The following is a 230686-nucleotide window of genomic DNA, read 5'->3' on the forward strand; positions in this document are numbered from 1 at the left end:
CCATCGAGAGCCGGCACCTTGCACCAAATGCTTTTGACGACTTCACCCTGGCTGACGGCTCTGTTACCGGAAACCAAATCGCTGAAGGGACCATCGAGAGAAGACATCTTAGACCGGACGCTTTTGATACCTTTACCCTCGCTGACGGAAGCATTGACGGCGACAAATTAGGCAAGTCGGCTGTCGCTAGCGTTCATATTTCCAACGGGGCTGTTACCGGCCAGCAATTGGCTGAATCAGCAGTCACTGCACAGCATCTGGCCTTCACGCCGGTGCGCAGCTCAAGCGGGAAGCCGAAACTTCAGCAATTTGGAATGACCCCCTTTGTATTGACAGGGGCCGACACTCAGACCGAGGTGACCGTCCTATTCGATGAACCTTATGCCGGCATTAACTATGTTATCGTGGGGATGAGCAACAACCAGGGCTTTCAGATTTCACTGAAGTCCCAGCGCGAAGATGCAGCAGTTCTGGAAGTGATCCGCCAACCGAATTGCAACCTTTCCTACGGCTTCGTGTCCTGGATTGCCCTTGGCCCTTCACTGTAACCAGAATATCAAGCCCAAAAGCGGCTCTCCTATAGCGATAGGAGAGCCGCTTACACGTTATTCATGCCATCGTCATTCTAATGAATCGTATGCTCTGCCAGCCTATGTTTCCGCAGGAAAAGGGCATGGATTGTTTCAATACGGCTCACGAAATTAAAGCCTTGCATAAGGATATGGATGAAACGCCTGCTCATAACGCGAGTCCCCGTAGTATTCAAAAATAAAAAAGGCGAGCTTCACGCTCGCCTTTTTTTATTTTGAAATCGCCTGCATGTATGAAACTTGCAGTCATCAAGTCCGGCGGGAGGATGAACCTATATGCCGATTAATCCGCGCATCCTTCCCCCTGGGCTGCCCTCTCCCCTGCCTCCAGCCACCTCGTTCGTATGATTGCAGCGTAACAGCCCGAGATGAACAACACCGCAGCTGCAATGATATACGTAGTCCGGACGCCGTATTCGTCGGTGATGAACCCGAACAGCAGCGTGGATAGGCCAAATACCAGCGAAACCATCGCGCTTTGAGCCGCATACACCTTCGGCAACAGATGAACGGATACGCTCCGCTGCAGCGTGGTCTGCAGCGAGACGGATTTCAGCTGTTCAAAAACGCCGAAGCCTGCCGAGAACATAAGGGCCAGCCAAGGCACCGAGGTCAATCCAAAACCGAGCGTCATCAGACTGATGCCGAAGGAAGAGCAGATGACGAACTTGCGAATATTGCGGTCGATCAGCCCCGCGCCTCTCATTCCAAACAGTCCGCCCAGCATGAGTCCCAGGAAAAAGCTTGCGTTGATGTATCCCCACCACGCCTCCTCCCTGTGCAGCACATCAGCCACGTACACGTAGATGATCGCTGCAATCCAGATCACGCCCGCCATCGTCTCCAATATATAAATCACATGAATCGCCCGAAGGGAAGGCTGCTTCCAAATGAGTGCCCAGCCTTCTTGAATGGAGCGCCCTTTCGAAACGCGCGTCTTCTCTTTCGATTCCGGGGCGGCTTCATGCCGATCCTCTATAAGTTTCATGAAGACTGCCCCTACCAGGGATAGGGCAAAGGTCAGTCCTATCACGCTGCTTCCGCCCAGGACTGCGACCAGCAGTCCCCCAACGGCCCAGCCACCCAGTTGGATCATCTGATCCACGATGGCAACAAAGCTGTTTGCTTTCGTTAACTCGGCGGCATCCACCAAACGCGGCAGCATGGCATGGCTGGCAGGTGCAGCCCAGCCATCGAGCAAGGAGATGAGAAATACGAATCCGAGAATCGCATAAACCGTCGCCTCCTGCTCTCCCAGTGCATAGCAGGTTACCATCAACAGGAACAACACGGCGGTTTTTCCGGTCTGAGACGAAACAAGCAGCGACTTGAGGCTGTACTTGTCCATTAAAACGGGCGCAAAGCTCCCGCTTATAAACCGTGCCGTCGTCGTAATGAAAGGGATCATGGCCATCAACATGGCGGATCCCGTAATCCCATGGATCATAGCCATCAGGCCGACAATGTAAAATAAATCGCCGCTATTGGCGAGCGCCTGGCCTATCCAGAGATATCGAAAGGATTTCCGTTTCATCTTTTCTACCCCAATTCTGTATTTAGTTGTGCGGGTTGGGTAGAAAAACCTACATGTTCTGGCCTCCGTTCATTTCATATGACTCATATAGTAGCATCCTTCATGTCTTTTGTTAAGCTGCTCGGTATTTTTCAATCCCTCCTTATTTCAGCCTTGGATTCGCACATACGGCGTAATCGGCCTGGTATATCCCTCCATTCGTCTATTTTTTATCCCGTGCTAAAACTATTTGGCCCTCTCCACGGTCTAATGATCAGTCAAGCGCACTCAAGTACTTGAGTTGATCCCATCATTCCGGCCAATGAATGAACAGATCAACGAATTCGTGCCATGACATGTATACTAGTGCTAGTAGTTAGGAGTGAGTGAACTGAGAGCGAAAGAATCGAAGCAACAACAGTTCAGCGAACATATCCAGAAATGCAAGAACAAGTTGTACCGGGTGGCCTTTTGCTATGTCAAAAACGAGCAGGAGGCACTGGACATCGTCTCGGAAGCGACCTATAAGGGATACCTCGCTTATGAGCGGATGAACGCGCCGCAGTATTTTGATTCTTGGATGACCCGGATCGTCATTAACGCTGCCATCGACCATCTCGGTCGCAAGAAGCGGTTTACCTATATGGAAGACCAGGATCAGGACTACGCGGCCGCAGAGCATGCAGTCCCGCTGGAGGAGAAAATGGATCTGTACGATGCGCTGGACAAACTGCCGCCGGAGGAGAAGACCTACATGATTTTGAAGTTTTTTGAGGACCTGCGCTTTAGGGAAATGGCGGATGTGCTGTCCTTGTCCGAGAACACCGTCAAGACCAGGTTTTATCGCATTATCGGAAAATTGAAATCTTATTTAATCGAGGGAGAGGTCGATAGCCTATGACAGGAAAAGAACGCTACGAACACATTGAAATTCCCGCTCAGTTAACAGGCGTCATAGATGCTGCGCAGAAAAAGGCGGCCGCCCGTAAACGATCCAAACGCATGATGAGGTATTCTTCCGTTGTTGCAGCGGCCGCTGCCCTGCTCTTCGTGGTCAATATCCCAACGGTAGCCAATGCCTTATCCAAAGTACCCGTGGTGGGCAGCATCGTTCAGGTGCTGCAATTCGGGGGCGGCGGCGAGCGGACCGACGGCGTTACCGTAGGAACGGAAGCTTCAGAGGATGTATTCAAGATTCATTTTGATCAGGAAGGCGAGTCCGTTTCCAGCGTGCCTGCCTATACCGTCGACCATAGAGATGCCCCGAACCGCCTTATTTTCACGTTTAACGGGGTTCGAAATTTTGACTATGATACCATCAAGAAAGACATGCTGGCGCTTCCGCTGGTGAAGGATGTTTATGAAAATGTGATTCTGGACGATTCGGCCATGCGTTTTGTCGTTGAGCTGAAGGACGGCGTGAAGCATTCCGTATCGGAATATAAAGATCCCGGCTATTTGGAGCTGAAGCTTACTTCCACCGGCGAGCCGGTAACTCCGCACGAAGTCTTCTATATCCGCAGTGAGACGATGCCGCAAGGGGAATCCCTTGCCATTCTTGAAGAGATTTACTTGGAAGACGAGGTGACCTTCATTAAGGCGGCCGGCGGGGACTTTATCGCGGTCATCGGCGGATTCGATACCCGCGAAGCTGCCGAGCAGAAGCTCGGCGAAATTTCGTCGCGCGAGACCTACGGCGATGATCTTCGCATCGACAGCTGGATGAGCAATGAGCGCCCGGACTAACCGGTAACACATGAAAAAAGCACCGCTCCAACAAGTGTTGGGGCGGTGCTTTTTGATGATCACATTATTCAGGTTCGATTGTACCGCCAGCTCCGGAGCAGCTCTTCCTGCCGCAAAGAACGTTATGCGTTCTGATGAGGATAGATCATGACTTTGACGCTGGTATCCTTTTGCGTGCGGGCAAGCTCCACGGCCTCCTCGATCTGATCCAAAGAATACTGGTGGGTGATGATGTCCCGTATGCGGCTGCCCTTGTTCTGCAGCATCTGAATAGCGGCCGGATACGTATTTGCATAGCGGAACACGCCGTATACATCCAACTCGGCGTCAACCAAAGCGCCGATATCCACCGGAGTGGCATCCTTTGCAGGCAAGCCTACAAACACGATGCGCCCCCCGCGGTTCACATAACCGATGGAATCCGCGATGGCCCTTGCGTTGCCCGATGTTTCGATGATGAGATCGATTCCCAAGCCGCCCGTAAGTTGCTCCAATCGCTGCGGAACGGATTCGTCCATGGGATTGATCACGCCGGAGGCTCCCATCTGAAGGGCCAGATGGCGCCGGTATTCCACGACGTCGCTGCCGAATACCTGTGAGGCTCCGGACATTTTGGCTGCCTCCATGGCAAGCAGGCCAATCGGGCCCAAACCGAGCACCAGCACCCTGTCCTCCGGCCGGATACGACCGCGGCGTACGGCATGAAGGCCAACGGACAGCGGCTCAAGCAATGCGCCCTCCTCGAAGGACATGTCATCCGGCAGCCGGAACAGGAAGTCGCTGCGAACCGCAACGTATTCGGCCCAGGCACCGTCAACCGGAGGAGTCGCCATGAACACCACGTCCGGGCACAGGTTGTAGCGTCCGCTTTTGCAATAGGCACATCGCCCGCACGTAACGCCTGGTTCCACGGCCACGCGGTCACCGACGGAGACATTCGTTACCTTCTCCCCCGTTTTCACAACGACTCCAGCCAGCTCATGTCCCAGTATCAACGGCTCCTTCACCTCATACCTTCCGATCCGTCCATGCTCATAATAATGCACGTCCGAACCGCAGATGCCGATGCAATACACCTGAATCAAGGCTTCATCCGGCTTCGGCTCCGGAATGGGCACCTGCTTCACTCCAATGGATAAAGGACGATCAAGAACGGCGGCAGACATCATATTAGGCTGCGACAAGCTGCATTCACCTCTCATCTCAAGAAATCGCTTACCCACTTAGTTTACACGATAAACTATCGCTTCATAAGGGTTTAAGGTAAATTGGCCGAAACTCCGGTCCGACCGCTCGTAATTGGTGAGCACCACTTCCGGATGACGGCCGCTCCATTCCGCGGGAAACTGAAATTCCGGCGTCCTGCCGTAAAAGTTCAATACGATCAGATATACCTCGTTCCCTAATGTCCTGGAATAAGCGAAGATTTCCGGATGCTCCTCCAGCACGGCTTCGTATTTTCCGTAGATCAGCACCTCGGTGGACTTGCGCAGACGGATCAAGGCCTTATAGTAATTCAGAATGGAATCCGGATCGGCCAGCTGATGCTCCACGTTGATCTCATGATAATTCGGATTGGACCGAATCCATGGCACGACGGATGAGAAACCGCCATAAAGCGTGTCATCCCACTGCATCGGCGTTCTTGCATTGTCCCGGGCCCGGTACGCGATTCTGCGCATCGTCTCGGGCACGTCTTTTCCGTCCAACAGACGCTCGCGGTAATAATTGTAGATCTCCACGTCCCGATAATCGCTCAGCTCCGGAAACTCGACATTCGTCATCCCGATTTCCTGCCCCTGATAAATAAACGGCGTCCCTTGCATCAGCATAAAAAAAGTAGCCAGCATCTTAGCCGATTCCTTATGATAGTGGACCGGATCGCCAAAACGGGATACGGAGCGCGGCTGATCATGGTTCTCCATATAGAGAGCGTTCCAGCCTGTCCCTTCCAGGCCCGTCTGCCATTTATACATGATCTGCTTCAATTCGGCCAAGTCCCAGACGGCGTAATCCCAGCGCCCTTCGAGTCCGAAATCGAGATTGACGTGCTCAAATTGAAAAATCATGTTCAGCGTCCCGTTCTCCTCCCCGATCCAGCGGTCTGCTTCGGCGATCGGAATGCCGCTGGCTTCGCCCACCGTCATAATGTCATAATCGGCGAACGCTTCGCGTTTGAATTGCTGAAGAAATTCATGGATTCCCTCGATATTCCGGTGACCGGGATTTGAATCGACATATCGAAGGTTGTTTGGATTCGGCATGTCGGGCAAACCCGGCAGCTTCTTAATATGGGTGATCGCGTCCACGCGAAAGCCGTCGATCCCTTTATCCAGCCACCAGCGGATCATCCGCACCAGCTCTTCCCGGACCGCCGGATTCTCCATATTTAGATCAGGCTGCTTTTTTGAATAGAGATGAAGATAATACTGACCCGTTAACTCGTCGTACTCCCAAGCGGAACCGGTGAACACCGATTCCCAATTGTTCGGCTCGGCCCCGTCCCTCGGGTCCCGCCAGATGTAATAATCCCGCTTCGGATTCGTTCGGGAGGAGCGGGCTTCCATAAACCACGGGTGTTCATCCGAGGTATGATTAAGCACCAGATCCATGATAAGGCGCATGCCGCGCTTATGGATTTCGGCCAGCAGCCGGTCGAAGTCGGCCATCGAGCCGAATTCCGTCATAATATCCTGATAATCGCTGATATCATAGCCGTTGTCGTTATTGGACGATCGATAGATAGGGCATACCCATATAACGTCAATCCCGAGATCCTTCAAATAATCCAGACGGGATATCACCCCTTGCAGATCCCCGATGCCGTCTTCATTCGAATCCATGAAACTGCGCGGATAGATCTCATACGCAACGGCTTCTTTCCACCATGCTTTCCGCATTGCCTGATCCCCCGTTTACAATCAAAATGCCGCCCATCGCGGTATGCGGACATTAGTCGTTTATACATTCTTATTAACCGACTCCTGCCGAAGCCGCAGTCTGTGGCAGCATACAGTATTGCCGTTTAAACGATCATATAAGCCTGATAACCATAGAATGGCCATGCCGCGGAGATATGCGGCACAGCCATTCTAAGTCTATCCTCTCACGTATTTACCGGTCAGGGAGTGATCCGCCGCGATCAGTTCGGCGGGCGTTCCTTCGAATATGACACTCCCTCCCCTGCTGCCGCCTTCGGGCCCGAGATCGATGATCCAGTCCGCCTGACGAATCACGTCCAGATTGTGCTCGATCACGATCACCGAGCTGCCGTTATCGACGAGCCGATTCATCATGTCCAGCAGATGCCCGACATCCGACATATGCAGCCCCGTCGTCGGCTCGTCCATGACGTAAATCTGCCCCTGCTTGTGCAGCTCGCTGGCCAGCTTGATGCGCTGGCTCTCGCCCCCGGACAGGGTGCTCAGCGGCTGTCCGAGAGTCAGATAGTGCAGACCCACGTCATGCAATGCTTCCAGCCGCCGCCTGATTTCTTTTTTCTCGAAAAAATCCAGCGCCTGCAGCACCGTCATGTCCAGCACCTCGGTGATCATTTTTCCCTGGAGCTTGTACTGGAGCACATCATCCTTAAAACGTCTGCCGTCACAGGTATCACACGGCGACTTGATGCCTTCCATGAAAGCCAGGTCCGTATAGATGAAACCGAGCCCATGGCAGTCGGGGCAGGCCCCTTTGGAATTGAAGCTGAACAGGGAGGGACTCTGATCGTTCGCCTTGGCGAACATGCTCCGGATGTCATCCATGATCCCCGTGTAGGTGGCAGGATTGGAACGGATCGAGGCGCTGACAGCGGACTGGTCGATGACAACAGCCTCGGGATGCCGGGACAGGAAGGCATGGTGAATGAGCGAGCTCTTTCCTGATCCCGCTACGCCCGTGACCACGGTCAATACGCCTACCGGGATATCCACCGTCACATTGTTCAGGTTATGATCATTCGCATTGGCGATGCGCATATGCCCTGTAGGTACGCGAAACCGTTCCTTCATCGGCATCCACCGCTTCATATACTGACCTGTTAAGGTGGAAGCTTGGTCGCACAGCTGCTCGACCGTCCCTTCAAAGACAATTTCCCCTCCCCGGGTACCGGCATTCGGGCCCACATCCACCACATGGTCGGCAATTTCAATCACGTCACGGTCATGCTCCACGACCAGCACGGTGTTGCCCTTGTCGCGAAGCTTCCTCAGCATGCCGTTCAGACGGTGAATATCCCGCGGATGCAAGCCCACGCTCGGCTCATCAAAAACATACATCATGTCCGTCAGGCTGCTGCCCAGATGCCGAACCATCTTGACCCGCTGCGACTCGCCTCCTGAAAGCGTGGTCGTCTCCCGGTTCAGCGTCAGGTAATCCAGTCCCATATCCATCAAATGCTGCAGCCGCTCCGCTAAGCTGGCTACCATGCCGGCAGCGATCGGCTCCTTGATATTCAGGATGAACGCTCTTAGGTCCCCGATCTCCATGGCCGCACACTCGGCGATGTTATATCCGTTGATCCTGCAGCTTAACGCAGCTTGGCTGAGCCGTGTTCCCTCGCATAACGGGCATGTGCCGTGCGTAATGAAATTTTTCACGTGATTGAAGGTTCGTTCGGACAATTCGCTGCTGTCTCGCTGAATATACAGCCGGTTGAACTTCAGCACGAGGCCTTCAAAGTCGGACTGCACCGGTCCGCCTTTGGACGGGAACGTCACTTTTCCCTCCTTGCCGTACAGGAAGAGATTCCATTCCGCTTCGGAATAATCGGCCAGCTTCTTGTCGTTATCAAAGAAACCGGACATGGTGTAGTTCTTCATATACCAGCTGTCCACCGAGAAAATCGGAAACCGGACCGCTCCCTCATTCAAGGATTTGGTCGTATCCAGCAGCTTTGTCAGATCGAGCTCCACCTTCTTCCCGATTCCCTGGCATTCGGGGCACATGCCCTGCGGATCGTTAAAAGAAAACGCATTGGAGTAACCCACGAATGGCTGCCCCACCCTCGAAAACAGCAGTCGCAGAACGGCGTACAGATCGGTGATCGTGCCGAGCGTGGAACGCGAGTTCCCTCCCAGCCGCTTCTGGTCGATGACGATGGCGGTCGACAAATTCTCGAGCGAGTCCACGTCCGGGCGGCTATGCCGGGGAAGCCGGTTCCGGACAAAAGCGGTGAACGTTTCGTTCAGCAATCGCTGGGCTTCGGAACTGATGGTATCAAACACGATGGACGATTTGCCCGAGCCGGATACGCCGGTAAAGACGGTGATTTTTCGTTTTGGAATTTGGAGCGAAACATTCTTTAGATTATTCTCCCTGGCACCGCGAATGCGGATATATTCTTGCGGCATGGCCGTTCCTCCTTTGTGCCCTGTAGTGCTCCTATTATAAAAGGGCATTCATGACATGTACTGTCATAATGAAGGAAATCTGCTGTGATTCCGGTAGAACCCGCGCCGGGAAAATATCAGAAGGGTTGCTGGCCTATTAATGTTATACTTAGTTTATAATGAGTCAGGGGAAAGAAATGCAACATCCTTCCATTTTTGATTTCGGTTTGCCAATATGCATCCTGTCCATTACAATTTACGGAACATCATCTTTCGAAGATTTCATGATTACAGGAGAGTAATGACGATATGAGCAAAAAAATAGTCGCCATCGATATGGATGATACGATCTGCCATCTGATTCCCAAAGCCATCCATTATCACAATTTGCAGTACAAGGATCCCCAGCTTACGCTCGATCAGATTACCGATTACAACCTGCACCAAATCTGGCATCCTGAATGCTCGGAAGAATTTTTCTTCGGAAAGCCCGGTTTGTATGAAGAGCTCGAACTATTTGACGAATATACGATTGACGAGGTTCACAGAATGACACATGATTATGATGTCATTGTCGTTACCGCAGCCCGCCCATCCTCGGTGCCCGAGAAATGGAGATGGCTGCAGAGGCATATGCCTTTTATTCCGTTCGAGAATTTTTTCGTGGCCAAGCGCAAGGATTTGGTGGAGTTTGACCTTCTGATTGACGATGGTCCCCATAATGCGATTGCTGCGAGAAAAGCCGGAAAACAGACCATCCTGATTCCGCGCCCATGGAATGCGCATATTCAGCATGAATTTATTCTGAAGGATTCCTGGAAGGGAATGAACGAGTTAGTAGACCGCATGTTATCCGATTCTAATCATCAAGGGGAAATGAAATGAATATAGACCGCAATAGCCGGTACCTATCGCAAGACATCCATTTTTTCGCTGCCGCGCTGTCGGAAACGCTGGTTTCCGTGTGGGAGGAAGACCCCGCAAGCGTATACGTGGAGATCGAGCGAGGTTACATTGAATGCTACACGCCGGATGTCGTCCGCATCCGCAACGAAGAAACAGGTTATTTGACGCACTACAGCCGTGATACCGCGATGTTTCAGCGGATGTAAAATACGATAAGAGCCGCTTCCCTTGCCGGGAGGCGGCTCTTTTTATTGCCCGATTTACCTTTTTTGCCAAGTTCACCTTTTAGCTGACAAGACAAGAAACAGGGTTGCGAGCGGGCCTAACAACAGTGACAACAGAAACCAGTTTAATCCCGTTCTGTTCTTTCCTTGGGCCAGCCCGGCATTGATCAGTGCCAGCGTTCCCCATCCCACGTAAAATTCGTTATTCATCGTATCCCCTCCGAACCGCATTCTATCTGGCTTAATACGTATGGCGGAATGAATCGTTGCAGGATATGCGCAAAAAGAACAAGGAATGCTCCCTGCCCTGCGTGGTTATAAATATTATAGGCACATTCGCTTAAAATGCCGCGATGCGCGGCTCCGGGAAGAAGCCGAAGCTTCCCAGCGTCGGGACGATGCTCACGCTTGCTCCAATTCCCTTAACAGCTGAAACATCTGTCCCCTGTGATGGGACTCATGCTCAATCAGATGATAGATGACCCATTCGGGCGTCACATCGTACGCCTCCAGTCGTCTGGGTCTTCTCCAGTCCGAAAGGTCCATGCCTCGGAAATGGGCAACCAATTCCTGACGAACCATGTGCATACGGTGGAGATGCTCAGCGAGCGGCTGATCCGGCACTTCGGAAAGACGGTTATCCTCCGTACGGTGATCCCAGGGGAAACATGCCTTTATTTTTGGATTCCAATCGGATTCAAGCACCTCGACGTACAGCCAGTCCGCTTCGATTAAGGCAATATGGTATAGCAGTGAACCGATGGATTGCCGGCCGGCCGCCTTATGATTCAGATGCTCATATGGGATCCCGGCCAGCCGTTTCAATATCGTCCGCCGCACGTCCTCAAGTCCCCATATCCAGCGGCCGATCTCCGGCTCAAACCCAGGCAGCGCCGCAACGGTCAACGTTTTCCTTTGCAAGTCTTTCACGCTCCCTCTCATGATCTCATGAACTTTAGGATAACAGGCGGGAGTCGCAGGCTACAAGGTAACGTTCGGTTTAGACCAAAATGATCCTGGGACCCATTGCAGCCGTTCTTACTTCTTTCTGGTCGCAATCGCCTCTGCCGTTTGTTTAACGGCCTGATGCCCGAATACGGCGAACGCCCCCGCAAGGATGCCTTGGATGATATTCTCCACGCTCCAGCCGATCAATCCGGTTGTCAACAGGATGGATACGACCATAACCACATATACGATGCTCCAATTCGGAACCTTAGGCGTTTGCTTCAGCACGTATCCGATCACCCAACAAGCGGCAACGACCATGAACAGCCGTGGATCGATCAGTTGAAAAATGACGCTCCATTCCATGACAAACCCACCCTTCCCATTCATTTTCTACATCCTATTCCTAGAGCCTATCGATCGGCTTGTACTTATATCCTTATTCCCGCAGGCAAAATAATAGAATCTGCCGATGGAATTCATGATAGGTTCATGGAAGGGCAGACGAAGACGGGAAAGGCGATCTGACACCAGATCATCCATGTTGCTATGGTCCAGGTGATGACCGAAAGTAATCAAGAACTTGCGATTCTTCATGCAGAACTTTCCCTTATATAACCGATACAACCCCAGTATATTCCACCTATTATTATACAAAACAAGGCAGCCTCCTTTACCAACGGAAGCTGCCTTGCTCTTAAACCTGTTCAAACATCCCCAATTTCCAAACCACATGTTATACCTTGCTGACCTCGGTTTCATCCGCTACGGCGGCCTCCGTCTCGGTCGTGGACTCGCCCTGCCATAACAACTGCATCTCTTCGCTCGTGGCGAGCAGCTCCGCCAAGCTTCCCTCCGCTTCGATCCGTCCATCCTTCATGACGATGATATGATCGGCCTTGGACAGAGCCGCCCTGCGGTGCGATACCGCAATGCAGGTGACGTCACGCTCCTTGAACAGTCCCTCCCATACCAGCTGCTCCGTCTCCACGTCCAGCGCGCTGGACAGATCGTCGAAGATGTACAGATCCGCGCCGGTCATCAGCATGCGCGCCGTGGCCGCGCGCTGGATCTGTCCCCCCGACAGCATGACGCCTCTCGGGCCGACAAACGTCTCCAGCCCTTGATCCAGATTCTCGATATCCTTCTCCATGACGGCCAGCCGGACGGCCCGTTCCAGCGCTTCCTCGGCCCGATCTTTCTTCCCTTGCACGATGTTCTCTCTCAAAGGATCGCTGAACAGCCTTGGAACCTGCGGGGTATAAGCCGCCCGAGGGGGCATCAGGAAGGTAGCCGGATCGACTTCTTCCCCGTTCCAGCGAATCGTGCCCGCCTGCTTGGGCAGCAGCCCCAGCAGGGTCCGGACAAGCGTCGATTTCCCGGCCCCGATTCGGCCGGTCACCACCAGAAACTTGCCACGCTCCAGGCGGAGGTTGATATTCGATATCCCATTCTCCGAATTCGGATAATGATAGGATAAATTCTTTACTTCCAGCTCCTTGAGCTTCTCCCCCGGCTCCCTCCGAATGAGAGGCAGTTCCGGAGGATCTTCGTTCAGATACGTTTCCCTCGCTTCAATAATCCGGTCCTCCTCGCCGGGGCGGAACAGCGAGCGCATACGGTCAAAGGAAACCTTCAGCCGTTTGTGCTGGAACACCATATATCCGAACAAGGAAATGCTGAACCCGATATTGGCCAGGTACGTCGTAAACAACGCAAAATCCCCGACGGTGAAATGCCCGGCCTGCATTTCGGCTGCGCACATCAACAGGATCAGCCCCGTACAAATGCTCAGCACATGCTGGTTCAGAGACCGCATCCATTGTTTGAACAGATTATCCTTCAGCGCTGCCTGCCGGCGGTCCTCATTCAGCTTTGTGAAGCGTTCATGGACATGATCCTCGGCCTGCCCGAGCTTCAAGGCTTGAACCGCGCCGAAGGTTTCGGCAATGAAGCTGGTGATGCGCCCCGTAGCTTCCCGGTTCTTCAGGCCGTAACGCCGCGCGCGGTTGCCGGATAAATTGTTCAACAGCGTGACCACTACGAGCGGCAGCACGGCCACCAGCATGATTTTCCAGTTGATGCTTGCCATGATGACAACGGATACGAGCGCAAAAACAAGGCGTCCCCAAAAATCCACCCAGGATTCCACGTATTCCACAACTTCATCCACGTCATCGCGGAAGCGGCTCATCGCCTCCCCTGGAGAAGCCGGTAAATTCCGTCCCGGCCAGCGCATGATCCCCGCCAGCATGTTGGTGCGCAAGATAGCCTGGATATGATAAATATACGTTACCCATTGATAGAAAGCCGCAAAAAACGTCCCTACTCGCACGACCCTTACAACGGCAATAAAAATCAAAGGAACGGCCAGCCATACATAATCCGTGGAATTCGATGTGGCCCGGTCGAAAAACCACTGCATCCCGAGCCCGATCAATAACGGCAGCGAATGAAAGATGCACCACAACAAACCGTTGATTAAAAACAATGAGGGCCTGAATCGAAACAGCCGCCCTATAAAACCTGTGATGGTCACGCCAGCTCCTCCTCTCTGCCTGTGCTAAGCAGTCTCGCATAATGCGATACCGGATCTAACGCAAGCGCTTCTCGTGCGCCGAATTCCAGAATTCGCCCGTCACCCAGCACCATGATTTTATCCACCTGCTCCAGAGTAGCCAGCCGATGCGCGATGATGATGCCCGTACAACTGCTCATCAGCTGATCGACGGCTGCCTGCAGCATGGTCTCCGTAGCGGCGTCCAATCGTGAAGACGGTTCATCCAGAATCACCAAGCTCGGCTGCGTCAAAAATACCCGGGTTAACGCAAACAGCTGCGCTTCCCCGGCGGACAACGAGGCCCCGCCTGTGGTCAAATGCGTATCCAGACCTTCCGGCTGCGCATCGATCCACTGCCGAAGCCCGAGACGCTCCGTCGTTTCCAGGATGAATTCATCCGACACGCCGTGATCGAACAGCGTGAGGTTGTCGCGCAGCGAGCCGTCGAACAGCTGCACATCCTGCGTAACCATCCCCACCCGGCGGTAAAGCGCGGGCAGCTTCAGCTTCGTGATATCCGTGCCTCCGACGCGGATGACCCCGCTGTCGATGTTATACAGCCGAAGCAGAATGCGGCTGAGACTCGACTTCCCGCTGCCGGTACGTCCGATGATCCCCAGGCGTTCTCCCGGCTTCACTTCAAAGTTAATGTCCTTTAATACCGGTTTATCCGCGTTGTAACTGAAGTTGACGCCCTCAAACTCCAAGCCGAGCGCGCCTTCGGGCAGCTCTTCCTGCTCTCCGTCCACGATCTCGCTCTTGTTGGACAGCAGCTCTCTGGAACGCAGCATGCCGGATTTCGCTTTCTGGAACTCCTGCACCTGGTCGCCCAGCATCTCGATCGGATCGTTTAACATCTGCGTATATTGATAGATCAGGAACAGGGTTCCCAGCGTAATTTCATCGATCAAATAATAGCGTACCCCCAGTAACAGGACTGCGGTAACCGCCAGGGCAAACAGGATCACCGTGGTGTTCCAGGGTACGACTCGGAGCATCCAGGCTTTTCTTCCCTTCAGGAACACGCTGCGCATCATGCGGTGAAACCGGTTCATGACGTACGGCACGTTGCCGTTCGCCTGAACATCCTCGATGCCGGCGATGCGTTCCTCAATCAATCCGAACAGCGAAGCACTGGCTTCCCGTTCGTTCTTGGAGGAATTGACGCCCATATTCCGGATGAACACCATGAACAGAATGGACAGCAGCGTGAACACCGTCATCACGATCGCGATGGGCAAATTGACCGTAAACATGAATCCCAATATGCCGGCAAGCAGCACGAAGCTGCCGATCACCTGCACGATGAACATCGCAAAGAAATTCGAGATATTCGTCACGTCTCCGTCAATCCGCTCAATCATCTCGCCGGGCGTTTTCACATTATGAAACCGCATATCCAGCCGTAAGCAATGCTTCAAGAGATCGCCGCGGAGCCGGTTCGTCGCGCGCCATGAAATATCGTTCCCCAGATAACTGACAGCTACGGTAATTAGCTGGTTCAGCACAGCCACGACCAGGAATAATCCCGCAAGCTGGATCAGCGTGGCTATCACGCCTCCGCCGGCTGCCGTGTCGATAAAGCGTTTGACAATCTGCGGATTCAGCAGCTGCAAGCCGGTCGACGTCAGCAGCATGGCCAGCAGCAGGATCAGCCGTCCTTTTACCGGTTTCAAATACCGCAGCAGCCATGACATGGATACCTTTTCTTTTTTGGGCACAGTGCCCACCCCCATATGCAAGCAAGTATGTACGGACCGTCATCCCCCAAACACAGGCATGCCCGGCAGTAAATCATAACCAGTCTACATGAAAACCACGATCATTCCTAGGTAAAGAATAATTATAATGTGATGATCGTTTATGACTCTGTAGCTTTGAATTGTTCATCTCAAGATGCTTTCACTATAAGTAATAATTAATAAAAAACGAACGCTTAGCTTCTGCATCCATGATGCAGAGCGGCGTTCGTTGTTAGTCCTGATTATGAGTACTGTCGTTATCTCGTTGTTACCGTAATGTGATTTGGGCCTTGTCCTTATCTTCAAGCTTGACTACCAAGCTTTCTTTAGAGTCAGCAACGCTATCGGGTACTTCTATGACAACGAATCCAGATTTTGTAGCCAAAGGTTTGATGCTGCCCGTTCCCAGATCACCATCGATCATGGTTACCGTGTAATTATATTCATATTCCTCTTTAAATATGGCTTTCATACTAACGCCGCCAATTATTGAAGTGAAGTCCTTTGCCTCTTTACCATTATTCGTAACAGTGTAATTTAGTATAAGGAACTTATTCCCTTCATCAGCGCTTGACGAAAACATATCCGCGCTTACTTTTTGGTCAAACTCAAACGAGTCAAGCACAACTTCCCAATCCCCTAATGTAAACTTTTCTCCAGGTTTGTTGGAAACCTCTTTTGGCTCTTCTTTGGTTGGTTCTGTTGCAGCTTCTTTGCTTGGCTCTTCTTTAACGGTTTCCCCTGCTGCGTCCACACTTTGCTCATTTTGTTGTGGAGTGTCACTGCTTGTAGTATTATTTCCGCATGCCGAAATAACTAAAAATGCACAAATCATCAAAATCAAACCAAACTTTGTTCTCATTTACTGACCTCCGTGTAGGTAATATATACCACATTATCATACCATATATTATTTTTCTATTATTTTCTTAACTTTTTGATATTTTTCCCCAATTTATAAAATTGAATTAAAAAGTGCCTAAAGAATCGCATCAGTTAGAGAAATGATTCATGTTCCTTTCTGCAATTCCGTCTCTTCTTCCTATATAAATCTTGCGAGTCAATACCCGCTTCAAAAAAAAGCGAATCCGATAATTCAGCATACTCGTATATGTATAATAGAGTGACGTGCAACTTTTTGGAGGTGGGCATAATGAATACTGGGATCAGTGGATTAGACGGACTGGATGAAGAGAAGCTATCAGAAATTCGCGAAAATGCCGCAAGGCTCTCGGACATGAAACAAGAGGTGCCCGTGGAAGAACTGTTCTCGGAATCATTTATTCAAAGACATACGAAGTTCTCTTCCATCGATCACTTGCTGAAGGCCGCTGGATACGAGGGAAGCACCGATGAAGATTTTGACGAGTTCATACAAGGTCGCACGATTAACCCGTTTATCGTTGAGCATACCCCATTTCGCAGCTGGCAGGATTTTCAGGAATTAGCCGTATCCGCTTATATTACGAAATGGCTGGGATTGTAAATATTCCATCAGTACCTTGCCTTGGGTCTTTCCTCCAATAAGGGAAGACAACCAAAGAAGCCCCTCTAACCGATGTTAGAGGGGCTTCTGATATATTTTTTTAAAAGGGGTGCTTTTATCTTATGCCCGAAATATTAAGGGGAGCTTAAATTACGATTAAAGAGACATAAATTGTTCATCATGAACGCATCCTTGTGCATCTGCATCAAGGATCGGCTCCATTCGTTTGTGGGAGACACGTCATTCTAAAATCCCCGGACCATAGCCTATTCGGTCGTCACCGTAGCCGTCTTGGTCTTGTTATCCCATCCCACCTTGGCGCCTAATGCCTCACCGATGGCCCGGAGCGGTACATAGGTCACGCCATTCTCCAGCTTGCCATCTTCGATCTGCTTACCGTTTACAATGACATTGACTTTATCGCTCACCGCAGCAGCCCCCTCTTTCTTCTGAAGCCCCAGGTATTTGGCAATGCCGTTGACATGGCCACTCGCCAGAGCGTCCATCACGTCCTGCCATTTCAGCTTGGCTGCATCCGCTGCCACATCGATAAACAGGTTCTCGGTCAACACCGCAGGCATTTTAGATTCACGGACCATATGCAGGTTAGCCGCCTTCTGTCCTCGATCGCTTGCTCCGTAGGATGCAATCGCGCTCATGACCTCCGAATGAATAACATTCTGGAGTTTTACCGAACCCGAGCTTGGGGAGGTATATCGATATGACTCGAAGCCCCCTGCACCGCCGCCTGCGTTACAGTGGATGCTTACCAGGATATCGGCACCGGCGGCGTTTGCCTTATGGGTCCGTTCCGCCAATTCCAGAAACACGTCGGAAGAGCGGGAGAGGTATACCTGAACGCCGTCGTATTCGGCTTCCAATCGTTTTTTAACGGCCAAGGACAGCGCTAATACGATATCCTTTTCCTGCAGCCCGTTTCCGGTGGCTCCGGCATCCTTTCCGCCATGTCCTGCGTCAATCCAAACCTTTTTCACGATCATTCACCGCCTTTGTAGGTTGTTGAATAGCCTGGTGGCTAAATACAGCGAAGTAGGCCGCATCCCTTCCTTCCGCTCATGCTTCCACGTTTACTAGGCAAGCAACTATAGATCCTACTGCAAGGACGAGTATAATATATAAGATACTCCAATGGGGTGCGTTCGGTGTTTGCTGGAGCCTATATCGAATGGCCCGGTTACGGTTATGAGTTGACCTCTTGTGCTCAGTCCCAAGCTTCATTTCATCCGGAGTCCCTGATATTATGCATACAATGGAACTTTCCCGGAGATTGCCGTCATGTTAGGCAAGGCGGTGATTTCATCTGTGTTACTTCTATTCTAACCGATCGGAGACGGGTTATATGTCTGGATTCGTACTTATCGTGTTCGCTGCAGCTCTTATCATTCGTGGTGTCATGAGGATATGCAAACCCACATGGGGGTCCTTATATAAAATGTGGAACATAAAGTATGGGTCGGAGCCTGATTCCGACTACATTCGCTATATAAAATCCAGCGGGATTCTTCTTGTGGTTCTGGGATCGATCGTTCTCGTATCCGGGGTTCTGATGGTTATATTTTGAGCCCCGATACTTTCATCCCTTTAGGATTTAAAAAGCCCTGCCGACATGAGTCGGCAGGGCTTTTTGTTACGCGAAAGAAACGAAATTATACCCAGAAAGAAGCAGTAATGATGACCAACAAGATGAAGAGAACAAGAATCGCTCCGACAGAGTTATAGCCGCCGTATCCAACTTCGCCCATGAGATTCCCTCCTTTGCTTACGATACGATATAACGTATTCAAAATTTCATGAAGTGTCAGGGCGCATGGACTGTTCATAGACAAAAAATACCTTCGCCAGCCTCTGCCAGCGATCCGAATATCACCGGACGACGATATTTCCCGTTCAGTCAGGCGGTCATTTATTTTCGATTCGGTAAATCAAATTTGGCACGACACGTATATAAACAAGCTCGGCGATTAGCTCGATCACGGTTTGAGTGACGATTACAGCTGCTGCAATCGTAGCCATTTCCTCAGGCAGAGTAAGTGCTAAAGGAAGAACGACTAATGAATTCCGTGTCCCTGCACTAAATATAAGCGCTCTCCCATCCTTGGGTCCGATTCGAAAAAACGCCGAAGTCGCTCGTGAAATAAATGGCGTCATGATATGGAATAGAACATAGATGGGAATAACCGCTATGATAACGCTAAGGTCTTCATACACCCTACCGATTTGTGAAGCAATGACTACAAAAAGAACGATTGCCATAAAGGGTACGGGGAGCCATGCGGTTAATTGCAACGATTTTGAACCCTTGGCACTTTTCTTAGCCCAGAACTGTACCGCTAAAGCAAGAAGCAACGGGACGATAATCAAGAAGATAAATGCCTCGACAAATGGGCCGACCTTGACCATTTCTGCTGCTTCCGAGCCAAGGAAAAGCCACAAGTAAAACGGAAGCATAATGATTTGTACTACAAAAAGGATCGGTGTGGACGCAAGAATCAATCGCTCATTCCCTTTCCCTAACTGTGTAAAAACAATAACATAATCAATGCATGGCGTCAGAAGCACAAGGCAAACACCAAGTAAAACGGGAGCCGGTTGAGGAAATACCAAGGTTAGAATATAGACGAGAACCGGTGTTAGAACAAAATTCACAAGCAATAAAGCTCCTATAAAACGCCCGTTGGATAAAGCCTCCCTCAGCTTAAGGAACGGAATTTGACAAAACATGCTGAAAAGAAGAATGGCAATCATGAATGATATGGCAGGCTCAACAAACATGCCTGTGGTGGGACTTAATAAGCCAATTACCGCGCCTAATATCAAGGCTGCCGCATAAACGCCTATTTGATTCTTCTCTACACTCTCCAGTCTAAGCATTTGTTCACGCTCCACTTTTTACCCGAATTATATCACGGGATCAGCATATTTCTGTTTCCATTTCAGGCGCAAGGTAACTCAAAATCTGAAAGCGGCAGTCCAAGACGATATCCATGTCTTAGCTTACCGCTTGTCTTAAGTTATAGGCCCTAGCCCATTTTCGAATCGTTTAATTAGGCGGCAGCATAGGATAACCAGAAAATGATGAAATGATAAAAGGAGAATGAACATGTACCGCAATCCATACTACCCTTATCAAGTGTTTGATCCAAGATATCAATACTGGAACGATTACAACCGGCTTCATAACTTGAATCCTCATTATTTCAGTTGGTATGATGCCAGTCGAAATCATGATCATGAAAATATTCAAATAACGGATTATGGACGAAGACCACTTGTACTGAATATTGATCAAGCTGCGAAACAAAACAATACGTACCGAACCGCTTTATGGACAGGGAAACATTTACAAGTGACCCTAATGAGCATTCATGTTGGTGATGACATTGGACTAGAGGTTCACCCCACAACCGACCAATTCATACACATTGAACAAGGTCAGGGGCTTGTTCAAATGGGCGATAGCAAAAACAATTTAGATTTTCAACAAATGGCCTATGATGGTTATGCCATCATGATACCCGCAGGAAAATGGCACAATGTAACCAATACGGGCAGCGTACCGCTAAAAATATACGTGATATATGCCCCTCCTGAGCATCCATTTGGCACGGTCCATGAAACCAAAGCAGAAGCCATGTCTGCTGATTAGATCAAGATAAGGGGTAAATGAACGGATTACACAATAACGCCCCGGCGATTTGTTACTCTTAGAATTTTATAAATATTTATATGCCGTTAGAAAACCGAAGCCCGTCAGCTTATTGCTGGCGGGCTAAAGTGTAATACTAAAAATATATAGCGAGACTAAAAAAACATAAACAACACGAAATGATGGACAAGAACAGTTTGTTATCTTCACTTTCCCCTCTTTTCACTCCTACAATGTGTATTAGGTATCCGGCACTGACGGACAGCGTTACAAACCCTTAATATAACGTTTTGTGAGAACTGAACCAAACGCATATAACAAAAATAAAGGCTATCCACGTGAATATATATCTCAAAGCTTTACATGGTTTATCGCCCCAAAATATCACCTCAAGGAAATGTTGCATTTCACCTTCTGTAGTAGACAGTTTAATTTCACGTCTGGACATATCGATCAGACAGCAGTGCCTGTAAACTCTATACTCTTTATACTCATCAAACAGCCTTAAGGTAACGGCACAGTGCTCATGAAAAGACTTAGCTATAGCTTGTTAGATTAACTTACAGATAGCTACTTGCAAATTATTTTGAATATTCTACTTCTTAAGGGATCTATAAATACCAATGATCAAAGCAATTAATGAAAGCCCAGAAACAAGAAAATAGAGAGAGGAAGAACAAGATCATTTTAACAAGGTTGGGCAGATTATGACATAAGGTGACGTATTTGAGGTCTATACTGGATGGTAGATTAACGTAACGAAAGGAGCAATAAAGCATGACACGAAGAATAATTTTAGATTTAGCGGTTACTTTGGATGGTTTTATTGAAGGAAAGCATGGTGAAGTTGATTGGTGCATTATGGACCCTGAGATGGGGTTTAATCATTTTTTAAATCAAATCGATACCATTCTATATGGAAGAAAAAGCTACGATTTATGGGGACAATTCACTCCGGAAATTGGACATACGGATTCAGAAAAAGAATTTTGGGAAATGGTTCACAGCAAAGAAAAGTATGTATTTTCCAGGACACAAAAGAGGACTGATCATAACGCAATATTCATAAATGATAGCATTTTTGAAGAAGTAAATAAATTAAAGAATAAGCCCGGTAAAGACATCTGGCTGTACGGTGGAGCAAGTCTTATTACGACTTTTATCAATTTGGGACTTGTTGATGAATATCGATTATCCGTTCACCCTGTCGTTTTGGGAGAAGGGAAACCGCTGTTTGTGGATATAAAACAAAGGCTGAATTTAAAAATGGTGGATACAAGAACGTTCTCCTCAGGCGTTGTACAACTTATCTATCATTTTGATGGGAACGAATAATATTGCATATTCGCCAACACAAACAAATAACGGCTCGGTTCCCGATTGACGGAAAACCGTGCCGTTATTGACGTTATGAAGATGCTGGTGAAGGGAATTGAACCCTTAGAAGAGTATTTATCATTAATGACAAAAAATAAAGACATCTAACACCGCTCGGTTTGAATTTAGCCAACATACTCTTCAGCTTCTCCATAGCCAAACCTTGCTTGTGTGTTTAGAGCTATGTCACATGATATTCAACTTCTTAATTGTGGGTGACTTAAAACTCCCCCGCCAGCCTAAACCAGCGGAGTGCAAGAAGCTGAAGAATGTCCTCTGTGTCGGAAGGAGCACATTCCTGGATTCATTATATTGTCCTCCTTACGTTCAAGAACAAATTAAATAACTTAAATTTTGTTCATGTGAAGAGACCCCACCTAAATTTGCAGGCAGGGTCTTTGTCATTCGGGGAGTATTAAACGAAGGCACTTGTAATGATTACCAATAAAATAAAAAGAACGAGAATTGCCCCGACTGAATTATTAACTCCATATCCCCCAGCTCTTTCATAACCGACTTCGCTCATAGTAATATCCTCCTTCTTGTCAGATACGATACAAGGTATTCAAATAATCATGAAATGTCAGGGCGGAAATGCTTTATAAATAAAAAAAGAACCCCGCCAGCCTTGTTGGTCAAGACCCCATTTAGTGGACATTGAAAAAACACCTAGGCCGCAAACTGGCGTCGGTACTCTACCGGCGTCAGTTTATTTAATTTGCGCTGTAGTCGTCCTCGATTATAAAATTGTATGTATTTCTCAATTCGGCTTTGTGCCTCCGTTAGATTTCGGATATTATAAGGATAGAGCCCTTCCGTTTTGAGATGCGAGAAGAAGCTCTCCATGGAGGCGTTGTCTAGGCAATTGCCCCGTCGAGACATGCTGATTTGGGCGCTAACCTTTGGCAGCATGTCGTGATAAGCATGAGACGTGTACTGGAACCCCTGGTCGCTGTGAACGACCAATCCGGTCACGTCTTTTTGTTTGGCAAACGCTTTGGTAAATGTCTGCAAAACCAGTTCATTGTCGTTACGCTCGCTGAGCTGGTAGGCCACAATCTCGTTGTTAAATAAGTCTTTCACGGCCGAGAGATACAGCCAACGCTCACCCACCCGGTATTGGGTTACATCCGTTACCCATTTTTGGTTTGGTTTTTCCGCCGTGAAATTACGCTTAAGCAGATTCTCAGCCACACGTTCCGCGGCCTTGTAGACCATGTTGAATTGGCGCTTCTTGCGAATTCTACCTTGGAGTCCAAGTTCTTGCATGAGACATAGTACCTTTTTGTGATTCATCCACACACCCTGATCCTGCCACAGGAACAATTGGGTTTGTCGGTAACCGTACTTCCCTTCGTAGCGTTTGTACACTCTGCGGATCAGCCGTCACGTAGTAACTTCCTTTGGGGACCAAATTAGATGTGTTGTTCCGGAACTTTATTTTCTATACATCTTGGCCGTTCACTTTCACTGGACAATCTTGCTATTCACATTTTCTTCAAGAGGCAGAGTAAGAGTGAATTTAAATATATTGTTTTTATAATTGAGGATTAAAGTTCCTCCATGCAATTCAACAATATTTCTGGCTATTGAAAGACCAAGGCCGGCTCCCGTTTGAATGCCTTCACTACTCCGTGAATGATCAACTTTATAAAAACGATCAAAGAGTTTATTTTGTTGTTCTTGCGTCAAGGAATTTCCTTTATTTTCGATCTCTATTTTTATTTGCTTATTATCCGATTTCATTAAAATACAAACGGCTCCCGGTTTTACAGAGTACTTAAGAGCGTTCATCAGCAGATTGTCAATTGCTCTAGCAATTTTTTCACTGTCAATGAGGGATATAACAGGAGAGTCCCCTATCTCTTTCACAATATGGATACTGTTCTCTTGGGCGATCGGTTCAAATTCAAAAAGTAATTGATTGAGGAGTTGGAATACATCGATCTTCTTTAGGTCCAAGCGCGTTTCGATTGAAGTAAGTCGGGTATATTCAAACAAATCATCAAGCAATTTTTTTAAGTGAATAGCTTTGTTATAAGTGTTTTGAACAAATCGAATATATTCATCTTGATTTTGAAATGAATTTGTTCTTAAAAGTTCTATATAACCAATAATGCTTGTAAGAGGTGTACGTAAGTCGTGCGAAATTCCGGTGATCATTTCCATCTTGGAGTTTTCTAGTTCACGTTCCTTTTCAATCTGCCGCTGTAAACGTTCCGCCATCAGATTGATGTTATATGCAACTCTCCCGAGTTCATCCTTTCGATGAACATCCACTCGGTGTGTTAAATTCCCTTCAGAAATGATTTGCAACCCATTTTCCAAATTGATTAAGTCTTTAACGATTCGTCTAGTCAACCCCAGGAATGTAAAAATAAATATTCCTATGAACAGAGGGGTCATGAAATAGGGATAAACATTTCGCAATACATCCCATTCCCATGCGTTTGAGATTTCCACAAGAAAAATAAGCGAGTTGTTAATTGTGACAGCAATAATCAAACTGATCATCATTCTAATTAAAATGTTGACCTGGATTTTTTTTTGCCTTTTTGGCTTTTGTACATCAGTCAATTTTATAGCCCACTCCCCAAACCGTTTTGATATACTGGGGTTCTCTTGGTGACTCTTCAATTTTTTCTCGCAAATTACGAATATGAACCATTACGGTATTATCAGCATTTCCGTACGGATCTTTCCATACACTTTCATAGATCTTATTAGAGCTAAAAACTTGACCTGGGCGGCTTGCAAGCAACTCTAGAATCGAAAACTCAAGAGGGGTTAGCGAAATATTGTTCCCTTTTAACGTAACGGAATGTTTAGCCTTATCAATAGCAAGATCTTTTATGAGTATTAGCGAACTAAATTCTTCTTTTCCTATTAATGATTGTCGCCGCAGTTGAGCTTTTACTCGAGCGAGCAACTCTAAAGGATTAAAGGGTTTTATCATGTAATCGTCCGCTCCAGTAATAAGACCCGTAATTTTATCAATATCTTCTTCTTTGGCTGAAAGCATAATAATGGGAGTGTTCGATATTTCCCTTATTTTAATACAGGCACTAATACCATCCATTCGAGGCATCATAACATCCAGGATGATCAACTGGATTGATGTTGTTTTAATTACATCCAGCGCTTCCAGACCATCGACAGCTTCAATTACACGATATCCTTCATTTCGCAAATATACGTGAATGACATCTCGAATTTCTGAATCGTCATCTACAACAAGTACTGTATTCATATAAGTGCTCCTTTTTTAGTGATTAAAGCTACTACAATCGCAAATTAAAGTAACCCTGTAAATATATTAAGTGAGTTTCATATTCAATTACAGAGTCTCCCTTTTGCGACAGATGTATACGAAAGCTGGTGGGAAATTGAATGGCACGAACTCAATTTTTTCGATTACAAATTCTTCAGCTAATTTTTTTTTCATTTGAAGAGAGTACTGAAACGCAACAAAAATCCCTCCTGGTTTAAGTGCCTCAATAATCTGATTTAGTAAAGTTTCTCTCATTTCACTTGTGAAATTAAAAAATGGTAGCCCGCTTATAATGCAGTCTAGCTGATTAATCCCATCTTGATTCATTTTTTTTACTAATTGGCATGCATTAGAATGACATACGAAATCCGGGTAATCTATTTTTAAATTATTTCTCATTTTCTTATCTCGTTCAAACAATAACACCTTTGTTGATTCATTTAATTGATTCTTCATGGAACGTGTGATAGCACCTGTACCTGCCCCAAGCTCAGCAACCGCCGTTACCTCATTCCATGGTACAGACTGAATCATTTTAGCAGCTAAAAATCGAGAACTAGGTATAACACTCCCTACTCGTTGTGGATTCTTGAAAAAGCCTTGCAAAAAAAGTAAAGACTCATTGATATTCAACTGTTTTCCCCCCATTATTTTATCCTTATTAATCACAAGAGCATTAAAGATTAAAGTGTACATTCACTTCTCTTCTAGAAAGCTGAACATTGGATTAATTAAAATACGATCTCCCCCAAATATCTGCCGGCAGTAAAAAACAATACTGTCCATACAAAAACACTAGAGAAAGATATAAGGGCAAATTTTTTGAATTGAACCCCTTTTAGTCCAACAACTAAAGGAATAATATACCGAACAAGTGGAATGAATGCTCCTAGACACATTGCCAAATCTCCTCGTTGCTTAAATATCTTTTCTGCTTTCTGAAAGTGACGATTATTTTGAAATCTAATACTAATATTCTTTCCAAGAATTCTGCCTGCAAAATAAGATATTGTAATGGCTGTTAATAAGCCAATGAAGATGAAAATATAGGTTATCCAGGGATCTAAAACACCAGTGTTACTTAGTATGCCACCTGTTAATATCGTTACTTCATTTGGAACCGGAATTCCAAATGGCCCTAGGGAGAAAGCTAGGAAAAATGCCAGATAACCGTATTGCTCAACTAGTTGTATGATGGTATCACTTATCATGTTTTAGCTCCTCGCAATGTTTTCGACATGAACATAATAACGAAAAAGTCTAAGGATTTACTGTGGTTATATCTAAAGAAAATCTGAAGATTTCGCTGAATGCGAAATTTTCAGATTTTTTAATGAAAAACGTCTATTTTACAAAAAGCGGCAACCTAAGATTTAATCGAATCTTAAGGTTGCCGCTCTTTGTATACTTTCAAAAATCCTCAATATCTTGCTCAAAAAATCCCATGAGCTTAAGCGTGTTGGCCATGCTCTCTGTATTCGCCGAATTGTACTGTCACTAAGACCATGCCGGAAGAAAAACAGCGTCTCCTTGTAAGAGTAGCCCTGCATGTACCTGTAACCGACAGCTTCCTTTCATCCTCGTCTTGAATCAATCCAAATGCCCTCTGAAGCTGTTGCGTGTAAAACTTGTACTGCTTATACACCCAGCGCTGCTTTTCTATCAGAATCGTAGCGTTGGCCGTCTTATCAGCATGCAGATCCTCCTGATCGATGCGACGAGCTGCTTCGCCATCAATGGCCACTTGTTTAAGGTCCTGTTGAAATTTCTCAAAATCCTGCATGAGCATAGTCATCTCTTTATATTTTCCGAGCAGGAATTTTGTGCGCTGGATCTCCGCTTTATTTGCTTTTGGAAAGAGCTCTCCTTGTCCCCATGTCATCGCCATTCCCCTCAATCCCCTTTGTGTTATAATCATTGAGAGGAATATATTACCGATCGACCCCCGCCCCTGCCACGGATGAGGGGGTCTTTTCATTTAATTTAATATAATTTCCTATATATCAGATCGCTGCCTACTTACTCTTTTCGAGGTGAAAATGATGAATGGTAAGATATTTGTTATTGTCATGGTTTTTATTTTGCTGGTAATTGGAGCTTGCGCTTTATTTTTAGCACAACTCCTTAATTCTCTTTAAAGAATGTGTACCCCGGTCGGCTTCGACCGGGGCTGAAATACAATTTTCTTTTAAGCAACTCCGTTACGCCAGGTCGCTTCCTCCGTACGCTTACGTTTTAGCAATTCTGGGAAATCAAGCGGATGGTCAGGGAGTGATGGTCGCTGAGCAAGAATGTACTCTTCCAACTCTTCCTTGCTAATCTCTTCATCGCTGGAAGCCCGGCTTTCCTCAGTTTCAGAGTTCTCGTTCGCTGCAGGCTCTTGATCAGCATCCTCGAAGGTCATCTCGTGTCCATCCGGTTCATCCGCTTGCTGCTGTTCTTGCATCCATTCAGGAAGATCAGAACCTTCTTGCTTCGAACCCTCACCCATGATTTCCTTTTCGTAATCATTCAGCTCGTCCTCTTCTACTTCCGGCGGAGGGTCTCCTGCAGGATCCTTAACTTGTCCACCACTGTGTTCAGCGAACCCCTCTGAGCCAGACTCATCGAGGTCAAGCTCAGCCTGATTTTCATCCTTTTGCTCATCCGGTTGTTCAACCGTTGTCACCACACCAGAGGCATCTGCAGTTACGCGACGGCCACCTTGGTAAAGTTTGTAGGCTTCGTCTTCATCCTCTTCGAAGTCGAATGCCATTTGCGGATATCCAAGGAATACATTGAGCTCGTCCCCTTGGTTGTTACTTAAGTACACCAAATGCGGTAATGCTGCTTTAAGCGGAAAAGTCAGTTTAATCTCAACCGTCGCCTCCCCGAATTTGATACCTTTTGTCAATTCTCCAGTAAGCTTCGCAAAATCTTTCCCTATATCGATCACTTTCCCTTCTTCTTTTTAGACGGCCCTTCAATCGAATTGAGGACAACCGATTAGAAGCATTTGTAGATAGTAAACCTATACAGTTTAATGATTTGGACTACACGATTGACTGACTATCAGTTTGAGACTCAGTCACCTCGCCAGTAGGTACTATAACTCCGCCTACCGGTTTGTTATTCAAAAAAAGGATATCGAGGAACTTCTAAGATTTCATGGAGATGAGTTTTAAGCCGGGATTAGCATTGAGAGAACATGTGGCTCAGAAAGGAAACAAGTATTATATTGTCGTTGACATGCGTGATGAAGTCACTAATAAAAGACGAAGAAAATGGATATCTGGTCCGAATGGTGGGTTCGATAAAAAGAGAGATGCCGAGCGTGGTTTGCCTGAGATCCTTAATTCGCTTAATAACGAGACTTTTGGTCGGACCTACGAAGAAATCTTTTGGGGAGATCATGGAGACTTGGCTTCAAGATAAAAAAACATCCGTCAAACATGGGACATGGAAATCCTACGAGTGGCTTGTGTATACTCACATAATCCCAAAAACTTGGGTTTAATAAAAGCCACGAAACTAAAACCACAACACTTCCATGACTTGTATCACAAAACCCTACTTGCCAAGCTTACAGTTGGATCAATAAAAAAAGTTCATGTCATCATACTGGACGCTTAACCGAGCAGTTATTTGGGGCCTGGTATCACAGAATGTAGCTCAATATGTAACCCTTCCCCAAGGGAAAAAGGAGAAATTTGAAGTGTGGAACGAGCAGCAGCCTGAAAACGTTCCTTGATGCAGTAAAAGATGACCAGTATTACACGGATTTTGAATTGGCAGCTTCAACCGGCATGAGACAAAGTGAGATCTTGGTATAAGCAGAGTAGATGTTGATCTTATGAGGAGAATGGCTTCAGTCCGCCAATCTTACACTCTTGCAGAGAAAGGACACGACTTTGACGATACCAAAAATGATAGTAGCATTCGATCAATCGCTCTATTTGCTAACACTGTACAAATTCTCCGAGTGTCTAGGCCATTCTTCTATTAATGTAACCTTAGATACCTATTCCCACGTACTACCCAACTTGCAAAAAGCTGTTCTAAATACAATTGGTGACTCGATCTTAGGGAACCAAATCGAGGACGAAAAACCCACTTTACTCGACTAAAGGTTAGAAAAATGTTAGAAGCGTAGGTTATTAAACAAAAACGGCGCGATTCCGAAAACTCGGAAAACCGCGCCGTTATTGACTTTATGAAGATGCTGGTGAAGGGAATTGAACCCCCGACCTACGCATTACGAGTGCGTTGCTCTACCCCTGAGCTACACCAGCACATGTGGTTTGATGATCCTTCCTCACGAAACAACAAAAATTATTATAATACTTCGACAGCAAAATGCAAGTCCTAATCTAACGGGAATATCCACCGGATTTGGCGGCATTACCCGCCTAACTTCTCCTGCACGGATTGGATCTTCTGTTTGCTCGAGGAGACCTGGTCCCTGCGGTCGTCAATTTTAACGGAAGTCGATACGCGCTTGGCCCCGGACAGAAAAGGCGCTTCATGCAAAGCCTCAATCGCCCGCCAGATCATGTTTAGCTCTCCCTCGATGATCGTGCTCATCGAAGTCAGCTCATAGGAAATCCCGTCCTGCTGTTTCAATATTCGCTGCATCTCGGCGACATAAGCGCTTAAACTCGTGGTTGCGGTTCCGATCGGAATCACCGTTACTTCTGCTATTGCCATCTGAACAACCTCCCTCGTCATATCTCAATCATGCGATACTCTTCCATTTTCCAATTCCAATTCCGGATATGGATATCATACCAATTTCGGTCCGCCATATCAAAGCCCTTCAATTTTAGCCTCACACAAGATATAGTGTATCCTGCCCGCCTCATCCATACGGTAATATCCTATTTTGTCAAAACGAGAATATACGCGGTATCTGTGCAGAAAAGGTCGCATTTGGTCACAATCCAGGAAATCTTATCGCCTTTTGACAGTTTCTTAACTGGCACAATGACCGCTCGTTTGCTATAATTCTTTTTGCGTTCAATTTTAAGAATATGGTTTACAAACACAATATATTGGGTTAAATTAGATTAACAACAACCAAATATAGTGTATATAGGTGCCGGATCAACCCATAAGGCAGTCCGGCTTAATAGGGAAGCATGGTGTAAATCCATCACGGTCCCGCCACTGTAAGGGCTCTTAGGCTGTTCATCATTTTTTCAGCCCTTCCTCTTACGGCATAGCCACCGAAGAATCGGATCAAGGTTTTCGGGAGGCACCGCCGGGAGGCAGATGCCCGAGTCAGAGACCTGCCTATATGCAGCAGACACCAACCTACGGGGCTTTAGGTAAGTGTTCGTTAAACTTGCGTCTGTACATAACATCATGCCCGTTCAAGGGCTTATGTCAAACGTCATTTCCGATCACAGCGCACGGACATTTTCAAGCCTGCCCGCGGGTTTTAGAAAATGTTTTTTTGATGTCCTTTTTCATATTTCCCCCGAAGAAAGCGAGGAATTTATTCATGCCCCAGCTCGTAGTTAAACCGAACAACCGTCAGCTCGCCTTTGATGAAATTCGCCTCTCCGTCTATGCCGACCGGACTCTGAAAGGATTGGACATGCTCGATAAGGAGCGTCTGCTTCGCGGCGTCAATGCCAAATTGCGCGGTGAGCAAGTTACCGGCGAAGAAATCAGCAGCGCCTTCACGATGTCCGCCCTTGAGCTTGTAACCAAAGAGGAGCCGAATTGGAAGTTTGCAGCTGCGCGTTCGTTTCTGACCTCTTTATATAAAAAAGCGGCCACCAACCGCCGATACAAAGCATATCCGGAAGAGCCGTACGGTGCCTTCTACCCGCTCATTACGGAGCTTGTACAGAAAGGCATCTATCGCGAGGATCTTCTGACCAGCTACACGAAGGAGCAAATCGAAGAGCTCGGCGAATGCATCGATCCAAGCCGCGATCTGCTGTTTGACTACATCGGTCTGTTGACGCTCGCTGAGCGTTACCTGGCAACCGATTTTGACGGTCGCGTCATGGAGCTGCCGCAGGAGCGCTACATGGTGATTGCCATGTTCCTCATGCACAACGAGCCTGCCGACAAGCGTCTGGACCTTGTCAAAGAAGCCTACTGGGCCATGAGTAATCTGTACATGACCGCCGCTACGCCGACGATGTCGAATGCAGGCAAAAAAGTAGCCGGCCAGCTGTCCAGCTGCTTCATCGATACCGTGGACGACTCCCTGGAAGGAATCTTCGATTCCAATACGGACATTGCCCGTCTCAGCAAAATGGGCGGAGGCATCGGGGTGTACCTCGGCAAAGTCCGTGCACGCGGCTCCGATATCCGCGGACACAAGAACACCAGTTCCGGCGTTATCCCTTGGATTCGCCAGCTGAACAACACCGCTGTTAGCGTGGACCAATTGGGAACCCGTAAAGGCGCCATCGCGGTGTACCTGGACGTGTTCCATAAAGACATTCTGTCCTTCCTGGATCTGAAGCTGAACAACGGAGACGAGCGCATGAGAGCGCATGACGTGTTCCACGGCGTATGCCTGCCCGACCTCTTCATGGAGGCCGTCGAAGCGCGTGAAGAGTGGAGCCTGTTCTGTCCGCATGAAGTGAAGAAAATCATGGGCTGGAAAGACGAGAACGGCCGTCCGCTAGGCCTGGAGGACTTCTATGACCATACTCAAGGCGAAGGCGAATTCCGCCAAAAATACGCGGAAGCCGTAGCGAACCCGCTGCTGCCGCGCATTACCGTACAAGCCATCGACATTATGAAGCGCATCATGAAGTCCCAGCTTGAAACGGGTACGCCGTACATGTTCTACCGCGACACGGTCAACCGTGCGAACCCGAACTCGGCTCATGGCATGATCTACTCTTCCAACCTGTGCACGGAGATCATGCAGAACCAATCTCCGACGGTCGTTGAGCAAGAGGAGCTGGTTACGAAAGACGGCCAAACCCGGATCGTGATTTCCAAGATCCCTGGCGATTTCGTTGTCTGCAACCTGAACTCCATCCACTTGGCTCGTGCCGTACCGGCCGGTGTGCTGGAGCGTCTCGTTCCGATCCAGGTTCGCATGCTGGATAACGTCATCGACATTAACAATATTGAAGTTCTGCAAGCTCAATACACCAACAGCCAATATCGCGCGGTCGGTCTCGGCACCTTCGGTTTGCACCACTTGCTGGCGCTGGAAGGCATCCGCTGGGAATCCGACGAAGCCGTTGCCTATAATGACAATCTGTACGAACACATCAACTACCTGCTCGTCAAATCCAGCATGGAGCTGGCCAAGGAAAAAGGCCACTATCCGAAATTCAAAGGCTCCGATTGGGAGAGCGGCGAATACTTCACGTTCCGCGGTTACACCGACGGCGAGCATGAAGGCAAGTTCGTGACCACCGAGCAATGGCGTGAATTGCAGCAGGAAGTGCAAGCGAACGGCGTTCGTAACGCATGGCTGTTTGCCATCGCGCCGAACGGCTCCACTTCGATTATCGCGGGTTCCACGGCGAGCATCGATCCATTGTACGAACTTCTGTCTTATGAAGAAAAAACCACGTATAAAGTGGCGAACCCTGCTCCGGATCTGTCCGAGAAAACGATCTGGTACTATAAAACGGCTTTCTTGATCGACCAGCATTGGTCCATCAAAATGGCTGCCGCCCGTCAGCGTCACGTTGACCAAGCGCAAAGCTTTAACCTGTATGTCCGCCCTGATATCCGGGCTTCGGAATTCCTGGAGCTGCATCTGCATGCCTGGAAAGCCGGCATCAAATCCACGTACTATGTACGCAGCCGCGCGCTGACGATTGAAGAGTGTGAGTCGTGCGCAAGCTAAGAGTTTAGATTAACCTTTTTCGAACCCACCCAAACCCTCCCTTCCAAGGGAGGGCCCCAAGGGCTCTGCCCTCTGGACACCCGCAAGGTGGGTAGGGTGTGAATGAGGCGCTTCTTAAGTTGCTTTAGTGGCTAGGAGCGCTTTCTCCCTGCGGGAACGCTGGAATGCGGCGCGGAGACGAATGCGCTGCTTCGCGCGATTTGTTGAGCTACTGCCTGCTGGGATCGTCTCCCCTCGGGAATCGCTTCTCATACGGTGCGGGGACCATTGAGTTACTTCGCGCGATTTGTTGAGTTGCTGTCTGCTGGGATCGCTCTCCCCTTGGGAATCGCTTCTCATACGGGTGCGGGGACCATTGAGTTACTTCGCGCGATTTGTTGAGTTGCTGTCTGCTGGGATCGCTCTCCCCTTGGGAATCGCTTCTCATACGGGTGCGGGGACCATTGAGTTACTTCGCGCGATTTGTTGAGTTACTGTCTGCTGGGATCGCTCTCCCCTTGGGAATCGCTTCTCATACGGTGCGGGGACCATTGAGTTACTTCGCGCGATTGTTGAGTTACATCCCCCTCGGAGCGCTTTCCCTTCGGGAATCGCTGCATGTTTGGCTCATATCGAACGGCTGTAAGCAATGTTGAATATGCTTTCTAATAAAAGACTACAAGGGTAAGGGTATCCAATCGGAAGAGTTTACGTCCGCCTTTGGGAGCCCTTTGCAACCTTTAAAATACATTCAGGCAAAGGGCGGACAACAGCGGCTGGAGATGGATACCCGTCCCATGAATCCGCTAGTTTCCCTTCAACACTTCTGCCCTATTATGAAATACAAGGAGAGAAAATCGGCATGCAAATGCAAAAGATATTTAACACCGAGGCACCCAACCGCTCCACTCGCGTCATTGAAGGTGAATGCTCCGGGATCCTGAACTGGAACGATATTCGGATGCCGCATATGTATAAATTGTATAAGGTTCTGCTGCTGAACCACTGGATCGCGGATGAAATCCCGATGTCCAAGGATGCGCAGCAGTTCCCGCGCCTGGACCCTGAAGAGCAGCGCACCTTCAAAATCAACATCTCCCTGCTGGCTGTGCTCGATTCCATGCAGACGATGTTTGTCGGCGACGTGAAGCGTTACTTCACCGACTCGTCGCTCGAAGCCATCTCGGCCATCATCGGTCAGCAAGAGGTGGTTCACAACCAATCCTATTCCTACGTGCTATCCTCCATCGTATCGGAGCAGGAGCAGAAGGAAATCTTCGAATACTGGAAGCATGATCCGGTTCTTCTGGAGCGCAACCAGTTCATCTCGAACATTTACCAGAATTTCCGCGACAATCCGTCGCCGCAATCCTTCTTCGAAGCCATGGTTGCCGACCTGATCCTGGAGGGGATTTTCTTCTACAGCACGTTTGCCTTCTTCTACAACCTGGCCCGTGACCAGAAGATGATGGCAACCAGCCAGATGATCTCCTATATTCAGCGTGACGAGAACCAGCACTGCTACTTCTTCGCCGAAGTGTTCAAGCAGCTGCTCAAGGATTTCCCTGAGCTGAACACCAAAGAGAACATCGACTACCTGTACCGCACCATTGACCGTGCCGTTGAGCTCGAAACCAATTGGGCCCACTACACGCTCAGCAATGTGCGCGGCATCGATCTGAACGAGTTGAGCGATTACATCAAGTACATCGCGAACCGTCGCATCACCATGATGGGTCTGGAAAAAGCTTACGAAGGCGTGGACGTCAACTGCATGCCATGGATCAAGCCTTTCTCCGACGAAGCCCTCAACGCAACGAAAACCGACTTCTTCGAAGCCAAATCCCGTAACTACGGCAAAGTTGGCGACGACAACGGCTTTGACGATCTATAAGTTTACGATCTATAAGTTTCCTTCCATATACACAAAACCTCCGAGGTCCCCTAAACAGGGATCACGGAGGTTTTTTTATGCCTTTATATGACGGCTGCAATCCGTTCCTCTACATCAAGCGTTACCCTCTCGCTGCCCATACCTCGATCTCCACCAGAAGGGACGGCATCGCCAACGCCGGCACGTAGGCCATCGTCATGGACGGCGCCTTTCCCCCGTGGAATTTCTCCCATACCCGGTGGAAATGATCCCAGTCGACCTCCTGAACCGCCCAAATGTTGATTTTGACGATATGATCCGCCGACATGGCTTCCGCGGCCAATACCCGCTGAGTATTAGCCAAGGTGTTCTCTACTTGCTCCTTCATATCGGTCGGCAGCTTCCCCTCCCTGTCGGTCCCCACCTGGCCGGAGAATACCAACAGCTCAGCTCCTCTCGCAACCTTGGTTACATGGGTATACGGACCGATCGGCGGGGCGATGACGGACGGATTGTACCGCTGAATCGGGGACGAGACCTCCTCATCGGCTTCATTCAACAAAGCCAGTGTCTGATGGTCCTCCCACTTCCCGTTAATCTTCACGTTTTTCCTGGCGATGCCTTCTTTATGGAAGCCGGATTTCAGGAGCACTCGGATCGAGCCTAAATTATGCGGCATCACGCCCGCTTCAATCCGGTGAAACTTCAATTCCTGAAAGGCAAACCTCACCACCATTTGAACGGCCTCGGTCATGTACCCCTTTCCGTTACGGTCCCGGTCCAGAAAATAACCGATCCAGCAGCTCTGCAAATTCCCCCGCACCACTTCCGTCAGCATGATCTCGCCGATGATCGTTTCGGTATCCCGCAGTCCAATCATATAGAGATACGCCTGATCCGCCTTGCTGGATTCCCGGGCCTTTCGAATCCGTTCGAGTTGTCCCTCAAGGGTATAGAATTCGTCGTCCCTTAAGCCCGTGAACCGTTGGAAAAAATCCCGGTTATCCACCTCGAGCTTCCATAGCGCTTCCGCATCCGATTCCTCTACCGACTTGACATAGATCTGTTTTCCTTGCATGAACATGGTCTACCTCTCCTTTGCTCGTATCATTAGAAACGCAAAAAAACACCACAGCGCACCTGTGGTGTACATGCCGATCTATGCAACCACAAGCCAGCGACCTGTGGTGTTTTTAATTCCACTGCTCCCTCATTTTAGTCAATAGCATGAAGGATCCTTGATCGCCGAATATCCGATTTTGGACAGACTTCTCCCGTCATCGGACCGATCAAAGAAAACAGCGGTGGAGTATCCCATGCCTTTGGACAACGACGCCAATGATCTTTTTTTCATGTGAATACTCCTCCCTGCCAAAATTCCAACCATCTATGTTCATGACAAGTATTTTGCCTTATGGCTCGCTAATTCCATCGTTTCGAATACCCATAGGATACATGATTCTGAATGAAGGATCAAATCCGCTAAGCTACATTCACATGACCGTTCCCTTTGGATTGTCTTTGGACGGTCCTCTGCCCTGCTTCAGATGCTTCAGCTGAGCCACAATAATGACGCTGATGACCACCAGCAGGAACCACGAGCTGATTTTTCCGATATGCACCAGACTCCATGTCCGTTCCTGTCCCGGATAGGTCCAGGCCCCGAGAAACGTGGAGATATTCTCAGCGATCCAGATAAAAAAACCAATCAGCAGGAACGACAGCACCAACGGCATGCGCAAGGTTTTTCCGTCAACGTCGAAATACACCATGGTTCTGCCGAACACCACGAACAACAATGCCGTGAGGAGCCAGCGCGCATCCCATACGTAGTGATGGGTAAAGAAATTGGCGTAGATCGCCGCGCTGATCAGCACGGTCAGTACAGGCAGCGGCCAGCCGGTGATGCGCAAATTCATTCGCCGCCAAGCCTGGCAGATATAACTGGCTACGCTCGCATACATGAAGCCGCTGTACAGCGGAACGCCGCCGATTTTGCTCCAGCCCTCCTCCGGGTAAGACCATGAGCCCATATGCACTTTATACAGCTCCAGCATCAATCCGATGACGTGAAAGACGCAGATAACCTTCAGTTCATCCCATGTCTCCAGCTTGCTCACCAGCATCCCGATTTGCGCCAAGACGCAGATGAGAAGAATGAGATCATACCGCGGCAAACCCGGAATCTCAACCACCTTGGTCAGTCCCAGCGCGCCGAAGATAATCACCGGAAATAGGCAGGACAAGGCCTGCTGATAACCGAAAATCCACAGCTTCCGTATAAATTCCATAAGCTCCTCCTAGCGCCTGCATTCGTATACTTCACCCTACCACAGACCGCGAATTGAATAAAAGAACAGCTTTGTCATATTTCATCCAGGCCATGGAGCGCAAAAACAAAATGAGAGAGCAGCCCCTGCAGCTGCTCTCTCATCGGTTAACGGCCTATCCGACGATCCTTAAGGTTATACCTGCGACATGCAAGCTCTTAGGTCCAACCTTGTTCAATCGCTTGATGATATTCGGGTTCCCGGCGTCTTGCGCAGGTCTCAACAGCCCGAAGGAACCTCCTCTTCATACAGGCGGGGCATGCCCGGTTAGAGCGCGACATGGCGAGTCGATTTTTTCTTTTTGACCCGTAACAAAAATGTAAGAGGTATGGCTACCACTGCCACCATCGTGCCGATCATGAACACGTCATCAATGCCCATGGTCGTTGCCGCACGCGGAGTCACAATTCCGGCGCCCATGTAATAGGATGTTCTGGTTACCACCAGCGCGCTGAAAATGCCGATGGATAACGAAGCCAGCCCTTGGCGCGCCCAGTTCGTAATCGACGATGCATGGCCTGAGTACTCGCTGGACACCGCGCTCATCGCGGCGTTCGTTAGCGGCATGTTGCACAGCGCGATGCCGAGGCAGCGAACCAGCTGCAGCATGGAAATGTACAGAACCGACGTATTCGTGCCGATCCCGCTGAAAGCCAGCGTAGCAGCCACAATGATAAGGACACCCGTGATGACCAGCCGGAACGGACCGATCCGGTCATAAAATTTGCCGATAATCGGTGATGCCGCCGCCATGACGATTGCGCCCGGCAGCATGATCAATCCGGTATCCATCGGAGACAGCTTCAGCACGGTCTGCAAATAGAGCGGCACCAGCAAGGTTCCCGTATAGAGGGAGATCGTCACGATGCAGTTCAAGATCAAACTGTACCGGAATCGGGGAAATTTGAAGACCTTCAGCTGCAATAGCGGGGACGGGATGCGCAGTTCCCACTTAATGAAGAACAGCAACAGCAAAATACCGGCGACGAGCAAGGAGATCGTCTTCCAGGACCCCCAGCCCCAATCGTTCCCATGGCTGAAGGAGAGCAGCAAACAGGAGCTGCCCGCCACCACCGTCAAGAATCCGAGGAGATCGAAGGTCTTCTTCCCGGTCAGTCGATAAAATGGAATGAATTTGCTTACGATGACGATCGATATCAGGCCGATAGGGACATTCAGAATGAATATCGATTTCCACCCAAAGTATTGCACCAGCCACCCGCCCAGCGTCGGTCCTATCACCGGTGCCAGCATGGAAGCCAGGCTCCAGAGGCCCATGGCGTAGGCCTGCCGCTCGCGCGGGAATACCTGGTAAATGATCGTCATCGTAATCGGAATGATCATCCCGCCGAAGACGCCTTGCGTGATCCGGAACGCGATTAATGTTTCGATGTTCCAGGCGACAACGCATAGCAGCGACGAGAGGGTAAAACCCGTCAATGCCAGTACGAACAGCCTCTTATAACTTAGCTGGTCCCCCATGTAGCCTACGATGGGGGCCACGATCCCCGTTGCCAGCAAATACCCGGCCATCAGCCATTGGGTTGTGCTCAGCGTGGCATGAAACTGCTCCATCACCACCGGAAAGGCGACGTTGATGGTGGTAATGCTCAGCACCGCGAGAAAATTGCCGAAAAACACGGCGCTCATGATTAGCCAAAATGAAGATTTTTCGTCTGTATTCACAAGAAGCCTCCTAAACAAAGTAACCCCGCCCGGGTCTGATAACAGAACTGGAGGCAGGATTACTTCAGCATTCATATCGTTTACTCTGTTGGAAATAGCTTTCGGCCAAGCAATCGCAGCAAAATATACAGGTTATCCGCCTCGTCCTCATCCAGCTGCTTGAAGGATTCCATGACGGCATAATCCCCCTCGCTGCGCGCGTCGAGCACCAACTGCCGGCCTTCTGCCGTAAAATTGACATAGTGGCTGCGTCCGTCACTCGGATTCGGCGTTCGAATCACCAATCCCCGTTGTTCCAACGCATCCACCAAATAAGTAATCGTTGCAGCTTTAAGCTCCATGTGCTCAGCCAACCGGTTGGGAAGCCACGGTCCCTGCTGCTCGATCAAACTTAGGATTTTATACTGATTCATCGTCAAATCGTTCTTTCTTAAATGACTCAAGAAAGACACGACCCGATGCCTCGTCATTTTATCCGATAACTCACGATACATGTCCATGAGTCTCTCCACGCTTGCTTCTCTTCCGTTCTCCAGAGTTTTTCACCTCGGTCTTATTTTAGTTCAATGATTCTAACTTGTAAACACTATTTTCATGATTTTCATTCTAGTTCATCCCAATTATAGAGGTATAATGGACTAATTACTTAAATTATTCAAAGTTTATTTCAAGACATTGAACCATTCTAATTCTTAAAATCAGAAGCATCTACGAAGAGAAATTTCTTATTCATGCCTGGGCAGGAAACGTTCAGTACAATAACACGCCCCCAATGTAAAAAGGACTCGCAAGATCCGGCGATCCACGAGCCCTTATCTTCCCCTTTTATTCCTCATCGTCTGCAAACAATTCATGAAGCATCGCTTCCCGGCGATTCACGAATTCCTTCGTAATCATGTAATGATCCGTTTCCTCCAGGCTCGTCTCTTCCACGCCTTCGGATGTCAGCTTGTAGATGATCGAATCCGGATAAGCCATGACAATCGGCGAATGCGTGGAAATAATAAACTGCGAGTCTTCATGAACCAGGTCATGGATGCGTCTCAGCAGCGCCATTTGGCGAAATGGCGACAAGGCCGCTTCCGGCTCGTCCATGATGTACAGCCCGTTCCCCCAGAACCGATGCAAAAAGGTGGCGAAAAAGGATTCTCCATGCGACTGCTGATGAAGCGATTTGCCGCCATAGGAATCATAAAGTCCAGGACGCTCCCGCTCCAGTGCATCCACCTCGCTGGCGACGTTATAATAGCTCTCCGCCCGGAAGAAAAACCCGTCCCGCGGTTTGCGTACGCCCCGGACGGTTCGAATATATTCATACAGCCTGGAATGGGTCTCCTCCGTCGAGAAGGAGAAATTGAGCGTCCCTCCTTCCGGATTGAACCCGAGGGCGGCAGCAATGGCTTCCAGCAGCGTGGATTTGCCCATTCCGTTCTCGCCCACGATATAAGTGACCTTCGGATGAAAGCGAAGTCCGTCCATAGCCGCTACGGCCGGCAAATTAAAGGGGTATTCGTTAAATGACGGGATGCGATCCCTCATTAACACAACGCTTCGAAGATAGGCAAGCATAGCCGAGTTATCCAACCGCTTTCCCTCCTTGAAATCTACGTTAACCGATCATGACAAGTCTACTATATAACATTCCGGCTTCGGTTCCAATTCAGGATCATCGCCCGATGCAGGCTGCACACTCTCATAAAAGGCATTCCTGGACATCCAACGAATCCAAGCAGCCGGCAGTTTGCTGCGGTAGCAGCCTTGAAGCAATTGAAGATGCCCCGATAATCAAAAAAATGCGCCATCACAGGGCTTGCCGGCACCTGGAATGACGCACTTTTTCATCCGATATTAATTCTGTTGGTACGATATGCTATTCGCTTACGATAAATTGATAGAGCTCCTCGACCTTCTCTTCCGTCAGATCGCCGCTGTTATCAAACACCTTGATGGACGTTTGCGGAATATCCCAGTTCACTTCAGGAACGAAATCGACGCGCTTCTTGAAGTCGTCCCAATGATCCAGCTTCCACTGATCCCGCTCGGTCTGTCTGTCAATGATCCGCTCCTTCTGCAAATCCATGTCCTTGAGCGCAACCACGATGACCTTCACGTCAACGTCGTTCTTCGTTAATCCCGCGGATGCGATGACCTCATCAATCCATTCGCGGTTCTTGAGCTCCGCCGTGAACGGCGAGATCATAAAGACATTTTGTCCGGCACCCAGGTTCTCGATGCAAATATCCTTGGTCGTATCATATTCCAGATCGCGCAGATTCTCTTTATAGAAGGAAGAATCGCGGTCGTTCGGATCCAGTCCGTTGCTCTCCAGGAACTTCTCGACAAACCGTCCCCCCACCGTATCACGGTCGAGAAATGCAGCCGGTATGCGGACTGCAAGCTTCTTCGCTACGGTTGTCTTGCCTGTACCGGCCACGCCGACAAAAAACACTAGCTTTTGCAAATGGTACCCCTCCATATGATCTATATCGCTAGAACACCCCTGCCGTCACTCACGCCATCCCTATGCGCGTTCTGTCCGGTAACGGGTTTCTTCAATCAATTCCTCCATCGCGGAGGCCAAACGCTCCTGAAGCACTTCCGCTACGTCAAACCCGCCATCCTCGGTACGTGCCACCTGGGCATCCACGGCGTACACGCCGCCCAGAATATGCCGGGCCCCGATCGAGGACAGCACGGGCTTGAGCGAATAATCAATCGCCAGCAAATGCGCGAGACTGCCGCCAATGAACATCGGAAGCACGATTTTGCCAGCCAAGCCTTTTTGCGGAATCAGGTCCAAAAATGTCTTAAGCACGCCGGTAAACGAAGCTTTATAAACCGGACTTGCCACAATCACGGCATCGGCCTCGGCCACAAGCCCGTTGGCTTTGACGATATGCTCGCTCTCAAACTTCGTATGAATCAAATCCTCGGGCGGCAGCCCGGCCACATCGATCCGGCTCACTTCGAAATTGGCCGCAGCCAGTGCCTGCTCCGCAAAATCCATAACCGCATTCAGTCGGGATCCGGCTGTAGGGCTCCCGTTAATAATAACAGCTTTCGCCATAATCATTATTCACCTCAGCTTATCTTATAATGTCACGATTTCATGCATGCATCAGATCGCTATGTAGGGTCCTCTCGATATAGAGTCAGACCGCCGTAGCCTGTATTTCAGAAAAAAAGACTTTACAGGATACGGCAAAGTCTTCCGGTCAGCAGTCGCTCTTGCATCCGACATCAACCGGCATAAATCAGAGCAAACTTGTCAGAATTAGTATCATCGTATCAATGTGTCCGCGCTTTTGTCAATCCGGCAGAATGCGTCAAACCGATGTTCTCCTTTGCCCGTTTCATTTAACCGATCACGAACAGGGCTCCCCATGCGAATACGGTTTAAGATCGGCTCCTAACCCCTCCCTTGATCAGGGCGTCACGCTTCCTTGTTCGGCAAGCAGCGGCGAGTACATCATGAGCGCATGGTTCTCGGTAATCCACTCATCCCGAATCCGTTCGCCTTCCCTGTTGAACACTTTGCGGCCAATGACGTTATGCCTCGCATATCCTCCCCAAACTTCCTGGGTAATGCGATGCTCCCGCTCATATACTTCATAGCGATGCAGCGGAGCAGCGCTGGATCGCCATTCCCCGATCAAATCCTCCTCTGATACATATACCGACAGCTGGTATGTATCGTTCGTCGGATTATAAATCTGAAGGTCCAAATAATTATAGGCGCACGTAGCGCCGCTCCCGAACGGCTGGGTCCGGTTCGCATCCGGAAATACGTCATAGCTGTGCCGATGCCGTTCTTTTACTTCCAGGGGGGTGTGCAGCGTCATCCAGTATATGAGGTTGGACAGCTGGCACAGCCCTCCGCCCACGCCGGCCTTAAAGCCTCCATAGAACAGGACCATGCCGTCGACATACCCTTTCCTGCGGGTCGGGCGTCCAATGCTCCTCCAATAGGACAGCGTCTCTCCAGGACGAATCAGGAGTCCATCCAGATGGCACACAGCCAGACGCAAGTTGATCACCTTATGATGCTGATACCACATATCAACGTCCTTGAGCTGGCGTTTCAGCGGGGTTTGGTGTGTGAACACCGAATATCGCAGCGGCTCAGGACTTAGCGTGCGGGCGATGCCGCCCCTCTTCTTCATCCATGCCCAATAACGCCGGTACGTAAAATACTGCTTGCCTGCCCACAGGCGGAATTTTGAACGCTTGACGGGTTTCATTCGTGACCGTTCCCCCTTGGCCGTATTGATGAATTTGGAAATATTTTACCACAATAGCCCAAAGGACATCGTAAAAAAATCCGTAACCCGCGTGTTTGCGCACGACCTTTCACCTATTCTGCTCACAACCGGCACCTCGGACTGGGCGAATGCATAGAGATAAAGCATTGACGTGCAATGAATAACATCCCGTATACCAAAGGAGGAATGAAATGAATCCCCAACAGCCCATTCCATACGTAGGCTCCAAAACCGAATGCAAGGAACAGCCCATCGCTTTCCCTCCCCAGCATCAAAACTGCCAGCCGGGCCTTGAAAGCCTGATGTCGCCGCGTCCGATCAGCGAAGATCCCGCCTACCGGGGCAGCGGTAAACTGGATGGCAAAATCGCCATTGTGACCGGGGGGGACAGCGGTATCGGCAAAGCCGCCGCCATTGCCTTCGCCAAGGAAGGTGCCGATCTGGTCATCCCATACTTATATGAGACTTCGGATGCGGAAGTGACGAAGCAGCGGATTGAATCGCTTGGCAGACGATGCCTCTTAATGAAAATCGATCTGCGCTACAAAAAAAACTGTGAAGCCGTGGTTAACGAGACGATCGCCTGCTTCGGCAGAGTGGATGTTCTCGTGAACAACCATGCCGTCCAGTATGTGCAGCGCAGCATTCTGGACATTACGGAAGAACAGCTGCATCACACCTATCAGACGAATATCTTTCCGTTCTTCTTCATGATCCAGGCTGCGCTGCCCCATATGAAATCCGGGGCGTCGATCATCAATACGGCCTCCATTACGGCCTATGACGGTTTAAAGGAGCTCATCGACTATTCCTCAACCAAAGGCGCCATCGTTTCCCTTACCCGATCCCTGGCCCTTTCGCTGGTCGATCAGGGCATCCGCGTCAACTCCGTCGCGCCAGGCTCGGTCTGGACGCCGCTCATCCCTTCCAGCTTCTCCGCCGATGAGGTTGCCGTATTCGGAACGAATTCGCCGATGAAGCGAGCCGCACAGCCTTATGAGCTGGCACCTGCTTATGTTTACCTGGCATCGTCCATCACTTCTTCTTATGTCACGGGTCAGGCTATTCACGTCAACGGAGGGCAGATGGTAACCAGCTAGCATGGATGCCGCTAGCATCCGAGGATTCCACGAATAACGTGCAGAGGATGTGTACAATGAACACCGGAATTCCCAAACGGTCCGCCCGGATGGACATGGGGTTTTATGCATTAAACAAGCTGGCCAGCGCCGGTATCGTCGTGCTGCTGCTGAGTCTGCTGGACTGGGCGTGGCCGTCCGGCGCGGATCAGGCCTCGGAGTGGTTAGGCCTTTACATGCCGCAAGAACACTGGGTGTACGGTTACGCGCTGACGGCCTCTCTCGCGGCCGATGCCATACTCGCGTTCCTGCCTTCGCTGCATAAGGGGAAACAGGCTGCCGTGTATGGAGCGGTCGGTTTCCTGTTTTTCGCCTTGTTCACCGGCGGTCATCCGGAGCATCTCTGGCTCCGTGCCGCTGCCGGAACCCTGACGCTGCTTCTGTTCTTGTGGGGAAAGCATGCCTTCTCCAGCAATTCGCTGGCCACCCCGTTCTTTGCCCTGGCCGTTCCCTTGCTGTGCTGGTTGATCTGATTCAAGAGCCTATAGCCTCTTTCCCATGGAAAAAGGGCCCTCTGATGAGGGCCCTTGGCTCTTTGTTTCAAAGCGCTTCGATGACATCCCCGGCGATGACCGAGGCGGGATGCCCCCGATGCCGCGCGGCCCGCTCGCCGGCACGGCCGTGCAGCCACACGCCAAGCGCGGCTGCAGACGGACCGGCATGCCCTTGCGCCAGCAGGCCGGCAATGATGCCGGTCAGCACGTCTCCGGTGCCTCCGGTCGCCATGCCGGAGGTGCCGGTTGTATTGATGTAGGTTTGTCCGTCCGGCGAAGCCACGACGGTATGCGCCCCCTTGAGCACGAGGGTAACCCCGTGCCCGGTCGCGAACCCTGCGGCGGCACCGATCCGGTCCCGCTGCAGCTCGGCAGTAGGAATGCCCAGCAGCCGGGACATTTCCCCGGGATGCGGGGTCAGCACCGTGGCCGCGGCACGCGGCTTCCAGGCGCCGAAATCGCCAGCCGCAGACAGCATATTCAGCGCGTCGGCATCCACCACCAGCGGCCCTTCCCATTCTTCCCACAGCCGGCGGAGCCACCTGGCGTCTCCTTCAAAGCGGCCAAGTCCCGGACCTACGGCCAGCACATCGCGGGACTTGGCGAGGGCCAGGACCTGCTCCGCGGAGGCCTCATTCCAGTAGCCGCCGCTCTCCTCCTCAGTCGCAGGGGCGAGCATCACCTCGGGCGAGGCTCCGGTCAGCGGCAGCACCAGGCTGGCAGGGAGCGCCCAGGTCACAAGGCCGCAGCCCGCGCGGAGCGCCGCCCGGGAAGCGAGCAGGCCTGCGCCGCTCATCGTGCGGCTGCCTCCTACGGTCAGGACGTGGCCGTAGGTGCCCTTATGCCCGTCCGGCGCGCGGCGGCGCGACACGTCGGCGCCCAGCTCTGTCCGAAGGACATGCGGGGTAAGCAGATGCGTGCTGACGCCTTGCTCCCGGCACAGCGATGCCGGAATGCCGATGGAGCGGACCACCACCCGGCCCGCCGCCTCGGCGCCGGGGTACTGCACCAAGCCTCGCTTCAGGAAAGCGAGGCATACCGTCACCGCGGCCGAAATGCACGGCTCGTGCCGCGCGCCGGTATCGGCGTCCAGTCCGCTCGGAATATCGGCGGACACAATCGGCAGGCCGCTGTCGTTTGCGGCCTGGATCAGCGCGGCGTAAGCGCCGCGGGGCGCGCCCGTCGCGCCCGTCCCGAGCAGCGCGTCCACGATGCCGGTGTACGCGCCGTAGTCCAGTCCACGGCGGCACGGCCGTGGACCAGAGCCGGGATGCCGAGCGCTGCTGCGGCATCCCGCTGCACCGCCGCCTCGCCGGCCAGCGCGGACGGCTCGGCGGCGTAGAGCAGCGTGACGCTTATGCCGGCGTCACGCAAATGCCGTGCGGCGACCACGCCGTCGCCGCCGTTATTGCCTTTGCCCACCAGAATGAGCCAGTGCTCCTGCGCCGCCAGCGCGGTGGGCAATCGCGCGTCTCCGTCGATGACAGGCGACGGGCGGCTCATCTCGATAACCCGCTCATTTCCGGTGAAAGGGCCCTCTGCCGCTGCCGAATAACCCGATAAGGAAGCCCTCCGGTTGCACCTCTCTTCCTCCGGCAAGCAGGCTGGATCGCTCCCGGATGTCCGAGCGGCCGCCGTGGACGGTAACTGGCTCGCGACATGACGCTCCAGGCATAATTTCAGGACTTCCTCGGCAATCGCTTTACCCGCATTTTCCATAAGCGCGATGGCCGGAATGCCGATGCGGCGAATCGTGTAGTTATCGAGTGCCCTCATCTGTTCGGACGTCATAACATACATCCAAGCTCTCCCCTTTGCTTCGATATATCCTACCCAAGCGCTCTGACGACTTCGCTTGATGCCTGTCGATTAATAAGCAACGGTAAAACGGGACTGAATGAACTGCGGATCGTCCAGCTCATCAATCACGGCTACCGCAAAATCTTCAACCGAGATCCGGCTGCTTCCGCTCTCATCCGTCACCAGGCGGTCCATGCCGATCCGGAATTGTCCGGTACGTTTCCCCGGCTCGATGATGGCCGCCGGACTGATATACGTCCATTCCAGATCGCTTTCCTTATAAAGATCGTAAGCATCCGCATGCGCACGGGCAAGCGGTCTGATCTCTTCCGGAAATTCCGGGGTTTCCATAAGCGGTACGCCGCTGTCGGCGATCAGGCTGCCTGCGCCGCCAACGATCAACAGGCGGGTTACGCCGCCGCGTCTCGTTCCCTCCACAATGGTCCGTGCGGCTGCTACAAGCTCCTCTTCTTGGCCGAACTTCGGACCGAAAGCGCTGATCACGGCATCATGTCCCTGAACAGCCTCTTCCAATGACGAAGGATCCATCACATCCGCTTTGACTTTCTGTAATCGCTCATGCTCCGCTTCAAGGCGATCCGGATTACGCAGCACCGCCGTTACCTCGTGTCCCCGGCGCAGCGCTTCTTCCATAATGCGTTTCCCGATCGTCCCGCTTGCTCCAATCAATGCTACCTTCATGTTCATCGCTCCTTCGTTTAAAAATTATACTACATCACCCAGGATGGTGAATGGTTCTCTTATATCTTAAGTAGTAGTATGAACACCCGGTGCCGCGTATAGCCGCACTTGGTCGATCACACCTCCTATTTACTTATCCCCTTGCAGACCTCTTCAAACTCCATTTATTCATTTTCCCTCAAAACATTAGATCTTTAGACCTATGAATTGCGATATTGTTTTCACCGATAGAATACATAAGTGCACATTTATGAAAATATATATTTGGCGTAATGACTTCTAACGCAATACTAATGGTATACGCTTGTCGAAGATTGTCCTATTGCATATGTTGTAAATCGTAATGAAAAGGAGATCATCATCCTATGAAAAAACAATATGTCCGCTTGCTGGCTCTCTGTCTCGCTGGCGGCCTGCTGCTGCTAAGCAGTTTGTCCCTTCATCCTGATGCCGCGGAAGCGAAACCCAGCCAGAAGGCAACCTGGTTCTGGGATACCCCGCAAATCAAAGACTCCGCCGATGACATTCTGAGCTTTGCCGGCAGCCAGGGAGTGAACGTGCTCTATCTGCAGATGAACCGCGACGTCCGTCCCGAGTATTACCGCAGCTTTATCCGCCAGGCAGGAGTGCAAGGGATCGAGGTCCACGTCCTCGGCGGGGCGCCGAACTGGGCGCTGGAATCGGAACGTCACCGGCTGGAGACGTTTATTCAATGGACCGCCGAATATCAAGCGTCCGCTGCCCCGAATGAGCGCTTCACCGGCATCCATGTCGATATCGAGCCGCATGTGCTGGCCGAATGGAAAACGAACCAGTCCTCGGTCGTTAAGCAGTGGCAAGCGAGCGTCCGTTATCTGGTCGATGAAGCGCACAAGCTGAATCTGCCGATCGGCTCCGACATGACCTTCTGGCTGCATACCTACCAGCTGCCGGATCAGTCGATGTCGATCAGCCGCTGGATGATCAAGCAGTTCGACCAGATCGTCATTATGGCCTATCGCGATCAAGCGGATAACATATACAACCTCGCCGCGAGCGAGCTAAAGGAAGCCGACGAGCTCGGCAAGGAGGCCCTGATTGCCGTGGAGACCAAGTCCAGCAATGAGGGAGCTTACATTACCTTTTTCGAGGAAGGCACGTCCTATATGGAGGAACAGCTGAGCAAGGTATGCACCAAGGCGGAAAAGCACCCTTCCTTCTCCGGGTTCGCCATTCACGACTACAGGTACTGGAAAGAACTTCATGACTCCGATCGATAACGTTGCGATCCTTACACTATGGCATTAAAAAAAGATGGCTTTTCAAGAGGGTGTGTCCTCTGGCGCCATCTTTTATGTTTAGATGAAGGAACTTATCCTCTCCTTCGGGTAAAAGGCCTGATCGCCTTCAAACCGTCAACATGAGAAGCAGTACATAACCGACCGTCATTTTCGCGCGTTGAAGCGGCGCTTTTTTCACCTGCACTTCCATCACCCCGGTCCCTTCCTCTCTTCGATGTCTTATTCATATACTATATGCGGCTCGGCCCCTTTTGTTACCTCGAGGAAACATTGTTTGCCAAGAGAAAAACCGATCCGTCATATGAACAGCAGCATACGATCAAGCTTCCTGCACTGGAAGCGAACCCGGGCAGCATGCGGCTCATTTACGATCAGCATAGCGCTCTATGACGTCCTGCAAATATTGTTCTGCTTCCATTACAAGCTGACGCTCTCCAGCGTTCCATTGATCCCGATTGTTATCGACCGCTAAAAAAGCAGCATGAATCCGTTCGTCGCCATGGGTCACACGTTGAACCATCTGTTGCCATTCTTGGGCTAAGGCCCTGGCTAAACGGGACTTGATGGGGACGTTTGAGGCCTTATAAGCTGCAGCTTGCAGCGATATTTTTCTGAACGTATTGTAAAAATCCAATACCGCCTGCTCAGAGTCAAATACTTTTTGAAACAGCCGCGCGTCTTCCTCCGAAAATTCGTATTCTTTCCAAGCCGACATATCGACCTCATTCAACGAACGCATAAGATGGGCTAACAGCTCCCAAGGTACGTTGTATCCTTCTTTCATCATTTCCTTAGCCACATGCAATCCGTCAAGCTTGGCTTGGATGCTCTCTTTCTGTGAATAAAGGACCGATGCCTGGTAATCTAGAATGTTCTCGATATCCTGCTCCTCGGTGCCCACAATCAATTGCTCTTTGATCTTTTTTAAAGAGAAACCGATGGATCTATAGAACATAATCTGTTCAAGTACGTACAGCTGTTTATCATCATATACTCTATGCCCCAGCGCATCTCGCTCCGCCTTAAGAATTCCTTCATTATCGTAATACTGAATGGTTCGCGGAGTTATTCCCGACAATTGGCTGATTTCTTTTACGGAATATTTTTTTCCCATGAACCCATCCCTTCCTGTCCCTTACTCGATTTTCGCTAAAAAAGCTTCTATCGTTTCCAGTAACTCTTCAGGATATTCCCCGTTAATCGCATGCGAGGCATCTTCAAATAAGACCATCTCGCTATCAGGGTCTTTCAAGGCATCCATCCCCGTTTGATACGACTTTTCAGCATGGTGCATCGTCGATTGTCCAGCTAAAATACCGAGCACCGGTATCGTCAGCTCAGCTAATTGTTCCGGCTGGATGGCTTCCGGCATGGGCAGCTTGCTCTTGAATGTCCGCATACCGGTTTCGATTAATTTGGCGGTCGGGTCGCTGTCATCGACTTCAGCCCCGCCGGATATATAGCTGAGCATTTTCTCCCGGATCGGTTTGGGCACCATCGGCACAGTCGCCGGAATGGAGGCCAGTATCATTTTCAATGGAATGGGGCCGAACACATAGACAGGGTCCAGCAATATGAGCGAGTGAATCTTCTCCGGGTGCTTGAGCGCCAGATTCGCCGCACTCCACCCGCCGAACGACAGCCCTAATAGGTGGATCTCTGATTCCGGCAGCTGATCCAATACTTGCCCCAACCATGCTGCTTGGTCGGCAGCGGTTTCAATCCGTCTGGTTTCCGTGCTTAAACCCGGTTCTCCTATCAAATCAACGGTGTATACAGGCCGGTGTTCTAAAAAGCCGTTAAGATTGGCCTCCCACATGGGTGTAGCAGATCCCTTTCCGGGAAGCAGCAACATAGGCGTTTTATGCGATGTATCGCTCCCCTGGAACTTGTAGAGCTGAACCACGCCAAAATCGGTATGAACCTTGACCGACTCAACCGGTTCTGGCAAGTGACTCATCACCTCCTCATAAGCCGCTGCATATTCCTTCTGCCCATCCTCTGTAACAAAACCGCTTAACGACCCGTCATCTCTGAATAGAAAGCCTACTACCGTCAGTATAGCTAGTATCGCGATGAGAATGCTACCCAAGATAAACCATCCTTTTCTTCGTTTCACTTCAATCCCCTCCTAAGGCGACTATAAGCTATGACGTAACGTTATACGCAACCCCCATGCGCTCTATAGCTGCCTGTTACCGAATCAGCTTGAAATCCCTTCCTTCTTGTGCAATAGTGAAAGGTAGAATATTGAAGGAGGGATCCGCTTGTCCCTTACGGAATGGATGGTTGATATCTTTGGCTCGCTGGACGGGCTCGTGGCCGCGCTTCTTGCCACTGCGGTATTTGCGGGCCTGTACATATACAGTGCGTCCCGGCTGCTCGGTGCACGAAAGGATTCGCTCGCTCGCATTCGTCAGACCTTGACGGTCTACGCCAGGCTGGCAGGGCTTCTTGGCACGCTTATCCATCGACCGACCCGGACGGCCGTCCCCGAGGATCTGCTGATCCGGCTTCTGCAGGAATGCAAATCCGCTGACCTGTTGACGCGTGAGCTTCACGAACAAATGGATATCTTTCTAAGCGATCGCGATGAATCCCGATTGACGACGCTTCACAAGCTGCTGGACCGCGAGATCAACAGACTCATGAAGGAGCGCGACGAGCTGGTGGGACGGCTGGAGAAGCCCGGCTGGGGGATGGGCTTGTGGCTGCTCCTAAAACCTGCCGTACCTGCCCTTTCACTGGGTGCCGCACTCCTATGGACGGCGGTCCTTGCGGAGGAACTCAGGCAAACCTCGGCCTGGGCAAGCCCCGAGGTTTGGTGTTTATGGCTCTCCAATATCATTGCCACGATCTCTTTCTATCGTTTATTGATGGATTCCAGAAGAAAAACGCATGGCATGATTTATACCGTGCTGCACCTGCTGATTGTGGCTTCGGCCTTATTTAATCTGATCGGCGGCGAAGCCTCGCCTTACGTTCTGGCTACCCAATGCTTGCTCTATCTGGCGGGTTTCCGGGTAACGGCCACCCGTAAGCGGCGTGAGCGGCCCTACGCCGGCCATCCGGAGCTGATGGAGCAGTTCCTTCATCCTGCTGGGGATCACGATCCTCTAGGCGAAACAACAGGCGCAGGCGAGCCGGAGATCGGCAGCAGCCCGCTCCGGTCGCGATAAGATGCCTGATACATAAAAGCGATTGACAAACAGCCCGGCCGATACAACGGCCGGGCTGTTTGCATTATTCGTATACTCTATCTCTAATAGAAAAGAACTTCCGCTATGATTACCGAAGCGCGTTCCCCTGTCCACTTGGTCAACACTCCTGGTGTCTTTTCCATGTCGACTGGACAGGCTGCACTTCACGTTATCTGGCGGAAGTTCTTTTTACGGTACTTGACAGCTTTTGCTTGGTCATCTTGTATTCGTTCTTCGCTGTTGGCCGGATGCCCGGGACGATCCTGACGTCTTGACCGCTCCGGAGGCCGTATTCTCGAAACGCTTGCGCTCCGTTCGTTCCATCTGAACGATTTGACCCTCATGCACTACGATTTGCAGCGAACCGAATTCCATGTCGTTCAGCAGGCTTGCTATGCGCTCGAGCCACATTTCATCCACTTTTAATGGTTTAGCCATGGATACGCCTCCTCACCGGGCAAAGCCCTCATTTATTCACTCATCTTCATCAGCCGAAGTGACATTCACAATGTAAACGACCATTCATTATTCATTCTTTTCCAACCTATATAGTATGAATTAACCTTAGCATGGGTTGGAAACGACTGTCAATGGGCATTTTTTCGCGTAAACCAATTTTTAAGCAGCAGCGTAATCACGGCTAACAACAGCAATAAGGAGGCCACCGCGAACGATGCCGAAAACTGATACTCATTGTACAAAATCTCGACATGAAGGGGCAGCGTATTGGTCTCTCCGCGGATATGGCCGGATACGACGGACACGGCCCCAAACTCGCCCATGGCCCTGGCATTGCACAGAATGATGCCGTACAGCAGTCCCCATTTGATATTGGGCAGGGTGACCCGCCAGAAGATTTGCCAGCCCTTGGCGCCGAGCGTTACAGCCGCCTCTTCTTCCTTCGTCCCTTGGTCCTCCATCAGCGGGATCAGCTCCTTGGCCACAAAAGGAAACGTGACGAATAACGTAGCCAGAACGATGCCGGGCACGGCAAATATGATCTTGATATCATGGCTTTCGAGCCAAGGGCCAAACCAACCCTGACGGCCGAAAATTAGCACGAAGATGAGGCCTCCGATAACCGGCGATACCGCGAACGGTAAATCCAACAGCGTAATCAGCAGATTTTTGCCTTTAAAGCGGAACTTCGTTATGGTCCAAGCCGCGATGACGCCGAATATCGAATTCAGCGGTACCGCAATCGCCGCCACCAGTAAGGTCAACCGCAGCGCGGACAAGGCATCGGGATCGGACAAGGCTGCGATATAAACCTCCCATCCCTTCTTAAGCGCTTCGGACAGCACCGTAATGAGCGGCAGCACAATAAGCCACAGAAGCACAAGGCCAGCCAAACTAATGAAGGTCCATTTCACCCAGGTTTTCTCCGCTGCAGCCGGAGAGGGCGATGTGCCTCGTTTCCCTGCCGGGACGGCAGCGGGTACGGTTCCAGCCATATAGATCCCCCTCCCTAGCGCGCGGTTTTCCGCGTCCAGTGTTGTAATAGATTGATTCCGAGCAGCAGCGCGAAAGAGATGAGCAGCAGAATCAAGGCAACCGCCGTAGCGCCGGCATAGTCAAACTGCTCCAGCTTCGTCATGATCAACAGCGGCGCAATCTCCGTCTTCATCGGCATATTCCCCGATATGAAGACAACGGAGCCGTATTCTCCGATCCCCCGGGCAAAAGCGAGCGCAAACCCGGTCAGCAGCGGCGGGATCAGAGTCGGCAGAATGATGGTGCGGAACGTGCGCCACCGGCCTGCCCCGAGCGTGGCTGCCGCCTCTTCCGTGTCCCGCTCCGCATCTTCCAGCACCGGCTGTACCGTCCGCACCACGAACGGTATGCCGATGAACATCAGGGCCAGCGTGATGCCCAAGGAAGAGAACGCCGCCTTGATGCCAAGCGGCTCCAGCAGTGATCCGATCCAGCCATTCGCGGAATAGATCGCCGTTAAGGCTACCCCCGCCACGGCCGTTGGCAGGGCGAAGGGCAAATCGATCAGGGCGTCCCACCATTTTTTCCCGGGGAAATCATACCGCACCAGCACCCAAGCCAGCAGCAGTCCCAGTATCATATCCGCGAATGCGGCCAGCGCCGCCGTCGTCAGACTGACCCGGTAGGATGCCAGCACCCTCGGATCGGTTGCAACCGACCAGAACTTCTCCCAGGTCAATCCGGTTTGATTAAGTAGCAGCGCCGATAGCGGCACGAGCACAACCAAACTCATATAAAGGACAGTCAGCCCCATGCCGACTCCAAAACCCGGGAGCACCCTGCGATGATTTCTGCCTTGCTTCCGTACGGGGAGTACCGTCATATCCACTCATCCTTTCCTGCCTTCGGCGGTTATGCCGATCAGCTTCCTGGCACGTAAATCTGATTAAAGATGCCGCCGTCATTAAAATGCTTGGTTTGCGTCTCTTCCCATGTTCCAAACACATCCTTGAGCGTAAACAATTCGATGGCCGGGAATTTCTCCTTGTATTTGTCGGCTACGCTGGCAAGCGTCGGACGGTAGTAGTTCTCCGCCGCAATCGTCTGCCCCTCTTCGCTGTACAGGTATTCCAGATAGGCTTCGGCCACCTCCCGGGTGCCGCGCTTGTCAACGTTCTTATCCACGACGGCAACCGGCGGTTCTGCCAAAATGCTGACGGACGGGTTCACGATTTCGAATTTATCCGGTCCCAGCTCGTTAATCGAGAGATAGGCTTCATTCTCCCAAGCCAGCAGCACGTCACCGATTCCGCGTTCCACAAAGGTGGTTGTCGCTCCCCGTGCGCCGCTGTCCAGCACCGGTACATGGGTGAACAGCTCTTTCACGAATTCCTGCGCTTTCGCTTCGTCGTTGTTATTAACCTTGAGTGCATAACCCCATGCCGCCAGGTAGTTCCACCGTGCACCCCCGGAGGTCTGGGGGTTCGGCGTGATGACCTCCACGCCCTCCTTAATCAGATCCGGCCAATCCTGGATGCCTTTCGGGTTTCCTTTGCGGACGAGGAAAACGATGGTCGAGGTGTAAGGCGCGCTGTTATGCTCAAACTTGCTCTCCCAGCCTTCATTGATCAATCCGGCCTGGCGGATCGCATCGATATCGTATCCGAGGGCCAGTGTCACCACATCCGCCTCCAAACCGTCGATAACCGAACGGCTTTGCTTGCCCGAACCTCCGTGCGATTGCTTAAAGGTCACCTTCTGGCCTTGTTCCTTCTCCCAATGCGCCGCGAATGCCTTGTTGTACTGATCGTATAACTCCCGGGTCGGATCGTAAGAAACATTAAGCAGTTCCACGCTCGGCTTGCTTGAACCCGAAGCAGGCGTTGCTTCGCCGGCGGTTGCGGCCGTTTCTGTTTTCTGTGAGCCGCAAGCCGTCAGCGCCGCCGTCAGCATGAATGTTAATCCGATGAGAACCCCTTGCTTCAACACCTTTTTCATATGGATCACTCCCCCTATTCTTCTCTACTAAACAGGCCCCATGGCAAAAAAAGACGGAGGAAGGCTCGTCGGAACAGAGTCAAGCCGGTTGCAACCGTGCCTGCCCTGGTTCTTCGAGCGTTCCTCCGTCGATACGGTGAGAACAATATATTATAATTCCTACCTGTTTAGTATGTTATGTTGCTATTGTAATAAGTCCCCCTTCTGCTGTCAAACCTTTTTTTCAAAAAATTTCAAGTTTAGGGCCATTCGGTCCATAGAACCATTTTTGGTGCAACAAACGCAGTCACGGCGCGGATTTCCATTTACTGATGGTTGTATGAACCCGTTTCCAGCCTTATAATTCTACCCCAAAGGAGTTGATCACGATAAGAAAGCCAATACGGAAAATCATATCTGCTTTTTTTCTTAGTGTTCTTCTGATCCTGCCGACATTCGCCCAAACGACGGAGGCCGCTCCGCTGTTAAAGCCCGGCAGTGAAAACGGGGATGTCTGGGACCTTCAATATCGCCTGAAAACGCTGGACTTCTACACGCATCCGCTGGATGGCAAATATGGCGCAAACACGAAAGCAGCCGTTAGCCGTTTTCAAAAAGAATACGGCGTGCCCGCCGATGGTATTACCGGTGCGCAAACATGGAGACAGCTGAAAAAATATACGTTGAATCAATCTGAAATGGACGTCATGGCCAAAGTCATTTACAGCGAAGCCCGCGGTGAGCCTTACAAAGGGCAGGTTGCGGTCGGGGCCGTTGTCATGAACCGCATTCAATCCAGCGAATTTCCGAATGACATTCGGGGCGTCGTCTTTCAAAAAGGGGCTTTTACGGCCGTGGATGACGGACAATACTGGCTGACGCCGAACCGTTCCGCTTATCTTGCCGCATTGGATGCCGTTCGCGGCTGGGATCCGACTTACGAATCCCTGTATTATTTCAATCCTAAAACCGCAACCAGCGACTGGATTTGGTCCAGGCCGCAAGTGCTGCAGATCGGCAATCATATTTTTGCTCATTAAGGATTCATTCAGTTAATCTTTCATTAGCTGAAACACACGAAAACAGAGTATTCGACGCCTTGTTCCTTGTCCGTCGCTGGAGCAAGGAGACGCGAATAAAAGAAGCAGCTTGATTCCCTTTCCGGGTGTTCAAGCTGCTTCTTCTTCCATATAAGTTAACGTTGGTTTGCTTTTGCCTTCTCCACGGGACAAATGCACACCGGGCGCGTGACTTCCAACGTATAGCCCGTAGAAACCAGATTCCCCGTATCCGGGTCGATCCGGAAGCTTGCGATCAATCCGTTATCCTGATTCGCCGTAAGCAGGAAGCCATCCGGCAGTATATTGAAGTGGCGCGGCGTTTTGCCGCCGGAAGACACCCAGTTGACGGCACGGAGCGTACCGGATTCCTGGTCGATTACATATTGGACGATGCTGTCATGCCCCCGATTCGAGGCATACAGGTAACGGCCGCAAGGAGAAACCAGCAGATGGGCCGATGTATTGCTATCCATCACGACGTCCTCCGGCAAGGTCGAGATGTGCTGCAATATTTTCAGATCCCCGAACGTTGCGTCGTTCGCGTATGCCGTTACCGTGCTGTTCAGCTCGTTCGTGCCGTATACCCACTTGCCTGACGGATGAAAAGCCACATGCCTCGGGCCGGAGCCTGGCGGCAGGCTGATCTCGCGGTGGGTCACCAGCTTTCCGTCTTCCAGCCGATACACAATCACGTCATCCATCCCCAGGTCACTGACCAGGATATACTTGTTGACCGGGTCTTGGAATATCGAATGGGGATGCGCCTCCGATTGACGGTCATCACGAAGGCCGCGTCCGCTGTGCTTGATCTTGGAGGCCAGCTCGCCGACCCGTCCGTCCTGCTCCAATGCCAGCACCGAAATCTGTCCATCGCCGTACCCTGTCGTAAGCAGATGCTTCCCGTCCGTTGTGCGGGATACATGACACGCGCCGGACGAGCCGGTAGACTGAACATTCAGCAGCGTCAATTCGCCGGTGACCAGATTGGCCGAATAAGCCGACACATCGCTTTCGCCCTTCTCGCTCGCTGCATACAATACGGAAATCGAGTCATCGAAATCCAGATAGGTCGGGTTCTCGATGCCTGCCGTACCGCCTAACAGGCGCAGCTCGCCGGTAGCCCGATCCATCGCCCCCCAATGAATGCGATTCTCTTCTTCCGAACCATAGGTTCCTATGTAAAATATCAGTTCCTGTCCTGCTGTCATGTGATCCACTCCTTTGTCTGATGAATGATCCGGTTGGCCCGGCCTGATTCTTACTATGTATTACCCATCGGAGCCCCATGCCTACCGCCTTTTTACAAGTCGTTCCGGCAAGCCGTCACCGCGCTGCCACTACCAATCATTGCCTCTAAAGAAATGTATTGCTACCATTGGTTTTATCATGTACGATTACCACAATTACCTCTCTATTCTATCATTCGTTGAAGGAGATGACAGCACATTGAAGAAAAAAATCAGCCTACTGGCTATCGCTTTCCTGTTCTTGTTCGCAAGCGCGGCCCAAGCCGCTCCGGCTAAGGATCAAGGGAAAATCCGGGTCTATCTCGATAACCAGGAAATTCAATTTGCGGCGGCGCCGATCATGAAGAACGGAGTCACTTTCGTTCAATTCCGCCCTTTGTTCCAAGCCCTGGATTATAAGGTCCATTGGAACGGCGCGAACAAGCAGGTGACGGGTACATATCTCGATCAGAAGCTGCAGATGACGATCGGGCAGAAAACCGCCTATGTCAATGGCGCAAAAACCACGCTGCAGATCGCTCCTTTCACTCAAGGCGGCAACACGCTGGTTCCCCTTCGTTTTGTGGCTGAAGCCACTGGACTCCCGGTAAAGTGGGATTCCAAGGCGCGTACCGTCAAGATTGACCGCGAGGGTGCGACCGCCAAAGCCGAAGACGAGGTGAAGAAGCTTTACCATATCATTGAAGAGGCTGGAAGCGCCAAGAAACTGGACGAGGTTATGAGCGTATTCCACCCCGAATCTCCCGTTCTTGCGGAGGTTAAGCAAAACTATCAGGATCAATTCAAGAACGACAAACATGTATCCGCGGACGTATGGGATGTAACGGTAGCCGGAACGTCGATCCATGCCTACACCAGTGTGAGCCTAGACCGCGTCGGCGGGCCGTTTGCATGGGATGTTACGCTCCATTACGAGAATCTCTTGAAGAAGGATGCGTCCGGCGCATGGAAAATCTATGATTTGAACCTGTACGAGACAGAATATCTCCTCGGAGACAAACTGCTTGAAGCTCGTCCCGTAGTGCCGGAAGCGGAGCAGAAAGCCATCGTGGAGTCCATCGACATTCAGTACAAGGGCTTCAATGAGGAGAATGGCCCGCTGCTCATGTCCGTCATTCACCCGGACTCGGTCTTCCACGAGATGTTCCAAACCAGCATTGAGAAAGGCATCTTCGATGAAGTGAATTTCAACCTCAAATCAGAGGAGCTTCGGACGGTCTTCTTCCAAGGAGAAGACACCGTCGTTTATGCCGAAGAAAGCGATGATGCGGACGGCGAAACGATCTATTCGACGTCGCTCTACTGGCTCAAGAAAACCGAAGGCAAATGGCTGATCTATGATGTGCTGGAGCTTGAATAGATTGCGGATGCTGAGATAATTAAGGCTTACGAAATAACCGTGAATTCCCGGCAAGGGAAATTCGCGGTTTCTTTTTTTGCATCTTCTTTAAGTAAATCCTCCTCCGTCTAGGTCTACTTCGCCCCAGGTAACATATATCATAATAGTAATCCATAAAGGAGGGGTTTTATGGGGATTAAATTAATCAAAATCGCCGCTGTTTACTTTGTGCTCGGGGTGCTGCTCGGCATGTACATGTCGATCACTCACAGCTACGATTACGCCTCGGTTCACGCACACGTCAATCTTCTGGGCTGGGCATCCCTGGCTCTGGCAGGCGTTATTTATGTTCTGTTCCCGGCTGCCGGGGAGTCTATTGCCGGCAAAGTGCATTTCTGGCTGCACAATATCGGTCTGCCCGTCATGATGATCGGTCTTGCCCTGCTGATGAGCGGCATCGAATCGGTAGAGCCGGTCATTGCCGTGGGTGGCATTCTCGTAACGCTGGGCGTTCTCGCTTTCCTCTATAATGTGTTCACCCATGTGAAGAGCTCCCAGAGTAGAAGGAAACGCTGACTTTTATCCTTAAAGAATCGCCTATTGAGGGCGATTCTTTTTCATGTTTCAAACAGCTCCTTAAGGGAAGATGGGTCACAGTTACCGACTATTGGGTAAAAGTAGATACCTTTCTCTTCGAAGGAGGCAACATAGACATGGAAACGAACTCGGCAATTCAAGTCCAATTCCACTGCCGCCAGTGTCAAACGGAAATCGGGGTTACGTTCACATCCGAACAGTTCGCCACGGTTCACTGCCCGGAGTGCGATTACAGCTATTCACTCATGCGACCGACCATAGGGGAAGAGATATTGCTTGATTGGGAGAAAGAAGCCGTATTCCAAAAAATCCGCGCAGACCAAACCGAGCATGACAAAATGGAGCTGATGCTCCTCGTCATTAAGGTTGTCGAGCTGCTGACCTGGCGGGATGAAGGCAACGGCCATATCCGTGCCATCGAAACGCTTCGCCAATGGTTGATCCTCAACGGAGTGCCCAAAGCTCTGATCGAGCTGCTGGATGCTAAAGGACCGGCAGGAAGCTCCCCTACCGAGCGCAGGGAATAGCGGCATCGACCCATGATCCAGGATTTAAATAAATGAGAAAAAGGAACCGTCCTCCGGCCTTCATGGTCGGGGGCGGTTCCTTTTTCGTGTCCTCAATTCCTTTACGTCCTAAATTTCGGACCATCCTATTTTTCATGCAGCGGGAACTTACTGCTAAAACCATTCGTAGTAACTCTTAAGAGAGGGGCTGATCAAATGTTCGCTTTCATTTCTGTGCTGCTCATGGGTCTGGCACTCATCGGGATCGGCATATATGCCATCCGCAACCCGTACTCTTGGTGGTTCAGAAGAACGGGAGATGACACGGAACCCAGCGATCTGAGAATATGGTACTTAAAACTTATGGGAAAAGCAACCATAGCATTCGGCGCAATAGTCATTCTGATGAGCTTTCAGCATCTCTAATCTCATCGAATCGGTACCTCGAATGCCTGCTCCATGACGCCAGGGTAACTGCTTAACGTGAACGTGAGCGGCTGCGGGTAATCCCCGGGTTTAAGGTGGATATACTGCGTGATGAGGCTTATTCCGGTATCCGAGGAGGATCGGGACGAGGAACTGAGTCCCCCTGCGTCCTCATTGATCGTATGCTTCTTCCCTTCCCCGTCCACGAACTCCGGCTCAATCGATACGCTGCCCATATGCCGGTCAGCCCGCTCCTCGTATTCCACTGTCAGCGTATGTCCCGTGTATGCTCCGAACCGAAGATCGCCGTCCGGTGCACGGAGAATCTCCTTCTTATCCGTATCGATCACCAGTTTCATCTCGGAGGGGTCCACCGCTTGGAATCCGCTCGCTTTCAGCGTGATCGATTTCGGATTCTCCAATATATTGCTGTCAAAGAAATACGTCATGTCCCCTCCCCCCGCACCGGGCAAAAATGCGGAATCGCTGTTCAATCGGACCTGCTTGCCGTTAACCACGGTTTCCAAATACACGTCCCATAAACCCGATACCTTCATCGTATTGCTGGAAGGGATGTTCGCTTTCAAGACGATGCCGGCAGGGGATAACACGGCTTCCTTCAAATAGAACCTTTGACTCTCAATCTGCAGCATTTTGTTGAGCGGAATCGTGCGGGTAAATTTCTGGACGGTCTCCATATCAACGGATACGTCGATATCGAGGACCTGCTCGCCCTCTGCCGAGGATTGATGCACCGTATTCGTTGAATAGGGGGCGATGCTAAAAGACAACGTCATTTCTTCAGGTACGGCTTGGTTCTCGCCCATATGAATGTCCGATCGGGAACGGAATGTTTGGCCAGGCTTAATCCGGGTTCCACCCGACGACCCGATGCTGTATGGCAGCGACTGGCTGGAGCCCTTACGCTTCATCTCGACCCGCTTTAGGTCCGCGTGATACTCTGCATCATTTTGGATCGTATAAAACACCTCCATCTGCTGGGAGCCTACAAGTATCCCGTTCAGCGTTACCGTATAATCCCCCCGGGTCACCGATTGATTCACCGGCTGGATCATGCCGTGCTGGTTAGCCGTATTCAGCGTAATATTTTCACCGAGATCAAACCCGGTCAAAGGCGGGTACGGCCCTTGCGCCGCCATTTGCTCCTTCGGCTCCACGATGCCTCCATCTCCGCCCCATACCACGAACAGCATTGCGGCAGCTACGGTGGCGATCATTGCAGAATAGGCAGCTATCCGCTTCCGGCTCCGCTGCATGCGCCGTCCTCTCCGCATTCCGCTTCGAACGGCCGCATCCAATGCTTCATCGGACACAACCGCCGTGTAGATCCCCGCATCCCTATTCATCTCGTTCAGCATCCGCTCTTCCTTCTCATACATGGAATACGGCACCTCCTGGCTCGATTTTTTGCCGAAGCAGCTTTAATCCTTGATGCAGCCGGGTTTTGACCGTTCCCTCCGGTACATCGAGAATATGCGCGATATCGCTGATCGTCATGTCCTGGTAATATTTCAAGATCAGCACATGGCGATATTTGGGCTTTATGCGGCTCAGCGCACGCTCCAGATCCAGCTTGCTGTCGCTGACCATCTCCGCAGCCGTCTCCCGGCTGCGCACTTCTTCTACGGGAACCATGCGCTTTTTCCGTTTCTGTTCATCCACGCAGCAGTTAATCAATATCCGAATGAGCCAAGGGACGAACGCCTCCGGATGCTTCAGCTTCCGGCATTTCATCCACGCCCGGCATACCGTCTCCTGCAATACCTCCAAAGCGTCGCTCTCGTTATGCAGATAACTGTACGCAATTCCGTATAGGCGCCTCCGATGCTCGGTGACGAGTGCATAGAACGCTTCCTCGTCTCCCCTGCATGCCGCAGCCGCCAGCTCTTTAGTTTCCAACATCCGATATACCTTCCCCTCGTTCGACCTGCCTCGCTGTTTACTTCACTCTATATAAAGACTGCGGTGCCATTCAAACGGTTTTTTTATTTTTATGCACAAAAAAAGCCCGCCCGGGCAAGGCAGACTTGGATGTCAGTCCCAATTAACTTCGTCTTCTGCGTCCTTTAAAGAAATAATGGTACCCCAGATAACCGATGCCGCACAACAGCAGCATCAGAGCGGAAATCCAGATGACAGGAAGCAGATATGGCGTGTGCTGGCTGGCTACGTATAACAGAACTGCGGAGAAGGCATACATCACCATCAGAAGTACGATGCGTTTGAACATATCCATATCGTTCCGCCCCTCACCCTTCATCTAAACAATCTACATTTTTTTCCGTATATCTATCTTTATGGTAACGCAAACCGACGAAAATTGCACTCAAAATTTGGTAAATATATAAAAATTTTAGTGGTTCAAAGGCTCTATTCATGAAAATGTTAAAATCAGGCTTGCTAAAACTAATACCATTAGTTATTATACTGATAATATTAGTTTTAAGCGAAAGGGGTACGGCTTTATGTTAAGAACGACGATTGAACAGGTGACTCAAATTTCTTTTCTTCCTCGCCTTTTTCCGATTAATGTTTACCTAGTAGAAGAAAGCGATGGGATTACCCTCATCGATGCAGGGATGTCATTTTCCCAAAAGGGAATCCTGCAGGCTGCGGCCGATATCGGAAAACCCATTAAACGGATCGTGTTGACTCATGCTCACGGCGACCATGTCGGTGCGCTCGACGGGTTGATGAAGGAGCTTCCGAATGCCTCGGTCTGCATCTCACGGCGCGATGCGCTGCTGCTGAAAGGAAATGCCGAGCTCCAGCCCGGAGAGCCGCAAACGCCGATACGCGGGGATATCCCGAAGAACATTACCACCGTTCCGGACGTTCTTCTGGAGGACGGGGACTCCATTGGTTCCCTCAAGGCCATCGCAACTCCAGGCCACACGCCGGGGCATATGGCGTTTCTCGATGAGCGCAGCGGCATCCTGATCGCCGGCGATGCTTGGCAGACGCGTGGCGGATTGGCCGTATCGGGCGTCATGAAACCGTGGTTTCCGTTCCCGGCCATGGCCACCTGGAACAAGGAGCAGGCCTTGGAAAGCGCCGGAATGCTTACCGCGCTCAAGCCCGCCGTTCTGGCTGTCGGCCATGGACGGATGCTGAGAAATCCGGCGGATGCCATGCAGCAGGCCGTTGCGGAAGCCGAATCAACGTTGAGGAGGAATGCACGATGAGTCCAAGACCCGGCATCGATCGGCTTCAACTGCTTCAAACCGCTGCCGAATTAGCGGATCGGGAGGGACTTCACGCGGTGACCCTGGCTGCGCTTGCAGCCAAGCTGGGGGTTCGCTCCCCTTCCCTGTATAACCACGTAGACGGGCTTTCCGGTCTGCATGCCGCCTTGATGCGGCATGGTCTCCAGACGCTCCATGACCAACTGCTGAAGGCTGCCGCCGGCCGGTCGGGCGAAGATGCCCTGCGCCTTGTGTGCCTTACTTATGTCGACTTTGCTCGAACACACCCCGGATTGTACGAAGCCGCATTGCAGCCGGTTCGTCCCGAAGAGCAGGAGACGCAGCGTGTAGGCAATCAGATTGTCGAGCTGCTGCTTCAAATCCTGGCTCCTTACCAGCTCAGCGAGGCGGAAGCGTTGCATGCCGTGCGGACCCTTCGCAGCCTATGCCACGGCTTCTCTTCCCTGGAACGCGCGGGCCAATTCGCCATGGATCTGAGTGTTGACGACAGCCTGGATTTCATGATCCGGAGTTTCGTCACCGGCCTCCATCTTCAAGACGGACGGCGCTAGAAGGGCCGTACCTCCTGCGCCTGCCTGATTTTGCCTGGCATCAGAATGTGCTATAATCATAAGGCAGCACATTGTGATGTCATTTTATTTATGGAAAGAGGTCTGAATTGTGGTTAATTTCGATTCCCCAATTCTTCAGATAGGCTCTACGATCGCGATGCTGGTTATGGCGCTGGCCGTTATTTTCATTCGAATGAAGGCGAGCAACCGTCCCGTCACCGTCAAGAAGATTATCATCCCTCCCGTAGCGATGAGCACCGGATTTCTGATGTTCGTTGAGCCGCAGGTACGCATCCCTTTATGGTGGGCGGGAATCGCCTTTCTGGTAGGCTGGTTCATCTTCTCCTATCCACTGATTCGCAGCACCAAATTCGAGAAGGTTGACGGCCAGATCTTCATGCAGAGATCGAAAAGCTTCGTGTACATTCTGCTTGGCCTGCTGGCCGTCAGGCTTCTGCTCCATGGATATATTGAACAGCATATTTCCATCCCGCAGACCGCGGCGCTGTTCTTTATGCTGGCTTACGGCATGATTGTCCATTGGCGCATTTCGATGTACCGCCAGTATCAGCAGTTCATGACGCCGGAGGCGGCGATATAGCGGACATGCCCGTCGTAAACCAGTCATGAAACTTAGTTTAACCGCAAAAAGAAGAGTGCCGATGATCACGCCATCCGGGAGGCAATTGCCCTTCCGGCCGCAAAGCTCCCTCCAAGGAGACTTGCGAAGTCGTGAAATCGGCACTCTTTTATTTTTGGTATGTCAGAGGATCAGCTTTGTTCTTCGCTTACCTTCACCAGCTGTTTCCCGAGGTTTTCTCCGGAGAACAGCCCCAGAAACGCCTCAATCGTCTTGTCGAAGCCGTCGACGATATTCTCGGTGTACTGAATCTTGCCATCCCTTAGCCATTCGGCCAGCTCCTGCAGCGCCTCATTGTACCTGCTGGCGTAATCACCGACCAGAAAGCCCTTCATCAGTGCCGTATTCGTCAGCAGCAGGCTCTGGATTCTTGGGCCCGTATCCGGCTTCTCCAGGTTATAGAGCGCGATTTGGCCGCAAATCGGGATCCGCGCATTTTTGTTGATCAGGCGCAGCACCGCATCCGACACCTCGCCGCCAACATTGTCAAAATAGACGTCAACCCCGCCCGGACAAGCTTCCGCCAAAGCCGAAGCCACATCTTCGGTCCGGTAATTGATCGCAACGTCAAAGCCGAGATTCCCGGTCAGGTATCCGGTCTTTTCGTCAGAACCGGCAATACCGACCACCCGGGCTCCCTTGATCTTGGCAATCTGCCCGACAATCATGCCAACGGCGCCAGCGGCGCCCGATACAACCACCGTCTCCCCTTCCTTCGGCTGACCGATATCCAGGAGTCCGAAATAAGCCGTCAAACCGGTCATCCCCAGCACGCCCAGCGCGGTCGAGACGGGTGCCAGATCCGGGTTGACCTTGCGCAGCGTCCCGGTCCGTACGGCGGCAAAGCGCTGCCAGCCCCAGGTGCCTGCAACAAAATCGCCCTCCCGATAGGTCGGATCCGTCGATTCCATGACCTGCCCTACTGCGCCTCCGGCGATAACCTGCCCTACCTCATATGGCTTGGCATAACTCTTGGCATCGCTCATTCTGCCCCTCATATACGGGTCTACCGATAAATACACGGTCCGTACAAGGACTTCTCCGGCTTGAGGTACGGGCAAAGGCTGCTCCTCAAACGTAAAATCCGACTCCTTCGGCATGCCTTGCGGCCGCTTGGCTAGTATAATTCGTTCATTCACGGACATCTGAGTACCCTCCTTTTCGTAAAGCCGTCATCTTATCTTTACCCATTTTGTCCGTTTACCAATTTCCTAGCCTTTGCCGCGCCCGTCCTTCATCCCCTACCTGCTCTTTACAAGCAAATTAACGGCATCCTGCACAAGCTTCTCCGTATCCTCGCCGTTCGCTTCGGCCTTGCGCACGCAGTCCACCAGATTGGAGCTTACGACAACGCCAATGGTCCGGTCGATTGCCGTACGCGAAGCGGATAATTGCGTGATGACCTCCCTGCAGTCCTTGTTTTCCTCCATCATCTTCAAAATGCCGCGAAGCTGTCCTTCAATCCGCTTGATCCGGTTTTTCATCTGATCGTCGTATTGCATATATGTTGTCCTCCTTATTGCGTATCGGCTTGTCAGACTTGTCCTTATCCCTTTATTATACAACAAACGCCGCCTCTTTCCTCTTGACTGCCCCTCCCGGCAAAATCTCGCTTTAGAACCTGGTCGTTCCGGCTTCGATGCAGCATGGAGATCAGCCACTTGTACTTAGGGCTTGAATACGCTCAGAACGCGTGGTATATTTTTAATCAGCTAATGAATTCATAAGCAACCCGATTCAAACCTCATAATTTAAAGGCAATGTTATCTTTACAAAGGTACAACCTCGGCTATTCATAGTCCTGGCTGTGCCTTTTTTTATTTTACTATTTAAGGAGGAATTATCGATGTTTCTGGAAGCCATCTATCATCGCCCGCGCAAAAACTGGTCTTACGCTTATAACGGCACGACCATCCATCTCAGAATCCGCACCAAAAAGGACGACCTAACCGAAGTGTATGCCCTTGCAGGCGACAAGTATCTGTGGGATCAAACGATGGAATACATTCCGATGACCAAGCTGTCCTCGGATGAAATGTTCGACTATTGGGAGTGTGAGGCAACTCCTCCATACCGCCGCTTGAAATACGGCTTCCTGCTGCAGCAGGGCGACGAGAAGCGCTGGATGACCGAATATGACTTCCTGACGGAGCCGCCGGCCAATCCGGACCGCCTGTTCGAATACCCGTTCATCAATCCGGATGACGTTTTTCATCCGCCGGCTTGGGTCAAAGACGCGATTTTCTATCAAATCTTCCCGGAACGCTTCGCGAACGGGGACACGAGCAATGACCCGGAAGGCGCCTTGCCTTGGGGCAGTGCCGAGCCGACGCCGAAGAACTTCTTCGGCGGTGACCTCCAAGGGGTTATCGACCATCTCGACCATTTAAGCGAGCTCGGCGTCAATGCGATTTATTTCACGCCGCTGTTCACGGCAACGACAAACCATAAATACGATACCGAAGACTATATGGAAATCGATCCGCAGTTCGGCGACAAGGACACGCTGAAGAAACTCGTCGATCTGTGCCACGCGCGCGGAATTCGCGTTTTGCTGGATGCGGTCTTCAATCATTCCGGCAGAACGTTTGCCCCGTTCGTCGACGTGCAGAAGAACGGTTTGAACTCCAAATACAAGGATTGGTTCTACGTTCGCTCCTTGCCGCTGGAAGTGGTGGACGGCATTCCGACTTACGATACGTTTGCGTTCGAGCCGCTGATGCCGAAGCTGAATACGGAGAATCCGGAAGTCCGGGCTTATCTGCTCAAGGCGGCGGAGTACTGGATCAAGGAAACGGGCATCGACGGCTGGCGCTTGGATGTGGCCAACGAGGTGGGACACAGCTTCTGGCGCGAATTCCGCCAAGTCGTAAAAAAAGCCAACCCGGATGCTTACATCCTTGGCGAAGTGTGGCATGAATCCTCCATCTGGCTGGAAGGCGACCAGTTCGACGCCGTCATGAACTACCCGTTCACGAATGCCGTACTGGATTTCTTCATCAACCGTACCGCCGATGCCGAGAAGTTCTCGTTCATGCTCGGCAAGCAGCTTGCCGGCTATCCAAGACAGGCCAGCGAAGTGATGTTCAACCTGCTGGACAGCCATGACACCGCAAGACTGTTAACGCAGGCGAACGGCGACAAACGCCTGATGAAGCTGGCCGCCATGTTCCAATTCACGTACTTCGGCACGCCTTGCATCTATTACGGCGACGAAATCGGCATGGACGGCGGGCACGATCCGGGCTGCCGCAAATGCATGGAGTGGGACGAGTCGAAACACGACAAAGACCTCTTCCATTTCTACCAAACGCTCATTAAGCTCCGCAAAGAGCATTCCGCTCTCCGTACGGGAACCTTCAAATTTTTGAAGGCCGAGAAGAACGGGGGCAAAATCGCTTACCTGCGCGAGGACGACAATGAAACGATCCTCATTGCCGTCAACAACGACAAGGCGGGCAACACGATGACCCTCCCTGTGCTGGACCGCCAGTGGACGAACCTGTGGAACGGTGAAGGCCTCAGCGCGAAGCAAGGCCAGCTGACCGTGAAGCTGCCTGCTTACGGCTTTGCGATCTTGAAAGCCGGGCAATAAACACGAAACTCCCTTTGAATGCCATCGAGCCCGAGTATGCGGGCCGGCAGTCGAAGGGAGTTTTTTTATCCGAGCAAAAACTGATCCGCCAAAGTAAACAGCAGAATCGTCAGACTAATCACCTGATTCAGATTGTAGGAGGCAAGCTGCATCCGCCTGCGGCTGGAAGGCTTGATGATGCGGTGCTCCACGGCCAGCAGCAGCACCGAGATGGCAATTCCCGTCAAGTAGAGCCAGCCCAAACCTTGGATAAAGTAAAGGAAAAGCAGAAGCATGACCATAATCCCGTGCAGCATTCTGGATATGAGCAGTCCGCCTTCTAATCCAAACGCGCGGGGAATGCTCCATAAGCCGGTGCTGCGATCGAATTCGATATCCTGCGTGGCGTAGATGATATCAAAGCCCGCAATCCACAGCATCACGACCGTGCCGATGATAAACGGAATGAAGGCCAACTCCCCCGTTACGGCAAACCATGCCCCGATCGGAGCCGAAGCGATCGTGAAGCCCAGGTACAGATGGCACAGCCAGGTGAAGCGCTTGGTGTACGAGTACGTGCAGATCAGCACAATCGCTGCCGGTGATAGCCCCAAGCAGAGCGGATTCAGCATGCCTGCCGCGAGAATAAAGATGGCAAAGTTAACGACCACAAATACGTACACCTCGCGAGGCAGCAGAAGCTTTCTTGGCATATGGCGGCCCGCCGTTCTCGGGTTGGCCGCGTCGAACTTCAAATCGACGACGCGATTGAAGGCATTGGCTCCGTTGCGGGCGGCCACCAGCGCAATCAACGACCATAACATGACATGCCATGACGGCACGCCGCCGGCGGCCCAGACCATGGATATGATCGCAAAGGGCAGCGAGAACAGCGTGTGGGAGAACATCACCAGTTCTCCGAACATTTTGGTCTTATGAACGACTTTATACATCATCTGCATCCGGATCCAACCTCATTCGTTTATGTTTGGGATAACCCTGCCAGCACCTTATCCAAGGCACGGAGCATCGCTTCGATCTCTTCCTCCGGGATGATCATGGCGGGCTGAAAGGCCAGCACGTTTCGGCCCAACCCATTCTTGCCGATAATAAAGCCCTCGTCCTTCATGCGCTCCAGAATGATATCCGTCCATGCTGCGCTCTCCTCGTCGGTCGCACCCCGGATTTCGGCTCCGGCCATAAACCCTTTGCCTCGGACATCGGCGATAAGCTCGTACCGGCCCTGCAGTTCCCTCAAGCCTTCGATGAGCCCCCCGCCAACGCGCCGAGAACGTTCGACCAAGCCTTCCTGCTCGATGTAATCCAATACGGCAAGCGCCGTGGCCGATGATACCGGATTGCCGCCAAAGGTCGAGGCGGAGGGACGATTCAGGCTGGCGGCGATCTCATCCGTCGTGCAGAACGCGCCGATCGGCACGCCATTGCCCAAGGCCTTCGCCATGGTGAGAATATCAGGCACGATGCCGTAATGCTCGATCGCGAACATGCGTCCGGTGCGGCCGCAGCCTGTCTGGATTTCGTCGGCAATCAGGAGAATGCCGTGCTCCTCCAGCATCGCTTTCAGCTCGCGGAAATACCAATCCGGCGGCACGATCATTCCCCCGTTGCCTTGGATCGGCTCCACGATCATGGCAGCAAAGCTGTCTCCCTTTGCAGCGAGCACGCTCGACAAGGCATCCAGGGAGCGGCGGGCAGCGGCATCCTGATCCATGCCAGGATCATATGGTCGTGGAATAAACGCAGCCACGTCTTCATCCAGGAAATCGTCGGCACGCCACATCGGAATGCCGGTCACGTTCATGGTCAGGAAGGTGCGCCCATGAAGGCCGTATTCCAGCGCCAGGAAGCTGCGGCGTTTCGTGTGCAGACGCGCGGCGAGCAGCGCGCCTTCATTCGCCTCGGAGCCGCTGTTCACAAAGAACGTACGCTTTAAGCTGCCCGGCAAAACGCCGTTCGCCAACCGCTCCGCCAGGTCCACCATCGGCTGGGTAAGGTAAATGGTTGACGTATGCTGCAGCGTCTGCAGTTGTTCGATCGTTCTCGCCGTAATGGCTTCATTGCAATGGCCGCAGGCAACGACCGACACGCCCGTGAAGAAGTCGATATAAGCTTTGCCGTCATGGCCGTAAAGCGTATGCATCTTGCCGCCGACGATCTGTGGCGGTTCGCTGTAGAAATGCGCCGTGCAAGGATAGCCGTACCGCCGGCGCTTGGCAGCGACGGCTTCCGGACCGATATGCGTATGGCCTTCATGTTTCATGGATGCTCCCCCTCTTTCGATTATTTCCGTTTTTCCATGTTCCATGATAGAGACCGAGGAAAACGGCGCTCGCATCGGATCATCTTCCTGCCCCGTCTCTAAGGGATCTCATGCTTCCGTCAGCTCCAGTTCCAGGGAATGGCCGAATTGGAGCGAACCGAGCGTGAACCCGGCGTAAACTGGTGACATGCTTGGATACAGCCTGCCGCATGCATCCAGGTTCAGCGCAGCTTGAAGATATAACCGCACCAGGCTGCGAAGCTGCTCGGTCGTATACGTTTTTCCTTCGATGCGGAAATGATGGACGCCGGCTTCATACAACTCCTTCAGGATCGGCATGTAGCACAGCTCCTTCGCCAATGCCAAGTGGTTACGCCCTGCGGCATCCCGATATACGGGGTTCTCCCCTTTATCCGTAAGCAGCACGAGATGACGGTTATCCACGAACCGGTTATCCTCTTCAGCTATAGGCTCAAACTCTGCCGCATTGGCATATAAGTCATGCTCCAGATACATGACGATGGGCGATCCGTGAACGATGATCTCAAGGGGAATCTCCGGATGGCGCAGCAATTTCGTCAAATCATGGAGCTGAAGCTCAAGGGACGGATTGATTCTGGATATGCCAAAATGCTTCTGATAAAACGAAGCCGCCATATGGTTGTAGATGTTCAGGCTGAAATCGGCGATCAGCGGCAGCCCGATGGATTGAAACCTGTGCATGGCGCCGATGTTGGTCGCAAGCAGACCGTCCAGACCATAATGGTTAAACTCCTTGCCTGCGCTGAGAAACTGATGGTACTGCTCCATCTGAAGCTCATTCATCATGCGGGGCATGCCAAGGACAATCTCCGCGTCCCCTTTATCCGCCGTCAAGGCTTCGATGTCTTCCCGGCCAAACGGACGATCCGGCTGGAATACGTCCCCCGTCAGGTAAATGACGCCTGCTCCTTCTTCTAATGCCGCACGGGCCTGCTCTACCGTGTTGACATGCACCGTAATTTGCGGAATCGACGTGCCCTGCCGTTCCCGCTTCGCATGGCGAAGCGATTCCTTCACCTGGAGCACCCGTTCCTCCTTCGTCTCGCGTTCGGCGGTAGGCGTACTGAACACCTTCCCCGTACTGTAAAACTTGCCTGTCCCCTCATAGCGGCGATTAATAAAGCCCAGTCCCGGCTTGCCGAAGGCATAAGCCGTCGTGAAATCGCGCTTGCGATGTTTATGCAGCGTGTCCGCCCCCGCCTCGCGATTGTAGCCCAGCGGATCCGCAATATAACGATCGATGGCGTCTCCGTACGAATTCACGACCATCAGCAAAAACTCGGTGTCTCTCATGCGTCCTTCAATCTTGAAGCTGGTGATGCCGGACTGGATCAGCTCAGGAATGCTCTCGTACATGTACATATCCTTCGCCGCGAGCGGATACTCGGTCGGATAGAGATAGCCGTCCTTCTTCACCCGGTAATCCCAGCGGCAAGGCTTCATGCAGCGTCCGCGGTTAGAGCTGTTGCCGAACAGCATCGAGCTGTACAAGCAGTTGGCCCCGTGAACCGTGCACATGTCGCCGTGCACAAAATACTCGAACTCCATCCCGCTCTTGGCCTGCAGCACCTCTGCCGTTTTCAGGTCCATTTCGCGGGAAGCCACGATGCGGGAAACGCCCAGTGCTTTGACCGCTTCGATCATTTCCAGGTTGTGCACGTTCATCATGACCGAGGAGTGAACCGGAATATTCGTATAATTCATCTCTTGGATCAGGGGAAACACGGCCAAATCCTGCGCGATAATGGCATCCGGACCGATCTCGTTCAGAAAGGCGAAGTAACGCTTCGCTTCCTCCAAGTCTTCTTCATTCATCAGGTTGTTCACTGTAATGTAGGCACGCTTTCCGCGGTCATGGGCCAATTGGACGGCCCCGCGTACCTCCTCATAACTTAAGTTGTATCCCTTGCGCATCATGCGCATGTTCAGCGATGGCCCCCCGAAATATACGGCATCGCAGTTTGCGTCAATGACGGTCTTGAATATCTCGAATGTTCCGGCTGGAGCCAACAGCTCCACTTCTTTACCGTTAAAATAACGAGCCACAGTCCGTTCCCCCTACTCCGAAAATTTATTTTTTTCGATTGTAACATAATTCACAAATAATATTAGTGAATTAATTCACATCGATATTCATAATAGGATCCCAACTTTGAAAGGCAAATCAAGATACGAATCGATTTTCTATTGACCAAACGTTCATTCAATAATAAAATAGTATTCATCAAGTACTGTATATCATTGAAAATCGAATGGAGGTATTCTGTTGGATCTGCACTATGAAGTTCATGGAAATGGTAAGCCGATCGTCCTTGTTCACAGCGGTGGAGCCGATCTGCGGGACTGGAGTTATCTTGTCCCTCTTTTAGCGGAGCATTTTTGCGTCATTGCCTTTGACGGTCGCGGTGCCGGACGCTCTCCCTCTCCCGCTCAGCCCCCAAACTATGTTGAAGATTTGTTATCTCTTCTGGATCATCTGGATATTTCGCGAGCTGCGATTGTCGGTCATTCTATGGGCGGCCGGATTGCCACGGAGTTCGCGATCCATTATCCTGAAAGAGTATCGGAACTGATTGTCATAGCACCCGCCCTGTCCGGTTTTCCTTATTCTGAGGAAATGCAAACTTACATGCTCGGGGTAAGCGCCGCTGCCCCTGATATCGAGAAAATGATCGAGCTGTGCATTGAGCCGCCTTCCTATGAAATTACAAGGAACCGCGCCGAACGGGAGCTGATGGTCCAAATGCTTCGCCACCATTTCGAGCGGACATTTACCTGGGCTACCTTTGACTCGGTTTGGCCGGAGCCGCCGGCGATGGACCGATTACAGGATATCTCGGCCAGAACGCTGTTCATCATAGGAGATCATGAACTGACCGATAACCAGCAGGTAGGGGAACAATTTCGAAGGGTTCCGGGCATTCGATTCGCCACCATCGCGGGAGCGGATCACATGGTCACGCTAACGCATCCGGAGGAGTTATCCCTTCATATCACCCCATTCGTAAAGGAATGAAAATTGCATGCCACGCTCACCCAGCGAGAACGAACGCATACGCCAGCTGGCGAAAGAGAAGATTTTGGAAACCGCCATGGATTTGTTTATCCATCAGGGGTATCATGCCACTTCCATTAGCGATGTAGCCAAGCAAGCCGGCACATCCAAAGGGCTGCTCTATAATTATTTTTCAGGCAAGGAAGGACTGCTTGCCGCTATGGTCGAGGAGCGAATCGCAAGCGTTGCCGAAGTTATGGAAAATGCCGCTTCACTCCAAGCACCTGTGGATCAGCTGAAATATATTTTGGAGCAAGCCATCGACAACGTCTATCGGCAGCCGGAAGTATTCCGTTTTTACTTGCATCTTCAAACACAGCCCGAAGCGGATCAAGAGCTGTTTCCCTACAGCAAGCGTCTTGTGGAAGAGGCTGCACGGCAATTTGAGATTCAATGCCGCATATTTGAAAGTCTCGGAGTACCCGAGCCGCGCAAGCGCTCCTTGTACTTTTCTTCTACCCTTCAGGGCATCATGCTGATGATATCCACCTATCCCCTGCACTTCCCGATTGAAGAAGTGAAGGAGCAGATGCTGAAGGAGTTTTGCCAGTAATAACGAAAAAGAGCCGAGGTTTATCCTGTGTTTCAGGACGCCTCGGCTCTTTGCAACACGAAACTTGATCCTCGCACGCAAAAGGGATTTGATCTTTAGTTATTTTGATTCGTACGATCGAAGGGAAACAGTACGTAGAAAGTCTCACTCTCTTGAGCATACCCCTTACCGCACCCGTTCAGACGATACTCGATGCCCTGTTCCGTCTGCGCCGCTACCAGTTCCTTGCAGAATTCGACGGATTTTAAAGGCATGCCCATCGGGTCATGGGTCGTATCGAATCGATGCCGGATGAACTCGCCTTGGTCACCATACTCCAAATTGTTAAAAATGGGGCTGCCCTCTATCGTATAGGTCGTCAGCTGTACCGTAGCGGCATTTTTCTTCTGAACCGCCGTCACGAACTTGTCCCATATCTCCCGGTTGGCAATCCCGCCCAAGCTAAGTACCACATCACCGTTGTCCATGGCCTGCTCAGGTGTGTATCGCAATTGACCGATCGATTCTTTAAGCTGCGCTGTCGACTTTTCGGTCAGTCTATATCCTGTGCCGGTATCCGTTATATAAGCAAACATTCCTCGTGTACTGTCGGATTCTAGCCACAGATGAATGGACGTGCTCTTCCCGCCAAGGTGAATTACCGCACCATAATCAGGCTCCCTTACATCCATGATGCCTGGCATCTTCACGGCTTTACGAATGGCCTGATCAAATGCTTCCACTTCCTCCCCGCGATCCAGCGTTCCGAAAATGCCTGAACTGACTTCGCCGAACGTGTGACCGCGGTGAATCGTTACATGATCTTGGGATTGGCTACCGTCCGTCATGTAGGAAGTTATGCCTTGTCCCCCTGCCTCGAAAGACTCCTTCACGTCACCAGCTTTGCCAGAACCGCAGCTTGTCAGCAACATCGCCATCATCATCACCCCTAGCAGAACCAGTCCCCTATTTACCAGCTCGAATGTCCCCAAGTTCTTCATCACAAGATCACCTCTAACCTACAGACGTTTGCCGATGTCCATTTGTTACCAGGTCTCGTCATTTTCAATCTTGCTTCATCGCGGTTTACAAGCAGCCGTGAAATTATCCTGATACGCCACGTACCGTCCCCCTACAATTCAATCTCCTCATCATATCAATCATGGACGGAATCCGCATAAACAGCTCACTTTTTTCAACTTTTTCTCTTCCTTCATGACCTTAATCAGTTATGCTATGAATAACAGGATCGAAACGTACGTAAGGAGGAAAGAAACGATGGCTATTCACTGGCTGGAACCGGATATCGCCGAATGCACCCGAAGAGGAATCGCCTACTTTACGTCGGAGCTGGAGATGGCGAATGGCCTGCCCTGCAAAATGTACCGCATTACCGAAAAGTTCGGGAGTTTATCCGATCATATGCATGACTATCTTCAAATCTGGTATGTCAGCAAAGGCGAATTCATCCATACGCTCTATGGCCAAAAATACCGGATGGTTCAGGGCAATATATTCGTGCTCCCTCCTTACAGCGTCCATCGCGTAGAGATGGTCCCCGGGAAAGAACTGGAGGTGCTCGGGTGCGAATTCATGCCGGCCTTCATTAACGAACGATTGGAGGGAATGCCGGACGAGCCGCAGCTGTTCGACCTTTCCTTCATCAAGCCTTTTGTCACGACCGAAGACCGCGTCCCGCTCAAAATCACCTTGACCGGCGGCAGTGACCTCGCCGTTAAGGAACTCCTCACCGAAATGCTGAACGAGTTCGGAGGCCGGGGCCCATTCTTCGATATTCTGCTGAAGGCCAATCTGCTGAAGCTGCTGGCGATCGTGAACCGCGAGCATGCCGAGCAAGGCAAGCATATATCGGTAACCGCGGGCAGCGCCCCGTACCGGGAGCCCATATTGGAATCCGTTCAATATATCCACGACCACTTCGATCAGCCCCTGTGGCTGGAGGATCTCTGCGCGCGGACGATGATGTCCCGGACGAGCTTTTGCCGACGTTTCAAGGAAGTGACTGGCCGGACCTTCAGCCAGTATGTGGCCAACTACCGAATACGAATGGCGATGCGGCTGCTGACGGAGCCCGAGTTGACGGTAACCGACGTGTGCTTCAAGGTCGGGTTTAACGAGCTTCCCTACTTCTGCCGAATTTTCAAGAAATACACGGGAACGACCCCCGCTTACTATAAAAAGAACGCTTTTAAAACCGTGGACTAGCGCCTCGGTACGATAATCCAATAAATAAACACGATAGTGAAATCGAAGCGATCGCTCACATGCTATACTCGGGGCAAGCAATAACGAAGAATCAAGCGACAGGTCATGTCATCACTGCATCATCAATCCACGATTTTGGAGGAGAACCGATGAACAAAATTACAATTGCCGTGATCGGCTGCGGCACGATTGCGAACAGTGCCCATATCCCCGCCTACATGGCCAACGAAGATGCCGAGATCAAATATTTCTGCGATATCTTGAAGGATCGGGCCGATGCCGCCGTCGCCAAATACGAATGCGGCCAAGCCATCGAAGATTACAACCAGATCCTGAACGACCCTGAGGTCGACGCGGTATCGATCTGTACGCCGAATGACGTTCATGCTTCCATCGCCATCGATTGCTTGCGGGCAGGAAAGCATGTATTATGCGAAAAACCGGCAGCCCGTACCTACGCGGAAGCGCTGGAAATGCAGAAGGTTCAGCACGAAACGGGCAAAACGCTCAATATCGGGGTGGTCAACCGTTACAATGAAAGCGTAAACAGAATCAGAAAAATGATCCAAAACGGCGATCTGGGCGAGCTGTATCACGTTTATGCCAGTTTCCGTTCACACCGCTCGATCCCGGGTCTTGGCGGCGCCTTCACGACCAAAGCCATTGCCGGCGGCGGCGCGCTAATCGATTGGGGCGTTCACTTCCTCGATGTCGTGATGTACTGTACGGGCGATCCGAAGCCGAAGACCGTCTCCGGCCAGGCTTATTGCAAGCTGGGCAAAGACATGGAGAATTACACCTTCCTCAAAATGTGGGCAGGTCCGCCGAAATATGACGGCACGTATGACGTCGACGATTTTGTCACGGCCCTCGTCCGCACGGAAGGTCCGACCATTTCCCTGAACGGCGCATGGGCGCAAAATATCGGCGCCGAAGAAATGTTCATCGACTTCCTCGGCGACAAAGGCGGCATCCGGCTGAAATACGGCGCGGACTTCACCTTCTACACCACGGAGGACGGCGCATTGATCGAAACCACGCCGAAATTCAATCTCGGCAGCATGTTCCAGAATGAGATCGACGGGTTTATCCACTGCATTCAAACCGGGGAGAAACAGCCTTCGCATATCGATACGGTCATCCTCTCCTCCCAGATCATCCAGGCGATTTACGACTCGTCCGACCAAGGCGCGGAGGTTTCGCTGCAGCCCGTTGCCCAGAACAGCCTATAACCTATAGTTCGAACGCCAGGGAGGCCCTTTTATCATGAAAAAAATCGGATTCATCGACCTGCATTTGGACCAGTTCCACGCGAACAAATATCCCGGGTGGATTGAGCAGGCATCGGAACATGGCATGAAGGTCATGTACGCCTACGGCAAGAGAGACAAAGAGAACGGGCTCACGAACGCCGCCTGGAGCAAGGAGTTTGGAATTGAGCTGCTGCCCACGATCGAAGAGGTGGTGGAGCGCAGCGATTACCTGATCGTGCTGTCCCCGGATAACCCGGAATTCCACGAGGAGCTGTCCCAGCTGCCGCTGCAATCCGGCAAGCCGACCTATATCGATAAAACGTTCGCGCCTGACCGCGAAACGGCCATCCGCCTGTTCGACCTGGCGGCAAAGCACGGAACGCCGATGTATTCGACGTCCGCCCTTCGTTTTGCCAGCGAATACCGTGAGCTGGACCGAAGCGATATTCAAACGATCAGCAGTTGGGGACCGGGCGCCTTCGCCAATTATTCGATCCATCAAATCGAGCCGATCGTCAGCCTGATGGGGGCCAGCCCGAAGCGGGTGATGTATATCGGAACTCCTGACTCTCCAGCCCTGCTGATCGATTTCGGAGACGGTCGGCAAGCCACCGTGAATCATCTTGGGGATAATTGTCCTTTTACTCTAGGGATAAAGAATGGCGACGGGGGCTTCAAGCAGGTCACCGCGAATTCGAATTTCTTCGCCCTGTTCATCGAGAATCTGGTGAATTTCTTCGAAACGGGCGAGCCTGCCGTCAACCCGGCAGAAACGGTCGCCGTCATCACGATTATCGAGTATGGATTGAAGGCGGCTGACACCCCTTATGCGTGGGTGGATTTGCCTCAATAGCAAAACCAAGGGTTCGTTACACATAGAAATAAATAAAAAGAGCTGCTCCAACAGGCCGTAAGGGCCTGAGGGCAGCTCTTTTTCATGAGCCAAACCGGATTTCCCGGTTCTGGATGACTACACTTCTTTCCGCTGAAAATAGATGAATCCCGCGAGAAAGAATAACAGGAACCCGCCAACCACGACGGTCATAAGGCTCTCAAACGGCAGGTTGAATGCGCCGAAATCGGCTTGACCCGCCGGCATCATTGCCAGAAACGGCTGTGTCCACGGGTAATACGGGGCATACGTCTGCGAGTTGGCCACCAGGATGTTCGGGATGGTGAAAACGACGTTCAATGCCAGCGGAGCCGCAAAGCTGCTCCAGGACGTTGAGACCCCAAGCTGCAGCGCGGCAAGCGGCAAGCAGGCAACCCAACCGCCAAGCAGGCAACGCAGCAGCATTTCCCACGGAATCGGAGCATCCACCTTGTGGATCAACCCGGCTCCCAGCACGGCGCCCATGAACAGTAGCTGGACGACGGCCAGCAGCATGGCTACCACCGAGAACTTCGCAAAATAGACGGCGCCGCGTGAAACCGGCAGGACGAGCAGCTGCTTCCATCCCCCGCCCGAATGCTCATACCGGCATACCATGGCACTGAATATCCCCGTCAGAATCGGGAGCAGCAGCATGGCATGCAGAATGATCATAATGCTGATCAGATATTCCCATGGCGCCAGCTCCTCAGGCTTTCCGTTTAATATGCCCAGCAGCATGACCAGGACCGCGCACAGGAAGATTTGCGGCCACAGCTTCGATTTCGACAGCTTCAGCCACTCAGCGGATACCGCTCTTAGATAGGATGCCATCTTAGTCCACATCCTTTCGGTTAAAATGAATCAGGCCAGCGCATGCGATCACCGCGCCCAGCAGCAAACCCGCTCCGATGACGCGGGCCTCTCCCGGCCCCATGTAAGCCAGCAGCGGCCATTTTAGCGGAATCCAATCAGGAAACTGCAGGGCGAACATCGACACGACCGAAGCGGTAATCCCGATCCCGACCGCGATCCCCTGATTCTTAAGCGTCAAAGACATCCACAGCTGAAAGGCCAGCATGGGAAGCGCCGCGAATAACTGCACAAAGCCAATGCGCAGCAGATCGACATACGGCATTTGATCTGCCCCCATCCCCAGTATGATGCCGAGGACGGCGGTACTGATCGACAGAAGGAGACAGGATACACAGAGAATCAGGAAAGCCTGCACGAACTTGGCACTGAATACCGCTGTTCTGGAAATAGGCAGTGCCAGCAGCTGCTTCCACGAGCTCAGCTGATGCTCCACGTTGGCCATCAGCGAGCAGACCAGCGTGATCCCGAGGAACAGGGCAATCGGCACAAAGAAGAGCACGTTCTCCAGCAGCCCGCCCCAAGGATCCGCCGCGTAGGATTTCATCAGGTAATCGTATCGAAGTCCGAAGTTCAGCCCTTGCATCGCTGCCAGCCCGACGGGACCGAGCGCAGCGAGAAACCAGATGCCTTTGCCCCGGATCTTCAGCCAATCGGCGGAAAGCGCACGGAACATCATACCCGGCTTCCCTCCCCTACGATCTGCATGAAGATATCCTCCAGCGACCTCCGCTGCTCTTCCACCCGGTAGACCGCATGCTGGTTCTCCACAAGACGCTTCACGAGCAGCGCGATTTTGGCATCCTGCATGCTCTCCAGCTCCAGCATCTGGTTCCGCAGGACCCCTTCGCAGCCTAAGTCTAGGGCTAGTCCCAGCGCTGCCTCAGGCTCGGATACCGATAAGCGGAAACCGCTGGATGCCGTGGATACCAGATTGTCGATCGTATCCTGGAACACCATCCTTCCTTCGCGTATAATGCCGACTTTGTCCGCCATCTGCTCGACCTCCCCCAGCAGGTGACTGGATACCAGCACGGTAATGCCGTATTGGCGCGGCATATTCTTAATCAGCTCCCGGATTTCATGTATCCCGGACGGATCCAAGCCGTTGGTCGGCTCATCCAGAATGAGCAGCTCCGGATTGTTCAGCAGGGCGGCTGCAATGCCCAGACGCTGCTTCATCCCTAGGGAGTACCCCTTGACCGGACGCTTGGCTTCCTTCGTCAAGGAGACGATCTCCAGCACTTCCGAGATGCGGGACTTCGGCCCGCCCGTAATCCGGCGAATGGCTTCCAGATTCTCTACGGCTGTCAGATGGCCGTAATAGGATGGGTACTCCACGAGCGATCCGGTCCGGCGCAAAATGTCCATTTTTTCGCTCTTTAAATCCTTGCCGAACAAATGAATCGCACCACGCGTCGGTTGAATGAGTCCAAGCAGCATGCGAATGGTCGTCGTTTTCCCGGCACCGTTCGGGCCGAGGAAGCCGTAAATGTCGCCGCGGGCGATCTCCAGATTCAAATCCACGACCGCTGCGCGCTTTTTGTATATTTTATATAAGCCTTTTGTTTGAATGACGAGTTCCGTCACGTTCATCACCTCAGGTATACATCCTACATGTCCAAGGTTAAATGCCGGTCGGCCCCAAGTTTAAATTTTCTTTAAAAAAGCGGGCAGCCTATCCAACGTTTTAACAAGTGTCCGAATATGATATAATTAATTTGCCGAAACGCTTATGGCGTCCGTACAGGGGGGCTACCTGACGCTGATGATGGCATGCCGATCACTCTTCTCTCTCATCGATCGATTCACCGTTACGATTGGAGCGTGGTTAACCATGAATATACATGTTTTCGTTCGCCTTGATTTCAGAATGGATCTCTCTTTGAGTCTAGCAGCTGTAGCCTGCCTTGCTTATGAACCCAGTTCACTGACGAGCTCGTGAAACTCGAGCGAAAAGCAATGGTACGAAGACGCCTTACAGGGCGTCTTTTTCTGTTATTGGCAGCAAAAAAAGAGGAACCGATAATCATGCCGGCTCCTCTTTTTATCTTTTTAACCCAGGCCTCAGCATCCCGGATGGAATGCTTGATAGCCCGGCGCTTGATTGCTCAACGCTTCCAGATGCGGATCATCGTTCCTTCATCCGAGCTTTCCACATGGCTTTCCAGCCCCATCTCCCTGGTCAGGTGGTCCACGATGGCCAGGCCGATGCCCGTGCCTTTGTTGCCGGAATCGCTTGCGATCCCCGGCCCATGGTCCGAAATGACAAGGACGCCCTCAAGTCCTTCCCTCTCCTCGGTATGAATGCCGATGTACTGCCCGGATCGGGCGTGGCGAGCGACATTTTGGAACAGATTATCGAGGAGCCTCCGGAACCACAGCACGTCTACGTTCCAGAGGAGCGGCTCGTCGCGCACCTGGATGTCAGGCTCGATTCCCGCCTTCTCCCATACCGGATACCAGGCAGCGGCGCTTTCCTTGACGATTCGCAGCACGTCTGCAGATTCCATGTTCAGCTGCACTCTGCCGCTGGTGAGCAAGTTGTAGGACAGCAGATTGTCGATCAGGCCGCCCAAATCCGCGATTTTCGATTCGATGAGCGACAGCGATTCTTTCCCCTTCGGGCTCAACGGCTCCCGTTCCATGGAGAAAATATGGCTTCGAATCACCGTCAGCGGGGTTCTGAGATCATGGGACAGATTGGCGATCAGGGATTTGCGCAGCTCTTCTTCCTCGCGCTGGCGGCGCTGTCCCTCTTCCAACTGGATGACCATATCGTTATAACCCTCTTCCAGCTGTCCAATTTCGTCATACTTGGTTAACGTAACCGGCTGCGGTATGCCCGTCGACGCATGGGACGACGTCATGGCCGAACGAAGCCGCAGCAGCCGCTTGCGTATGCGCACGAAGAACAGCCAGGAGACCAGAATGAACAGGCCGGACATCGAAGCCGTGAACAGCCCGTACAACGCCGTTTCGCTCGCAATGGGCTGCTGGACATTAAGGTATTTTCTTGGCAGCTGCATGACCATGAAGCCTTCTCCCGATCCCTCTCCCCCGATAAAAGCCACGGATGTGAACGGGTCGCTATCCAGGGAGTTTTTCATAAATTGCACGGTATAGGGCGCGCTCCATACCTCGGGCAGGTTAGGCTGCACCGGCAGCTGCAGTCTGGTCGTATTGTCGCCATCCACCCAGAACATAGAGATCTCCGGATACTCCTGCCGTATCGAATTCAGCTTCTGCTCAATGGCTTCCGGCGAAGTTCCGCTTAATCCGGCTGCTTCCTCGTGCCACATTCTCTCTAACGCGGCACCGCTGGTATATTTCCCGGCAGGGGCCGGCGGCCGATCCGAGAAGGTATCGTTCACGAACCAGTAAAAAATCGACGCTAACGGAAACATGATCGGCATGAAGATCATGGCCATCAAAATCAGCAGCAAATACCGGTTGGTCAGCGAATTGCGGAATCTTCCCTTTTTCCTTTTCCATCTCATGCTCTCACCCGGTAACCAAGCCCGCGAACGGTCTCAATAATCTCCGGGTTGGCGGGGTCCCGCTCGAGCTTCTCCCGAAGATACCGGATGTGGACCATCAGCGTCTTGTCCCCTTCGATATATGATTCTCCCCAGACCGACTCGTATATTTGCTCCTTGGTCATGACACGCCCCTGGTGCTGGAGCAGATACATAAAGATTTGATGCTGTTTGCCGGTCAGCAGCGTCTCCTCGCCGGTATCCTCGTTCACGATCCGATTCTCGTCTTCATATACCGATAAGTGCTTCACTCGGATGGGCTCCGCGGATTTCACGACAGACCGTCGCAGAAGCACCTCGAGACGGGCAGCCAGCTCGTCCGGGTGAAAAGGCTTTGTCAGGTAATCGTCGGCGAACTCAAGCCCCTGCAGCTTATCGTCAATGGAGGTTCGCGCCGACAGCATCAGGATGGGCAGTCCGGGATAGGCCTTTTTGAGACGCTGCCCGACCGTAAAGCCGTCCAGCCCCGGAAGCATGACGTCCAGAACAACGACCGCGCACGGAGCCGCTTCCTGTACGGCCTGTTCTCCGCTCAGCAGCCACCGCACCTCGTATCCCTTGTCCCTGAGAAATTCGCTGACCCATCCGCCGATCTCCCGGTCATCCTCAATATATAGAATGCATGCGCTCATGGTAAAACTTCCTTTCCGTACGAACATTCGTATCCCCACATAGGGGCTATTTCATAACCTTTGAGTCAACTAAACTTTTATGTATGCCGCAATTCATCTTTTGTCATTGTAACATGGGATCCCCGATGTTCTTGCATCCGATTTGCTAACCTGCCGTGCTCCCTCGGGAACATCCAGTTCTCCAGCAAACCGGCGGAGCTTCTGGAGAGCCCGCATTCCGTGACGGCCAATTATTTGCGCAGTTTCCGTGCTTAGTCCTCCGAGTAGCCTTAGGGCTGTAGCAGATGTCAAACAAGACCCCGAGCACGCCTCCTTCCAGGGGCTCGGGGTCTTGTTGTATTTTGCTGTATAAGGCAGGATCGCTGCCTATTCCAAAATAACGGTCGTATACGGCGGCAGCGTTAAACTGCTGCCATCCAAAGCCGCGCTGTCGTCGGTGGTTCTCGCCAATGAACGGAAATCCGCAGATCCGTTCTTTGATGCTAGGTCCACGGTCTCCTCCACGCCTGAAAGGTTATGAACCACTAAGGCTCCGCTTTCGTTTGTCCGGCGGATATAGGCCATCACTTGCTGGTTCCCTGACGCATAAGATTCAATCGTGCCGCTGTTCAGGGCAGGCAGCTCATTCCGCCACCGGATCAGCGTGCGATAGCGGGACAACAGGGAATCCTCGTCTCCGGTCTGCTGCTCTACGCCTTGGACCTGATCGCCGCGGTTATGCGTAAGCGGCTCCCAGGTCGTCTGTCCCTTATCGCTGCCCGTATTGGACCAGATCATCGGCTCCCGGATTTGCTCGTCCGGCTTCGCTCCCTTCATCCCGATCTCTTCACCGTAATAGATAAACGGATGGCCCGGCATCGTCAGCAGAATGCCGGCAGCCATCTTGGCGTGGTTCACGTCATCCTTCAGCTGGGACATGACACGGTTCATGTCATGATTCGTCAGGAAGGCAGCATCCGTAAACTTGCCGTCCGATACCTGGCTGAACAAGCCATATGTCCGCTCCAGGGTGAAGGCCAGGTTGTTATCCTTCTCGTTCATGGCGGCACCGACGATGCTCTCGCCCAAGCCGAAGTTGAATCCGGAATCAAATGCATTCTCCAAATACGGCGCGATGACCGCAGCGGAATTATCCCAAATCTCCCCGACGATATAAGCCTCCGGGTTCACTTCATTCATGCTGGCGCGGAATTCCTGCCACCAAGCCGTATTCTTGGCCGTGGTCGCCTCGCCCTTATCGGACATCAGATCCTCGTAAATATGCTTGGCTGCATCGATCCGGAAGCCGTCGACGCCCATCTCCAGCCAGAACTTCCCGATATCCTTCATCTCCTCGCGGACCTTGGGATTATCGAAGTTCAGATCCGGCATCCCGCCCCAGAACGTGCCCATGTAATGCGCCCCGTTCATCTCATGCCAAGGGGAGCCGCTTCCCGCCGCGCTGGATCCGGAAGGCGTTTTCCCTTGATCCTCGGCCCAGATGTACCAATCCCGGGTGGCGGAGGCCTTGTCTTTCGCAGCCAGCTGAAACCAAGCATGCTCCGTGCTCGTGTGATTGACCACCAGATCCATAATGATCTTGATCCCGCGCTTATCCGCTTCGGCAAGCAGCCTCTTAAAGTCATCCAGCGTCCCGTAATCCGGGTGAATGGAACGATAGTCGGTCACATCATAGCCGTGATAGCTCGGCGAAGGATGGATCGGCATCAGCCAAATCCCCGTCACGCCAAGATCCTCCGAGGTTTCCGGATTTCCGTCATTCAAATAATCCAGCTTCTCAATGACCCCTTGCAAGTCACCGATCCCATCCCCATCGGAATCATAGAATGAACGCACGAAAATTTCATAATAGACATCGGAAGGCTGCTCATCCACCTCCGTTTTCCCTTCTGGCACAGGCGCTTTCGTATCCGGCTGTTTCGATTCCGAAGCCGCCGGCGGCTTCGCTTCCTCTTGTGGCGCAACCGCGGTGCCGTTGCAGCCTGCAAGCAGGCTTCCCGCAAGCGCAAAAGCCGTAAGCCATATCGGCAGAGCCCTGCGTCTTTCCCATGCATTTCGCATCACGCTGTTTCCCCCTGTTCGCTCACGCAGCTGATATTCATCGAGTCATTCCGCTTATGTATCTAAAGTATTTTCATGTATAATCAGAAAGCGCAAACGTTTGAATTATTAAGCACTAGATATTTCCAATAAAACGGTTACATAATAGGTCCGGGCTTTACTTTCATCTTCGACGGTTGATAGCGCTCTGTTTTTGATCCCACTCTATCATAACCCACGCTTTCGTTTTGTTAAATCGTTTGCACAATGCCATTTTAAGTTGTTTTCCGGTTTTTTCTGGCCATAATACCGGCCTTTCTTCTGTTTTCTAATCCTTGCTTCTTTTTTGATGCATTTGTGAAATAATTGCGTTGGACTGACTTGGATACGTATTTACAAGCCTATCGATTAACGTTAATATAGCAGTGTGAAACCGTTTAACATACCGGATCAATATGCCTTTAGATCAATAGGTATCCACGCATACACAGGGCCTGACAGACCCACAATTTAATAAAGAGAAACGGTCGGCGAACAGCGGAAAGTTACTCTTGTGAAATAAGGGAGACTCCAGTAGTCGCTTTCTTATTTTCAAAAAAACGCAAACGGTTCCACTGGAGGTCCTATTATGTCAGTAACGATAAAAGATGTCGCAAAACGAGCGGGCGTATCCCCCTCCACCGTCTCTCGGGTGCTTTCCAACCATCCAAGAATCAGCCGTGAAACCTCGCGCAAGGTGAAAGAGATCATGGAGGAAATGGGCTACCATCCCAATATTATGGCCAAGAGCCTTGTTTCCAAAACGACAGAAAGCATATGCGTCATTCTGCCGAAACCCGCGGAGGAATTGTTCCTCAACTTATTCTTCATGGAGCTGATCCGCGGTATCGTCACCCAAGCGAACCGTTCCGGATACGATGTCGTTCTCAGTTCGGGCGGCAACGAGAAAGAGGAAGTCGAAGCCGTATCCCGCCTTCTTAACGGCCGCCGCGTCGACGGCGCCATCTTGCTCTACTCCAGGCAGGACGACCAGGTCGTTGATTTTCTGAAATCGAACAACTACCCGTTCGTGCTTGTCGGCCGGAGCGAGAAATATCCTGACCTGTTATCGGTCGATACTGATAATGTGCAGGCAGCCTATGATGCAACCAAGCATTTGATCTCGCTTGGGCATCAGCGGATCGGTTTTGTCAGCGGGCCGCCAAACCTGATCGTTTCCCAGGACCGGATGAAGGGCTATGGGAAGGCACTCGCCGATGCAGGCCTTGAAATGAGAAAAGAATGGATAGTTGAAGGCGAGTTCCTGCAGGAGAGCGGCTATCGCGCCATGTCCTTTTTCATGAACCTGCCCGAGCGGCCGACGGCGCTTGTCATTGTCGACGACATTGTCTCTTTCGGCGTGGTTCGCGGACTGCACGAGCTGGGGTATAAAGTTCCCCAAGACGTATCGATCATCAGTTTCAACAACATCTCATTGACCGAACTATCGACACCGCCGCTGAGCAGCGTTGACATCGGCATCTATAACCTGGGTTATACCGCCTCGCAGGCGTTGATCCAGACGATTCGCAACGATGACAACACGATCCTGCCGCACCGCTATATTATTCCGCATCGATTGATGATCCGCGAATCCTCGATGTTTTCGCCGCCGAAATCTTGAGCGTCGACGAATATGCGGAGCATAGCAAGAAGCACTTCAAAATAAAGAAGCATCCTGGTGCTTCCTTTATTTTTGCAGCTTGGTTCAAACGTTTGCACTAATTCCTTAAGGAGGATGATCATGTCAACCCTATCCGCTTGTTTATTCGACTTAGACGGCGTGCTGGTGGATACCGCCAAGTATCACTACATTGCCTGGAAGCGTCTTGCCGGAGAGCTTGGCTTTGAATTCACGGAGCAGGACAACGAACGCCTGAAGGGTGTAAGCCGCATGGCTTCCCTCGATATTCTGCTTGAGGTTGGCGGCGTATCGCTGGATGAGGACGCGAAGCTGGCGCTGGCGGAGAAGAAGAATGCTTGGTATGTCGAGTATATTTCCAACATGGACGAATCCGAGATTTTGCCTGGAGCCCTCGAATTTATCCAGGCCTTGAAGGACCGCGGCATCAAGGTTGCGCTGGGCTCCGCCAGCAAGAACGCGATGCTGATCCTGAACAATACCGGCCTGACGCCTTACTTCGACGCCATCATCGATGGAACGAAAACCAGCCAAGCGAAGCCGGATCCCGAGGTATTTACGCTGGGAGCTCGCGAGCTTGGCGCCGACCCTGACGCTTGCGTCGTCTTCGAGGATGCCGAGGCCGGAATCGAAGCCGCCATCCGTGCGGGAATGCGCAGCGTCGGCATCGGTTCGCCCGAAACCTTGGGGCGCGCCAACCTCGTCCTTCCTTCCCTGGAAGAGTTAACGGTGGACCGACTGCTGGAGTTATAAGCGTGTGAGCACATGCGTTAACAGCATTCAGCAGCATCATCCCATATAGATATGCAACCATTTTTCCTAAACCTAAAGGAGCCGATGATTGTGAAACAATATTTAAAGCTTGATGAATGGTCAATTATTGAAGAGGGCTTTGATCCTCACACGCATGAAATCTCTGAGAGTATCTTCAGTATCGGTAACGGATTCATGGGCCAACGCGCCAACTTTGAGGAGTCCTACAGCGGTTCCTCCCTGCAGGGCAGTTATATGGCCGGGGTGTATTATCCGGATAAAACCCGCGTTGGCTGGTGGAAAAACGGTTATCCCGAATATTTTGCCAAAGTGCTGAACAGCACCAACTGGATCGGCATCGGCATTGAAATCGACGGCACGCCGCTGGATTTGGCCAAATGCACGGTGAAGGATTTTGTGCGCGAGCTGAATATGAAGGAAGGCTTCCTCTCCCGCCGCTTCACCGCTGTCACGGAAGACGGCAAGGAACTCCAGGTCGAGGCGGTTCGCTTTGTCAGCATTGTACGCCACGAGATCGGTGCCATCCGATATGCCGTAACGCCGCTTAATTTTGCTGGAGAGCTTACGGTTACGCCTTATCTCGATGGCGATGTGAAGAACAAAGACTCCAACTATGACGAGAAGTTCTGGCTGGAGGTATTCAAGGAAGCCGCTCAAGGGTCGGCCGCATTAACCGTAAAAACCAAAAAACTCGATTTCCATGTTACGTCCGCCATGTCTTATTGCCTTGTTAAGAACGGGACGAAGCTGGATCTTCAAGCCGAGCTGATCGAAAAAGAGAAATATGCCGCGAACCGCGTAAGCGTACCCGTATCCGAAGGCGAAGCCGTCACCATCTATAAATACGTGGCCAACGTCACTTCCCGCAATCATGGATTCGGCGAGTTGGTGGATGCTGCGCGTGCTGTGTTGGAACCGGCGGTGGAGATTGGATTTGAACAGCTGCTGAAGGAGCAGGCCGATGCCTGGGGCGACAAATGGAAGGAAAGCGATATCGTCATCGAAGGCGATGTGGCCGCCCAGCAAGCGATCCGCTTTAATATTTTTCAGCTGAACCAAACCTATAGCGGCGAAGACGACCGCCTGAACATCGGGCCGAAGGGCTTTACCGGGGAAAAATACGGCGGCAGCACCTACTGGGATACCGAGGCTTATTGCCTGCCGTTCTATCTGAGCACTGCCGATGCCAGCATCTCGCGCAACCTGCTGATCTATCGTTATAAGCACCTGGAAAAGGCGAAGGAAAATGCCAGAAAGCTCGGCTTCACCAAAGGGGCGCTCTATCCTATGGTGACGATGAACGGCGAGGAATGCCATAACGAGTGGGAGATTACGTTTGAAGAAATCCACCGTAACGGCGCGATTGCCTATGCCATCTATAACTATGTCAACTATACCGGCGACTTCTCTTACCTCGGCCAATACGGCCTGGAAGTGCTCGTGGAAATCTCCCGTTTCTGGGAAGAACGCGTGAATTACGTGCCGGCGAAGGACCAGTATATGATGCTGGGCGTTACCGGCCCGAACGAGTACGAGAACAACGTCAACAACAACTGGTATACCAACCGCATTGCCAGCTGGACGATGGAATATACGCTCGACGTGCTGGAGTATTTGAAAGAGAATGAGAATTCCCGCTATGCCGAGCTTACGGCGAAGCTTGCCCTGCAGGATGCGGAAACGGCCAAATGGCAGGATATCATCAGCAAAATGTACTACCCGATAGACGAGGAACTCGGCGTTTTCCTGCAGCAGGACGGTTTCCTTAACAAGGAGCTGGTGCCGGTGAAGGAATTGGACCCTGCCCACCTGCCGCTGAACCAGAACTGGTCCTGGGACCGCATTCTGCGTTCGGTGTACATTAAGCAGGCCGACGTGCTGCAAGGATTGTTCTTCCTTGGGGACCGGTACGATCTGGCTACAAAAAAACGCAACTTCGACTTCTATGAACCGTTCACGGTACACGAGTCCTCCCTCTCGCCATGCGTACACTCCATTCTCGCTTGCGAGCTCGGGTACCAGGAAAAGGCGTACGAGATGTACCTTCGTACAGCCCGCCTGGATCTGGACAACTACAATAACGATACCGAGGACGGCTGTCATACAACCAGCATGGCGGGAACCTGGATGTCGGTTGTGCATGGCTTCGGCGGCCTGCGCGTGAAGGACGGCGTATTGCATTTGAACCCGTTCATTCCGGGTCATTGGTCCTCCTTCTCCTTCAAGGTGATGTTCCGCGGATCCCGCCTGAAGGTTAACGTTAAAGGCCATGAAACCCTCATCGTAAACGAAACGGATACGCCTGCTGTCCTGAACGTGAACGGCAAGGAATACGCCATTAGCGGATTGGGAGAGGTAACGGCTGCAAGATAAAAGGTTCCGGAGCTTCAATGCGCCGGCCCATACAAAAACAAGAGCCCTGGAGAATCTTCCAGGGCTCTTGTTTTTACAGAAAACGGGCTCCTCTACATCATGGCTCATTCTTGAAGAACCCGTCTTCGTCCATGTCAGGCATCATCTGCAGGTTCGGCTTCAGCCATAAGCCGGGATCAGATAAATGCCATCGCTTTGCGCCTCCGTGCGGGGGAATTGCCGATTATGTATGTTATGAGTAGATCAGTTGAGTATGAGGATCACGCGGAGGGCGTTCGGCTGGCTTCCCAAACAGATACCCCTGCGAAAGCTCGATCCCGATATCTCGGCAAAAATGAAACTCCTCCCGTCTCTCGATGCCTTCTGCAAGCACCATGGCCCCAAAATCATGGGCCATGTTCGTGATCATTTCGAGCTGCTTCTGCTGGGCGGGATTTCGATCGCAATGGTCGATAAGACTCCGGTCGATCTTCACATAATCCGGCTTAAGCTTAATCATCTGCTCCAATGTGGAATAACCTGCGCCGACGTCATCCATCGCTACCGAGATGCCGTGGCTTCGATAAACCTCGAATATCGATTGCAAATGCTTCACATCGTCGATTCTCTCGGTTTCCACCACTTCGAATACGAAATCCCTCGGATCCAGATGGAGCCTGTCGATCGTATTGAAGGTGTGGCTCAGACACATCTGCGCATCATATATCGAGGACGGCAGGAAATTCACGAACCGCTTCACTCCGATCGGAAGCCACTCGGCACTGGTCTCAATCGCACTGGTTCGTGCCGCCTGGTCCAGGAATGAATGCAGTCCGGTTTTTCGGGCTGTCTCAAACAGCTCGTACGGCTGGAACCGGAGTCCCCACTCTACCGGTCGAAGGAGAAATTCATAGGCCACGATCTGTTCGGTTGGATCCACGATGGGCTGCATGTAGCTCGTAAACTGCTTATGTAAAATGACATTCACCATATCATAATGCTCCATCTGCAGTTCGAACTTCTGCATAGGGATCCACGAATGCCGGATTTGCGGAGCTCCTCCACGGGTAACACAGAAGGACAGCTCTTGACGAATCTTCAGCGGAAGGGGTTGCAGACACTCGATAATGGAGATCAGGTCCGCTCGTACCTTGTAGTTCACAGCACAACCCTCATTGCTCTCTTGTACCGCGTAGCCGTTCACTGCCAGCAATTGAATAAGCTCACCACTTGCAGGCTTCATATGAATGGTCCCCTGGTCCTCAATCGGTTCAAAGGTGCTGCAATTGTCGCAAATCATGTTCGTCCTCCTTGGCAAGCTAGCTCTCACTATGCTTCTTATCGGCATTTTGAATATGATTTCTTTGCATTTTATGGATTTTATATCGAAGTTATGACCTATTTTGCGAGAAATGCGCAAGATTCGTGCAATGAGTGCGCTAAATTCTACAATAATCGACTTATATTGCTCTTAACAACACATTGTCGATACCCGAATCTTTTATCTATTCGACTTTTTGATCCAACAGCTGCAGCAGCATCGTTCGCTCCACATCGAAATGCCAGCGGGCGTTTCGCTCTTTCGCCGCATACATCGCCGCATCCGCGCGACCGATCAGCTCCTGGTCGTTCCTGGCATGATCCGGATAGACCGCGATGCCGATGCTCGGCGTGGTTCGGACCTCATGCCCTTCCAGCTCATACGGCTCGCTCAGCATCGTCCAGATCTCTTCCGCCATCCAGATCAGTTCCTGATCCTCGCCGGCCGGATGAATCACTACCGTAAATTCGTCCCCTCCTAAACGGGAAACCAGAACGCCTTTGGATTCAAGGGTTTGAAGACGGGTCGCGACCTTACGAATCAACAAATCACCGGCGCGATGGCCGTAGCGGTCATTGACTCGTTTAAAACGGTTCATATCCATATATAACAGCCCTACGCGGGAACCCGCACGGTCCGCCTCCTGCAGCGAGCTCGACAGCCTCGCGTTAAAGTAGCGGCGGTTACAGAGTCCCGTAAGATCGTCGCGATGCGCCAAGGTCTCGCTCTGCATCAAGCTTTGATGCAGCCGGTCAAACAAGCGGTCATTCTCGAACTGGATCAGGATCTGCCTGATCAGAATCAGGATGACGCAGAGGGATAGGCCGGTAAAAAGCCCGTTCCATCCTCCGAACCGCTGCACCATAAGGGCAAACATCCCGCCAAGCACGCTGTAGGGAAGCAGATATCTTACGATCAGATTTCCGAACGAACGGGACTCCCTCTCATCCAACGATTGATTTCGGGCATCGGGAGCTGACCGCCCTCCTGCCAAACCAATGATGAATACCGATAACGTATAAAGCGGATACAGGTATGAACGAACTTCAACATGCTTATAATCGACGAGATACATATGCAGAACATCGGCGGCAATGTACATGCTCCCGCCAAGGCATATCAGGAAAACTGCCCGTTTTCTTAACTGCCCTGTGTTAAAATACAATACCAGGGTGAAGAAAATAAGCACCGTTGCGCACAGCGGATACAGCATGTCCACCCACAGCTTTCCCCACAAGGCTTCATTCGCCAAACCGTTAAGCTCAGGCTTGATGAAATATTCCCAACCTACCGTCATGACCGTTATGCCAACGATCACGATATCCAGCATAAACCGCACTCCCCGAAACGAACCTTGAACGTGGCGGAACAGATAAATGAGGGAGCTTGCAAACAGGATGATTTCGAATCCCCAGAATAATTGAGTCAAAATTGTCCGGAAAGCGCTCTCTTTCCCCAGCCAAAAATAACAAGCATCGATGATTCGAGCCGAGGCATCCGCCATCAGCCCGGCACTTACCATAAGCCAAAACCTTCGAAGATGCGGCTCGTAATGCCGACTGATCCGTAGTAAATAGACGGAAGCGGCAGCGGAAGCCATAATGACTAGAACACGCTGAAGCAATAAAGCATCAGGCATCCACAGAACCGTCATTATCTGAATGAATGCATATATGATGGCGAGTCGAATCCACAGATGATCTGCTGGATTTGGACTCATAAGCATTCCTCCTCGGCCAAAAGGCAAGCTTTCTTCAACGCTTGTTTGTTAGGTCTTTTGAATTAATAGTTATAGTTCTCATGATACTTTTTACCCACCTAAAAGTAAAGATGAGGAAATGAAAGAAAGACCATCGATTCTACTCTATTAAACCATCGCGCTCCAAAAGCTTTCCGTCCTCAAGACCCACTTGACGTATAGGAATTATGTGATAACATTTCATTCATATCTCATATGAATCGGAAAGGGTGTTTAGCCTTGTCACAGAAACGATTGGATCATGTCGGCATTGTCGTTCGGGACCTTGAAGCCACGATTGCTTTTTACACAACCGTCGTCGGACTTGAACTGAAGGATCGCCTTACCCATACCAATGGCGTCATCCAGCTGGCATTCCTCGGATTTAACGGCAGCGACGAAACGGAAGTCGAGCTTATCCAGGGTTACAGCGACACGCTTCCCGCAGAGGGCACCGTCCATCATTTCGCCGTCAGCACCGATAACATCGAAGCGGAATATGCGCGCGTTCAGGGACTGGATGTACCTCATCTTGACGAGGAAATCGTAACGCTTCCGAACGGGTACCGCTATTTCTTCGTCCACGGTCCCGAAGGAGAATGGATTGAGTTCTTCCAGCGCTAACCGCTGACGAACAGGTTCATATCAAAATGCTTCATCCCGTGAATGGTTAACAGGGTTCATTCTTCCAACCGCACAAGCCATGTCCAATACGAAGACCTGCCTCGTTCGCATCCCCTTTCGAACTAGACAGGTCTTTGCGTTAGGACTATAATAACGGGTGTAACGTCCGAAACTTCATAAATCCCGGGGGAGCTGGAATTAGGCCGGCTGAGAGTGTATCCGATGATACTGACCCTTACACCTGATCTGGGTAATGCCAGCGTAGGAAGTCCATGTTTGCGGCAGCTATGATTTGCCGTGGTATACACTTACGCCGTCATGCGTCCTGATATCATTCAGGGCGCTTTTTTTGTGGAGTCAACGAGGTCATAGAAAGAGAATTCAAAGGAGAGAAGACACGATGAAGAAGGGAAAATGGATGGCGCTGCTTCTCGCTTGCGCCCTGCTGTTGGTTGCGGCCGGATGCGGTACAGGCGGAAAGAACGAAAATACAGGTACCGAGGGCGCAGACGGCCAGGCGGCCGAAAAGCTCCGCGACGTACAGCTGATGCTCGATTGGTCGGCCAACACGAACCACACCGGGCTGTATGCAGCCAAGGAGCTCGGGTATTATGAGGAAGAAGGGCTTAACGTCCAGATCGTCCAGCCGGGAGCCGGCGGAACGGATACGCTGGTCGCATCCGGCAAGGTGCCGTTTGGCATCAGCTACCAGGAAGGCGTCACGCTTGCCAGAACCCAAGGCCTGCCGCTCGTCTCCATTGCGGCGATTATTCAGCATAATACATCCGGCTTTGCCGCCCCCAAGGACAAGGGGATCGTCAAGGCTGGCGATTTTGAAGGGAAATCCTACGGCGGCTGGGGCTCGCCTGTTGAGGAAGCCGTCATGAAATCCATCATGGAGATCGACGGCGCCGATGTCAGCAAAGTAAATATGGTTAACATGGGCGATGCCGATTATTTTACGGCCGTCAAACGCGACATTGATTTTGCCTGGATCTTCTATGCCTGGACCGGTATCGAAGCCGAGCTCCGGAACGAGCCGCTTGACATGATCTATGTGAAGGACTACTCCGAGCAGCTTGACTATTACACGCCGGTGATCGTAACGAACGAGAAGCTGATCCAGGAGGACCCGGAGCTTGTCAAAGCATTCATGCGGGCGACCTCAAAAGGGTACGACTATGCGATTCAACATCCTGAGGATGCGGCTGCCCTGCTGACGAAGGCCGTTCCCGAGCTGGATGCCGAGCTGGTTCTTGCCAGCCAGAAATGGCTAAGTCCCCGCTATCAGGATGATGCCGCCCGCTGGGGCGAGCAGAAAGCCGAAGTATGGTCGGGGTATGCGGACTGGATGTTTGAACGCAAGCTGCTCGAGAAGGAGCTCGATGCGGACAGCGCCTTCACCAATGAATTTTTACCGGAGAAACCATAGGATGCATTTAATTTGGAAGAGAGACGGCCTGTCCGGCAGGCTGCCTCTCTTCCATTACAATATAGCTTGCATGAAAGGATGAGTTTAGATGGCAAACACCCTCTTGAGCATACAAGTGATACCCAGAACGCCGGATGGAGGCGACAGCATTCCTTATGTGGATGAAGCGATCCGGGTCATTCAGGAGTCGGGCGTGAAATACGAGGTCCATGCGCTCGAAACCACCTTGGAAGGGGAGCTTTCCGAGTTGTTGAAGATCGTTGAGCGCATGCATGAGGCGCTGGTGAAAGCAGGAAGTCCCAGCGTCATATCCCAGGTCAAAATCGCGCACCATCCGGGCGGCATCAGCATGGATAAGCTGACTGAGAAATACCGTCCATGAGAAAAGGCTGGTGGAGCTCCGTTTGGCCGCCCGCTGCGGCGGTCCTTTTCTTTTTGACGGTATGGCAGGCCGCGGTATCGGTATTCGATATAGAGCCGTATATTTTGCCAGCGCCGACGGCTATCGGGCATGAAGCCGCCACCGGCGCCTCCGGCCTTTTTCAGCATACGCTGGCCACGCTGCAATTAACCCTGGTCGGATTTATGATCGGTACGGCGATCGGCCTTGTCATCTCGTTGGCCCTGCATCTGGTGCCTTTTCTCAAAACTGCCCTTTATCCGCTTCTTATTCTTAGCCAGAACGTGCCGACGATCGCTCTCGCCCCGCTCCTTATGATTTGGTTCGGCTTCGGCATGCTGCCCAAGGTTATCGTGATTACCCTGGTCTGCTTCTTCCCCGTAGCCGTTGCCGCCCTGGACGGACTGGCGCGTACCGACCGAACCATGATGAATTACATGCAGATGGCGGGAGCCACTTCATGGCAGATCTTCACCAAGCTGGAGCTGCCGCATGCGCTCCCCTCCATCTTCTCCGGGATCCGCATCGCGGCCACCTATTCGGTCATGGGTGCGGTGATCGGGGAATGGATCGGCTCAGACCGGGGCATCGGCTACTATATGATGCTGCAAAAATCCGGCTACCGTACGGACCGGGTGTTTGTTGCCATTCTGATCATCGTCCTGCTCAGCCTGCTGATGGTGCTGCTGATCACCCTGCTGGAGAAGCGCCTGATCCGCTGGAATCGAAAAAGTTAAACTACGGTGAACGGACATTTTCCAACCTATATAATAAGGAGGCTGTTTAGCGACATGACACATCAAGTATCCCTGCCGGATCATGACGGGCACCGCCAGTCCTCAACCGCGGTCCCGCCAGCGCCTGCCCTTGAGGTTCGCAGCCTTCATATCACCTTCCGCGAACGGCGCAGCGAAGTGCACGTGCTGGATGGCCTTTCGCTTCAGGTGCAGCCCGGGGAATTCGTCTCCTTGATCGGTCCTTCAGGCAGCGGAAAGAGCACGCTCTTCCATATCATCGGGGGGTTAACGGCTCCGGATGCGGGCTCCGTCCTCATGGACGGTCAGGACGTGACCGGGGAGAAAGGCCGCATCGCCTATATGCCTCAACAGCCTGCCCTCTTCCCTTGGCGTACGGTGGAGGACAACGTGCTCCTTCCCGAGGAGCTGAGAGGCACCTCGAAAACCGCCGCCAGGGAAAATGCCCGCAGCTGGATGGAACGGGCCGGACTTGCCGGCTTCGAGAAGGCGTATCCGCATACCCTTTCAGGGGGGATGCAGCAGCGGGCCGCTTTTCTGCGCGCGCTGATGAGTCCGCAGGAAGTTATGTGTCTGGACGAACCGTTCAGCGCGCTTGACGCGCTGACACGCAGCGATATGCAGCGCTGGCTGCTCGATATCTGGGAGGATACGCGCCGTTCGGTGCTGATGATTACGCATCATATCGAGGAAGCGCTGCTGCTCTCGGACAGCATCTATATCCTGTCGGCGCGGCCGGGAACGATCCTGAAACGGGTGGAGGTTCCTTTTCCCCGTCCGCGCAGGGAAAACATCCTGAACGACCCGTCCTTTATTGCGCTAAAAACCGAAATCTCCGCCATCATGCGCGAAGAACAGCACAAGCGTTGAGCCGCATAGGCAGGATACAAATGGTTAAGCTCCTGTATCCATCATTCAAGAGCGCTTCTTGGAGGCGAACAAGCGAGGTGATGTAACGATGAAATCATTCACGCAGACTGAAACGAATCTCCCTCTGCTGGACACCCATATTCATCTGGATCGTTATGCCTTCTCCGATCAGCAAACGATTCTTGCCGATATCCGCAAAAGCGAAGTTCAGTCCATCATCTCTGTCTCCATGAACCTGGCTTCCAGCAAGCGAAACCTGGAGCTGGCCAGGGAGTACGGACCGTTGGTGCGGCCGGCATTCGGTTATCATCCGGAACAGCCCGTTCCTTCCCCTGAAGAAACCGAAGAGCTGCTGGATTGGATGGATAAGCATGTCGACGACATGATTGCCGTCGGAGAGGTCGGCCTGCCCTATTATGCCAGGCTGGAAGCCGAAACGGAGGGCCGGCCGTGGGATAACCGCCCTTACGAATGCCTGCTTGAGCAAATTATAGCATTTGCGAAGCGGCATCATAAACCGGTGATACTGCACGCTGTATATGAAGATGCGGATACCGCATGTGATTTGCTCGACAAATATGGCGTCACCCGCGCCCATTTCCATTGGTTCAAGGGCTCCCGTGACACCTTGCGACGGATGGCGGATAAAGGCTGCTATATCTCCTTCACGCCCGACATTCTTTATGAGGATGAAATTCGCGATATTGCCCGTATGTATCCGGAGCATCTTGTCATGACCGAAACCGACGGCCCTTGGCCGTTCGATGGCCCGTTCACCGGACAGATGACCCATCCCAAGATGACGGCTTCAGCAGCGGCGGCATGGGCCGAGCTTCGCGGGCTGACCGTTTCCGAGGCTCGCAGGATTTTTTACGAGAATGCGGTTAGACTTTACGATCTATAAAAAAAGAATTCCCGTTCCGTTCAAGCCGGTTGTTACGCAATCGGTTTGTTTTCTTTAAGGAACCGGTTATATTGGTTAATCAGTTCATCGAGCACGATCGATTGCCTGAGGACTTTAGGATGATTAAAATCACGATACCGCTGCTTCATCTTATGAAGCTTGTTTCTTTCCTGCTCGATATCAAACCTAATGCCTTCCTTCGTTTTCATGACTTTATGTCCTCCCCTCATGTAATATTTTATGCTTTAATGTAAAATTATAGGATGTTTGATGTTAGACATCAGGGGCCTAAAATCGAAAGGGACAGATCCCAGGAAACAAAAAAACCACAATGCGAGCTCACTCGCATTGTGGTTTGGATTTCGGTTATTTCACAAATTTGTCCTGATACGCCTTCGAGATCTCCTCTGTAATCTCCTTCATCTTCGGATCGCTCTTGATCGTTTCGATCAATTTATCGTACGATTCAACCGGTTCCTTGCCGGTGATGACCATGACCCGCATATCCTCTACTTTCTTGGAAATCTCGGGATAGTATTTGTTATAAGCTTCCGAATATAGCTCGCCCGAAGGATTCGGCACCTTAACCGTCTTGCGCTCCGTAACGATCTCTACGTTACGTTCATACACCTCGTCCGGCATCCCTACCGCATTGATGGCCATGTCGTCGCTGACGAGGTGAATCATATTGTTCAGGTTTCCATCCCCCGTCTTATCGGTGACAGCCTGCGGCGTTGCGACCTTCTTTCCGTTCTCCAGATTGTAATGGACGCCTTCGATTCCGTAGGTCAGCATCTCGTTTCCATCTTGGCTGTAGCCATAGTCGAAGAACTCGAGGATCTTCTTGACTTTGGCCTCAGGCACTTTCTTCGGAATGAGGTACACGCCATAGTACGGGGAGCCTGAAGGCGTATACTTCACCCCGTTAGCATTCTCCAAGTAAGCAAGCGGCATCAAATCCGCCTTGGGATCAACGTCCTTCACGGCTTTCCCGGTTACCCAGGCATGGTTCATGGACATGCCGCCAACCCCTGCCTTGGCGCTTCGCATCGTATCCATCACCTGGGAAAACTTCATGATGGCAAAGTCTTTGGGGAACAGGCCCTCGTCATAAGCCTGCTTGATCCACAGCATGGCCTCCCTTGACGCGTCCGACGTAATAATCGGAGACAGGGTATTATCCGGCTGGAGCTTCCAAGCCCCTTGCGTTTCATTAAAGATATTATAAATATACGCGAGCGCGCTCGGATTAGCGGCATACGGGATCTCATCCGCCTGTCCGTTACCATTCGGATCCTGTTCCTTGAAAGCTTTTAACACATTATGGAACTCATCCAGCGTTTTTGGCGTTTCCAGCTGAAGGGCATCCAGCCAATCCTTGCGGATCATCGGGAACACCCCGCCCCCATAGCTTGGGTAGTAACGCGGAATCACGATGTTCTTGCCGTCCACCTTGGTGATTTCCCACATTTCCTTCAGCTCTTCGCGATTTAAATTCGGGTAGTCTTTGAGAAAAGGGGTCAGATCCCAGAAGACTCCCTGCTTCAGCATCTTCTGCAGCTGCGGGTTCTGCATCGTCTCCACGAAAGTAACCTCCGGAAGGTCGCCGGACGCAAGCATGACATTGATTTTCTCTTCGGCCGTGGATGGGGACAGCCACGTAATATTCAGCTTGGTATTGGTGCGTTTCTCCAGCTCTTTCCAAAGCGGATTGGTGTTGTCTATGAATTCGGTGGCATAATTCAAGGTCTGTATCGTGATGCTTGTAGGTTCACTGCTGTCTGTCCCGCTCTCGCTGCCGCTCGAGGGACTCCCGCCGCGGCTGCCGCATGCGCTAAGCAAGAGCGAACTTGCTAAGAGCAGCACCCCCGACATTTTTAAAAACGACTTGCTCGGCCTTGCATCCATTTTTTCCATCATTAGACCTCCCTGTTTATGATACCTCTTCCCTGACTGACCATGTTGGAAAAAGAAAACCGTATATCGGATCATTCCTTGACGGAGCCCACCATCGCCCCTTTGGCGAAGTGCTTCTGCAGGAATGGATACACTAACATGATTGGAACGGTAGCAATGACGACCGCTGCCATTTTCAACGTTTCCGTCGGAACCGGACGGTTCACCTGGAAGGCAAATCCCCCGCCGCTTCCCGATCCCATTGTCGTGGGATCCACCAGCATATTTTGGAGCAGCACTTGCAGCGGCCACATCTTCTGGTCATTAATAAACATCAGCGCGTTGAAGTACGTATTCCAATAGCCGACCGCGAAGAACAATCCGAAAGCCACCAGCGCCGGCAGCGACAACGGCAGAATGATTCGCCAGAACACGCCGATATCATTGGAACCGTCGATCATCGCGGCTTCCTCCAGACTGTCCGGAATGCTGTCGAAGAATCCCTTCATGAGCAGCACATACCACGCGCTCGTCAAACTCGGCAGGATCAGCGACCAGACGCTGTCGATGAGTCCCACATTTCGGACGACCAGATACAGCGGAACCAGCCCCGGCGTGAAGAGAAAGGTAATTAACACCATAATCATGATTGCCTTGCGAAACCGAAGCCGTTTTCGGGACACCGCGTAAGCCATCCCCCCCGTAACGAGCAGACTGAGCATCGTGCCGACCGTGGCCAGGAACACGCTTATGGAAATCGAGGTGACAAACAACCCGTTGGACAGTAAATGCTTGTAAGCATCCAGCGTCCAATCCCGCGGCCATAATATCAAGCTTCGTTGATAGTACTCCACCGGATCGGTAAATGACAGAATAACGGTATAGTAAATCGGAAATATCGTTGCCAAACCGATGATCAGCAGCAGGCCGTTGTTTACGAAGCCGAAGAGCCCGGTTTTCCATCCTTTCTCATGCATGCTTTACTCCTCCTTGTCTTCGCCCGCCTCTAGTACAGGCTTTCTTGACCGTATCGCCTCGCCAATCGGTTGGCCGAGACCACCAGGATGACGCCGACGATCGATTTGAACAACCCGATGGCCGTACTGTAGCTGAATTCTCCCTGCCTTATCCCCACCCGGTATACATAGGTATCGAACACTTCGGCCACATTGGTGACGGGCGCATTCATCATCAGATAGATCTGTTCGAATCCGGTATCCATGATCGTTCCCAGGCGGAGGATCAACAGGATCAGGATCACGTTACGCATCGCGGGCAGGGTAATATGCCATATCCGTCTCCTACGGCCTGCGCCATCCATGACGGCTGCCTCGTATAATTGCGGATCCACTCCGGCGATGGCAGCGAGGAAGATGATGGTCCCCCATCCGACCTCCTTCCAGATGGATTGTGCCGTCAGCATGCCCCAGAAATAGTTCGGATTGGAGAGAATATCGACCGTTCCCCAATCCATGGTAACGAGCCACTTATTGAACAAGCCTTCCGATTGCGAGAACATGAGGTAGGTCAGCCCATAGATCAATACCCAGGATAAAAAATGGGGGATATACACCAGCGATTGGATAGTCCATTTATAGAAGGAGCTTCGTACTTCATTCAGCATCAAGGCTAAAATAATCGGCGCCGGGAAAAAGAAAATCAAGCCCAGGAAGCTAATCGCCAGCGTATTGCGCAGCAGCATCCAGAAGTCGTCGTTGGAGAAGAACCGGGCGAAATGCTCGAAGCCTACCCAAGGGCTCCCGAACACTCCGAAGTACGGCGAGTACTCCTGGAAAGCAATGACGAGATTCGTAATCGGAATGTATTTGAAAATGATAAAAAAGATAAGACCCGGCAACGCCAGCATGTATAAATACTTGTCGCGTGCTACATCCGACCGGATCCGCCCCCACTTCGTTTTGGATTTCGCGGGAATAGGGGGGCTCCCGCTTCCTTTTGCCGACTGAACGGTTTCTTGTGCTTTCATCGATATTCCCTCACTTTCAGCCTTGTCGTCTCATTCAAACCTACCGTTCGCGGAACGCATCCCCAATGTAAACGGTTGCAGGATTGCCTGCAATTCCACTTTTTTTCCGACGCGGCCCCTTCCCTTCTCCCTTCGATGAACAATACGGAAAAATGCCTGCCTGCCAAGCGTTTCGGATTATCCATTTCCTCGAATTGCACTTTTTTTCCTTGGTGCCGGAATGCCATGTTCATCGGCATCAATAGGAAAATGTGATCTTTTCAACTAATCCCCTCTTTCGCTATGATAGTATTTAATGATTTTCCCGGCTTTCTTCGATCAGGCCTTGGATTTGTCTATGCCAACAGGGGGTTAGTGTTATGAGGCAACAGAATCCTGAATCCGGTTTCAAAGGTGTTATGTATTGGAGAAGCATCGTGCTCGCCGTGTTGATGACATGCCTCCCCATCTCGGCCATTACGGCTGTTTACCTATACGTGGGTAACCAGCATATGATCAACCAATATCAGCAGCGGAACGAGGAAGCCCTGGTTGACGCGGCGAGGCAAGTGGACGAGCAGTTCACCCAGCTGGTCCACTACGCGCTCAATATGGTGGTGAAGCCCCATTTCAAGCCTTCCTTGTCCGATATGGACTTTGTGTCGAATATCGAGGAGACGAACGAGCTGTTCAATACGCTGAACCTGGTGGAAAATGCGGATCCCCTTGTGGATCAGGTCTATCTCTACATCAAAAAGCAAAATAAAATCATGGAGCCCGATCTCGGGCTGCGGACATTGGATCAGGAACAGGATGCGTTAGGCTTCGGCCGGCTCATGGAGGGAGATTCGGACATGTTCTGGGTACATGACCTGGAGCGGCCTTTCAATAAGGGGAGATCTTCCCACGCGCTCGTCATGCGGCTTCCCTTCAACGGTCATACGCCCTACGGGGCGATCGTCATCTACATCGATCCGTCGAAGCTGCACGTGATTCGCAACAGCGAGAATCTATCGTTCCTGCTCGACGATCAAGGCCATATCATCGGGGAATCGGGCATGAGCCGCAGCATGCCGAAGGCGATGAGCGCGATCCAGGAACAGCTGAAGCTTCCGGAGCATGCCAAGCGTACGAATCGTCTGCGGATGAAGGTTCCGGTCGATCAGGATGTGTGGCTGGTGAATACCGTCCAATTTGAAAAAATGCAGCGGAATTGGACCTATGTATCCGGCACGCCGCAGTCCACGATCATCGCTCCGACGAAGCCGTATACCCATATCATCCTGATCTGCTTTGCTTTTGCGCTCGCGGCATCCCTGGGCGCAAGCTGGTTTGCCTCCAAGAGGATGTATCACCCAATCCGCAAGATGCTTCATATGATTGGCGGCGATCAGGCCAAACAGACATCGCGGTATAATGAGCTCGAATATATTGAACACGAGTGGAAGCAGTACCGGTTCTCGCATGACACGCTTCAAAATCAATGGAAGCGATCCTTGCCCGCGATCAGGGAGGCTTATATCAATCAATTTTTGAGCGGGCAAGCTGCCCACCTGACGGAGTCCGAGTACGTGCTTAAGCTGCAAGAGATGGAGCTTGACATCACGAAAAAACAGTTCTCGGCGATCGTTCTCCAGCAGCATACCCACGGGGAAGATCGGACGCCGCTAACGGAAAACGATCAGCATCTTCTCACCTACGCCGCTTTGAACGTGATTCAAGAGCTGGCAGAGGACGTAAGCGCCTATATGCATCCCATCAACTTCTTCGACGGCTCCTTTGGCGTCATCCTGATCGTTCCGGCCTCTCCTAAAGCCGACGAACAGACACGTATGATGAGGCTGCTGTGCGATCAGATCCTGCGGGCCCTGCGCGATACGCTGCGGATGTCGGCAACCATCGTGCTGGGCGGGCCGAGCTCGACCTGGACCGATGTTCCCCATATTTTGGAACAGGCCAAGCGGGCGCTGCATTACCGATCCTTCGATGCCGGCAGCCAACTGCTGGAAGCGGACACGGTGCTGTCCCAGAAAAACGACTGGATCGACTTTCCGCTGGAATTGGAGCAGGATTTCATACACACCCTGAACCTCGGGCTGCAAGGGGACGCGCTGCGATCCCTAAGCCGCTTCGTCACGGCGCTTCAAGCCGGGGGCGGCTCGGAGTGGCATGTCCACCATGGACTTATGCGTTTAATCACGAGCGTTCACCGCTCCATGCTGCAGGCCGGCTTAAATCCGTACCAGGTGTACGATTTCTCCAACCTGCAGGAGCAGCTGTCCCTGCTTCGCGATCCGAAGGCCTGCGTGGACTGGTTCCAGAAAGAAATCATCGAGCCCTATCTCGATCAGCTGACAAAGAACTTCAACAGCTCCATGAAATCGCTGGTCGAAAACGTGCTGGAGCAAATCGAGCAGAACGGGATGCAGGACTTGTCCCTGGATGCCATGGCCATGGACGCCGGCGTCAGCGTATCCCAACTGAGCAAAGCGTTTAAACAGATGACGGGCACGAATTATATGGACTATCTGACGACCGTGCGCATGAACCGCTGCAAAGAATTGCTGCTGACCACGGATCTTCGCATTCATGAAATCGCGGAGGCCGCAGGATATCAGCCTCCCTACTTCAATCGCATGTTCAAGAAGCTGGAAGGGATCACCCCAGGTCAATACCGCCAGCAGGGAATCGGCAAATGAATCGGCATGTCTTCCTGATCAGTTAATCTCATATAAAAGGAGCCCTCTGAAAAAGGGGCTGTCCCTTGGTCCGTACTTCATGACCTTGTGGGACAGCCCCTTTTATGTGTTATGGCTTATGTTCAAGCGTCGTACATTACGGCACACTTCCCGTGTTGTGACTTACGCTCAAGCGTCGCCCTATTGCTGCACACTTCCTGTGTTATGACTTACGTTCAAGCGTCGTCCATCGCGGCACGCTTCCTGTGTTGTGACTTACGTTCAGCGTCGTTCATTGCAGCACGCCTAGCGCCGACCAGCCATCCAAGCATGCCCCGAACCCGCATCGTAGGGACAGGGAATAGTGCGCACGATGTACAAAATAGCTGCACATTAGCGGACTCAACGGACCTTATTTTGATCAAAAGCGCCATTTTTCGAATATTGGCGGACATGAGGTCCGCTATTCACCGAATAAGGCTCTCATTTTTCGGATTATATGCTGCTTAACGGAACATGTGTCCGATAGATTGAGCAAAAACGAGCCCATAGCGAAAATAACGGATCTGAGGTCCGGTACTGCTATCCGGATCTGAGGTCCGGTACTGCTATCCGGATCTGAGGTCCGGTACTGCTATCCGGATCTGAGGTCCGATAGATACTGCTGCGGCCGGGCCGTAACTCGTTTCGGCTTGCGGCTTCCGAGCTACGGCAAACTTTCGGAGCACTGCCCGCCCTCGCCACCGATCCCGCGACAGGGCTTGGCTTTCGCGGCCGGGCGTAGTTTCTATAGCCTGAGCCGTACCAGCATGCCCCGGACACGCACCGTGCGCACAGGGAGCACTGCCGCCCTCGCCTCCATTCCATGTCAGAGCTTGGACGCACCGTGCGCACGATGTACAAGCGTGCCTTTGGAGTATTCCCACGAGAGCAGCCGTACCAGCCCTCTCTATTGCTTTACGAGAGCGACGTACCCGCTCTCTCTACTCATGCCTAACGCCCCATAAACCCCTTCCCCTTCAGGAAGTCCTTCATGTGCAGCCTGACCGGCTCCGACAGTCGCTTGGCCATAAGCTCCGACCAGGGAGCGCTGTTCTTGCCATGGGTCCGTTTGGACAAATAATCGGAAGAGATTCGGTCGTAACTCTTCACTTCTTCCAGGGCCGCCGGATCGTAGCTGTCACGGTGCAGGACAGCCTCCACCGGAAGCCGGGGACGCAGCCCCGGCTCCTGATCCGGGTACCCGAGGCACATGCCGAATACCGGATAGACCAAATCCGGGAGCTCCAATGCCTCGGAGAACTCCGCAATGGAGTTGCGGACTCCGCCGATATACACAATGCCAAGACCAAGCGATTCCGCCGCGATCGCGGCATTCTGCGCAGCCAAAGCGGCATCCACCGTGGCCACGATGAAATTCTCGGTCGAATCTTCGTACGTCTCTTGATCCGCCACATGCGCCTCTGCGCTTTTTTTCAAACGATACAGGTCCGCGCACCATACTAGAAATACCGGGCATTCCACGATATACGCCTGATTCCCCGCCAAAGCGGCCAATCGCTGCTTTTTCTCTGGTGAGGTCACGGCAATCACGCTGTATGCCTGGACGTTGCTTGAGGTTGATGCCATCTGGCCTGCTGCCACGACAGCCCTTAGCTGTTCCTCGGACACGGGCCGATCCGAATATTTACGTATCGATCGATGGTTCATCAGCAGTGAAATCGTGTCATTCATCGGGTATCTCCTCCTTAGGCTCTTAAGAATCGCTCCATTTATTATGAAACTTCGGCTTGGGTAGTGCAAGCTTGGTTGCCTGCGACCGCAGCGCAAAAAAGCCGGCATGCTGTCGATCGACTTCAGCAGCCGGCTCTTATTTCAGCCAAAGTTCGCGGCTAGGGAATATGGCAGGAAATCTGTCGTTAAGACACGATATCGTAGCCCTGCTCTTCAATCGCTTCCTTCAACGCGTCGAGGCTGACTTTGGTTTCGTCGTATTCGACGGCCACCGTATTGGATGCAAGATCGACTTTGCCAGAAGCTCCCGCACTCTTCAGCGCGCCTTCCACCGAGTTCACGCAATGGTTGCAGGACATGCCTTCCACCGTCAATGTCACTTGTTTCATGCTGTCGCCCTCCTATCGTAAAATGTCGTACAATATCACTTTACTATACCCCCCGTAGGTATGTAAAGTTGGCGAATTTGCTCCTTTCTGCAACAGAAACACGAAAAAAGTAGGAAGATTTATCCTTTTGATCTGTTATAATGTACATGAATCATAAGATTTATACAGGATGGGACAAGCTTTTTACTCCCCTCCGAAATTTTTCCATAAATTTTGATTATTGTTGCAGGAATTACCAATTCGCTGTCGAACTATCTTATTACGGAGATAACGAACTATGAAAGTAGGAACTCTATCATGGTATTTGACGGCATTATACTAGGGTTAATTGTCGGACTGATACGCGGCGGTTTCCGTCACGGACTGCAGCAATTCAGCAAGATCCGCCTGAAGGGCGGAATCATTTTCCCAATTCTCCTAATCGTACAGCTGCTCATATTCCGTTTTCAAGCGAATTCCGACTGGCTGGCATCCGCAAGCAGCTACGTGTTTATGTTCATCTACGTCGCCGGCATGATCTTCCTTTGGATGAACCGGGACCAGAAGGGCTTTGGCAGCATCCTGGCCGGCGTCTTTCTCAATTTCCTCGTCATGGCGGTTAACGGCGGCAGAATGCCCGTATCGATGAGCGCCGCTTCCGTTCTGGATCCTTATTACGTGGACATGCTGAGCAACAGCACCGTTATCACCAAGCATTATCTGATGGACGCCTCTACCCGCCTTCCGTTCCTGGGTGACATTATACCGTTATCCCCGCCGTATCCAAGAACACAGGTGATCAGTATCGGAGATATCATCATGAACGTCGGCATCTTTCTCTACATTTTCAACCTGATGACCGTGGGAAAGAATACCGCCAACGTGCAAGCATTAGGACCGAAATCCGATACCAATGAACGTGTGGAACCACAAAATTGATCATACATCATACCACCTGGAAAGGAGGGAGAACTGTGAAGAAAACTGATAAAATCAAGTATTCCCGCATCGTATTGAATGCCATCATCGTTGCTTCTGTTGTTGTCGCTCTGACTTCCGGTTACAGATTCGGATAATCGACTTCCATAAGAAACAGGCTGGAAAATTCAGCCTGTTTTTTTACATCTTTTTCGTTGTTTTGCATCGCAATATACCTTAAAATGTGGAGAATACACCATTGATTTTATTGAGGAGAAATCATTTATGTCCATATTTAAGCGTCCTAGGTTCTCTCAAGGCTTTGCGGGACAGCTGTATTTTGTTTTTCTTTCTCTTCTTGGCTGTTCCACCTTCCTGCTGGTGCATCAAGGGGAAATCTTCCACTATACTCCTTCCCAGTGGGTATGGGTCTATGCGATGTTAGGCGCCGCCCTCATCTTAAACTACTTCACCTTCCAGCTGCCGCCAGAGGGGAATTTACAGTCCATGGATTCCTCTGTTTACCTGGCATGCATTTTTATCTATGGAGCACCGTTCGCGCTGTCCGTCATCCTGTTCGTCTCCCTTGCCATGGCGCTTTACGACAGAAAAATCCCCTTCTGGAAGCATTTTGTTAATTTCTCCGTGTATACCGTGATGATCGTCGGGTCCTCCTTCATTTTCAAAATGGCGGGCGGGCAAGCAGGCCCTATTCACAATGATCAATTTGGTGCGTATGTTGCAGCATTGGTTGTTTATTTTGTTATCAACGTATTCCTTGTCGGCTTCTACTATTACCTGTTATACAAGGGATCGTTATATGATATTTTGAAAACCTTCATGAAAGATACACTGCTTGTTTACCTCAGCACACTCATTCTTTCGCTGGTTCTCTCCATACTTATCGTACATAACGGCGTTTTCGGACTAACCCTGTTTATAGGTCTCAGCGTGATGCTGTCCTATTCCTTCAAGCAGCTCTTCACGATGTATAAACAGGTACAAGAGAAAGCCATCAAGGATCAACGAACCGGATTATACAATCACAGCTATTTCGAAAATTTGCTGGAAGACGAAATCAAGAAGGCCAAAACCAATGAAACGCCGTTGTCGCTGGCCATGATCGATATCGATGATTTCAAAAAATACAATGATCAATTCGGACACTTGAAAGGCGACATGCTGCTCGGATTTCTCGGCAATTACCTCAAGGTGGAATCCGAAACGGCCGAGGTGGTGGCCTCCCGCTTCGGCGGCGAGGAGTTCACGATCCTGATGCCGGGTTATGATGACCTTAAGGCACGTTCCTTCATTAACAGGCTCCGCAAAAAGCTGAACGATACCTATTTCGACGGTGTCGAGATTTTTCCGTCCGGCTGTCTCTCCTTCTCTGCCGGCGTTGCCTCGTACCGGATTGATATTCATGACAAGTCGCAGCTTGTCGAGCTTGCCGACCAAGCGCTGTATTATGCCAAGAAGCAGGGCAAGAACAACGTGCATGTATATGGAAGCGGCGTCGAAAAGGAATCCGAGATCGACTTTGCGGAGGACGTCCGAGACATCGAGCAGCAGCTGAAGCTGTTCCTGTATAAAGACGTGGATACGTTCAAGCACTCCAAACGGGTCTTCCGCTACGCCATGGACATCAGCGAAGTGCTTGGGCTTGACAGCGTGGAGCGGCGCAATTTTGTGCTCGGGGCGCTCATTCACGATATTGGCAAGCTGGAGATTCCTTGGGGAATCTTGAACAAACGGGACAAGCTGACAGCCGGCGAATGGGAAACCGTCAAACGGCATGTCAGCTGGGGCAAGCGCATCGCGGAAACGAACGAGAAGTTCAAGGAACTGGTTCCTTACATCGAACTGCATCATGAACGGTTTGACGGCGGCGGCTATCCTCACGGCTTCAGGGGCAGCCAAATCCCCAAACTGTGCCGGATGCTGACCATTATCGATTCCTTCGACGCGATGACAACCGAACGCCCTTACCAGAAAACGAAAACTTTCGAGGAAGGGATTGAAGAGCTGCTCCGCTGCTCGGGCACGCAGTTCGATCCGGAGCTCGTTGAGCTGTTTATCCGTTATTTAAGGCTCAAAGCCGAAGCGCAGCAGCAGCCTGCAGCCGGCCTGGAGACCTCTTAAAGACCACCTCTCCTCTGCTTTCTCATCTCTTGGGATGTTTGATACTTCATCAAATAAGGTATAAAGGTAGTATCACAACGTTAAATGAGGTGAGATCGGTGGCTGACAAGAAAAAGGATCTTCCGCTTCACAATGGTCCCGGCAACATGGATCACCCTGAACAATATCCGACGGAACAAGAAAGCCTGTTCGACAAATTCGAGAGCGAGCAGCATGTGGACCCGATTCCGATGGAAGACGCCAGGCTGGAGCGCCAGGAAGAAAAGCAGCGGGATGGCACGTCGAAGAAGCGTTCATCCAGCGACGATAAGTATCACAGCGGCTTTTAAAAATGGGATTGGCCTTATCACTGCAGCGTAACTTGAACTAATGGGCTCCGTTTTGGCGGAGCCTTTTTATTTCCCCGTTTTTTCTTTAATATAGAAGGGTATGTATTCTGATCTAAACCCTAGAGATTATATGAAGAGTGGAGTGGACCCTTTGTTTTCCATATGGACTTTAAACCGTGTGCAGCGAAGGATGCTGCTGATACTGATAGCGGCGGTTCTGGTGATGTCATGTCTGCTGGTGCTGACCGGTCTTCATGAACGCTCCCCCAGCATCAGCAGCGTGATCGAAGAACGGTATATCCAAAGTGCGGCCATGATCAGCCACCCCGGTGGAGACCTGGAAGAGCATGCTTCCAGCGTCATGCCCGGTGTGCCGCTTATGATTGCCGGATTTACCGCCATATTCGGAAGCATGGAAGCTGCCCTGATCGGCTATCAGCTGCTCCAATGCTTCTTTCATGCATTTTCCGTCTACTTGGTGTTTGTGCTCTCCCGCTACATGTTCAATACGCGGATCGCTTTTCTCTCTTGCATGATCTATGCGCTATTCTGGCCGGCTTATGGCGCCGTCCGCCTGATCCTGCCGGATACGACCATGCAGACTTTGATGCTTCTTCTTGTCTGCGCCGTCATCGGAGCGCTTGAATTGAAGCAGGCGGGATGGTACGCGGCTGCCGGCGCGCTTACGGCGCTTATGGCCTGCTACAACCTTCAGGCGCTGCTGTATCCTGTATTGTTCATTGCCTTCTGGATCAAATACCGCAGTCCGGTCAAGATCGTAACCGGGGGGATCCTTCTCATTAGCGCGGGCTACCTGCTCATCTTGTCTCCATGGTGGCTGAACATCCCTCTGTTCAATAAATTGAGGTATATGTCCGGTCCGTGGAATCTCGCCGCGCTGTGGCTGGAATCCAGATACATCGAGGGCAATCCATTGGTTCATCTGTTCCGAAGCATATTTGCGGGCCGCACCTCCAAATATGCGGCTGCCATCGGAAACGAGGAAGCAAGGAAAATCGTGCAATCCGCATTGGATGCAGTCCGTCTGGTCATGCTGTTTGCCGGGGTCGCCGGCATCATCTGGTCCGTCTGGAAATACCGTCTGAAGCGGCAGCTGCCGGTGCTGCTGACGCTGCTGTATTTCATTGCCGCCGAATGGCTCGTTCCGAGCCTGGACGGCACCGGATTTCCCTATGCGGTCTTCCTGCTGCTCTACGCGGCATTTCTCGCAGACAAAGCGATCATTTACGCACATAAGACTCGCCTGCTTCGCAAATAAGCATCGCTCCCGAAGCCGGTCCGATCACGGTGGCCGCCTGCGCCTGAAAGCACTTTGATGTTGTGCTTCCAGGCGTTTTTTTCATATTTTTGTAGAACCTTTCAGATTGATAAAACGTCTATATTAGTATCGAAGCTTCCATACATTCATGCCGGGAGGAATGACTGCATGAAATTAAACCGTAAATTCATCGCCATCCTTAGCATCGCCATAGCAAGCGTCCTGACGATAAGCACCATCCTGTACTTTACCGATGCTTCCGATCGCTCAGGCGGGAAGCACCGCATGAACGACAGCCTGGACGGTCAGGCGCTGATTCAAGTCGGCGCCACCTACATCACGCGTACACATTTAACCGCCTACAAGGTCAACCTCACTAAGAGTGACACCCCCCTATCTGATGACTCCACGCTCCTTAAAGAAATGGCAGCAAAGGAATTGATGCTTCAGCTGGCTGACGAAGAGGGCGTTGCGGCAAGCCTGGAGGATGGGGCTCAGAGGGCAAGGCAGCTTCGGGAAACGCTCGAGAGCCAGCCGGGACAAGTGCAAGAGCAGCACATGCGCATGCTGGATGCGATGGGCATCAGCGAAGATCAGTACTGGGAAGATTACTCCCCGCCGGAATATCGGGACATGCTATCGATCGAACGATTTATAAATAAACTGACGACGGAAATGAAGACAAACCAGCCTGACGTCATAACCAGTGCGAAGCAGCTGAAGGAAGATCTGCTGAAAAGGGCTGTGGACGAGCAGAGAATCGTCGTATTGGATCCGAATATTCAATGGAGATAACGCTGAATTGGTATATAATGGAGTAAAAGTCCATATGCGATCATGGGAGGATATTATGAAAAAACGCTTCTCTTCTGTTCCTGCTTTTGCACTCGGCGCGATCGTCGGGGTGGCGCTGACAGCCGGTACGGCCGTTGGTGCCGCCGTTTACCTGAAGGCATTTCCATCCCATTCCAAAATTGTGGTCAACGGATCGGAAGCCCGGCTGTCGGATTCTCCGGTAGTCATACAGAACAAGCTGTATGTCCCCGTGCGGGACTTCTCGGAAGCGCTTGGGTATCGAGTCGGCTCCGTCGGGGCCGAGGGGATCGGAATTATTCCCCAATCCTCGAATGGAGAGGCGATCCCGGTCGGCCCGTCTGCGCCTTCCGAGTCTGAAGGAACGCCTGCTCCCGAGCGTCATTTGGTGAAAAACCTCGGCAAGCTGATCGAAGTCAACGGCGAATTGAATATGCAAAAGATTTATATCGTTATCGCTGCCGGTGAAGCGAGGCTGTATTCGCAAGATGAAACCACCGGCAACGGGCTGCTGCATTATTTGATTCTAGACGGCGATCCTTCCCTTTACGACCCGTTTGTACAGATGGACGGCCAAGCCGGCGAGCTTGATTACAACCTGCCGAATTTCGAAGGTCAGACGCCGCTTCATCTGGCGGTCATCCACAAGAATGACTTCTACATCGACAAGCTGCTGAACCAGCACAAGGTAAATGCCTCCCTTCAAGACGCTTCCGGAAAGACGGCGCTGAACTATGCCGAAAAAGACAGCAAGCAGTACAAATTGCTTACGGCCTACATCAACAAGAACAACAAGTGATGTCCGAATGCTGCAGAGGCGCGTGAGCTCCACCGTTTACGACAGCCTCCTTCTCTATGCAGCCCTTCATATGCTATCGGAAGCCCGCTCACTTGGCGGGCTTTTGCTTTTGCGATTTACGGGTTAAAGCCCCGTGTCGTTTTTTCACAGCCTAACTGTAACTTTATGCCCTGGTTATACGTGTGTTACATAGAGGGGAGGACATGAAACTGAACAGTCTGGAATCGATTTATCAATATTACGTGAAAGACGTGTATCGTTACTTGTACTCCCTCTCTTACGATCACCATACGGCCGAGGACCTGGTGCAGGAAACCTTTTACCGGGCTTATTTGTATCTCGAGGATTGGAAGGAAGAACGAATCAAGCCATGGCTGTTTCGGGTAGCCCATAACGCTTACGTGGACTATCAGCGCAAGGCGAGCCGCAGCATCGTCCAGGACGCAGAATTTTTCGATCAGATGATAGACCGGAATACGCCCGAGAACATCCTGCTCCAGCAAGAAGTCCACAGAGAACTCGGACGGATGCTCGCCGATATTCCGGAGAAGCAGCGGCAAGCGGTGCTCCTGGTCGATTTTCATCAATTCACTTACCAGGAGGCGGCGGATATTATGGGCATTACCTTATCCCATATCAAGATCACGTTATTTCGGGCCAGGCAGCGGCTGCGGGACATGAAACGAAAGGACGGGAATTTATGAGCGAAGAATTCAGGCAGCGGCTGAAGGACTATGCGGATGGCAAGCTGAGTGACGAGGAAAAAAACGAAATCGAACGGGAAATGGAGAAGCTGGAGGAATACCAGGCTTACGTGAACGAGATGATGGATAGCGAGCGTTCGAGCGATGCCAGACCCCCGCATGCCGCTGACGGTCAGGCCGGCCTAACGCCCAAGAAAGAAAAGCGAATCGTTCGCCGGGGCAAATGGCGGGCCCGAATCTCCAATACGTTGACGGTGATATCGGCGTTTCTGGCGATATTCGTCATCAGCTCGATCATTACGGCGCTGTTTTACGGGGTCGGCGACCCCAGCCGCAACGATAAATATCGGGATGCCATCGCTTCCGCCATCTCGATCTCGAAACCTAATATCGATGTCTCGCTAAGCAGTCAGGGTAAAGCCTTCTTCATGCAGGAAATGTACGGGGATATGGTCAAGCGAGTCGGGAGTGAACGCGTGACCGTCGGCGAATACACTGTCAACTTCCTGTTCGGACTGCCCTCCGTCGATACGGATTGGAAGAATGGCAGCTCGGGTTCATCGCAGATTTTCTACCGGCCGGATAGCTCTGCGGAGACTTCTTCCGCGAATCAAGAAGAACCCAACGAGCAGTCAAAAGAGCAAAACGCTAGCACCTCCTCTGCAAAGAGCGGTGATTGGTCCAGGCTCGAAAAGCTTCCCGAAGGCACCGTGGCTGAGGCTTACGTATCGTTTAACCGTTTCTTCACGACCGACGAACTGCTGAAGCAGTTCGAGAACCGGAATATGGAGGCCGTCTGGTTTGCCGTCGATACAGGGCCGGATGATCGATTCGGCGACGGAGACGGCGTAATCTCCCATCCTGTCGGCTTTCCTTCTTATCCCGTCTGGCATCATGACGATTTGACAGTGACCTCTTATCAGGAGCAAAAAACCGGATGGTTTAGCAAGACCACCCTCAGTGGCGGACATTACCCTTCTGTAGACACCTACGGGGACGGGGAGCTGCGGAATGAGCACTTCCTCAAATCGCTGCGGCTTCTGCAGGAGTATGACCTGATTGCCGAACGGGTGGCTCCCTTCATTGACCTGGACGCTTCCTTAGCTTACGTGGAACAGAACGGCGTTCGCCTCTATGGTGCCGTCATTACCGGCCCTGTCAAAGAGCTGCTGACCTTGCGCGAGGTATCCTGGGTCCACGATCTGCGGGTCGGGGAAGTGCGGCTGTGGAATTGGTTCGAGTAATGGTCGAAGGTGAGTGCCGTATACTACAACTGGCTGGCTAACATGAAATGAGGGCCGACGGCCCTCCAACGGCCACGCTCCGTGCGACAGGGATCGATGCGCACGTTATACAAGATGACTATTAGGGCGCGGATATCCCGGACTTCTTCCTTCATGGCAAGTCCGGGATTTTTCATTAGTCATATAAAAGATTCAGGTCATGAATGATCCCTGCTGCCTGTGCTTGACTCGTGTGACCATTGCTCCATTTGCTGCTTTTTTTCCCGCTCCTCCCGGATTCGGCGGTCCCTCTCCATCGCGTCAGCAATATAATCGCGCGGTTTCAGCTTGCTGTTGATGTTCAGCAAAATGCCGATCATGATGAGCTGCAGCAAAGCAATAACAACCAGCATGACATCCCTCCTTCTACATGGATTATGGGTACTCTTGAACATTCCTACTTAATATAACACCTTCTCCCTCTATCAAGTTGGGAGTAAAGCTTATCGTCATAACCCTCATGAACGATAATTCATGCCATGAATCATAAGAGCTTCGCCCATGCGCTTACCCATATCCTGCACTTTGCCAGACTTCCGAGAATCCGTTAAACTGGTAAGACGATAAACGAAATACGAAATGATTGGTGAATTTCATGACATCCATACCCTTTTATAAACGCCCGTACGGCGGTGAGCGTCAGGATATTCCGTTTGCGAAGCTGGCTTCCCTCGAGAACAGCCGGGACCTGATCCGCGATGACGCGCCGGATGCGGCTTTTTTTCGCGGCTTGGAATCCCAGGGACTGCTGCTGAACCGCGCCCAGATCCAGGCCGTACGACATACGCAAGGACCGCTGCTTACGCTTGCCGGCGCAGGCTCCGGCAAAACCTCCGTGCTGGTCAGCCGGACAGGCTACCTCATTGCTACCAAGCACGTGGATCCGTCTTCCATCCTGCTTGTCACCTTCTCCTCCAAGGCGGCGGCCGAGATGAAGGAGCGCATCATGGCGCTTCCCGGCTTGAGGTCCAGCGAAACCGCCAAGGTAACGGCAAGAACCTTCCATTCCTTCTTCCTGTACTTGCTGCGAACCCGCGGCTACAAGCAGGAAATCCTGAGCAACGCCAGGCATCAGCAATTTATCATGAAGCGCATCCTGCGGGAAATGGGCTTGCAGGACAGCTATGAAGCCGAGACGCTGCTATCGCTGTGGTCCGCCCACCGGATGAGTATGACCGGACTTGACGAGCTGCCTGTCAAAACGCCTGCCGAGGTTGAACAGCGGCAGATTTTTGCCCGGTATGAAAAATGGAAGGAAGAGCATGGCCAGATGGATTTCGACGACATTCTGGTCTTCTCCTATCGTCTGCTGTCCCATGATTCCGGACTGCTCGCCTCCCTTCAGAGGCGGTACCGTTATGTCATGGTCGACGAGTTTCAGGATACGGGACTGCTGCCTTATGAGCTGCTCAAGAAAATCGTCGCCCCGCACCGCAATTTAATGGTTGTAGGTGACGATGACCAGACCATATACGGCTTCAACGGGGCGCGCAACGAATTCATCCTGGAATTCGACCAGACGTTTCCCGGGGCTAAGGTCGTGACGCTCGATATCAATTACCGCTCCCTCTCCTCGATCGTCGGCCTGGGGAACGAAATTATCCGCGTCAATGAACGGCGGCGCCCCAAGCAGCTGCGGTCGACCCGCAAGAGCAGCAGCGTGCCGCTCTACCTTCGACCCGGCGATCCCGATCAAGAAGCGGAGCTGCTGCTGTCCCATATCACCGAGCAGGTCCGGGAGCACGGGAAGCAGTACCGCGACCACGCCATTCTATATCGCACCGCAAACAACAGCCGGGCGATCTTCGAGCAGCTCGTGATGCGGGAAATTCCGTTCATTCATTATGAGAACGGGGATCTGTTCTACGAGCAGTGGATCGTCAAGCCGCTCATGGATCATCTGCGGCTGTCGCTGGACCGGCGCAATTTCACGGCGATGGAGGGCATGCTTCATACGCTGTACATCAACCGCGACAAGGGCATGGCTTTCATCCGGCAGCAGGATGCTCCGCGGCCCAAAAAAGGCCCTCTGTCGCACCTCCTCTCCTTCCCCGGGCTGAAGGATTTCCAGATCGAGAATATAAGGGAACGCTCCAAGCTCATCAAGAGCCTGAAGGCGATGGAGCCCCTTCAGGCCGTGCAGGAAATGAGACGGCAATTCTATGATAAATTCCTGGAGGCCGACGAGCGGCAGGAGATCACCCTTCATAAGGAATTCATTCAAGAGGGGCTGGATGAACTGGAGGCTTCCGCGAAGCGCTTTGGCGATATCGCTGAATTCGTCGGATTTGTCGACCGGCTGATCATCATCCATAAGGAAATGGCGGCTATGAAACGGGATGAGCATGCCGATGCCGTCCGCTTAATGACTATCCATAAATCCAAGGGGCTGGAATTTCCCTCGGTGTGCCTGATCGGAGCGAGCGAGGGCATTCTGCCGCATACGTCCGCTTTGGACGCCGAGCGCAGGGACGATCAGCGCCCGCTGTCGGACAAAGAGGATAAGGCCTTGGATGCGCTGGAAGAGGAACGCAGATTGGCTTATGTTGCCATCACCAGAGCACGGGATGAACTGGTGATCAGCTCCCCGGGCTTTTATCGCGGACGGAAAGCGGAGGTTTCCCGCTTCTTCCGGGACGTGTTCCTCACGGATGAACAGAGCAAACAGGGCAACAGCATACCGAACAAGGGAGCAGGGTCAACGGCCCGTACAGCCTTTACGGCGCAACGTACGATCCGCATAGAAACCTCGGCCAAGCCTTCATCGCCTTCCGCTTCTGCCGGACGAAGGACCGGGAGCGCCGTTAACCAGATGAGCCAACGTTTCGGTTCAGGTTCACGGACAGGGTCGAGTTCTGCTCCCAAGCCGCAGTCTCCGGCTGCTCCCGCTGCAACGGAGACCGTCGACGTATGGCTGTGCTCCGGCCCTAATTGCAAGGGCTGGCAGCGAGTCAACGCACGTATCCCTGTTAACACAAGGGATCGGGAGAGCAAAGCCTGTCCATTATGCCAGGCACCCATGAAACAGGGGCGCAAAGAAGTCCCGGTGCATCACAGGCGCTAGGGGCAATTCGTTATACTAAATAGCTCGATTTAAAGCTGTTAGGTGAAACATAGCGGTTTCTGGAATCATGAATACAACCATTATCGCAGCTTTTGCCATTCCTGCGCAGCATGATGATACCTGTCTGAATGAATTGTCGTACCGCAAGCGCACGTCGATGTCCCCAAACCCGAAGCCTGTTATCGCAGGCCTCGGGTTTTTGACATCCCAAGACGGCATAACGATGGTAGGCTTTACATTACATGACGGATCGGCTCAATCAGCATTCCGGTTTTATTTTTCCGATCCCGCAAATAAATATGAAAGCGTATACAGAATGCGTTACAATGGACATAAGAGACATCTTATCTCATGCTTTGATGCATACCGAGGAGGAATGCCGTCATGATTAAAGGAATTGCCCATCTGGCGTTCGATGTTGCCGATATGGAGAAATCCCTGCATTTTTACTGTAATGTGCTTGGTTTTACCCGCGCTTTTGATATTCCCAATGATCAGGGCGAACCGTGGATCGAGTACATTAAGGTGTGTGATGGTCAGTTTATCGAGCTGTTTTACGGCGGACAAAATAAACCGGCCCGTGTAGAGCGGCCCGTCGGATTCTCCCATCTCTGCCTTGAGGTGGAAGACATCGAGCGCATCGCGGAGCATCTTCGCAAGCAGGGCGTGAAGCTGGACGTTGAGCCGGTTCAAGGAAAAGACTTCAACTGGCAGTGCTGGGCCAGGGACCCGAACGGCAACCGGATCGAATTCATGCAGCTGGATCCGGAATCGCCCCAGATGAACTGTTAGACGCGACCATCGACAGCCGAATCTCTGTCATACCTCACCCGAGGCCCCAGTGGAAACAAGCGTCCGTTTGATCGCCGTTTCATTATCGCGCATCGTACCTCACGAAACATGCAGAGCTGAAAAATTTCCGTACCACGCAGCCGCTTCCCAAAACGAATCTGCCGACAAGGGTATTGATTGCAACGACATTCCGGCGGCTGTCGCCCGATAATCTCAAGGTCATCCCGTATACAGGGTTGACCTTGTTTTTTCTTGTGCAAAATGTAGAGACAGGCCTTGCATTCAACATCTTGCCAACTTCTGTTAATCCGGCTACAATATAACCACTTGATTATTCAAATTTGAATAATATGTACATAGTTGAATAAGGAAAAGGAGTATCCTTAACATGAATGCACAACAAAGCAACATCAAATTGGTCGTGGCTGGTCTGCTGCTCGGCATCTTCATGGCCGCCATCGATAACACGATTGTAGCGACCGCGTTATCGACGATTATCCGCGATCTTCAGGGCTTCGACCAAGTCGTCTGGGTAACCTCGATCTACATGGTTGCCGTAATGGCCGGCACGCCGATATTCGGCAAGCTGTCCGATATGTACGGACGGAAGCGGTTCTTTATATTCGGACTGGTTGTCTTCCTGATTGGTTCTGCCCTCTGCGGGATGGCGAATAATATGACAGAGCTTATTATTTACCGGGCGATTCAAGGAATCGGCGGCGGTGCTCTTATGCCGATTGCGTTTACCATCGTGTTTGACCTGTTCCCGCCGGAGAAGCGCGGTAAAATGACAGGTCTGCTCGGCGCCGTATTCGGCACCTCCAGCATCATGGGACCGCTGCTGGGTGCTTTTATTACCGACAGCATCGGCTGGGAATGGATATTCTATGTCAACGTTCCGATCGGAATCGTGTCCTTCATCTTCATTATGACGTCCTACAAGGAGTCCCGTTCCCATGCCAAGCAAAAGATTGACTGGACGGGGGCTGCAACGCTTGTAGGCGCGATCATCTGTCTGATGTTCGGTCTGGAGCTGGGCGGGCAAACCTATGCATGGGATTCACCGCAAATTCTGGGCTTGTTCGGGGGATTCATTGCTTTGTTTATCGTGTTTCTGTTCGCAGAGACCCGAGCAGCCGAACCCATTATTTCATTCCAAATGTTCCGTAAACGCCTGTTTGCTTCAAGCAATATCGTTGCCTTGTTCTATGGAGCAACGTTTATCGTGGCCACCATCTACATCCCGATCTTCGTCAGCGGAGTGTACGGTGGATCGGCAACCAATTCGGGCCTCATTCTGATGCCGATGATGCTCGGCAGCGTATTCGGGAGCCAAGGTGGCGGTATGCTGACGACCCGGACTTCGTTTAGAAACATCATGATCCTGTCCGTCTTGTGCTTTATCACAGGCATTTTCTGCCTGAGCACGATCAGTCCGGATACGCCGCGCTACCTGTTAACGCTCTTCATGGTCCTGACCGGCTTTGGCGTCGGGTTCTCGTTCTCCACGCTCAGCATGGCCTCCATCCATAACTTTGATGCCAGACAGCGCGGCGCGGCAACATCGACGAACTCCTTCCTGCGCTCCTTCGGCATGACGGTGGGGATTACGATCTTCGGGATCATCCAGCGCAACGGCCTGAACAATCGGCTCGCGGAAGCCGGAGGAAACGCGCCGGCCGGTGCCGAGTTAAACGCGGATGCCGTCCTTTCACCTGAAGTGATGGGGCAGCTTCCACCGAACGTGCGCGAACAGATCACGGCTTCATTGGCCGATTCCATCGCGAACACGTTCATGTGGGCGCTTGTGCCGGCGATACTGGCTCTCGTGTTCGTCCTTATGATGGGCAACGAACGGGTGACCGTTCCCTCCAAGGCCAAGGGAGCCTGATGGCATGTCCATGAAGCTGGCCATCCTGGGCTTGCTGCTGGAAGGAGACCATCATCCCTACGAGATCCGGATCAAGATGAAGGACCGGGGCATGGATCAATATACCAAGCTCCAGATGGGCTCCCTCTATTACGCGGTAGACCGGCTCGCCGAGGAAGGATATATCGAAGCCGTGGAAACCATCCAAAGCGACAGCCGTCCGGATAAAACCATCTACCGGATCACGGAATCCGGACGCAAGCTTTTTGAACAGCTGCTGCTCAAGAAATTCAGGGACATCGAGCCCGTGCACCACCCGCTGTATATGGCGCTGCCCTTCTCTCGCCACGCAGACCCCGCCGTTCTGGCCCCGATCCTGCAGACCCGGATCCGGGAAGCCGAACACCGGGTGAATCAGGCGTATCAACTATACGTAGAGCACCAGCATATCGTCCCCCGCAGCACGCAGCACCTGATGATCGGAATGTATGAGCACGCCAAGACCGACCTGAACTGGTTAAGAAGGCTGCACGAGGACCTGGTGCAAGGGAAGCTCGGCACGATGGGCGAGCCGTTGCTTCCGGAGGACGACCAGGAATGACGATAATGCCAAGGGGCTTTCCACCTGCTATTGAATACGCAAAAAAAAGCGAGCACTTCCCTCACTCAGGGTTGGTGCTCGCTTTTTTATATGAAAACGAAATTCAGAACAGGAATTCATCCGGGTTGGAGCCGAAACGTTTGTTTTGGTTCAAGCCGTCAATGGCCGCCATATCTTCTGCGGAAAGCTCGAAATCGAAAATGCCGGCGTTTTCACGGATCCGATGATCTTTAATCGATTTCGGAATGACGATGACGCCGTTCTGAATGTCCCAGCGCAGAATGACTTGCGCCGTGGTTTTTCCGTATTTCTCCGCGATCTGCGCCAGCGCCGGTTGATCGAGGTTGCCCTGCATCAACGGACTCCACGCTTCCAGAACGATATGATTCTCGCGTGCATAGCCCAGCAGTTCCTTCTGGGAAAGCAGCGGATGCAATTCCACTTGGTTGACGACAGGTACCACGCCGGTATCCTCAATGATATGCTGCAGGTGGCGGATTTGGAAATTGCTGACGCCGATGGAACGAACGAGGCCTTCTTTTTGCAGATGAATCAATGCCTTCCACGTCTCGAGGTATTTATCTTTACCCGGCCAGTGCACGAGATATAAATCAACGATATCCAGCCCCAGCTTCTTGCGGCTCGTCTCAAAAGCTTGCAGCGTCTTCTCATAACCCTGGTCATCGTTCCATACCTTGGTGGTGATGAACAGCTCGTCCCGCGAAACTCCGGATTCGCGAATGGCTTGCCCTACGCCCTCTTCATTGCCGTAGATGGCAGCGGTATCGATGCTGCGGTACCCTGCAGCGATTGCTGATTTTACGGACTGAATAACCTCTTCGCCTTCTTTGGTCTTCCATACGCCAAGGCCCAGCCACGGCATTTTTACGCCGTCATTCAAAGTAGGTCCATCGGTAAAAGTTTGATTGGCCATTCTGAAATCCCTCCTGTTATATGTAATGCAGCGGAAATATAGCCGCTTTCTCCAGTATATCAAAATCCCAGTATCCCGCTCAACGTTACTCCCCTTGCGAGGGCTGCGGACATTTTTTAACTAATCCCATCATTCATCGCCAAAAAGGGCCGTCCTATGAGCAGCATGCTGCTCATAGGACGGCCCTTTATTAATCGTTACGGCATTTGCATGCAACCTATCGTTTTAAACCTTGCGTCTAAAAATACCGAAGGTCAGCAGCCCGCATGCCGCCAGAAACAGATACGGTCCAGCGGCCGCCCCTCTGATCGTCTCTCCAAAAAAATCAATGGTCTTGGACGACACGTACATCATGGTCAGGAAAATAGCGACCAGCGCAAAAGCGTAGGCAATCAGCTTGTTCATCTTCTTCTCGCGAACCACTTTCAAAAACGGATAAATGAAACATACGATGAACAACACGCCGCCCTGCATAAAGCCGTTCTCCGCAGCCACGCCGATATCCAGCCATTTAAAAAAGAACGAGGCTATCGCCAGACAGGTTGCGATAAAAATAAATTTGCTCCCCAGATCCCACTGTTTAAACCGAAATTTCATCCATGTACACTCCCCTAGTGTCAATCCCCCGGATGCCCAGCACCCTTCGATAAACTTAGGGTCCATTATACCGGATTTTTGCGGCCGGGGATAGATCAACTACAGGTCTGCAGCACTATTCAGCCATACCGTCTTGTTCGCGGCCGGTTGACGTTTCCCCTGCTTCGGCTCCATGTCCGGATATCCGATGTACAGGAAACCCAGCATTTTATCGTCAGGCTTCAATCCGAACGCTTGGTTCATCAGCGCATGGAAACACGGCTCGCCGGTTCTCCACACGGCGCCGAGACCCAACTCATGAATTTGCAGCAGCATGTTCTGGATGCCCGCGAATACCGCTCCGTACTCTTCCAGCTCAATCACCTTCGGATCCGTCGACGGCTCAACCGCCACACCGATGACGACCGGAGCGCGGTACGCCTTCGTACGTCCCGATTCGCGCGCTGCGTTCACGGCCTCTTCGCTCGTATCGTCGCCGCCGGCCACCTGAATATCCCCCAGGGCATTGCCGAGCACGTCGCGGCCTTCTCCTTGCATGACAAAGAATTTCCACGGCTCCGTCAGCTTGTGGTTCGGCGCCCAGGTTCCTGCTTCGACAATCTGTTCGATCAACTCCTGCGGTACGGCGTCAGGCTTGACCTTGCCAAGGCTGCGGCGCGTGCGGATTGCTTCACTTACGTTCATATCTGATTTCCTCCCGAGCTATATATAGTTGGTCTTATTTGCATACTCCTAATTGAGAGTCTATCTCAATTATAACAAAAAGAGAAGGGGACACCTATCGAGATTCTCGGGTACGGTTCATGTCATAAATTGACCAGTTGAAGAATAACAAGCTCTTCTCTGTCTCCAAATCCTCGAATACAGCCTAGAATTATTGTAAATCCTCCTCTGTTTTACTAGCATTTGGATCGAAACGTTCACATCCTTCCCCTTTATTTTATCTAGATTTCCATGCCATTATCTGGGATAATGAGGTTTAACTCACACAAGAAGATTAGGAGGATGATTCATGACTGATAAGCGACTTATAACGCCCGAGGATTTGTACCGGATACACTGGGTGAATGACCCTGTCGTATCCCCCGCAAGCGGGGCTATAGCCTATGTACATAAGTCCGTCAGCGAAAAGCACGACGGTTACCGTTCCCATATCCGCCTGCTTCCCGCAGGGGGCGATCAGGATATTCCCTTCACTTCCGGCGAAGCCGATGCAGCACCTGCTTGGTCCCCCGACGGGTCTGAGCTTGCCTTCTTGCGTAAAAAGGGCGATAAGCCACAGGTATGGATCATGCCTGCCAACGGAGGGGAAGCCCGTCCCGCTACCGACCTGAAGCACGGCGTCAGCGCATTTAAATGGTCGCCGGACAGTTCACTACTGCTGGTTCGGAGCGAAGCCGAAGCGGCTGAATCTACCGAAAGCGAAGAGAAATACAATGACGACAAGCACAAACTGCCGGAAGAAAAAATCATTAACCGCATTAAATATAAAGCCGATGGCCCCGGATTATGGAATGACCGCCGACATCATCTATATATCGTGAATCCGGCTACGGAAGAATCCCAACCAATCACCGAAGGCGATTTTGACGTATATGCCTTTGCCTGGTCACCCGACGGCGGCAGCATCGCATACAGCAGCACCCTAGCCACGGAGCAGTTCCCGGACCCGGATCTTCGCTTGACGAACGATGTGTTTGTCATGGACCTGTCCAGCGGATCGGTAACCGAAATCACGGACGGAACCCTCTCGATCGGCTCCATTGCGTTCACCCCGGACGGGCAGCATGTACTCATGCTTGCCAGCGATCTCAGCTGCGGATTTGCCACGCTGACCAAAATCCACCTGGTTCCGCTCTCGGGCGGAGAAGCCCGCGTCCTCTTCACGGACATGGACGTTCAGCTCGGGCACGCCGCGGTCAGCGACATGAGAGCCGGAGCGGGAACGCCTCCCCTTTTCAGCAAGGACGGCCGATCGGTTTACGTCCAGCTCAGCCAGGATGGGGGCGTCCATATTGGACGTTTTGCCTTGGACGGCTCCTCCTTCGAGCTGGTGGTGGCAGGTGAACGCGAGGTGTACCAATTCGCACTGACACCGGAAGAGAACGTGGTATTTGCCGCTGCCGACCCGCTGCAGCCGGGCGATCTGTTCAGCTTCACTACAGGCAGCAACGAGGAACACCGTCTGACGAACTGCAATGAGGAGCTGGGGGATGAGCTTAACCTCAGCACGCCGGAGTCATTCACCTTCCGCACCTCTGACGGATGGCCGATCCAGGGCTGGATCATGAAGCCTGCCGAATTCAAGGAAGGCACCAAGGTGCCGGCAGTGCTGGAAATCCACGGGGGACCGCAGGCGATGTACGCGCACACCTTCATGCATGAATTCCAGTTGCTGGCCGCAGCCGGTTATGCAGTATTCTATACGAATCCGCGCGGCGGGCACGGATATGGGCAGGTTCACGTCAACACCGTCCGCGGGGATTACGGCGGTCGCGATTACCAGGATCTGATGGAAGCCGTGGATTACGTGGTGGAGACCTATGACTTCGTCGATGCCTCTCGCCTTGGCGTCACCGGCGGAAGCTACGGCGGCTTCATGACCAACTGGATCGTCGGCCATACCGACCGGTTCCAGGCAGCGGTCACGCAGCGCTCGATCTCGAACTGGATCTCCTTCTACGGCGTCAGCGATATCGGCTATACCTTTACCCAGGATCAAATCTGGGGCAATCCTTGGGACAATCTCGACAAGCTGTGGAAGCACTCTCCGCTCGCTTACGTGAAGAACGTGAACACCCCGCTCTTGATCCTGCACGGGGAGCAGGACCTCCGCTGCCCGATCGAGCAAGGGGAGCAGCTGTTCATCGCCTTGAAGAAGCTCGGCAGGAAGACGCAGCTCATCCGCTTCCCGGGCGCGGATCATAACCTGTCCCGCAGCGGTCATCCGCATCTGCGAGTCAAACGCTTGAGTCATATCGTCCGCTGGTTCGTGGAGCATATCGAAAAATAACATCAAAAGAAAAACCATCCCCGTGCGAGCTGGCGTAATGAACGCTCGCATTAGGATGGTTTTTTTTGTGTTAGTTCATCAAACAGGACCGTACACCGTCTCGCCCGCTACAACGGTCTCCCGGACCACCATACCCGATCCGTCTGTATCGCATTCGAACAGCGTCAGGTTCGCCGGGTTCCCGGTCGCAAGCCCGCCCAACTGCGGCATATCCAATACCATAGCCGGGCGGACCGTGACCGCGCTTACCGCTTCCGCCAGCGTCATATCCGTATAGCAAATCGCATTTGCAATGCCAACGTCCAGCGAAGAAGCGGATCCGGCCAGTATCGCCGGATTTGCTACCGTATGCAGACGTCCGTCCGCCGTCAGCTCGACTTCGCCTCCGATGAGACTGCTGTACCGTCCCGGGGCCATGCCGCCGAACATGACGGCATCGCTGACAAGCACCGCTTTGTCCCGTTTCGCCCGCAGCATCGCTTTCAGCACAGGGGGCGCCAGATGGTGGCCGTCCGGTATAAAGGTGGCCCATAACCGGTCGTCCGCCAGCTGGTGCCAGATATAGTTGGGGTGGCGCGGCAAAACGGGCTGTGAGCCGTTCCCCAGATGCGTCGAAACCGTTGCACCTGCCTGCACCGCTCGATCGATCTGCTCGCCGGTTGCCATCGTATGCCCGATCGCGACGATAACACCTGCCTTGACAACCTTCTCTATAAATGGAAACGAGCCTTCGCGCTCCGGCGCGAGGGTCACCATCCGGATAAGCCCGTCGGCCGCATCCTGCAGCCGCTGAAACTCATCCCAATCCGGATTCCGGATATACTCCCTCGGATGCGCCCCGCGACTGCCGTCTTCATCGGAAAGATAGGGGCCTTCCATATGAATGCCGACAATCGAGGCACTTCCGAACTCCCCGGATCGGACATACCGGGACAACCCGCTGAATGCTTGACGCATCCGGTCGTAGCTCCCCGTGATGACCGTCGGCAAGTATGCGGCGACCCCGCACCGATGCAGCGCCCTCGTCACGCCTTCAATGTCGCTTTGCGACGTCACGGTTCCATTCAAATCGTATCCACCGAAGCCGTTGACCTGCACATCGATCCAGCCGCTGCTGATCCAGGGCAGTACCGCCGTCTTATCCCCCTGATCTAACCGTCGTATAGCCGCGATCCGTCCGTCTGAAGACTCTACCTCAACCGGCTCGCCGGTGTGCGGGAGCTTTCCACGCCACATCATAGGTGCCCCCTGCCTAAGCCCATTGATATATCGGCGCTGCCGATGCTTTATCCAGAAACAGCATCCAGCTGGGGTGCGTCTTCAGGATGGTGGCCGGCACCCGGTTATCGACCCCGCCTTGCATCGTATTCTGAATGGCTGCCGCTTTCGCCTGATGAGGCACGACCGATACGATATGGCGGCTCTTCATAATCTGCTTGACCGTCATCGTAATCGCCTGTTCGGGCACTTCCTCATTCGATGCAAACCAGCCTTCCCTTACCTGCTGGCTCTTGCAGGTATCGCTGAGATTCACGATCGTATAAGGCGAATCGTTATCAAAATCGGCCGGCGGATCATTAAAGGCAATATGCGCATTCTCCCCGATCCCGATTAGGGCCAAATCCACGGGCGCTTTGACGATTTCCTCGTTCAGCCGCTTCACCGTTTCCTCGGGATCGCCCTCCCCGTTGATGAGCCAGGCTTGGCCGACGCTCGCATATTTCAGGAAGCGCTCCTTCAAGTACTTGCGAAAGCTCGCCGGATGAGATTCCGGCAGCGCGATATATTCGTCCAAATGGAACATTTCGATTCGTTCCCATTCCAGATCCAGCTTCACGAAGTGCGACAAAAACTCAAACTGCGATGCGCCCGTCGACAGGACGATGCGCGCTTTTCCTTTCTCCGCGATTGTATCGCGGAGAATCGCCTCGCAAGCGCGGGCCGCCTCCAAGCCTGCCTGATCCGCATGTTCCAAGATGTTCAACTGCATAATGATAATTCCTCCTTGTTGTACCACATTGTAGAAATGTAAGCCGTTAGGCCAGAACGCCGCTATTCATAAATTCATCCAGCCTCACCATGCGTTTCTCTACGCGGGAACGCTCGGCGGCAAACGCCATCAGATGACTCTGGATCGACGCTTGGGCAGAGGTTGTGCTGTTATGCTGTCCCTTGGATTGAACCGACTTCACGAAATCCGCGATCAATCGCATATCCCCGCCGCCATGGCCTACATGGCCTTCCGGATCGACGAGCTGGATCACTTCCTGCTTGCCGCTGCCGAAACGGCGGATCTCGATCTCATTGGTTTCCATCGTGGCCCGTATTTCGCCTTCGGTGCCCATTAGCTTGATGGTACGGTTGCATTTCTCCGTGAACGCGCTCATCGTGAACACCGCCGTAATGTCATGCTCGAACTCCATGCTGACGACCTGATGATCCACGACGTCGTTATCGCAGTGGTACACGCACCTGCCAAAAGGACCCTCCAGCATCGCTTGGTAACGCGCTTCGTAGCTCGGGTCGTTGCTCGCGGCCTCGCCTTTCCAGCCCGCATTCTCGATCAAATACGTATTCGGCGCATAGTATTGGCATTCGTGCGATACCGGGCATCCATCCAGGCAGCGCTTCGGCGCGCCGGGAGGAGCCGACTCCGGACGGAAATGCGACAGGTGGCCATAGGAGGCCACGCTTAGACATCGGCCTCCCGCCAGCCATTGCATGATGTCCAAGTCATGGCAGGATTTGGCCAAAATCATCGGGCTGGATGACTCGCTGTTATTGAAATATCCCCGCACATACGAGTGGGCCTGGTGCCAATAACCGACGTTCTCGTTGTGCTGGATCGACATCAGGCGGCCGATTCGTCCTTCATCGAGCAGCCGTTTAAGCTCTTGGAAAAAAGGCGCATACCGGAGAACATGGCAAATCGTTAACGTACGGTCGAAGGCTTCCGCCTGCCGGCCCATATCGATGCATTCCTGCCACTCCGGGGACATCGGCTTTTCCAGCAGCACATGATACCCGGCCGCCAACGCCTTCATGGTCGGCTCATAGTGGTCCCGGTCCCTCGTGCAGATGAAGACCGCATCCGATTGACGGGGGCCGGCAAACAGCTCATCCCAGCTCGCAAAGCATTGCTCATCCGCTATCCCGAACTTCGCTTGGCAGCGGCTGCGCCGCACCTCATCCGGATCCGCAACGGCAACGATCTGCATCTCCTCCGGTCGCTGGAGCGCATATCCGCTGTAAATCATGCCGCGAAGGCCGGCTCCGACCAGCGTGACCGTTAGCGGTTTTGGTTTACTCATGTCCTTCCACATCCTTTCTCTCTAGTTGCCCGCGATATTCTACCCGTGGTTCGTTCAGCTCAGAGGAATCAAGCATCTTGAAAATGCCGGGAAACACGATGCTCATCGCTTCCTCCTCCTCAAGCTGCCGAGCCCTGACCAGATCGGCTGCGCTGCTCACAGGATGAATGGCCGTAATCGTGCCGATTCTATGGTCAACCTCCGCGGCAAGCTGCACATATAACCCTTCCCGACCTACCGTATAGAACGGGATCGCTCCCGCCTGCCACTCATCAAAGTGGGAGATAACCTCCATGCACCGGATGACATCGTACGTGCGCAGCGCAGCCAAACTGTCCCCGAGCCAGATCAAATCATCGGCAAGCTTATGCAGCACCCCAAAATAAGAACGCGCGGGCTTACCATAGATCGGATAGGGCTCATGAGGACCGGCCCCGGACGTGTTCAGCACCAGCACGGCGCGGCCGGATCGACAGGTTTCCTGAATCCAGGCCCAATGCGCTTTCAGCTGGCGGGTCCCTCCCCGCCAAACGGCAACGGTCAGCGGCCGCCTTCGTTCGGCTGTATCCTCGGCTAGTCGGAATACATAACCGCTGTTCATGATGCCCTCCTGCGACCACCACAAGCGATAATCGGCCTCAAGGCCCTCCACTGCGCCCAGCCCAATGATGCGCGGGTTCAATTCGCAAGGCTGCCGGGAGGCGTAAATCTTCTCCTGCAGCCACTGCCTTGCTTGATCCCGTCTTTGCTGCGTCGGCAGCAGCGAACGGGCTGCTTTCAGCTGTTTGCATCGATCGGCATTGAAGTCCCGGATCGTTCTTGCGTCGGCCTTATCCCGGTACACCTGACCGCTGGGACTGCACCACAGTTGTTCCGGAGGCAGCGCCTCGATCTTCATGGCATCGTTGGGAACAGCCTTCACCTTAAGATGCCGGACGAAAAATGCCGCCGCCGCCGCGGCCAGCCGATCCGTATAGCGGTGCGTCGAGGCGTCGGTCACAAGCTGCAGGTCGCCCGGGTGGCCGAGCAGCTCCCAGAAGCGCCTGCAGCGATCCACGGTGCGCCGCGTGCCTTCAATGGGAAAAAAATCGTATTCCGCAGCCAACACGATCAGCGGCTTCGGCGCAAAAGCGATGAGCAGATCCTCATGGTCGTAACCCAGCCCGGACAGGCCCGGCCATACCTGCTCGGCATCCTGCACGCCGCCGGCATGCATGTACAGCTGCCGGTTCATGATGAAGGTGGCGGGAGCCGCCGCCGCAATGCGTTCATCGCAGACCATCATCATGGCCGTCTGCGTTCCGCCGCCGGAATTTCCCGTTACGCCGATCCGCGACGGATCGACCTCGGGCCGCTCGCACAAGTAGTCGATGGCACGCATGGCATCGTGAACGAAATATCGGGCTACACTGTCGCCGAGCATATGGCACTGAACGCCGTACTGCTGATGCTCCTTCGTTCCCCATATGATACTCCCTGACCGATCCTCGAAATCATGAAGGCTAAGGCGCTCGCCCTGCCCGATCGGATCGATGGCCAGCACGATGATGCCCGCCCGGACGAAGTGCTGGATGACGCGCTGATAATAGGGATCATGCTTCGCCCCCAGCTCGTGTCCGCTCAGAAACAGGACGGCCGCGGAGCGTTCTTCCCGGTGATCGGGCAGATACAGATTCGACGTGACGGCATACCCCGGGAGGGACTCGAACATAACCTTCTCTACTTGAAATCCGGTTCCGCGAATGCTTCCCGTTGTGCGTCCGTTAAGAAGGGAATCGGTTCTGCCACCTGACATGTTGCCGGCGTCCCCCGCGGACCAGCGCGAACATTTCTTAAGCAGAGAGCTGTCAGGCGATGATGTTTCCTCCCTTAAGGCCGCCCCTTCTTCCCTTTCCGGGTTCAGTAATACATCTGGAAGACCGCCGATGGACCTCAGGAAGGCCGCCTTTATGTCCTCTTGCCGCTTTCTTGCCGCCTCAGCCGTGACGATGGAATCGCGGATAGCATCCCCGGCGGCAAATGCGGCATCAGAACGCTCGAACACATGCGCTTTCAACTGATCCCGCGTGTCGTATAACGTACAGACATACTGCTCCAGTTCCTGAACGCTGTTCATCTCGATGAGCTCCTGTTGACGAGCGTCGGCGAAACGTCCGGCAGCTTCATCGCCCGGCCTTCGGCAATGGAGCGATTGGCCGTGGCGCCGATCAGTAGGGATTCGGCGCCTACCGAGCTGTCGGCTTGCTGACCTAGCGGATCTTCGATCCCGCCTTCGAACAGCGCCTTGCGCAGCTTCGCATCCCCGCCGCCGTGACCGGCGGCCGATGTATTGACCTCGACCAGCTCTTCCGTGCCATCGGCTCTGAAAATATGAATTCGGCTCGCTTCCCCTTGCTTCATATCCGCGTTGCTGTATACATTCGATACCTCAATCCGGCCTTTGCTGCCGTTGATCGCGGCGCGCCAACCCTCATACGGGCTATAGGCGACGAGGGAATAGGTCAGCATCGCATCATTGTCGTACCGGACATTGACCGACATCGTGTCATAAATGTCGATCCGGCCGTCAAACAGGCACCTGTCCCGCAAATAGCCGTCGGCTTCTTCCGCTTGGCGATAGTATTTTTCAAGAAACGGATCCTTTTCGATATCCATATAGAACACGCACTCGTCTTTCCGGTGGCAAGTCAGGCATCGTTCTCCATGGTCCTGCCGGTCGTCCCCGTACACCCGTCTCGTCCCAAACGCATGAACTTCCTCGGGACGGCTGTTCATCCACCAGTTCACGATGTCGAAGTGATGCGTGGACTTGTGAACCAGCAGCCCGCCGCTGTTCTTCATCTCGGCGTGCCATCTGCGGAAATAGTCCGCGCCATGCCGGCGGTCCAAAAACCACTCCAGATCAATATGGTAAACATCTCCGATGACTCCTTGCAGCAGAAGTTCCTTCACGGTCGCAAAATAAGGCGCAAACCGAAGGTTGAACGTGACCGTCACCTTCTTGCCGCTCTCCGACTCCGCCTGCAGAATCTCCCGGCACTTGTCTTCGTCAATCGTCATCGGCTTCTCGCTAATGACGTCGCAGCCTGCCCTCAAGGCTTGCACGATATAGGTATGATGCGTGTAATCCGTACTCGCCACGATCACGACATCCGGCTTCGCGGCGGCGATCATTCCGTCAAAATCATCGTAGACGGGGATTCCCCCGCACTCCTCGCTCAGAAAACGCGCCCGCACCGGATTGGCATCATACACGCCTTCAAAAGCAAGGACGCCTCTCCAGTCGGTAACCATTGGTTTAGCAAACATATACAGCGCTCTCGATCCAGCGCCGACCAGCACGTACTTCTTCATGTCGTAAGTTCCTCCTTCAGCCTTTCATCCCTGTCGAAGCGATGCCTTGAACAAATTGCTTCTGCGCGAACAGATAGACGATGACCACCGGCAGCGTCGTAATAACGGCCCCCGCCATCAGCAGCGCTTGATTGACGTTCTCCGATTTCAGGTAGAGCAAGCCGAGCGGCAATGTGTACAATTCCTTGTCTTGCAGGTAAATCAGCGGGCCCAGCGTGTTGTTCCACGCGCCCATGAAGGTGAATACGCCCAGCGCGGCCAGCGCCGGCTTGCACAGCGGCAAATAAATTTTGAAGAATATGCCCGGCGGGCTGCAGCCGTCGATCGTAGCCGATTCATACAGCTCTTTGGGCAAGGATTTAATGAACTGATGCATTAAGAAAATACCGAACGCCCCGCCCAGAAAGCTGGGTACGATCAAAGGGTAATACGAATTCAACGCCCCGAATTCCTTCCAGATGAAATAGGTCGGGATCATGGTCACTTGCGACGGAATCATTAGGGTAGCCAGCATGATCATATAGATCAGCCCCCGCAGCCGAAAGGTAAACATCGCCAGCCCGAAGGCCACAAAAGCGCTGGAGACCAAGGATCCCACCATCTCGATCGAAACGATGAAAAAGCTGTTCAAGGTATACCGGCCGAAGTCGACTTTATTCCATATCGTTACATAGTTATCCCAATTCAGCGGATTCGGGATGAGCTGCGGCGGCATCTGCGAGATGGCGCCAACCGTCTTCAGCGACGTGGACAGCATCCATATGAACGGGAACACCATGAAAACCGCACCGGCAATCAGCAGCAGGTACATCAGCACCTTAAGCAAGGGGTGAGTCGTCTTAGTCATAGTGCACCCACTTTTTCTCGAAATACTTCTGGAACAACGTGAAGCTCAGGATGATGACAAACAGCAGCCAGGCCGTTGCCGATGCCGGTCCCATTTTGAAGAGCAGGAACGCGTCCCGGTACACCAGCAGATTCGGCACCATATTTCTCTCCGGTATGCCCGTGGTGATGGAGCCGAACAGACCGAGGAACACGTCGAATGCCTGGAATGCCGAGATGGTAGATAAAATCATGACGAGGTACACCATCGGCGTTACCATCGGGAATACCACCTTCGTCAGCTGCTTCCAGCCATTGGCGCCATCGATCTGCGAGGCTTCCAGCACCTCTTTCGGGACGTTCTGCATGCCGGCCAGAATCATGATCATGGATTGGCCCACGCCCTTCCATACCTGAACGATCGCGATGCTGGAGATGACCATCAGCCAATGGCTGCTGTCTATCCATTTGACGGGGGCAAGGCCGACAGACTCCAGCACCCAGTTGATCACGCCGTATTGATAGTTGAACATCCATACCCAGACCACGCCGCCGGCGATCCACGGAGTCACGACGGGCAGGAAATAGAACAGCCGGAACAAGCCTTTGGCCCGGATGGCCTGATTCAGCATGAATGCGATCACGAACGCCATCAACGTCTGAATGGGCACGAAAATGAGCGCAAACACAAACACGTTCCGAATGGACACCCAGAACTCGTGCTTGTTCAGGACGCGCACCCAGTTGTCCAGTCCGATCCACCGCGGCGGGTTAAACAAATCCCACTCCGTGAAGGAAATATACGTGGAGAATAGGATCGGAAATAAGAGAAAAACCACGACATTGATGACAAACGGCAATGTGAAGATATAACCCCAGTATCCTTGTTTCTGCATGACACACCTGCCTTTCGTTAACGGAGCAGGGATGCGAATCCGACTCGTCGCCAAGACTGCATCTCCCTGATCCCTTGAAAGCTATTTACCGGAGTCCAGCACATCCTGAACCTTGGCATGAATATCCTTCACGCCGTCTTCCACCGAAACGTTGCCTACCATGATTTCATTGACCACCTGCTGCACCAGAATGCGCCATTCGCTCCAGGTAGCATTCTCATCAAGGGTAACGCCGCCTTCGTCAATGCCGTCCGTGAAAGCCGCTTTGTTCAGCGGTTTGGTTGTGCTGTCCTTCAATTGATCCAGCGCCGACTTCTTCACGGGCAGCGTGGATCCCGTCTTGACGATGATATCCTGCACTTCATCGCCGAGGTAATATTTCAGGAACTCCCAGGCAGCATCCTTCGATTCCTGCTTCGCCCTGGAGGAGACCAGCCACGTGTTGGCTACCATCGGAACATAGCGCTTGCCCTCTACCCCTTTCGGAATTTTGACGACATCCCAGTTCGTGTCGGCAAAGCTCTCGTTCATATTTACCTGCAGGCTGTATTGAAGGAAATACATCGCGGCCTTGCCGCTCGCGAATACTTCGAGCTCGCCGCCGTTCGCTTTCAGGTAATCGATATCGGCAAAATAGCCTTGATCCAAACCGTCATACAGCTGCTGTAATCCGGCCGCGGTTTTGGGATCGTCAAACCGCGATTTCGTCAGGGTGTCGTCCAAGGCCGAGCCGCCTGCCTGCTTGATCCAAGGAAACCAGCCGTTGGTTATGGAAAAGGAACCGATGAATCCGAATTGGCTGGTTTGGTCTCCTTCCTTGATCGTCAGCTGCTTGGAGGCTTCAATGAGGTCGTCAAAGGTCCAGTCGTCGGTCGGTACCGGCACGCCGGCCTTCTCGAAGACATCCTGGTTGTACGCTAGCGCAATCGGGTTAATGCCGTGGGGTACGCCCCAGATCTTCCCTTCCGGCGTTTTGGCGGAGAAGAGGCCGTCGATGTATTCGTCGGCCTTCAGGTCGGCTTCAATGTAGGAGGACAAGTCCTCTGCCACACCGCGTTCCCCGTAGCTAAGTATGGTGGCGTTCTCTTGGAACCAGACGTCCGGCATCGTGTTGCCTGCAATTTGCGTGGCGATCTTGGACGTAAAGTCCCCCCAGGGCGCTTCTTGGATTTCAACGTTGATGTGGGGGTGGGACGCAATAAAACCGTCGATAATTTCTTTACTCGTCACCTCATAGCTGCCAGGGAGCCCAATCTTGAGCGTAACCTTCTCCTTACTGCCTTCCGCTTCTCCCGGCGAGACCTCCCCATCGGTTGACCCGCCAGATGAGGAGCATGCGGTGAACATCATCATAAACGCCAGCATCAAAGAGATTACCTTTACCTTTTTAGACATTGAAAACCCTCCTTTTTGAGTTACAAATAGAGATAACGTGTTTTCTGCTCCAGCTCATTCCAAAGGCATTCATTATATAGTAATCGATTTCTGTAACGAGTATAGCATGGAAGCCCTTTCTTGGATAGAGTTTTCTGTGCTCCTATCGATTATTTTTAAAATATAAGTCTGACTTCGAGCGTTATATAAGGTATTCCGAGGTTTTACAGGAATTGTTTTCCACATGCTGAATCAAGAAACTTATAGGAAAAAAGTTAGTAATCGATATCTTTATTAACAACAAATAAAGCCCGAGCGTTTTTGAAATGCCCGGGCTTTATGCCATCCTTGTATTCACTTGTTCTCCCGGATATCCCGGACCGATTTTCGCTCCAGCAATTTAGGCTGCAGCATGACATCAAACATCGGGCTATCGTCGCCCTGCATCATATCCAGCAGCATTTTGCAGGCCATCTTCCCCATCTCGTAATCGGGCTGCTTGATCGTTGTGAGCGGCGGATGAATCATCTGCCCCACGTCAATGCCGTCAAAGCCCATCACCGAAATCTGCTCCGGCACCTGAATGTCGCGCTGCGACAATTCATTGATCACCCCAAAGGCCATCATGTCATTGCACGCAAATATCGCCGTCGGCTGCGGCGAATGTTCCAGCAGTCGCTGTGTGAGCTGCTTGCCCGTATCGAATTCGGTGATCGCATTATACACTTCCTCGGTCGGGGACTCGACCACCAGCGGTTTGAGACCTGCGTCCTTCATCGCCGACATATAGCCCTGATGAATGCTTCGGCGGCTTGGACGATCCAGCTTGGAAGTGACGTAACCGATGCGCGCATGCCCCTTCTCCTGCAGATGCTTGGTTGCGATGTAACCAGCCTTGTGGTAGTCGAACTCAATCTGGTTAATGTTATCCTCATCGATCTTCTGATCGATGGCAATGACGTTCAGGCCAAGCTTCATCAGCTGGGTCAACTGGCTCTTATCCTTGGAGATCGAGGAGATGATAAGGCCTTTGACCTGCTTCTCCATGATCGTCCTTAAATATTCATCCTCCAGCGCCGGATCTTGCAGGGAATTGCATACGATAACCGTAAAATTATTCTGCCGAGCCACCTCTTCGATCCCGAAAATGACGGAAGAATAAAACGGGTTCACAATAGAAGGAATGATGACTCCGATTGTATTGCTGCTATTCTTCTTCAGCTGTTTGCCGAGCATATTCGGAATATAATTGGACTCCTTCGCGATTCGCTGGATGCGCTCTTTAAGCTCCTTGCTGACAGGATAACTGCTGTTGCTTAACACGCGCGAAACCGTCGCCGAAGAAACATTGGCCATCTTCGCTATATCATGTATCGTGGTCGGCTTCTTCATAGGATCCCTCACTTGTAGTAATCGTTTACTATTGTAAAGTATACAAATAGCTGACATAGAAAGCAATAAACCGATGAAAATATCCGTCAAGCTCACGCTCCGTTACATCTGCAGATCCCAATTTCTCGGCTCTAGTCCCATTGACCGGAACGCTATTCAGTCGCTGAATGCGACGAACGCCAATATCAATTTGTCCTCCGTGCTTGCGAACAAAAAAAAGACCGCCGGGTCATCCCCGGCGGCAAATATATTGGTGGAAGGAATTACATCGTTCAGTAGGAATAAGGAGCAGCTAAAAAATGACTGAGACTGAGATTACACTTCAGGCGTTCCGTAGGTTGCGAACCAACCCTTGATCGTATCGAAATCATCCGTAAAGGACAGGGAGAGCAGCAGCAGAACGCGGGCTTGTTGAGGACTCAGGTTGTCGCCTGAAATGATGCCCTCTCCGCCGCCGTATACGCTGCCAGAGCCTGTACGGGTCGTAGTTACGAAGACCACCCCCTTTTCAATGGCTTCTTTGCGGGCAGCGCTCATCTCTCTCGAGATGCCGCCTGCGCCGGTACCGGAGGTGACGATGCCTTTAGCTCCGTCTGCCACAAAGCCTTTGATCGCGCCGCCGCCGGCCTCCTGATAAGAAACCGCAATTTCGACCTTCGGCAGATCCTCTTTCGAGATTTTGCTCAGATCAAACACCGGTTTGCCTTGACCTTCCCCTTTCATTGCACGGAGGGGAGCCCGGTAGATACGGATATTCTCGTCATCGATATATCCGACCGCGCCGAGCATAGGCGTTTCGAACGTGTCGGTTCGGTAGTCATTGGTCTTGGTTACGCCGCGTGCCAGATGTATCGTGTCATTCAGCATCAGCACCGTGCCGAAGGATTCCGTACGGCCGCTTCCGGCAAGCTTGATGGCGTTGTACAGGTTCGCTTGGGCATCGGAACCGATCACCGTCCAAGGTCTCATGGAACCGGTGATAACGACGGGTTTATCGCTTTGCACCGTCAGATCGAGGAAGTACGCAATCTCTTCCATCGTATCCGTCCCTGTTGTCACGACGACGCTATCGTACACCTCCAGCGCCTTGTCGACGGTCCGGGAAAGATCGTATAAATCGGCCATGGTATAGGCGCTCGATCCGGAGTTGCCGAACTGGAGCGTGCTGATATCCGCAATCTTGTCCGTATTCGGAAGCTCGCCTACCATATCTTCAATCTTCAGCGTACCTGCCCGATAGGATTGAAAGCTGGTAGCATCCGTCGATTGGCCCGCCAAAGTGCCGCCAGTCGCAACCACCAGCACGTTCGGCTTCGACGATTGTTTATTGGCCTCCGACAGGGGAGGAACCGTTGTATTCCTTCCTGGCGCCGCAGGGGTCTGCACGGGTGAAACCGCACTAACCGTCCCTTTCACTTCCGTTACCGTCGCAGCATGTGCCGCATACGTCCCAACAGGCGATAAAGAAATCACAAAAGCGGTAAATGCAGCGGTACTCCATACTGCTAACGGGCGTTTCGACTTTGGTTTCATCATGGCACTCTCCTCTGATGTATATGTAATGTTATCTAACACAAATATGTACAACCGTTAAAATCATTCTATTTAATGTTACTTAACATAACAAATATTACATATAGTAGAGAAAACGTTTACAATGATAGTTTATGGATGATAACCCCTATCTAATTGCCTTTTTTGATAGATTTAAATAAATATAATCAGAAATAAAAAGAACAATGCATCTGTAATAAAGATTATTTAATGTTATTTAAATTAACATGTAGAGCCATCTTCAAACGATTCTATCCGAGCTATAAACAACAACAAGGATAGTCCACCACCCTTCGGTCGGACTATCCCTTGCACTTGTTATCATTCATTGCGCCTGCTGGCGATTATCTTGTATAAGCGCCTTCTGCTTAATCCGCCTGTCCCGGTTCCTCCACAGCCCCTGCTTCGGTGACACGGTACACCATAATTTCACCATCCACCACGTGATAGATGGAATAAGAGTCCACCAAGTTGTTCTCGTTAAAGCTAATCATGAGCTGCGCCTTCATGCTTCCGCTATCGAGGCCCTGAACATCCACCGAAACGGCGGTTTCGGGGTAATGGTAGCCTTCCTTGCCTGGATGATCATACTGCCACGAAGTGAATCCCCCGCCTTTAGCCGTCGTCTTCGCCTCCCCAAGCTGTTGCCGGACTTCTTCCATCGTCTTGCTTATCAGCGACAGCTCTTTCAGGGAAGAAACAGCATCCTTTCCCTGCTCTTTCGAGGTTGAAGCGTCTGCTTGAGAGGTTGGATTTTCCGCGGAAGCCGGAACAGACGGCGACGGATCGGCCACCTTCGCCACCGATTGATCTTCTGAAGCCTCGTCACTCTCTCCGGCAGGAGTTGCCTCTTTCTTCTCCTCCGGCTGCGGCTGCTTGGATAATTCAAGCCCTTGCACGGATGTGTTCACCGGCTCGTTCTCGACCAGGGGAGTTTCGTTGCTGCAGCCTCCGATCACCAGCACGGCCACGACTGCAATCCATATCATGCTAATCTTGTTCATTGCTCACTACTCCTTCGTTGTCTCTCCATTATGATGGGAGGTAATATGGAATTCCTTCATCATGTTATGGAAGCGTGCACCGAAGCCTTCGGAGGCCTCCAGGAAATACTGCTGCTTCACGACAAAGCTGCCGCCCTGCCCGTTATCGAACACATAATACCGTATGACTGGATCATCCCACTCTTTGCCGCCGGTGCCGCCTACCGCACGCACCTCCCAGCCTTGAATCGGTTCATCCACGAGATTCGCCTCGACCTTCGGATACGTTTGCAGCTCTTTCTGAAGCTGCTCCGCTGCGCTCTTTGGATCAATGCCCTCCTGCGAAATTTCCATGAACACCTCCGGATAGCGGTCATCCGTCGGCTTCTCCTTCAATTCAATGCGGTCCACACCGGATTCACGAACCATCTTAAACCGGCTCTCATCCATATAAATCACGTAATCAGCTCCCTCATGCAGCTGATCCACGCTTGTTTCCGGCATGCCCTCCAGTTCCTGTTCAACCGTCTTCTGAGGAGCGAACCATTCCTTCACCTGATCAATGAACGCTTGGACAGGCGCCGTCTGAAAGCTGACGGTCAGCACGATGGCCGCCGCAGCGGCGGTTCCCGCAATCCATCCTGCCGCTCTACGTCCCGAACGGCGGCGCCCTTTCGATTCCCTTGGCGCGAAGCGGGTCTCCGGCTCCGCCGGCTGCTGGGCTTGCTCGTTATGAATCCGCTCCTTGATCGCCATCCAAATCTCGTCTTTATGTCGCATCGCGTCATCCGTCCCCTTTTTCAGGCCGTCTGCAATCTCTTGATCCCATGGATCACGTCCCATGCTGATTCCCTCCCCTATTCTGCAGCATCCATTCCTTTAATTTCTTTCTCGCTTTGAACAGCCTGGACTTCACCGTGTTGACGTTCAGCTCCATCATGTCCGCGATATCCTTCTCGGCAACATCATTCAAATATTTCAAAATAACGGGAATCCGGTGCGGATCATCCAGCCGCTGCACCAGCTCATATACCTCGCCGTGCCGCTCAAATTCATAGGTGTCGCTCTCGGAGGGAAGATCCCTCTCCTCGGAAATTTCCGAAGGCACCATCTTCGCATGTTTCTTCAAATACCGGTTGCACTCGTTATAGAGAATCCGGTTGAACCACGGCTCAAAGGGCCTGCTCATATCATAGGACCCCAGATTGCGGTAAACCCGAATAAACGTTTCCTGGACCACGTCGGCGGCGCTTGCCGAACTTCCGGTGACTGCGGTTGCCGTTCGAATCGCCCGATCTGCATATAATCGATACAGCTGTTCAAACAGTTCATCGCTGTACTCCGTCTTTAATCGTTGTATAAGGTCGTGTACCAAACCGTGCTTGCCTCCTTTCACTTGGCCAATCACTTACAATACCCCGGCATGCAGGCAAAAAGTTTTCGAGTACGTAATTTATTTATTGTGAAAAAAAAGGATACCCCGATGCCGCACGGCCGAAGTATCCTTTTTCTATATTATAGCCAATCATTAAGCTTGCGCCGGGATCGGTTCCATTGGGTGTGCCTGATGACTCACCGGCTCGACTTGCTCTGCCTTGCGGAGGTGCTTCTGCCCCCGCCAGCGGAAGAAAGACAACACGCCGCGCAAATACTCGTCGGCAATCATGCAGGAGTAGATGCCGATAAGACCCCATCCCATGTGTATGCCAAGCACATAGGACAGCGCGGTGGCGACAAGCCACATCGAGCCAAGGGAAATGTACATGGTGAATCTGGTATCTCCGACGGCATTGAGCGAGTTGCCGAGCGCCATGTTGAGCATTTTGCCGGGCTGGAGAATCAGGTTCATCCCAAGAAGCGATGCCCCGATCGCTACGATCGTCTTATCGTCCGTAAACAGCCCCAGCAGCTGTTTTCCGAAAACATACAGGATGAATGCATTGACGACCACGTAAATTGCCCCAATACCCAGTGCGCGGTACGCGCTTCGGTATGCCTCTGGGATCCGGCCAGCCCCGAACAGATGCGCGATCTGGATCTGGGCCGCCATCGCGATCGACGAGCCAAGCAGGAAGCAGAAGGATTCCAGCGTATTCATGTACGTACGGGCTGCCAGCTCGGCGGCACCCAGCGTTGCAATGAAGGAGTAGATGATCAGCTGCGTAAAGACCCAGCAGGACATATTGATACCGAGCGGCCATCCGATCTTCAGGATTTCGCCGAACAGCGGGCGGTCGAACACCCCGAATTCCTTCCATTTGATTCGGTATTCAAAGGAGCGCAGAAACATGTACAGCAGCAAGAGAACGGCAAGCAATCGGCTGACTACCGTCGAAATCGCAACGCCGGTAAGCCCCCACTGCGGGAAGCCGAAAGCTCCGAATATAAACCCATAGTTCATAATGACGTGGATGATATTCATCCCGATGGCCACGTACATCGGCCCGCGCGTGTTGCCGGTATTGCGGATGACCGTGCTCATCGTAGCCATCATGGCAATCAAGATCATCCCGCCGCCGACAATGGAGATATACGTTCCCGCAAGCGGAAGCAGATGCTCCGGCAGCTGCAGCACCGAGGCGATAGCCTCCGGCATTGCAAACAATATCACGCTGCACGCCAAGCCGATGATGGTGGTGGCGCTTACCGCCATGATGCCGATCGTTCGGGCATCCCCCGTCCGATGCGAGCCGATCTTCTGGGCAATGAGAATGCCGGCACCGCTGGCGACCGTCATGAACAGCGTTGTCATCGCCTGAAACAGCTGATTGGAGAAGCCGACCACGGCCACCGCATCGTCGGAAATCCGGCTGACCATCAATGTATCCACCGCTCCCAGCAGAAACTGCAGGAACAGCTCGATAAATATGGGCCATGCGAGAACCCATAATGTAAATTTGTTTGTGTTTTTATCCAACATTCCAACCTCCACCCATGATGTAAGGGTTAAACACAATTCATGATGAAACGGTCTTTAACCTTTTCAAATTATAGATGGTATACTGGAGTTATAATATCATTTTCCGAACGAAAACTTTCAAAATTCAAACCTCGCGAACCACGAAAGGGCTTTCTTATGACGATCCTGAATTTTACCGTTCCACCGCTGCCGGAATACATCAATAGCGGGCTGACCCGGGCTCCGATTCACAGTGGGCATCCCAATCGCAAAAACATCGGCATCTTTGATCTGCTCGTCGTTAGGAAGGGAGAGCTGCATGTCACCGAGAACGGAAATCCTTATGAGATCAAACCCGGCATGTTCCTGATCCTGCGTCCCGATACGCATCATTTCGGTACGAAAGGATGCACCGAGGAGACCGATTATTACTGGCTCCATTTCCAGACCTCCGGGGATTGGCACCCCGACGAGGCCTGCCAAGCGCCTAGAAGAGAGGAAGTTCCGGAGCTGAAGGCGATGACGCCGAACTATTTTTCCGTTAACATTCCCCAGTTCGGCACCCTGCCTCAGCCGGAAAAGGCGATGGAGCTCCTGGCTACCCTGTCTTCGCTGGTTCAGTACGGTCACCAGGCCAAAATCCTGTGGCGGCAGCAGGTGGTGTTCCAAGAGCTCATCGAGTTGCTGGCCGCCGCATTGGATACGCCACTCTCCTCGCCCTCCTCCGCTTGTGCCGAACGGGCCGCAGCTTATCTGCGGAAGCATTATCGCGAGGAGTTCAAGGTACAGGAGCTCGGCGACCGCATCAACTTCCACCCTGTCTATATCGCACGCTGCATGCAGAAGGAATTCGGCTGCTCGCCGGTTGAATATTTGCAGCGCTATCGGATCGAGCAGGCCAAGATGCTGCTGATGCAGACCGACTTCAGCATCAGCCGGGTCGCGGAGGAGGTCGGGTTCAATCATGCGGCCTACTTCACCTCCTGTTTCACGAAGCAGGAAGGGATCTCGCCGCGTAAATACAGGCAGCGGTTCTTCATGAATTAATTCATTTTTACGCAAAATCCAAGAAAGCGGCTTGCAACCTGGGCGGGAAGCCTTTATAATGAGATTAACCACATGATAATGATTATCATTACCGAACAAGTGAGAATGTGTTGAGAATGTATTTATACCCAGGTTTACACGCTTTTCGCTTGAAGAGTTTATATATAAAGGAGAGCCGATTGACTTATGAAAACGACTTCCCGCCGCTGTTCTCTGCAAATGGATGATTATTTGGACCTGCTGAACCTCGCGATCCAGCTTGGAGACGTGAAGTGGCAGAAAGAAATCACCCGCAAAATGGAAATGACGCTGTCCACATTAGAGACCGCAGCTCAATAAATAACACAGGGATTACATAATCCTGCATACAGGAAAGACACCCGATCGCTTATTCCGAAGCATGTCCTTGGAAAGCCGATCAGGTGTCTTTTTTTCGTCATCACTATCGTTTCTTCTCCGGGTTCCGGCATTCTAAATTACTTCTTCGCAAAACCATTCAAATCATGCTTCAACCGGTTGTTAAGCGCTACCAATTCGTCGTAATCGGAGATGTCCAGATTGACTTCTCCCCCCTCAACCGAATCCGAAACGTAATACACCTTGTACATCAGGGAAATCAATGCTTCCGAATCCTTCATGATGATCGCGTACTTCTCGATGTCTTCCTCCGAGAACTCCCCGTTCTCCGCATAGCTTTCCCGTATGCTGTCGGACAGAGCCAGGAACTTTCCCGCAATGGGGTTAAGCAGCTGTGAACGGACGGCTTCATCCGCTGTCCTGGAATACGCTTCGATGGCCGCCAGCTTCAGCCGCACCTCCGCAAGGCGTGCTTCATGTAGAGGCATGGACTTCAGCTCCAAAATGTCGGTGTAATGGCTCCATATTTGAAATAGAGATGTACCCAAAATGCTTTGCAAGGTCATTTTCGTTCCCTGTTCGATCTTCTTCTGATGTTCAATCAGAAACACGGTGCAGGCCAGCACCAATGCTACCATCCATACCCAGATCCATTTCGCTGAATTCGTCATAACGCACCTCCGACTCCTCTATTTTACCATATTAAGGATAAAATAAGATGGAATATATCATGGTCTGAGGGCAAAATAAACGACCCAGTCAATAAGACTGGATCGTGCCGAATCTTTGGCTGCCTAACAATATCATTTTGGCGACTGGTCCCCCCAGCGTTTTTTTGAAATCATTCCTGCTGCAAGCCTGCATCCGTCTGCACTTTGATCCGGTATTCATGCGGCGAGATGCCTTCCAGCTCTTTGAAGACGCGCGAGAATTGCTTGGTGTTCTCAAACCCGACCGCTTTGCCGATGTCGGCAAGCTTCATGTCACCGTCCTGAAGCAGGTCCTTGGCTTTCGTTATTCGCAGCTTTTTGAGATAAACTACGAAATTTTCGCCCGTATGAGCCTTGAACGCTTCGCTGAAATACGAATAATTCAACGATACATAATTGCTGACCATTGCCATGTTCAGCGGCCTGTGATAATTCTCCTCCATGTAGCTGACCGCTGCCTTGATCTCGGAATGCTCGCTGTGGGCGGAACGGATCCCTTTAACATATTCGTTCACGTGCAGCAGCAGATGCTCCAGATTCCTGAAATACGTATGGAAATGACGGTAATTGTCCATCGTCCCAACCTTGCGGTACAGCTTCAACACTTCCACCATGGAGTCTCCGTACACGCGGAACACTTCGTCCAGCACACGTTCATTAATCCGTTTGCTGACAAACTCCAAATAATCGATGGCCACATGGGGCATGTCATCGATATGGAAAATGTCCAGCAGCAGCGCCTTGATCTCCCGCTCCCGTTCCGTGCCGAGCATGTTGCCAAGCTTGCGGATATTCTCTTCCGGCACCGGATACGTGTTCAGCTCCCCTTGAATGTCATCATGGCTCATCAGTTTGACGTTAGGGTGAATGAACGTATAACTCAAAGCGGTCAGCGCCTGGTTGTAACAGCTCCGAATATCCTCGAACCGGAAGCCTTTCCGGCTAATTCCGACGAAGAGCCCGTCCATCTCCCGCTCGGTAAACTGCCGTGCCAGCTTCTCGAATTGTCCGTCCGGACTGCCGATGAGTACGACCCTCCCCTTACCGTCCAGGAAACACGCATTGATCCGCCCTTCCACCGAAGCCGTCATGTTATCAATCAGCTGCTTCAGCTCATCCTTGTTCATGGAGTTGCCGTCCTCGTATTTGTATTTCATCACCGCTACCCGGAATGGCTTTACGAAGGAATCAAATCCGATTTCAGCCGCGGCAGCCTCCGGCTCCCCATCCACACCTTGGGGCGACTCCAAGAGCTCCTTCAGCCGATGGGTCTGCAGCTGTTGAAGATATGCGTCACTGGCTGCCATGCGGTCATGCACGTCCGCTTGCCGGATCAAAACTTCTTCTGTCTTTCGGAGGGCAGCGAACAGTTCGTCCCGTCGAATGGGCTTAAGAAGGTACTCTTTCACCTGGTACCGGATCGCCGCCTTCGCATATTCAAAATCGTCATACCCGCTAAGAATCAAAAAGACGGGTGTAACGCCCAGCGGACCCTCCCGTTCGGCCAGCGTCTCGATCAGGCGCATTCCGTCCATGACCGGCATCCGGATGTCCGTAATGACGATATCGGCCGGTTGTTCGTTGTAGGCATCCAGCGCTTCCTGCCCTTGGGCAGCCAAACGGATCTCGTATTGATCCGGGAACTCCCGCTCAATCATCGTTTTCAGGCCATACCGGATATTCTTCTCATCATCCACGATCATCAGACTTCTCATGTCCACTGCCTCCTCCTGTTAACAGCACTTTAGGGAATGTCATGGTCACCTGCGTAAAATCCCCCTCTTCGCTCTTCACTTCGATTCCATATTCATTCCCGTAGAACAACCGGATTCGCTGGTGCACGTTTCGAAGCCCGATTCCACCGGCCTGCACGCCGCCTCGCCCATAATCTCCCAAAGGGAGCTCCTCGTCGTCCGCCGTTCGCAGAATCTCGCCCAGTCTGCCCAGCCGATAAGGCTCGATCCCGATTCCGTTGTCCGTGACGTTAATCGTAATCTGGTCTTCCTCCCACGCGATGACATCGATCTTGATCTGCTTCTCCTGATCCGGGAACTCCGGCCAGGCATGCTTGACGGCATTTTCCACGATGGGCTGCAGCGACATTTTCAACACCTCGAGCTCCATGAATTCGGACGGGATGTTGAGTTCAAGCCGGATCGGCTCGTCGAACCGGATATTCATCACATCGATATAATTGCGGATATGGCGAATCTCATCCCTCAGCTTGACGTACTCTCCCGACCATTTGAAGTTATAACGCATCATTCCGCCAAGGGAGGTCAGCGCGTCCGAAATCGTCCGCTGTCCCTCGATTTCGGCCAGCATTTTAATATTTTCCAGCGTGTTGTACAGGAAATGGGAATCGATCTGGCTGTGCAGCGTGCGCAGCTCCGCCTCCTTGGTCACCGCCTGCTTGCGAACCCCTTGGGCAATCAGTTCATTGATGGTGCGGATCAATTTGTTAAAATGATGCGCCAGTTCGCCCACCTCGCCGCCGCCCCGGATCGCAATGGCAGCGGTAACCTCTCCCTTGCGGACTCTCTTCATCGTCTCCGTTAAACGACGCAGGCTCTTCAGGATAATGGAATTCAAGTAATACGTAATAATCGACAGCAGAATGATCAGCACAATGTTCGCGGCTATAATCTGCCCCTGGGCCTTGGATACGTTATTCAGCGCCCCTTCCAGGGAAACGACATTCAGCACGTAGGCATGAAGCCGCTCCATCGGCGTCGCTATCAGCAGGAACGAGGAACCGTCCAGGCTGAACCTGGCATGTATGGTCTCCTCGGAGTCGCCCGTCTGCAGCTTCAGCTTAGCGAATTGAAGCTCCACCTCGTCCCGGAGTCCCTCGTGACTGGTCATGAACGATTGGCTTCGGTCCATGAACAGCTTCCCTTCCTGATCCACGATGACCATCTGCGAGCTGTCATCCACGATACCGGCAAAGGTCTTCGGAGCAAAATATTTGAGCAGCATATCCACCTGAATCACGCCGCTGTAATTCCCGCTATGGACTTGGCGGATCAAGGACACCTTCGGCTGCTCTTCGGACACATCGGCGGCGTAGCGCTGCAGAATATCGGGATCGCGGTGGTTGAATACCCACATCTCCCCACCGTCCAATTCCTTGACCTTGGGAAACCACGGCTCGCTTGCGATCCGTTTCTCCTGAAAAATGATGGGCCACATTTCCGTCACGTTCGCGTTGTTCGTGTATAACCGAAGGTGGGTAATGTTCGGATTGTTCGTTTGGATCCGTTGTATATCCTTGAAAGGCCCCCATGCCAAATCGATCAGCCATGCCGGCTCGGGCTCTTCATTGATCCGAAGATAATCCTTGATCCCGTCGTCCGAAATCGCCAGCTGTGCGGCCATTTCGATCGCCTCAATCTGGTTCAGCATGTTCATCTTCTCAATTTCCAGCAGGAATGAGTTCTGGTTAAGCGCATCGCTGATATAGGTATCCCGAATCTGCTTAAAAAAATAATTCGACACGATCATGCTCGGAATCAGCAAAATCAAAATATAGGCAGCAACCAAACGGCTCTGCATCGACCTGCGGCCAATCCAATAGGTAAACGATTGTATAAGCGATGTCATTCGTTTCATCATGACTGTCACATCCCGTTTTATGAAATAACCGTAACCGAGTCCTGGATGGAAAGGCAGCTTCAGCCGATCGGATACCATCCTATATTAGCTTGTGATGCGACAAAAGGCACCCTATTTCGACAAAATCGATCATAGGGTACCTTGCGCCTGCATTCTGTTTTTTTTGCGCTCAAGCGAGAAGCCTTACTTCAGGAATTCCTCAAGCTTCTTGACGTTCTCTTCGTATTCTTTCTGTCTGTATTCCTGAACTTTCGCAAATCCGAGCGATTCGCGTTTCGCTTGGTAATCGTTCCAGATTTGATCGAATTCGGCATCCGTTTTGGCAAAGATCAGCTTCGGCAGGATTTTGCCCCACTCGTTCATGACCTTGTCGTTAATGATGCCTTCCTCGGAGCTGGCATCCGGATCCAGTTGATCGAATTGCGAGAAGCTCCGAGTCTTGCCGCGGGTCCAGTCTTCCATCTGCTTGAACGGTTCCACGGCCGGAGGCGCCCAAGCCTGCGTAACGTTGTTATCCATCATCATCCAGAAGGTATGGGATGCTCCATACTTCTTGTCGAATGCGCCGCGGTCGCTGTTCAACAGCTCTGCAACCTCTGGCAAGAATTGATCTTTGCCGTCAATCGTATCCCAAGTCACGCCTTTTTCGCCCAGGTAGGTATCACGCTGGCCTTCTTCGGAGATCAGGTAATCCAGGAAACGGATAGCACGCGCTTTATCTTTTACGTTCTTGGAGATCAGGGTTACCGTCCAGCCGGAGATTGAAGGACCCGACAAGGTCGGCTGATCCAGGTTGGAGTTAGCCGGTCCGTCCACTGCGATGTAGACCGAATTCGGATCGTTTGCATACAGCGCATTCTGCTGGTTCGCCATATCGCTGCGTTGGTACAGCATCGCGAAATAGCGGCCCTGTGCGATTTTTTCTTCCATCTGCGGGCGTTTATCCACGAAAATATCCTTGGACATCAGACCTTTTTCATTCGCCAAACGGAATGTCTTCAGCCATCTTACATATTCCGGATCCGTGCTGCGGTCGTACAGCTTCCCGTCTTTATCCTGCGGAATAGCAAGGAAGTTCTGCAGGTATCCCTCAAGTGAGCTGTTGCCCTTCTCATGGAAATCATGCAATCCGAACGGAATAAGCGGCTGTCCGTTCACGTCCGGGAACATTTTCTTGGCGTCCTCAAGCGCTTTCAGGAAACCTTCCGGCGTGCGCATGTCCGGGCTTCCCAGTGCCTCATACATATCTTTGCGCACCAGGAAGGTTTGGTTGGAAGTAAGTTCGTCGCCAAACTTCTCATAATCCTTCGGTGAAGAGGAGGCATTCGGATAACCGTAAATATTGCCGTCATCCTTGGTGTACCATGAAACTTTCGCAGGGTCGGATATTTTATAGAAATACGGATCGTATTGGTCGGCCAGTTCGTTTAGCGGCAGGACCAGATCGCCTTCAATCATCTTTTTGACAGCGTCTTCATACCACCCTAGCGTAATGAAATCTGGCAATGTGCCGGAAGCGATCATCGTATTCATCTTCTCGGCTTCGTTCCCCGCCGGTACGATCAGGTTAAGATTAACCCCCGTCTTCTTCGTTACGTATTGCGACGTAATGTCCTCGCCCCATTTATTCGGGAACCAGGCGAAGTTGATGTACCAGTCAAACGTAATCGGGGAGGTGTCGACTTCCCATCCCGGCTGATCCTGAGTCAATTTCACTTCTTCTGCCGGCTTTTCTTCCCCTTTTTCTTTTTCCGACGCGTTATTGTCACCGCCGGACGAGCATGCTGTTGTAAAGGCCATGACCAGTGCGAACATCAACAACAGAAGGCTCTTTGGCTTAAGCATCTTGCTCATGTGTTTACCCCTTTTCTTATTTAAAAATATGATTATATAGAACTCCAGCCGGATTGGGCAAGAGAAGCTACCTGTAAGATTTCCCCTCCCCCGGGTCTCCCCGGGAGATGGAAGGCAAGGCTAACAACGAACAACCCCTGAGAATTAACCTTTAATGGAGCCGATCATCATCCCTTTGACGAAGTATCGCTGCAGGAACGGATAAACGAATACGATCGGCGCCGTCGTTACGACCATGGTCGCCATTTTGATCGATTGGGAAGTGACCGACTTAGCTACGCCGCCCGGCACCTGGGCCATCATCTGATTGGAGCTCGATTGAGCGACGACCTTATACAGATATGTCTGTATCGGCTGCAGGTCGGTATTGTTGATATAGATGACGCCGGTGAAGTAGTCGTTCCACTGATACACTCCGTGAAATAAGGCGATCGTTGCGATAACCGGCATGGATACCGGCAGCACGACCCGGAGGAAGATCGACCAGTCGTTGGCCCCGTCAATCTTCGCCGCCTCCTCCAGACCGTCCGGAATTTCCCGGAAGAAGGTCATGAAGATGATGAGGTCAAAGAAACTGAACATGGCCGGTATGATGTACACAAGGAAACTGTCGAGCATATTCAGATCCTTGATCAACAGATAGGTTGGAATCAGTCCGCCGCCGAAAAACATCGTTACCGTTCCGAGCAGAATATAGAATTTGCCGCCGATCAGACCTTTCCGCGAAAATGCATAAGCGACCATCGCGGTGAAGAGGACGTGAATGAACACGCCGATCACGGTTTTGGCTACGGTGATGCCCATCGCCGTCATGATGCCGGAGCTCTGAAACACCGCGCTGAAATTCTCGAAACTGAACATCCGCGGCCACCAGTAGATCCCTCCGCGCATGGCGTCCTGCCCGTCGTTGAAGGCATTTACCAGGACATACCAGATCGGGTAGATCGTCAGGAAGCATACGATCAGCATGCCGAAATTATTGAATATATCAAAGAAGGCTTCGCCTTTGGTTCTGCGTTTAAGCATGGAATATCATTCTCCCTTCTCGTTAGAACAGCGAGGTGTCGTTCAGTTTTTTGGTCACCCTGTTCGCAATCAACAGCAGGATGATCGCAATGACGGACTTGAACAATGCAACGGCTTGCGCGTAGGAATATCGTCCGTTCTGCATCCCGGTGTGGTATACGAAAATATCGATGACGTTGCTCGCGCTTTCGTTGAGCGAGTTCCGCAGCACCAAAATCTGATCGAAGTTGGAGTTCAGCACACCGCCGACCGCAAGAATGAAGAGGATGGATATGGTCGACTTGATGCTGGGCAGCGTGATATACCACATTTTCTGAAACCGGCCGGCGCCGTCAATCGTGGAGGCCTCGTACATTTCCGGCGAAATACTGGCAATGGCCGCCAAATAGATGATCGCGGACCAACCGAGCTCCTTCCAGATATCCGAAGTGATAATGATTCCCCAGAAATATTTCGGTTCGGCCAGATACGTGATCGGCTCGTCGATAATATGCAGGGCCAGCAGGATATTGTTGATGATCCCGATATCCGCAAGCCAGGTCATCAGAATGCCGCCCAGAATGACCCACGACAAGAAGTGAGGCAGATAAGAGATCGTCTGAATCGTCCGCTTGTAGCGAACCGACCGGATCTCGTTCAGAAAGAGCGCAAATATGATCGGCAGCGGAAATCCGATGAACAGCTTCAACAAGCTGATCCCGAGCGTGTTCCGCATAACGTTGGTGAAGTCTTCGTCCGAGAAGAACTCCTTGAAGTGTTCCAGCCCGACCCATGGAGCTTCGCCGATGGATTTGACAATATTGAATTCCTTGAATGCAATGATGACACCGTACATGGGAATGTAGTTGAAGATGATCATCCACACAACGCCGAGCAGCGCCATAATTTGAAGATGTCGTTGACCGTAGAGCTTTCTGAGCCATCTTTTTCTGTCGAGCTTCCTCTTATCCTGCACAGAAGGCTCCATCGAGGGACCGACACCGGTTTCGGATGCGTCGGCGTGAAGTTGATTTTGCATGGTTATGACCTCCAAGTTGATCCTATCATTTTGAAAACCCTTACATTCTCTATATTCCTATTGTAAATCGTACATGGTCTGCATGTAAGGTTTCAGATTTCGTATCAAGGTGCTCATTTTTCGGGTAAACATCGGCAAGAACGAAAATTGCGCCCCCCAAACGAAATATCGTTCCCCTTCCTGACCGGGACACAAAAAAAGGCATGAACAGCAGCCTCAGTAGCTGCCATTCATGCCTTCCTTCTTGCCGATGATGTTCTGCCCGAAGCCGATTCTCTGATCGCCACGGCTTTTATCATCCTTATACTAACGTATATCAAACGGTTTCCCCGTTATTCCTCTTTGTCTTCCTCGCGCTGTTCCTGTTTGCTTTCGTGTTCCTGCTGGTATTTCTCACGCATTAGCTTCTGCATGATGAATTTTTCCTGATCGTTCAAGCCGCCTTGGTTCTCCTGAATGATCATGTTGTCAATGTTTCGCTTCAGTACCTCGGTTTGCGTGTTCAATACATTTCACTCCTTTGAATTTTGCGTCCCTTACTGCGAAATCATGCTGACCCAGAATGTAAGGGTACACGTATTACTAACCATTCTCCTTCCAATGAAACAGAAATAGACGGATTTACCATAAAATCCGAAGGTAGCTTCAAGAAGAATTAGTGTTTGCCCAGCGCTTTCTCTAGGTATTAGCTGCTATTTGCGCTCGATCTGAATTCCCTTAGCAAGAGATTTCTGTTGTTTATTGGTATTAACTAGCTGCGGCAGGCTTCTCGTTTCCTTGACCATAGGGGAATGACACAAATGGCATACCGGTTCCGTGTCGAACGCAAAATCGTCCCGCATCCACCCTTTGCAGTCTTCCTTCGTGCATGCCCACACTTCCGTTATTTCCTCAGGAATACTCTCCATCGAGTTTTTACGCGAATACATGAACGCTCCTCCTTATTCTCGTCTTAGAAAATAGAAACGCCGTATAAAAGAAAACTGCCCTTAATGTCGCACATTAAGGGCAGTTTTCAATTGTAATTACAATTTAACAACGTTCTCAGCTTGTGGTCCACGGTTTCCTTCAACGATGTTGAATTCAACGCGTTGGCCTTCGTCAAGCGTTTTGAAGCCGTCGCCTTGGATCGCGCTGAAGTGAACGAATACATCGTTTCCGCCTTCAACTTCGATGAAACCAAAGCCCTTTTCAGCATTAAACCATTTAACAGTTCCTGTTTGCATGGGGGAATCCTCCTTGATATATATTTACATGACCTTTTTTCTTCGCAGACGGAATAAAAAAATTCACATATTGCACAAGGTTACCAGAAATGACAACCCTCTACAATATGTGAATTCAGGTCGATTTCGATATTCATATCTTAACACATTTGAACGACGATAGCAAATACCTAAGCAAAAGATTCTGCGGAAAAATTAAAGTTGCCTTCTTCGGCATCATTCCGATTAAGCACGAGCAGGCATATATAACTCCTGGCATATACCGGGAGTTATATATGGAGTAGGAATTATACGAGTAACACCGTTACTTCCGCAATTCCTCAAGCGTTTCCTTCCACCGTTCCAACGCTTGATCCGGCTCGTGCAGCCGAAACCTGATAGCCGACATAATATCCGCATACTTCGCGATATCCTCGCGAACGGCGACGACCTCGGCATCGAAACGCTGCCGCGGATGCCGGGCATCGGGCAGATCAGGAAGCGCCTGAAGTCGCAGCCGAACATAATGAGCCGCACCATCATGAATGGCCACCAAGGTTGCCTGTCCGGACCGAAGGAGATTGCCTGTCGTAACCGTTCCCTGCCATAATGCAATCCGAAGCCGGTTCCGGTCCAAGGCCAGAACCTCCCCTACGCTGAGCATGGCCGTATTCGGCCATCCCTCTTCCGTTACGCTCAATAGCAGCATCGCTTCGTATTGTTTCGACTCCAGATCGGAGCCGTCCAGCCATTGGCACAATCCTTCTGATATTGCCGCCTGTTCTTTCACAGCACCATCTCTCCTCACCTTATCCGTCTAACGCGCTTCGGTAAATTCCAGCCAATCCAGCTCGATGCGACCTTTATTCACCATGAAGACCAAATCCACGGGGCCTTCCTCAATCGGCATCCCCCCGGCCAGCCTATGAACGTGCCACTGTCCTTCGCCCGGGCCCGACAAGGAGATGGCTTCAGGCTCCCGATCTCCGACCTGCAGCATGATATCCACCGTTCCCTCCGGAATCAGGGCCCGAACATCCAGATGAAAGATGCCTGCGCCAGCGCATAGCGCATCATAAGCAAGCCAATCGCCCTCCTGGAGCTGCACGCATACCAGGTTATCCTCTGCCCACGGCTTGCCGCCTTCCGGAGCGTAGCTCGGCTTCTCCGCCTTGCCCGTCATCATCCGCATCGGAACGCCGTCAGACATGCGGAAGCCGATATCCTGGCTGGCCTTCTTCTCGACATGATACGAAACGCCCTCGCCCCGATACCCGTAAAACTCCGCCGGAATCTGAATGGGCAGCCGACGCAGCAGCGACCGGGCTACGTTCGGGTAGGCATCGCAGGCTTCCAGCGGAAGACGGTCCAGGTATTCGCCAAGAATCGCTTCCGCTTCGGCTGGAGACGGCTTCGCACCGCCTTCCAGGTAACCCGTCAGCTTATCCCAGCCTTCCGGCATGCGGATCGAGAACGGCGAATTCCGGGTGTTCATCTTCTTCCAGGTCCAGAAGTTCCAGGATATGTTATGGTCCTCGAACATCCGGAAGGCCCCCGTATACCACTGCGGGTTGTTCTCTCCGCCTTCTCCCATGAAGATCGGCACATTCCACTCCTCGCGCAGATCGATATACTTCTGAATGCTCTCCGTGTCGGGATTGTTCCAATATTTATGGAACTGCAGCATCAGGTTATCATCGAATTTATCATCAAAAATACTCCAGTCCGTAGACCAGTGCACACCTTCCAGAATGATCATATGACGCTTGTCCACTTCGCGTATGGCCGCGGTAATTTCCTTATACAGCGGCATCACCCGGTCATTGTACTCGCTGAACCAGTCGGGCAGCGGTTCGTTAAGCAGGTCGTAACCGGCAACGATCCACTCGTCTTTATATCGTTCCGCCAGCATACGCCACAGCGCCACGGTCCGCTCCGCGTTCAGCCGATCCGTGAACAGCTCCGGCAAATCCCGCTCGGAATCGTCGATGTTGGCGCCGGTCTGCCCTCCGGGCGCGCCATGCAAATCCAGAATAACATACAGCGAATGCGTCCTGCACCAATCGATCAACCGATCGATGAGCCTCAGATGGCCTTCATGATAGGCAAACGGCGGATGCTGCCCTTCCTCCATGATAAACCTGGCATTGATCGGCACCCGGATGGAATTGAAGCCTTCCGCGGCGATCTGCCGGATATCGTCTTCCGCGATATACCGATCATAATAGGTCTCCCAGAATGCGGCCGCCTTCTCCTCGCCGATCAGCTCCCTGATCATGCCTTCGATGCGCCGCGGGCGGTCTCCCTGCTCCGGCATCTTCCACATGTAGCCTTCCGGCAGCAGCCAGCTGCCAAGCCCGACCCCCTGCAGCAGAATTTCCTGACCGTCCCCGTTCACCACGCGTTTGCCGTCCGCCTTAACGAAACCGCTTACCAAAGGATTTCCGCTATCATTCATATTGGCATTCCCTCGCTTCCATGTCTGTAACGAATGTAATTGACCTGTACAATCTCAACGACGACATTCCACCCATAGGCCAAACATCAAACAAAATATAACATGTCATGCAGGGCAATAAGCCTCATTCCGAAAATCAGGGAATCATCCTGAAATATCGGCCGCCGGCCAACCGAAAAAGGCGCTCTCCTCCGATCGAGGATAACGCCTTTCCGATATTCCAAAATTAGGATGATGCCTCCGTCACTGGTTTGACCGGAACCGAAGGAATGGATGCTTTTCCCTTCCGCAAGCTGCCCGGCAGCTTACCGAAGAAGATCCAGGTCCAGCCTCCCAGGCGGCTAATGCCGTAGACCGCTATATACGAAACCGCCACCGCGCTGACAAGCCCGCCGGCATACCACGCGAGCAGCAGCCAGGAGTTCTCGGTCCGCGGAGGAAAGTCCCGGTAAAAGAGCAGCACCAGCGGATGCACCAGATAAACGCCGAAGGAATACACCCCGAGCTGTCTGAACCCGTTCAACCACCAAGCGTTCTTATTCCCGAACAGCAGCGCGACTTGGAGCATAACCAGGGCGGTGGTTAACGTATGCACATTCCAAAAGGCATCGTAGAGCAGCGGGTGATATTCCGTCCCCAGCAGCCGCTGATTGTATCGAAGTCCGATATGCACCAGCGCGGCGCCGAGCCATACCGCCCAGAGCAAGATCCAGCCCAGCTTGCGCAGCGTTGGTCTTGCTGCCTGCTGCGCTGAAGTCAGCCAGTTCTTAACCCGGTCATAGTAGATCCCTATCCATGCCCCGAGAAAATAATACGACAGAAACGACAGCGACCAGCTGTTCCGGTTCGTTACGTCCCACCAGGCATCATTGCCGATGTAGAACAACCACTGCAGTACAATGCCGACCAGCACGCAGACCGCCGCGAAGCCGCGGAATCGCTTGAGCAGCATCAATACGAGCGGGAACAGCACGTAGAACTGAATGTTAATGAAAATGAAATACAAGTGCGTGTAGGCTTTTCCCGTCGCCAGCTTGGGCCAGAAGCTCTCCAGCATCGCCGCCAGATCGGACTCGCCCCCGCGATGATACCAGGCCACCGTAAAGAAGAAAACCGAGAACAGCACATACGGCACCAGGATATACATCAGCCGGTTTTTGAAGAATCGCCCAAGGTCACGGCCCTTGAACGGGCGGTGATAATAGTTATAGAACAGCACGAAGCTGCTCAGAAATATGAAGGTCGTCGTTCCCACCTTCGAAAATATGTTCAGGAAGTTATACAAGCCAAAAAAATCGTCCCCGCGCATCTGAACTGTGGCGAACGACGTCGCATGCACCATCAGCACGCCCATCATCGCAAAGCCCCGAACCAGGTCGATTTCGGTTAATTTCGCACGTTTCTCCATGTTGCCTCCTTCATAAGATTACGCCCCCTATTATATCTCACTCCCCACCGCTTGGATACTAAATTTTCCTAAAAGTGGCATGGAACAAGCTCCCTTTGCCATACCAGTGTAAAAAGGGCCTGGCACCCAAACAGGACAATAGCTTACATGCATGCAGGCGTCCAATTCGAAGTGAATAGGAGGGGATTTCTACTGATTGAATTTAGCCGCGTCAACAAATTTTTCGGAACCTTCCATGTTCTGAAAGAAATCGACCTGACCATTTCCCAGGGGGAAGTCGTTGTCATCGTTGGACCTTCCGGCTCCGGCAAAAGCACGCTCCTGCGCTGCATCAATCGGCTTGAAAGCATTACGGACGGCGAGCTCGTCGTGAATGGCGTCAAGCTGCATGACAGAAAGATCGACATCAATACATTCAGGCGGGATATCGGGATGGTCTTCCAGCACTTTAATCTGTATCCGCACAAAAAGGTGATCGACAACATCATTCTCGCGCCCATGAAGGTGCTGGGAATGTCCAAAGCGGAGGCGACGGCAAAAGCGATGACGTACCTGCAGCGGGTCGGGATCGCGGACAAAGCGGACAGCTATCCTTCCCAGCTCTCGGGCGGCCAGCAGCAGCGGGTCGCGATTGCCCGCGGATTGACCATGAATCCGAAGATCATGCTGTTTGACGAACCGACGTCCGCGCTTGACCCGGAGATGATCGGCGAGGTGCTCGATGTCATGCGCTCGCTCGCCCACCAAGGCATGACCATGGCCGTCGTTACGCATGAGATGGGCTTCGCGCGCGAAGCGGCGGACCGGATCGTCTTTATGGACGAAGGCCGGATCATCGAGGACGCCCCGGCTGCCGAGTTCTTCAATCAGCCGAAGGAAGAAAGAGCGCGGGCGTTCCTGAGCCGCCTGCTGCATCACTAGCCGGTGAAGAAATCGGATACGGCACGTACGGACGAAGATGGAACTTCGCCAATGCTGCTCCTTCGGGGCTTAACGCGTGAAGAGAAAATAACTTTTTTAGGGGGAAGCAAAGATATGAAGAGAAGATTGACGGGAACCTTCAGGTGGAGCGCGGCACTGCTAGCGCTAGTCATCATGCTGATCGCATCCGGATGCGGGGGGTCAGGCAGCACGGACACCCTGGAGGCGATCAAAAAACGGGGCAAGCTGGTGGCCGGCGTGAAATATGATACGAAGCTGTTCGGACTGCAGGACCCGGCCACTGGCAATGTAGAGGGCTTCGATATCGACATCGCCAAAGCGCTCGCCAAAAAAATTCTCGGCGACGAGACCAAGGTCGAGCTGAAAGAGGTCACCTCCAAGACCCGGATCGACATGCTGAAGAACGGGGACATCGACATCATTATTGCCACGATGACCATTACGGAGGAACGCAAGGAACAGGTGGATTTCAGCGATGTCTATTTTGAGGCCGGCCAATCCCTGCTGGTGAAGAAGGGCAGCCCGATCACGGGTCTGGAAAGCCTGAACAAGGATACGAAGGTGCTCACGGTAAAAGGCTCCACATCCGCGCAAAATATCCGCGAGAAAGCGCCAGACGCGGTCATTCTCGAATTCGAGAATTATCAGGATGCCTTCACCGCGCTCAAAGCCGGACAGGGGGATGCCCTGACCACCGACAATTCCATCCTGCTCGGCATGCAGCAGCAGGACCCGAGCTTCGAGCTGGTCGGCGGCAACTTTACGGATGAGCCGTACGGCATGGCGATCAAGAAAGGAAACCCGGAATTCGTGAAGACCGTCAACGAGCTGTTGAAGGAGCTGAAGGACAGCGGCGAATACGACAAACTGTATGAGCAATGGATGGGCGTAAAGCCGGAATAACCGCCGCAAGACTTGGCCGGGCCGAAGGAGGCGTGCCCCCTGACCGGGAGCCGCCCCGGTTTACTGCGGAAAGGCCCGGCCTTCATTCGACCGGCCGAACGATCATCATCCCCATTGGAGGTGAAGCCTTGTGACCTTGTGGGATTTCAACATTCTGGTCGAGCATTGGGATCAATTCATGGCCGGCCTGGGCCAGACCATTCTCGCCAGCCTGCTGGGACTGATCGGCAGCTTGGTGCTGGGCACCTTCATCGCCATTATGCGGATTGCTCCATTCCGTGTCTTGAAGGCGATTGGCACCATTTATGTCGAGTTTATCCGCAACATCCCGCTACTCGTGGTTGTATTTTTCTTTTTCCTGGGCCTGCCCGCCCTCGGCATACCGGTCGACCCGTTCACCTCGGGCACGCTCGGGCTGATGGTGTATACGGCTGCCTTTATCGCCGAAGCCATTCGGGCAGGCATTCAGGCGGTACCGTCAGGGCAGTCGGAAGCGGCTCGCTCCTCCGGGCTGAGTTATATCCAGAATATGCGCTACATCATTCTTCCGCAGGCGGTCAAAATCGTACTGCCGGCCATCGGCAACCAATTGATCAACCTGGTCAAAAACTCCTCGGTCCTGGGCGTTATCGCCGGACTCGACCTGATGTATTATGCCGATCTCATTAACCTGAGCACCTTCAAAGGCATACCCGTTTATACGTTTGTGGCCCTGTTCTACCTGCTCCTGACCGTTCCGCTCAGTCTCGCGGTCCACTATATGGAGCGTCGCTTCGCGAGAAGCAATTGATGTTACGTTCGAAGTTTGCCTAATATACAGGAGGTGGCATGAGATGGATTTTATCGGTGCATACTCCTGGCCAAACCTGCGATATCTCCTTCAAGGCTTTTGGATCACGGTGCAGGTTGCCGGCTTATCCATTATATTCAGCTTCATCATCGGAACCGTGCTCGGGACCGTGAGGTATACGAAGACCCCCTTCCTGTCGAAGACCACGGCTTTTTTGGTGGATATTATCCGCAATCTGCCGCTGCTGCTGATCATATTCTTCATCGGCATGGTGCTTCCCCAGACCGGGATTCGAATCCCGACCTTCTGGGCGGCTGTTGTCGGACTGAGCATTTTTGAAGGGGCCATGATCGCCGAGATCGTACGCAGCGGCCTTGTATCGGTGGATAAAGGGCAGATCGAAGCGGCCCGGGCCTCGGGCCTCTCTTATATGCAGACACTGCGGCACGTCATTCTTCCCCTGGCGCTGCGCCGGATGTCCCCGCCCATGGTGAGCCAGTTCATCTCGCTCATTAAAGACACATCGCTCGCCGTGATCATTTCGCTTCCTGAGCTGATGCGCAACGTGCAAATCCTAAGCGGTTCCAGCTATTCCTATGTCATCCCGGCCCTTGTCTTTGCATCCTTGCTGTACTTTACGCTGAATTATCTGCTGTCCATCATCGCCAAGCGGCTGGAAGCAAGGCAAATATAGCCCCTGCTAAGCGTTCGCAACTTTCTGCATGGATTGCCACCACCATGTTACAAAAAGGGCGCCTGCCCGCCATACTCGTGTACGTCCAATCTGCTCCGCAGCCAGTTATGGCTTGCGGGGTATTTGCCGTTTCTGCAGCATCCAGCCCCCTGCGCATTCTAAACCAGGCTCTACCACTCCCATCCATTCTTTGGCAAGCACCTGCAACAATGGCGATACTCTCCTCGTCTAAATACATAATCATCCCGAAAGGAGACGCCGATATGAAAAAAGGCTTTCTCGCCATGATGGCTCTTTCCCTTACGATTGGACTATGGCTTGGCACAGATCACTCCACGGCATCCGCCTTGTCATGCGCGGAGCCTCGCAAGGTTACCGAGGAGTTAAAAACCTCGGATGCGGTATTCAGGGGCACGTTGGCCTCATCCCACCCTAAAGCCGATATATCCAAAAGCAAATATGTATTCCGGGTTTCCGAGTGGTGGAAGGGAGAATCGGATGCCCCTACCGTCACCCTGTATTCCAATGGCTGGGAATCCTTTGAAACCGGCAAGGAATATATCGTGTTCGCCGACAAAAGCGGGCAAAAGCTCAAACCCCATCTATGCGGGAATACGGGTCCCTCCTCATCCGTTGACGTAACTTCGCTGGGAGAAGGCATCCAGCCCGAGAAGCCCGCTCCGTCAGCCGAAAGCCCAAGGCCGGGCGGCATCCTGGCAGGTTTGATTGAACTCATTCGTTTCCTGCAGGGCAAATATTAATCCTTCCGGCAACCGGCGTTCTGTTCGTGCCTGCCTGAAAGTACCTGCCCGCTCACGCGAAAAAAATACAACCATTCTCCCTGTCATCCGTATACAACGTAAAAGAACTGCGTTTTAAACGACAGGAGGATGAGAAATGATCAAACGATTATTGCTGATTTCACTTGTACTGGGAGTTCTCTCCGGATGTTCCTTGGTGGACAGCGTGAGCAATTCCTTGGATTATACGAAGGAAGCAACGACCTTTATCAATGAAGCTTCCCAATTTGCCGAGTCCATCCCGGAGCTCGCCCAGCAGGCAGCCACCAATACGGATGCCAAGGAAACGCTGACCCAGCAACTCGAAGCGATGAAAACCCGGATCTCGGAGTTTAACGGCATCGAGGCCCCTGCCTTTGCGCAGACGATCCATGAACAGCTGGTCGGATTAAACGACAAGCTGCTGACCGACATCAACGGTTATATGGATCAAATCCAGAACGGAGTGACCGACTTCCAGAATTCCGACATCGTTCAAACCGTCAATAAAATTAACGAAACGATGGATATGCTCCAGAATCTCCAGCCATAGTCATGCAATCCCTTGCCGACAGCATAGCAGCCCTGCTCTTCAAGAGCAGGGCTGCTATGCTTGCTTCGTTATGTATGTGTTTTGTTCCTCACTTAAAAAAGGATTCCAGATTGGCGGTAAGCGTCTGCTTTACGACATATCGCGTCCCGTCTTCGCTTGGGGCCATAATCCAGGATGTCCCTTGGTAGCCTGCTTCATCCCGAGGGTCCCAGGCCACAATGAACTGCCAACCGTCGCCAAAGCGTTCATCGTATTCTTGGCTATAACCGTCTGCGATATTCTCGCGCGAAACCGATTCGATGGACATATGCTGAACGCTTTCAAAAGATTTCATCCATTCCGTAAATTCCACCATGTCCCGGTCATACTGACCTGAAAAATATCCCTCGCCTCCGCCCGACATCGCGTGAAAGGTTTCTGCATCCTCCGCCTGCGCTGCCTGATACAGCAAGGAAACGGTCTGCACCGGGTTCCATACGGGCTGCTTCGCTTTCGCGGCAAAGAATGCCCTGTCTTCAGCGGTATGCTGGATTTCTACCGCGATAAGCTCTTCCATCGTCGCTTCCCTTCCAAGCTCGTAAGCCCCTGGATAAACCGTGGATTGCTCCACCACTTTAAGCCCATCCGCGAACGCCGTCACAAACCACAGATTCTGATCGCCCTGGCTGAGCTCCTCCAGTACGATCTCGGCCTGGCTTCCGTACGTAAGGGATAACAACCGGCTGCTTACCTCATCCAGCCCTTCTTTATCAAACAGCTTGAAGCGTTCCGCTCTCACTTCACGTTTGCCCGCCTCTTCGAACAGCACCTTCAGCATGGCGGGGAACATTCGGACGCTCGGAATGTCGGCATGACGGAAATACGTAGCGGAATCGTTAGCCTGAAGCGCTTCGTACATGTCGAGAACCGCTTCGACGGGATTGCGATCAGGCTCTCCCTCCGGCTGCTCAGCCTCTTGCTTGACCTGGCGATGGTCCGGATCTTCCTGCGGGAATGCCTTACGCAAACTCTCCTTAGCCGCCGACGGCATTTCCGCTGGTTTCGCGGCTTCCCCTGCACCCGGTGCTGCGACAGTCGATGGCGTTGTCTGGACGGCTATCGGCGCCTCCTTCGTGCAAGCTGTCAACATCATCATAATGACGGCGAGAACCATGAGCTGTCCATTCCGCCGATATGGCCGCTTCCCCCTTTTCATTTCGTTCACCCCCGTTATATAACGAAAAACCGGTATAACACCGACACCGACCTCTTTATATTCATCATCGTCATTATGGAGTGGAATGTTTATCATGGACATAAAAAAAGCTCCCGCCCGGTTTTAAAAACCTGTTCGAGAGCTTCTGTTCCTATCTTGCATCCCTTAAAATCGGTTATAGCTTACAAATTCCAATACCGGCTTGCGGTAGCCGCGGGGACGCGGTTTGCGCGCATCCTCCTTGCCGATCGCGATCAGCATGGCGGGCACATAAGCGTCCGGAATGTTCAGTTCCTTCTGCAGGGCATCGGGATTAAATCCGATCATCGGACAGGTATCCCATCCCTTGTCCTTGGCCACCATCATCAATAACATCGCGGATAGGCTGGCATTCCGAATGGCTTCATCCCTCATAAAGAGTTCTCCGCCCGCTTCATAGAAGTTCGTGACCGATTCAACCGTCATGTCATATTCAAGCTTGTCGATCACGCCCAAATTCAGAAAGCCCTCGTTCATTCTTCCGATATCCTTGTAGGCCTGCTTATTCCCCAGCACCACGAGGACGGCCGATGCGGTGAGTATCTTATGCTGCTTGTTGGCGGCTTCGTAAACTGTGTGCTTGATATCGGGATCCTTAACCACCACATAGTGCGTGTGCTGTAAATTAAAAGCCGAAGGAGCATATTTAACCTCATTAAAGATATCGTTCAAATCCTGATCCGCGATTTCAATCCCTTCCATAAACAGATTAGCCGATCTCCGGCTCTTCATTAATGTTGTCAGATCACTCATATCTGCACGCCCCCGTCATGATTAGTTGAAGATTACCGCATCCAGCGAATATGCGCCTGCACCCGTGAGTGCCAATGCAACGGCCACTGCGATCAACAGTAAATTATACTCGTATCCATTCGCTGTGGACCAATACCCGTTCCGGCCATGCACCTTCACGATTGCGCCCAGCATCGTCAGCGTGATCAGCGCTGCGCCGAGCACCGTGAGAAATCCGGCTGCCAGCAGCAGCCCGCCAACCAGCTCCATCAGACCTGACAATACCGCGATCGCGACGCCGGGCTTAATGCCCACCGATTCCATCCAGCCGCCGGTCCCTTTCGGCCCGTAACCGCCAAACCATCCAAACAGCTTCTGCGCGCCGTGCGCCATGAACGATAACCCAACCACCAAACGAAGTATCAACAATCCAATATCTATAGCCATTTTGTACGCCTCCATATTCATGTTCATTATTTATAGAAATTCATCGACACGATCCATTGATATCTTGATATAAAGATATATAGGTGTAGAATGATTAACCTGCTTTACTTTGCTAACGTTTATACACTTTACACTTACTCCTTTCAATTGACTAACTTTTATATAGTCACTTAACTTAATATCAAGATATATGATGTGGGCTCTCCTGTCAACCGTTATTTTAAAAAAACAGGCGGTGCACAAAAACATCCCTGCCATTTTTCCGGCAAGGATGCTTCGTATGTCTATTATCTCGCTGTCACATACCGGAACGCCTTATAACAGCAAAAGAGGGCATCCCCTGCCAAAGAAACTTTGGGGACCCCTTCTTTCGTTCATCAAGTACAGGTGATTTATTCCTTCACCGCGCCGATGCCCGGCTTCACAATCGGAAGCAGGATCTGCAGGAAAGTCCGGACCTCGCCGGCCCCTTCGATCCGTGAGGCTTCCCGGAGCGCATCCGGCGTGGAGTCGAAAAAGCCCTTCAACAGGAACACGCCAAAGGCCGCGGCCACGTTCGGCCAGATCATCCCGAACAGATTGTTCACGAGAATGATTGGAGAGCAGAAACGGAATGACCAAAAACAGCAGTATGGAGAAAAAAATGCGGTTGCGGATCGAATTCAGCCGGCTTGCCCATTGCTTGATTCGCTCCATATGATCCATCCCCCTGCTGACAAAGCATGCTTCCATGCATTTAAGTCTAGGCCCCGGAGCATGATTTAGTAGAGGCTTTCTAAATGGCTTGTTTATCCATTGGATACCACCGAATGGCTGCCGGTAGGAATATAAAAAAAGGACCCGCCAAGTGGCGGATCCCCTGAATATGAGCGGCTGCCGCGATGGAGCCTCATGACGACGGCCGATTACTCGGCCAGTTTCTTGATTTCACTGTCGGTCAGCGCCTTGCTGTACATCCGCACCTCATCCAAGCTTCCGTTAAAGTAAGGATCGGCCGCGAATCGGCTTTTCCCTAAATAAGCTTCCGTTGTCAGCAGCCCGCTTGGGTTCAGCTTCATATGATCGCCGGAGGCAACCATTTGTCCGTTCACGTATAATTTGCCCGTATCCCCCTGAAGGGTCACGGCTACATGCGTCCACGCATTCACCGGAAGCGGGGCGCTGCCAAGGAGGCTCTGGTCTCCGCCGTTGCCGTGAACCGTAAACTGAAGGACGCCGGCGTGCTGGGATGGCGTCAGGAACATATGCCTGGCAAGCCCGCTGCCGGCATCCAGCACCCGCTGCCACGGTGCTCCTCCCTTCCAATATACCCAGGCCGCAAAGGTGAAGTCCTCTGTATCGGTGACCCGATTCGGCAGTTCAATATAGCCGTCCGAGCCGTTAAAGTCCATGCCGCCTCCATGCCGGCTCTTCTCATTCCACTGGACTCCGCCAAGGACCTTTCCATGAAATCCGTTTTCCGAGACGTCGAACGCCGTGCCTTCTTTATTCTCGCTGAACGGATAGCTCAGCAGCAGCGGCCCTGCCGACTGCTGCAGCACGGTTACGTCAAACGCTTTGGCAGCCTTTGCTTTACCGCTCGTAATCTGAGCGGTCAGCGTAACCCTCGCATCCCCCGCGCCGGCAGCAGGACGATTCAGCTTACCCTCCGCCGATATGACTTCGGGATGAGAGGAGGTCCAGCGAATCACGGCGCCTCCGGAAGCCTCGGACGGCAAAGCCAGATCGTAGAAAACTTGGCTCACATCCCCGAGGGACAGGTCCCTCTTCACGGCATCTACGAGTTCCCTTTCGCTGCGATCAAGCTGACGCGCGCCCCACACCGCGGTACCGTCCGCCGAAAGGGCCGTGAAGGTCATCGTCTGCCGTTTCGCTTCGGGGTCCCATTGCGGAGTCATTACGCCTTTATAACGCTTTCCATCCAGCGTAAGCGTCACATCCCGCTTTCCGCTGATCTTCCATGCGCCCTCGGCTGCACCTGTTACTTTCCCGTTCTTATGAAGCTCGATCGGCACCGATTCTTTGACGACGGACGAAATATCTTTCCCGTGTTGAATCAGCTTATAGTCTCCGGCCGCATCTTTCGGCGTGACTTTCTTAGCCTCCTTGGCCTCCTCGCCCGCATAACGGTATGGAGCCGATACCGGCCAGCCGTCCGGATTCATATACAACTCATGCACCCGAATCTCATGCTCTTCCCCGCGCTGCGGGAAGCGGCTGTGAAAGATAAGGAATGTTCTTCCACTTCGCTCATCGTAGTAGACGGAGTTATGGCCAGGCGACACGGCCCCGGTGCCGATCCCCGTTCCCGGATCGCCGACCAGGCGCTTGAACAAGTAGTTCCCCATCAGCTTCACGCCATACGGCTCAATCGAACGGTCGTCAAAAAGCGGAAGGGAAGGATCAGCCTTCACTTCTCTCATGTCATTGCCCTCCGCATCGTAAAAAGGACCATCCGGATTTTTGGATCGGACCACCCGCATATTGTAGCCGCCAACCGCATCCAACCCCCCGTACGACAGGTACAGGTAGTAATAGTCCGTGGCCGGGTGATAAACCATGTAAGGCCCTTCGATCCGGCTGTGATTGCCTCCCAGCAGCTTCTTCCCGTATCCTTGCCCAGGCAGCGATTTTCCGGTCTTGGGATCCATCTCCATAATGAAAATGCCGCCGGAATAGGAGCCGTATACCATCCACAGCTTGCCGTTCTTATCGAAGAACACATCCGGATCGACGACATTCGGGTGCTTGGTTGCATCATAGATGGTTCCATCCTCACTGATCTCGTCCCACATGCCGGATTTCAGAATGATGCCGGTGTCCTTATACGGGCCTTCGATCCGATCGGCAACGGCGATCCCCATGGCGGATCGCGGGGAATCCCCTTTGCAGGCGTTATAGTACATGTAGAATTTGCCGTCTGCCAGCTGAATCACGTCGGCCGCCCACAATGTGTCGCTTTGCGCCCATTCCAGCGTTTCTTTCAGCTCCTCCGTTACGTTCGGAATCAGCGGATTGCCGGTCGCAACCCCGGACGCGACCCTGTCCCAGCTCATCAAGTCCTTCGATTTGGCCGCAGCCAGATGGGAACCGAACACATAGTAGGTGTCCCCTGTTTTGATCACGGACGGATCATGCACGGAAGCCTCCCGGAAGACCGGTGCCTTCTCCCCCTTCTTTAGCGGAGCCGCCTCCGCGTACACGTCAGGAACGCCGGCCGCAGGTCCTTGGCCTGCCGTACTTAAGCCTCCTGCCATTAACATTGCGGCAATTCCTGCGGCAGCCGTCTTACGCAGCATGTTCTTGTTCATACGATTCTCCCTCGCCTCGATTTTTTGTAAACCCTTTCATAAATAAAAAAAACAAGATGTCCATTATGGCGATACCTCTGGCTGTTTAATTTATAATAATATAAAATATTTTACATTTTATAAGATATTAACACTGATCCTTATGAAATATCAATGCTAATCCTTATTATTTTTCTCCATAAATTAATTAATGGTAGGAAAGACCCAAAAAAACCTGATCCAATCTGGATCAGGTTTTTATTTTATATAAATATAAAATAAAAGGGCGTTATACCTTAATATGTCCACCAATTTCCCGACATGACCATCATCGAGAACAGCTTGATGCTCTCCTCATAATATCCCTCTGCAGATGCGTTTGCTGTATAATTCCATACCGAATTCAGCCAGCTCTGGTGACTGGACGAAGTCATCGCGCTTACGCCGAACGGTGCATAGAACGCTCCGCTGTTATAAGTCACCAGTGCGGTCCCGTTCAGATTATACCCTGCCTTGATATTGGCAGGATTGCTGTTTGCAGCCGACTTAATGAACGTGTTCATTTTATTCAATTGATTCAGCGCGCGCGTATCGCCGGTCATCAGATAGTCGGTCGTAATCCGCCATGGAGTCCGGGCCGAGTTGTAATAATATTTTCCGTCGTTCGCCCCCTCCAGGAATCCCGCTGCCGCTGGCTGATAATTGCCGCCCGACATGACAACGAAATCCGGAAGCAAACCGGTATTGGAGCTGTAACCGTTATAGATGGAGTTGATGATCGTATAGGTTTTGTTGATGACGTTATCCCAACGGGCATCGCCGGTAGCCGCACGGAACGCCTTCATATGGTTCAGCATGAAATCCGATGGCCGCGTGGCGGTATTGTAATTGCCGCTGGTAGCCCAATCGCCCAAACGCAGCGTCCATTGCGACTGATTGACGTCATTGCTCATGATGGCATTGATGATATCCTTCGCGACCTGCAGGTAATTGACCGATCCGCTGCTTCCCCACTGCTTGTCCGCAAGCAGGAGTGCGTAAGCAATATCCATATCGCCGTCCGTTGCCGAGTTGGCCCCCTCTATATTCTGGAAGCTGCTGTTCTGTTTCCACGCCATCAGATACGGATTGTTATCACTCGGATGCGCCTTGTAATAGCGATATAACCCATCGAAATACGACTGCGCATTACTGTCGTATCCCGCCATCAGAACGGTGAAAATCATTCCGTAACCGTGAGCCTCGGATACCGTCTCGCCCACGGAATTGTATTTGACGTAATATTGCCCGGTTCCAGCCGGCTTCAGAAAAGACCCTTTCCAGCTGTTCCATTTGCTCTTGACCGCATTGTCCATCGCGGCCTGCGTTACGTTGTTCGGCTTAATCGAACCGCTCGCATAGGACGTATGCTGGGGGAAGGGCTTGTTGGCCGCCAGGGACAACCCGGCCGGCAAGATCAGCAGAACAGCGCAGACCAACGCCGCCGACTTACGGATAATCGAATTTCGGAATACTTTCATCAACGTTTCGCTCCTTTGGTTTTCGAATTGGAAAGCCATGACCGCTACAGCCTGGTAAACCGGTTTCGGTATAAACCACCACCCTTCCATGATCGATGGAAACGAGGAGACTGCCCGTATGTATAAGTACCACGAAGTTAGCTGATGTCCGATATGCGACTGCCTTCATATACAATGAGGTAGGATCCATATCTACTACAAGTATAATAGAATTGTATATTATTGTAAATTAATAGTTTGCCGGTCATGATTCGTCTACCAGCATGAATAGCCGTCTTTCCGCAAGCAGTATCCCACTGCCCGGAAAGACGGCTATCGTTATTTCGGTAGGCATTCCCCTTATTTCCGGGCAAGACGTCAAACGGCATGAATGGACGGCCATGACCGTTCGATCCCCTGTTCCGTCAATCGCCGCTGAAAAGCCTCCAAGTGGTCAGGGGTATTCCGTACTTCCCGCGGCTTCAGTCCATGCTCTATGCAATAAGCGGCTAAATGACCGGCTGCCTCGCCGATGTTCCATTCCACAGGATGCAGTCGATAACACCCATTCGTGATATGCGTCGTGCCAATATTCTTGCAGGCTGCCAGCACATTGGCTACCCGTACCGGAATCAGGCTCCCCATCGGAATTTGGAAGGGCAGGCTCGAAATATCGATATACGTCCGCAATCCCGTGCTTGGATGCAGATCGATCCGGTAGCAGCCGATGCCAACGGAATCGTGGAACATCTCCGCCCGCCCGTCCGCACGGCATTCGGCGGCAATATGCTGCTCCTTCACGGTAAATTCGGCGCGGATCCGGCGGGATTCACGGATATAAGGGGCTTTTGCCAAGCCATCCTTCGTCCCCATCACGTCCGGCCGAAGCCGGAGTCCGGGATATCCCTTTCCGCCATCGGGCCGCGGGGCTTCCGTCTGCATCCAATAGAGCAGGGACAAACTCAGCTGCCTGGATTCCTCCAGATGCCGTTCCCGCTCTTCCGGGCCGACATCGATAATGGAGCCGAGCCAATAATCGTTCTGCGGCCAGTTCACGACCGTAACGCTGCTGTCAAACAACCCGTATTCGAAATGCTCCGGATTCAGGATCTGCCGGTATTTCCACAGGGAAAACGATCGGCCATCCGGAAATAAGCTGTAGGTGACCGGCTCCAGCGTATGCGGTACGAGCCCCGTCCAGCTCAGCATGGCATCGGGCCAGAAATCCGCCCGGTAGTTCTTCCAGAAATCGTACCGATCCGGCTTCGGGATGGTATGATCCTCGCCCTCCCGGTAATCCATCGCGAAACACCAAGTGAAAGCCTGCATGTCCGCCCGGTCCGCCGGACCGGATAAAGCATGCGGCTCACCGGTTTCTTCCGCCGACTCGGAACCCGTCACGTATTCGATGCCGGCCAGCGGAAGCAAATCCCCCTCCTCGGTAGCATCGAGGAAAAATGCGCCGGTCAGCTTGACGATGTCGCCGGATCTGCTGTCCCGCAGCCGGACGGAAGTAACCTGATCCCCGCCGGACTCCGCTTCCATTAGCGCATGCTCCGTAAGGATCGTTAACCTTCCGCTGTGCACGTAAGGTGCCAGCATCCCCTGCAGCACGGCCAGCGCCGCTCTCGGCTCATGGGCGATGCCGCTGACCAGTGCGCTGCCTGGATTCAGGTAACGCTCATGCCGCGATTCGGCCCGGAGCGGAAATAAATTCCTGTAATAATCACGGACCCGATTCCGGAATTCACGGTAGCTGGCCGTGCAGCCAAACCGCTCGATCCAGGGATGCTCGTCGGGCGGTACGCCCTGACTTGTAATCTGGCCGCCGATCCAATCGCTCTCTTCGGTCACAATCACGCGTTTCCCCGCCTTTGCCGCCGCAAGCGCAGCGGCACAGCCGCCAAGTCCTCCGCCCAGAATGATGATATCCGCCTCTATATGATTCTCCATACGCACGCACCTCGATATCGCTGTATTCTAGTCGGCCTTGGCACCATCCGTCTCATGATCGTATTTAAATATCGTTCCGAGCGTCGTTGACCCGGGGCCGTACCGCTCATAAGCCTTGGCGGCCTCATCTACGGGAACCACATGCGAGATCATCGGTTTGATCGAGATTCTCCCCTCGGCCAACAAACGAATATATTCCGCAATGTTGCGGCCTTCCGTCCAGCGCACAAAGCCGATCGGATAATCCGTATTGTTGAGTTCATAACTTGCGTCGTACCGGCCCGGACCGCCAGCCCGCGATATGAGCACCTGCGCTTCCTTGCCAAACATCCGCTCCCTCGCGTAGGTCATGGACAAATCGCCGACAATGACGATTTTGCCCTTATCCCGAATCCACGTCATCGACGCGTTGATGAGTTCTTCGCCGGGACCGCTCGCGCACAGGATAACGCTGTCGGCTCCATGTCCGCCCGTCATCCGCCCAACCCGCTCCTCAAGCTGCTCCCGGTTATCATAAGCATAGGCAATATGCTGTTTCATCCCCTGCACCCGCTCCGGGTTCAGGTCAAATCCCGCAACAGGGCAAGCCGCCGCATGCGCGATCTGGGCAATGATCTGCCCCAGGATGCCAAGCCCGACCACCACGGCCGATTCGCCGAAGCGCAGATCCGCAACCCGCAGGGCATGGATCGCAATCGCTCCCAGCCCCGCAAAAGCGGCCTCCTGCGGATCCACCCCGTCCGGGACGATCGCCGTCAGGTTCGAAGGCACCGTAAGCCACTGGGCATGGCGTACGTAAGGTGCTCCATAGCAGGCCACGCGTTGACCGACGGCAAGCCCCTTCACGCCTTCACCCAAGTCTTCGACGATCCCCACCGCGCTGTAACCCATAATGACTTTTTGATCCGCAGCCTTTCGTATAAAGATCATTTCCGTACCCGGACTGACCGCCGAGTATTCGGTGCGAATCCGCACATGACCCGCCGGCAATTCCGCCGGCCTCTCGATATGATCAACGATCACGTTTCCATGAATCGTGGCAACAGCCTTCATATGGACCCTCCTGCTCCACCTTATTTTCCTGATGCTTTTCGATATTCGCTCGGCGAGACGCCGCTGTATTTCTTAAAGGTCGTCGTAAATGTGGAAGAGTTCGAATACCCCGTTTTCTCTCCGATTTCGGCAATGCTGAGATCCGTGTTCCGCAGATATTCACGCGCATGCGATAATCGGACTTTGTTCAAATACTCCACGTAATTGACGCCGAATGTTTTCTTGAAATAATTGGAGAAATATTTCGAGCTGGTGTCCAGCACTTCGGCCATATGATCCAAATAGAGGTTCTCCATGTAATGCAGTTCGATGTATTGGGAGATGAATGCGGGATTCAGCTTGCTTCGCGGGTCGTGGTTCCGCGTATTGGCCACCACGCGCATCACTTCCATCAGCGCCTTCTGAATCTCTTCATAGGTGAAGGCTTGATCGACCTTGCGGATGAAATCACTCTCCAGCCGGAACAGCTCATTGCGGTCAACGGACGGCGAATCCGCCTGCTTCATGACAAGGAAGAACATGCTCTTCGCAATATGCACCATCTGATGGTGATGGATGCGAAGATCCGCATTCTGCTGGAAAATATCGCTCACGATCTGCAGTCCCTCATCCACCTTGCCGCTTAGCATGCAATTGCTCAGCTTCTCGATCTTCTGAAGCGGATAATAAATATCCGGGACGTAACGAATTTGCTCGGCATCGACCATGTCCGTGTCCGCATTCACATTCCGGTACAACCGTCCATCCTTAATATTCCGATATGCTTCGGAGCAATTGCTGATTTTGGATTCGTACGTGCGGCTAACGCAGCCCCACACCGAGAACGTATCATGATAATCCTCGTTGCACCGCCTAATATACTCCTCGAATTTCCTTACCAGCTGCTTGCGCTCCGACGGCTGATCCAGACCGATTAACGCGAGGAATTTCAGCTCTTCGACATGATACACCACTACATGTCCATAACGCTCCTCCAGGCCGCCCCGGATCTGAGACGTCACATCTTCCAGGACAAAATCCGACTTGGCCGCCCCCTTGCCGGCAGGCTGCAAATACACGGCCGCCATCATGAAATGCCGGCACTGGAAGAAATGCGTGTAGTGCTTCTGCATCTGCATTTCCTGCTCGCGCGAATGGTGATGGCCGTCCAGCGTTTGCAGGAACACGCTTCGGCGGATATCCTCATCCACCAGATCCATCTGCTTCTTAAGGGATTCGTTCTCCCGCTGTACCTTGACGATGCCGCTCTGGATTTTCACGAAATCATTCCCACGAAGAGAACTGCCTCCGAGCAGCTGCACGATGTTCTTCACCGGCCGGTACAGATAAATGCTGAGCAGCACCGACAGCATGACGTTTAACACAATCGCGCCGTACATAATCCACGTATTGGCATTGGTGACGGAATCGATATTTTGAAACTTGTACGGCATTTTATTGATATATATAAATCCGTTATAGTCCGATTTGTAGAAATTGTACTCAAAATCGTCGTGCGTGAGGGAGGCTTCCTGAGACGGGTTAAAGTACACGTCGTTCAGAATGCCCACCAGATCCAGATCCTTCTCGGTGCTCAAGATGACGTTCCGGTTCGCATCCAGCACGATGAGCGAGGCCCCGGGAATCATGGAATTCAAATCGACCCCCTTAAGCAGCCGGTTCACGTTAATCAGGATCATCAGGTTTTTGTTCGACATTCTGACCTTGTTGCCGTCTACGGCAATCATCAGGTTCCGGCCGTACCCGCTGCTCTGATCCGCATAAACCTCCGCTGGAAAAACCGTAAGCTCGTGCTCCGATCGGGTAAACGTCTTCCAGAACATCGAGTTGAACTTCTGGGATTTATACCGCCTGTCAAACAATGCGTCCAGATTGCTGGTTCCGCGTGTCGTAATGGCCAAATCGTGATTGTCGAACGAAATGACCACATCTTCCACGATATCCACGTTGGATACGATGCTGGTGACGCTGTCCTGCAGAGAGATGACTTTCTCCATGTCAAGTTTGCCGTTATCCAACTGCATCCGGTCCGAAGGAAGCGCATGAATGTTAAAAATCAAATTGTTAATGGAGGAGAAACTGGTATCAAACGACTGAATAATATTTCTGATCACCATCCGGTTGTTCTCGCTCACCTTGTCGTAAATTCCGGTAATGGAATTCTTGTACACGATGTAATTGAATATGAACATGATGCCGATGACCAGTTGCAGAGCGAAGAAAATCTGGAGCAAGCCTCTGTTGGCGATCAATCGATTCATACGGATTCACCTCTCTTGGATGTCATCCCTTCATATTCAACATGATAGCCCCCGGCACCTTCCCATCACCCCTTTTCGGAACCGAGCATGACCCCTTTGGCAAAATACTTCTGGGCAAACGGATAAATCAGCAGCACCGGAATCATCGACAACACGATCGTTGCGTTCTTCATGGCCTGCGGAGCAAGCGCCGACGCATCCACCAGGCTCGGATTACTTCCGTTCTCGCTGAAAATCAGCATATCCCGAAGCACGACCTGAAGCGGATACATATTCGCGTCGTTCAGGTAAATCAGCGGGATAAAGAAGCTGTTCCAATGGCCCATGAAATAAAACAATCCGATCGATGCCAGTGCCGGTTTGGACAGCGGAAGCACAATCTGGAACAGGATGCGGTACTCGGAAGCGCCGTCGACGACGGCTGCCTCGCGCAGGGATTCCGACATGTTCTCGTAGAAGCTTTTGAGGATCAACAGCTCAAAGGTCCAGATCGCATTCGGAAGCACGAGTGCCCATACGCTGTCCAGCAGACCAAGCTCGGATACGATCAGGTAGTTCGGAATGATCCCCGGATTCAGGAACATGGTCATGATGATCGCCAGCAAGAAAAACTTGCGTCCGAAGAAATTTTGGCGAGCGAGCGGATAAGCCGCTACCGCTGTTAGCAGCAGGTTAATGGCCGTACCGAGCGCGGTATAAAAAATCGTGTTCAGATAGGCGCGCGGCACCCGATCGTCGTTCAGCACCTGGGCATAAGCGTCTACATTAAAACCCTTGGGAAACAAGGTGATATTCCCTTGCACCACTTCGGAGGTCGCGCTGAGGGAAACGGCGGTGATATAGACGACGGGATACACGGTAATAATGGCAAGGCATGTCAGAATCAGCGTGTTGATAATGCCGAATAACGAGATGTTTCGAAGGCTGAATCGTTTGTTGTTTACCATAGTCCGCTACCTCCCAGTCGCTTGCTGAAGTAGTTGGAGGACAGCAGCAATATCATGGCGACGACGGCTTCGAACAAGCCCACGGCCGCTCCATAGCTATAGTTGCTCTCCAGAAGGCCTTTCCGGTAGACATAAGTCGAGAATACGTCCGCCACCTCGTAAGTCATCGGATTGTAAAGCAGCAATACCTTTTCGTATCCGATCCGAAGCATCGACCCGGTCTTCAAGACAAACATGATAATAATCGTTGGAAGAATGGCGGGAATCGTGATTTTAAAAATCATGTGGCGCCTTTTGGCACCGTCCACCTTGGCTGCTTCGTAAAGCGACGGGCTGATCCCTGCAATCGCAGCCATATAGATGATGGCCTCATAACCGACGGTTGCCCAGATATCCGATGAAACATAGATGGTTCTAAACCAGCTCGGCTCAATGAGAAAATACGTCTTCTCGAAACCCAACGCCGCGATCAGCTGGTTAATGATCCCCTGATTGGGCGACAGGAAGTCGATAATCATGCTGCTTATAATGACCACGGACAGGAACGAAGGCAGATAGCTGAGCGTTTGAACCGACTTTTTGAACCATTTCACTCTGACCTCGTTAAGGAGAATCGCCAGAATGATGGGAAAAGGAAAGCCGAATATCAAGTTGTATACGCCGAGAAGGAGCGTATTCTTGAACAACAGCCAGAAATCCGGACTGCTGAAAAATTTCTCGAAATGCTTGAGCCCTACCCATTCGCTCTCCATGATGCCGGTAAATACGCTGTAGTCCTTGAAGGCAATGATCAAGCCGTACAGGGGCCCGTATCGGAAAATCACGTAAAACAACAGGCATGGGATAAACAGAATCAACAGCTGTCTGTCCCGCTTCATATGCTGAAAGGCCGAAACCATTCTTCTCCCAAACCCGCCGCGGGGCTTGGCGAGATTTGTCTCTGTCCCTGCACTTGACATGGTGTTCCCTCCTTAAGATGATGAGCAGCACCCGAGCATAGTACCCGGATGCCGCCATCATTCCTATTTCTTCTGCGGATTATTTCGTGGCTTCATCCAATCTCTTCTGGGCTGCGTTGAAAATATCGACGATCTGCTTGGCTCCCTGCTTCTCAGCCTGCGCCTGCCATTGCTGCCACTGCGCATCGCCGTAGTTTTTGTTGAGAATGTATTTCGCGTTAAATTCATCCGCCAATTTCTTCAGGGAGGTTTGGATTTCCGCAATCTTTGCGGTTTCGTCATCCGTAAAGTTCACGACCGGATCCAGCGGCTCGAATTTATTGCCGTTCAGGAGCTTATCCTGAGCCTCCTGCTCCTTCTCCGTATAGTTGAAGTACACGCTGCGTTTGTCGGAATTGACATACAATCCTTGCAGCCACAGGCCATAGCGGTCCTCCAGCACGCTGATATCCACCAGCGGCACGTCGGTCAGCTCCGGATAGACGGCTTTATCGCCTTCCATCTTGAACGTCTCGCCTTCCACGCCCATCGTCACCAGCGTGGCGCCGGACGGGCTCGTCAGGTAATCGAGCAGCTTCAGGGAAGCTTCCTTGTTGTCGTTGTTGGCTACCGCGATGCTGAAGCCGTTCGTGATGCTCTCGATCGTCTTGCCGTTGCCGGTCGGTCCGACCGGATTGCCGTATCGCAGGTCATAGTTCGGATTTTGGTCCTTGACCTGGTTGTAGAACAGGTCCAAACGTCCGATCCAGTCATAGGTGACAAAGGATTTATTGCCTGACGTCATTTTCGCTGTCCAGGAATCGTCGGTGTCCGTCATGAATTCCGGATCGAGGAGTCCCTCGTTGTACAGCTTCTTCATGAAATCGAGCATTTCTTTGTGCTCAGGCTGTATGGTCGCGTACTTCCATACCTTGGCCGTCTCGTCGTAATACGTCGGATAGTTGGCTCCGCCGATTCCCCAGCCGAAGGCCCAATCGCGGAAAATGTTTTCTTTCGTTTTCGAGGCGTAAGGATAGGAATCCGGATAGGCTTCCTTCAACTTTTTGAGTGCCTGATAGAATTCGTCGGTATTCGTCCATTCCTTGATGCCCAGCTCATCGAAGATGTCTTTGCGGTACAGGAAGCCGTGGTTCACGTCCCGGTTGATGTTTGCAACCGGCCAGGTATAGATGTTGCCGGATTCGTCTCCGTAGGACGGAATGACCCAAGGATTCTCGTCCACATACATTCTTTTGAAGTTCGGCAGCATGTCGACATATTCGTTAATGGCAACGACCGCTTTCTGCTTGCCGATCTTCTTCAGCTCCGGAGGCGTCAATCCGTGGATGATGTCCGGGAGCTTGCCGGATGCAACGGTTACCTTGAGCTTGTCTTGAAACGTAGCCGAAGAATAGGGTTGGAAATTCACTTTGATACCGGTACGCTTCTCGATCTCCTTGGCAAGCAAGGAATCGTTCAGGTTGGTCTTCTCGCTGACGACCATCCAATTGATCGTTGTCGGTTTATCGACCAGCGGAAGCGCGAGACCGCCAGTATCCCCATATTGATCCGGATCTGCCGGTGCCGATGGAGGTGCTGTTTCTCCGTCTGTTTCGGGAGCTGCCTCTTTATTTCCTCCGCTGCATGCGGCCAAGATTGAAATGATTAATGTGAACACGAGTGCCATACGAAACCATTTTTTTGTCATTTGCGTTCCTCCTCTAAATCGATCATTTGAATGCGGCTGACTGAATCTGTGCGATCGCTACTCTACCCCCGTCATTTCTTCTCATCTGTTTGTCCGCTTACTCATCCGGTCTACGTTTACAAATCAAGATGCTTCCTATCATGCCTCCTTGTTGACGAAGATCCCGGCCTGTCGCAGGAATATTCTAAAATGATCGGGCATCCGCTGCCGAAGGTCCGGCACGGAATTTTCTACCCATCCACATCATAAAAACGCTTCCACGTTTCGTAAAGAAGCGTATTTCTGCGAGATGGCGTTTTTTCTCCTTGAAGCGGGCTCAATGCCGAAAACCCGCATAACATCAGGCTTTTTGAGCATGTGGAAAATGCTAAAGCGGTAGAAATAGATAAAAAAATAGAGGGATTTCATCACGAAATCCCTCACGGAAGATGTTAAATTTCTTCTCTTCCCCATCGTATATTCATGAAGCAGAACGTCATCGGCGATCTATCAAAACGGGTGTGAATTCAATCACTCGTTTCATCTTTCTGCGCTTTGGCACCCTTCTCCCGCAATTTTTTGCCTTCCTTGCCGTATAGATCCTTCAGGATTTTCTTGCCGGTCGGCGTCTGCGCAAGTCCGCCCTTCGCTGTTTCCCTGTGCTTGGACGGCATAGCCGTGCCAACCTCCAGCATCACGTCGATCACTTCGTCGGATGGAATGACGCTGCGCACGCCGGCAAGCGCCATATCCGATGCCGCCAGCGCCGTCACGGCGCCGAAGCCGTTGCGCACGATGCAAGGAATCTCGACAAGCCCACCCACCGGGTCGCAGATAAGTCCCAAGGAATTCTTGAGCGCAAGCCCGACGGCGTGAACGGCCTGCTCCGGCGTGCCGCCCCGCAGCTCCGTCAAAGCGCCTGCCGCCATACCGATAGCTGAGCCGACTTCAGCTTGGCAGCCGCCCTCCGCACCGGAAATAAACGAGTTATTGGCAATGACGTAGCCGATTGCGCCTGCGCTGAACAGCCCCATCACCAAATGCTCGTCTTCCCAGCCGAAGCGTTCCTGCGTGCTGACGAACACCCCGGGAATAATGCCGCATGAGCCCGCCGTCGGCGTCGCCACGATGCGCCCCATGGAGGCATTCACCTCGGACACGGACAGGGCGTAGGCCAGCGCCGTACAAGCGTCGGTACCGAGCGCGGGTACCCCGCTGCTCATATATTGATGGACGCGCACGGCATCGCCGCCGGTCAGGCCGCTTTTGGAAGGGACGGGGTCATGGATTCCCCGGTGCACCGCTTCCTTCATGATGCCGTAGTAATCGGCCATTTGCTTGAACGTCTCGTCCCGGCTTTTCCCTGTTTCCTTGATCTGTTCATTCAGCATCAGCTGGCCGATCGTCACCTGATCCTCCCGGCAGCATGCAATGATCTGCTCCAGCGTAGAAAACTTCATGACTGCGCCTCCTCTACTGTCAAATCCGCGATGACGACGCGATGCACGCTCGGCAGTCCTTCGATATGCTTCATCAATTCGGCCGGAACCGCTTCGTCCGACTCCACCACCGTCATGGCATCGCCGCCCCTACCCTTGCGGTCCACGTCCATATAGGCAATGTTGACGCCACCGGCCTCCAGGAGCCGGGTGATATGCGCGACCATGCCCGGCGTATCGTCATGAAAGACCAGCAGCACCGGATAATTCATCGTAAACTTGACGTCGAAACCATTCACGCGCAGCATTTCCACGCTGCCTCCGCCAATGGAAGCGCCCGCAATGACATCGGTATGATCGCCGCCCTTCAGCCTCAGCTCCACGGTATTCGGGTGAAATGCCACATTCTGTGCCGTCTTGAAGGTAAGTTCAATGCCTGCCGCTTCGGCAAGCTCGATCGAATTCCGGATGCGCATATCGTCCGTGGCAAAATCAAGCAGCCCGCCGACGACAGCCAGATCGGTGCCGTGGCCGCGGTAGGTTTCGGCAAAAGATCCATAGAACACAATTTCCGCCTGATCGGGGAATGCTCCAAATATGCGCCGCGCGGCTCTTCCGATCCGCACGGCCCCAGCGGTATGGGAGCTGGAAGGCCCCACCATGCTGGGCCCAATAATAGAAAACACATCTTTAAACCGCATGCGCGATTCCCCACTTTCGACTATTCTGCCCTCATTGTATCAGTCTGCCAGCCAACTTTCCAAGTGCTCTCGAATAAAATCGTCATCGTTTAAATGGGGATATTCCCGGTAGACCCGATCAATCTCTTCCGATTGTCCGGGAGACAGCGTTTCATGCGGATTCAGGCACCATGTGCCTTGCAGCAGTCCCTGTCTGCGGAGCACCTCATGAATGCCCGGGATGCAGCCCGCAAACTGATGCGCGGGATCGAAGAAGGCCGCATTGGAGTCGGTAATCTCGACGTTGCGCGTCAGCCATTCCTTCGCGAACTGCTCCTGCTTGCGCGCCTCTTTGATTTCCTCCAGCAGCTCCACCGCTTTCCTGGTCCAGACCGCCCAGTGACCGAGCAGACCGCCGACGATAGGCTTGGCGACCGGCGTTCCGTCCACCTGGAATCGATAGGTCGTCAGCAAATCGTTGACGATGTTATCGTCATTCCCCGTATAGAGCGCAATATCGTCTCTGCGGCTCGAATAGCAGACCGCACGAACGACGTCAATCGTCTGGTAGCGGTTGAAGGGGGCCATCTTGATCGCTACGATATTCGGAATTTCTGCGAAAGCACGCCAGAATTCGAAGGAGAAGATGTTGCCGCCAACCGATGGCTGAAGATAGAACCCGATCACCGGCATTCTTTGCGCGATCTCTTCCGTGCGCTTCAGAATACCCTCTTCGCTCCAGCCGCTTAACCCGCCCATGCTGAGCAGGACGGCATCATAGCCGAGCCCGCGGGCGATCTCCGTTTCCTCCACGGCTTGTTCCGTGGGGCCGCACACGCCGGCCACCATCAAGAAGGGGCGGTCAAGCTCCGCCCTGCGGACCTCTTCCGCCGCGAGCCGCAGCACCGGTTCATACAAGTCGATGCCTTTATCGCGGATCTCGAATTGGGTCGAGTGAACGCCGACCGCCACACCGCCCGCACCGGATGCGGCGTAATAGCGGGTCAACGCCCGCTGGCGGCGTTCGTCCAGCTTCCGGTTCTCGTCCAAAGCCAGCGGATGCGCCGGTATGACGAGCCCTTCGTGAAGAGCTTTCAGCTTCTCGGGGGCCAGCCTCTGCATTGCAGGAATCTGTCCGCTCATTAGAATTTCCCCTTTCTCTCTTGGAAGTGCGTCGGCTTGTTCCAGCTCTCGCCGCCGGATTGCACCCATGCTGCCGTCCAATCCAGCATCTGCAGCAGAGACACCTTCGGATAACCGAAGAGCTGGTGGGATTTCGAGGCGTTGTTCAGGAGTGCGGTCTCGGATTCCGTACCTGTAAAGGTCACTTCCTTGCCCATCCGTGCCGCCAATTCCTGTGCCGCCCAGCGGATCGACATCGTCTCCGGTCCGGTAATGTTGAAGATTTCGGGAGGCGAGCTGCAATGCAGGAGCGAACGGAGCGCCATCTCGTTGGCATCCCCTTGCCATATGATATTCGCATGCCCCATCGCCAGGTGAATCGGCCGGTCCTCATGGATCGATCTGGCGAGCTCATGCAGAACGCCGTACCGCATATCGATGGCGTAATTCAGACGGTAGATCGCCATCGGCGTACCGTTCTGGTGGGAGAAATATTCAAAGACGCGCTCTCTGCCGAGACAGGATTGCGCATATTCCCCGACCGGCTCCGGCGCAACGGATTCGTTGACTCCGCCGCTGCCCACCGGCGAGAACGGATACACATTCCCCGATGAGAACACCACCATGCGGGATTGCTTGAATTTCTCGGCCACCCGGCCGGGCAAATACGAGTTCATCGCCCAAGTAAAATATTCGCGGCCGGTCGTGCCGAATTTGTTGCCGGCCATATAGATCACGTTTGGAGCCTCGGGCAGCTGCTGCAGCTCCCCGTCGTTCAGCAGGTCGCACGAAATCGTCTGTACGCCCGCCTCCTCCAGCTCGCGCCGGGCCTCCTGGTTCGAGAACCGGGATACGCCGATGATCCGTTTGCCGCCACCGCCTTCTCGCACGGCGTTAGCGGCCAGCCTCGCAAGGCTGGGACCCATTTTTCCGCCGACGCCAAGCACCAGGATATCCCCTTCCAAAGACGCCAAATCGGCAACCAGCTGTGCTGAAGGCTCCGCCAGCTTCGCTTCTAATGCTGCAACGGTTAACATGAACAATCTCCTCCTCCGAATGATGATTCTTCTTCATCATACGGCCCCGTTTGATATAAAGACAAATCTTTAAATCGTCTTTAAATAAACAGCACAAAAAAGCCCCCTGATGTCAGGGAGCAAACGAAACGTTCTGCACGATATATCGAAGCACGAAGAAGGCAGCGATAAAAAGGGAAGCCAGTCCGAGCAGCGTAAAGATGAAGATTTTCTCAAAGCGGGAAAACGTGGCTCTCGTTCTCTTCAAGTCCATCACCTCATCTTCCATTATGGTGCATAAATAATATTTTATTCCAAAAATGTAAATCGAAAGATTTGCCTCGGCCTTCCCCTCGGCACCTTCTCGATCCCCGAAATCTCCACCAACCCGTTGTCGGTCCACAACTGAAGCAGCCGATGCGCGCTGCGGACGGTAATGTCCAGCAGGTGGGCGAGCTCATGGACCTTATATTCGTATTTACCCGAACGGGCGCGCTGGTTCAGCAGCTTGCTCAAATAGGCGCTCGTCATGCCCGCATCCTCTGCCCGCTTGATCAGCCCTGCATCCGTAAAGGACAGCACCTCTTGGACGGGATCGGCCATCTCGAGCGGCCCTATCAGCGTACCATCCTCACGCACGATAAAACAGGCGTTGCCGCCAACCTCCTTGGACTTCCGCATCGCGATGCGCGCATGGGTTCCGGCCATGCTGGCCGACCTACCGAATCCCATGCCGATGCTGAGCGAAATGCCGTAGGTTTTGTTCACGTCTTTGGCCAAAGGAATCGTTTTGTAACCTCCGGTTTCCCGTTCGAAGATGCCGCGCGTCGTGAAAAACAGATACTCGTCCCCGCCCAGATGGGTCAGATAACCATCCAGGGATTCCACGTAGTCGAGCACCATCCGGTGAATATCCAGCTTCAGCTTCTGCACCTCATGCTCATTATTCCGTCTCAGCGCCTGCGTGCCGAAATCGTCTATATTTATCATCCCGACCACAATCTGACCCTCCCAGCTGCGGCGGGATGCCGTTGACAGCAGGGCTCGCTCCAGCGATACCACGATATCCTGATCGGAAGGAAGCAGCCATTCATTGGGTATTCCGAGCCGCGTCAGTTCTTGGGCCACGGATTCCACGCCCGTGAATGCAACAGAGCACCCGCCGGATACGTATTGATGGCGATGAAACGCGATCAGGCTGCTCTTCGGAGCGTAAGCCGGCCCATCGTAGACGACAGCCCGTACAGCAGGGATGCCCAAATCCTTCATCGTCCGAACCACCATCGTCTCGGTTAGGGTGTCCACCGATATGCCTCCATCCAGTCGCTCCTGCTGTCCGGCATGGAACAGCGCTTTATATAAACCCGCGTCCGTGACGGGAACGTAATGTACAGGGATCCTGACCTGACCGAGCTCCTTCACCTTACGCTGGGACAACGGATCCGAGAGGAACAACACTTCGACCTCGCTCCCGATCCGCTCCGCCAGTGCAGGCGCTTCGTCTTCATCCTGGAAAACCAGCGGCGCAGGGTCAAAGGAAGGAAAGGTCTCAATGACCTTCATGATCTTGTCAACGATCGTCCGGGTTCCGATAATACCGATACGGATTTGCTGGACAGGGGGGCGGGTCCGCTCCGTCATGATCCTTCACTCCCATCTTTCCCATTTCCGAGAAGCCGTGCATGAGCAGGCCGGTACGGATACCTAAATCATACCCGCTATCGAAAATTTGGCAAGCGAAAGCTGGCCTCCCCGTGAACGGGCACCCCGCCATTTCACAGCAAAAAAAGAGCCGTAACGGCTCTTTTCGGGACTGCTTCGCACCATTTATATGGCAGGGCGAAGCCATTGTCCTTGAGGCTACCAGCCGAGATCCAGGGTTTTTCCCGTCTCCGCATAGGTCTTCAGAATGCTCATGACCATCCACCAGCTGTCCGCCGCCTTGGCGCGAGACGGATGATCCGGCGTATACTGGTCATTGACGAGCGTCAGCTTGGTACAGTTCCCTACCGGCTCGAGGTTGAACGTAATACGGGACTCCAGCTCCTCATGGTTCGCATAATACGACGGGCCCGGATGCTCGGACAGGCTTAGCACCTTTTGCGGTTCATAAGCCAGAACATTCCCGTACACATGAACCGTCTCCTCCCCGTCATTCCCCGGTCCTACATAAGCGAAAGGCTCTCCAACTTGGAAAGAAGATCTCAGCTCGCTCCCGTAAAAGGTAGCCCGCGTCCCCTCGGGCGAAGTCAAGACTTCCCATACCTTCTCCAGCGAGGCACCGATATAAAACTCATATTGCAGCGGCTCCATGCATTTCCTCCTACCTTCAATATCATGTGCAGGAAGACCTGCTTGTCCTCCTGTGATATGATGATATTACCAAGCATCCGCAATCCAAGTATTGTAAAAATGCGACGGGTTTGAGCTAGTGTCCGATCAAGTCCCGTACGAGAACCTGTGCGGTGCCAATTCAAGCCCGCTGCGGCATTATCGGAGGTGGTTAGGTTATGATACAGCGTTCTCATTCTCATCAGCCCAGCCTCGGCATCTTGAACATGAAAAAAGCCGGAGAGAAATTCCAGCTCCTGCGCGTCCCCCCGTCGGAGGACCTTTCCCATTTCATCAAGCATTACTGGATCATTCATTGGGATTTAACCGGCCAGGAGCCCCATCAGCAGGATGTCGTTCCCAATCCTTGCGCCAATCTGGTCGTTCAATCCCGTCGGACCGCTTTTTACGGCGTATCGAGCACGAGGCATTCCCACCATCTGGAGGGCAGGGGGCATGTATTCGGCGTCAAATTCAGGCCTGGCGGATTCCATCCGTTCGCGAACATAGCCATGGACCGTCTAACGGATTCCTCCGTAGGCACCATGGAGATTCTTCAGGTTGGGCCGCACATGCTGGAGGAGCAGCTATTGACTGCAGAGGATCCGGAGCACAAGGTCCAGCGCATAGAGGAACTCTTTCGCCGCATACGGCCCGACAGAGATGAATCGATTGAACGAATCAACGCGATCGTGGATGAGATTCACCGAAACCGCGATATCCTCCGGGTGGAACAGCTTAGCGATGGGTTCCGGATGAGTCCGAGATCGCTTCAACGTTTATTCAAATTATACGTCGGCGTGAGCCCCAAATGGGTCATTCGCCTGTACCGGCTGCAGAATGCCGCCGAGATGCTCGAAGGCCTGGATCATCAGGATGTGCTGGAGCTGGCCATAGATATGGGCTATTATGACCAATCGCATTTTATCCGGGATTTTAAAGCGGTGATCGGTAAAACACCAGAAGTTTATATGAAGGAACGATAAATCTAAGGGAGGTAACAGCATGTATACCATACAGGCGATCGGAACGATCCATAACGAAAGAAAGGCGATTCAGGATGATTACTGGGGGGATGTCATCTCGAAGATCAAGCTGGGCGAAGAATGGAATGAAAGTTCCCTGGATGGAATTGAAACGTTCAGCCACCTTGAAATCATCTATGTCTTCCATCTCGTCCAGGACGACAGCATCCAATACACGGCGAGACATCCGCGAAATAATCCGAGCTTTCCCAAGGTCGGTATTTTCGCCCAGCGCGGCAAGAACCGTCCCAACAAGCTAGGAGCCACCATAGTGGAACTGGTAAGCAGAGAGGGCAAATCCGTTTTCGTTAAAGGGCTGGATGCCGTAGACGGGACTCCCGTCGTTGATATCAAGCCTGTCATGGAAGAATTTTTGCCGAAGACAAAGACCAAGCAACCCCAATGGGCTACGGACATCATGTCCCGTTACTGGGAATAATGATTGCGATTCTTCACAATTACAAAAAAACAGCGCTGCCGCCTGTCCTTTAAAGTTGAAGGATCGGCCTAGGCCAGCGCTGGTTCTGTTGATCCGCATCATGCTGCATCACCTTAATTGTTAATCAGATTAATTAGAAAGGCTCTGGCCCGAGATCGGCAGATGGATCTCAACCGATGTTCCGCGCTCTTCCTCGCTCCGGATGACGAGCCGGCCATTGTGGCTCTCCATGATACGGTGGACGATCATGATGCCCAGCCCATTGCCGTCCGGCTTGGTGGTATGGAAGGGCTCCCCAATCCGCCGAAGCACGTCCTCCGTCATGCCGGAGCCGTTATCCGTAAAGGTCACGCGCTGATACCCGTCCTCCACATCCATCTGGATGTGAATGTTTCCGCCAAACGGCAGGGCCTCCATCGCATTTTTCAGGATATTGAGAAAAACCTGCTTGATCTGGTTCCGGTCGCACAGAATCGTTGCATTCCGGTCGAAGCATTGTGTCATCTTTATGCCGCCTAGGCTCGCCTGAATGGCGAACAAATGAAGCACTTCCTCCAGAATCTCGCCGCAATTCTCAAGCTTAAACACAGCCGCCTGGGGCTTGCCCAGGATCATGAATTCCCCTACCATCAGATTCGCCCGCTCCAGCTCGGACATAATCAGGTCATAGTGCCGGAGAGCGGCATCCTTATTGGCCAGCTGAAGCATTCCTTTTACCGTCGTGAGGGGATTGCGGACTTCATGGGCGATGCTGACGGCAACCTGGCCGGCAAACACCAGCTTCTCCGTATTCCGCAGCACTTCCTCCGTACGCTTCATCTCCGTAATGTCGCGCAGGGAGCCCACGACCCGCATAAGCTGCCTTTCCCGGTCATACACCGGCTGAACATCCAGAATATAGTGGTGCATGCTTCCGGATATCTCTAGGGATAGCTCTTCCCCTATGCAGATCTCCTGCTCGTATATCACCCGCTCATAATACTCGCCAATCGGCTTGATGCCGAACACCGGGCGGCCCACGTATTTCGTTCGGTCACGGTCGCCGGCATCCGGGCACAGCAGGCATAAGCTGGTTTCGTTCATCTGCAGGATCTGGCCCTCCGCATCCGTGATGATCACGCCGTAATGCTTCGTTCCCAGCAGCACCTGATTCAAGGTTTGCAGCTGCGTGTTCTGTTTGCGGGTCACCATCTCCCGCTCCAAGGAATCGGCCATCGTGCAGAGCAAGGCATATAAATGCGGGTGAACAAACTCCTTGTTCGTCATTAGGGAGATCGTCCCTATGATCGCCTTTCCATCTTCGCCGTGAAAGGGAGCCGAATAGCAAGCCATGCGGTGAAGAATGTGATGAAAATGATCTTCTCCTATCAACGTAAACGGCCGTTTGTACCGAAGGCACAGATCAATCGAGCTGGGGCCGTCTTCTTGGGAATACCCGCTGCCCTCCATGATGCCCAAATAACGGGCCGTTTCTATGATGGTCGGGTCCCCTTCCATATCAAGAATGAAGCCTTCGTTATCCGTCATCGTTATCACGACAGGGTTCCCGGATCCGGAGGAAAGGAATTTATTTACGAAGACTTGGATCACTTCGATATATTCGTTATATTTGGCACGCCTTGCAGCCAAAGCTTCAGCATTCAATCGATAAGTATGTGTTGGAAGAAGCTCCGGGTTCATCCCCTTGTCTATACACTGCTGCTTTGCTTGTTGAATGATCTCCTGATCGGTTATCACACCAAATCGATTGTTCAAAATCACATACCCCTTTTTATCATACTGCCACTTTCATGTCATATGTTTATTCTAACACTTTTATCGGCAAATGGAGCCCAACCGTAAACTTCATCAGCATGCGAATATGCAGCCTTCATCTTATCATGGGAAAGAGCTCGATATCCCTCTCCTTTTTATGTAACTATTTACAGGAAATATCCGTTAATACTATAAAGGAGATGAGAATCCATGTTCAAACGTCATGCTGCTTATTCCAGCTTCGTCCTTGCTCTTCTGATTCTTGTAACAGCCTGTTCGAGCACCCCATCCAAAGCGCCGGCTTCGTCGCCCTCCGAACCAGCGAAGAGTGCAGTGACGGACCATGAAAGTCCGGCGGAGCTCGTATTATCATTGTTCGAAGGAGAGGACATGCGTGCCGAGGATAAAGCCACGAACATGCTGGCTCACTTGGAGGGCATGGACTGGACGGAATATAACCGCCTGAGCAACGGCAAAACGCTGGAAACGCTGGAGCTGCTGTATACCCACCGCTCCCTCATCCAACCCGAGCATTATACGAGCCTGTTCCTCGCAACAACGAATCTCGATGGTGCCTCTGCCGAGCAATATGCCGCCATCGTCGGTGAATTGTTTACGAAAGACAGGGAGGGCGTGGTGCAAGCACTTGCTGATTTGGGTGACGAAGCCGATAGGCAAAGCGCCATCTCAAGCATAGCGTACCATCTCGGTTACCAGGATGTTGCACAAGTGAAACAAAAGGTCCATCAGTGGCAAGCGAACAAGGTGCTGAATGATGCGGAGAAGGACGTCATCGCCTCCCTCATAGCGGCACTCGACAATCCATAAATGCAAAAAATAGAGCTGACCCGAATGGAATCGGGGTCAGCTCTATCACTCATTATCGTTAAAGACATCCTTATTGATTCAACAGGAACTCTTCTCCCGCAATGCCCGGCGAGGTCATGTGGTAAGGATCCAGAATGACCAGAATCTGCTCCTCTGTCAAAAGTCCCTGCTCCAGGATGATTTCCTTGATGCTTTGGCCTGTCTTCTGCGCTTCCTTTACCAGCCTGGAGGCTACGTCATAGCCCAAATGCGGGTTCAATGCCGTAATGATGCCATAGCTGTTATCCACGAAGTATTTGCAGCGTTCCTTATTGGCTGTAAGATCAACCATCAGATTCTTGTAGAACACGTCCATGCCGTTCTTCAGGATTTTCAGGGAATGCATCAGGTTGTTGGCGGCAACCGGAACCATGACGTTAAGCTCGAATTGACCGGCTTCGCAAGCCAAACTGATCGTATGGTCATTGCCGATGACCTGGAACGACACCTGGTTCATGACCTCCGCCATCACGGGATTGACCTTGCCCGGCATGATCGACGAGCCCGGCTGTCTCGGAGGCACGTTCAGCTCATTCAAGCCGGCTCTCGGTCCGGAAGCCATCAGGCGGATGTCGTTGCACATTTTCGAGAAGTTCACCGCACACACTTTGAGCGCAGCCGACAATTCCATGTAAGCATCCGTGTTCTGGGTGGCATCCACCAAATCCTCGGCTTGCTTCAGGGAGAAGCCTGTCTGCTCAATCAAATGCTGGACGACGCTCTGCATATAGTCCGGCGTTGCATTTAACCCCGTGCCTACGGCCGTCGCGCCCATATTGACAACCAATAACCCTTGCGCTGCCCGCTCGATGCGGTGGATGTCCCTTGTCAGCACGTTGGCATAAGCCCCGAACTCTTGTCCAAGCCGGATCGGTACCGCATCCTGCAGATGCGTGCGTCCCATCTTGATGACATCGTCGAATTCCTTGGCCTTGTCCTGAATGCCGGCCACCAAGGTCCGGAACACGCCAAGGAGATCCTGGGTCAGACGGTACGACGCAATGCGGATCGCCGTCGGAATGGCATCGTTCGTGGATTGCGACATATTGACATGATTATTAGGATTGCAGTAGAAATACTCGGCCTTCTGTTTCCCCAAAATCTCCAGCGCCCGGTTCGCCAATACCTCATTCATGTTCATATTGATCGAAGTGCCCGCCCCGCCCTGAATGGAATCGACAATGAATTCGGAAAGGAGATTGCCTGCGATGATTTCGTCTGCCGCCTCTATAATGGCGCTGCCTATCTTTTTCGGCAGCAGGCCAAGTTCCATATTAGCCAGCGCGGCCGCTTTCTTTACTTCTCCGAGAGCTGAGATGAGCTCGGCATGAATGGGCACCCCGCTGATCGGAAAATTCTCTACCGCCCGGACCGTATTGATGCCGTAATAGGCATCTGCAGGAAGCTGTTTTTCCCCCAGAAAATCTTTCTCCACTCGATACTGCATATCCATGGACAACATCACCATCGCCTTTTGATTATTTTGTATCATGCTTGTCACCTGTTATCATCCAGCTTGCCCGGATATATACAGAATTCTGCTTTCTAACTTGAAATCCTCTATAGCTTACGCGTTTTGTTAGGAAGTATTGAATAATATGTGTAATCGCGCAAAAAATGAGGCTTTCTCTAAGTATAAATACCCAGAAAAAGCCCCTATTACCCCAAACCGCTTGATTTCCATTGACGTCCCTTAAGATGGAGTTTTACAGCCCCTAAGCTATAGAAGCCTTCCTGTGCACCGGGAAACCTAACGAAATCACGGCGCCTCCCTCTTGGCGATTCCCCGCCGTGATCAGGCCTCCGCAGCGCTCCACGATGGCCCGGGCAATCGCCAAACCGAGTCCCGTCTCCCCGTTCTTGCCCCTCACAAACCGGTGGAACAGATACGGCAACAGTTCCTCGGAGATCCCCTCGCCGTCATCGGATACGGTGAGCACCACCCGACCTTTTTGGAGACCGGCTTGAATGTAAATATGCTTGCTTGCATGCCTCGCCCCATTCGAAACGATGTTCAGAAGCGCCTGGAGCAGTTTATCCCGGTCGGCATACACCGTTAACGATTCGTTATCCCCGTACGAAAGATGCACGAACAGCCCTTTCTTCACCAGAACCGGATTGATCCTCTCGATCGTTTCCTCTACAAGCTCTTTCATATTGACTTCTGCAGCCTTGAAAATATCATCTTCGCTGTCCAGCTTGGCCAGCAGCGTCATCTCAGTCACGATATTTCTCATCCGGCCGCTCTCGCTCATAATGATATCGAGCCCTTTGCGAATATCCTCCCCTTCGAATATGCCGTCACGGATTCCCTCCGCATATCCGGAGATGGACATGAGCGGCGACTTCAGCTCGTGCGAAGCGTTCTGGAAAAACTGCTTCTGCACATGATTGTACCGCTCCAGCTCACCGGCCATTTCGTAGACGGACTCTGCCACGGCGCCGAGCTCCCCGCTTGCCGACACGCGCCGGACTTCGGAGAATTGGCGCTCCTTCACCTTCTTCAATTCTTCCCGCAGATGCATCAGCGGCTTAATCAGCCGCTTGGTGATGAATAAACTTAAGATCACCATGACCACGGCCCCTGCGCCGAATACGAGCATCAAACGCCCCAGCAACGCCTGCTCAATCGCCTTGATTTTGCTCACTGGCGTAATCAGCGTCATCGTCCCTTGGGGTACTGCCGTGACCTCGGTCAGGAATTGCCCGTCCACCGATGAGGATTTAAACGAAGCTATGCTATCGGGGGGTCTGACTGCTGCTATGCCCATGTACTGGGCGGTAGGGGTTACAGGAGTCGAGCGGACTATATTCCCTTGGCTGTCCTGAATAATAACGCCTACCTCGGCAACCTGCGCAGAGGCAAACCCGCTAACGGTCAAAGGCTCGCTCTCGATAGGGATGCTCTGTGCAGCAGCGGTTTCCAGCTTGGCCGTCAGCGCCGCCCCAATGGACTGCATGTCCTTTCTTTGCGTGCCGATAAAGTGGTCCAGCAGCACATAATGAATGACGACGGCCGTCACGGACAGCACGAGTATAAGCGACAAAGCGAAAGCAAGATTAATCTGATGGACCAGCTTCATATCGATGATTCCTCCCCATCCGTTCTCATTCGGTATCCATGTCCCCATATGGCCTCGATCGGCAGCTGCTCCACTTTCTTGCGCAGCCGTTTAATGAGATGGTCAACCGCCCGGTCGCTTCCAAAATAATCGTCCCCCCATACGGAGGTTAGCAGTTCGTCCCTGGTAAACGCACGGTTCGGATGCTCGGCAAACACTCTCAGCATCTCGAATTCTTTGTTGGTCATATCCACTTCTTCCCCGTTCCAGAACACGCGCCTCTCCTCCAGCAGCAACTGAAGCCGCCCATTGCTAAGCTCCGGGGAAGCGGCGGCAAGCCGCGGGACATGCTCTGCCTGATTGAATTTGTACCATCGGCTCAGCTGCCGTTTGATTCGGGCCACCAGCTCGCGAGGGCTGAACGGCTTGACCATGTAGTCGTCGCTTCCCAGCTCAAGCCCCAATATTTTATCCACTTCGCTGTCCTTGGCCGAGATCATGATGATCGGGACCTCGGCTTCCGCGCGGATCCGCCGGCACAATTCGAAACCGTCCATGCCGGGCAGCATAATATCGAGCACCCACATATCCGGCGGATTCGTTCTCCACAGGTCCCAGCCTTCCTCCGCCGTGCCAAGGCCCACCGTCCGGTAACCCTCCTTGCGCAAATAAGCCTCCACCAAATTTCGTATATGCAAATCGTCATCCACAACGGCGATGAGATAGGTTTGGTTCATATCATTACCTCCGAGCTTCATCTCCTCTTTAGTATACCAATCGGCACAAAGCGAATGGGGAATGCCATTGTTTTTCCACAAATACACCAATGTTCTGCCAATGCTGATTCGTACACTGGGTACTGTAAGACAAACCAACCCCGATAAGGAGTGTTAATACGATGAAACACAAACTATTTGGCAAGCTCGCCCTATCCGCCGCCCTTCTTGGAACAGCAGCTCTTCCCGTCCATGCCTCGGGTGCCGAAACCCCAGCCGATGCACCGAACCAAACAGGTCAAAGCGCGCCCGTTGCCACCACGGCAACCATTTCCGTTATGCCGAATCCGTTGGAATTGGCTGAAAAATACGCGCCGGAAACGATTCAGGACTGGAAGGATACGCTGGCGAAATACGAGAAGCTTGCCGGAATCGAGGGAAGCGAGGGAACCTTCTTTTTCTCGGAGGCCGCGGCTGTCGCGGCAGATAACGGCGAGGTAAAGCCGGTCGCGGCAGAAGGCGAATTCGGAATAGCCATTGCCGTGAAGGCTGTTCCGGCTGAAACCGTCAAGGGATTCGTGGACAGTGGCGATATCAAGGATATCAAGATTACCAAGATCAAGGAGTTTTCCCCTCTCGAAAGTACCGCCATCCAAGTGGCGGAAGCCGTGAAAACTGATGCCGGCGATGGAAAGCACGACGTGATCCATCTCGAGACAGCCAGCGTGAAGGCAATGAAAATCAGCGATGCAGAAAGTTTGGAAGTGAAGATCGACGATGAGGATCTGGCGTTTATCCATGCCAGAATCGACCTTTTCAAAGCGATGGATGCCAAGGACGCCGACTCCATTAAAGAAGCGCTGGCGAAACTGCTGGACCAATACAAGGCACAGATTGCCAAGCTGGAAGCTGAAGCGAAGTAACGTCGATACGAGACCGTACATGACAGTGCGAGCCCAGCATACTTAACCTAAAAACAAGCCCTGCCGGTGCCGCGGCAGGGCTTGTTTTTAGCATAGGCTTACGTTTTTTTGGCCATTGCCTTCATCAGCTTCACCGCCGAACGCACGCGGGGACGCTTCAAATGCTCCTCCACGTAGCGGTAATCCGTCAGGATTACCTTGGCATCCCGCAAACCGTAAGCAAAATCATCATCAAACAGCAGGCGGTACTCCCATACCCGCTTCTCCCAATTCGGAATATTCGCCAGCATCCATTCATCCTCCGCCCCCGGGTGAACGTACGTTTCGCTGACCCCTTCGGGGAGTCTGTACAGCTTATCGATCAGCGACTGCTTGAAACTTTCGTAGGTCTCTCCTTCGACAATGGGAAACGGATGCGAGAGCAGATAATCCGGGATCGGCACGCCGAATGTATCGGCCAGGCTGGAGGCAAGCGCCACCGGCCGCTCGATATTCGGCAGCGTGCTGAGCAGCGGATCCTCCGGATGAATATAGCGAAACAAGCGCGCGGGGAGACGCCAGCGGGAAGTCTTCCACAGCATCTGCGGAATAAGGCTCCGCCCCGTTTCCATCCCGTAAAGGCTGCCCATGTGGTTATCCGCATGGCTGATGCGGATGCCGGCCTTCTTCGCAAGCCGGTATTGCGCCTCCAGCTCTTTTAGCACGGCGCCCGTCTCCGCTCCCCGTTCAAACTCCTGAACCGTCCGGTATTGATGACCGCTAGCGTCATGCAACGAAGGATGACCGGTCAAGCTCTTCCACCGCAAAGCTTCGAATTCGCTCGTCAAGGTCAGATGCAGCCCTACATTGGGTTGGCGCCGGCGTGCGGCCCAGGAGGCAGCCTCCTCAAAGCCGGGGGCCACGGTCATGATGGTCGCCGATGAAACTTTATTCTCCTCCAGCAGATGCCGGATCGCCTCATTCATGGCCTTGCTCTGTCCGAAATCGTCACAGTTGATGATCAGTCTTCGCTCCATGGTCATGCCCGCCTCCTATGGATTTTGAGAATTCGATTTTGGTTGCATACGACAGCACGAAGGAAATGGCCAACAGGCATAAGGGAACGACGCTGATTAAGTACCGAAAGGTCGATTCCGGGTCGCTTCCCGGGTTGTCACCGCTTTCATATCCGAATATCATGCCTACGACAAAAAACGCCAGGGCGGAGATCAATCCGCTGGAGCGCGTAATAAACCCGCTGACCGCCGTATAAATCCCCTCTCGGCGAAGCCCTGTCCGCTCCGCATCCTCATCGATGATGTTGCCGCTAACCATGGCCGGCGTAACCAGAAATCCCGCCAGACCGAACCCTACCCCAATCCCTGCCAGAATGCCGCTCATCAGATCATAGCCAAACCACAGCGGGATGACGGATACCCCATATATCCCCAGTGACAAACGCCATGCCTTCACGCCGTCCATCCGGCGGATCATCCAGTACCACACGAACACCAAGGGGATGACGGATACAAACACGGCCGCCAGCAGAATCGACACTTGATTATCCGGGATCCGGAGCACGTATTTTGCGTAAAAAGGGATCGTGGAGCTTATCAGCCCATTCACTGTCTGCGCAAAGGAATTGGAGATGTTGAACACCCAGAACTTCTTGTTTCGCAGCGTTTCACGAAACGCGTGGACAAGCTTGAGCGGCTCGCTTGCGCTGTACGCCTCTTCCTCGCGGACGCTCATCATGCACAGGAACATGAACACGCCGAACAGCAGCGCGTACAGCATCGCCATGTTCGAAAATCCCATGGCGTCATAGATGATCGGAGTCAGCGCAGTACCGATCAACAATGCCACCACTTGATAGCCCTGCTGGATGGCCGAGGCCTTCGCCCGGATGCGGTCTCCGCGGAACAGTTCGGGAAACAGCGCCCCATAATTGACCCATAATACGGTTGCCACGGCTTCATACAGGATAAGGGCAACCAAAAACCACATAAACAGTCCGTTCTCAGACAATCCTTCCGGCGGCGAGAACACGAGCACGAAGGTCAGCATGAAGAGCGGAATCGCCCCGAATACCCACGGCCTCCGCCGTCCCAGCCTGGTTCTGGTGCGATCGGACCAATACCCCATGAGCGGATTGTTGACCGCATCCCAGATCAAAAATACGGTTCGTGCCAGAGATGCCAGCCCTATGCCAAGACCCAAGGTATCGACGTAGAAAAAGATGTAAAAGGAGCTGAACGCCTGACTCGGAACCATCATGGCGAACATGCCCAGTGAAAATGAATACGGCGAATTCACCCAACTGCGCTTCATCCGTTTCCCTCCATCCGTCATGGACGATTTTGTTGTACAGTATTCGGCATGCGTAGGGAATATACCTGCGTAAACGAAGGCTCAGGTAATCTCGTCTATAGATTGGGGAAAACCATGGAGACTTGGAATTGGATGCATATACATATTTTTCATGACAGCTGCCCACCCTTCTAATTAAGGACCACAAAATCTTCGGAAAGGGTCTGTGCCATGGAACTCCTTAAGGATCTTGTGCTAGTGCTTGGGAGAATTTATACCATTTACCCGCTGCTCTTGGGCGTTACTCTATTCATGGGCCGCCGCTCCATCGCCGAGCTTCCCGTTTTCGACTACATCATTATCCTGTCCCTGGGCTCCGTGGTCGGAGCAGACATCGCGGATCCCAAAATCGAACATATCCATACCGCCTTTGCGATCATCGCCATCGGCTTGTTACAGAAGCTTGCCTCGATCCTGCTTGTGAAGAGCCGGCGCATCGGCAAGTGGATTACATTTGAACCGCTGATTGTCATTAAAGACGGGCAGTTCATTCATTCGAATATGAAAAAAGCACGTTACTCCATCGATAACATTTTGCAAATGCTGCGCAAGGAACAGATCTTCGATATGGCGGAAGTCGATATGGCGGTGCTGGAGCCGAGCGGCGCCTTATCCATCCTGAAAAAGATGGGGAAGACCGCCGTCACGCTGGAGGACCTGAAGTTAAAGCGGCAGAATGCCGGCCTGTCCTACGCCGTCGTCAAAGAAGGACGCATTCAAACGATTACCCTTCGAAAGTTAAACCTTACCGGGGAATGGCTGGAGACTCAGCTGGGTGAGCGGGGAATCCCCCTCGATCAGGTATTCTTCGCTTCACTCGATGAACAGAAGCGTTTAAATATCACCATTTACGATAAGGAAATTCCGCTCCCGCCCTTGTATCATTAAGGATCCCGAAAAAAGCCTGGCGCTGCCGCCCGGCTTCTTCCCGTTTATGACTTATTGAAGAACGATTTTGATGGCATTGCCGATAGGCGGCAGACTCTTGGTCAGTTCCGGACCGTAGTAGCCGATAATTTCCGCATCGTCAGCCAAGTCGCTCGTTTTCAGGGCTTTGCCGTCTTTATTCACGACAACCGTCTCGGGCGTCAAATTTAGGACGACTTCATTGGGGGATTGTTCCGTCAACCCTTTGCCCTTGATCGTTACGCGCAGGTTGCCGCCATCCGCATTGATGCCGGTGATGGCGCCGGCCGTAGCCAGCTGCTCCGTCTCTTCCTTGTCGGACTTCACGCTAATTTCGTATGCATACGTTTGAGGAGGCAGGCTCATCGTCATCGCCAGGCTGTGCACCGCTTCGATCTTCATGCCTTTTGCAAGATCCTTAAGCTCGATCTTCTTGCCTTCCGCATCACGGATGACCGTGTTCTCATCCACGTTCAGCACGATTCCTTCGGTGCCCGTGCCGTTAATATGAACGGCTTTTCGTTCTTCGTTATGGATAACTTCCGTGATCGTTCCAACCACGGTTTCCTTCTTAACCTCTTCCTCGGACGTGATGTTTACTTTCGTTCCATCAACCGCGACGTTAACCTGGAGCACTTCGCTGAAGAAGCTCGCAGGAACATACAGCGTGCCTTTTACATTCACCGGAGCAGCGCCGAGGGACTTATACATTTTGTTAACCGCATACTGATCTTTGCCTGTTTGCACGAGGGTCCAGATCGGCGATCCCGGTTGGGTTAGCTCCGCAGACCGGTCTTGTTGATTCCACTCCAGTTCGAATCCGAGCGCCTCGGATACGCTGCGCAGCGGGATCATGACCTGTTTCGCGCCGGCATTCATAAATCCGGCTCCAGCCACTTCCTTGCCGTTAACAAGAACACCATAATCAATGACCGCCGAAATCACCACCGGCTTCTGTTCCTGAATGTCTCCGGTTTGCGGTGCCGCATAAGCTGCTGCGCCACCCGAAACCGCCATGGCGGCAACCATCAGCGTCGCTGCTTGCTTCTTCCATGGTTTGTTCATGTTCATCATCCTTTCTAGGTGCCTTAGATTATCATGTACAACTATACTGACGGGCGTATCTGCCAAATGTTGCATTGAAATCCAAAGTCCAAGGGCCGGACATAAACCAAAAAGCCGCTCCGGGCGACTTTTCCAATCTCCCGAAACGGCTTTTGCACTGTGCATGAATATATCATTTAGCGTTGTATAAATAGCGGGTCCACAAAGCTTCGGCAATACTCCTCCGCAATCTGTTCCGCACTGTATCCCATATCGCGCATGTACAGAATAATATCGGCCCGCGGCAGGGATGCAAGCATCACGGAGGTGAACAGAGGATCCAGGGGCATCAGCTCCCCCTGCTCCGCCGCAAGCTCCAGCAGACGCTTGATCTGTGAGCGCAAATACGTGAAGGGCGGGTTTTCGCACATAATGTTCTTGGATTCCTCCAGACGGTCAGAGGTCAGCATCACCCTGAGCCACTCCAGGTCCTCGTTGAAATGCAGTATCACCTTCGTCATTACCGTCCGAAGCTGGTGTGCTACCGTTTCGCCTTCGCTACTGCGAAGATAAACGTCCAGCCCTTCCATAAACCGGTCGATCTTGGCCTCCATCAGCGTGAAGCAAATCTTGCTCTTGCTGGGATACCGGCGGTATAGGGTGCCTTGACCGATCCCCGCCGTTTTGGCCACTTGATGCATGGAGACGTCCTCGACTCCGTATTTGTTAAATAAGGCCTGAGCCGTATCCAAAATCTTTTGACCCAACTCGTCATTCTCTTTCGGCAATGCACGCATCCCTTTCTAATTAAACAAACGGGAACCTTATGCGGCAGACTGTTTTTCTTCAACGGGTGAAGACGTACGTTTAACAAATAAGCCCAGCACGAAAGCGATGATTGCAAGAACAAGTCCGATTACGAAGGCATTATGAAGACCGGCAACCATGCTTTGCACCGGATTGAGATCCCCGGTTGTTTCAACGTAATTTTTAGCACCTGCAGTCATGATGCTGATAAAGAGCGCCATACCGACAGCTCCCGCCACCTGCTGCAGCGTATTCATGATCGCCGTTCCATGCGGATACAGCAAGCGCGGCAGCTGATTCAAAGCCGTGGTTTGGGCCGGCATCATAACCATCGAAATCCCTATCATCATCATAACATGAAGGAAGATGACATAACCACCCGTCCATGTAGCGTCGATGCGCGAGAACAGGAAGATGGCGATGCTCAGCAGCGCCAAGCCGGGAATAATCAGAACGCGCGGTCCGAATTTATCGAACAGCTTCCCTGTAATCGGCGCCATCAATCCGTTGATGATCCCGCCTGGCATCATGACCAGACCCGCCGATAGCGCAGTCAAGCCCAGCGCGTTCTGCAGGAACAGCGGCAGCATGATCATGGTGGAGAACATGCTCATCATAAGTACCAGCATCAGCACGGTCACGAGGGAGAACATCGGAAATTTGAAGGTGCGCAGATCCAGCATCGGTTCCTCCATCTTCAGCTGGCGCCATACGAAGAGCAGCAAGCTGATAGCCCCGGCGGTAATGCACCATATGACCTTCGGATCGGACCAGGTGCCTTCGCCGGCACTGCTGAATCCATATACGATTCCCCCGAAACCGATGGTAGACAGAATAATCGAAATGTAATCGACCTTCGGCTTGGTCAGTTCCGATACGTTCCTCAGGAACACCGCGGCAAACACGATGGAGAACGCAGCGAGCGGAATGACCAGGTAGAACAACCAGCGCCAGTTCAGCGCATCCACGATCAAACCGGAAAGCGTCGGTCCGATCGCCGGTGCCGTCATGATGACCAGACCGATCATCCCCATGGCGGCTCCGCGATTCTGAGGCGGATAAATGCTAAGTATGGTGTTCATCAGAACCGGCAGCATAAGCCCTGTTCCGACGGCTTGCAGGATACGGCCTACCAGCAGCACCCCAAACACCGGCGAGAAGCCGCATATAATCGTACCTATCAGGAATAGCGACATAGCGCCAATAAACATCTGTCTTGTCGTGAACCAAAGCTGCAGCAGCGCCGTGACCGGCACCAGTATACCGACAACCAGCATGTAAGATGTGGAAAGCCACTGCACCGTCGACTCCCCAATGCCAAACTGCTCCATCAAGCTTGGGAAAGCGATGTTCAGCAATGTCTCATTCAAGATGGACACGAACGCGCCGATAATCAGTGCGGCAACGATCGGCCCTCTTTTTATTTTACTTAAATCAATCTTGGCCGAACTTGGCCCCACTCCCATATCCAAGACCTTATCCTCCCTGTCTTTTGTCTATACGGACAATTGTCCGGTAACGCGTTTTTTATTCTAACGGACAATTGTCCGCAGGTCAACTGAAAATTTTCATTAAATTTTCAAATTCGTCCACCCGGATGAAGCCCGATGCTTTATCCGCTGCCATAAGCAGCCGAAACAAGCAGGATTTCCAACATTTCGGCCATTCATATAAAAGGATCCGCCCCTAAATCGCGACTAGGGCGGATCCTTCTTCTATGCATATTTCGACTTCAGGTTCGCCTTGACCCGAAAGACCCTTGGCATTTCCTAAAATGCAAGTGTCCTAATAGGTCACTCCGCTTCGCGCAAGTCAGTACCTGAAAACGCTAAGCATTCCGTGCAATCTTTTCATTGTACACTTTGGCCCAGCCTTCCAAGTTGTTCGTTACGATCAAGAGTTCAGGATACTGGGCAAGGGAGGCCAATACCGTCTCGTCATCCGGCGTCCAGACGATGAGCTGGATCCCCCGCTTGCGCGCTTCCTCCATAAACGAAGGGGTCACGTATACATATTTGACGGACACATAGCGAGCGCCGAGCTGTTCCAGATAAGGAAAGACCGATGGCGTCGCCCCGTAAATCACAAGCCCCAGCTCGATGTCAGGATCAAGGGACCGAGCACGTTCAATCGAATAATGATCGAAGGAGGTCAGGAATACCTGCTTCTCCATGCCCGTATCCTTGATCACGTCAATGACCTTCTGTTCCAGCCCGGGGTAGGCGTCCCCCATCTGCTTCAACTCAATGTCAACGATCATCCGATCCTTGGCAAAACGCAGCGCTTCCTCCAGCGTGGGGATGACTTCCCCCTGGCCTGCATCCAGCTTGCGTATTTCCTCCAGCGTGAAGGCATTGATCGCTCCGGTTCCGTTGGTCGTCCGGTTAACCGTGGGATCATGAATCACGACGGGCACGCCGTCCTTCGTCAGCTGGACATCCAGCTCCAGGTGCGAGAAGCCAAGCTCCAGCGCTTTCCGAAAGCCCAGCATCGTGTTCTCCGGATATTTGAGCGGATACCCTCGATGGGCTAATCCCCGTACTTCCATGTGCCATTCCCTCCATATATAAGTCGATTGACGGCTTCGATCATACTGCCGCCGCAAGAAGACGGACATACGCAATCGAAATGCCGTTTGCTGCTCTATAGGTTTGTTCGCCATGGGCTTCCCTATCCCTGCTGCGTTCAGCAGGAATTAGCTTTATGTCCTTCGCTCGAACAAAGAGACGGTAGGGCGGTGTATCCATACCCACCGTCTCCACACCGTCCTGAATTCCGCAACATATGATTTATGCGCTTATTTAAACGTCGAGTTCGCCATCGCGGCCACGATATGCTTCTGCATCACCGTAAAGACCAGCACGATCGGGATGATCGCCATGACGCTGGACGCCATAATGACGTTGAAGAACATCGCTTCATTACCGGCGATGGAATCCCGCAGCATTGCTATGCCGACCGTAAGCACGCGCATGTCGTTGTTGTTGGTCATGATCAGCGGCCAGAAATACGAGTTCCAGGACGAAATGAAGATCAACACGCCCATGGTGACGATCGTCGGCATCGCCATCGGGAACAACAGCTTGTACAGAATGGAGAATCGGCCGGCTCCATCCACGCGCGCCGCTTCCAGCACATCGTTGTTAATCGATTTGAACGCCTGCCGGAGCAGGAATATCGCATAGGCGGACGCCCCGTGAGGGACGATGAGCGCCCAGAAGGTATTCAGCCAATCGAGCTTGGACATCATGACGTACACGGGAACGAAAATTACCTGTTCCGGCACGATCAACGCGGCAAGCACTAGCAGAAACAGAGCGTCCCGTCCCCAGAACTTCCCCTTCGCGAATGCATAAGCGGCCATGAGCGCCACGTTCAGCTGCAGAATTATGGTTCCGACCGCCATGAGCAAGGTATTGCCGAAGAACCGCGCGTAAGGGATCACCCGGAAGGCTTCGGCAAAGTTCTGCCAGGCAAAGGTTTCCGGCCAGAATGTAGGAACGGCCATCCGCATCTCAGACTGCGTCTTGAGCGCGCTGATCAGCAGCCAGTACACCGGAAAGAACATGACGAGGGTCACGATCACGGCCCCGAGTACGCGAAGCGTCATCATGGTTTTTCGGTTCTTGGCCGATCCAGCCATATAATTATCCTTCATAATGCACCTTCTTCCTGCTGACCACCCATTGTACCAATGTTAACAGCAATATGATTACGAACAGAATCATGACAAGCGCCGAGGCTCTTCCCGTTTTGAATTCGTCAAAGGCCATCGTATAGATCCAGTACACGATCGCATTCGTTGCTTTGAGCGGACCTCCATCGGTCATGACGTCAATCGACTGGAACACCTGCATAGAGGAAATAAAGCTGGTAATGACCAGAAACAAGGTCATCGGCGACAAGAGCGGCAGCGTAATGTTGCGGAACTGCCGGAACTTGCTCGCTCCATCAATGGAGGCCGCCTCGTAATACTCGGCCGGAATCCCCCGCATGCCTGCAATAAAGAGGATCATTGCAAAGCCGACGCCTTTCCAGACCGAAACGGCAACCAGCGCCGGCAAGGCCGTCGAAGGGTTGGTCAGCCATTCGACCGGCTCCATGCCGAACCAGGAAACAATGGAATTCAATAGCCCGTATTGTCCATTGTAAATCCATGTAAACACCATGGCCGCGACAACCATCGATACGTAATACGGCATAAAGATGACACCGCGCATGAAGCCGAACAACCTTGACGATGACACGTTGAGCAGCAAGGCCAGCAGCAGCCCGATGACCAGCGTGAATACAACGTCCATGACGGTATACAGGAACGTGACCTTCAAGGAGTGATAGAAATCCGAGTTCGACAGCAGGCGCGTATAGTTATCGACGCCCACGAATTTCTTCACGGGACGGGTCATGTTCCAATTCGTGAAGCTGATGTAGATGGAATAACCCAGCGGATAATACAGGAACACGCCCATAAACAGCAAGGCCGGAACTGCGAACGAGAAGTCCTTCCACTTCTCGATCAACGTATGAGACATCCGTTTAGAGACCGAAGCGGTCGCCCGATCGGACGCCGCCTTTGTCATTGCTTTATTGGTCTCCATAGGCATCACTCATAGTCAGCCAGAATATCGTTGATCTTCTTGGCTGCATCCTGCATAAGTGATGTCGGATTTTTTTTGTTCAATACCATTTCCCCTACGACTTCTTTGTAGACTTCGCTGAATTCAGGATAAGCCGGATGCTGCAGACGCGGCGTTACTTCGTCGAAGTGCTCGTATACCGCTCTGTATTGCGGCCATCTTTCGAAATATTGATCGCCTTCCTCGGATTCGATCGCGGATTTTCTTGTCGGCAGGTATCCAACGGATTCCGCCCATTTAATGTTGTGCTCCGCGGAAGTCATGAACTCGATGAATTTCCAAGCCGCTTCTTTCTCCAGATCCTCTGCGCCGTCCATCATGACGATCCCCGCGCCGCCAATGTTGGAGGTCCGCACTTTATCGCCAGGGATAAAGGATACGCCAACCTCAAAGTCCGCATTCTCGCGGTACATCTTCAGCATAGCGGAAGTATGCTGCACCATGGCGATTTCGCCGTTCAGGAACATCTGGCGCATATTGTCGGAAGCCCCTTTACCGAAGCCCATATGCATGCTGCCTTCATTTTGCCACTTGTAGAAGTTCTGAAGGTACCGGAGAGAGTCCTCGGTCTCGACAGCGGAAGCACTCAGGTCCTCCGTCAGGATTTGTCCGCCGCCGTTAATGTTCCACGGGTCATAGTACCATGTGTCCCAGCCTGGAACGGAGAAGGCATAGCGAGTCGTTTTATCGCCTTCTTTTTTCGTAACTTTTGCATTGAAATCCTCGATTTCGTCCCACTTCGCAGGCGGCTCTACACCCAGCTCGTCCAGCATCGTTTTGTTGTAGACAAATACGCTGGTGCTCACGATGAGAGGAAATCCGAATTGCTTGCCGTTGTAAGCATAGGCGTTCAGCATCCCTTTAGCAAAATCGTCCATCTTCACTTCGTCGCGCTTGATCCACGGGCCCAAGTCGGCAAAAACGCCGCTGTCCGCAAAATTGGCGAGCGATGATACCTCGACGTTGGTAACGGCCGGCACGTCATTCGCAGCCACGGCAGCCGATAATTTTTTGTGAAGATCAGGATAACCGCCTTGGAACACGGGCTCTACCGTAATATGAGGGTATTTCTTCTGGAATTCGGCAATCATGTAGTTCAAGCCTTCAAGCTGTGCATCCGCATGGGCATGCCAGTATTGGATTTTAACGGGTGTCGTGTCGTTCTTCATATCCATCGAAGCGGCTTCCACGTCATCCAGCGAAACCTCTCCTCCGGCACTTTCATTTCCACCGCCGCCTCCGCAAGCCGTGGTAATCACCATAAATATGGTCAGTAACATTAACAACCATGATTTCTTTTTCATAGATGATCTGTTGTCCCCTTTCGAATCTATTCATCATTCATCATCCAAAATTACCGTCGATCCACTTCATCAAATGCCGGTTGGAACCGCACGCGGATCCCTTAGGAATGGGAGAATCCCCATCCAAACAGCCCGCCTATCCCTTAAAAAGCGCACAAAAATAGAGACGTCAAAAAGAGCGCAACCTAAGAGCCACCACCTCCTATAAAAGCTAAAGTAGCTGCTACTCGGGTTATCTCATCGTCTCCACCCCTAGCAAATATGTAATTGTGATTAATCCGTCATTCCTACGAGACCGTTACGTCCAAAAACGCGTGTCTCCCGTAGATACGAGGTCTGCGCCGTTCGCCAGCGCCTCGTCGATTTCTTCTTCGCTTCGTAAAAAACCTCCCACTATGAGCGGACAGTGAATTTCCTTCTTCAGATCGCGGATGACGCGAGGCATAAGTCCCGGCATCAATTCCACTTCATCCGGACGTGCTTGTCCGATCATCTTCACTGCGGTTCCCAAAGCTGTCGTATCGATCGCAAACACGCGCTGTATCGAGCTGATGCCTGCCTGGCGCGAAGCCAATACCGTATTCGTCTTCGTCGTAATGATCCCGTCGATCCTGTACGAATCCGCCAAATACTGCACTGCCGAATTATCCCGGCCGATGCCGCTTACCATTTCCAGATGGACAAACACTTTTTTTCCTGAGGAGTGCAGTCGGTTTACGATATCCCTTAGTTTCATGATGTCGCCTGTCATCAGGTTCACCCGTTCCACCGCGCTGTTCACAGCCGCATCGATCTGTTCCAGCTTGGTAATCGAAGCAATAACGGGAAGACGGCGTCTCCCTTGATCTGTCATAAGTGCGTGTCCTCCTTATTATGAACACCTCTTATGATAGAGCTATAAGATCATGCGAGTATTAACGATATGTTAAATCTGTGTTAACGGCCCGCTTCTAGGCTCCCGCATATCATGAATACGATTTCTATTCAGTTAACAACAGATTCTGCTATATCCCTGGTTTGGTGGATTCCCTCCTAGATTCAGGATCATGCGGTCCTGCGAAGTCTTGGATAGCGCTTTCATAATAGCTTGTCGAGCTATTTAGTATCTATCATAGAGGAATTATTTAGCTAGAGTCTATAGCGAAATTTGTTTTATTTTGTCGAATTAAAAAGAATGTAAGACCAATGTAATAAATATCATGGCAGGAAGCTCGTTTTTATGATCGTACAGCGAATCATTAACCTGCGATTACCATCTGCAGGATTCGGGAGGAAGGAATGCCATGACCTCGAATCTTCAATCGCCCGTTTCTATGACTCAAATGCACGGCTGCTCGTAGGAAACGGAACGCGCTGCAGGCCGCCATGGATAAGCCGGTGGCCTGCGCACGTCGTGTGGCTAAACCTCTTTTCCTATATTCTTGCCACCTTCAAAAGATAACGACGCTTGTCCCAAATGATGGCTTACGCACGAGGCACCGAGGGGCTTCCAGATCACGGGCTGTGCGGAGGCTTGGACGCAGGGATCATCGGGACTCATTTGCTCAGCAAGTGCACGATCATCTTGAGGGTTTCTGCCCTTGATGCCATACTGTCCGGACGGAAGGTGTCATCGCTGTAGCCGTTCACAAAGTCCAATTGGACCGCCTTCAGGATAGACTCTCTGGACCAGTCCGGTATCTCGCTCGCATCCTTAAAGGAGAGCCCATCATCGTATCCAGGCAGCGGGCCATGCACATACTCGTAAGCACGGGTCATCATCGCTGCCAGCTCGGCACGGCTGACCGGACTGTACGGATCAAAGACACTTTCGCTCCGTCCACTGACGATGCCTGAAGCGTAAGCCGCCGCCACATCCGCGGCATACCATCGATCGGCGGGAATGTCATGGAATGGAGGGGAGGCCAGGCCGGGCTTCAGCTGCAAGGAACGGGCAAGCATGGAGGCCGCCTCTGCACGGCTGATCGGACGCTCGGGCGCGAAGGTCGTCTCCGAGCTTCCATTCACCAAGGAAGCCGCAACCGCACCTTCAATAAAAGGCGCTGCCCAGTAATCCTCCGGTACATCCGTGAACGTCATCTCGGATCCCAGCGTTTCATAAACAGCTTTCGCTATTTCCTGTACTACCGGATTTCCGATAGCCTGGGCTTCGTCAAAACTGCTGGTCGTCGTGACTTCGGTCAGTACCGAAATGGCGATTTCCCGGCCTGGCACGAGAAAATATCCGGCATCATGGGTCACGTTCGCATTCTCCCCGGTTTTATGGGCAATCGGTGCATCGGGGAGGGCTGCTCCGAACTTGGTGTCCACCTCCTGGGCTTTCATCCAGTCGATGATCTGATCACGGGAGTTATCGGACAAGAATGAACCTGAATGAATGTAGGCAAGCAGATGGACCAAATCCTCCGCGTCGATATAGTTGTCCTGCTCCGGCGTAGGCGCGGCCGCGAACATTTTCCGTCCCAAATGCATGACATCCAGACCGAGTTCATCCATCAGATTCTGGACCTCATCCAATCCGACCACGTCAATCAGCACGTTCGTCGCCGTATTATCCGATTGGGTGATCATCAGCTTGGCCAAACGTTCGATGGTGACATCCTGCGGAAAAGTTTCCTTTTGCAAGGAGCCGGTTCCGCCTACGACATCTTCCTTCTCAACCTTAACCGTCTCTTCCAGGGTCAGTTTGCCTGCGTCCACTTCCTTCATCAAGCCCGATACAAGCGCCATCTTGATGGTGCTGGCAGGCATATAGGATTGGCGGGATCCCAGAAGCAGCTCCCGGTCGCCGGGTTTGCCGCTTAGATCCTTCAAGCCTACGGAAACCCTGATCCCCTTGTCCTCAGCTTCTCGAATGATGGGATTTACGGCTAACAACAGGGCCGGCCACGTATCCGCCGATACGGCTTCAGCCGGGGGCGGGGTGTCCATCAAGAAGTTATACACTGCCTTGGCCACACGCTGTACGACCGGGTTGCCCAGTTCCTGGGCTTTGCCCGCATCCTCAGGCTTAGTGACCTTCGTTAATACGGTGACGGCAGCCTCGCGTCCGGGAACGAGGAAATATCCGATGTCATGGCTGACATCGCCCAGCTCCCCGGTTTTGTGAGCAATCGGTTTACCCGGCAGCGCCGCGCCGAATTTGGTCTTCACTTCCTGCGCCTTCATCCAGGCCAGGATCTGATCCCGCGATTTGGCGGTTAAGATCTCGCCGGCATAGATTCTCTCAAGGAGCGTCAGGAGCTCCTCCCCATCCACATAATTATCAGCAGCAGGGGATTTTGCGGGCGTCATCATTTTCCGGCCTAACTGCATGGTTTCAAATCCCTGTTCCTCAATGAAAGCGTTAATGCGCTCGAACCCGAGGAGATCAATCAGGGCATTGGTTGCCGTATTGTCGGATTGCGTAATCATCAGTCGCGCTAAAGACTCGATTGTGATATCCAGAGGGAATTTTCCGTCCTTGAGCGAACCGGCTCCGCCTACAACCTGTTCCGGTTGAACCTGAATAGTCTGCTCCAGCGCATACTTCCCTGCTTCGATGTCCTGCATCAGCGCTGTTACGATGGCGATCTTGATCGTGCTGGCAGCATAGTATACATCCGATGATCCCACCTGGATCTTCCCGCCGCCGTATGTACCGCTAAGATCTTGAATGCCGACAGACAGCTCGATGCCATCTTCTGCTGCGGCTTTCACAATAGGCCGAAGAACGGATTCCAACCGGTCCAGGCTGCCTTTTTGCGTTCCGGCTGCCCAAGCCTTGGGGACTTGCCCCAAGGAGATAAACCAAGTCGTCGTGAATAAGATAAATGCAAGCGTGCTCTTGAAAAGGACTCCGGTTAATCTGGACATGCTAATCACTCCTCATAACTTTGGTGTAATATATAATTACATAATAACTCTTTAGTCGACTATAATTATAATTAAATGTAGGGTATATTTACATCATTTAAATATGTTCAACAAAAATATTATGATTATAGCTGTTATAATGTCAGTTATAATAACATAAAGGTCCAGTTTCACCATAGAAATATAAAAACCCGAATTCCGGAAGCGGAATTCGGGTCGATGAATATAGAGAGCACTAGCTATTCAAACAAAGGAACCTTCGGGTCCTTCCCGTTACAGTGAACCAGCATCGCGTGCAGCTGCCCCCTGTGGTGATACAGGTGCGCCGCGATTTCGAGCAGCCATTCGTACCTGGAATAGGTGACGCCCCAATAAGAGGTCATCTCCTGATGAAGCTCCTCTTCCGTCATTTCTCGGAACGCCTGCTCCAGATATGAATAGTTGCTCAACAACTCCGCCTGTATGTCCTTCAGGTTATTTAACGACACGCCTGCGTAATAAGCGCTCATCTCCTCTTGGGTGGCTCCTCCGGATATATGGAAATCGGCCCGGCAGATGACAGCAATATGCTTGAGCAACTCTCCGACCGAATGTTTGCCTTCCGTCGGCTTGACGAGCAAATCCCCTTCATCCAGCTTATCGATGATCGCGACAACCGAGACGACAGCCACCTCGATCTGATGCAGGGCATATGTACAATAGGAATTCATAGGTTCTCTCCAATCCGGTATGTATACAGTAATCTGTTCAAAATCACCTCATCATTATAGAACATATGTTCCTGATATTTCAACAAAAAAACAACCTGACCCTTAAGCACTAAGAGTCAGGTTGTTCAAAAGCAAATCATGTATTTGATCAGCTAACCAGGTCAAATCCGGTTGTATTCTCAAGCACTTCCACATGAAACGCGCTGCCGTCGGCCTTACGCACAACGCTAACCGACAGGTGCCCGCTACCGACCGCAATCCGTTCGGCCTTCAGTTCGTTCATCCCTTCCGGAAGGAACGGCGACAGCGCGATTTCCTTCTTCGCCGCGTTCGGATATAATCCGAGCATCGCCTGTAGGAAGACGATCGAGGTTCCCGCCGCCCAAGCCTGCGGCGAACAGGTCGTCGGGTACGGAACGGGATGGCCCAGCTTCGCATCATGACCGCAGAACAGCTCAGGCAAACGCTGGTATTCAAAATGCGCGGAAGCCTGCAGCAGGCCGGAAATCACCTTGCCTGCCTCCTCCTTGAACCCCTGCTTGCCGAGACCCAGCAGGATCATGGCATTGTCATGCGGCCATACGCTCCCATTGTGATAGCTCACCGGATAGTAGCCGGTGGAGCCAGTACTCATCGTGCGGATACCGTATCCGTTGAACATGTCGCTTCTAAGCAGCCGCTCGGCTTGCGCCTTCGAGCGGCTCTCTTCCGGCAATCCGCTCATGAGCAGATGCCCGGGATTCGAGGTCACGCTGCGTACCTGGCGTTGATCCTTATCCAGCGCAATGGCGTAACACTGCTCATCCTCCATCCAGAAGGCCGCTTCAAAACGGACCCGAAGCTCCTCGGCTTCCGTTTCCAGCTTGCGGGCCAGTTCCGGCTCGCCCATCTCCTCGAAGACCGGTGCCAGCGATTGCTTCGCTTGATACACGTAACCCTGAACCTCCGACAGCGCGATCGGCGATTCCGCATACTCGCCGTTCTCATGGATGATCGAGTTGGCGGAATCCTTCCAGCCTTGGTTCGGGAAGCCTTTCTCGGCTTCCTGCTTGTAGGCCATGAAGCCGGAGCCCGCTTCGAGCACGGCATCGATATAATCCAGTGCCCGCAGCACGTTCGGCTTGAGCTCCTCCGCCAGGGAGAGATCGCCCGTCCAGCGGTAATATTCGCCGATCAGCGCCAGGAACAGCGACGTGGAATCGATGGTGCCGTAGTACGGCGAGAACGGGGACTGATTCGTTGTGACCAGCTCTCCATAGCGGATCTCATGCATGATTTTGCCCGGCTGCTCATCCCGCCAAGGGTCCGTCTTCTCGCCTTGATAAGCCGCCAGCGTTCTCAAGGTTCCTTTGGCAAGCTGCGGGTTCGCCGGAAGCATGAACAGCGCCGTGATCAAACTGTCTCTGCCGAACGGAACCGCGAACCATGGCAGTCCGGCTACCGTTGTATCGCCGAAGCCCACATCGGTCGTCAGCATGCGCAGATCCTGCAATCCTCTCTGGTACAAGCCGCTGAACAGCGCGGAATCCGACTGGACCTGCGAGCTGTTCCCGTACCAAGCTTCGTACGAGGCTTCGAGTTTCTTCAGCCCCTCTTCATAAGTCAGCGTCTCTGTTGCGGGTTGCCGCTCCGTCATCGGCGTGACAAAGAACGTAATCACCTTCTGCTCTTTGGCTTTCAGGGACAAGGAGAATGAAACCGTGCCGGTATCATCCGCTTTGCCGCCGTCCGCATCCCAGGCAATGCGCGTCTGCCTTCTCAGCTTGTCGGCGCCGATGTAGGCCAGCGTCATCTCTTGATCGCCTGCCCGAATCCCTTCCATTTTGCCGACTTCGCCCGTACGGTATTTACGGACCAGGAACATATCCTGAAAATCCGCATCGAAGGAAACCCCGAACTCGATATTCGAATCGGTCACAAAGTAATTGGTCAACGTACAGCGCTCGTACAGAACGCCATCATAAATGAAGCGTTCCCGAAGCACTTCGATCGCCCCTTCATCCTTGGCATCCTTCATCAGGCGGAAGGAGGCCACATAGCTTTTATCCCCCGTGGAGGACAGAAGCGAAGGCTTCTCGCCATCGATGAACAGCTCCATGCGGCTCAGAAAACGCGTATCCTTTGTATACAAACCATGGCCCTGATCGTCTCCCTGGACGATATCTCCGTTAAGCCCGGTCAGAAAAAACACGTCTCCTTCTTTAATTACGCGGTAGTCCATGCATAAATCCCCCTTTATTCAACAACCTCAAGCTCAGCCTGCAGTCCTTCCTCCGAATGCGGTCCGACCCAGACATGGAACTTTCCGGGCTCTACCGTAAATTCAAGCCTTTCATCCAGCAGCCCCAATGCTTCCCGTCCCAACGTAAAATGCACCTCACGGCTTTCACCAGGCTGCAGCCGCACCTTGGAGAATCCCTTCAGCTCTTTGACCGGCCGGGTCGAGCTTGCCACCAAGTCGCGGATGTAGAGCTGCACGGTTTCCTCGCCAGCTCTGGAGCCCGTATTCGTGATGCTCGCGGATACACGGACGGATTCGTCCCGGCCGATCTGATGCCGATCCAGCTTCAGATCCGTATATTCGAACGTTGTATAACTGAGGCCGTACCCGAACGGATACAGCGGAGAATCGTCGCAATCGATATAATCTTCGTACAGATGGGGCCGCCCGGTATTCTTCCGGTTGTAATACATCGGGATTTGGCCCGTCGCGCGCGGAACGGTAACCGGCAGGCGACCGCTCGGATTGTACGCGCCCGTCAGCACGTCCACAAGCGCAAGGCCTGTGGCGGTTCCCAAATGCCAAGCTTCCACCACGGCATCGGCGTGCTCATGCAGCCATGGAGTCGCAAGCGGCCGTCCGTTCATCAGCACGGCGACGATCGGCGTGTCAGTCTGACGCTTCAGCTCCCGAATCAGGTACTCCTGGCAGGCTGGAAGCGTAATGGACGTCACATTGTAGTGTTCGCCGGTCATCGCTTCGGATTCGCCGACAACGACCACGGCGACATCGTACTGCTTGGCAAGCTGAACGGCACGATCGACTCCGCCGTCCAGCTCCTCCAGTATGCCGCTGCCCTGCTCGTAGAACACCTCGGCCTTCGGTGCAATTTCCGATTGAAAAGCGTCCCGCACCGTGACAACGTCCTCATCCCGGCCTTTCCAAGCCCAGCAACCCATTGAATTATGACGATCATCGGCCAGCGGCCCGATCAGGGCCAGCTTCTTGTGCTTGCCGGTATCCAGCGGCAACATCCCGCCGCGATTCTGCAGGAGCACGATCGATTTCCGGGCGCTGTCCCTGGCCTGGGCCAGATGTGCCGCTGGAATGGCTCGCCCTTTCAGCAGATCGCCGGCTTCTTCGTCTTCTTCGCCGCTTACATAGGGGTTCTCGAACAATCCGAGGCGGATTTTCACCCTCAAAATGCGAAGCACCGCGTCATCCAACATCTGAAGCAGCTCGGGGTTATCCTGGACCAGCGCCTCCAGATGATCGAGATAGACGCCGGAATGCATGTCCATGTCGACGCCGGCGTTCAGCCCCTTCCGCGCGGAATCCTTCCGGTCCTCCGCATAGCCATGGTAGATCAGCTCTTCGATCGACTCCCAGTCGCTGACCACCATGCCGTCAAAGCCCCATTCCCGCTTCAATATATCCCGCAGCAGATAGCGGCTTCCGGAAGCGGGAACCCCGTTGAGTTCGCTGAAAGCACTCATCACCGACAGAGCGCCTGCCCGAATCCCGTGCTCAAACGGCGGCAGCACGGTTTCCCGCAGCGTCCGCTCCGACATGTCCGTTGTATCATAGTCCCGGCCGCCTTCAATCCAGCCATAACCGGCAAAATGCTTCACGCATGCCGCTACGGTCGGGTTGCCATCCCCGTTCGGACTTTGAAACCCTCTTACCTTCGCGGCAGCGGCCAGGGAGGACAGGTAGGCATCCTCCCCCGTACTCTCCGCGATGCGGCCCCACCGGGGGTCGCGCGTCACGTCCACCATCGGGGCAAAAGTCCAGCGGATACCTTCCGCTGCCGCCTCTTCTGCCGCAATGCGGGCGTTCTTCTCCATCCCTTCGAGATCCCAGCTGGCAGCTTCTCCGAGCGGAATCGGAAAGATGGTGCGAAAACCGTGGATGACGTCATCCCCGATGAGAAGAGGAATCCCCAGCCGTGTTTCCTCCAAGGCCAGCCGCTGGAGCTCGTTGATTTTTTTCGGACCATGCACATTCAGCAGCGACCCGATCTTGCCTTCGGCAACCAGCTTCAGCTCCCGCTCCTCGCATCGGCCGTACTGCACCGTCTGACCGATCTTCTCGGCCAAGGTCATCTGTGCGAGCAAGTCCTTTGCACGCTGTTCCGCGTTATCCATGTCTAATCCCTCCCGATGCTTCTATATCAGCCTTTGACGCCTGCGTTCGAAATCCCCTCGATATATTGGCGCTGGAACAGGAAGAAGAACAGGATGATCGGGAGCGTGGACAGCACGACCCCTGCCATGATCATCGGCGTATTCTCGAAGAACATATCTTTCACGCTGTTCAGGCCGACCACCAGCACATACATTTCCGGCGTATTCGCCAGCGTGCTCGGAACGAGGTAACTGTTCCAGGTTCCGGCAAATGCAAGAATCGACATCGTAATCAGCGATGAGCGGGCCAAGGGATACACGATCCGCCAGAAAGCGCCCATCTTCGTCAAGCCATCCATCCGCGCAGCCTCCAGAAACTCGTTCGGAACCGAGATGAAGAACTGGCGGAGCATGAAGATGTACAAGCCTTGATAGAGGAAGGGCACCGTCAATCCCCAGAACGTGTTCAGCCATCCGAGCTGCGCCACGTTCACGTATACCGGGATCAGGATCATATGGTACGGCACCATCATGGTGGCCACGACGATCCAATATATCAGTCCTTTTCCCTTGAAATTCAGCTTGGCCAGCGCAAAGCCGGCCATCGGATTAATGATCAGGTTCCCGATGACAACGACGCCGGTCATGATCACGGTGTTCATGAACCATCTCGGCACGTTGTACGCATCGTTCGTGAAGAAGATTTTGAAGTTCTCGAACGTCCAGTTGGCCGGCGACGTCAGGGTATTGACATGGCGCATCGGGATGACGGACGTATAGATGGTATAGAGAAAAGGAAGGGCGAATAAGAGCCCCAGGATAATCGTGCCGACGTACAGAAACGGCCGACCTTTATTCGTTCGGGTCAACATTACTCTCACTCCTTCTCATCCAGGAATTTTTTTTGCAGGTACGTAATCAGCATGATGATCATGAAGAATAGCACCACCGCCGCGCTTCCGTATCCAATGTTCATGTAACGGATCCCGTGCTGGTAGAAATACGTTACCACCGTGCTGGTAGCGCCGGCCGGCGAGCCAAGCGCGCCATAACGGGAAATCGCGGCAATTTGGTCGTAGATCTGGAAGCCGGCGATCGTTGACACCGACACGATGAAGAACGTGATCGGCTTCAGGAACGGCACCGTAATGTAGCGGAATTTGTTCCACTTGGACGCCCCGTCAATCTCGCCCGCTTCATACAGATCCTTCGGAATTTCCTGCAGGCCCGACAAGTACACAATCATGGTGAAGCCGGCTTGCTGGAAGATAAACAGAATACATACGAATAAGAGCGCATAGCTGGTATCCGCAAACCAAGTCACGTTCCCGAAGCCTAAAGCTCCAAAAAATTTCGTCAGGAAGGTGCCCTGCTTGAAGAGCATCATGAACACGGTCGTGATCGCGATCTGCGAGGTAATATACGGAATGAAGAACACGGTCCGGAATATCCCCTTGCCCTTCAGCTTCTGGTTCACCAGGATCGCCAAGAGCAGACCGAGCAGGGTCTGAATCGGAATCGAGATGACGACGATTTCCAGGGAGTGAAGCAGCGCCCGGAAGAATTCTTTATCTTGCAGAATGGTGACATAGTTTTCGAGGCCGATGAATTTGGCCTGGTCCAGGGCAGCAAAGTTTGCATCCTGAAAACTTCTTACGAAAGACTGGATGAATGGATACAGAAACCACCATGCCCACAAAATCAAAAAGGGCAGCGTAAACAACCAGCCCAGCGTCTTATCGGAGTCTGCCAACGAACGGAACCAGGATGGCCTGATCTTGTTCCCCTTCATATCAGCATGCTTGCTGCTGTAATCGGACATAAGTTATCCCCCGCTTCCAAACTTAAATTGGTTGGTTCATGAAAAAACCCCACAAAGTGGTGTGAACAAAGGCTCCCGCTCCCCTGAGAACAAGGAGCGGGAGCGGGTGTTGCCTCTTTCTTATTTGAACTGGCTTTGAATGTCGTCGAGAATTTGCTGAGCCGTTTTACCGGAGCCGCCCAGAATCAGGCCTTCCAATTCTTTGACGAGCTCATCCGTAAAGCGCTTGGTATCCGTTGGATACCCATAGTCCGTGCTGTACTCCAGCGCAGGCTGCAGCGCCTTGAATTCAGGGTTCTTCTCGAAATATTGCTCGGACAGCGAGGATACGGCCGGATTGAAGCCGAGCTCCATGAATGCGGTTTGCGTATCGTCGTTGGTCATGTAATAAGCAGCCTTCAGCGCAGCTTCTTTGTTCTTCGCGTCTTTCAATACCATGTAAGCGTCAGAGCTCATGGTGCTTCCGTTCGTTGTTCCTTTCGGAACCGGAATGGCAACCATTTTCAGGTCCGGATTCGCATCCTTCAGGTACCCTTTGTACCAGTAACCGCCTGTACTCATAGCGCCCTGCCCATTGCTGAATACTTCGCCGTCCCAGCCGAAGCCGAGCGATTTTGGCGTAACCGCCAGTCCTTGGTCATACATATCAATGATCATTTCCAGCGCTTTGACGTTCTCCGGGGAGTTGATGGTCTCACCATTGCCCCAGCCGCCGCCGAAGCTCTTCACGTAGTTCGTGATATGGAAGGCATCCAGGTTTACGATAATGCCCTTCACTTCGCCTTTGTTCAGCACTTTGGCCGCTTCGATGACTTCATCCCATGTGGTTGGGTACTCGCCGAGGCCGGCATCCTTCCACATTTGCTCATTGATGAAGAACATCGCCGGCATATCGCTGTTCGGCACGCCGTACTGCTTGCCGTCCACGTTCCAAATCTTCTTCGATGTATCCGGGAATCGGCTCATGTCCACGCCCGTGGTTTGAACCAGATCGTCGATCGGCGAGAACAGCCCTTTATTGATGTACTCGTAAGCACCTTCGTTGGACATCTTAATGAAGTCAGGCGCTACGCCCGCAGCAATTTCACCCGGAAGCGTGTTCCAGAACTGCTCACTGCTTGGATATTGCTTGATTTTCAGTTCGATTTCCGGATACTGCTCGGAGATGGTGTCAGCCGCTTTCTGATAAATCTCCAAATCCTGCGCCGTACCCCAGAATCCGAAATTCACCGTTACTTTTTCAGCAGCGTCTCCGGCTCCATTATCTGTATTGTCAGCGCTTTTATTGCCGCCGCAAGCGGTTAAACCCACAACAAGAGCCAGGCACAAAACCAGCATGGCCGAAAATTTCTTGTTCCATTTACCCATGATGCTACCCCCCACGTTTCTTTTCGTTTTACCTTACATCTTCATGATATAGAGCCGGGACAACAAAAAAAATTAATCAAATGATGATTAATTTTTTAAAATTGTCTATTTTTTTATAAATAGATTGCACTGCACGAGCGTTTTTATGAAAAATCACACTTTCTTCTCTAATATCACACTTCTTCTTTCCTATATTGCTTAGGAGAAAAGCCCGTGTATTTCTGGAATACAATGGCAAAATGGGCCTGGTTATTGAATCCCACCATCTCGGCAACGTCATAAATTTTGTAGCGATAGTCCTTGAGGAGTACCTTCGCCTTCTCAATCCGAAGCTCATTGATGTAATCGAACAGGCCCTGACCGACCTCTTGCTTAAACAATCGGCTGACATAATTCGGACTGACGTGGAACAAATCCCCAAACAATTTCAAGGAGAGGCTCTCCGGGTAGTGCTCCTCCGTATATTCCATAATATTGCGCGTGAGCTGGCTGTATCCTCTCAGCTCCAGATGGCTGCGATTCTTGAGCCGCTCCTCGAACAAGGCACGGTATGCGGCCGACAGCTGCCCGAACTCATGGATCTCTTCATAGGCCGATGTTTCTTCTTGAACGTCTCCCCCGCCTGATACGCCTGTGCCCTCTCCGATCATAAACAGCAGACCTTCGTATACCTTGCGGACATCCTTCTCTTCCATGCATTCTTCTTGCGCCAGAAACTTCTCCCACTGAGACAGCAGCTCCAGGAAGCGGTCGTTCGCCTCCACCCTGAGGGCAGACTTCATCTGGCTTAAATAGGCATCGGCCTGTCTATAGACTTGCTCACCCTTCTGTTTCAGATGCTGATAATAAAAGATCGACGTATCCGGGTGGTAAAATTGATGGGACAGCGCTTTGCCAGCCTGCTCGTAGCCCGTCCGAATGCCGTCGAAATCGGCAAACCAGTCGCTGATGCCCAGCACGATGTCGATATTGACAAACCGCTTGAGCGCCGAACTGATCATTTGCACCATTTTATTGACGCGCGTCAATGAGGCCAGCAGGCTTTTCAGCTCGCTGTTGCTGATGAATACGGCACTGCACTGTTCATCCAGTTGAAGATATTCGACCTCCTTCTCCGTGGACAGCATCTCGCTGACGACGTTCTGCACCGTACTCGGCAGGATCGACTCGGTTTCCTTGGCGTACCTTTTGATAACCGTGTGATAATCTTTGATTCTGAAAAGGACGACGTACATATTGCCCTCTTTGAGCCCCGTTTCATGCAGATCATGAACATGGCCTCGGAGAGCGTCAAATAATATTTGCTCCTTCCGGTTGCCCGCCGTAGCCGGCCCGACTTGAGCCGGAATCCCCCGGCTCCCAAGCTGCTCCCGGACGCTCTTCAGCATCGCAGTCAGCTCGCGTTCATTCATGTCGGGTTTGTGGAAATAATCAAAAGCCCCCAGCTTCAACGCTTCCTTCACGTAGGCAATATCATCGAAGCTGCTTAACACGACCGTTTGAACCGGGATTTGCCGGTCCTTGATCGTCCGGAGCACCTCGAGCCCGTCCATCTTCGGCATCTTGATATCCAGCAGCACCACGTCCGGGACAGTTTCCGTTATCAGACGCAGCGCTTCTTCGCCGTCCCCCGCTTCACCGACAATGTCCACACCCTGGGCTTCCCAGTCAATCGCCGATTTGATCCCGATCCGAACGAGCGGCTCGTCATCTACTATAAGTATTCGCACTTGCTATCACCCTGCTTCTTCTGTGATGATCGGAACGCGAAGCCATGCGACCGTTCCGCCCTGTTCTCCCCTCTGAATCCACAGGCCGTATTCCGGTCCGAAATGAAGGGATATCCGGTTCCGTATATTGTTTAGTCCGATCGAGTTGAAGGTATCCTGCGGACCGTCCTGTTCCACCTTCGCCTGTCCGCCCTCCGGAAAACCGCGCCCGTTATCGCACACCTTCATAATCAGCGCATCCGATTCCTCATAAATCGATATGACAAGGCTGCCCTTGTAATCGATGCCTTCAAAGCCATGGAAAACCGCGTTCTCCACAAGGGGCTGAAGCAGAAACTTCAAGGTCCTATGATTCATTACGGCCGGATCCACCTCGTACGTGACATCAAATTTATTAAAATAGCGGAAATCAAGTATTTTCGTATAGTTCTCCATGAATTCGACTTCCTCGGCAATGGTTACGTAGTCGCCTTCCTTCTTCACCGTAAACTTGATAACCGAAGAGAAAGCCTGCAGCGCTTCTTCAATGCCCGTTGCCCCCTGAATCTTGGCCATCCACTTGATCACGTTCAGCGTGTTGTAGATAAAATGCGGACGAATCTGCGATTGCAGCGCATTCATCTCCAGGTTCCGCTTCTCCTCTTCCTCTACGTAAATCCGCTCGATTAAATCGCGGATTTCGTGCAGCATCTGGTCCACGGTATGACTAATCACTCCGATTTCGCCGTGCTGCTTCGTATCAAAGCTTACGTCAAGCTGACCTTGGGAGACAAGCTTCATTTTGCTGTTCAGCACCGCCAGCGGCTTCATGATCGTGGTGGCAATCCGGGCCGAGATCAGGATGGACAGCACGAGTAACAGGATCAACGCACCGATCAGAATAGCCACCATCAGGTACACGATCGAGAACAGATCCTTCTTCGGGATGACCGTGACCGCCTTCCAATTCGCCATGGAAGAGGAAGAAGAAATCATGTAGGTGTCCCGGCTGATCTGCGTGTTGACCTGGCCGTCCGCTTTATATTGAAAGTCGCTTCCCAATACCTCGGACGCCGCCAGTCCGATTTCCTCGGGGTGAACGCTGTGCACGATATGATCGGTTTCGTCGATCAAATAAAAATTCGTATTCTCGGAAAATGCCGACTCGCTCCACAGCGTCTTGAGTTTATCCACCGAAATATTAAAAAGGATAAACCCGAGATCCTCCTTCGTGTACGGATCCAAGATGGCCCTGCCCACTGACACGACCGGAATTCCCTTCGTTGACAGCAGCCGCTCCTGATGAATCCCTATCGGGACAAAGCCGCCGTACGCTTCCCTGATCTTCCGGACAAAAGGCTCGCGGGTAAACTGCTCCTTGAAATAAGCGAAGTTCATATATTCCCGGTTGCTTCGGCCGATGATGGACCGGCTGTTCTCGTGGTAGATCACCACCGAGTCAATCAAGTCCGAATACAGCATGATCCCGCTCTGGATCAAGCCGTTCACTTTATCGAAATCCTGCCCCCGGTCCAGTAATGGATACGTCACCTTGCCGTAATCCTTCCGCATAATGGGATACACCGTGGAGTCCTGGATCGGGAACATGGACAGCCGGAGCAGCGGCTGCAGGGAGGTATCGATATTTTTCATGATTTGTTTGTTGTTTTCCACGGCGGCATCAATCATCGTGCTCCGGTTATTCTCCACGTAGACCCAAGATACGATCCCGCCGATCAGAAGGAGAGGAACGATAATGAAGGCGGAGAACGCCGCGATCAGTTTCTTCTCCAGACTTAAGTGAAGCATTTTCTGCTTTAGTTTCTTCATGGGCCGCGTCTCTCTTTTCTCGTTGTTCGATAGGATCGTCCTTTACCGCGCCGTCCCGCTTATCCGAAATTTTCTCGGCGTCATTCCCGTAAAATTCTTGAATAATTGCGTATAATAACTCTGGCTGCAGAACTTGAACGTAAACGCGATTTCGGATATCGACCGGTTCGTATTGGCCAGCAAATGCTTGGATTCCTCAATCTTCCGCCGATTAATAAAGGTGGTTATGGCTTCGCCCGTATCCCGCTTGAAACGATCGGACAGGTAGCTCGGGTGGACCTTCAAATATTCCGCGACCCTCTGCAGGGTCAGCTCCTCGAAAATATGCTCCCGGATGTAATAGATCGCCAGGTTCACAATGTGAGAGAACGACACGTCTTCCTTCTCGGAGCGGATCATCGACACAAACTGCACCAGCATCTCATATTCAAAATGAACCAGCCGCTCCACATCGCTCATTCGCTCGATCTCGAGGATCAGCGTGTCGCTTAAATGAAAGGCGATCTCGGGATCCACGCCGCCTTTGATGATGGCCCGGGTAAACAAGGTGCAGGAGGCAATCAAGGCATTCTTCTTCGATCGAAGCGGATACGTCGCCAGCACGGCCGCTTCCAGCTCGTTAATTTTGCGCAGCATGTCCATGGCTCTATTCTCATCGCCGAAGCGGATCGCTTCCAGCAGCTCGTGCTCATAGTCGAACGGGGGATGGATAAAATTCTCGCGCAAATAATGCATGCGGGAAGAAAGGTAAAAGGGTTGGTTTCCAGAACGTGAAGGCTCTTTCATTATTTCCCCACCACCTAAAAATATTGATAAAAACCTTGATATTTTAGTATAACATAACTCCGATTGGCTCTAAAATTCAAGCATAACCATGCTAGGAAGGAAGTGTAGACCATGACCTGGAATATATCAAATCCGGATTTGTCGCAGCAAGCCCTGCTGAATATGGAAAGTATTTTTGCACTCGGAAACGGTTACCTGGGTGTGCGCGGCAACTTCGAAGAAGGCTACGGCGAGCGCCTGTCCACCATTCGCGGCACCTACCTGAACGCTTTCCACGACGTGATTGAAATCCCTTACGGCGAGAAGCTCTTCGCCTTTCCCGATACACAGCAAAAACTCGTTAACAATATTGATGCCCAAACGGTCCTGATCTATTTAGGCGACGAGAAAGAACCCTTCCGCCTGGATCACGGAACGATCACTGCCCATGAACGCCGCTTGCATATGGACAAGGGGTACTCCGAACGAATCGTGCAGTGGAAATCGCCCGAGGGCAAAGAGATCAAGCTGACCTTCCGCCGTCTGGTGTCCTTCGCGCACCGGGAGCTGTTCGCCATCGACATTCGGATGGAGCCGGTCAATTTCAACGGCCAGGTTCGCATCGTTTCCACCGTGAACGGCAAAGTGAAGAACTACACCAATGCCAACGATCCCCGGGTAGGCGCAGGGCATGCGGAACGGATGACCGTCATCGATGCCGGTGTGAAGGGCAGCGATGCCTATGTCGTAGACGAGACGATGGCGTCCAAGCTGCGTGCCGCTTGCGTGACCCGTCATCGCTTGAATGCCGATGCGGACATTCAGCTCGAAGCCGGAACTGGAGAGGTCACGTTCACGGCTGTCCTTCCATTGACCGGACCGATCCAGTTTACGAAATACAATCTGTTTACCGACAGTCTTCGTCACGGGCAAGACATGATCGAGCGCGGCATTCAGCTGCAGGAGGAGTTGAAGGATACTTCGTTCGAGGACTTGCTTGCCGAACAGGGCGAGTATCTGAACGACTACTGGAAATCGGCCGACGTCGTGATTCAGAACGACGACCAGCTCCAGGAAGGCATCCGCTTCAATTTATTCCAGCTGCTGCAATCCGCCGGACGGGACAAGCACAGCAACATTTCCGCCAAAGGACTGAGCGGCGAAGGTTATGAAGGCCATTATTTCTGGGACACGGAGATTTACATGTTCCCGGTATTTCTGATGACGCAGCCGGACATTGCGCGCCAGCTGCTGCTGTATCGTTATTCCACGCTGGAGCAGGCGAGAGACAGAGCGCGGGAAATGGGACACCGGCAAGGGGCGCTGTTCCCGTGGCGCACGATCTCCGGAACGGAATGCTCCTCCTTCTTCCCTTCGGGAACGGCGCAATACCATATCAGCGCAGATATCGCCTACAGCTATATTCAGTATTATCTTGCCGAGCAGGACCGGGATTTCCTCTTGTCCTACGGGGCCGAGGTGCTGATCGAAACCGCCCGCCTGTGGGCTGACATCGGCCACTATTATAACGGCGCTTTCCATATCGATGAGGTGACGGGGCCGGATGAGTATACCTGCTGCGTGAACAATAACTATTACACAAACGTCATGGCAAAGCATAACCTGAAATGGGCCGCCAAGAGCTGCGCCATTCTGGAATCCTACGATGCACAAGGCTTCAAATCCCTGTGCGGCCGGCTTGGCGTAACCGCGGATGAAATTTCCGCTTGGGCGAAAGCGGCGGACGCCATGCTGCTCCCGTATGATGAAGCACTCGGCATTAACCCGCAGGACGATACGTTCCTCCGCAAAGCGGTATGGGATTTCGAGAACACGCCGGAGGACAAATATCCGCTGCTGCTGAACTATCACCCGCTCACCATTTACCGTTATCAGGTGTGCAAACAAGCGGATACGGTGCTCGCCCACTTCCTGCTGGAAGACGAGCAAAGCTTGGAAACGATCCAGCGTTCATATGATTACTACGAAGGCATCACGACGCATGATTCGTCGCTGTCTTCCTGCATCTTCAGCATCATGGCCTCAAAGATCGGCAATATGGACAAAGCGTATGAATATTTCATCGAGACGGCACGACTCGACCTGGACAATACGCACGGCAACACGAAGGACGGCCTGCACATGGCCAACATGGGCGGCACCTGGATGTCGATCGTCTACGGCTTTGCCGGCATGCGTCTGAAGGAAAGCGGACTTTCCCTCTCCCCGGCCATTCCGAAGGACTGGGAGAAGTATGCGTTCCGCTTGAACTTCCGCGGCCGCCTCATCGGCGTATCCATCGAGAAGGACGGCGTGACCTTGGAGATCGTCGAAGGCGAATCCATCGAGATCAAGCTGTACGACGAGGCCGTAACGCTTGAAGCCGGGAAACCTGTGAAACATGCGCTGCAGAGCAGATAACGATGTTTAGGCATTAGATGCTTGCCTTCCCTAAGCGTAGGGCATCACTCCCGGTTTACGAGGAAAACGATCGATCGACACATTTTTCGACAAGTTTTCTATGAAAACAGACCACGATAAACGGTCATTTTCTTGCGATATCCGGAAGGTCCCTGTTTCGGGTTTATACTTTCCGTTTTCTCAAAAAGGAGCTATAAGATATGAATGAAACACGTAAGCTGAAGGCTGTCATCTTTGACTTGGACGGCGTCATTACCGATACCGCGGAGTATCATTATCAGGCATGGAAAGCCACGGCAACCGAGCTGGGCATTCCTTTCACGAGAGAATTCAACGAGAATCTCAAAGGGGTATCCCGCATGGATTCCCTGAAGCTCCTGTTAAGCCAGGCGGAGACGCCTGTAAACTATTCCGATGAAGAGCTGGTACGGCTGGCAGACCGCAAAAACAAGCTGTACGTCGAGCTGATCGAAACGATCACGCCAGCCGACCTGCTGCCGGGAATTACGAAATTTGTGGACGACATTCGGTCGGCCGGCCTGAAGACCGGCATCGCGTCCGCCAGCAAAAACGCCATCGCCGTGCTTACACGGCTTGGGGTCATGGACCAGTTCGACGTGATTGTCGACGTAACCAAGCTGAAGAACAACAAGCCGGACCCGGAGATCTTCCTCACCGCTGCCGCAGAGCTTGGCGTAAAGCCTGCCGACTGCATCGGCGTGGAGGATGCCGCCTCCGGCGTTGATGCCATCAAGGGCGCCGGCATGTTCGCCGTCGCGATTGGCAACGCTGCGCATTTCCCGCATGCCGATGTCGTGTTGTCCAGCACAGCCGAGCTGAATTTCCGTAAGCTGGCGCAGACATTCGAAGGTTGATAGAAAAATGTAGGGGTGCTCCTAAGGGAGCGCCCTTTTTCGTATGCCCTCCCATTTTTTGCAACCACCCGCCATCTTCGTTAGACTGTAGTTGGTAGTGAGTACAGTAACCTTCCGGTATGTAAGCATGAGCATCATATCGAGAATACGATAAAGGGGACTATCCATGGAACAAGCTGTCTTGGATCAAGGGGCCGAACGATTCGGCCGAGGTTCTTATTCGCTGAAATTACTTGGGGGATTCGATCAGAATGTATTTGAATACAACGGTGAAGGCGGACGCCGCTTCATTATGAAATTCCTGGACGCGTCCAAATACCGCAAAGCCTCGATCATTCGCGAGCTGACGTGGATGGCCTATCTCGCCGAGCAGGGTCTGAACATGGCGGTGTCCATTCGATCTGCACAGGATCTTCTTATTGAAGAGGTAACCCACGATTCCAAGCGATACCATGTCATTGCCTTCACAAAGGCTCCCGGCTGCCCGTTAACGGACGTAACATCGGATTTTGCGATAATCAAGCAGTGGGGGCGCGGGATGGGCCGTATGCATAAACTCGGCAAAAAGGACGCCACCGCTTCGTCACTCTTGCACCGAATGGCGTTTCCCCAATGGAATGATCATGTGATTTTTACCGATGCGTTCCCAGAGGCTGCAGGTGAAGGAGTCCATACGCAGTGGAAGCAGTATCTTAAGGAATTGGAGTCTCTCCCACAGGATCAGGAAGGCTACGGCATCGTCCATAATGACCTCCACCATCACAACTTTCACGTACATAACGGGGAGATTATCTTTTTCGATTTCGGGGATGTCTCGTACCATTGGTTCGCCTACGATATCGCCATCGCCATTTATCATGCGGTTCAGACGGTTTCGGAAAACCGGAAAGCCGAGTTTGTGGCCCGATTCTTCGACTCGTTCTTATCCGGCTATCTTCAAGAGAATACGCTGAGCGAGGAATGGATCCAGCGGATCCCGTTGTTCATCGACTTTCGGAATGTCTACTCCTATGTCTACTTCGCCAAATTCGTAAATTGGAATGAGATGGATGAACGCACCCGGAAATATCTGTTAGGGATGAAAGCGGATATTGAGGCAGGCAAATCCGTTGTAAAGCTGTCTATTTGATAAGAGAAGGAAGATTGCTCTGCCATGAAACCTAAATCCAACCATCTCCGCCGGCTCGGGTATTTGGGCCTGGGGCTGCTCCTCTCGGCCATCCTTCTATACCTGCTGTTCCTTCGCCCCACGCCCATCAAGGTGGGTGGATTTACGTCCTCTGCGGATGAGAATACCCTGATCTTCGAGGTGATTAATAAGGGATTCGCCGATGTGAAACTGCTGGACGTGCGGGTGAACGATGGCATGAAGCCCGCCAAGGCCGAGCTGGGCGTCAGTTATTCCCTTCATCTGGTCGGCGGCAGCGGCCTTGATGAAGATCCCGATATTGAATTCGTGGATATTCGGGAGGTGCCGCTAAAGCCCGAGCTCATGCCGGACGAGAAGAGAGCCGCACTCGATCAAGGTTCGCGCATTCCGCTTAATTACGGCATCCGTCTTTATAACAATCAGCCCATCACCCAGATTGAAGTAAAATATAGGTATGGGGGGATCACTTTTACGAGAGAGATGCCGATGGGGCGATTTTTTAATAAACCTTAATCATCATACATGTGTTTTCCTGATAGCCTACCTACGATACAATCTCCGCCCAGCGGGATAACGTCTTCTCAAAAATAATATAGGCGATAAAAAACCGGGCTGCAGCAGCCCGGTTCATGATCCAATTAAGATGACACAACATAATGATTCATAAATTCCCGCAGTGCAGCCTCCATATCAGGCTCCCCACCGTCTTCGAGCCATGAATCCTGAAGAACAAGATAGCGGCAGGCGCTGCTCTGCAAATAGCTGTAGATGATTTGTGCAGCATCGATATCTTGCCGGGTAACCCCGGCAGCATCGCTTTCCGGATCCCTCGTGAAATAGCTGAGGATCAAGGCTTTGACCCTCTGCCTCAAGGATTCAATGTCCGCTGTGGTGGCCACAGAGCATCGCTCGCTGTGCAGCACAATGTTCCCCTTAATCAGGAATAACTTGATCGTATCTTCGTTTAAATACTCGTAGACAACGATGCTGTGATTCTCTTCGGCGAACTCGATCACATGCCGTTTACTTAAGAGCAAGTTCACCGCCTCCATGCCGTCCCTGTATTTTGCAGCCTGCTCAAAATCGAAGCGCTCTGCGGCGGCGAGCATGTTTCGCTCCATTTCATCATATAAACGCCGGTCGTCCCCTTGAAGCAAAGCAATGAATCGATCCATGATTTCATCAAATTGCCGAGCGGTTTCACCGCCAAGACACTTGCCGAGACAGAGGCCAATCGAATAATTCAAGCAGGGAGTATTTGCCGAAGAAGCGGCAGGTGTATGGTTGCAGGCGATTTTACAGCATTCCTTAACCTTCTGCACTGCATGTTCAAGACTATGTCTACTGGCTGTATAGGGGCCAAAACAACGTGACGGTTCGTGACTGCTCCCATCCAGTGTATCTGTAATTTCCAGCCATCGCCAATCTCGCTTTTGCCGCAATACGATATAACTATAACCTAGCGGATTTTTCATCTTGCGGTTATACATCGGCTTCATGTCCTGAATGAGCCTGCATTCCAGCATGAACGCCTCAAACTCCGTGTCGGTGACGATATGCTCCAGGTCTTTGACATGCTGAACCAGCCTCTTCACTTTTGGGGAGTGCGATTTATTGTTGTAAAAATACGATTGTACTCTCTTCTTGAGACTTTTGGATTTGCCAACGTAAATGACCGTTCCATGCGAATCTCTCATGAGATATACGCCCGGTGACAGCGGCAGCTCTTGTATTTTTGCTTTCATTTTGACTGTCGATCCTCTCAACGAATCTATCAAACATGGCATTTCGTTCACTTCCAAGATACCATAAACACACCAAAAAGCACCACATTCACGGGTTGATTCAACTCGCTGAACGTGGTGCCTCTATTAGGGATTAGGGCTACAGCCTCTATGCGCAGAAATCTGAGCCAAACACAAAGTCTGGGCTAATTCCTCGCTGCAATAACATAGAGACTATCTATTATTTTAATAATATAGCTTTTTCTAGTACACCTGAAAGAAGCATAGTCATATTCCTCTAGCTTCGCATTCGATACTGCTGCCGGTATGTCCTAGGCGACAGCTGAACCGTCCGCTTGAACATCTTCCCAAAATGAGAGAAGTTGCCAAATCCCGATCGCCAGGCGATATCCGTGATGGAATCATCGCTCTCCCGCAGGAGACGCTGCGCTTCCTTGACCCGAAGCAGGTTGAGATAATCGCTGAAGGTAAATCCTGTCGTCTGCTTGAACAGCCGGCTGAGATAGTGCGGGCTGATCCGGAACGCCTCCGCCACCTCGGGCAGCGTTAGTGCCTGCCGGTAGTTGTCGTTAAGATACCGGACGACCGCCTGGGTCTTCGGATGAAGAACCGGCTCCGTATCGGCGGAACGAACCGTGCCCAGATGCCGGCTGCGGTAGGCAAAGAGCAGCAATTCGACCGTTCGATGCCGAAGCAGCCAGCTGCTTCCCGCTTGGGGATGGATCATCTCATTCACCATGTCGCCGACCATTCGCTCCACCGCTTCACTCGCTGGTGAAGGAAGCCTTAGAATCGGAATCTCCCAACCGAACGGCTCCTTCAGCCCCTCGGCCAGTTCAGGCGGTACGGCCAAATCCGCGAACAATTCCGGGCTTATATAGAGGACAAGGCGATCATGGTCGGGCCGGCCGCTGTCCAGCGTCTTATGAACGGCATTCCGGTCCACGAAGACAAGATCGCCGGCCCGAACCCTGTAGGAGCGATCCTTGATGAAGTAGATCCGCTCGCCCGATAACAGGTAGTACAGCTCATAATGATCGTGGAGATGGTCGACCGTCATCGAGAAATATCCAATGCGGCGATCATACTCCATGTTCAAATATCCGGCGGGATCGTGGTAATCTGCTCGAAACGGCTTGGTCATGCGATTGCCTCCTTTCCTTGGATTATAGCAAAATATGCGGTATTTGAAAGCGATTGCGCATGAAATGCGGCGAAAGCAGTGCTCCCTTGTTATAGGCTAGAGCTATATTCAAGGAGGCGATAGAGATGAGTGACAAGAAACGTTATGTATTGGTCGGTACCGGCGGCCGCGCCGAATTTTTTTATGGCGCCCTGGCCCAAAACTTCCGCGACAAATCCGAGCTTGCTGCCTTTTGCGATATCAATCAAACCCGCATGAATTACGCGAATCAGCTGCTGCGGGAAAAATATAAATACGCCGAGGTGCCTACCTACCCCGCGGACCAATTCGACCGGATGATCGAGAACGAGAAGCCCGACTTCGTCATCGTGACCAGCATCGACCGGACCCATCACAAGTATATTATCCGCGCGATGGAGCTTGGATGCGATGTCGTGACCGAGAAGCCGATGACGATCGACGAGGAAAAATGCCAGGCCATCCTGGACGCCGCCAAGCGGACCGGACAGAACATCAGGGTCACCTTCAACTACCGTTACGCCCCCCACCATACCAAGGTACGGGAATTGATCATGAACGATACCATCGGCCAGGTGACCTCGGTTCATTTCGAATGGCTGCTGAATACCCGCCACGGCGCGGACTACTTCCGGCGCTGGCACCGGGACAAGCGGAACAGCGGCGGATTGCTCGTTCATAAATCCACCCATCACTTCGACCTGGTCAACTTCTGGATAGGGTCCCATCCTGAAACCGTTTTCGCATTCGGCGATCTCATGTATTATGGTAGAGAGAATGCCGAAGCGCGGGGCGTTACGCAATTCTATAATCGCGCGACCGGCAACAAGGTTGCGAAAGAGGACCCTTTTGCACTCCATCTGGATTCCGATGCGCATCTCAAAGCCATGTACCTGGATGCCGAACCGGAGGACGGCTACCAGCGGGATCAAAGCGTATTCGGGGACGGCATCAACATTGAAGATACGATGGGCGTCCTGGTGCGATATCAGAACAAGGCCATTTTAACGTATTCGCTGGTCGCCTATCAGCCGTGGGAGGGCTATCGCATCGCCATCAACGGCACCAAAGGCCGGATCGAGATGAACATCGTCGAACAATCCTACGTCAATTCACTGGGCGACAAGAGCCTGGAAGGCGCGTTAATCGGGAAAACGCTGCGGGTGCTTCCGATGTTCGACGCCCCGTACGAGGTTCACCTCGAGGAGCAGCAGGGCGGACATGGCGGAGGCGACCCGGTACTGCTGAATGATCTGTTCGGGGAACCGGTGGAAGATCCTTATGCCCGCGCGGCCAACCATATCGATGGGGCGAGATCCATACTGACAGGAATCGCAGCCAACCGCGCCATCGCCACCGGCATGCCTGTACGAATCGGTAATCTGGTTCGTTTCTAAGCCGTACACGGCTGCTCCAAGCATTTTTCCTTCAAAGGCTGCGTATTTGCGCAGCCTTTTTTCACATGTCGCAGACCGCCTAGAAATCCGCTTTTCGTAAAGGAGGAAATGGATGTTCTTCTCATTAAAAAGCCGTTTGATCGCCTTTATCGTCGCACTCTTCGTCCTCTCTTTCGGCACGCTCTCCTTCCTGCTGTATACGGAATCGCGCACCGTAATCCGCTCCTACATCGAATCCTCGGCCCTTGAAAAGATGGAGGAATACGGTTCCTACGTGGATATGGTCCAGATGCAGATTTATGACGTCGCTTCCCTGGTCTTCAACAGTGACACAGCCAAGAACTGGGATAATGCCATCGGCGATCCGCTCCTGCCCGAAGGGGAGAAAATGCTTGCCAATCTTGCGATGAGCCGATTTCTGACCCAAGCGACCAACAGCTACACCAGTATCTCCGACGTATCCATCTACCGGCGCAGCGGGCTTCGGGTCGGCGGCGAGAACCAAGTCGAAAGCGACCCTGCCTTTTTGCGGGAATCGTGGTACACGAACTTCTTCGCGTCCGGAGACCGCTGGCTGCCAGCGCATACGGACCAGCATGAACGCGTCCGGGATCACGGCAATCCCGTCGTCAGCCTGCTGATGCC

Annotated in this window: 213 protein-coding genes, 1 tRNA gene and 2 riboswitches (1 of these 216 cut by a window edge); of the genes, 73 read left to right on the forward strand and 141 right to left on the reverse strand. The window is 52.4% G+C overall.

Annotated features, from left to right (window positions below):
• The coding region (locus BMX45_RS12740) for a WIAG-tail domain (RefSeq protein ID WP_175495101.1) at positions 1-548 on the forward strand (548 nt) is incomplete at its 5' end.
• A gap of 325 nt (positions 549-873) precedes the next feature.
• Here the strand turns inward: BMX45_RS12740 and BMX45_RS12745 are convergent.
• The gene (locus tag BMX45_RS12745) at positions 874-2124 is read right to left on the reverse strand and encodes an MFS transporter (protein ID WP_090910003.1); all 1251 of its coding nucleotides are present in this window, start codon (positions 2122-2124) and stop codon (positions 874-876) included.
• A 361-nt stretch (positions 2125-2485) separates the two neighbouring features.
• Here BMX45_RS12745 and BMX45_RS12750 point away from each other — a divergent pair, with 361 nt between their 5' ends.
• A complete protein-coding gene (locus tag BMX45_RS12750) occupies positions 2486-3004 on the forward strand; it encodes a sigma-70 family RNA polymerase sigma factor (protein ID WP_090910004.1) in 519 nt (172 codons plus the stop codon).
• Positions 3001-3849 (forward strand): DUF4179 domain-containing protein, encoded by an 849-nt coding sequence (locus BMX45_RS12755; RefSeq protein WP_090910005.1) that lies wholly within the window; start codon positions 3001-3003, stop codon positions 3847-3849. Before BMX45_RS12750 ends, BMX45_RS12755 begins: the two co-directional genes overlap by 4 nt.
• Positions 3850-3971: 122 nt before the next feature.
• On the opposite strand, the gene BMX45_RS12760 is transcribed toward BMX45_RS12755, so the two are convergent.
• From BMX45_RS12760 to BMX45_RS12770, 3 genes are all read right to left on the reverse strand, one after another.
• On the reverse strand, positions 3972-5033 hold the full coding sequence (locus BMX45_RS12760) for an NAD(P)-dependent alcohol dehydrogenase (protein ID WP_090910006.1): 1062 nt from the start codon (positions 5031-5033) through the stop codon (positions 3972-3974).
• Between the two features lie 39 nt (positions 5034-5072).
• Positions 5073-6749 (reverse strand): glycoside hydrolase family 13 protein, encoded by a 1677-nt coding sequence (locus BMX45_RS12765; protein ID WP_090910007.1) that lies wholly within the window; start codon positions 6747-6749, stop codon positions 5073-5075.
• Between the two features lie 198 nt (positions 6750-6947).
• The gene (locus BMX45_RS12770) at positions 6948-9200 is read right to left on the reverse strand and encodes an ATP-binding cassette domain-containing protein (protein WP_090910008.1); all 2253 of its coding nucleotides are present in this window, start codon (positions 9198-9200) and stop codon (positions 6948-6950) included.
• 288 nt (positions 9201-9488) lie between these two features.
• Here BMX45_RS12770 and BMX45_RS12775 point away from each other — a divergent pair, with 288 nt between their 5' ends.
• The gene (locus BMX45_RS12775; RefSeq protein ID WP_012818875.1) at positions 9489-10064 is read left to right on the forward strand and encodes a 5' nucleotidase, NT5C type; all 576 of its coding nucleotides are present in this window, start codon (positions 9489-9491) and stop codon (positions 10062-10064) included.
• A complete protein-coding gene (locus tag BMX45_RS12780) occupies positions 10061-10291 on the forward strand; it encodes a hypothetical protein (RefSeq protein WP_009591802.1) in 231 nt (76 codons plus the stop codon). Before BMX45_RS12775 ends, BMX45_RS12780 begins: the two co-directional genes overlap by 4 nt.
• Positions 10292-10363: 72 nt before the next feature.
• Here BMX45_RS12780 and BMX45_RS31290 read toward each other — a convergent pair whose 3' ends face one another.
• The 6 genes from BMX45_RS31290 to BMX45_RS12810 all read right to left on the reverse strand — a co-directional run bounded on the left by BMX45_RS31290 (position 10364) and on the right by BMX45_RS12810 (position 16421).
• Complete coding sequence (locus BMX45_RS31290) at positions 10364-10519, reverse strand: hypothetical protein (RefSeq protein ID WP_006208027.1); 156 nt, start codon at positions 10517-10519, stop codon at positions 10364-10366.
• A gap of 192 nt (positions 10520-10711) precedes the next feature.
• Positions 10712-11239: a DinB family protein gene (locus tag BMX45_RS12785; protein WP_254778055.1), complete on the reverse strand. Its 528-nt coding sequence runs from the start codon at positions 11237-11239 to the stop codon at positions 10712-10714.
• A 108-nt stretch (positions 11240-11347) separates the two neighbouring features.
• Entirely contained in the window at positions 11348-11647 is a 300-nt protein-coding gene (locus BMX45_RS12790) for a phage holin family protein (protein ID WP_009591821.1), read from the reverse strand.
• A 346-nt stretch (positions 11648-11993) separates the two neighbouring features.
• Positions 11994-13796 (reverse strand): ABC transporter ATP-binding protein, encoded by a 1803-nt coding sequence (locus BMX45_RS12800; RefSeq protein ID WP_090910011.1) that lies wholly within the window; start codon positions 13794-13796, stop codon positions 11994-11996.
• Positions 13793-15538, reverse strand: a complete 1746-nt coding sequence (locus BMX45_RS12805; protein WP_090910012.1) for an ABC transporter ATP-binding protein — start codon at positions 15536-15538, stop codon at positions 13793-13795. Before BMX45_RS12805 ends, BMX45_RS12800 begins: the two co-directional genes overlap by 4 nt.
• 289 nt (positions 15539-15827) lie before the next feature.
• Positions 15828-16421 carry a DUF4352 domain-containing protein gene (locus tag BMX45_RS12810; protein ID WP_254778056.1) on the reverse strand — a complete coding sequence of 198 codons (594 nt, stop codon included), beginning with the start codon at positions 16419-16421 and terminating at the stop codon, positions 15828-15830.
• 291 nt (positions 16422-16712) lie between these two features.
• On the opposite strand from BMX45_RS12810, the gene BMX45_RS12815 reads away from it, so the two are divergent.
• Positions 16713-17045, forward strand: coding sequence for a hypothetical protein (locus tag BMX45_RS12815; RefSeq protein WP_009591801.1), 333 nt, complete (start codon positions 16713-16715; stop codon positions 17043-17045).
• 266 nt (positions 17046-17311) lie between these two features.
• On the opposite strand, the gene BMX45_RS12820 is transcribed toward BMX45_RS12815, so the two are convergent.
• From BMX45_RS12820 to BMX45_RS12830, 3 genes are all read right to left on the reverse strand, one after another.
• Entirely contained in the window at positions 17312-18040 is a 729-nt protein-coding gene (locus tag BMX45_RS12820) for an N-acetylmuramoyl-L-alanine amidase (protein ID WP_090910398.1), read from the reverse strand.
• 672 nt (positions 18041-18712) lie between these two features.
• Positions 18713-18808, reverse strand: coding sequence for a hypothetical protein (locus BMX45_RS31600; protein ID WP_012818867.1), 96 nt, complete (start codon positions 18806-18808; stop codon positions 18713-18715).
• 157 nt (positions 18809-18965) lie between these two features.
• Positions 18966-19937: an arsenic resistance protein gene (locus tag BMX45_RS12830; RefSeq protein ID WP_090910014.1), complete on the reverse strand. Its 972-nt coding sequence runs from the start codon at positions 19935-19937 to the stop codon at positions 18966-18968.
• Between the two features lie 229 nt (positions 19938-20166).
• On the opposite strand from BMX45_RS12830, the gene BMX45_RS12835 reads away from it, so the two are divergent.
• Both BMX45_RS12835 and BMX45_RS12840 read left to right on the forward strand, forming a co-directional pair.
• A complete protein-coding gene (locus BMX45_RS12835; RefSeq protein ID WP_090910015.1) occupies positions 20167-20712 on the forward strand; it encodes a cupin domain-containing protein in 546 nt (181 codons plus the stop codon).
• Between the two features lie 777 nt (positions 20713-21489).
• Positions 21490-22047 (forward strand): dihydrofolate reductase family protein, encoded by a 558-nt coding sequence (locus tag BMX45_RS12840; RefSeq protein ID WP_090910016.1) that lies wholly within the window; start codon positions 21490-21492, stop codon positions 22045-22047.
• 457 nt (positions 22048-22504) lie between these two features.
• Here BMX45_RS12840 and BMX45_RS12845 read toward each other — a convergent pair whose 3' ends face one another.
• The 8 genes from BMX45_RS12845 to BMX45_RS12880 all read right to left on the reverse strand — a co-directional run bounded on the left by BMX45_RS12845 (position 22505) and on the right by BMX45_RS12880 (position 28295).
• Positions 22505-22615, reverse strand: coding sequence for a sporulation protein YjcZ (locus BMX45_RS12845; protein ID WP_090910017.1), 111 nt, complete (start codon positions 22613-22615; stop codon positions 22505-22507).
• Between the two features lie 143 nt (positions 22616-22758).
• Positions 22759-23460, reverse strand: a complete 702-nt coding sequence (locus tag BMX45_RS12850; protein WP_254778057.1) for an IS3 family transposase — start codon at positions 23458-23460, stop codon at positions 22759-22761.
• Positions 23461-23556: 96 nt separating this feature from the next.
• Positions 23557-24606, reverse strand: coding sequence for a sensor histidine kinase (locus tag BMX45_RS12855; protein ID WP_090910399.1), 1050 nt, complete (start codon positions 24604-24606; stop codon positions 23557-23559).
• Between the two features lie 52 nt (positions 24607-24658).
• Positions 24659-25339 (reverse strand): response regulator transcription factor, encoded by a 681-nt coding sequence (locus BMX45_RS12860; protein ID WP_090910018.1) that lies wholly within the window; start codon positions 25337-25339, stop codon positions 24659-24661.
• Positions 25340-25426: 87 nt separating this feature from the next.
• A complete protein-coding gene (locus tag BMX45_RS12865) occupies positions 25427-26008 on the reverse strand; it encodes a class I SAM-dependent methyltransferase (protein WP_090910400.1) in 582 nt (193 codons plus the stop codon).
• 83 nt (positions 26009-26091) lie between these two features.
• A complete protein-coding gene (locus tag BMX45_RS12870) occupies positions 26092-26571 on the reverse strand; it encodes a DedA family protein (protein WP_175495102.1) in 480 nt (159 codons plus the stop codon).
• 239 nt (positions 26572-26810) lie between these two features.
• Positions 26811-27248, reverse strand: a complete 438-nt coding sequence (locus BMX45_RS12875) for a hypothetical protein (RefSeq protein WP_254778058.1) — start codon at positions 27246-27248, stop codon at positions 26811-26813.
• A 300-nt stretch (positions 27249-27548) separates the two neighbouring features.
• Positions 27549-28295, reverse strand: coding sequence for a hypothetical protein (locus tag BMX45_RS12880; RefSeq protein ID WP_090910019.1), 747 nt, complete (start codon positions 28293-28295; stop codon positions 27549-27551).
• 212 nt (positions 28296-28507) lie between these two features.
• Here BMX45_RS12880 and BMX45_RS12885 point away from each other — a divergent pair, with 212 nt between their 5' ends.
• Entirely contained in the window at positions 28508-28774 is a 267-nt protein-coding gene (locus BMX45_RS12885; protein WP_090910020.1) for an Arm DNA-binding domain-containing protein, read from the forward strand.
• Positions 28752-28856: a tyrosine-type recombinase/integrase gene (locus BMX45_RS32235; protein WP_175495104.1), complete on the forward strand. Its 105-nt coding sequence runs from the start codon at positions 28752-28754 to the stop codon at positions 28854-28856. The genes BMX45_RS12885 and BMX45_RS32235 overlap by 23 nt, the downstream gene beginning before the upstream one ends.
• A gap of 703 nt (positions 28857-29559) precedes the next feature.
• Here BMX45_RS32235 and BMX45_RS12900 read toward each other — a convergent pair.
• Positions 29560-29631: transfer RNA gene (locus BMX45_RS12900), tRNA-Thr, on the reverse strand.
• Between the two features lie 109 nt (positions 29632-29740).
• Complete coding sequence (locus tag BMX45_RS12905; RefSeq protein WP_036664605.1) at positions 29741-30046, reverse strand: MTH1187 family thiamine-binding protein; 306 nt, start codon at positions 30044-30046, stop codon at positions 29741-29743.
• 369 nt (positions 30047-30415) lie between these two features.
• Positions 30416-30650: riboswitch (cobalamin riboswitch) on the forward strand.
• Between the two features lie 192 nt (positions 30651-30842).
• Here BMX45_RS12905 and BMX45_RS12910 point away from each other — a divergent pair.
• Positions 30843-33176, forward strand: coding sequence for a ribonucleoside-diphosphate reductase subunit alpha (locus BMX45_RS12910; RefSeq protein ID WP_090910401.1), 2334 nt, complete (start codon positions 30843-30845; stop codon positions 33174-33176).
• An 841-nt stretch (positions 33177-34017) separates the two neighbouring features.
• Positions 34018-35049 (forward strand): ribonucleotide-diphosphate reductase subunit beta, encoded by a 1032-nt coding sequence (locus BMX45_RS12915; RefSeq protein ID WP_036670897.1) that lies wholly within the window; start codon positions 34018-34020, stop codon positions 35047-35049.
• Positions 35050-35170: 121 nt separating this feature from the next.
• Here BMX45_RS12915 and BMX45_RS12920 read toward each other — a convergent pair whose 3' ends face one another.
• From BMX45_RS12920 to BMX45_RS12955, 9 genes are all read right to left on the reverse strand, one after another.
• Entirely contained in the window at positions 35171-36112 is a 942-nt protein-coding gene (locus tag BMX45_RS12920; RefSeq protein WP_090910022.1) for a GNAT family N-acetyltransferase, read from the reverse strand.
• A gap of 135 nt (positions 36113-36247) precedes the next feature.
• On the reverse strand, positions 36248-36382 hold the full coding sequence (locus BMX45_RS32120) for a hypothetical protein (RefSeq protein ID WP_012818850.1): 135 nt from the start codon (positions 36380-36382) through the stop codon (positions 36248-36250).
• Positions 36383-36521: 139 nt separating this feature from the next.
• Complete coding sequence (locus tag BMX45_RS12925; RefSeq protein ID WP_090910023.1) at positions 36522-37319, reverse strand: DUF817 domain-containing protein; 798 nt, start codon at positions 37317-37319, stop codon at positions 36522-36524.
• Between the two features lie 306 nt (positions 37320-37625).
• On the reverse strand, positions 37626-39044 hold the full coding sequence (locus BMX45_RS12930) for an MDR family MFS transporter (protein ID WP_090910024.1): 1419 nt from the start codon (positions 39042-39044) through the stop codon (positions 37626-37628).
• Between the two features lie 80 nt (positions 39045-39124).
• The gene (locus BMX45_RS12935) at positions 39125-39544 is read right to left on the reverse strand and encodes a MarR family winged helix-turn-helix transcriptional regulator (RefSeq protein WP_009589289.1); all 420 of its coding nucleotides are present in this window, start codon (positions 39542-39544) and stop codon (positions 39125-39127) included.
• Positions 39545-39869: 325 nt separating this feature from the next.
• Entirely contained in the window at positions 39870-40628 is a 759-nt protein-coding gene (locus BMX45_RS12940) for an AAA family ATPase (RefSeq protein ID WP_175495105.1), read from the reverse strand.
• A 286-nt stretch (positions 40629-40914) separates the two neighbouring features.
• A complete protein-coding gene (locus tag BMX45_RS12945; protein ID WP_090910025.1) occupies positions 40915-41505 on the reverse strand; it encodes a P-loop nucleotide/nucleoside kinase family protein in 591 nt (196 codons plus the stop codon).
• 60 nt (positions 41506-41565) lie between these two features.
• Positions 41566-42111 (reverse strand): NADPH-dependent FMN reductase, encoded by a 546-nt coding sequence (ssuE, locus tag BMX45_RS12950; protein WP_012818844.1) that lies wholly within the window; start codon positions 42109-42111, stop codon positions 41566-41568.
• Positions 42112-42469: 358 nt separating this feature from the next.
• Entirely contained in the window at positions 42470-43285 is an 816-nt protein-coding gene (locus tag BMX45_RS12955; protein WP_090910026.1) for a VanW family protein, read from the reverse strand.
• Positions 43286-43497: 212 nt separating this feature from the next.
• Here BMX45_RS12955 and BMX45_RS12960 point away from each other — a divergent pair, with 212 nt between their 5' ends.
• Positions 43498-44406, forward strand: coding sequence for an SDR family oxidoreductase (locus BMX45_RS12960; protein WP_090910027.1), 909 nt, complete (start codon positions 43498-43500; stop codon positions 44404-44406).
• A gap of 56 nt (positions 44407-44462) precedes the next feature.
• Entirely contained in the window at positions 44463-44918 is a 456-nt protein-coding gene (locus BMX45_RS12965; protein ID WP_090910028.1) for a hypothetical protein, read from the forward strand.
• Positions 44919-44985: 67 nt separating this feature from the next.
• On the opposite strand, the gene BMX45_RS12970 is transcribed toward BMX45_RS12965, so the two are convergent.
• The 3 genes from BMX45_RS12970 to BMX45_RS12975 all read right to left on the reverse strand — a co-directional run bounded on the left by BMX45_RS12970 (position 44986) and on the right by BMX45_RS12975 (position 47441).
• Positions 44986-46149, reverse strand: coding sequence for an NAD(P)H-hydrate dehydratase (locus tag BMX45_RS12970; RefSeq protein ID WP_254778059.1), 1164 nt, complete (start codon positions 46147-46149; stop codon positions 44986-44988).
• Entirely contained in the window at positions 46089-46730 is a 642-nt protein-coding gene (locus tag BMX45_RS31790) for an NAD(P)H-hydrate epimerase (RefSeq protein ID WP_254778060.1), read from the reverse strand. Before BMX45_RS31790 ends, BMX45_RS12970 begins: the two co-directional genes overlap by 61 nt.
• A gap of 78 nt (positions 46731-46808) precedes the next feature.
• Positions 46809-47441, reverse strand: coding sequence for an NAD(P)-dependent oxidoreductase (locus BMX45_RS12975; RefSeq protein WP_090910029.1), 633 nt, complete (start codon positions 47439-47441; stop codon positions 46809-46811).
• A 365-nt stretch (positions 47442-47806) separates the two neighbouring features.
• On the opposite strand from BMX45_RS12975, the gene BMX45_RS12980 reads away from it, so the two are divergent.
• The gene (locus tag BMX45_RS12980) at positions 47807-48700 is read left to right on the forward strand and encodes a hypothetical protein (protein ID WP_090910030.1); all 894 of its coding nucleotides are present in this window, start codon (positions 47807-47809) and stop codon (positions 48698-48700) included.
• A 382-nt stretch (positions 48701-49082) separates the two neighbouring features.
• Here the strand turns inward: BMX45_RS12980 and BMX45_RS12985 are convergent, their stop codons facing one another.
• Positions 49083-49835, reverse strand: a complete 753-nt coding sequence (locus BMX45_RS12985; protein ID WP_090910031.1) for a MerR family transcriptional regulator — start codon at positions 49833-49835, stop codon at positions 49083-49085.
• A gap of 21 nt (positions 49836-49856) precedes the next feature.
• Complete coding sequence (locus tag BMX45_RS12990; protein ID WP_090910032.1) at positions 49857-50840, reverse strand: alpha/beta fold hydrolase; 984 nt, start codon at positions 50838-50840, stop codon at positions 49857-49859.
• Between the two features lie 148 nt (positions 50841-50988).
• Between BMX45_RS12990 and BMX45_RS12995 the strand changes: the two genes are divergently transcribed.
• Complete coding sequence (locus BMX45_RS12995; RefSeq protein WP_090910033.1) at positions 50989-51900, forward strand: hypothetical protein; 912 nt, start codon at positions 50989-50991, stop codon at positions 51898-51900.
• A gap of 237 nt (positions 51901-52137) precedes the next feature.
• On the opposite strand, the gene BMX45_RS13000 is transcribed toward BMX45_RS12995, so the two are convergent.
• The 4 genes from BMX45_RS13000 to BMX45_RS13015 form a co-directional block, all read right to left on the reverse strand.
• Positions 52138-52359 carry a YezD family protein gene (locus tag BMX45_RS13000; protein ID WP_009595967.1) on the reverse strand — a complete coding sequence of 74 codons (222 nt, stop codon included), beginning with the start codon at positions 52357-52359 and terminating at the stop codon, positions 52138-52140.
• A gap of 149 nt (positions 52360-52508) precedes the next feature.
• Positions 52509-53375, reverse strand: coding sequence for a sulfate ABC transporter permease subunit CysW (gene cysW / locus BMX45_RS13005; protein WP_090910034.1), 867 nt, complete (start codon positions 53373-53375; stop codon positions 52509-52511).
• Between the two features lie 14 nt (positions 53376-53389).
• Positions 53390-54238 carry a sulfate ABC transporter permease subunit CysT gene (cysT, locus tag BMX45_RS13010; protein ID WP_090910035.1) on the reverse strand — a complete coding sequence of 283 codons (849 nt, stop codon included), beginning with the start codon at positions 54236-54238 and terminating at the stop codon, positions 53390-53392.
• 38 nt (positions 54239-54276) lie between these two features.
• Positions 54277-55353: a sulfate ABC transporter substrate-binding protein gene (locus BMX45_RS13015; protein ID WP_090910036.1), complete on the reverse strand. Its 1077-nt coding sequence runs from the start codon at positions 55351-55353 to the stop codon at positions 54277-54279.
• A 359-nt stretch (positions 55354-55712) separates the two neighbouring features.
• Here BMX45_RS13015 and sleB point away from each other — a divergent pair, with 359 nt between their 5' ends.
• On the forward strand, positions 55713-56372 hold the full coding sequence (gene sleB / locus BMX45_RS13020) for a spore cortex-lytic enzyme (protein ID WP_090910037.1): 660 nt from the start codon (positions 55713-55715) through the stop codon (positions 56370-56372).
• A gap of 155 nt (positions 56373-56527) precedes the next feature.
• On the opposite strand, the gene BMX45_RS13025 is transcribed toward sleB, so the two are convergent.
• Positions 56528-57601 (reverse strand): lactonase family protein, encoded by a 1074-nt coding sequence (locus BMX45_RS13025; protein WP_090910038.1) that lies wholly within the window; start codon positions 57599-57601, stop codon positions 56528-56530.
• A 238-nt stretch (positions 57602-57839) separates the two neighbouring features.
• Between BMX45_RS13025 and BMX45_RS13030 the strand changes: the two genes are divergently transcribed.
• The 4 genes from BMX45_RS13030 (at position 57840) to BMX45_RS13045 (ending at position 60508) form a co-directional block, all read left to right on the forward strand.
• Complete coding sequence (locus BMX45_RS13030; RefSeq protein WP_090910039.1) at positions 57840-59000, forward strand: copper amine oxidase N-terminal domain-containing protein; 1161 nt, start codon at positions 57840-57842, stop codon at positions 58998-59000.
• Between the two features lie 168 nt (positions 59001-59168).
• Positions 59169-59555, forward strand: coding sequence for a cytochrome-c oxidase (locus BMX45_RS13035; protein WP_090910040.1), 387 nt, complete (start codon positions 59169-59171; stop codon positions 59553-59555).
• Positions 59556-59692: 137 nt separating this feature from the next.
• Positions 59693-60103: a hypothetical protein gene (locus BMX45_RS13040; RefSeq protein ID WP_090910041.1), complete on the forward strand. Its 411-nt coding sequence runs from the start codon at positions 59693-59695 to the stop codon at positions 60101-60103.
• Between the two features lie 195 nt (positions 60104-60298).
• Complete coding sequence (locus BMX45_RS13045) at positions 60299-60508, forward strand: DUF6199 family natural product biosynthesis protein (RefSeq protein ID WP_090910042.1); 210 nt, start codon at positions 60299-60301, stop codon at positions 60506-60508.
• 2 nt (positions 60509-60510) lie between these two features.
• Here the strand turns inward: BMX45_RS13045 and BMX45_RS13050 are convergent, their stop codons facing one another.
• From BMX45_RS13050 to BMX45_RS13060, 3 genes are all read right to left on the reverse strand, one after another.
• Complete coding sequence (locus tag BMX45_RS13050; RefSeq protein ID WP_090910043.1) at positions 60511-61908, reverse strand: DUF4179 domain-containing protein; 1398 nt, start codon at positions 61906-61908, stop codon at positions 60511-60513.
• The gene (locus BMX45_RS13055; protein ID WP_090910044.1) at positions 61901-62431 is read right to left on the reverse strand and encodes a sigma-70 family RNA polymerase sigma factor; all 531 of its coding nucleotides are present in this window, start codon (positions 62429-62431) and stop codon (positions 61901-61903) included. Before BMX45_RS13055 ends, BMX45_RS13050 begins: the two co-directional genes overlap by 8 nt.
• A 142-nt stretch (positions 62432-62573) precedes the next feature.
• Positions 62574-62765, reverse strand: coding sequence for a hypothetical protein (locus BMX45_RS13060; protein ID WP_009595964.1), 192 nt, complete (start codon positions 62763-62765; stop codon positions 62574-62576).
• 229 nt (positions 62766-62994) lie between these two features.
• On the opposite strand from BMX45_RS13060, the gene BMX45_RS13065 reads away from it, so the two are divergent.
• From BMX45_RS13065 to BMX45_RS13075, 3 genes are all read left to right on the forward strand, one after another.
• On the forward strand, positions 62995-63714 hold the full coding sequence (locus tag BMX45_RS13065) for an MBL fold metallo-hydrolase (protein ID WP_090910045.1): 720 nt from the start codon (positions 62995-62997) through the stop codon (positions 63712-63714).
• Entirely contained in the window at positions 63711-64286 is a 576-nt protein-coding gene (locus tag BMX45_RS13070) for a TetR/AcrR family transcriptional regulator (protein WP_012818822.1), read from the forward strand. The genes BMX45_RS13065 and BMX45_RS13070 overlap by 4 nt, the downstream gene beginning before the upstream one ends.
• A gap of 109 nt (positions 64287-64395) precedes the next feature.
• Positions 64396-64887, forward strand: coding sequence for a cytochrome c biogenesis protein CcdC (locus BMX45_RS13075; protein ID WP_009595968.1), 492 nt, complete (start codon positions 64396-64398; stop codon positions 64885-64887).
• A gap of 170 nt (positions 64888-65057) precedes the next feature.
• On the opposite strand, the gene BMX45_RS13080 is transcribed toward BMX45_RS13075, so the two are convergent.
• Together BMX45_RS13080 and BMX45_RS13085 are read right to left on the reverse strand one after the other, a co-directional pair.
• Positions 65058-66071: an NADP-dependent oxidoreductase gene (locus BMX45_RS13080; protein ID WP_090910046.1), complete on the reverse strand. Its 1014-nt coding sequence runs from the start codon at positions 66069-66071 to the stop codon at positions 65058-65060.
• Between the two features lie 96 nt (positions 66072-66167).
• Entirely contained in the window at positions 66168-66428 is a 261-nt protein-coding gene (locus tag BMX45_RS13085) for a metal-sensitive transcriptional regulator (protein WP_012818820.1), read from the reverse strand.
• A gap of 344 nt (positions 66429-66772) precedes the next feature.
• Here BMX45_RS13085 and BMX45_RS13090 point away from each other — a divergent pair, with 344 nt between their 5' ends.
• On the forward strand, positions 66773-68521 hold the full coding sequence (locus BMX45_RS13090) for an alpha-glycosidase (protein WP_012818819.1): 1749 nt from the start codon (positions 66773-66775) through the stop codon (positions 68519-68521).
• A gap of 65 nt (positions 68522-68586) precedes the next feature.
• Here the strand turns inward: BMX45_RS13090 and BMX45_RS13095 are convergent, their stop codons facing one another.
• The 3 genes from BMX45_RS13095 to BMX45_RS13105 all read right to left on the reverse strand — a co-directional run bounded on the left by BMX45_RS13095 (position 68587) and on the right by BMX45_RS13105 (position 72869).
• Positions 68587-69462, reverse strand: a complete 876-nt coding sequence (locus BMX45_RS13095; protein WP_090910047.1) for a UbiA-like polyprenyltransferase — start codon at positions 69460-69462, stop codon at positions 68587-68589.
• Positions 69463-69482: 20 nt separating this feature from the next.
• Complete coding sequence (locus tag BMX45_RS13100) at positions 69483-70781, reverse strand: aspartate aminotransferase family protein (RefSeq protein ID WP_090910403.1); 1299 nt, start codon at positions 70779-70781, stop codon at positions 69483-69485.
• 108 nt (positions 70782-70889) lie between these two features.
• Complete coding sequence (locus BMX45_RS13105) at positions 70890-72869, reverse strand: peptidase U32 family protein (protein ID WP_090910048.1); 1980 nt, start codon at positions 72867-72869, stop codon at positions 70890-70892.
• A 220-nt stretch (positions 72870-73089) separates the two neighbouring features.
• Here BMX45_RS13105 and BMX45_RS13110 point away from each other — a divergent pair, with 220 nt between their 5' ends.
• Positions 73090-73839 (forward strand): alpha/beta fold hydrolase, encoded by a 750-nt coding sequence (locus BMX45_RS13110; protein ID WP_090910049.1) that lies wholly within the window; start codon positions 73090-73092, stop codon positions 73837-73839.
• Between the two features lie 7 nt (positions 73840-73846).
• Positions 73847-74431 carry a TetR/AcrR family transcriptional regulator gene (locus BMX45_RS13115; protein WP_090910050.1) on the forward strand — a complete coding sequence of 195 codons (585 nt, stop codon included), beginning with the start codon at positions 73847-73849 and terminating at the stop codon, positions 74429-74431.
• A gap of 95 nt (positions 74432-74526) precedes the next feature.
• Here the strand turns inward: BMX45_RS13115 and BMX45_RS13120 are convergent, their stop codons facing one another.
• Entirely contained in the window at positions 74527-75411 is an 885-nt protein-coding gene (locus BMX45_RS13120) for a YhfM domain-containing protein (protein WP_090910051.1), read from the reverse strand.
• Between the two features lie 277 nt (positions 75412-75688).
• Between BMX45_RS13120 and BMX45_RS13125 the strand changes: the two genes are divergently transcribed.
• The 3 genes from BMX45_RS13125 to BMX45_RS13135 all read left to right on the forward strand — a co-directional run bounded on the left by BMX45_RS13125 (position 75689) and on the right by BMX45_RS13135 (position 78742).
• Positions 75689-76636 (forward strand): AraC family transcriptional regulator, encoded by a 948-nt coding sequence (locus tag BMX45_RS13125; protein WP_090910052.1) that lies wholly within the window; start codon positions 75689-75691, stop codon positions 76634-76636.
• 149 nt (positions 76637-76785) lie between these two features.
• The gene (locus BMX45_RS13130; protein WP_090910053.1) at positions 76786-77868 is read left to right on the forward strand and encodes a Gfo/Idh/MocA family protein; all 1083 of its coding nucleotides are present in this window, start codon (positions 76786-76788) and stop codon (positions 77866-77868) included.
• A gap of 34 nt (positions 77869-77902) precedes the next feature.
• Positions 77903-78742: a Gfo/Idh/MocA family protein gene (locus BMX45_RS13135; RefSeq protein ID WP_090910054.1), complete on the forward strand. Its 840-nt coding sequence runs from the start codon at positions 77903-77905 to the stop codon at positions 78740-78742.
• A 117-nt stretch (positions 78743-78859) separates the two neighbouring features.
• Here BMX45_RS13135 and BMX45_RS13140 read toward each other — a convergent pair whose 3' ends face one another.
• The 6 genes from BMX45_RS13140 to BMX45_RS13165 all read right to left on the reverse strand — a co-directional run bounded on the left by BMX45_RS13140 (position 78860) and on the right by BMX45_RS13165 (position 85868).
• Positions 78860-79594, reverse strand: a complete 735-nt coding sequence (locus BMX45_RS13140; protein ID WP_090910055.1) for an ABC transporter permease — start codon at positions 79592-79594, stop codon at positions 78860-78862.
• Between the two features lies 1 nt (position 79595).
• Positions 79596-80312, reverse strand: coding sequence for an ABC transporter permease (locus tag BMX45_RS13145; protein ID WP_090910056.1), 717 nt, complete (start codon positions 80310-80312; stop codon positions 79596-79598).
• Positions 80309-81223: an ABC transporter ATP-binding protein gene (locus BMX45_RS13150; RefSeq protein ID WP_090910404.1), complete on the reverse strand. Its 915-nt coding sequence runs from the start codon at positions 81221-81223 to the stop codon at positions 80309-80311. Before BMX45_RS13150 ends, BMX45_RS13145 begins: the two co-directional genes overlap by 4 nt.
• A 521-nt stretch (positions 81224-81744) precedes the next feature.
• Positions 81745-83133 (reverse strand): sensor histidine kinase, encoded by a 1389-nt coding sequence (locus tag BMX45_RS13155; protein WP_090910057.1) that lies wholly within the window; start codon positions 83131-83133, stop codon positions 81745-81747.
• Positions 83130-83804 (reverse strand): response regulator transcription factor, encoded by a 675-nt coding sequence (locus tag BMX45_RS13160; protein WP_012818807.1) that lies wholly within the window; start codon positions 83802-83804, stop codon positions 83130-83132. The genes BMX45_RS13155 and BMX45_RS13160 overlap by 4 nt, the downstream gene beginning before the upstream one ends.
• A 366-nt stretch (positions 83805-84170) precedes the next feature.
• A complete protein-coding gene (locus tag BMX45_RS13165) occupies positions 84171-85868 on the reverse strand; it encodes an alpha-amylase family glycosyl hydrolase (RefSeq protein ID WP_090910058.1) in 1698 nt (565 codons plus the stop codon).
• Positions 85869-86472: 604 nt separating this feature from the next.
• Between BMX45_RS13165 and BMX45_RS13170 the strand changes: the two genes are divergently transcribed.
• From BMX45_RS13170 to BMX45_RS13180, 3 genes are all read left to right on the forward strand, one after another.
• Entirely contained in the window at positions 86473-87507 is a 1035-nt protein-coding gene (locus BMX45_RS13170) for a LacI family DNA-binding transcriptional regulator (RefSeq protein WP_009593335.1), read from the forward strand.
• Between the two features lie 120 nt (positions 87508-87627).
• A complete protein-coding gene (gene pgmB / locus BMX45_RS13175) occupies positions 87628-88278 on the forward strand; it encodes a beta-phosphoglucomutase (RefSeq protein WP_012818805.1) in 651 nt (216 codons plus the stop codon).
• A 90-nt stretch (positions 88279-88368) separates the two neighbouring features.
• A complete protein-coding gene (locus BMX45_RS13180) occupies positions 88369-90672 on the forward strand; it encodes a glycoside hydrolase family 65 protein (protein WP_090910405.1) in 2304 nt (767 codons plus the stop codon).
• Between the two features lie 232 nt (positions 90673-90904).
• On the opposite strand, the gene BMX45_RS13185 is transcribed toward BMX45_RS13180, so the two are convergent.
• A complete protein-coding gene (locus tag BMX45_RS13185) occupies positions 90905-91951 on the reverse strand; it encodes an EAL domain-containing protein (protein ID WP_090910059.1) in 1047 nt (348 codons plus the stop codon).
• A 205-nt stretch (positions 91952-92156) separates the two neighbouring features.
• On the reverse strand, positions 92157-93692 hold the full coding sequence (locus BMX45_RS13190; RefSeq protein ID WP_090910060.1) for a GGDEF domain-containing protein: 1536 nt from the start codon (positions 93690-93692) through the stop codon (positions 92157-92159).
• Positions 93693-93950: 258 nt separating this feature from the next.
• Here BMX45_RS13190 and BMX45_RS13195 point away from each other — a divergent pair, with 258 nt between their 5' ends.
• The 6 genes from BMX45_RS13195 (at position 93951) to BMX45_RS13220 (ending at position 98695) form a co-directional block, all read left to right on the forward strand.
• Positions 93951-94334, forward strand: coding sequence for a VOC family protein (locus BMX45_RS13195; RefSeq protein ID WP_302847903.1), 384 nt, complete (start codon positions 93951-93953; stop codon positions 94332-94334).
• Between the two features lie 175 nt (positions 94335-94509).
• Positions 94510-94619, forward strand: a riboswitch (TPP riboswitch).
• Between the two features lie 115 nt (positions 94620-94734).
• Positions 94735-95766: an ABC transporter substrate-binding protein gene (locus tag BMX45_RS13200; protein WP_090910062.1), complete on the forward strand. Its 1032-nt coding sequence runs from the start codon at positions 94735-94737 to the stop codon at positions 95764-95766.
• A gap of 88 nt (positions 95767-95854) precedes the next feature.
• Entirely contained in the window at positions 95855-96148 is a 294-nt protein-coding gene (locus BMX45_RS13205) for an MTH1187 family thiamine-binding protein (RefSeq protein ID WP_009594139.1), read from the forward strand.
• Positions 96145-96903: an ABC transporter permease gene (locus BMX45_RS13210; protein WP_090910063.1), complete on the forward strand. Its 759-nt coding sequence runs from the start codon at positions 96145-96147 to the stop codon at positions 96901-96903. The genes BMX45_RS13205 and BMX45_RS13210 overlap by 4 nt, the downstream gene beginning before the upstream one ends.
• A gap of 54 nt (positions 96904-96957) precedes the next feature.
• Positions 96958-97791 (forward strand): ABC transporter ATP-binding protein, encoded by an 834-nt coding sequence (locus BMX45_RS13215; RefSeq protein WP_090910064.1) that lies wholly within the window; start codon positions 96958-96960, stop codon positions 97789-97791.
• Between the two features lie 88 nt (positions 97792-97879).
• Entirely contained in the window at positions 97880-98695 is an 816-nt protein-coding gene (locus BMX45_RS13220; RefSeq protein WP_090910065.1) for a TatD family hydrolase, read from the forward strand.
• Between the two features lie 32 nt (positions 98696-98727).
• Here the strand turns inward: BMX45_RS13220 and BMX45_RS13225 are convergent, their stop codons facing one another.
• The 5 genes from BMX45_RS13225 to BMX45_RS31300 all read right to left on the reverse strand — a co-directional run bounded on the left by BMX45_RS13225 (position 98728) and on the right by BMX45_RS31300 (position 102817).
• Positions 98728-98904: an aspartyl-phosphate phosphatase Spo0E family protein gene (locus BMX45_RS13225; protein WP_009594144.1), complete on the reverse strand. Its 177-nt coding sequence runs from the start codon at positions 98902-98904 to the stop codon at positions 98728-98730.
• A gap of 157 nt (positions 98905-99061) precedes the next feature.
• Positions 99062-100615 (reverse strand): extracellular solute-binding protein, encoded by a 1554-nt coding sequence (locus BMX45_RS13230; RefSeq protein WP_090910066.1) that lies wholly within the window; start codon positions 100613-100615, stop codon positions 99062-99064.
• A 68-nt stretch (positions 100616-100683) separates the two neighbouring features.
• The gene (locus BMX45_RS13235; protein ID WP_009594160.1) at positions 100684-101568 is read right to left on the reverse strand and encodes a carbohydrate ABC transporter permease; all 885 of its coding nucleotides are present in this window, start codon (positions 101566-101568) and stop codon (positions 100684-100686) included.
• A 29-nt stretch (positions 101569-101597) separates the two neighbouring features.
• Entirely contained in the window at positions 101598-102578 is a 981-nt protein-coding gene (locus tag BMX45_RS13240; protein WP_090910067.1) for an ABC transporter permease, read from the reverse strand.
• A complete protein-coding gene (locus tag BMX45_RS31300; protein ID WP_090910068.1) occupies positions 102575-102817 on the reverse strand; it encodes a hypothetical protein in 243 nt (80 codons plus the stop codon). Before BMX45_RS31300 ends, BMX45_RS13240 begins: the two co-directional genes overlap by 4 nt.
• A 120-nt stretch (positions 102818-102937) precedes the next feature.
• On the opposite strand from BMX45_RS31300, the gene BMX45_RS13250 reads away from it, so the two are divergent.
• Positions 102938-105256: a helix-turn-helix domain-containing protein gene (locus BMX45_RS13250; RefSeq protein ID WP_090910069.1), complete on the forward strand. Its 2319-nt coding sequence runs from the start codon at positions 102938-102940 to the stop codon at positions 105254-105256.
• 972 nt (positions 105257-106228) lie between these two features.
• Here the strand turns inward: BMX45_RS13250 and nfsA are convergent.
• Both nfsA and BMX45_RS13260 read right to left on the reverse strand, forming a co-directional pair.
• Positions 106229-106969 (reverse strand): oxygen-insensitive NADPH nitroreductase, encoded by a 741-nt coding sequence (gene nfsA, locus BMX45_RS13255; RefSeq protein WP_090910070.1) that lies wholly within the window; start codon positions 106967-106969, stop codon positions 106229-106231.
• 185 nt (positions 106970-107154) lie between these two features.
• Entirely contained in the window at positions 107155-107358 is a 204-nt protein-coding gene (locus tag BMX45_RS13260) for a cation transporter (RefSeq protein ID WP_009594149.1), read from the reverse strand.
• A gap of 297 nt (positions 107359-107655) precedes the next feature.
• Here BMX45_RS13260 and BMX45_RS13265 point away from each other — a divergent pair, with 297 nt between their 5' ends.
• The 8 genes from BMX45_RS13265 to BMX45_RS13300 all read left to right on the forward strand — a co-directional run bounded on the left by BMX45_RS13265 (position 107656) and on the right by BMX45_RS13300 (position 115565).
• Positions 107656-108276 (forward strand): DUF5317 domain-containing protein, encoded by a 621-nt coding sequence (locus tag BMX45_RS13265; protein ID WP_090910071.1) that lies wholly within the window; start codon positions 107656-107658, stop codon positions 108274-108276.
• A gap of 264 nt (positions 108277-108540) precedes the next feature.
• On the forward strand, positions 108541-110397 hold the full coding sequence (locus BMX45_RS13270; RefSeq protein ID WP_090910072.1) for a bifunctional diguanylate cyclase/phosphohydrolase: 1857 nt from the start codon (positions 108541-108543) through the stop codon (positions 110395-110397).
• Between the two features lie 98 nt (positions 110398-110495).
• Positions 110496-110726, forward strand: coding sequence for a hypothetical protein (locus tag BMX45_RS13275; protein ID WP_009594140.1), 231 nt, complete (start codon positions 110496-110498; stop codon positions 110724-110726).
• 190 nt (positions 110727-110916) lie between these two features.
• A complete protein-coding gene (locus BMX45_RS13280) occupies positions 110917-112005 on the forward strand; it encodes an ArnT family glycosyltransferase (protein WP_254778062.1) in 1089 nt (362 codons plus the stop codon).
• Positions 112006-112173: 168 nt separating this feature from the next.
• Positions 112174-112800: a phage tail tape measure protein gene (locus tag BMX45_RS13285; RefSeq protein WP_090910074.1), complete on the forward strand. Its 627-nt coding sequence runs from the start codon at positions 112174-112176 to the stop codon at positions 112798-112800.
• A 55-nt stretch (positions 112801-112855) separates the two neighbouring features.
• Positions 112856-113617, forward strand: a complete 762-nt coding sequence (locus BMX45_RS13290) for a stalk domain-containing protein (RefSeq protein ID WP_090910406.1) — start codon at positions 112856-112858, stop codon at positions 113615-113617.
• A 203-nt stretch (positions 113618-113820) separates the two neighbouring features.
• A complete protein-coding gene (locus tag BMX45_RS13295; RefSeq protein WP_090910075.1) occupies positions 113821-114321 on the forward strand; it encodes a sigma-70 family RNA polymerase sigma factor in 501 nt (166 codons plus the stop codon).
• Positions 114318-115565, forward strand: a complete 1248-nt coding sequence (locus BMX45_RS13300) for an anti-sigma factor (protein ID WP_090910076.1) — start codon at positions 114318-114320, stop codon at positions 115563-115565. The genes BMX45_RS13295 and BMX45_RS13300 overlap by 4 nt, the downstream gene beginning before the upstream one ends.
• Before the next feature lie 197 nt (positions 115566-115762).
• Here BMX45_RS13300 and BMX45_RS13305 read toward each other — a convergent pair whose 3' ends face one another.
• A complete protein-coding gene (locus BMX45_RS13305) occupies positions 115763-115957 on the reverse strand; it encodes a hypothetical protein (RefSeq protein ID WP_090910077.1) in 195 nt (64 codons plus the stop codon).
• A gap of 242 nt (positions 115958-116199) precedes the next feature.
• On the opposite strand from BMX45_RS13305, the gene BMX45_RS13310 reads away from it, so the two are divergent.
• The 4 genes from BMX45_RS13310 to BMX45_RS13330 all read left to right on the forward strand — a co-directional run bounded on the left by BMX45_RS13310 (position 116200) and on the right by BMX45_RS13330 (position 121931).
• Positions 116200-118668, forward strand: a complete 2469-nt coding sequence (locus BMX45_RS13310; RefSeq protein WP_090910078.1) for a UvrD-helicase domain-containing protein — start codon at positions 116200-116202, stop codon at positions 118666-118668.
• Between the two features lie 384 nt (positions 118669-119052).
• A complete protein-coding gene (locus tag BMX45_RS13320; protein WP_090910080.1) occupies positions 119053-119460 on the forward strand; it encodes a VOC family protein in 408 nt (135 codons plus the stop codon).
• 388 nt (positions 119461-119848) lie between these two features.
• Positions 119849-121351, forward strand: coding sequence for an MDR family MFS transporter (locus BMX45_RS13325; RefSeq protein ID WP_090910081.1), 1503 nt, complete (start codon positions 119849-119851; stop codon positions 121349-121351).
• 4 nt (positions 121352-121355) lie between these two features.
• Positions 121356-121931 carry a PadR family transcriptional regulator gene (locus tag BMX45_RS13330; protein ID WP_090910082.1) on the forward strand — a complete coding sequence of 192 codons (576 nt, stop codon included), beginning with the start codon at positions 121356-121358 and terminating at the stop codon, positions 121929-121931.
• A 103-nt stretch (positions 121932-122034) separates the two neighbouring features.
• On the opposite strand, the gene BMX45_RS13335 is transcribed toward BMX45_RS13330, so the two are convergent.
• From BMX45_RS13335 to BMX45_RS13345, 3 genes are all read right to left on the reverse strand, one after another.
• Positions 122035-122865, reverse strand: coding sequence for an aldo/keto reductase (locus BMX45_RS13335; protein ID WP_009594154.1), 831 nt, complete (start codon positions 122863-122865; stop codon positions 122035-122037).
• Positions 122866-123090: 225 nt separating this feature from the next.
• Positions 123091-123462: a hypothetical protein gene (locus BMX45_RS13340; protein ID WP_012818768.1), complete on the reverse strand. Its 372-nt coding sequence runs from the start codon at positions 123460-123462 to the stop codon at positions 123091-123093.
• Positions 123463-123561: 99 nt separating this feature from the next.
• Positions 123562-124146, reverse strand: coding sequence for a nitroreductase family protein (locus tag BMX45_RS13345; protein ID WP_012818767.1), 585 nt, complete (start codon positions 124144-124146; stop codon positions 123562-123564).
• Between the two features lie 328 nt (positions 124147-124474).
• On the opposite strand from BMX45_RS13345, the gene BMX45_RS13350 reads away from it, so the two are divergent.
• Positions 124475-126475 (forward strand): S9 family peptidase, encoded by a 2001-nt coding sequence (locus BMX45_RS13350; protein WP_090910083.1) that lies wholly within the window; start codon positions 124475-124477, stop codon positions 126473-126475.
• Between the two features lie 78 nt (positions 126476-126553).
• On the opposite strand, the gene BMX45_RS13355 is transcribed toward BMX45_RS13350, so the two are convergent.
• The 14 genes from BMX45_RS13355 to BMX45_RS13425 form a co-directional block, all read right to left on the reverse strand.
• Positions 126554-127711 (reverse strand): N-acetylglucosamine-6-phosphate deacetylase, encoded by a 1158-nt coding sequence (locus BMX45_RS13355; protein WP_254778063.1) that lies wholly within the window; start codon positions 127709-127711, stop codon positions 126554-126556.
• A 16-nt stretch (positions 127712-127727) separates the two neighbouring features.
• Positions 127728-128465, reverse strand: a complete 738-nt coding sequence (locus BMX45_RS13360; RefSeq protein WP_090910085.1) for a glucosamine-6-phosphate deaminase — start codon at positions 128463-128465, stop codon at positions 127728-127730.
• Positions 128466-128511: 46 nt separating this feature from the next.
• Positions 128512-129786, reverse strand: a complete 1275-nt coding sequence (locus tag BMX45_RS13365) for a Gfo/Idh/MocA family protein (RefSeq protein ID WP_090910086.1) — start codon at positions 129784-129786, stop codon at positions 128512-128514.
• Entirely contained in the window at positions 129779-131902 is a 2124-nt protein-coding gene (locus BMX45_RS13370; protein ID WP_090910087.1) for an alpha/beta hydrolase family protein, read from the reverse strand. The genes BMX45_RS13365 and BMX45_RS13370 overlap by 8 nt, the downstream gene beginning before the upstream one ends.
• Complete coding sequence (locus tag BMX45_RS13375) at positions 131899-133140, reverse strand: Gfo/Idh/MocA family protein (protein ID WP_090910088.1); 1242 nt, start codon at positions 133138-133140, stop codon at positions 131899-131901. The genes BMX45_RS13370 and BMX45_RS13375 overlap by 4 nt, the downstream gene beginning before the upstream one ends.
• A gap of 16 nt (positions 133141-133156) precedes the next feature.
• Complete coding sequence (locus tag BMX45_RS13380; RefSeq protein ID WP_009591862.1) at positions 133157-133987, reverse strand: carbohydrate ABC transporter permease; 831 nt, start codon at positions 133985-133987, stop codon at positions 133157-133159.
• A complete protein-coding gene (locus BMX45_RS13385; protein ID WP_090910407.1) occupies positions 133980-134861 on the reverse strand; it encodes a carbohydrate ABC transporter permease in 882 nt (293 codons plus the stop codon). The genes BMX45_RS13380 and BMX45_RS13385 overlap by 8 nt, the downstream gene beginning before the upstream one ends.
• Positions 134862-134942: 81 nt before the next feature.
• Positions 134943-136256 (reverse strand): ABC transporter substrate-binding protein, encoded by a 1314-nt coding sequence (locus tag BMX45_RS13390; protein ID WP_090910089.1) that lies wholly within the window; start codon positions 136254-136256, stop codon positions 134943-134945.
• A gap of 333 nt (positions 136257-136589) precedes the next feature.
• The gene (locus BMX45_RS13395; protein ID WP_090910090.1) at positions 136590-137627 is read right to left on the reverse strand and encodes a LacI family DNA-binding transcriptional regulator; all 1038 of its coding nucleotides are present in this window, start codon (positions 137625-137627) and stop codon (positions 136590-136592) included.
• Between the two features lie 315 nt (positions 137628-137942).
• Positions 137943-139163, reverse strand: coding sequence for an asparaginase (locus BMX45_RS13405; protein ID WP_090910092.1), 1221 nt, complete (start codon positions 139161-139163; stop codon positions 137943-137945).
• Positions 139164-139549: 386 nt separating this feature from the next.
• Positions 139550-140185 (reverse strand): hypothetical protein, encoded by a 636-nt coding sequence (locus BMX45_RS13410; protein ID WP_090910093.1) that lies wholly within the window; start codon positions 140183-140185, stop codon positions 139550-139552.
• Between the two features lie 6 nt (positions 140186-140191).
• Positions 140192-141007 (reverse strand): hypothetical protein, encoded by an 816-nt coding sequence (locus BMX45_RS13415; RefSeq protein ID WP_090910094.1) that lies wholly within the window; start codon positions 141005-141007, stop codon positions 140192-140194.
• Positions 140997-141539 (reverse strand): RNA polymerase sigma factor, encoded by a 543-nt coding sequence (locus BMX45_RS13420; RefSeq protein WP_090910095.1) that lies wholly within the window; start codon positions 141537-141539, stop codon positions 140997-140999. Before BMX45_RS13420 ends, BMX45_RS13415 begins: the two co-directional genes overlap by 11 nt.
• A gap of 153 nt (positions 141540-141692) precedes the next feature.
• The gene (locus BMX45_RS13425; RefSeq protein WP_090910096.1) at positions 141693-143084 is read right to left on the reverse strand and encodes an MATE family efflux transporter; all 1392 of its coding nucleotides are present in this window, start codon (positions 143082-143084) and stop codon (positions 141693-141695) included.
• Positions 143085-143240: 156 nt separating this feature from the next.
• Between BMX45_RS13425 and BMX45_RS13430 the strand changes: the two genes are divergently transcribed.
• Positions 143241-144110 (forward strand): AraC family transcriptional regulator, encoded by an 870-nt coding sequence (locus tag BMX45_RS13430; protein WP_090910097.1) that lies wholly within the window; start codon positions 143241-143243, stop codon positions 144108-144110.
• Positions 144111-144296: 186 nt separating this feature from the next.
• Positions 144297-144449 (forward strand): hypothetical protein, encoded by a 153-nt coding sequence (locus BMX45_RS31305; protein WP_009591875.1) that lies wholly within the window; start codon positions 144297-144299, stop codon positions 144447-144449.
• Positions 144450-144586: 137 nt separating this feature from the next.
• Here BMX45_RS31305 and BMX45_RS13435 read toward each other — a convergent pair whose 3' ends face one another.
• From BMX45_RS13435 to BMX45_RS13485, 12 genes are all read right to left on the reverse strand, one after another.
• On the reverse strand, positions 144587-145138 hold the full coding sequence (locus BMX45_RS13435; RefSeq protein ID WP_090910098.1) for a hypothetical protein: 552 nt from the start codon (positions 145136-145138) through the stop codon (positions 144587-144589).
• A 170-nt stretch (positions 145139-145308) separates the two neighbouring features.
• Positions 145309-146892 carry a response regulator gene (locus BMX45_RS13440; RefSeq protein WP_090910099.1) on the reverse strand — a complete coding sequence of 528 codons (1584 nt, stop codon included), beginning with the start codon at positions 146890-146892 and terminating at the stop codon, positions 145309-145311.
• A complete protein-coding gene (locus BMX45_RS13445; RefSeq protein WP_090910100.1) occupies positions 146867-148870 on the reverse strand; it encodes a cache domain-containing sensor histidine kinase in 2004 nt (667 codons plus the stop codon). The genes BMX45_RS13440 and BMX45_RS13445 overlap by 26 nt, the downstream gene beginning before the upstream one ends.
• A gap of 105 nt (positions 148871-148975) precedes the next feature.
• A complete protein-coding gene (locus tag BMX45_RS13450) occupies positions 148976-150646 on the reverse strand; it encodes an extracellular solute-binding protein (RefSeq protein WP_175495106.1) in 1671 nt (556 codons plus the stop codon).
• A 144-nt stretch (positions 150647-150790) separates the two neighbouring features.
• Entirely contained in the window at positions 150791-151672 is an 882-nt protein-coding gene (locus BMX45_RS13455; RefSeq protein WP_090910101.1) for a carbohydrate ABC transporter permease, read from the reverse strand.
• Positions 151673-151694: 22 nt separating this feature from the next.
• Complete coding sequence (locus BMX45_RS13460; RefSeq protein ID WP_009591873.1) at positions 151695-152690, reverse strand: ABC transporter permease; 996 nt, start codon at positions 152688-152690, stop codon at positions 151695-151697.
• 332 nt (positions 152691-153022) lie between these two features.
• Positions 153023-153196, reverse strand: coding sequence for a hypothetical protein (locus BMX45_RS31310; protein WP_009591843.1), 174 nt, complete (start codon positions 153194-153196; stop codon positions 153023-153025).
• 186 nt (positions 153197-153382) lie between these two features.
• Positions 153383-153619: a cold-shock protein gene (locus BMX45_RS13465; protein WP_012818739.1), complete on the reverse strand. Its 237-nt coding sequence runs from the start codon at positions 153617-153619 to the stop codon at positions 153383-153385.
• Positions 153620-153715: 96 nt separating this feature from the next.
• Positions 153716-153916 carry a cold-shock protein CspD gene (gene cspD / locus BMX45_RS13470; RefSeq protein ID WP_006207896.1) on the reverse strand — a complete coding sequence of 67 codons (201 nt, stop codon included), beginning with the start codon at positions 153914-153916 and terminating at the stop codon, positions 153716-153718.
• A gap of 304 nt (positions 153917-154220) precedes the next feature.
• Entirely contained in the window at positions 154221-154685 is a 465-nt protein-coding gene (locus BMX45_RS13475) for a pyridoxamine 5'-phosphate oxidase family protein (RefSeq protein ID WP_090910102.1), read from the reverse strand.
• A 27-nt stretch (positions 154686-154712) separates the two neighbouring features.
• Positions 154713-156353, reverse strand: a complete 1641-nt coding sequence (locus tag BMX45_RS13480) for a glycoside hydrolase family 5 protein (protein WP_090910103.1) — start codon at positions 156351-156353, stop codon at positions 154713-154715.
• 226 nt (positions 156354-156579) lie between these two features.
• A complete protein-coding gene (locus BMX45_RS13485; protein ID WP_090910104.1) occupies positions 156580-157761 on the reverse strand; it encodes an acyltransferase in 1182 nt (393 codons plus the stop codon).
• Between the two features lie 147 nt (positions 157762-157908).
• Here BMX45_RS13485 and BMX45_RS13490 point away from each other — a divergent pair, with 147 nt between their 5' ends.
• From BMX45_RS13490 to BMX45_RS13515, 7 genes are all read left to right on the forward strand, one after another.
• Positions 157909-158682 carry an amino acid ABC transporter ATP-binding protein gene (locus tag BMX45_RS13490; RefSeq protein ID WP_090910105.1) on the forward strand — a complete coding sequence of 258 codons (774 nt, stop codon included), beginning with the start codon at positions 157909-157911 and terminating at the stop codon, positions 158680-158682.
• A gap of 114 nt (positions 158683-158796) precedes the next feature.
• Entirely contained in the window at positions 158797-159606 is an 810-nt protein-coding gene (locus tag BMX45_RS13495) for an ABC transporter substrate-binding protein (protein ID WP_090910106.1), read from the forward strand.
• Positions 159582-159740 (forward strand): hypothetical protein, encoded by a 159-nt coding sequence (locus BMX45_RS31315; protein ID WP_175495107.1) that lies wholly within the window; start codon positions 159582-159584, stop codon positions 159738-159740. The genes BMX45_RS13495 and BMX45_RS31315 overlap by 25 nt, the downstream gene beginning before the upstream one ends.
• Before the next feature lie 2 nt (positions 159741-159742).
• A complete protein-coding gene (locus BMX45_RS13500; protein WP_036664979.1) occupies positions 159743-160396 on the forward strand; it encodes an amino acid ABC transporter permease in 654 nt (217 codons plus the stop codon).
• A gap of 43 nt (positions 160397-160439) precedes the next feature.
• The gene (locus tag BMX45_RS13505; protein ID WP_090910107.1) at positions 160440-161090 is read left to right on the forward strand and encodes an amino acid ABC transporter permease; all 651 of its coding nucleotides are present in this window, start codon (positions 160440-160442) and stop codon (positions 161088-161090) included.
• Positions 161091-161353: 263 nt separating this feature from the next.
• Positions 161354-161851, forward strand: coding sequence for a hypothetical protein (locus BMX45_RS13510; RefSeq protein WP_090910108.1), 498 nt, complete (start codon positions 161354-161356; stop codon positions 161849-161851).
• 136 nt (positions 161852-161987) lie between these two features.
• Positions 161988-162422 carry a DUF6376 family protein gene (locus BMX45_RS13515; protein WP_090910109.1) on the forward strand — a complete coding sequence of 145 codons (435 nt, stop codon included), beginning with the start codon at positions 161988-161990 and terminating at the stop codon, positions 162420-162422.
• 88 nt (positions 162423-162510) lie between these two features.
• Here the strand turns inward: BMX45_RS13515 and BMX45_RS13520 are convergent, their stop codons facing one another.
• From BMX45_RS13520 to BMX45_RS13605, 19 genes are all read right to left on the reverse strand, one after another.
• On the reverse strand, positions 162511-163719 hold the full coding sequence (locus BMX45_RS13520; protein ID WP_090910110.1) for a hypothetical protein: 1209 nt from the start codon (positions 163717-163719) through the stop codon (positions 162511-162513).
• Between the two features lie 63 nt (positions 163720-163782).
• Positions 163783-164409 (reverse strand): nitroreductase family protein, encoded by a 627-nt coding sequence (locus BMX45_RS13525; protein ID WP_090910111.1) that lies wholly within the window; start codon positions 164407-164409, stop codon positions 163783-163785.
• A 21-nt stretch (positions 164410-164430) separates the two neighbouring features.
• A complete protein-coding gene (locus tag BMX45_RS13530) occupies positions 164431-164835 on the reverse strand; it encodes a DoxX family protein (RefSeq protein ID WP_090910112.1) in 405 nt (134 codons plus the stop codon).
• Between the two features lie 392 nt (positions 164836-165227).
• Positions 165228-165422 carry an ABC transporter permease family protein gene (locus tag BMX45_RS13535; RefSeq protein WP_254778064.1) on the reverse strand — a complete coding sequence of 65 codons (195 nt, stop codon included), beginning with the start codon at positions 165420-165422 and terminating at the stop codon, positions 165228-165230.
• Positions 165423-165740: 318 nt separating this feature from the next.
• Positions 165741-168146, reverse strand: a complete 2406-nt coding sequence (locus BMX45_RS13540) for an arabinan endo-1,5-alpha-L-arabinosidase AbnB (RefSeq protein ID WP_090910113.1) — start codon at positions 168144-168146, stop codon at positions 165741-165743.
• A gap of 275 nt (positions 168147-168421) precedes the next feature.
• Positions 168422-169645 carry a family 8 glycosyl hydrolase gene (locus tag BMX45_RS13545; RefSeq protein WP_090910114.1) on the reverse strand — a complete coding sequence of 408 codons (1224 nt, stop codon included), beginning with the start codon at positions 169643-169645 and terminating at the stop codon, positions 168422-168424.
• A gap of 357 nt (positions 169646-170002) precedes the next feature.
• Positions 170003-171577: an FAD-dependent oxidoreductase gene (locus tag BMX45_RS13550; protein ID WP_090910115.1), complete on the reverse strand. Its 1575-nt coding sequence runs from the start codon at positions 171575-171577 to the stop codon at positions 170003-170005.
• A gap of 27 nt (positions 171578-171604) precedes the next feature.
• Positions 171605-172630: a zinc-dependent alcohol dehydrogenase gene (locus tag BMX45_RS13555; protein ID WP_090910116.1), complete on the reverse strand. Its 1026-nt coding sequence runs from the start codon at positions 172628-172630 to the stop codon at positions 171605-171607.
• Between the two features lie 20 nt (positions 172631-172650).
• Complete coding sequence (locus BMX45_RS13560) at positions 172651-174891, reverse strand: helix-turn-helix domain-containing protein (RefSeq protein WP_090910117.1); 2241 nt, start codon at positions 174889-174891, stop codon at positions 172651-172653.
• Positions 174892-174956: 65 nt separating this feature from the next.
• Complete coding sequence (locus tag BMX45_RS13565; protein WP_090910118.1) at positions 174957-175838, reverse strand: carbohydrate ABC transporter permease; 882 nt, start codon at positions 175836-175838, stop codon at positions 174957-174959.
• The gene (locus BMX45_RS13570; RefSeq protein ID WP_090910119.1) at positions 175832-176797 is read right to left on the reverse strand and encodes an ABC transporter permease; all 966 of its coding nucleotides are present in this window, start codon (positions 176795-176797) and stop codon (positions 175832-175834) included. Before BMX45_RS13570 ends, BMX45_RS13565 begins: the two co-directional genes overlap by 7 nt.
• A 79-nt stretch (positions 176798-176876) precedes the next feature.
• A complete protein-coding gene (locus BMX45_RS13575; protein WP_090910120.1) occupies positions 176877-178484 on the reverse strand; it encodes an ABC transporter substrate-binding protein in 1608 nt (535 codons plus the stop codon).
• Positions 178485-178990: 506 nt separating this feature from the next.
• Positions 178991-179923: an L-serine ammonia-lyase, iron-sulfur-dependent, subunit alpha gene (gene sdaAA / locus BMX45_RS13580; RefSeq protein ID WP_090910121.1), complete on the reverse strand. Its 933-nt coding sequence runs from the start codon at positions 179921-179923 to the stop codon at positions 178991-178993.
• Complete coding sequence (gene sdaAB / locus BMX45_RS13585) at positions 179920-180603, reverse strand: L-serine ammonia-lyase, iron-sulfur-dependent subunit beta (protein ID WP_090910122.1); 684 nt, start codon at positions 180601-180603, stop codon at positions 179920-179922. The genes sdaAA and sdaAB overlap by 4 nt, the downstream gene beginning before the upstream one ends.
• A gap of 39 nt (positions 180604-180642) precedes the next feature.
• A complete protein-coding gene (locus BMX45_RS13590; protein ID WP_090910123.1) occupies positions 180643-181725 on the reverse strand; it encodes a dihydrodipicolinate synthase family protein in 1083 nt (360 codons plus the stop codon).
• On the reverse strand, positions 181725-182741 hold the full coding sequence (locus BMX45_RS13595) for an NAD-dependent epimerase/dehydratase family protein (RefSeq protein ID WP_090910124.1): 1017 nt from the start codon (positions 182739-182741) through the stop codon (positions 181725-181727). The genes BMX45_RS13590 and BMX45_RS13595 overlap by 1 nt, the downstream gene beginning before the upstream one ends.
• Before the next feature lie 112 nt (positions 182742-182853).
• Complete coding sequence (locus tag BMX45_RS32125) at positions 182854-182988, reverse strand: hypothetical protein (protein WP_302847910.1); 135 nt, start codon at positions 182986-182988, stop codon at positions 182854-182856.
• A gap of 41 nt (positions 182989-183029) precedes the next feature.
• Positions 183030-184361 (reverse strand): hypothetical protein, encoded by a 1332-nt coding sequence (locus tag BMX45_RS13600; RefSeq protein WP_090910125.1) that lies wholly within the window; start codon positions 184359-184361, stop codon positions 183030-183032.
• A gap of 219 nt (positions 184362-184580) precedes the next feature.
• The gene (locus BMX45_RS13605; protein ID WP_090910126.1) at positions 184581-185033 is read right to left on the reverse strand and encodes an SRPBCC family protein; all 453 of its coding nucleotides are present in this window, start codon (positions 185031-185033) and stop codon (positions 184581-184583) included.
• Between the two features lie 197 nt (positions 185034-185230).
• On the opposite strand from BMX45_RS13605, the gene BMX45_RS13610 reads away from it, so the two are divergent.
• Both BMX45_RS13610 and tsaA read left to right on the forward strand, forming a co-directional pair.
• A complete protein-coding gene (locus tag BMX45_RS13610) occupies positions 185231-186037 on the forward strand; it encodes an AraC family transcriptional regulator (protein WP_090910127.1) in 807 nt (268 codons plus the stop codon).
• A gap of 19 nt (positions 186038-186056) precedes the next feature.
• Positions 186057-186515: a tRNA (N6-threonylcarbamoyladenosine(37)-N6)-methyltransferase TrmO gene (tsaA, locus tag BMX45_RS13615; protein WP_090910128.1), complete on the forward strand. Its 459-nt coding sequence runs from the start codon at positions 186057-186059 to the stop codon at positions 186513-186515.
• Positions 186516-186644: 129 nt separating this feature from the next.
• Here tsaA and BMX45_RS13620 read toward each other — a convergent pair whose 3' ends face one another.
• Positions 186645-188276 (reverse strand): ATP-binding protein, encoded by a 1632-nt coding sequence (locus tag BMX45_RS13620; protein WP_090910129.1) that lies wholly within the window; start codon positions 188274-188276, stop codon positions 186645-186647.
• A gap of 204 nt (positions 188277-188480) precedes the next feature.
• Between BMX45_RS13620 and BMX45_RS13625 the strand changes: the two genes are divergently transcribed.
• The gene (locus BMX45_RS13625; RefSeq protein WP_090910130.1) at positions 188481-189098 is read left to right on the forward strand and encodes a hypothetical protein; all 618 of its coding nucleotides are present in this window, start codon (positions 188481-188483) and stop codon (positions 189096-189098) included.
• Positions 189099-189168: 70 nt separating this feature from the next.
• Here BMX45_RS13625 and BMX45_RS13630 read toward each other — a convergent pair whose 3' ends face one another.
• The 3 genes from BMX45_RS13630 to BMX45_RS13640 all read right to left on the reverse strand — a co-directional run bounded on the left by BMX45_RS13630 (position 189169) and on the right by BMX45_RS13640 (position 192936).
• A complete protein-coding gene (locus BMX45_RS13630) occupies positions 189169-190629 on the reverse strand; it encodes an aspartate ammonia-lyase (protein WP_254778066.1) in 1461 nt (486 codons plus the stop codon).
• A gap of 223 nt (positions 190630-190852) precedes the next feature.
• Positions 190853-192220 carry a sensor histidine kinase gene (locus BMX45_RS13635; protein WP_090910131.1) on the reverse strand — a complete coding sequence of 456 codons (1368 nt, stop codon included), beginning with the start codon at positions 192218-192220 and terminating at the stop codon, positions 190853-190855.
• A complete protein-coding gene (locus BMX45_RS13640; RefSeq protein ID WP_090910132.1) occupies positions 192217-192936 on the reverse strand; it encodes a response regulator transcription factor in 720 nt (239 codons plus the stop codon). Before BMX45_RS13640 ends, BMX45_RS13635 begins: the two co-directional genes overlap by 4 nt.
• A gap of 161 nt (positions 192937-193097) precedes the next feature.
• On the opposite strand from BMX45_RS13640, the gene BMX45_RS13645 reads away from it, so the two are divergent.
• A complete protein-coding gene (locus BMX45_RS13645; protein ID WP_090910133.1) occupies positions 193098-193838 on the forward strand; it encodes a hypothetical protein in 741 nt (246 codons plus the stop codon).
• 98 nt (positions 193839-193936) lie between these two features.
• Here the strand turns inward: BMX45_RS13645 and BMX45_RS13650 are convergent, their stop codons facing one another.
• Positions 193937-194860: a polysaccharide deacetylase family protein gene (locus tag BMX45_RS13650; protein ID WP_090910134.1), complete on the reverse strand. Its 924-nt coding sequence runs from the start codon at positions 194858-194860 to the stop codon at positions 193937-193939.
• A complete protein-coding gene (locus BMX45_RS13655; protein ID WP_090910135.1) occupies positions 194826-196148 on the reverse strand; it encodes an MFS transporter in 1323 nt (440 codons plus the stop codon). Before BMX45_RS13655 ends, BMX45_RS13650 begins: the two co-directional genes overlap by 35 nt.
• A gap of 210 nt (positions 196149-196358) precedes the next feature.
• Between BMX45_RS13655 and BMX45_RS13660 the strand changes: the two genes are divergently transcribed.
• Positions 196359-197075: a DUF421 domain-containing protein gene (locus BMX45_RS13660; protein ID WP_090910136.1), complete on the forward strand. Its 717-nt coding sequence runs from the start codon at positions 196359-196361 to the stop codon at positions 197073-197075.
• Positions 197076-197126: 51 nt separating this feature from the next.
• Here BMX45_RS13660 and BMX45_RS13665 read toward each other — a convergent pair whose 3' ends face one another.
• From BMX45_RS13665 to BMX45_RS13750, 18 genes are all read right to left on the reverse strand, one after another.
• Positions 197127-198158: a copper amine oxidase N-terminal domain-containing protein gene (locus tag BMX45_RS13665; protein ID WP_090910137.1), complete on the reverse strand. Its 1032-nt coding sequence runs from the start codon at positions 198156-198158 to the stop codon at positions 197127-197129.
• 176 nt (positions 198159-198334) lie between these two features.
• Positions 198335-198904 (reverse strand): TetR/AcrR family transcriptional regulator, encoded by a 570-nt coding sequence (locus BMX45_RS13670; protein WP_254778068.1) that lies wholly within the window; start codon positions 198902-198904, stop codon positions 198335-198337.
• Positions 198905-198961: 57 nt separating this feature from the next.
• The gene (locus tag BMX45_RS13675) at positions 198962-200416 is read right to left on the reverse strand and encodes an MDR family MFS transporter (protein ID WP_090910139.1); all 1455 of its coding nucleotides are present in this window, start codon (positions 200414-200416) and stop codon (positions 198962-198964) included.
• A 356-nt stretch (positions 200417-200772) separates the two neighbouring features.
• Entirely contained in the window at positions 200773-201606 is an 834-nt protein-coding gene (locus tag BMX45_RS13680; protein WP_254778069.1) for a glycerophosphodiester phosphodiesterase, read from the reverse strand.
• Positions 201607-201741: 135 nt separating this feature from the next.
• Positions 201742-202602 (reverse strand): carbohydrate ABC transporter permease, encoded by an 861-nt coding sequence (locus tag BMX45_RS13685; protein WP_090910141.1) that lies wholly within the window; start codon positions 202600-202602, stop codon positions 201742-201744.
• Entirely contained in the window at positions 202592-203542 is a 951-nt protein-coding gene (locus BMX45_RS13690; RefSeq protein WP_090910142.1) for a carbohydrate ABC transporter permease, read from the reverse strand. The genes BMX45_RS13685 and BMX45_RS13690 overlap by 11 nt, the downstream gene beginning before the upstream one ends.
• 5 nt (positions 203543-203547) lie before the next feature.
• Positions 203548-204885, reverse strand: coding sequence for an ABC transporter substrate-binding protein (locus BMX45_RS13695; RefSeq protein ID WP_090910143.1), 1338 nt, complete (start codon positions 204883-204885; stop codon positions 203548-203550).
• Positions 204886-205183: 298 nt separating this feature from the next.
• On the reverse strand, positions 205184-205738 hold the full coding sequence (locus BMX45_RS13700) for a glycerol-3-phosphate responsive antiterminator (protein WP_090910144.1): 555 nt from the start codon (positions 205736-205738) through the stop codon (positions 205184-205186).
• A gap of 683 nt (positions 205739-206421) precedes the next feature.
• The gene (locus BMX45_RS13705; protein WP_090910145.1) at positions 206422-208740 is read right to left on the reverse strand and encodes a serine hydrolase; all 2319 of its coding nucleotides are present in this window, start codon (positions 208738-208740) and stop codon (positions 206422-206424) included.
• 239 nt (positions 208741-208979) lie between these two features.
• Positions 208980-209450: a DinB family protein gene (locus BMX45_RS13710; RefSeq protein WP_090910146.1), complete on the reverse strand. Its 471-nt coding sequence runs from the start codon at positions 209448-209450 to the stop codon at positions 208980-208982.
• Positions 209451-209598: 148 nt separating this feature from the next.
• Positions 209599-211671 (reverse strand): amylo-alpha-1,6-glucosidase, encoded by a 2073-nt coding sequence (locus BMX45_RS13715; protein WP_090910147.1) that lies wholly within the window; start codon positions 211669-211671, stop codon positions 209599-209601.
• Positions 211672-211685: 14 nt separating this feature from the next.
• On the reverse strand, positions 211686-213818 hold the full coding sequence (locus BMX45_RS13720) for a glycoside hydrolase family 3 N-terminal domain-containing protein (protein ID WP_090910148.1): 2133 nt from the start codon (positions 213816-213818) through the stop codon (positions 211686-211688).
• 26 nt (positions 213819-213844) lie between these two features.
• Complete coding sequence (locus BMX45_RS13725) at positions 213845-214669, reverse strand: carbohydrate ABC transporter permease (RefSeq protein ID WP_090910149.1); 825 nt, start codon at positions 214667-214669, stop codon at positions 213845-213847.
• 5 nt (positions 214670-214674) lie between these two features.
• Positions 214675-215619, reverse strand: coding sequence for a carbohydrate ABC transporter permease (locus BMX45_RS13730; RefSeq protein ID WP_009593673.1), 945 nt, complete (start codon positions 215617-215619; stop codon positions 214675-214677).
• A 120-nt stretch (positions 215620-215739) separates the two neighbouring features.
• Positions 215740-216987, reverse strand: a complete 1248-nt coding sequence (locus tag BMX45_RS13735) for an ABC transporter substrate-binding protein (protein ID WP_090910150.1) — start codon at positions 216985-216987, stop codon at positions 215740-215742.
• A gap of 173 nt (positions 216988-217160) precedes the next feature.
• Positions 217161-218717 (reverse strand): response regulator transcription factor, encoded by a 1557-nt coding sequence (locus BMX45_RS13740; protein ID WP_090910151.1) that lies wholly within the window; start codon positions 218715-218717, stop codon positions 217161-217163.
• Between the two features lie 6 nt (positions 218718-218723).
• Positions 218724-220526, reverse strand: a complete 1803-nt coding sequence (locus BMX45_RS13745; protein WP_090910152.1) for a sensor histidine kinase — start codon at positions 220524-220526, stop codon at positions 218724-218726.
• 42 nt (positions 220527-220568) lie between these two features.
• Positions 220569-221312, reverse strand: a complete 744-nt coding sequence (locus BMX45_RS13750; RefSeq protein WP_090910153.1) for a helix-turn-helix domain-containing protein — start codon at positions 221310-221312, stop codon at positions 220569-220571.
• Positions 221313-221423: 111 nt separating this feature from the next.
• On the opposite strand from BMX45_RS13750, the gene BMX45_RS13755 reads away from it, so the two are divergent.
• The 4 genes from BMX45_RS13755 to BMX45_RS13770 all read left to right on the forward strand — a co-directional run bounded on the left by BMX45_RS13755 (position 221424) and on the right by BMX45_RS13770 (position 226250).
• The gene (locus tag BMX45_RS13755; RefSeq protein ID WP_090910154.1) at positions 221424-223712 is read left to right on the forward strand and encodes a glycoside hydrolase family 65 protein; all 2289 of its coding nucleotides are present in this window, start codon (positions 221424-221426) and stop codon (positions 223710-223712) included.
• A gap of 200 nt (positions 223713-223912) precedes the next feature.
• A complete protein-coding gene (gene pgmB, locus BMX45_RS13760) occupies positions 223913-224587 on the forward strand; it encodes a beta-phosphoglucomutase (protein ID WP_090910155.1) in 675 nt (224 codons plus the stop codon).
• A 166-nt stretch (positions 224588-224753) separates the two neighbouring features.
• Positions 224754-225716 (forward strand): phosphotransferase enzyme family protein, encoded by a 963-nt coding sequence (locus BMX45_RS13765; RefSeq protein ID WP_090910156.1) that lies wholly within the window; start codon positions 224754-224756, stop codon positions 225714-225716.
• A 24-nt stretch (positions 225717-225740) separates the two neighbouring features.
• Positions 225741-226250, forward strand: coding sequence for a hypothetical protein (locus tag BMX45_RS13770; protein ID WP_090910157.1), 510 nt, complete (start codon positions 225741-225743; stop codon positions 226248-226250).
• A 125-nt stretch (positions 226251-226375) separates the two neighbouring features.
• Here BMX45_RS13770 and BMX45_RS13775 read toward each other — a convergent pair whose 3' ends face one another.
• On the reverse strand, positions 226376-227482 hold the full coding sequence (locus BMX45_RS13775) for a GIY-YIG nuclease family protein (protein WP_090910158.1): 1107 nt from the start codon (positions 227480-227482) through the stop codon (positions 226376-226378).
• A 277-nt stretch (positions 227483-227759) separates the two neighbouring features.
• The gene (locus BMX45_RS13780; protein WP_090910159.1) at positions 227760-228626 is read right to left on the reverse strand and encodes an AraC family transcriptional regulator; all 867 of its coding nucleotides are present in this window, start codon (positions 228624-228626) and stop codon (positions 227760-227762) included.
• A 125-nt stretch (positions 228627-228751) separates the two neighbouring features.
• Between BMX45_RS13780 and BMX45_RS13785 the strand changes: the two genes are divergently transcribed.
• Both BMX45_RS13785 and BMX45_RS13790 read left to right on the forward strand, forming a co-directional pair.
• Complete coding sequence (locus BMX45_RS13785; RefSeq protein WP_090910160.1) at positions 228752-230041, forward strand: Gfo/Idh/MocA family oxidoreductase; 1290 nt, start codon at positions 228752-228754, stop codon at positions 230039-230041.
• Between the two features lie 112 nt (positions 230042-230153).
• Positions 230154-230686: the 5' portion of a cache domain-containing sensor histidine kinase gene (locus BMX45_RS13790; protein WP_090910161.1), read on the forward strand. The gene runs 1285 nt beyond the window's last position; only the first 533 of its 1818 coding nucleotides appear in the window; the start codon lies at positions 230154-230156; the stop codon falls past the right edge of the window.

It is taken from the genome of Paenibacillus sp. cl141a (genome assembly GCF_900109305.1).
In the GTDB taxonomy this organism is placed as follows: Bacteria; Bacillota; Bacilli; order Paenibacillales; family Paenibacillaceae; genus Paenibacillus_AQ; species Paenibacillus_AQ lautus_A.

What these genes read in the sequence shown, in the direction of transcription:
- BMX45_RS12745 (WP_090910003.1), bottom strand. Translation starts at nt 2,124, where the DNA reads ATGAAACGGAAATCCTTTCGATATCTCTGGATAGGCCAGGCGCTCGCC.
- BMX45_RS12755 (WP_090910005.1), top strand. Translation starts at nt 3,001, where the DNA reads ATGACAGGAAAAGAACGCTACGAACACATTGAAATTCCCGCTCAGTTA.
- BMX45_RS12765 (WP_090910007.1), bottom strand. Translation starts at nt 6,749, where the DNA reads ATGCGGAAAGCATGGTGGAAAGAAGCCGTTGCGTATGAGATCTATCCG.
- BMX45_RS12770 (WP_090910008.1), bottom strand. Translation starts at nt 9,200, where the DNA reads ATGCCGCAAGAATATATCCGCATTCGCGGTGCCAGGGAGAATAATCTA.
- BMX45_RS12775 (WP_012818875.1), top strand. Translation starts at nt 9,489, where the DNA reads ATGAGCAAAAAAATAGTCGCCATCGATATGGATGATACGATCTGCCAT.
- BMX45_RS12780 (WP_009591802.1), top strand. Translation starts at nt 10,061, where the DNA reads ATGAATATAGACCGCAATAGCCGGTACCTATCGCAAGACATCCATTTT.
- BMX45_RS31290 (WP_006208027.1), bottom strand. Translation starts at nt 10,519, where the DNA reads ATGAATAACGAATTTTACGTGGGATGGGGAACGCTGGCACTGATCAAT.
- BMX45_RS12790 (WP_009591821.1), bottom strand. Translation starts at nt 11,647, where the DNA reads ATGAATGGGAAGGGTGGGTTTGTCATGGAATGGAGCGTCATTTTTCAA.
- BMX45_RS12810 (WP_254778056.1), bottom strand. Translation starts at nt 16,421, where the DNA reads ATGAGAACAAAGTTTGGTTTGATTTTGATGATTTGTGCATTTTTAGTT.
- BMX45_RS12815 (WP_009591801.1), top strand. Translation starts at nt 16,713, where the DNA reads ATGAATACTGGGATCAGTGGATTAGACGGACTGGATGAAGAGAAGCTA.
- BMX45_RS31600 (WP_012818867.1), bottom strand. Translation starts at nt 18,808, where the DNA reads ATGGGCGAAGTTGGATACGGCGGCTATAACTCTGTCGGAGCGATTCTT.
- BMX45_RS12830 (WP_090910014.1), bottom strand. Translation starts at nt 19,937, where the DNA reads ATGCTTAGACTGGAGAGTGTAGAGAAGAATCAAATAGGCGTTTATGCG.
- BMX45_RS12835 (WP_090910015.1), top strand. Translation starts at nt 20,167, where the DNA reads ATGTACCGCAATCCATACTACCCTTATCAAGTGTTTGATCCAAGATAT.
- BMX45_RS12840 (WP_090910016.1), top strand. Translation starts at nt 21,490, where the DNA reads ATGACACGAAGAATAATTTTAGATTTAGCGGTTACTTTGGATGGTTTT.
- BMX45_RS12845 (WP_090910017.1), bottom strand. Translation starts at nt 22,615, where the DNA reads ATGAGCGAAGTCGGTTATGAAAGAGCTGGGGGATATGGAGTTAATAAT.
- BMX45_RS12855 (WP_090910399.1), bottom strand. Translation starts at nt 24,606, where the DNA reads ATGATGATCAGTTTGATTATTGCTGTCACAATTAACAACTCGCTTATT.
- BMX45_RS12860 (WP_090910018.1), bottom strand. Translation starts at nt 25,339, where the DNA reads ATGAATACAGTACTTGTTGTAGATGACGATTCAGAAATTCGAGATGTC.
- BMX45_RS12865 (WP_090910400.1), bottom strand. Translation starts at nt 26,008, where the DNA reads ATGGGGGGAAAACAGTTGAATATCAATGAGTCTTTACTTTTTTTGCAA.
- BMX45_RS12870 (WP_175495102.1), bottom strand. Translation starts at nt 26,571, where the DNA reads ATGATAAGTGATACCATCATACAACTAGTTGAGCAATACGGTTATCTG.
- BMX45_RS12875 (WP_254778058.1), bottom strand. Translation starts at nt 27,248, where the DNA reads ATGGCGATGACATGGGGACAAGGAGAGCTCTTTCCAAAAGCAAATAAA.
- BMX45_RS12885 (WP_090910020.1), top strand. Translation starts at nt 28,508, where the DNA reads ATGGAGATGAGTTTTAAGCCGGGATTAGCATTGAGAGAACATGTGGCT.
- BMX45_RS32235 (WP_175495104.1), top strand. Translation starts at nt 28,752, where the DNA reads ATGGAGACTTGGCTTCAAGATAAAAAAACATCCGTCAAACATGGGACA.
- BMX45_RS12905 (WP_036664605.1), bottom strand. Translation starts at nt 30,046, where the DNA reads ATGGCAATAGCAGAAGTAACGGTGATTCCGATCGGAACCGCAACCACG.
- BMX45_RS12910 (WP_090910401.1), top strand. Translation starts at nt 30,843, where the DNA reads ATGCCCCAGCTCGTAGTTAAACCGAACAACCGTCAGCTCGCCTTTGAT.
- BMX45_RS12915 (WP_036670897.1), top strand. Translation starts at nt 34,018, where the DNA reads ATGCAAATGCAAAAGATATTTAACACCGAGGCACCCAACCGCTCCACT.
- BMX45_RS12920 (WP_090910022.1), bottom strand. Translation starts at nt 36,112, where the DNA reads ATGTTCATGCAAGGAAAACAGATCTATGTCAAGTCGGTAGAGGAATCG.
- BMX45_RS32120 (WP_012818850.1), bottom strand. Translation starts at nt 36,382, where the DNA reads ATGAAAAAAAGATCATTGGCGTCGTTGTCCAAAGGCATGGGATACTCC.
- BMX45_RS12925 (WP_090910023.1), bottom strand. Translation starts at nt 37,319, where the DNA reads ATGGAATTTATACGGAAGCTGTGGATTTTCGGTTATCAGCAGGCCTTG.
- BMX45_RS12935 (WP_009589289.1), bottom strand. Translation starts at nt 39,544, where the DNA reads ATGGACATGTATCGTGAGTTATCGGATAAAATGACGAGGCATCGGGTC.
- ssuE (WP_012818844.1), bottom strand. Translation starts at nt 42,111, where the DNA reads ATGGCGAAAGCTGTTATTATTAACGGGAGCCCTACAGCCGGATCCCGA.
- BMX45_RS12955 (WP_090910026.1), bottom strand. Translation starts at nt 43,285, where the DNA reads ATGAAACCCGTCAAGCGTTCAAAATTCCGCCTGTGGGCAGGCAAGCAG.
- BMX45_RS12960 (WP_090910027.1), top strand. Translation starts at nt 43,498, where the DNA reads ATGAATCCCCAACAGCCCATTCCATACGTAGGCTCCAAAACCGAATGC.
- BMX45_RS12965 (WP_090910028.1), top strand. Translation starts at nt 44,463, where the DNA reads ATGAACACCGGAATTCCCAAACGGTCCGCCCGGATGGACATGGGGTTT.
- BMX45_RS31790 (WP_254778060.1), bottom strand. Translation starts at nt 46,730, where the DNA reads ATGACGTCCGAACAGATGAGGGCACTCGATAACTACACGATTCGCCGC.
- BMX45_RS12975 (WP_090910029.1), bottom strand. Translation starts at nt 47,441, where the DNA reads ATGAAGGTAGCATTGATTGGAGCAAGCGGGACGATCGGGAAACGCATT.
- BMX45_RS12980 (WP_090910030.1), top strand. Translation starts at nt 47,807, where the DNA reads ATGAAAAAACAATATGTCCGCTTGCTGGCTCTCTGTCTCGCTGGCGGC.
- BMX45_RS12985 (WP_090910031.1), bottom strand. Translation starts at nt 49,835, where the DNA reads ATGGGAAAAAAATATTCCGTAAAAGAAATCAGCCAATTGTCGGGAATA.
- BMX45_RS13000 (WP_009595967.1), bottom strand. Translation starts at nt 52,359, where the DNA reads ATGGCTAAACCATTAAAAGTGGATGAAATGTGGCTCGAGCGCATAGCA.
- cysW (WP_090910034.1), bottom strand. Translation starts at nt 53,375, where the DNA reads ATGGCTGGAACCGTACCCGCTGCCGTCCCGGCAGGGAAACGAGGCACA.
- cysT (WP_090910035.1), bottom strand. Translation starts at nt 54,238, where the DNA reads ATGACGGTACTCCCCGTACGGAAGCAAGGCAGAAATCATCGCAGGGTG.
- BMX45_RS13015 (WP_090910036.1), bottom strand. Translation starts at nt 55,353, where the DNA reads ATGAAAAAGGTGTTGAAGCAAGGGGTTCTCATCGGATTAACATTCATG.
- BMX45_RS13025 (WP_090910038.1), bottom strand. Translation starts at nt 57,601, where the DNA reads ATGACAGCAGGACAGGAACTGATATTTTACATAGGAACCTATGGTTCG.
- BMX45_RS13035 (WP_090910040.1), top strand. Translation starts at nt 59,169, where the DNA reads ATGGGGATTAAATTAATCAAAATCGCCGCTGTTTACTTTGTGCTCGGG.
- BMX45_RS13040 (WP_090910041.1), top strand. Translation starts at nt 59,693, where the DNA reads ATGGAAACGAACTCGGCAATTCAAGTCCAATTCCACTGCCGCCAGTGT.
- BMX45_RS13045 (WP_090910042.1), top strand. Translation starts at nt 60,299, where the DNA reads ATGTTCGCTTTCATTTCTGTGCTGCTCATGGGTCTGGCACTCATCGGG.
- BMX45_RS13050 (WP_090910043.1), bottom strand. Translation starts at nt 61,908, where the DNA reads ATGTATGAGAAGGAAGAGCGGATGCTGAACGAGATGAATAGGGATGCG.
- BMX45_RS13055 (WP_090910044.1), bottom strand. Translation starts at nt 62,431, where the DNA reads ATGTTGGAAACTAAAGAGCTGGCGGCTGCGGCATGCAGGGGAGACGAG.
- BMX45_RS13060 (WP_009595964.1), bottom strand. Translation starts at nt 62,765, where the DNA reads ATGGATATGTTCAAACGCATCGTACTTCTGATGGTGATGTATGCCTTC.
- BMX45_RS13065 (WP_090910045.1), top strand. Translation starts at nt 62,995, where the DNA reads ATGTTAAGAACGACGATTGAACAGGTGACTCAAATTTCTTTTCTTCCT.
- BMX45_RS13070 (WP_012818822.1), top strand. Translation starts at nt 63,711, where the DNA reads ATGAGTCCAAGACCCGGCATCGATCGGCTTCAACTGCTTCAAACCGCT.
- BMX45_RS13080 (WP_090910046.1), bottom strand. Translation starts at nt 66,071, where the DNA reads ATGTCCGTGAATGAACGAATTATACTAGCCAAGCGGCCGCAAGGCATG.
- BMX45_RS13085 (WP_012818820.1), bottom strand. Translation starts at nt 66,428, where the DNA reads ATGCAATACGACGATCAGATGAAAAACCGGATCAAGCGGATTGAAGGA.
- BMX45_RS13090 (WP_012818819.1), top strand. Translation starts at nt 66,773, where the DNA reads ATGTTTCTGGAAGCCATCTATCATCGCCCGCGCAAAAACTGGTCTTAC.
- BMX45_RS13095 (WP_090910047.1), bottom strand. Translation starts at nt 69,462, where the DNA reads ATGCAGATGATGTATAAAGTCGTTCATAAGACCAAAATGTTCGGAGAA.
- BMX45_RS13100 (WP_090910403.1), bottom strand. Translation starts at nt 70,781, where the DNA reads ATGAAACATGAAGGCCATACGCATATCGGTCCGGAAGCCGTCGCTGCC.
- BMX45_RS13115 (WP_090910050.1), top strand. Translation starts at nt 73,847, where the DNA reads ATGCCACGCTCACCCAGCGAGAACGAACGCATACGCCAGCTGGCGAAA.
- BMX45_RS13120 (WP_090910051.1), bottom strand. Translation starts at nt 75,411, where the DNA reads ATGAAGAACTTGGGGACATTCGAGCTGGTAAATAGGGGACTGGTTCTG.
- BMX45_RS13125 (WP_090910052.1), top strand. Translation starts at nt 75,689, where the DNA reads ATGGCTATTCACTGGCTGGAACCGGATATCGCCGAATGCACCCGAAGA.
- BMX45_RS13130 (WP_090910053.1), top strand. Translation starts at nt 76,786, where the DNA reads ATGAACAAAATTACAATTGCCGTGATCGGCTGCGGCACGATTGCGAAC.
- BMX45_RS13135 (WP_090910054.1), top strand. Translation starts at nt 77,903, where the DNA reads ATGAAAAAAATCGGATTCATCGACCTGCATTTGGACCAGTTCCACGCG.
- BMX45_RS13140 (WP_090910055.1), bottom strand. Translation starts at nt 79,594, where the DNA reads ATGGCATCCTATCTAAGAGCGGTATCCGCTGAGTGGCTGAAGCTGTCG.
- BMX45_RS13145 (WP_090910056.1), bottom strand. Translation starts at nt 80,312, where the DNA reads ATGATGTTCCGTGCGCTTTCCGCCGATTGGCTGAAGATCCGGGGCAAA.
- BMX45_RS13155 (WP_090910057.1), bottom strand. Translation starts at nt 83,133, where the DNA reads ATGAGATGGAAAAGGAAAAAGGGAAGATTCCGCAATTCGCTGACCAAC.
- BMX45_RS13160 (WP_012818807.1), bottom strand. Translation starts at nt 83,804, where the DNA reads ATGAGCGCATGCATTCTATATATTGAGGATGACCGGGAGATCGGCGGA.
- BMX45_RS13170 (WP_009593335.1), top strand. Translation starts at nt 86,473, where the DNA reads ATGTCAGTAACGATAAAAGATGTCGCAAAACGAGCGGGCGTATCCCCC.
- pgmB (WP_012818805.1), top strand. Translation starts at nt 87,628, where the DNA reads ATGTCAACCCTATCCGCTTGTTTATTCGACTTAGACGGCGTGCTGGTG.
- BMX45_RS13185 (WP_090910059.1), bottom strand. Translation starts at nt 91,951, where the DNA reads ATGATTTGCGACAATTGCAGCACCTTTGAACCGATTGAGGACCAGGGG.
- BMX45_RS13190 (WP_090910060.1), bottom strand. Translation starts at nt 93,692, where the DNA reads ATGAGTCCAAATCCAGCAGATCATCTGTGGATTCGACTCGCCATCATA.
- BMX45_RS13200 (WP_090910062.1), top strand. Translation starts at nt 94,735, where the DNA reads ATGAAGAAGGGAAAATGGATGGCGCTGCTTCTCGCTTGCGCCCTGCTG.
- BMX45_RS13205 (WP_009594139.1), top strand. Translation starts at nt 95,855, where the DNA reads ATGGCAAACACCCTCTTGAGCATACAAGTGATACCCAGAACGCCGGAT.
- BMX45_RS13210 (WP_090910063.1), top strand. Translation starts at nt 96,145, where the DNA reads ATGAGAAAAGGCTGGTGGAGCTCCGTTTGGCCGCCCGCTGCGGCGGTC.
- BMX45_RS13215 (WP_090910064.1), top strand. Translation starts at nt 96,958, where the DNA reads ATGACACATCAAGTATCCCTGCCGGATCATGACGGGCACCGCCAGTCC.
- BMX45_RS13220 (WP_090910065.1), top strand. Translation starts at nt 97,880, where the DNA reads ATGAAATCATTCACGCAGACTGAAACGAATCTCCCTCTGCTGGACACC.
- BMX45_RS13225 (WP_009594144.1), bottom strand. Translation starts at nt 98,904, where the DNA reads ATGAAAACGAAGGAAGGCATTAGGTTTGATATCGAGCAGGAAAGAAAC.
- BMX45_RS13230 (WP_090910066.1), bottom strand. Translation starts at nt 100,615, where the DNA reads ATGATGGAAAAAATGGATGCAAGGCCGAGCAAGTCGTTTTTAAAAATG.
- BMX45_RS13235 (WP_009594160.1), bottom strand. Translation starts at nt 101,568, where the DNA reads ATGCATGAGAAAGGATGGAAAACCGGGCTCTTCGGCTTCGTAAACAAC.
- BMX45_RS13240 (WP_090910067.1), bottom strand. Translation starts at nt 102,578, where the DNA reads ATGAAAGCACAAGAAACCGTTCAGTCGGCAAAAGGAAGCGGGAGCCCC.
- BMX45_RS31300 (WP_090910068.1), bottom strand. Translation starts at nt 102,817, where the DNA reads ATGCCGATGAACATGGCATTCCGGCACCAAGGAAAAAAAGTGCAATTC.
- BMX45_RS13250 (WP_090910069.1), top strand. Translation starts at nt 102,938, where the DNA reads ATGAGGCAACAGAATCCTGAATCCGGTTTCAAAGGTGTTATGTATTGG.
- nfsA (WP_090910070.1), bottom strand. Translation starts at nt 106,969, where the DNA reads ATGAATGACACGATTTCACTGCTGATGAACCATCGATCGATACGTAAA.
- BMX45_RS13260 (WP_009594149.1), bottom strand. Translation starts at nt 107,358, where the DNA reads ATGAAACAAGTGACATTGACGGTGGAAGGCATGTCCTGCAACCATTGC.
- BMX45_RS13265 (WP_090910071.1), top strand. Translation starts at nt 107,656, where the DNA reads ATGGTATTTGACGGCATTATACTAGGGTTAATTGTCGGACTGATACGC.
- BMX45_RS13270 (WP_090910072.1), top strand. Translation starts at nt 108,541, where the DNA reads ATGTCCATATTTAAGCGTCCTAGGTTCTCTCAAGGCTTTGCGGGACAG.
- BMX45_RS13280 (WP_254778062.1), top strand. Translation starts at nt 110,917, where the DNA reads ATGCTGCTGATACTGATAGCGGCGGTTCTGGTGATGTCATGTCTGCTG.
- BMX45_RS13285 (WP_090910074.1), top strand. Translation starts at nt 112,174, where the DNA reads ATGAAATTAAACCGTAAATTCATCGCCATCCTTAGCATCGCCATAGCA.
- BMX45_RS13290 (WP_090910406.1), top strand. Translation starts at nt 112,856, where the DNA reads ATGAAAAAACGCTTCTCTTCTGTTCCTGCTTTTGCACTCGGCGCGATC.
- BMX45_RS13295 (WP_090910075.1), top strand. Translation starts at nt 113,821, where the DNA reads ATGAAACTGAACAGTCTGGAATCGATTTATCAATATTACGTGAAAGAC.
- BMX45_RS13300 (WP_090910076.1), top strand. Translation starts at nt 114,318, where the DNA reads ATGAGCGAAGAATTCAGGCAGCGGCTGAAGGACTATGCGGATGGCAAG.
- BMX45_RS13305 (WP_090910077.1), bottom strand. Translation starts at nt 115,957, where the DNA reads ATGCTGGTTGTTATTGCTTTGCTGCAGCTCATCATGATCGGCATTTTG.
- BMX45_RS13310 (WP_090910078.1), top strand. Translation starts at nt 116,200, where the DNA reads ATGACATCCATACCCTTTTATAAACGCCCGTACGGCGGTGAGCGTCAG.
- BMX45_RS13320 (WP_090910080.1), top strand. Translation starts at nt 119,053, where the DNA reads ATGATTAAAGGAATTGCCCATCTGGCGTTCGATGTTGCCGATATGGAG.
- BMX45_RS13325 (WP_090910081.1), top strand. Translation starts at nt 119,849, where the DNA reads ATGAATGCACAACAAAGCAACATCAAATTGGTCGTGGCTGGTCTGCTG.
- BMX45_RS13330 (WP_090910082.1), top strand. Translation starts at nt 121,356, where the DNA reads ATGTCCATGAAGCTGGCCATCCTGGGCTTGCTGCTGGAAGGAGACCAT.
- BMX45_RS13335 (WP_009594154.1), bottom strand. Translation starts at nt 122,865, where the DNA reads ATGGCCAATCAAACTTTTACCGATGGACCTACTTTGAATGACGGCGTA.
- BMX45_RS13340 (WP_012818768.1), bottom strand. Translation starts at nt 123,462, where the DNA reads ATGAAATTTCGGTTTAAACAGTGGGATCTGGGGAGCAAATTTATTTTT.
- BMX45_RS13345 (WP_012818767.1), bottom strand. Translation starts at nt 124,146, where the DNA reads ATGAACGTAAGTGAAGCAATCCGCACGCGCCGCAGCCTTGGCAAGGTC.
- BMX45_RS13350 (WP_090910083.1), top strand. Translation starts at nt 124,475, where the DNA reads ATGACTGATAAGCGACTTATAACGCCCGAGGATTTGTACCGGATACAC.
- BMX45_RS13355 (WP_254778063.1), bottom strand. Translation starts at nt 127,711, where the DNA reads ATGTGGCGTGGAAAGCTCCCGCACACCGGCGAGCCGGTTGAGGTAGAG.
- BMX45_RS13360 (WP_090910085.1), bottom strand. Translation starts at nt 128,465, where the DNA reads ATGCAGTTGAACATCTTGGAACATGCGGATCAGGCAGGCTTGGAGGCG.
- BMX45_RS13365 (WP_090910086.1), bottom strand. Translation starts at nt 129,786, where the DNA reads ATGAGTAAACCAAAACCGCTAACGGTCACGCTGGTCGGAGCCGGCCTT.
- BMX45_RS13370 (WP_090910087.1), bottom strand. Translation starts at nt 131,902, where the DNA reads ATGAACAGCGTTCAGGAACTGGAGCAGTATGTCTGTACGTTATACGAC.
- BMX45_RS13375 (WP_090910088.1), bottom strand. Translation starts at nt 133,140, where the DNA reads ATGAAGAAGTACGTGCTGGTCGGCGCTGGATCGAGAGCGCTGTATATG.
- BMX45_RS13380 (WP_009591862.1), bottom strand. Translation starts at nt 133,987, where the DNA reads ATGACTAAGACGACTCACCCCTTGCTTAAGGTGCTGATGTACCTGCTG.
- BMX45_RS13385 (WP_090910407.1), bottom strand. Translation starts at nt 134,861, where the DNA reads ATGCAGAAACAAGGATACTGGGGTTATATCTTCACATTGCCGTTTGTC.
- BMX45_RS13390 (WP_090910089.1), bottom strand. Translation starts at nt 136,256, where the DNA reads ATGTCTAAAAAGGTAAAGGTAATCTCTTTGATGCTGGCGTTTATGATG.
- BMX45_RS13395 (WP_090910090.1), bottom strand. Translation starts at nt 137,627, where the DNA reads ATGAAGAAGCCGACCACGATACATGATATAGCGAAGATGGCCAATGTT.
- BMX45_RS13405 (WP_090910092.1), bottom strand. Translation starts at nt 139,163, where the DNA reads ATGATGAAACCAAAGTCGAAACGCCCGTTAGCAGTATGGAGTACCGCT.
- BMX45_RS13410 (WP_090910093.1), bottom strand. Translation starts at nt 140,185, where the DNA reads ATGAACAAGATTAGCATGATATGGATTGCAGTCGTGGCCGTGCTGGTG.
- BMX45_RS13415 (WP_090910094.1), bottom strand. Translation starts at nt 141,007, where the DNA reads ATGGGACGTGATCCATGGGATCAAGAGATTGCAGACGGCCTGAAAAAG.
- BMX45_RS13425 (WP_090910096.1), bottom strand. Translation starts at nt 143,084, where the DNA reads ATGTTGGATAAAAACACAAACAAATTTACATTATGGGTTCTCGCATGG.
- BMX45_RS13430 (WP_090910097.1), top strand. Translation starts at nt 143,241, where the DNA reads ATGACGATCCTGAATTTTACCGTTCCACCGCTGCCGGAATACATCAAT.
- BMX45_RS31305 (WP_009591875.1), top strand. Translation starts at nt 144,297, where the DNA reads ATGAAAACGACTTCCCGCCGCTGTTCTCTGCAAATGGATGATTATTTG.
- BMX45_RS13435 (WP_090910098.1), bottom strand. Translation starts at nt 145,138, where the DNA reads ATGACGAATTCAGCGAAATGGATCTGGGTATGGATGGTAGCATTGGTG.
- BMX45_RS13440 (WP_090910099.1), bottom strand. Translation starts at nt 146,892, where the DNA reads ATGAGAAGTCTGATGATCGTGGATGATGAGAAGAATATCCGGTATGGC.
- BMX45_RS13445 (WP_090910100.1), bottom strand. Translation starts at nt 148,870, where the DNA reads ATGGTATCCGATCGGCTGAAGCTGCCTTTCCATCCAGGACTCGGTTAC.
- BMX45_RS13450 (WP_175495106.1), bottom strand. Translation starts at nt 150,646, where the DNA reads ATGAGCAAGATGCTTAAGCCAAAGAGCCTTCTGTTGTTGATGTTCGCA.
- BMX45_RS13455 (WP_090910101.1), bottom strand. Translation starts at nt 151,672, where the DNA reads ATGCTTAAACGCAGAACCAAAGGCGAAGCCTTCTTTGATATATTCAAT.
- BMX45_RS13460 (WP_009591873.1), bottom strand. Translation starts at nt 152,690, where the DNA reads ATGCAAAATCAACTTCACGCCGACGCATCCGAAACCGGTGTCGGTCCC.
- BMX45_RS13465 (WP_012818739.1), bottom strand. Translation starts at nt 153,619, where the DNA reads ATGTATTCGCGTAAAAACTCGATGGAGAGTATTCCTGAGGAAATAACG.
- cspD (WP_006207896.1), bottom strand. Translation starts at nt 153,916, where the DNA reads ATGCAAACAGGAACTGTTAAATGGTTTAATGCTGAAAAGGGCTTTGGT.
- BMX45_RS13480 (WP_090910103.1), bottom strand. Translation starts at nt 156,353, where the DNA reads ATGAATGATAGCGGAAATCCTTTGGTAAGCGGTTTCGTTAAGGCGGAC.
- BMX45_RS13485 (WP_090910104.1), bottom strand. Translation starts at nt 157,761, where the DNA reads ATGGAGAAACGTGCGAAATTAACCGAAATCGACCTGGTTCGGGGCTTT.
- BMX45_RS13490 (WP_090910105.1), top strand. Translation starts at nt 157,909, where the DNA reads ATGCATGCAGGCGTCCAATTCGAAGTGAATAGGAGGGGATTTCTACTG.
- BMX45_RS13495 (WP_090910106.1), top strand. Translation starts at nt 158,797, where the DNA reads ATGAAGAGAAGATTGACGGGAACCTTCAGGTGGAGCGCGGCACTGCTA.
- BMX45_RS31315 (WP_175495107.1), top strand. Translation starts at nt 159,582, where the DNA reads ATGGATGGGCGTAAAGCCGGAATAACCGCCGCAAGACTTGGCCGGGCC.
- BMX45_RS13505 (WP_090910107.1), top strand. Translation starts at nt 160,440, where the DNA reads ATGGATTTTATCGGTGCATACTCCTGGCCAAACCTGCGATATCTCCTT.
- BMX45_RS13510 (WP_090910108.1), top strand. Translation starts at nt 161,354, where the DNA reads ATGAAAAAAGGCTTTCTCGCCATGATGGCTCTTTCCCTTACGATTGGA.
- BMX45_RS13515 (WP_090910109.1), top strand. Translation starts at nt 161,988, where the DNA reads ATGATCAAACGATTATTGCTGATTTCACTTGTACTGGGAGTTCTCTCC.
- BMX45_RS13520 (WP_090910110.1), bottom strand. Translation starts at nt 163,719, where the DNA reads ATGTCCATGATAAACATTCCACTCCATAATGACGATGATGAATATAAA.
- BMX45_RS13525 (WP_090910111.1), bottom strand. Translation starts at nt 164,409, where the DNA reads ATGAGTGATCTGACAACATTAATGAAGAGCCGGAGATCGGCTAATCTG.
- BMX45_RS13530 (WP_090910112.1), bottom strand. Translation starts at nt 164,835, where the DNA reads ATGGCTATAGATATTGGATTGTTGATACTTCGTTTGGTGGTTGGGTTA.
- BMX45_RS13540 (WP_090910113.1), bottom strand. Translation starts at nt 168,146, where the DNA reads ATGAACAAGAACATGCTGCGTAAGACGGCTGCCGCAGGAATTGCCGCA.
- BMX45_RS13545 (WP_090910114.1), bottom strand. Translation starts at nt 169,645, where the DNA reads ATGAAAGTATTCCGAAATTCGATTATCCGTAAGTCGGCGGCGTTGGTC.
- BMX45_RS13550 (WP_090910115.1), bottom strand. Translation starts at nt 171,577, where the DNA reads ATGGAGAATCATATAGAGGCGGATATCATCATTCTGGGCGGAGGACTT.
- BMX45_RS13555 (WP_090910116.1), bottom strand. Translation starts at nt 172,630, where the DNA reads ATGAAGGCTGTTGCCACGATTCATGGAAACGTGATCGTTGATCATATC.
- BMX45_RS13560 (WP_090910117.1), bottom strand. Translation starts at nt 174,891, where the DNA reads ATGAATCGATTGATCGCCAACAGAGGCTTGCTCCAGATTTTCTTCGCT.
- BMX45_RS13565 (WP_090910118.1), bottom strand. Translation starts at nt 175,838, where the DNA reads ATGGTAAACAACAAACGATTCAGCCTTCGAAACATCTCGTTATTCGGC.
- BMX45_RS13570 (WP_090910119.1), bottom strand. Translation starts at nt 176,797, where the DNA reads ATGTCAAGTGCAGGGACAGAGACAAATCTCGCCAAGCCCCGCGGCGGG.
- BMX45_RS13575 (WP_090910120.1), bottom strand. Translation starts at nt 178,484, where the DNA reads ATGACAAAAAAATGGTTTCGTATGGCACTCGTGTTCACATTAATCATT.
- sdaAA (WP_090910121.1), bottom strand. Translation starts at nt 179,923, where the DNA reads ATGAAGTTTTCTACGCTGGAGCAGATCATTGCATGCTGCCGGGAGGAT.
- sdaAB (WP_090910122.1), bottom strand. Translation starts at nt 180,603, where the DNA reads ATGCGGTTTAAAGATGTGTTTTCTATTATTGGGCCCAGCATGGTGGGG.
- BMX45_RS13590 (WP_090910123.1), bottom strand. Translation starts at nt 181,725, where the DNA reads ATGAGCGGACAGATTCCTGCAATGCAGAGGCTGGCCCCCGAGAAGCTG.
- BMX45_RS13595 (WP_090910124.1), bottom strand. Translation starts at nt 182,741, where the DNA reads ATGTTAACCGTTGCAGCATTAGAAGCGAAGCTGGCGGAGCCTTCAGCA.
- BMX45_RS13600 (WP_090910125.1), bottom strand. Translation starts at nt 184,361, where the DNA reads ATGACGGAGCGGACCCGCCCCCCTGTCCAGCAAATCCGTATCGGTATT.
- BMX45_RS13605 (WP_090910126.1), bottom strand. Translation starts at nt 185,033, where the DNA reads ATGGAGCCGCTGCAATATGAGTTTTATATCGGTGCCTCGCTGGAGAAG.
- BMX45_RS13610 (WP_090910127.1), top strand. Translation starts at nt 185,231, where the DNA reads ATGATACAGCGTTCTCATTCTCATCAGCCCAGCCTCGGCATCTTGAAC.
- tsaA (WP_090910128.1), top strand. Translation starts at nt 186,057, where the DNA reads ATGTATACCATACAGGCGATCGGAACGATCCATAACGAAAGAAAGGCG.
- BMX45_RS13625 (WP_090910130.1), top strand. Translation starts at nt 188,481, where the DNA reads ATGTTCAAACGTCATGCTGCTTATTCCAGCTTCGTCCTTGCTCTTCTG.
- BMX45_RS13630 (WP_254778066.1), bottom strand. Translation starts at nt 190,629, where the DNA reads ATGATACAAAATAATCAAAAGGCGATGGTGATGTTGTCCATGGATATG.
- BMX45_RS13635 (WP_090910131.1), bottom strand. Translation starts at nt 192,220, where the DNA reads ATGAAGCTGGTCCATCAGATTAATCTTGCTTTCGCTTTGTCGCTTATA.
- BMX45_RS13640 (WP_090910132.1), bottom strand. Translation starts at nt 192,936, where the DNA reads ATGAACCAAACCTATCTCATCGCCGTTGTGGATGACGATTTGCATATA.
- BMX45_RS13645 (WP_090910133.1), top strand. Translation starts at nt 193,098, where the DNA reads ATGAAACACAAACTATTTGGCAAGCTCGCCCTATCCGCCGCCCTTCTT.
- BMX45_RS13650 (WP_090910134.1), bottom strand. Translation starts at nt 194,860, where the DNA reads ATGACCATGGAGCGAAGACTGATCATCAACTGTGACGATTTCGGACAG.
- BMX45_RS13655 (WP_090910135.1), bottom strand. Translation starts at nt 196,148, where the DNA reads ATGAAGCGCAGTTGGGTGAATTCGCCGTATTCATTTTCACTGGGCATG.
- BMX45_RS13660 (WP_090910136.1), top strand. Translation starts at nt 196,359, where the DNA reads ATGGAACTCCTTAAGGATCTTGTGCTAGTGCTTGGGAGAATTTATACC.
- BMX45_RS13665 (WP_090910137.1), bottom strand. Translation starts at nt 198,158, where the DNA reads ATGAACAAACCATGGAAGAAGCAAGCAGCGACGCTGATGGTTGCCGCC.
- BMX45_RS13680 (WP_254778069.1), bottom strand. Translation starts at nt 201,606, where the DNA reads ATGGCGAACAAACCTATAGAGCAGCAAACGGCATTTCGATTGCGTATG.
- BMX45_RS13685 (WP_090910141.1), bottom strand. Translation starts at nt 202,602, where the DNA reads ATGAAGGATAATTATATGGCTGGATCGGCCAAGAACCGAAAAACCATG.
- BMX45_RS13690 (WP_090910142.1), bottom strand. Translation starts at nt 203,542, where the DNA reads ATGGAGACCAATAAAGCAATGACAAAGGCGGCGTCCGATCGGGCGACC.
- BMX45_RS13695 (WP_090910143.1), bottom strand. Translation starts at nt 204,885, where the DNA reads ATGAAAAAGAAATCATGGTTGTTAATGTTACTGACCATATTTATGGTG.
- BMX45_RS13700 (WP_090910144.1), bottom strand. Translation starts at nt 205,738, where the DNA reads ATGACAGATCAAGGGAGACGCCGTCTTCCCGTTATTGCTTCGATTACC.
- BMX45_RS13705 (WP_090910145.1), bottom strand. Translation starts at nt 208,740, where the DNA reads ATGTCCAGATTAACCGGAGTCCTTTTCAAGAGCACGCTTGCATTTATC.
- BMX45_RS13710 (WP_090910146.1), bottom strand. Translation starts at nt 209,450, where the DNA reads ATGAATTCCTATTGTACATATGCCCTGCATCAGATCGAGGTGGCTGTC.
- BMX45_RS13715 (WP_090910147.1), bottom strand. Translation starts at nt 211,671, where the DNA reads ATGGACTACCGCGTAATTAAAGAAGGAGACGTGTTTTTTCTGACCGGG.
- BMX45_RS13720 (WP_090910148.1), bottom strand. Translation starts at nt 213,818, where the DNA reads ATGGATAACGCGGAACAGCGTGCAAAGGACTTGCTCGCACAGATGACC.
- BMX45_RS13725 (WP_090910149.1), bottom strand. Translation starts at nt 214,669, where the DNA reads ATGTTGACCCGAACGAATAAAGGTCGGCCGTTTCTGTACGTCGGCACG.
- BMX45_RS13730 (WP_009593673.1), bottom strand. Translation starts at nt 215,619, where the DNA reads ATGTCCGATTACAGCAGCAAGCATGCTGATATGAAGGGGAACAAGATC.
- BMX45_RS13735 (WP_090910150.1), bottom strand. Translation starts at nt 216,987, where the DNA reads ATGGGTAAATGGAACAAGAAATTTTCGGCCATGCTGGTTTTGTGCCTG.
- BMX45_RS13745 (WP_090910152.1), bottom strand. Translation starts at nt 220,526, where the DNA reads ATGAAGAAACTAAAGCAGAAAATGCTTCACTTAAGTCTGGAGAAGAAA.
- BMX45_RS13750 (WP_090910153.1), bottom strand. Translation starts at nt 221,312, where the DNA reads ATGAAAGAGCCTTCACGTTCTGGAAACCAACCCTTTTACCTTTCTTCC.
- BMX45_RS13755 (WP_090910154.1), top strand. Translation starts at nt 221,424, where the DNA reads ATGACCTGGAATATATCAAATCCGGATTTGTCGCAGCAAGCCCTGCTG.
- pgmB (WP_090910155.1), top strand. Translation starts at nt 223,913, where the DNA reads ATGAATGAAACACGTAAGCTGAAGGCTGTCATCTTTGACTTGGACGGC.
- BMX45_RS13765 (WP_090910156.1), top strand. Translation starts at nt 224,754, where the DNA reads ATGGAACAAGCTGTCTTGGATCAAGGGGCCGAACGATTCGGCCGAGGT.
- BMX45_RS13770 (WP_090910157.1), top strand. Translation starts at nt 225,741, where the DNA reads ATGAAACCTAAATCCAACCATCTCCGCCGGCTCGGGTATTTGGGCCTG.
- BMX45_RS13775 (WP_090910158.1), bottom strand. Translation starts at nt 227,482, where the DNA reads ATGAAAGCAAAAATACAAGAGCTGCCGCTGTCACCGGGCGTATATCTC.
- BMX45_RS13780 (WP_090910159.1), bottom strand. Translation starts at nt 228,626, where the DNA reads ATGACCAAGCCGTTTCGAGCAGATTACCACGATCCCGCCGGATATTTG.
- BMX45_RS13785 (WP_090910160.1), top strand. Translation starts at nt 228,752, where the DNA reads ATGAGTGACAAGAAACGTTATGTATTGGTCGGTACCGGCGGCCGCGCC.